At 44.2% G+C, this 184,880-nt stretch carries 125 protein-coding genes, 3 tRNA genes, 4 pseudogenes and 1 riboswitch; of the genes and pseudogenes, 51 read left to right on the top strand and 81 right to left on the bottom strand.

All coding sequences use genetic code 11. The annotated features are described in order from the left end of the window. Nucleotides 1-150: 150 nt before the first annotated feature. On the bottom strand, nucleotides 151-717 hold the full coding sequence (gmhB, locus tag LGZ99_RS00670) for a D-glycero-beta-D-manno-heptose 1,7-bisphosphate 7-phosphatase (RefSeq protein WP_036838469.1): 567 nt from the start codon (nucleotides 715-717) through the stop codon (nucleotides 151-153). A gap of 195 nt (nucleotides 718-912) precedes the next feature. Here gmhB and metN point away from each other — a divergent pair, with 195 nt between their 5' ends. The 6 genes from metN (at nucleotide 913) to proS (ending at nucleotide 6,562) form a co-directional block, all read left to right on the top strand. Then, nucleotides 913-1,944, top strand: a complete 1,032-nt coding sequence (gene metN, locus LGZ99_RS00665) for a methionine ABC transporter ATP-binding protein MetN (RefSeq protein WP_036838471.1) — start codon at nucleotides 913-915, stop codon at nucleotides 1,942-1,944. After that, nucleotides 1,937-2,590, top strand: coding sequence for a methionine ABC transporter permease MetI (locus LGZ99_RS00660; RefSeq protein ID WP_036838473.1), 654 nt, complete (start codon nucleotides 1,937-1,939; stop codon nucleotides 2,588-2,590). The genes metN and LGZ99_RS00660 overlap by 8 nt, the downstream gene beginning before the upstream one ends. A 64-nt stretch (nucleotides 2,591-2,654) precedes the next feature. Further along, nucleotides 2,655-3,470 (top strand): MetQ/NlpA family lipoprotein, encoded by an 816-nt coding sequence (locus LGZ99_RS00655; protein WP_023044732.1) that lies wholly within the window; start codon nucleotides 2,655-2,657, stop codon nucleotides 3,468-3,470. Nucleotides 3,471-3,666: 196 nt separating this feature from the next. Continuing rightward, nucleotides 3,667-4,014 carry an envelope stress sensor lipoprotein RcsF gene (gene rcsF / locus LGZ99_RS00650; protein WP_262978790.1) on the top strand — a complete coding sequence of 116 codons (348 nt, stop codon included), beginning with the start codon at nucleotides 3,667-3,669 and terminating at the stop codon, nucleotides 4,012-4,014. Further along, nucleotides 4,011-4,718 (top strand): tRNA (N6-threonylcarbamoyladenosine(37)-N6)-methyltransferase TrmO, encoded by a 708-nt coding sequence (gene tsaA, locus LGZ99_RS00645; protein WP_021324827.1) that lies wholly within the window; start codon nucleotides 4,011-4,013, stop codon nucleotides 4,716-4,718. The genes rcsF and tsaA overlap by 4 nt, the downstream gene beginning before the upstream one ends. 125 nt (nucleotides 4,719-4,843) lie before the next feature. After that, entirely contained in the window at nucleotides 4,844-6,562 is a 1,719-nt protein-coding gene (gene proS, locus LGZ99_RS00640; protein WP_021324826.1) for a proline--tRNA ligase, read from the top strand. 120 nt (nucleotides 6,563-6,682) lie between these two features. On the opposite strand, the gene nlpE is transcribed toward proS, so the two are convergent. After that, nucleotides 6,683-7,345, bottom strand: a complete 663-nt coding sequence (gene nlpE / locus LGZ99_RS00635; protein WP_023044734.1) for an envelope stress response activation lipoprotein NlpE — start codon at nucleotides 7,343-7,345, stop codon at nucleotides 6,683-6,685. Between the two features lie 333 nt (nucleotides 7,346-7,678). Here nlpE and rof point away from each other — a divergent pair, with 333 nt between their 5' ends. Next, nucleotides 7,679-7,945: a Rho-binding antiterminator gene (gene rof, locus LGZ99_RS00630; protein WP_021324825.1), complete on the top strand. Its 267-nt coding sequence runs from the start codon at nucleotides 7,679-7,681 to the stop codon at nucleotides 7,943-7,945. 41 nt (nucleotides 7,946-7,986) lie between these two features. On the opposite strand, the gene tilS is transcribed toward rof, so the two are convergent. The 19 genes from tilS to rpsB form a co-directional block, all read right to left on the bottom strand. Continuing rightward, a complete protein-coding gene (tilS, locus tag LGZ99_RS00625; RefSeq protein WP_036838477.1) occupies nucleotides 7,987-9,315 on the bottom strand; it encodes a tRNA lysidine(34) synthetase TilS in 1,329 nt (442 codons plus the stop codon). Nucleotides 9,316-9,444: 129 nt separating this feature from the next. Beyond that, complete coding sequence (gene accA / locus LGZ99_RS00620) at nucleotides 9,445-10,404, bottom strand: acetyl-CoA carboxylase carboxyl transferase subunit alpha (RefSeq protein ID WP_023044736.1); 960 nt, start codon at nucleotides 10,402-10,404, stop codon at nucleotides 9,445-9,447. A 13-nt stretch (nucleotides 10,405-10,417) separates the two neighbouring features. Further along, on the bottom strand, nucleotides 10,418-13,900 hold the full coding sequence (gene dnaE, locus LGZ99_RS00615; protein WP_036838479.1) for a DNA polymerase III subunit alpha: 3,483 nt from the start codon (nucleotides 13,898-13,900) through the stop codon (nucleotides 10,418-10,420). A gap of 57 nt (nucleotides 13,901-13,957) precedes the next feature. After that, the gene (rnhB, locus tag LGZ99_RS00610; RefSeq protein WP_036838481.1) at nucleotides 13,958-14,545 is read right to left on the bottom strand and encodes a ribonuclease HII; all 588 of its coding nucleotides are present in this window, start codon (nucleotides 14,543-14,545) and stop codon (nucleotides 13,958-13,960) included. After that, on the bottom strand, nucleotides 14,545-15,729 hold the full coding sequence (gene lpxB / locus LGZ99_RS00605; RefSeq protein ID WP_031280821.1) for a lipid-A-disaccharide synthase: 1,185 nt from the start codon (nucleotides 15,727-15,729) through the stop codon (nucleotides 14,545-14,547). The genes rnhB and lpxB overlap by 1 nt, the downstream gene beginning before the upstream one ends. A gap of 4 nt (nucleotides 15,730-15,733) precedes the next feature. Then, nucleotides 15,734-16,522: an acyl-ACP--UDP-N-acetylglucosamine O-acyltransferase gene (lpxA, locus tag LGZ99_RS00600; protein WP_036838483.1), complete on the bottom strand. Its 789-nt coding sequence runs from the start codon at nucleotides 16,520-16,522 to the stop codon at nucleotides 15,734-15,736. 3 nt (nucleotides 16,523-16,525) lie between these two features. Next, nucleotides 16,526-16,978, bottom strand: coding sequence for a 3-hydroxyacyl-ACP dehydratase FabZ (gene fabZ / locus LGZ99_RS00595; protein ID WP_036838485.1), 453 nt, complete (start codon nucleotides 16,976-16,978; stop codon nucleotides 16,526-16,528). Between the two features lie 120 nt (nucleotides 16,979-17,098). Further along, on the bottom strand, nucleotides 17,099-18,127 hold the full coding sequence (gene lpxD / locus LGZ99_RS00590; protein ID WP_021324818.1) for a UDP-3-O-(3-hydroxymyristoyl)glucosamine N-acyltransferase: 1,029 nt from the start codon (nucleotides 18,125-18,127) through the stop codon (nucleotides 17,099-17,101). Between the two features lie 3 nt (nucleotides 18,128-18,130). Continuing rightward, the gene (skp, locus tag LGZ99_RS00585; RefSeq protein ID WP_023044739.1) at nucleotides 18,131-18,628 is read right to left on the bottom strand and encodes a molecular chaperone Skp; all 498 of its coding nucleotides are present in this window, start codon (nucleotides 18,626-18,628) and stop codon (nucleotides 18,131-18,133) included. Nucleotides 18,629-18,754: 126 nt separating this feature from the next. Continuing rightward, nucleotides 18,755-21,148, bottom strand: coding sequence for an outer membrane protein assembly factor BamA (gene bamA, locus LGZ99_RS00580; protein ID WP_023044740.1), 2,394 nt, complete (start codon nucleotides 21,146-21,148; stop codon nucleotides 18,755-18,757). 34 nt (nucleotides 21,149-21,182) lie between these two features. After that, nucleotides 21,183-22,538, bottom strand: a complete 1,356-nt coding sequence (gene rseP / locus LGZ99_RS00575) for a sigma E protease regulator RseP (RefSeq protein WP_031280823.1) — start codon at nucleotides 22,536-22,538, stop codon at nucleotides 21,183-21,185. Nucleotides 22,539-22,567: 29 nt separating this feature from the next. Next, the gene (gene cdsA / locus LGZ99_RS00570) at nucleotides 22,568-23,416 is read right to left on the bottom strand and encodes a phosphatidate cytidylyltransferase (RefSeq protein ID WP_036838488.1); all 849 of its coding nucleotides are present in this window, start codon (nucleotides 23,414-23,416) and stop codon (nucleotides 22,568-22,570) included. A 9-nt stretch (nucleotides 23,417-23,425) separates the two neighbouring features. After that, a complete protein-coding gene (gene ispU, locus LGZ99_RS00565) occupies nucleotides 23,426-24,187 on the bottom strand; it encodes a (2E,6E)-farnesyl-diphosphate-specific ditrans,polycis-undecaprenyl-diphosphate synthase (protein WP_031280824.1) in 762 nt (253 codons plus the stop codon). Between the two features lie 218 nt (nucleotides 24,188-24,405). Beyond that, on the bottom strand, nucleotides 24,406-25,602 hold the full coding sequence (gene ispC / locus LGZ99_RS00560; protein ID WP_023044743.1) for a 1-deoxy-D-xylulose-5-phosphate reductoisomerase: 1,197 nt from the start codon (nucleotides 25,600-25,602) through the stop codon (nucleotides 24,406-24,408). Further along, the gene (locus tag LGZ99_RS00555; RefSeq protein WP_152964108.1) at nucleotides 25,599-25,736 is read right to left on the bottom strand and encodes a hypothetical protein; all 138 of its coding nucleotides are present in this window, start codon (nucleotides 25,734-25,736) and stop codon (nucleotides 25,599-25,601) included. Before LGZ99_RS00555 ends, ispC begins: the two co-directional genes overlap by 4 nt. An 8-nt stretch (nucleotides 25,737-25,744) precedes the next feature. Then, nucleotides 25,745-26,302 (bottom strand): ribosome recycling factor, encoded by a 558-nt coding sequence (frr, locus tag LGZ99_RS00550; protein WP_023044744.1) that lies wholly within the window; start codon nucleotides 26,300-26,302, stop codon nucleotides 25,745-25,747. A 119-nt stretch (nucleotides 26,303-26,421) separates the two neighbouring features. Then, nucleotides 26,422-27,150, bottom strand: a complete 729-nt coding sequence (gene pyrH, locus LGZ99_RS00545) for a UMP kinase (RefSeq protein WP_021324812.1) — start codon at nucleotides 27,148-27,150, stop codon at nucleotides 26,422-26,424. 148 nt (nucleotides 27,151-27,298) lie between these two features. Then, nucleotides 27,299-28,156 (bottom strand): translation elongation factor Ts, encoded by an 858-nt coding sequence (gene tsf / locus LGZ99_RS00540; RefSeq protein ID WP_021324811.1) that lies wholly within the window; start codon nucleotides 28,154-28,156, stop codon nucleotides 27,299-27,301. A gap of 149 nt (nucleotides 28,157-28,305) precedes the next feature. Continuing rightward, nucleotides 28,306-29,031 (bottom strand): 30S ribosomal protein S2, encoded by a 726-nt coding sequence (gene rpsB / locus LGZ99_RS00535; RefSeq protein WP_021324810.1) that lies wholly within the window; start codon nucleotides 29,029-29,031, stop codon nucleotides 28,306-28,308. A gap of 428 nt (nucleotides 29,032-29,459) precedes the next feature. On the opposite strand from rpsB, the gene map reads away from it, so the two are divergent. From map to LGZ99_RS00515, 4 genes are all read left to right on the top strand, one after another. Then, nucleotides 29,460-30,257 (top strand): type I methionyl aminopeptidase, encoded by a 798-nt coding sequence (gene map / locus LGZ99_RS00530; protein ID WP_021324809.1) that lies wholly within the window; start codon nucleotides 29,460-29,462, stop codon nucleotides 30,255-30,257. A 141-nt stretch (nucleotides 30,258-30,398) separates the two neighbouring features. Further along, complete coding sequence (gene glnD / locus LGZ99_RS00525; protein ID WP_023044745.1) at nucleotides 30,399-33,047, top strand: bifunctional uridylyltransferase/uridylyl-removing protein GlnD; 2,649 nt, start codon at nucleotides 30,399-30,401, stop codon at nucleotides 33,045-33,047. A 50-nt stretch (nucleotides 33,048-33,097) separates the two neighbouring features. Then, complete coding sequence (gene dapD, locus LGZ99_RS00520) at nucleotides 33,098-33,922, top strand: 2,3,4,5-tetrahydropyridine-2,6-dicarboxylate N-succinyltransferase (RefSeq protein ID WP_021324807.1); 825 nt, start codon at nucleotides 33,098-33,100, stop codon at nucleotides 33,920-33,922. Nucleotides 33,923-34,130: 208 nt separating this feature from the next. Beyond that, nucleotides 34,131-34,517, top strand: a complete 387-nt coding sequence (locus LGZ99_RS00515) for a DUF3461 family protein (RefSeq protein WP_023044746.1) — start codon at nucleotides 34,131-34,133, stop codon at nucleotides 34,515-34,517. A 60-nt stretch (nucleotides 34,518-34,577) separates the two neighbouring features. On the opposite strand, the gene LGZ99_RS00510 is transcribed toward LGZ99_RS00515, so the two are convergent. After that, on the bottom strand, nucleotides 34,578-35,027 hold the full coding sequence (locus LGZ99_RS00510) for a flavodoxin (RefSeq protein ID WP_021324805.1): 450 nt from the start codon (nucleotides 35,025-35,027) through the stop codon (nucleotides 34,578-34,580). A gap of 544 nt (nucleotides 35,028-35,571) precedes the next feature. Here LGZ99_RS00510 and LGZ99_RS00505 point away from each other — a divergent pair. Then, nucleotides 35,572-36,735, top strand: a complete 1,164-nt coding sequence (locus LGZ99_RS00505; protein WP_036838520.1) for a hypothetical protein — start codon at nucleotides 35,572-35,574, stop codon at nucleotides 36,733-36,735. 136 nt (nucleotides 36,736-36,871) lie between these two features. Here LGZ99_RS00505 and truC read toward each other — a convergent pair whose 3' ends face one another. From truC to LGZ99_RS24990, 9 genes and pseudogenes are all read right to left on the bottom strand, one after another. Further along, entirely contained in the window at nucleotides 36,872-37,642 is a 771-nt protein-coding gene (truC, locus tag LGZ99_RS00500) for a tRNA pseudouridine(65) synthase TruC (protein ID WP_036838523.1), read from the bottom strand. A gap of 1 nt (nucleotide 37,643) precedes the next feature. Then, nucleotides 37,644-37,976: a YqcC family protein gene (locus LGZ99_RS00495; RefSeq protein WP_262978789.1), complete on the bottom strand. Its 333-nt coding sequence runs from the start codon at nucleotides 37,974-37,976 to the stop codon at nucleotides 37,644-37,646. Nucleotides 37,977-38,511: 535 nt separating this feature from the next. Further along, nucleotides 38,512-39,063: a SecY-interacting protein gene (syd, locus tag LGZ99_RS00490; RefSeq protein WP_262978788.1), complete on the bottom strand. Its 552-nt coding sequence runs from the start codon at nucleotides 39,061-39,063 to the stop codon at nucleotides 38,512-38,514. Nucleotides 39,064-39,756: 693 nt separating this feature from the next. Continuing rightward, a pseudogene (locus tag LGZ99_RS00485) lies at nucleotides 39,757-40,470 on the bottom strand (filamentous hemagglutinin N-terminal domain-containing protein); the annotation flags it as partial. A gap of 62 nt (nucleotides 40,471-40,532) precedes the next feature. Continuing rightward, complete coding sequence (locus LGZ99_RS00480) at nucleotides 40,533-42,212, bottom strand: ShlB/FhaC/HecB family hemolysin secretion/activation protein (protein ID WP_036838532.1); 1,680 nt, start codon at nucleotides 42,210-42,212, stop codon at nucleotides 40,533-40,535. 2,124 nt (nucleotides 42,213-44,336) lie between these two features. Beyond that, nucleotides 44,337-44,717, bottom strand: coding sequence for a hypothetical protein (locus LGZ99_RS00475; RefSeq protein ID WP_023046454.1), 381 nt, complete (start codon nucleotides 44,715-44,717; stop codon nucleotides 44,337-44,339). Then, nucleotides 44,714-46,483: a DUF637 domain-containing protein gene (locus LGZ99_RS00470; protein ID WP_262978787.1), complete on the bottom strand. Its 1,770-nt coding sequence runs from the start codon at nucleotides 46,481-46,483 to the stop codon at nucleotides 44,714-44,716. Before LGZ99_RS00470 ends, LGZ99_RS00475 begins: the two co-directional genes overlap by 4 nt. 144 nt (nucleotides 46,484-46,627) lie before the next feature. After that, nucleotides 46,628-46,987 carry a ribonuclease toxin immunity protein CdiI gene (cdiI, locus tag LGZ99_RS00465; protein WP_262978786.1) on the bottom strand — a complete coding sequence of 120 codons (360 nt, stop codon included), beginning with the start codon at nucleotides 46,985-46,987 and terminating at the stop codon, nucleotides 46,628-46,630. An 8-nt stretch (nucleotides 46,988-46,995) separates the two neighbouring features. After that, nucleotides 46,996-56,664 carry a two-partner secretion domain-containing protein gene (locus LGZ99_RS24990; protein ID WP_262978785.1) on the bottom strand — a complete coding sequence of 3,223 codons (9,669 nt, stop codon included), beginning with the start codon at nucleotides 56,662-56,664 and terminating at the stop codon, nucleotides 46,996-46,998. Between the two features lie 464 nt (nucleotides 56,665-57,128). Here LGZ99_RS24990 and queF point away from each other — a divergent pair. From queF to xni, 3 genes and pseudogenes are all read left to right on the top strand, one after another. Continuing rightward, a pseudogene (queF, locus tag LGZ99_RS24750) lies at nucleotides 57,129-57,359 on the top strand (NADPH-dependent 7-cyano-7-deazaguanine reductase QueF); the annotation flags it as partial. A 242-nt stretch (nucleotides 57,360-57,601) separates the two neighbouring features. Further along, nucleotides 57,602-58,969, top strand: coding sequence for a nucleotide 5'-monophosphate nucleosidase PpnN (gene ppnN, locus LGZ99_RS00450; protein ID WP_021323493.1), 1,368 nt, complete (start codon nucleotides 57,602-57,604; stop codon nucleotides 58,967-58,969). A 66-nt stretch (nucleotides 58,970-59,035) separates the two neighbouring features. Then, nucleotides 59,036-59,794: a flap endonuclease Xni gene (gene xni, locus LGZ99_RS00445; RefSeq protein ID WP_021323494.1), complete on the top strand. Its 759-nt coding sequence runs from the start codon at nucleotides 59,036-59,038 to the stop codon at nucleotides 59,792-59,794. On the opposite strand, the gene LGZ99_RS00440 is transcribed toward xni, so the two are convergent. The 8 genes from LGZ99_RS00440 to LGZ99_RS00405 form a co-directional block, all read right to left on the bottom strand. Continuing rightward, on the bottom strand, nucleotides 59,791-61,167 hold the full coding sequence (locus LGZ99_RS00440) for a TolC family outer membrane protein (protein ID WP_262978784.1): 1,377 nt from the start codon (nucleotides 61,165-61,167) through the stop codon (nucleotides 59,791-59,793). The genes xni and LGZ99_RS00440 overlap by 4 nt on opposite strands. Nucleotides 61,168-61,169: 2 nt before the next feature. Further along, on the bottom strand, nucleotides 61,170-62,498 hold the full coding sequence (locus LGZ99_RS00435; RefSeq protein ID WP_036837274.1) for an HlyD family type I secretion periplasmic adaptor subunit: 1,329 nt from the start codon (nucleotides 62,496-62,498) through the stop codon (nucleotides 61,170-61,172). A 67-nt stretch (nucleotides 62,499-62,565) separates the two neighbouring features. Next, nucleotides 62,566-64,290, bottom strand: a complete 1,725-nt coding sequence (locus tag LGZ99_RS00430; protein ID WP_262978783.1) for a type I secretion system permease/ATPase — start codon at nucleotides 64,288-64,290, stop codon at nucleotides 62,566-62,568. Nucleotides 64,291-64,381: 91 nt separating this feature from the next. Further along, nucleotides 64,382-64,768: a protease inhibitor Inh/omp19 family protein gene (locus tag LGZ99_RS00425; protein ID WP_021323496.1), complete on the bottom strand. Its 387-nt coding sequence runs from the start codon at nucleotides 64,766-64,768 to the stop codon at nucleotides 64,382-64,384. 52 nt (nucleotides 64,769-64,820) lie between these two features. Beyond that, on the bottom strand, nucleotides 64,821-66,272 hold the full coding sequence (gene prtA, locus LGZ99_RS00420; RefSeq protein WP_268745268.1) for a serralysin: 1,452 nt from the start codon (nucleotides 66,270-66,272) through the stop codon (nucleotides 64,821-64,823). Nucleotides 66,273-67,503: 1,231 nt separating this feature from the next. Further along, nucleotides 67,504-68,604 (bottom strand): 23S rRNA (cytidine(2498)-2'-O)-methyltransferase RlmM, encoded by a 1,101-nt coding sequence (gene rlmM, locus LGZ99_RS00415; RefSeq protein ID WP_023043343.1) that lies wholly within the window; start codon nucleotides 68,602-68,604, stop codon nucleotides 67,504-67,506. After that, entirely contained in the window at nucleotides 68,597-68,992 is a 396-nt protein-coding gene (locus tag LGZ99_RS00410; protein ID WP_262978782.1) for a DUF423 domain-containing protein, read from the bottom strand. The genes rlmM and LGZ99_RS00410 overlap by 8 nt, the downstream gene beginning before the upstream one ends. A gap of 63 nt (nucleotides 68,993-69,055) precedes the next feature. Beyond that, nucleotides 69,056-69,976 carry a transcriptional regulator GcvA gene (locus tag LGZ99_RS00405; RefSeq protein ID WP_021323500.1) on the bottom strand — a complete coding sequence of 307 codons (921 nt, stop codon included), beginning with the start codon at nucleotides 69,974-69,976 and terminating at the stop codon, nucleotides 69,056-69,058. Nucleotides 69,977-70,423: 447 nt separating this feature from the next. On the opposite strand from LGZ99_RS00405, the gene csdA reads away from it, so the two are divergent. Together csdA and csdE are read left to right on the top strand one after the other, a co-directional pair. Then, nucleotides 70,424-71,632: a cysteine desulfurase CsdA gene (gene csdA / locus LGZ99_RS00400; RefSeq protein WP_023043341.1), complete on the top strand. Its 1,209-nt coding sequence runs from the start codon at nucleotides 70,424-70,426 to the stop codon at nucleotides 71,630-71,632. Between the two features lie 2 nt (nucleotides 71,633-71,634). Beyond that, a complete protein-coding gene (gene csdE, locus LGZ99_RS00395; protein WP_262978781.1) occupies nucleotides 71,635-72,114 on the top strand; it encodes a cysteine desulfurase sulfur acceptor subunit CsdE in 480 nt (159 codons plus the stop codon). On the opposite strand, the gene tcdA is transcribed toward csdE, so the two are convergent. Continuing rightward, nucleotides 72,086-72,898, bottom strand: coding sequence for a tRNA cyclic N6-threonylcarbamoyladenosine(37) synthase TcdA (gene tcdA / locus LGZ99_RS00390; protein ID WP_021323503.1), 813 nt, complete (start codon nucleotides 72,896-72,898; stop codon nucleotides 72,086-72,088). The two genes, csdE and tcdA, sit on opposite strands and share 29 nt — an antisense overlap. Before the next feature lie 48 nt (nucleotides 72,899-72,946). Continuing rightward, nucleotides 72,947-74,044 carry a murein transglycosylase A gene (mltA, locus tag LGZ99_RS00385; RefSeq protein ID WP_021323504.1) on the bottom strand — a complete coding sequence of 366 codons (1,098 nt, stop codon included), beginning with the start codon at nucleotides 74,042-74,044 and terminating at the stop codon, nucleotides 72,947-72,949. A gap of 220 nt (nucleotides 74,045-74,264) precedes the next feature. Here mltA and LGZ99_RS00380 point away from each other — a divergent pair. The 4 genes from LGZ99_RS00380 (at nucleotide 74,265) to LGZ99_RS00365 (ending at nucleotide 75,136) form a co-directional block, all read left to right on the top strand. Further along, nucleotides 74,265-74,341 (top strand) — tRNA-Met (locus LGZ99_RS00380). A gap of 91 nt (nucleotides 74,342-74,432) precedes the next feature. After that, nucleotides 74,433-74,509, top strand: a tRNA-Met gene (locus LGZ99_RS00375). A 44-nt stretch (nucleotides 74,510-74,553) separates the two neighbouring features. Beyond that, nucleotides 74,554-74,630, top strand: a tRNA-Met gene (locus LGZ99_RS00370). Between the two features lie 206 nt (nucleotides 74,631-74,836). Next, complete coding sequence (locus LGZ99_RS00365) at nucleotides 74,837-75,136, top strand: helix-turn-helix domain-containing transcriptional regulator (RefSeq protein ID WP_036837279.1); 300 nt, start codon at nucleotides 74,837-74,839, stop codon at nucleotides 75,134-75,136. Between the two features lie 5 nt (nucleotides 75,137-75,141). Here the strand turns inward: LGZ99_RS00365 and amiC are convergent, their stop codons facing one another. Further along, nucleotides 75,142-76,389, bottom strand: a complete 1,248-nt coding sequence (amiC, locus tag LGZ99_RS00360) for an N-acetylmuramoyl-L-alanine amidase AmiC (protein ID WP_023043336.1) — start codon at nucleotides 76,387-76,389, stop codon at nucleotides 75,142-75,144. Between the two features lie 249 nt (nucleotides 76,390-76,638). On the opposite strand from amiC, the gene argA reads away from it, so the two are divergent. The 12 genes from argA (at nucleotide 76,639) to LGZ99_RS00300 (ending at nucleotide 93,208) form a co-directional block, all read left to right on the top strand. Further along, complete coding sequence (argA, locus tag LGZ99_RS00355; protein ID WP_023043335.1) at nucleotides 76,639-77,973, top strand: amino-acid N-acetyltransferase; 1,335 nt, start codon at nucleotides 76,639-76,641, stop codon at nucleotides 77,971-77,973. Between the two features lie 241 nt (nucleotides 77,974-78,214). After that, nucleotides 78,215-79,375, top strand: a complete 1,161-nt coding sequence (locus LGZ99_RS00350; RefSeq protein ID WP_036837280.1) for a Fic family protein — start codon at nucleotides 78,215-78,217, stop codon at nucleotides 79,373-79,375. Between the two features lie 1,382 nt (nucleotides 79,376-80,757). After that, nucleotides 80,758-82,761 (top strand): diaminobutyrate--2-oxoglutarate transaminase, encoded by a 2,004-nt coding sequence (gene ectB, locus LGZ99_RS00345; protein ID WP_081858267.1) that lies wholly within the window; start codon nucleotides 80,758-80,760, stop codon nucleotides 82,759-82,761. A gap of 17 nt (nucleotides 82,762-82,778) precedes the next feature. Next, a complete protein-coding gene (locus LGZ99_RS00340) occupies nucleotides 82,779-84,182 on the top strand; it encodes a diaminobutyrate--2-oxoglutarate aminotransferase (RefSeq protein WP_021323511.1) in 1,404 nt (467 codons plus the stop codon). Further along, nucleotides 84,182-85,300: a ThiF family adenylyltransferase gene (locus LGZ99_RS00335; protein WP_021323512.1), complete on the top strand. Its 1,119-nt coding sequence runs from the start codon at nucleotides 84,182-84,184 to the stop codon at nucleotides 85,298-85,300. The genes LGZ99_RS00340 and LGZ99_RS00335 overlap by 1 nt, the downstream gene beginning before the upstream one ends. A gap of 85 nt (nucleotides 85,301-85,385) precedes the next feature. Then, nucleotides 85,386-86,318, top strand: a complete 933-nt coding sequence (locus LGZ99_RS00330) for a TauD/TfdA family dioxygenase (RefSeq protein ID WP_262978780.1) — start codon at nucleotides 85,386-85,388, stop codon at nucleotides 86,316-86,318. Between the two features lie 48 nt (nucleotides 86,319-86,366). Continuing rightward, on the top strand, nucleotides 86,367-86,807 hold the full coding sequence (locus tag LGZ99_RS00325; protein ID WP_023043331.1) for a GNAT family N-acetyltransferase: 441 nt from the start codon (nucleotides 86,367-86,369) through the stop codon (nucleotides 86,805-86,807). Between the two features lie 36 nt (nucleotides 86,808-86,843). Beyond that, on the top strand, nucleotides 86,844-87,938 hold the full coding sequence (locus LGZ99_RS00320) for a CapA family protein (protein WP_023043330.1): 1,095 nt from the start codon (nucleotides 86,844-86,846) through the stop codon (nucleotides 87,936-87,938). 86 nt (nucleotides 87,939-88,024) lie between these two features. Further along, nucleotides 88,025-89,140, top strand: coding sequence for an ATP-grasp domain-containing protein (locus tag LGZ99_RS00315; protein WP_158019910.1), 1,116 nt, complete (start codon nucleotides 88,025-88,027; stop codon nucleotides 89,138-89,140). Between the two features lie 41 nt (nucleotides 89,141-89,181). Next, nucleotides 89,182-90,432: a phosphoribosylamine--glycine ligase gene (gene purD, locus LGZ99_RS00310; RefSeq protein WP_021323516.1), complete on the top strand. Its 1,251-nt coding sequence runs from the start codon at nucleotides 89,182-89,184 to the stop codon at nucleotides 90,430-90,432. 32 nt (nucleotides 90,433-90,464) lie between these two features. Beyond that, the gene (locus tag LGZ99_RS00305; protein ID WP_023043329.1) at nucleotides 90,465-91,859 is read left to right on the top strand and encodes an MFS transporter; all 1,395 of its coding nucleotides are present in this window, start codon (nucleotides 90,465-90,467) and stop codon (nucleotides 91,857-91,859) included. Next, a complete protein-coding gene (locus LGZ99_RS00300; protein ID WP_021323517.1) occupies nucleotides 91,856-93,208 on the top strand; it encodes an amidase in 1,353 nt (450 codons plus the stop codon). Before LGZ99_RS00305 ends, LGZ99_RS00300 begins: the two co-directional genes overlap by 4 nt. A gap of 14 nt (nucleotides 93,209-93,222) precedes the next feature. On the opposite strand, the gene LGZ99_RS00295 is transcribed toward LGZ99_RS00300, so the two are convergent. The 23 genes and pseudogenes from LGZ99_RS00295 to rppH all read right to left on the bottom strand — a co-directional run bounded on the left by LGZ99_RS00295 (nucleotide 93,223) and on the right by rppH (nucleotide 140,355). Then, nucleotides 93,223-93,357 (bottom strand): hypothetical protein, encoded by a 135-nt coding sequence (locus LGZ99_RS00295; protein WP_262978779.1) that lies wholly within the window; start codon nucleotides 93,355-93,357, stop codon nucleotides 93,223-93,225. Nucleotides 93,358-93,736: 379 nt separating this feature from the next. Further along, entirely contained in the window at nucleotides 93,737-95,482 is a 1,746-nt protein-coding gene (locus tag LGZ99_RS00290) for an ABC transporter ATP-binding protein (protein WP_262978778.1), read from the bottom strand. Beyond that, on the bottom strand, nucleotides 95,475-97,247 hold the full coding sequence (locus LGZ99_RS00285; RefSeq protein WP_262978777.1) for an ABC transporter ATP-binding protein: 1,773 nt from the start codon (nucleotides 97,245-97,247) through the stop codon (nucleotides 95,475-95,477). Before LGZ99_RS00285 ends, LGZ99_RS00290 begins: the two co-directional genes overlap by 8 nt. Then, a complete protein-coding gene (locus tag LGZ99_RS00280; protein WP_021323520.1) occupies nucleotides 97,244-98,515 on the bottom strand; it encodes an MFS transporter in 1,272 nt (423 codons plus the stop codon). The genes LGZ99_RS00285 and LGZ99_RS00280 overlap by 4 nt, the downstream gene beginning before the upstream one ends. A gap of 14 nt (nucleotides 98,516-98,529) precedes the next feature. Then, nucleotides 98,530-99,294 (bottom strand): thioesterase II family protein, encoded by a 765-nt coding sequence (locus LGZ99_RS00275; RefSeq protein WP_262978776.1) that lies wholly within the window; start codon nucleotides 99,292-99,294, stop codon nucleotides 98,530-98,532. Further along, nucleotides 99,287-100,414, bottom strand: coding sequence for a Gfo/Idh/MocA family oxidoreductase (locus tag LGZ99_RS00270; RefSeq protein WP_021323522.1), 1,128 nt, complete (start codon nucleotides 100,412-100,414; stop codon nucleotides 99,287-99,289). Before LGZ99_RS00270 ends, LGZ99_RS00275 begins: the two co-directional genes overlap by 8 nt. Continuing rightward, complete coding sequence (locus tag LGZ99_RS00265) at nucleotides 100,411-101,484, bottom strand: NAD-dependent epimerase/dehydratase family protein (protein ID WP_262978775.1); 1,074 nt, start codon at nucleotides 101,482-101,484, stop codon at nucleotides 100,411-100,413. Before LGZ99_RS00265 ends, LGZ99_RS00270 begins: the two co-directional genes overlap by 4 nt. Then, nucleotides 101,485-106,944, bottom strand: coding sequence for a non-ribosomal peptide synthetase (locus LGZ99_RS00260; RefSeq protein WP_262978774.1), 5,460 nt, complete (start codon nucleotides 106,942-106,944; stop codon nucleotides 101,485-101,487). Continuing rightward, a pseudogene (locus tag LGZ99_RS00245) lies at nucleotides 106,941-118,175 on the bottom strand (amino acid adenylation domain-containing protein); the annotation flags it as partial. The pseudogene LGZ99_RS00245 and the gene LGZ99_RS00260, both read right to left, overlap by 4 nt. Nucleotides 118,176-118,403: 228 nt before the next feature. Continuing rightward, nucleotides 118,404-120,476 carry a TonB-dependent receptor gene (locus LGZ99_RS00240; RefSeq protein ID WP_036837290.1) on the bottom strand — a complete coding sequence of 691 codons (2,073 nt, stop codon included), beginning with the start codon at nucleotides 120,474-120,476 and terminating at the stop codon, nucleotides 118,404-118,406. Nucleotides 120,477-121,110: 634 nt separating this feature from the next. After that, the gene (gene recD / locus LGZ99_RS00235) at nucleotides 121,111-122,964 is read right to left on the bottom strand and encodes an exodeoxyribonuclease V subunit alpha (protein ID WP_021323525.1); all 1,854 of its coding nucleotides are present in this window, start codon (nucleotides 122,962-122,964) and stop codon (nucleotides 121,111-121,113) included. Continuing rightward, nucleotides 122,964-126,569, bottom strand: coding sequence for an exodeoxyribonuclease V subunit beta (recB, locus tag LGZ99_RS00230; RefSeq protein ID WP_262978791.1), 3,606 nt, complete (start codon nucleotides 126,567-126,569; stop codon nucleotides 122,964-122,966). The genes recD and recB overlap by 1 nt, the downstream gene beginning before the upstream one ends. Further along, nucleotides 126,569-129,457 (bottom strand): pitrilysin, encoded by a 2,889-nt coding sequence (gene ptrA / locus LGZ99_RS00225; protein ID WP_262978773.1) that lies wholly within the window; start codon nucleotides 129,455-129,457, stop codon nucleotides 126,569-126,571. Before ptrA ends, recB begins: the two co-directional genes overlap by 1 nt. Before the next feature lie 15 nt (nucleotides 129,458-129,472). Beyond that, a complete protein-coding gene (gene recC / locus LGZ99_RS00220; protein ID WP_023043315.1) occupies nucleotides 129,473-132,844 on the bottom strand; it encodes an exodeoxyribonuclease V subunit gamma in 3,372 nt (1,123 codons plus the stop codon). Beyond that, entirely contained in the window at nucleotides 132,822-133,208 is a 387-nt protein-coding gene (locus LGZ99_RS00215) for a prepilin-type N-terminal cleavage/methylation domain-containing protein (RefSeq protein WP_021323527.1), read from the bottom strand. The genes recC and LGZ99_RS00215 overlap by 23 nt, the downstream gene beginning before the upstream one ends. After that, on the bottom strand, nucleotides 133,205-133,672 hold the full coding sequence (locus LGZ99_RS00210) for a YgdB family protein (RefSeq protein ID WP_023043314.1): 468 nt from the start codon (nucleotides 133,670-133,672) through the stop codon (nucleotides 133,205-133,207). Before LGZ99_RS00210 ends, LGZ99_RS00215 begins: the two co-directional genes overlap by 4 nt. 5 nt (nucleotides 133,673-133,677) lie before the next feature. Continuing rightward, on the bottom strand, nucleotides 133,678-134,265 hold the full coding sequence (locus LGZ99_RS00205) for a prepilin peptidase-dependent protein (RefSeq protein ID WP_021323528.1): 588 nt from the start codon (nucleotides 134,263-134,265) through the stop codon (nucleotides 133,678-133,680). A gap of 42 nt (nucleotides 134,266-134,307) precedes the next feature. After that, nucleotides 134,308-134,823 carry a prepilin peptidase-dependent protein gene (locus tag LGZ99_RS00200; protein ID WP_262978772.1) on the bottom strand — a complete coding sequence of 172 codons (516 nt, stop codon included), beginning with the start codon at nucleotides 134,821-134,823 and terminating at the stop codon, nucleotides 134,308-134,310. A gap of 627 nt (nucleotides 134,824-135,450) precedes the next feature. After that, nucleotides 135,451-135,621: a hypothetical protein gene (locus tag LGZ99_RS00195; RefSeq protein ID WP_235184651.1), complete on the bottom strand. Its 171-nt coding sequence runs from the start codon at nucleotides 135,619-135,621 to the stop codon at nucleotides 135,451-135,453. A 205-nt stretch (nucleotides 135,622-135,826) separates the two neighbouring features. Then, on the bottom strand, nucleotides 135,827-136,621 hold the full coding sequence (gene thyA, locus LGZ99_RS00190) for a thymidylate synthase (RefSeq protein ID WP_023044051.1): 795 nt from the start codon (nucleotides 136,619-136,621) through the stop codon (nucleotides 135,827-135,829). Next, the gene (gene lgt / locus LGZ99_RS00185; RefSeq protein WP_023044052.1) at nucleotides 136,618-137,493 is read right to left on the bottom strand and encodes a prolipoprotein diacylglyceryl transferase; all 876 of its coding nucleotides are present in this window, start codon (nucleotides 137,491-137,493) and stop codon (nucleotides 136,618-136,620) included. The genes thyA and lgt overlap by 4 nt, the downstream gene beginning before the upstream one ends. Nucleotides 137,494-137,568: 75 nt before the next feature. Beyond that, nucleotides 137,569-139,815, bottom strand: a complete 2,247-nt coding sequence (gene ptsP / locus LGZ99_RS00180) for a phosphoenolpyruvate--protein phosphotransferase (RefSeq protein ID WP_036837300.1) — start codon at nucleotides 139,813-139,815, stop codon at nucleotides 137,569-137,571. Between the two features lie 9 nt (nucleotides 139,816-139,824). After that, on the bottom strand, nucleotides 139,825-140,355 hold the full coding sequence (gene rppH, locus LGZ99_RS00175; RefSeq protein ID WP_021323533.1) for an RNA pyrophosphohydrolase: 531 nt from the start codon (nucleotides 140,353-140,355) through the stop codon (nucleotides 139,825-139,827). A 113-nt stretch (nucleotides 140,356-140,468) separates the two neighbouring features. After that, nucleotides 140,469-140,573: riboswitch (TPP riboswitch) on the top strand. Nucleotides 140,574-140,645: 72 nt separating this feature from the next. On the opposite strand from rppH, the gene thiB reads away from it, so the two are divergent. The 7 genes from thiB to rluA all read left to right on the top strand — a co-directional run bounded on the left by thiB (nucleotide 140,646) and on the right by rluA (nucleotide 151,751). Next, entirely contained in the window at nucleotides 140,646-141,659 is a 1,014-nt protein-coding gene (thiB, locus tag LGZ99_RS00170; RefSeq protein ID WP_021323534.1) for a thiamine ABC transporter substrate binding subunit, read from the top strand. Then, entirely contained in the window at nucleotides 141,635-143,239 is a 1,605-nt protein-coding gene (thiP, locus tag LGZ99_RS00165; protein WP_023044053.1) for a thiamine/thiamine pyrophosphate ABC transporter permease ThiP, read from the top strand. Before thiB ends, thiP begins: the two co-directional genes overlap by 25 nt. Further along, a complete protein-coding gene (thiQ, locus tag LGZ99_RS00160; protein ID WP_036837302.1) occupies nucleotides 143,232-143,939 on the top strand; it encodes a thiamine ABC transporter ATP-binding protein ThiQ in 708 nt (235 codons plus the stop codon). Before thiP ends, thiQ begins: the two co-directional genes overlap by 8 nt. Nucleotides 143,940-144,363: 424 nt before the next feature. After that, nucleotides 144,364-145,293 (top strand): AEC family transporter, encoded by a 930-nt coding sequence (locus tag LGZ99_RS00155; RefSeq protein WP_036837303.1) that lies wholly within the window; start codon nucleotides 144,364-144,366, stop codon nucleotides 145,291-145,293. A gap of 276 nt (nucleotides 145,294-145,569) precedes the next feature. Next, nucleotides 145,570-147,918: a DNA polymerase II gene (locus LGZ99_RS00150; RefSeq protein WP_262978771.1), complete on the top strand. Its 2,349-nt coding sequence runs from the start codon at nucleotides 145,570-145,572 to the stop codon at nucleotides 147,916-147,918. A 179-nt stretch (nucleotides 147,919-148,097) separates the two neighbouring features. Next, nucleotides 148,098-151,004 carry an RNA polymerase-associated protein RapA gene (rapA, locus tag LGZ99_RS00145; RefSeq protein ID WP_021323538.1) on the top strand — a complete coding sequence of 969 codons (2,907 nt, stop codon included), beginning with the start codon at nucleotides 148,098-148,100 and terminating at the stop codon, nucleotides 151,002-151,004. 96 nt (nucleotides 151,005-151,100) lie between these two features. Further along, on the top strand, nucleotides 151,101-151,751 hold the full coding sequence (rluA, locus tag LGZ99_RS00140; RefSeq protein ID WP_046974124.1) for a bifunctional tRNA pseudouridine(32) synthase/23S rRNA pseudouridine(746) synthase RluA: 651 nt from the start codon (nucleotides 151,101-151,103) through the stop codon (nucleotides 151,749-151,751). A 232-nt stretch (nucleotides 151,752-151,983) separates the two neighbouring features. On the opposite strand, the gene djlA is transcribed toward rluA, so the two are convergent. After that, complete coding sequence (gene djlA, locus LGZ99_RS00135; RefSeq protein WP_023044318.1) at nucleotides 151,984-152,802, bottom strand: co-chaperone DjlA; 819 nt, start codon at nucleotides 152,800-152,802, stop codon at nucleotides 151,984-151,986. A gap of 183 nt (nucleotides 152,803-152,985) precedes the next feature. On the opposite strand from djlA, the gene lptD reads away from it, so the two are divergent. The 6 genes from lptD to apaH all read left to right on the top strand — a co-directional run bounded on the left by lptD (nucleotide 152,986) and on the right by apaH (nucleotide 159,691). After that, entirely contained in the window at nucleotides 152,986-155,310 is a 2,325-nt protein-coding gene (gene lptD, locus LGZ99_RS00130; protein WP_036839061.1) for an LPS assembly protein LptD, read from the top strand. Nucleotides 155,311-155,379: 69 nt separating this feature from the next. Further along, nucleotides 155,380-156,681, top strand: a complete 1,302-nt coding sequence (gene surA, locus LGZ99_RS00125; RefSeq protein WP_036839062.1) for a peptidylprolyl isomerase SurA — start codon at nucleotides 155,380-155,382, stop codon at nucleotides 156,679-156,681. Beyond that, entirely contained in the window at nucleotides 156,668-157,660 is a 993-nt protein-coding gene (pdxA, locus tag LGZ99_RS00120) for a 4-hydroxythreonine-4-phosphate dehydrogenase PdxA (RefSeq protein ID WP_021323542.1), read from the top strand. The genes surA and pdxA overlap by 14 nt, the downstream gene beginning before the upstream one ends. Then, complete coding sequence (gene rsmA / locus LGZ99_RS00115; protein WP_021323543.1) at nucleotides 157,653-158,471, top strand: 16S rRNA (adenine(1518)-N(6)/adenine(1519)-N(6))-dimethyltransferase RsmA; 819 nt, start codon at nucleotides 157,653-157,655, stop codon at nucleotides 158,469-158,471. Before pdxA ends, rsmA begins: the two co-directional genes overlap by 8 nt. A 12-nt stretch (nucleotides 158,472-158,483) precedes the next feature. Further along, nucleotides 158,484-158,861, top strand: a complete 378-nt coding sequence (gene apaG / locus LGZ99_RS00110) for a Co2+/Mg2+ efflux facilitator ApaG/CorD (RefSeq protein ID WP_021326146.1) — start codon at nucleotides 158,484-158,486, stop codon at nucleotides 158,859-158,861. A 2-nt stretch (nucleotides 158,862-158,863) separates the two neighbouring features. Beyond that, entirely contained in the window at nucleotides 158,864-159,691 is an 828-nt protein-coding gene (gene apaH, locus LGZ99_RS00105; RefSeq protein WP_036839064.1) for a bis(5'-nucleosyl)-tetraphosphatase (symmetrical) ApaH, read from the top strand. A gap of 45 nt (nucleotides 159,692-159,736) precedes the next feature. Here apaH and folA read toward each other — a convergent pair whose 3' ends face one another. Next, on the bottom strand, nucleotides 159,737-160,222 hold the full coding sequence (gene folA, locus LGZ99_RS00100; RefSeq protein WP_021326148.1) for a type 3 dihydrofolate reductase: 486 nt from the start codon (nucleotides 160,220-160,222) through the stop codon (nucleotides 159,737-159,739). Nucleotides 160,223-160,400: 178 nt separating this feature from the next. Here folA and LGZ99_RS00095 point away from each other — a divergent pair, with 178 nt between their 5' ends. After that, nucleotides 160,401-161,015, top strand: coding sequence for a LysE family translocator (locus LGZ99_RS00095; protein WP_036839066.1), 615 nt, complete (start codon nucleotides 160,401-160,403; stop codon nucleotides 161,013-161,015). Nucleotides 161,016-161,112: 97 nt separating this feature from the next. On the opposite strand, the gene carB is transcribed toward LGZ99_RS00095, so the two are convergent. The 8 genes from carB to ribF all read right to left on the bottom strand — a co-directional run bounded on the left by carB (nucleotide 161,113) and on the right by ribF (nucleotide 172,697). Continuing rightward, the gene (gene carB, locus LGZ99_RS00090) at nucleotides 161,113-164,337 is read right to left on the bottom strand and encodes a carbamoyl-phosphate synthase large subunit (RefSeq protein ID WP_023044314.1); all 3,225 of its coding nucleotides are present in this window, start codon (nucleotides 164,335-164,337) and stop codon (nucleotides 161,113-161,115) included. Between the two features lie 15 nt (nucleotides 164,338-164,352). Continuing rightward, the gene (gene carA / locus LGZ99_RS00085) at nucleotides 164,353-165,516 is read right to left on the bottom strand and encodes a glutamine-hydrolyzing carbamoyl-phosphate synthase small subunit (protein ID WP_031280688.1); all 1,164 of its coding nucleotides are present in this window, start codon (nucleotides 165,514-165,516) and stop codon (nucleotides 164,353-164,355) included. Nucleotides 165,517-165,950: 434 nt separating this feature from the next. After that, nucleotides 165,951-166,772, bottom strand: a complete 822-nt coding sequence (gene dapB, locus LGZ99_RS00080) for a 4-hydroxy-tetrahydrodipicolinate reductase (protein ID WP_021326151.1) — start codon at nucleotides 166,770-166,772, stop codon at nucleotides 165,951-165,953. Nucleotides 166,773-166,886: 114 nt separating this feature from the next. Then, on the bottom strand, nucleotides 166,887-167,840 hold the full coding sequence (gene ispH, locus LGZ99_RS00075) for a 4-hydroxy-3-methylbut-2-enyl diphosphate reductase (RefSeq protein WP_021326152.1): 954 nt from the start codon (nucleotides 167,838-167,840) through the stop codon (nucleotides 166,887-166,889). Further along, nucleotides 167,821-168,291: an FKBP-type peptidyl-prolyl cis-trans isomerase gene (gene fkpB, locus LGZ99_RS00070; protein WP_021326153.1), complete on the bottom strand. Its 471-nt coding sequence runs from the start codon at nucleotides 168,289-168,291 to the stop codon at nucleotides 167,821-167,823. Before fkpB ends, ispH begins: the two co-directional genes overlap by 20 nt. A gap of 120 nt (nucleotides 168,292-168,411) precedes the next feature. After that, nucleotides 168,412-168,915 carry a signal peptidase II gene (gene lspA, locus LGZ99_RS00065; RefSeq protein WP_036839068.1) on the bottom strand — a complete coding sequence of 168 codons (504 nt, stop codon included), beginning with the start codon at nucleotides 168,913-168,915 and terminating at the stop codon, nucleotides 168,412-168,414. Continuing rightward, nucleotides 168,915-171,728 (bottom strand): isoleucine--tRNA ligase, encoded by a 2,814-nt coding sequence (gene ileS, locus LGZ99_RS00060; RefSeq protein ID WP_036839070.1) that lies wholly within the window; start codon nucleotides 171,726-171,728, stop codon nucleotides 168,915-168,917. The genes lspA and ileS overlap by 1 nt, the downstream gene beginning before the upstream one ends. Before the next feature lie 24 nt (nucleotides 171,729-171,752). Continuing rightward, nucleotides 171,753-172,697, bottom strand: a complete 945-nt coding sequence (gene ribF / locus LGZ99_RS00055; RefSeq protein ID WP_021326155.1) for a bifunctional riboflavin kinase/FAD synthetase — start codon at nucleotides 172,695-172,697, stop codon at nucleotides 171,753-171,755. Between the two features lie 350 nt (nucleotides 172,698-173,047). Between ribF and rpsT the strand changes: the two genes are divergently transcribed. Then, nucleotides 173,048-173,308 carry a 30S ribosomal protein S20 gene (gene rpsT, locus LGZ99_RS00050; protein ID WP_021326156.1) on the top strand — a complete coding sequence of 87 codons (261 nt, stop codon included), beginning with the start codon at nucleotides 173,048-173,050 and terminating at the stop codon, nucleotides 173,306-173,308. Nucleotides 173,309-173,383: 75 nt separating this feature from the next. Here the strand turns inward: rpsT and nhaR are convergent, their stop codons facing one another. From nhaR to LGZ99_RS00025, 5 genes are all read right to left on the bottom strand, one after another. After that, entirely contained in the window at nucleotides 173,384-174,298 is a 915-nt protein-coding gene (gene nhaR, locus LGZ99_RS00045) for a transcriptional activator NhaR (protein WP_021326157.1), read from the bottom strand. A 212-nt stretch (nucleotides 174,299-174,510) separates the two neighbouring features. Further along, complete coding sequence (nhaA, locus tag LGZ99_RS00040; RefSeq protein WP_036839073.1) at nucleotides 174,511-175,677, bottom strand: Na+/H+ antiporter NhaA; 1,167 nt, start codon at nucleotides 175,675-175,677, stop codon at nucleotides 174,511-174,513. Between the two features lie 151 nt (nucleotides 175,678-175,828). Beyond that, nucleotides 175,829-175,990 (bottom strand): hypothetical protein, encoded by a 162-nt coding sequence (locus LGZ99_RS00035; RefSeq protein WP_023044307.1) that lies wholly within the window; start codon nucleotides 175,988-175,990, stop codon nucleotides 175,829-175,831. A 211-nt stretch (nucleotides 175,991-176,201) separates the two neighbouring features. Then, a complete protein-coding gene (locus tag LGZ99_RS00030; protein WP_036839076.1) occupies nucleotides 176,202-178,049 on the bottom strand; it encodes a beta-glucoside-specific PTS transporter subunit IIABC in 1,848 nt (615 codons plus the stop codon). A gap of 115 nt (nucleotides 178,050-178,164) precedes the next feature. Beyond that, nucleotides 178,165-179,016, bottom strand: coding sequence for a PRD domain-containing protein (locus tag LGZ99_RS00025; protein WP_023044305.1), 852 nt, complete (start codon nucleotides 179,014-179,016; stop codon nucleotides 178,165-178,167). A 420-nt stretch (nucleotides 179,017-179,436) separates the two neighbouring features. On the opposite strand from LGZ99_RS00025, the gene LGZ99_RS00020 reads away from it, so the two are divergent. From LGZ99_RS00020 to LGZ99_RS00010, 3 genes are read left to right on the top strand one after another with little or no spacing between them, the layout of a single operon-like run. Beyond that, nucleotides 179,437-180,930 (top strand): PTS transporter subunit EIIC, encoded by a 1,494-nt coding sequence (locus LGZ99_RS00020; protein ID WP_262978770.1) that lies wholly within the window; start codon nucleotides 179,437-179,439, stop codon nucleotides 180,928-180,930. A gap of 17 nt (nucleotides 180,931-180,947) precedes the next feature. Then, nucleotides 180,948-182,369: a glycoside hydrolase family 1 protein gene (locus tag LGZ99_RS00015; RefSeq protein WP_262978769.1), complete on the top strand. Its 1,422-nt coding sequence runs from the start codon at nucleotides 180,948-180,950 to the stop codon at nucleotides 182,367-182,369. After that, nucleotides 182,353-183,210 (top strand): hypothetical protein, encoded by an 858-nt coding sequence (locus LGZ99_RS00010; RefSeq protein ID WP_021326162.1) that lies wholly within the window; start codon nucleotides 182,353-182,355, stop codon nucleotides 183,208-183,210. The genes LGZ99_RS00015 and LGZ99_RS00010 overlap by 17 nt, the downstream gene beginning before the upstream one ends. 97 nt (nucleotides 183,211-183,307) lie before the next feature. Here the strand turns inward: LGZ99_RS00010 and LGZ99_RS00005 are convergent. Beyond that, a pseudogene (locus LGZ99_RS00005) lies at nucleotides 183,308-184,701 on the bottom strand (IS1182 family transposase). Between the last annotated feature and the right edge of the window lie 179 nt (nucleotides 184,702-184,880).

Below are 184,880 nucleotides of genomic sequence, written 5' to 3'. Positions count from 1 at the left end.
CTCCGCCTGGCCTCACACGTTTTGTCAGCGTTGTGTCGGTCAGTGGTGGCGCATTATAGGGAGTTCTTTGGCGCTGACAAGCGTTTATTTTAAAAAAACTTTTGTTCGCGCACCTTTTCAACAAAACGATGATATAAAGAACAAAAAAGCCTACTTCCTGATGCTTTTAATCGCTTTAGGCAAGTCTGCAAGGTTATTTATTATCAAATCAGCCGCTTGTTCTGCTTCATTTGTAATTGGTTTACCTGTACGAACTAATACCTTAGTACCAACTTTCGCCATCACCGCCGCTTGCATATCTTCCAATTTGTCACCAACCATATAAGAAGCAGCCATATCAATGCCAAGCTCCTTCTGTGCATCCAGCAGCATACCTGGTTGTGGTTTACGACAATCACAACTCTTCTTATATTGTTCTTCAGTCGCATCTGGATGATGGGGACAATAATAAATGCCATCCAAATCTACACCGCGATCTGCCAGTGACCAATCCATCCATTCTGTCAATTGCAAGAATTGTTCTTCATTGAAAATGCCGCGGGCAATACCTGACTGGTTTGTGACTAATACCAGTGCATACCCCATTTTTTTCAATTCAATCATGGTTTCAATGGCACCATCGATAAATTGAAAATCATCTACTTCGTGTACATAACCATGATCGATATTTATTGTTCCGTCACGATCTAAAAATACGGCAGGAATACCTTGTGTCACCCGATTGCTCCAAGCAATGTAAGAAGTTCTCAGTATCGCATGATTTAGCCATGAATGAGAATGCAGCAATTAATTTATTCCCAGTTGACTTAGACGTCTAGACACCTTAACATCCGATTTAACTAGTAGTTTGTTTTCTCGAAAATGTTCAAGCTACTAATTTTCGAATTTTTATAAGAATAAAAAAGAATAAAAATGATAAAATTGTCTCATATCAACAAAATATTCCAGCAGGGTGCCCGTTCTATCAACGCACTTTCAGATATCAGTTTGCATGTTCCGCAAGGGCAAATTTACGGTGTCATCGGTTCATCCGGTGCAGGCAAAAGTACGTTGATTCGCTGTGTAAATATGCTTGAGCGTCCAACTTCCGGGCAAATACTGGTTGATGGTCAGGATTTGACTATCCTATCTGATAGTGATTTGACCCATGCGCGTCGCCGTATTGGCATGATTTTCCAACACTTTAATTTGCTATCTTCGAGAACAGTTTTTGGCAACATAGCCTTACCTTTAGAATTAGATAATGTTCCAAAAGCGGAAATAAAAAAACGGGTAGATGAGTTATTAGAACTTGTTGGCCTTGCAGATAAACACGATGCTTATCCGGCAAATCTCTCTGGTGGACAGAAACAGCGTGTTGCTATTGCCCGTGCTTTAGCTAATTCACCCAAAGTACTTTTATGTGATGAAGCAACCAGTGCTCTGGATCCAGCAACAACCCGATCTATTCTGGAATTATTGAAAGATATTAATCGCCGTCTGGGTTTGACTATTCTGTTAATTACACATGAAATGGATGTCGTCAAACGTATATGTGACCAGGTTGCAGTTATCAGCGGTGGGCAGTTGATTGAACAGGATATTGTCAGTGAAGTGTTTTCTCATCCCAAAACACCTATCGCTCAGGCATTTATCCAGTCAACTTTGCATTTGGATATCCCTGAAGACTATGTGCAAAAAATGCAAAGCACCCCAGCCCCAGATCTTAGCCCATTATTGAAACTGGAGTTCACCGGTCAATCTGTAGACGCACCTTTGATTTCGATGGCAGTACGTCGTTTTGATATTGATATGAATATATTAAGTTCCCAAATTGACTATGCCGGTGGAGTAAAATTTGGTGTGATGTTAGCGGAATTACACGGTGAAAATGGCGGCATTGAATCAACAATTCAATTTTTACAAGACCATCATGTGAAAGTAGAGGTTCTCGGTTATGTCTGAAGGAATGATCTTATTGCTGGCTAAAGGCGTCTGGGAAACTCTGGTAATGACTTTTGTTTCTGGCTTCTTTGGCTTTATTATTGGGCTGCCGATAGGTGTCTTGTTATATGTCACCCGCCCTGGTCAGATTATGGAAAACAGTAAACTCTATCGTTTTCTTTCAGCGATAGTGAATGTTTTCCGTTCTATCCCATTTATTATTTTACTGGTATGGATGATTCCTTTTACCAGATTAATTGTTGGAACATCTATCGGTTTACAAGCCGCCATTGTTCCATTAACCATAGGTGCCGCACCATTTATCGCCCGTATGGTGGAAAATGCTTTACTGGAAATTCCATCAGGATTAATTGAAGCAGCTCGCGCAATGGGAGCAACTCCGTTCCAGATTGTGAAGAAAATTCTGTTACCTGAAGCGTTACCAGGTTTGCTTAATGCAGCTACAATTACCCTGATTACGTTAGTAGGTTATTCCGCAATGGGAGGTGCTGTAGGTGCGGGCGGATTAGGCCAGATTGGCTACCAATATGGTTATATCGGCTATAATGCAACAGTAATGAACACCGTATTAGTGTTACTGGTTATTTTAGTTTACTTAATTCAATTAAGTGGTGACCGTTTAGTTAAAGCCACAACACGCAAATAATAAAATTATTTTAAAACAGCACCGGTATCGGTGCTAATAAATCAGTATTCAATAGGGGTAAAGTATGTCTGTTAAATTAAGAACCATCGCAACTATCAGCGCTCTTTTAGGTTCATTAATTCTGGCTGGTTGCGGGCAGGAAAAACAAGATCCAAACCATATTAAAGTAGGCGTTATCGTTGGTGCAGAACAAGAAGTTGCTGAAATTGCGAAAAAAGTAGCTAAAGATAAATATGGTCTTGATGTAGAACTGGTCACTTTTAATGATTTTGTATTGCCAAACGAGGCTCTGAGTAAAGGTGATATTGATCTGAATGCATACCAGCACAAACCTTACATGGATCAACAAATCAAAGATCGTGGTTACAAACTGGTCACCGTTGGCAACTCTTTTATTTATCCAATTGCAGGTTATTCCAAGAAAATTAAATCCCTGGATGAATTACAGGATGGTTCTCAAATTGCGTTACCAAATGATCCAACGAACTTAGGCCGTTCTTTATTACTGTTACAGAAACAAAACTTAATCAAACTGAAAGATAACATAGGATTATTACCAACAACTCTGGATATTGCTGAAAATCCTAAAAATCTAAAATTGGTTGAGCTGGAAGCGCCACAATTACCACGTTCATTGGACGATCAAAAAATTGCTCTGGCAATCATTAATACGACATATGCCAGCCAAATCGGCCTGACTCCGGCAAAAGACGGTTTATTTGTCGAAAATAAAGATTCTCCATATGTAAACCTGCTGGTTAGCCGTGAAGATAATAAGGATGCTGAAAACGTTAAGAAATTCGTTAAAGCATATCAATCCGATGAAGTTGATGAAGCTGCCAATAAAATTTTTAACGGTGGTGCGGTGAAAGGCTGGTAATCTTTCATATTACACTCATCGATATTAGAATAATCAGGCGGACAGATTGTCCGCCTGATTTGTTATGGCATCATGTTTTCGATATTTTTTTGTTAACCTGATTCTATTCTCTTAACTCTGACAGTAAAAATTCGAGGATCTATTAATGCGTAAGCTGTTTATCTCTTTGTTAGCTCTATTCATAACAGGATGTTCAATGCAACAGACAGCATTTACTGACTCTTCTCAGTTATCGGATATGAAGCTCAAACAAGTATTAACCGAAGAAAAAAAGAATCTTTCCTCATCCGTAAAGTTGTATACCAAAAATGAAGAGTTATTAAATGCCGCATTTAAAGATTTAGGAATTGTTTCTGGTCAATCATGCCGTGGTTCTTTACAGGATCCACCAGCTAATATCGCCGTAGCACGTAACCAGATGATAACGAAGGCCGCTCATTTGAATGCTAACGCAGTTTTATTACATCAGTGCGAGATGTTATCAGGTCAAGGATGCTACCAGATAGCAATATGTGAAGGTTCAGCTCTGCTTATTACTCAATGACCGATTTTAATTTCACACAAATAGGGGTTATCCACTCCCCTTATAAAGAAAAATTTGCCGTTCCACGCCAACCAGGTCTTATTGAAGATGGCGGAGGGCAATTAGTACTTCTTCCACCCTATAATCAACCAGATGCAGTTCGTGGTTTGGAACAATTTAGTCATCTGTGGGTTATTTTTATTTTCCATCAAACAATGGATAGCGGCTGGAAACCAATGGTGCGTCCTCCCCGTTTAGGCGGCAATGCAAAAATGGGCGTATTCTCAACCCGTTCAACTTTCAGACCGAATCCAATTGGTATGTCTCTGATTGAACTTAAAGGAATTGGATACAGAAAAGGCAGTGTTACTCTGGAATTGGGCAGCCTGGATTTAGTTGATGGCACACCGGTTATTGATATCAAGCCTTATCTGCCTTTCGCTGAATGTCAGCCGCACGCTGTGGCAGGTTTTGCCCAAGAAGCACCTTCCGCCGGTATGGAAGTGATATTTTTACCTGCCGCCGAACAACAGCTCATCTCAGTTCAGGGCACTTACCCGGATTTACGCCGTTTTATCAGTCAGGTCTTGGCTCAAGACCCTCGTCCTGCTTATCGGAGAGGAGAACAGGAAAATCGAGAATATGCCGTTCATTTACTGAATTTTAATGTACGCTGGAGAATCTGTGGCACACTGACTAAAGTGTTTTCCATTGAACCCCTTTAAAAATCAGTATATGCCCTTTTGACATCTTAAACTCGCTGGTAGACTAAAGACTTATTTTCGTTTTTTATTAGCTGGCAAATTTCTGCCAGTCAGAAGCAATTTGCTGCTCTAATGGAACCCTAACAATGCGCACTAGCCAATATCTGCTCTCTACATTAAAAGAGACTCCTGCCGATGCAGAGGTTGTCAGTCATAAACTGATGCTTCGTGCGGGCATGATCCGTAAGCTCGCTTCAGGCTTGTATAATTGGATGCCTACAGGTGTCCGCGTACTAAAAAAAGTTGAGAAAATTGTTCGTGAAGAGATGAACAATGCCGGAGCAATTGAAATATCTATGCCCGTCGTACAGCCGGCAGATTTATGGCAGGAAAGTGGTCGCTGGGAACAGTACGGCCCAGAATTACTGCGTTTTGCTGACAGAGGGGATCGCCCTTTTGTGCTGGGTCCAACTCACGAGGAAGTCGTTACTGATCTGATCCGTAATGAAGTCAGCTCATACAAACAGTTACCGCTGACTTTATTCCAGATCCAGACTAAATTCCGGGACGAAGTTCGCCCTCGCTTTGGTGTAATGCGCTCCCGGGAATTCTTAATGAAAGATGCTTATTCTTTCCATGCTACCCAAGAGTCACTACAAGAAACTTACGACAATATGTACGAAGCCTACAGCAAAATCTTTACCCGTATTGGTTTGGATTTCCGTGCTGTTCTGGCAGACACCGGTTCTATCGGCGGTAGTGCTTCCCATGAATTTCAGGTTCTGGCTGCCAGTGGAGAAGATGATATCGTTTTCTCAACTGAATCCAATTACGCAGCTAATATTGAATTGGCCGAAGCCGTCGCTCCTGCTTATGATCGTGCAACACCAACAGAAGAGATGCATCTGGTAGACACCCCAAACGCAAAAACAATTGCTGAACTGGTTGAACAATTCAATCTGCCAGTTGAAAAAACGGTTAAGACTCTGATGGTTCATGCAGCAGAAAATACGGGCCATAAATTGATCGCCTTATTGGTCCGCGGCGACCATGAACTTAATGAAATCAAAGCAGAGAAATTATCTTTGGTTGCCAGCCCTCTGACTTTTGCTACCGAAGAAGAAATTCGTGCAATTGTAGGTGCCGGCCCAGGCTCACTGGGACCCGTCAATCTGCCAATACCTGTTATTATTGACCGCAGTGTGGCGGTGATGAATGACTTTGGCGCAGGCGCCAACATTGATGACAAACACTATTTCGGTATCAACTGGGAACGTGATTTACCAATACCAGCAGTCGCTGATATCCGTAATGTTGTTGAAGGTGATGCCAGCCCGGATGGTAAAGGAACATTACTCATCAAACGTGGCATTGAAGTTGGCCATATCTTCCAACTTGGCACCAAGTATTCTGATGCAATGAAAGCAACCGTTCAAGGCGAAGACGGCCACAATCAGATTGTCACTATGGGTTGTTATGGTATTGGCGTTACCCGCATTGTCGCCGCAGCGATTGAACAAAATCACGATGACCGCGGTATCATCTGGCCTGATGCAATTGCACCATTCCAGGTCGCTATTCTGCCAATGAATATGCATAAGTCATATCGTGTTAAGGAAGTTGCAGAGAAACTGTATGCTGATCTGCGCGTCAACGGCATTGATGTTATTTTCGATGATCGTAAAGAGCGCCCAGGCGTGATGTTTGCTGATATGGAGCTGATTGGCGTACCACACACTATCGTTATCGGTGACCGTAATCTTGATAATGGCGAAGTAGAATATAAATATCGTCGCAGTGATGAAAAACAGATACTGAAGCTAAACGATGTTGCTGATTATCTGAAACAACAACTTAGTTGTTAATTAGGGTTATTACAATAACTCATTGAGCAGTATGGTGATAATGGTCAGATCATAAAGACGCAGTAAGTGAACTCGTTTTACTCTTCTGGCCCATTATCACCATTCATATTGAAGCTAGAATTATTTCTTCATACAAGATTTCGATTTATCGAAATGAATTTTACCTGTCTGAACCAAGGCAGAATTAAATAGCCCATCCTCCATTGACGGACTCACGCTATAATAGCCTTCAACTTCAACATAAACCGGCGTTCCACCTTCTACGCCAGCTTGATGATAGCCTTGCTCCAAATCCAAACTTTCCGGCACGTCATAACGCTTACCTGTACTACAATCGGTGAATGAAGCGGCATCAGCCATGTAACTGTATTCACCCGTCAGTTTTTCTGGTTTTACCCGTTTCAGCTCATAGTTGAATGACGATTCAATTGTGTTGCCTTCCATATCCAGCATTACCAAATTTCCATCTTTCGGCAGATAGTAATATTTCTGGTCATCTGATTTTTCCAGACGGATTTTTTCTCCATCTTTCGCCCATTGCCCGGATTCAAAGAATGACTGATCACCATCACGAGAACCAAGATAAGTTTGTTCCAGAATATAAGTACCATCATCATCCAATAACAGTGTGGTATCAATACCAGAACAATCAGCACAAGGAACAACACCATGAAAAGTCTGATCCACTGGCTGTGAACTCGTTTGCTGTACCAAGTTACCTTTACATCCCACCAAAGCAGATACGCCCACAGCAACTAACGCTGTTAAAAGTTTTTTATTCACATTTATCTCCAAACAGTATAATGAGCTCTGTAACTCATCTTAATTAGTAACACAAGGAACATAGCGATTATTGCAGTTTAATAGCGTAAATACCGTCCTTTTTAAAGATGTTACCCAATAGTAGCGAAATGATATGAGTCGATTTTAATACTTTTGTCAGGAACTTGCTGTGAAATAAGACTTTTATTTATTTACCGTTCAAAGGGAACAACCAAAGTTATTCATTAATCACGATTGATTTCCTGTGCTATAGTCATTAATAGTGCTTTTGAGTTACAATTTTTAACAACCACAGGCGGCAATAACCGCCACTAACCATAGTGGTGAGCAAATATGTCTATAAATACTGAATATCAACCAATTAACTGTGACGACTATGATAACCTTGAGTTGGCTTGCCAACATCAGCTCCATCTACACATAAAATTACGAGGTGGTGAAGTTATTGAAGGGAAAGCCTGTGATTTGATTTTGAGAAAGAAAGCTGAATACCTGATAATCGAAACAGCAGATAATTCCCGAGAACTGCGGTTGGATCATATCGCCAGTTTCAGTCACCCTGAAATCGGTACTGTTATTGTTGAACATTCCGAATCCTGATAAGAAACAAGAAATAGCCGCCTCTGGCGGCTTATAACGCTTTATTTTAACAACGTTTTATTCCAGTTAATTGTCAATACTCTCTGCCCTTCTGCCGCTTCGCTTTCTTTGGTGATAAAAATACCTAATGCAGCTATCAGCAGTTCGTTGTAATAAAGCAATGGAATTCGCTCTCTAAGCCATGGAGCAACCCCAAACTCCTGCCACAATTTTTTACTGTGCCGGGAGTGTTGACGACCCACAATACTCATCATTCCCTGAACACCAAAGCGGATAGTCACCCGCTCATTATTAGCCGGGGTCCTTACTTGAATACCACGATCAGAAATATTCAGTTCTCCCAGGCGATCCGGTAATACCAACGGATTACAAATATCCCACTCAAGAATAATGTCTCTCAAAGATTGCAATTGAGGAACCAACCAAAGTTTTTGCTTATAACGCCGTACATTATACTGACCAAATTGTAGCTGGGGCTCAGCATCAGTGCGAGCAAGAGCCACCTCATACCAAAGCCTGTGAAGCTGCTCCCGTGAGGGCATTTTCATGTCATGGTAACTAAGCCAACGGCGTAACAAAGCATTTCGTTTAGCTTCCGAGCACGCTTCCAAAGGTGAAATACCTAAAGCGCCATCCTGAGTTACCAGCTCTTTCAGAGATTCACTCAACAACTCATCCAGAAGCTGCTCCTGCTCACCACATAAACTTGCGCTACGAGCAACAGATTGTGGGAAATGCGGCCAGCGTTGATTCAGTAACGGCATAACATGTAAGCGCAGAAAATTCCGGTCATAACGATCATCCTGATTACTGTCGTCTTCAATCCAATTCAGACGATGTTCACTGGCATATATTTCCAACTCACTCCGGCTATAACCAAGCAGTGGGCGAAACAATAATGTATCAGCAAATAGTGCGACTGGAGGCATAGAAGCAAGGCCAGCCGGACCGCTACCACGCTTTAGTGCCAGCAAAAAAGTCTCCGCCTGATCATCAAGATGTTGAGCAGTTACCAAAATTTCATCTTTTTGTAATTCACACCTGAACATCTGATATCTGGCATCACGGGCAGCAGCTTCAATGCCCTTTTCACGGGCATCTATCGTTACTCTTTCAAAACAAAACTCCACTTGCCAGTCATCACAAATCTGTTGGCAATATTCAACCCATTGATCTGCTTTTGGATTTAAACCGTGGTGAATATGCATTGCTCTCAGCTGAACTTCCTGATTGTGCTGATTACGCCAATTGACTAACAAATGCAGCAAAACTGAAGAATCCAGCCCACCACTAAATCCAACCAGGATTTTCTTATGTTCACCAAGCTGTTTAGCTAAAGTGGAAAATAGTTGTTCATCAATTTTTGTCATTACAAACTCAAGAGTTCCTTAATTTGCACCAATCATGAATTCATATCATCTGCGTCATTAAACTAAGAATCACTGCCCCTCAGATAATATTTTCTACTACTTCGAAACAGTAAGGGATTAGTTCAGATCTCAACAATAACCATATTGCATCAAGCGCTGATAACGACGGTTCACCAATTCTTCAGGTGACAAATGATCAAGAGCTGCCAGATCAGCCAATAACTGAGCTTTTAGTGATGCTGATATTGCTTCGTAATTACGATGCGCACCACCTAATGGCTCTGGGATCACGGTATCGATTAATTCCAGCTCTTTTAAGCGAGGAGCAATGATCCCCATTGCTTCTGCCGCCAGAGGCGCTTTTTCCGCACTTTTCCACAGAATTGAGGCACAGCCTTCCGGGGAGATAACAGAATAAGTACTGTATTGCAGCATATTCACTTTGTCACCGACACCGATTGCCAGCGCACCACCGGAACCGCCTTCACCAATCACGGTACAAATAACAGGCACAGACAAACGGGACATTTCACGCAAATTGTGGGCAATAGCCTCAGACTGACCACGCTCTTCCGCACCAACGCCAGGATATGCGCCAGGAGTATCAATGAAAGTGATAATTGGCAGTTTAAAACGTTCCGCCATTTCCATCAGACGCAGAGCCTTACGATAGCCTTCCGGCGCTGGCATACCAAAATTACGGCGGATTTTTTCTTTTGTTTCACGACCTTTTTGATGACCAATAATCATCACTGGACGCCCATCAATACGAGCTAAACCACCAACAATTGCTTTATCATCAGCGTAAGCGCGATCACCCGCCAGCTCTTCAAAATCAGTAAAAATATGCTGAATATAGTCCAATGTATAAGGACGGCGTGGATGACGGGCAAGTTGGGCAATTTGCCAAGCACCTAAATCTGAAAAGATTTTGCGAGTCAATTCCAGACTTTTTTCCCGCAAACGTTGTACTTCTTCATCCAGATTTATATCTAATTTTTCATCTTGACGGCTAACTGCGGTCAGCGAATCAATTTTCGCTTCCAGCTCGGCAATCGGCTGTTCAAATTCAAGAAAATTCAGACTCATAACATTCCTACTTTTAGTCAAATTCTAATTCTACCTGCTCATTACCCAGCAGAGTTCGCAAATCTGTCAGGAGGTTATCCGTTGGCGTTACCCTCCACGTCGCGCCAAATCTTAAACGGGCGCGGGCGTCTTCCCTTTGGTAATAAAGATGAACCGGTATTGTTCCAGAACGATGTGGTTCCAAGGCACCACGAAGACGATTCAACAATTGATCATCAATTTGCCGGTCTAACAGCGAGATAGCAAGCCCACGCGCATATTTTTCACGCGCTTCACTAATATCCATTAATTCACGGGCTGTCATTTTAAGACCACCGTTGAAGTCATCAAAGCTGACCTGCCCCGTAGCTATCAATATCCGGTCCTGCTCCAACAAATGCCGGTATTTCTCCAGGGCATCGGAAAATAGCATGACTTCCAGACGTCCTGAACGATCATCCAATGTACAAAGACCAATCCGGTTACCCCGTTTGGTTATAATCACTTTGGACGCCAGCACCAAACCTATCACAGTCGTTACTTGACCACGCGGTGTCGGATTCACATCTTTTAACCGTAATCCATTAGTATAGCGCTCAATTTCTTTTAAATAACGTGTGATCGGGTGCCCAGTTAAATAGAGCCCCAACGTTTCCCGTTCACCATCAAGAACAACCTGTTCCGGCCATTGAGAAATATTGGCATAAGAGCGCTCAACTTCTTCCGGCGCTTCAGCTAATACACCAAACATATCAGTCTGACCAATGGCTTCTGCTTTAGCGTGTTGATCTGCCGCTTTCAGGGCATCTTCCAGAGAAGACATCAGTGCCGCACGGTGCGGCCCCAGGCGGTCAAACGCCCCTGACATGATCAGCTTTTCCATCACCCGACGATTTAATTTCTTAGTGTCAACGCGGGCACATAAATCAAACAGTTCTCTAAAATAGCCGCCTTTCTGACGAGCTTCGATGATCGCTTCAATCGGCCCCTCACCTACCCCTTTAATTGCTCCGATACCATATACGATCTCCCCGTCATCATTAACATGGAAATGGTACAGGCCGCTATTAATATCAGGTGGTAATATTTTCAGCCCCATGCGCCAGCATTCATCAATCAGCCCAACGACTTTTTCTGTATTATCCATATCAGCAGTCATTACCGCAGCCATAAATTCAGCCGGATAATGTGCTTTCAACCATAAAGTCTGATAAGAGACCAATGCATACGCAGCGGAGTGAGATTTGTTAAATCCATAACCAGCAAATTTCTCTACCAGGTCAAAGATTTTCATTGATAGTTCGCCATCAATGCCGAGTTTTTTGGCTCCATCCTCAAATACAGAGCGCTGCTCCGCCATCTCCTCCGGCTTTTTCTTGCCCATTGCCCGTCGGAGCATATCTGCGCCACCGAGAGTATATCCCGCCAGCACCTGAGCAATCTGCATCACTTGTTCCTGATAAAGGATAATGCCGTAGGTTGGCTCCAAAACAGGTTGTAAAGATTCGTGCTGCCATTGTACATCTGGGTATGAAATCTCTTCCCGACCATGTTTGCGGTCAATGAAGTTGTCCACCATGCCTGATTGCAAAGGGCCTGGACGAAACAGCGCCACAAGCGCAATCATGTCTTCGAAGCAGTCAGGACGCAGACGTTTGATAAGATCCTTCATACCACGGGATTCGAGCTGGAATACCGCTGTTGTTTCAGCGCGTTGCAGCATATCGAAGCTCTTGGCGTCGTTCAGCGGAATCGCTGCAATATCAATTGGGTCCAGATCTTTCTTCGCTCTGCGTGCGTTGATCATTTCCAACGCCCAATTGATGATAGTCAACGTCCTCAGTCCGAGGAAATCGAATTTCACCAACCCAGCATATTCCACATCGTTTTTATCAAACTGAGTAACCGGGTTCAAACCTTCCGGGTCACAGTAGAGAGGTGCAAAATCTGTGATCTTAGTTGGGGCGATAACGACCCCTCCGGCGTGTTTCCCTGCGTTACGGGTAACACCCTCCAGTTTACGCGCCATATCTATCAGCGCTTTAACTTCTTCATCCGCCTCATAGATTTCAGGAAGTTGTGGCTCTGCGATAAATGCCTTTTCCAGTGTCATACCGGGATCAAGCGGTATCAATTTGGAAATTCTGTCAACAAACCCGTATGGATGCCCCAGCACGCGGCCAACATCCCGAATGACGGCTTTCGCTGCCATCGTACCGAATGTGATTATCTGAGATACGGCATCACGACCATATATATCAGCCACATGATCAATCACCAGATCACGTTTTTCCATACAGAAATCGACGTCAAAATCGGGCATGGAAACACGTTCAGGATTAAGGAACCGCTCAAACAGCAGGTCGAACGCCAAAGGATCGAGATCAGTTATTTTCAGAGCATAAGCCACCAAAGAACCGGCACCAGAACCACGCCCTGGGCCAACAGGAACACCATTGTCTTTCGACCATTGAATAAATTCCATCACGATCAGGAAGTAGCCAGGGAATCCCATCTGGTTGATGACCCGAAGTTCAACATCAAGTCGCTCATCATATTCAGGACGCTTTTCTGCCCGTACTTCAGGATCCGGGTAGAGAAATGCTAAACGCTCTTCTAACCCTTGTTTAGATCTATCGACCAGATAATCTTCAGTGCTCATTTCTCCCGTCGGGAATTGCGGCAGGAAATACTCACCAAGGCGGATAGTGACATTACAACGCTTAGCAATTTCTACACTGTTTTCCAGCGCTTCGGGAATATCAGCGAATAGTTCACACATCTCCTGTTCACTACGCAGATATTGCTGAGGACTGTAATTTTTCGGGCGTTTTGGATCAGCTAATGTATAGCCATCATGAATCGCCACGCGGATCTCATGAGCATCAAAATCTTCACTGTCGATGAAACACACATCATTAGTCGCAACAACAGGCAAGTTCTTTTCTGTCGCCAGTGCAACCGCTGCATGAAGATAACTTTCTTCATCTGCACGGCCAGTACGGATTAGCTCCAGATAATAACAATCGGGGAAATGCTCCTGATAAAACTCAAGGCATTGGTCTACCATAACCTGATTACCACGTAACAGGAATTTGCCAACATCACCCATACGACCACCAGAGAGCAGGATCAACCCTTCTTTATGGTTTATCAGCCATTCCTGTTTAATTGTCGGGCCAACAGCACCATACCCCTTCTGATAAGCCTCTGATATCAGTAACGTCAGGTTATGATAGCCAGTATTATTGCGCGCAAGAATGGTCAGGTTAGCGTACTCATCACCGAGCAACTCGCTTTCCATATAGAAATCAGCACCAATAATCGGTTTTATTCCCGCCCCATGAGCACTGCCGTAAAATCTCACCAGCCCACACAGGTTAGTAAAATCAGTGATTGCAAAAGCTGGCATACCTAATTGAGCAACCTTTTTCACTAAAGGGCTGGTTTTGGCTAAGCCATCAATCATTGAATAGTCGCTGTGGACACGTAAGTGTACAAAACGGGGTTCGGCCATGTGTTTGTCCAGATGATATTGATTTGAAGAATAGCTGTATTCAGTCAACAAGTTAACTTAACGGCCAATTGCTCTTTTAACCGGCGCAAAGCTTTTACGATGATGTTTTGTCGCTCCCAACAGAGCCAGCTTTTCTAAATGAAATGCCGTTGGATAGCCTTTATGTTTAGCAAATCCATATTCAGGAAATAATTGGTCAAGTTCAGCCATTTCCCGATCTCTAGTCACTTTCGCCACGATAGAAGCCGCACTGATTTCAGCAACCAGCCCATCACCTTTTATCACCGCTTGCGCAGGCATTGACAATTTAGGGCAACGATTACCATCAATCAGCACATATTCAGGCGAAATAGACAAGCCAGCCACAGCCCTTTGCATCGCAAGCATCGTTGCGTGCAAGATATTCAGTTGATCAATTTCTTCTGGCTCTGCGCGCCCCAGGCTCCAACACAACGCTTTTTCTGTAATCTCCAGATACAATGCTTCACGGCGTTTCTCACTGAGTTTTTTAGAATCAGCCAGCCCGGCGATTGGCCTGGACGGATCTAAAATAACAGCGGCGGTCACAACTGCACCGACTAATGGGCCTCGGCCAACTTCATCAACTCCGGCAATAAGATTTGCCTGAGGATATATAAATTCCATCATTTTCCTGCTAATTCCAGTACAGCTTGTGCAGCTTGTTCATCAGCATTACAGCGGATGCTTTCATGCAGATGTAAAAATGTCTGTTTCAATGCTTCAACTCTTTCACTACCTTGCAGTAATGACAACAATTCATCTGCAAGTTTCTGCGGCTGACACTTTTCCTGCAATAATTCTTTAACCAGCTCTTTACCGGATAGCAAGTTCGGCAATGAAACATAAGGTGTTTTTACAAGACGTTTAGCCAGCCAGAAAGTAAAGGGCTTCATCCGGTAACCCACGACCATCGGGCATTTTGCCAGCATACATTCCAGAGCAGCCGTGCCAGATGCCAAAAGTGCAGCATCACTTGCGATCATAATTTCACGCGCTTTGCCATCCACAAGGTGGACATTCAGATCTGGCGTAGTTTCCTGTTTGATTCGCTCGAATTGTTCACGCCGTTTAGCATTCACTAACGGCACAAATACATGTAAATCTGGCATCTTTTGCCGCAATAACTGAGCAGTTTTTAGAAAATCAGCACCCAGCATCTCAACTTCAGAATGGCGGCTCCCTGGCAACAAAGCCAGGCAAATGGCCTCTTGCGGGATACCTAATAGCTCACGTGCTGCCGCTTTATCCGGCTGTAACGGCATAGCATCCGCCATTGTATGCCCAATAAACCGGCAAGGGACATTAAACTTATCGTAAAACGCTTTTTCAAAAGGTAAGAAGGCTAGAACCATCTCGGTGGCTTTACCAATTTTGAAAACGCGCTTTTGACGCCAGGCCCATACCGACGGGCTGACATAATGAATAGTACGGATGCCCTGCTGTTTTAACCGCCCTTCCAAGGTAATATTGAAATCCGGCGCATCAATGCCCACAAACACATCAGGTTTCAGTTCTGTGAAACGGGTTGTCAGATCCTTACGGATTTTCAGCAAACGAGGAAGACGTTCAAGAACTTCGACAACCCCCATTACAGCCAGCTCTTCCATCTCATACCAGGCTTCACAACCTTCAGCCTGCATAAGAGGACCCGCAACACCAACAAAACGGGCATTGGGTATTTTGGCTTTTAATGCACGGATTAAACCTGCTCCAAGGATATCACCGGAGGTTTCTCCGGCGACTAATCCAATCGTCAGCGGGTGCAGACTATCAATAGAAGAAATGGTAGCCAAAGGAGTATCCTTCATCTACTTAACGGATAATGCCACGGGTAGAATTTGCCAGAAAATCGCTGAAGATTTTTACATGCTGATTCTCTTCAGCCAACTTAGCAATTTCCCGCTGTGCTTCTTCTAAAGTTTTCCCGTTACGATACAATAACTTGTATGCATTTCTAATTAAATGTAATGAATCTTTATCAAAGCCACGACGTTTCAAGCCTTCAATATTAATGCCAAAAGGTGTTGCATGATTACCCTGAGCAATAACATATGGAGGAATATCCTGTACCACACCGGAGCAACCACCCACCATAGCATGAGAGCCAATCTGACAAAACTGATGAATCGCGCTCATACCACCGATGATGACATAATCCCCCAGAATAACATGCCCTCCCAAAGTACCATTATTAGCAATGACACAACGATCACCGATAATACAGTCATGAGCGATATGAGCATTAATCATCAACAAATTATCATTGCCGATTTTCGTTAAACTACCACCTTGCTCAGTTCCACGATGAATGGTCACACTTTCGCGGATACGGTTACGATCACCAATTTCAACTCTGGTTGGTTCACCGTGATATTTCAGGTCCTGATTCATTTCCCCAACCGAGGCAAACTGAAAAATCTGATTATCACGGCCGATTTTAGTTATTCCATTGACAACAACATGAGATTTCAGCTCTGTACCTTCGCCAATTTCAACCTGAGAACCAATGCAACAAAATGGGCCAATACGAACATTGGCGCCAATAACCGCGCCATCTTCTACAATAGCGCTAGGATGTATATAAGCGGTTTCATCAATCATAGACTAGACCTCACGACGGCGAGCGCACATCATTTCTGCCTCGCAAACCACTTCTCCATCGACTTTTGCTACGCCTCTACAACGAGCAACCCCTCGACGCTCTTTAATAAATTCAACTTCTAAAATCATTTGATCCCCAGGCACTACCGGGCGTTTAAAACGGGCGCCATCGATAGCGGCAAAATAATAGAGTTCATTTGGCTCCAGTTTACCCACACTCTTAAATGCCAGAATTCCGGTGGCCTGTGCCATAGCTTCAAGGATCAGAACACCAGGGAAGATAGGTTTGCCTGGGAAATGCCCCTGAAAGAAGGGTTCGTTAAAAGATACATTTTTAACTGCACGTAGGGATTTACCTTCCTCAAAATCAAGAACGCGATCCACCAATAAAAACGGATAACGATGCGGAAGCAGATCTAAAATTTCTTCAATGTGCAGAGTATGATTATCACTCATCTAAATACTCTTCCTGTCTAAAAAGGACTAATTATATTAACGACACGGCCCGCTTAAACCCCAAATCCAGAGTTTCCAGGCAGGCCGCAAAAATAAGACACAACCAAAAATATAGTGCAATTACTCGTTTTTGCCTTCCAGCTTACTCTCCAGTGACTTAAGGCGTTTATTCATTTCATTGATATTCATGACTAAAGCTGCTGTCTTACGCCAAACTTTATTTGGTTGTGACGGAATGCCAGAGGAGTATACACCAGGTTCAGTGATTGGGCGCATCACCATACTCATCCCCGTGACTGTTACCTTATCACAGATTTCCATATGTCCATTAATGACACTGGCGCCACCAATCATACAATAACGACCAATTTTCAGACTACCGGCCATGATCACACCGCCAGCAACTGCTGTGTTATCACCAATGATAACATTATGGGCAATCTGACACTGGTTATCGATAATGACGCCATTACCGATAATGGTATTGTCCAGAGCACCCCGATCGATAGTTGTGCAGGCGCCAATCTCAACCCGGTCACCAATAATGACTGAACCTAATTGAGGGATTTTAACCCAATTACCGCGATCATTCGCATAGCCAAAGCCATCAGATCCGATAACAGCCCCTGACTGAATCAAACACTGCTCACCAATTTCAACATTATGGTAAACAGAGACATTTGCCCAAAAGCGGCTTCCCGCGCCAATATGTGTATTTTTGCCAATAAAGCAACCAGCACCAATCACAACATTGTCACCAAGAACAACATCGGATTCGATAACAGCATTAGCGCCAACGGAAACATTTTTACCCAGAGTTGCCTGAGGTGAAATCACCGCAGAAGGGTGAATATCCTGTGCGGGAACCGGTGTTGTATCCATAATCTGAGCCATATAGGCATAGGCCAGATAAGGATTGGCAACAACCAATGCCGGAACATTACAATAAGGAAGATCTGACTCGCGGAGAACGACAGCGGCAGCCTGACATTCACCTAAACGTTCACGGTAACGGCTGTCAGACAAAAAAGTGATCTGTTCGTTATTGGCCGAATGCATTGGGGCAATACTGGTGATGACCACGTCGCCATCACCATGTAATTGTGCATTCAACTGCTGAGCTAAATCAGCCAATCGAATTGAAGACATCTATTATTTAACCTGTTTCAATACACTTGCCGTAATGTCTTTGCCAGATACTGAATAAGCAACAGCATTCGCATCAACCACAACGTCATAGCCTTCTTTACCTGCAACTACTTTGATTGCGTCCTGGATACGGCTCAGAATTTTATTGCGTTCTTCCATTTGGCGACGACGATTATCTTGCTCAAAAGCCTGAGCTTTTTTGCCGAATTCTCCACGTTTAGCCATAACGTCTTTTTCCAGATTAGCGCGCTCGCTGGATTTCATGGTAGAGCCATCACGCTGTAATTTCTGAATTTTGGTCTGCAAATCAGCTTCCATTCTTTGCAGTTCAGATGCGCGGCTTTTGAACTCATTTTCCAACTGTTTCGCAACAGCTTCACGGGCAGGCAACTGCTGGAAAATCTCACCGACATTTACAACGGCAATTTTGTCTGCTGCCTGAGCACCAGCAGAGAAAGCTAATGCAATACCAAGGCTTGCTGCACACAACAATTTCTTCACTATAAACTCCTTAAACCACGCTATCTGTAACATGTTGGAAAACTTTGTTAATGCCCTGAAACCAATGATTTCAAAGCTTGCTTTATCAATAATCTGTTTTATCAATAATAAGATAAAAACGCATTATCACCAGGTTTTGCCAATATTAAATTGGAATTGTTCTGATCTATCACCTTCGTAGTCTTTGATCGGCTTAGCATAAGAGAACACCAGCGGCCCCAAAGGAGATATCCATTGCAATGCAATACCCGCTGAAACACGGATATTACCTGGTTTACTGTAATCAGGTATACCTTTGGCTTTCATTACAGCAGAATCACTCCAGTCAGTATCCCAAACTGTACCTGAATCAATAAAGAATGAAGTTCGGACAGAATTCGAGTATTTACCATCAAGGAATGGCGTTGGTGTGATCAACTCAAGGCTGGCGACTGCCATTGCGTTCCCCCCCACAGCATCACGGGATGGACTATTTTCCTTAGGACTCCCGTCCTTATTCAAGTAAATAGCCTTAGGACCGATATTGTTGGAACGGAAACCACGAACGGTACTGGCGCCACCTGCATAGAAGTTTTCATAGAATGGTAACTCTTTACCACCGACCCCATCACCATAGCCTAAACGACCGCGGCCCAAAATCACCCAAGTACGCGCATCATTAATTGGGTAGTACGCAGACGTATCAAAAGTCACTTTATAGAATTCGTTATCCGAACCAGGGATGGTCACTTTGCCGTTCAGAGTCGATTTCACACCCGATGTTGGGAAGAAACCACGGTCAAGGTTGTTGTACGTCCAACCTAGATTCAGAGAGAAATCATCCGCTTTAAAGTCTGCTTTACTTTCAAGATTTGGATTCTCACCCATAGACTTCAGATAACGCCACATTGCTGCCTGAGGGAGCATCTCGGATAGAGAGTTATGAATATAGCCCAACCCAAAACGTAAGGAGTTATTTTCATTAATCGGGAAACCAAGGAAACCATCTATACCATAGCTTTGGTTGGTATAACCGGACAAATCAGCATCATCAGCTCTGAAATCGTTATAGAATACCCGACCACCGAGACTCACCCCATTAACCGTAAAATAAGGATCAGTGAAAGAGACTTCTGCATAGGTTGAGTAGTCATTCTTACTGGCATTAACCCCAACAGAGTTACCTGTTCCCAACCAGTTATCCTGCTGAGCGCCAATCTGGAAACTGACGCCGCTCTCAGTACCGAAACCAATCCCAAAGTTCAGAGAACCAGTATTACGCTCTTTAACTTTATAAACGATATCTACCTGATCAGGGCTGCCGGGTATACGCTGAGTTTCAACATCTACAGTTTCGAAATAACCCAAGCGGTTAAGCCGTTCTTTACCCAATTCAACCAGATCACTCCCCAGCCATGCGCCTTCCATCTGGCGCATTTCACGACGCAAAACGGAATCTTTACTGGTGTCATTACCGGAGAAACGGATTTTACGAACATAGAAACGGTTACCTGCATCAATGTTGACATGCAGTTTTACTGTTTTGTCCTGATCATTGATTTCAGGTTGAGTCATCACCCGTGGGTAAGCATAACCATAACGGCCAAGCAAATTTTTGATTTCACTTTCCATTTTAGTCACCTGAGTCCCGTTATACAGAGAACCAGGCTCAATGTTAGCCAATTTAGTGATTTCTGACTGATAGCCCGCCATATTACCGTTCAGGTCAATACCAGATATTTTGTATTGATCCCCCTCCGTAATATTCAACGTGACATAAATACCTTTTTTATCCGGCGTCAAACTGACCTGAGTCGAATCAATGTTAAAACGGGCATAACCGCGATCAAGATAAAAACTGCGCAACACTTCAAGGTCACCAGCCAGTTTTTGTTTCTGATATTTCTGATCAGCAGTCAGATTCCACCACGGCACATCATCTCTGAGTTGGAAACGATTCAATAACTCATCAGAAGAAAATGATTTGTTACCTACGATGTTAATCTGCTGAATTTTTGCCGAAACACCTTCAGCGAAAACCAGTTTTAAATCGACACGATTGCGTGGCAGTGGCGTAACAACCGCTTTTACACTGGCGTTGTATTTACCCACACTGTAATAGAAATCCTCCAACCCTTTTTCGATATTGGACAACATAGTGCGGTCAAGTGCTTCACCGACCCGAACACGAGATGCCTCAAGGTTCTGCTTCAGCATGTCATCTTTCACCGATTTATTGCCGGAGAAAGTAATGCTGGCAATAGTCGGCCGTTCTTTTACCTGAACAATAAGTGTATTGCCATCACGCAGGACACGAACGTCTTCAAAGTTACCAGTAGCAAATAGTGCATGAATGGTACGACCGATATCTTCATCGCTGACCGTATCACCTACGCGAACTGGCATGTTCAGTAATGCTGCACCTACGGCAACGCGTTGAAGACCTTCAAAGTGAATGTCCCGAACTACGAACCCGTCTGCACCGTACGCAGTGGCGCTGCCAAACAGCAGCGACGCTATGAGTAACTTTTTCATCGCCATCGTTGTAATGCGTCTTCCTAACCAGTCTTCCGCTTTAGAAGCGGGAGAAATCATTGAAAAGTGCAAGCCCCATCAATAACACCAATACTATGGCACCGATGCGATAGCTGAAGTCTTGTACACGCTCGGAAACCGGCCCACCTTTTATCTTTTCGATAATCAAGAAGAGCAAGTGTCCACCATCTAACACAGGTAATGGAACCAAGTTAATGATCCCAAGATTGACACTTATTAGCGCCAAAAACATCAAATAATACACCAAGCCTGAATCAGCCGACACCCCTGCCCCTTTGGCAATAGAGATAGGCCCACTCAAGTTGTTAACTTTCACATCACCAACGATTAGCTTACCCATCATATTGACAGTTAGCCGCATCAGCTGCCAGGTCTTGTCTCCTGCCTGATAAATGGCAGAGAAAGGCCCGTATTGCTGAACCATTTTATATTCGTCTGCTAATGGAATAATCCGCAGTTCCACACCGGCAAAGCCAACTTCCTTACCCCTGGCTTGCTGTCTTACTTCCGGCGTTATAGAAAGAGAAATAATATGACCAGCCCTATCCACTGAAAGTTCCAGTGGGACATTCGGATTATTACTGACAAAGGATGTAAAAGTATGCCAGGCATCTATTTCCTGACCATTGACTTTAACTATCCTATCCCCCTTTTGTAAACCGGCCTTTTCCGCTGCGGTACCTGGAGCCACATTCTCCAGCAGAGAATCCAAACGCGGGCTGACAGGCATAATCCCCAATGACAACACGGGATCCTGTTTATCGGGGTTAAAGCGCCATTGCCGCAAATCCAGAATTTTCTCTACCGGATGCGATGAACCTGGAGGTATGACCTGAACAGTCATGTTCTCATCACCTATCTTACCTATCAGAGCAAAACGAACTGAATTCCAGTCAGGCGTTTCGATACCATCTACAGATTTTAGTTCCATTCCTGATGAAATATTTGCTTGCGCAGCAATAGAATCTGGTTTGATATCTGCAACGACAGGGCGTATTGCCGGCACACCAATAATAAACACCAACCAATAAACCACAACCGCTAGTAAAAAGTTAGCAATTGGCCCGGCACTGACAACCGCAGCACGCTGACCAATAGTTTTATTATTGAATGCCATATGACGGTGTTCAGGAGAAACAGGTGAAACACGCTCATCAAGCATTTTCACATAGCCCCCCAGTGGAATAAGGGCTATGACATATTCAGTTCCCTGACGATCCGTACGCCGCCACAGCGCTTTACCAAAACCAATGGAAAAACGTTCAACATGAATACCACACTTTCTGGCCACCCAAAAATGACCGAACTCATGCACAGTGATCAATATACCCAGCGCAATAATAAAAGCCGCCAGATTCCAGAGAATTCCCATCATATTCCTTTAAACGCCGTCAAACAGAGAAATCAAAATACCAGCAATATCAGGCCGGCAAAGACAGGGATCGCCGCAGTCAGGCTATCGATACGATCCATCACACCGCCATGTCCCGGAATTAACTGACTGCTGTCTTTAATACCAGATTCACGTTTGAACATACTCTCAGTCAAATCACCAAATACAGAAGCGATAACGACAATGGCAGAACACAACATGAGTTTTTCAGGCATTACTGGTACTGGAGCATATTTAGCAAATAACCATGAAATAATAGCCGCAGTTATTAAACCACCCACTAATCCTTCCAGCGTTTTCCCTGGCGAGACTTTTGGCGCCATTTTGTGTTTACCTAAAGTACGTCCGAATAGATAAGCACCAGAATCAGCTCCCCATACCAATAACATGACATACAGCAACCACCATGCACCGTGATATGAATTGTCATCATATCCCTGAGTCCGTAAAACCATCATTCCACAGTAAAACGGCACTAATGTCAGGGCGCCAAACAAGAGGCGCAATAACATGGATTTCTTCCAGATTAAAGCGGAAGAGGGATAGGTAATCACCAGAAGAGTCGCAACGATCCACCAAATCATCCCCATCCACAGGATAAAGGTAATTTGCTGTTGTTTAATCAGATCAGTGAAATCTGGCAGAGTATATTGTAAGGCCAATAAACCGATAGCAAACAGAACAGCCAGAATAACCCGTTTCTTTTGGCTAAATAAGCTGGCGAATTGCCCCCATTCCCATGCAGCAAGGACTGAGACAGCGATAATAACCAGCCCGAAAGCGGCTGGCGGCAGCAAGAACAAAGCGGCAATCACAAGAGGGATTAATATCACAGCCGTTATAAGGCGGTACTTCAGCAAGAGCTCCTCCTATGATCCCACATCGGCATCGTCTGGTATTGTTCCGCCAAACCGGCGTTCTCTTTTCGCAAAGGCATTAATTGCACCTTCAAAAACGGTTTCATTAAAATCAGGCCAGAGTATATCGGTAAAATAGAATTCTGCATAAGCTATCTGCCATAACAGAAAATTACTGATACGATGTTCACCACCGGTTCTGATGACCAAATCAACTTGAGGTTGCTGGTTCAGATTAATGTAATTATTGACTAATTCCTCAGTAATATCCTGTGGTTCAAGGGAATTATCCTTAATCTGCCGGGCAATTTTCTGAACACTTTGAACTATATCCCAACGACCACCATAATTTGCAGCAATATTAAGTTGCAGACCAGTATTATTAGCAGTCAACTTAACCGAGCGACAGATACGCCCCTGTAAACGCTCACTGAACCGGCTGATATCACCAATAATAGATAATCTAATATTATGTTTATGTAAACTTTTGATTTCGCTATCTAGTGCAAAAATAAACAACTCCATTAAAGAGCTGACTTCCTGCTCCGGCCGGTTCCAGTTTTCACTGCTGAAAGCGTACAGAGTCAACGACTCAATTTTGTGTTTAGCAGAGAAACTCACCGCACTCCGTACCGCCTTAATCCCTGCACGATGACCAAAGACTCTTAATTTCCCACGTTTCTTTGCCCAACGGCCGTTACCATCCATAATAATGGCAACGTGTTTAGGTAATAATGACGACAAATCGTTCTGATGATGATCGCTGGATAATATCACTCAATTAATCCTTTACTGGTTAGGGTAATTCTCTTGCAAATTCAGGCATCCAAACATAAAAAAGCCGTGTCTTGTATCACGACTTGGGTAAGAACCTAATTATCTGAAAGAAGACCCTCCAAAATCTGAACTGTTATTATACCAACCAACAGTTATACGAAAACTATACCACCAGGTAAAAATGCGAACAAATACCCATTTGACAATCAGCAAGACTATCTGATAAATGAACTGATAGTCTTTATCGCTAAATCTCTTGCGAGCTTATCAATCTGTAAGACTTCTTCAATGCTCTGAGGTTCCGGTAAATTTAATTTTTCTACAACCTGCCGGTTTATAATAGCAATATCTGTGAAAGAGATTCCATTTTGTAAAAAAACTTTAACGATTTCTTCATTCGCTGCATTCAGCGTTGTAGTTGCAGCCTGACCTTCGTGGCAAGCCTCAATAGCCAGCTTCAAACAGGGATACCGTTCATAATCTGGTTTCGAAAAAGTCAGTGTGCCTAAAGAACAAAAATCAAGAGGTTCAACACCAGAAGTAATACGATTTGGGTATGCCATTGCATAGGCAATCGGCGTACACATGTCCGGTGTGCCTAATTGAGCGATAACGCTACCATCCTGATAACGGACCATCGAGTGAATAACAGATTGAGGATGGATCACCACTTCCATTTCCGCAGCAGATGCATTGAACAAACAACACGCCTCAATGTATTCCAGGCCTTTATTCATCATTGTCGCAGAATCTACAGAAATCTTGCGCCCCATCGACCAATTCGGGTGAGCGCAAGCCTGGTCCGGTGTCATAAAAGCCAACTGTTCCAAAGGAGTATGGCGAAAAGGCCCACCCGAACCTGTTAAAATGATATTAGCAACCCCGTGTTGTTTCAGATCCCCGTACCCAAGGTTCTGTTGTATTACCTCAGGTAAACTCTGGAAAATAGCGTTATGCTCGCTGTCAATGGGTAGCAATTGAGCATTATGCTTCACCACGGCATCCATAAAAAACCGGCCGCTGGTAATCAGGGATTCTTTATTCGCAAGTAAAATCTGTTTACCCGCCCGGATAGCGGCCAGTGTTGGCAGTAAACCCGCAACACCGACAATCGCAGACATTACCTGATCAACATCATTCAAAGCAGCCAGATCACATGCAGCCTGTTCGCCGAAAAGTACTTCGGTCTTACAACCTTGTTCAATAAGCAACTGTCTAAGCTCTTTTGCGGAAACTTCATCCGCCATCGCAGCATATTGGGGCTGAAATTCCAGACATTGTTCAGCCATAACCTGAACATTCTTCCCGGCGGCAAGCGCCGTTATTTCAAATTTATCAGGATGATTGCGAACTACAGCAAGTGTACTTTTGCCTATGGAACCTGTGGAACCAAGGATGGTCAACCTTTTCATACTGATGCTCTGAATTGCTCTGTTTGATGTGTATTGATACTTGTCTGATTTGCCTGGCTATGAATGCCCATGACCTCAGAGAAATGCCGGATAAAAAATAGCGCCGCACGATAGCGACGCTTGATGTATCTCATGAAAGAGATTAGAACTCCATCAGTTCTTCTTCTTTCTTGGCTAAAGCTTCATCAACTTTTTTGATGAAATTATCGGTCAACTTCTGAATATCATCCTGTGCACGACGCTCATCATCTTCACTGATCTCTTTATCTTTCAGCAAAGCTTTGATTTTATCGTTAGCATCACGACGGATATTACGCACAGAAACACGCCCTTGTTCAGCTTCACCACGAACCACTTTAATCAGATCCTTACGGCGCTCTTCTGTCAATGCTGGCAAAGGAACACGGATTGTTGTACCCGCAGAAGAAGGATTCAGACCTAAATCAGAAGCCATGATTGCCTTTTCAATTGCCGGAGTCATAGTACGATCAAATACCGTGATAGCCAGAGTACGAGCATCCTCAGCGATGACGTTAGCAATCTGACGCAGAGGTGTAGGCGCACCATAATACTCAACAGTGATACCATCCAACAGACTTGGAGAAGCACGGCCAGTACGAACCTTACTGATTTGGCTTTTAAGTGCTTCGACGCTTTTTTCCATACGGTCTTGTGCGTCTTTTTTGATTTCATTAATCACGTTACAAACCCTTGGGAACTGGTTGTTTTTCAAGCCATAAGTCATTATGACCATGTTTATTACATTTGACGTATCAGGCGACTAATCATACCGCCAAACCTCTCTGGTGTCTCTGAACATTATTCGTGGAAAATCAGGGTACCTTCATTTTCACCCATTACCACACGACGCAGCGCACCCGGTTTATTCATATTAAATACACGAATGGGTAAGCTATGATCACGAGCCAGAGTAAATGCCGCCAAATCCATGACTTTTAATTCACGCTCTAATACCTGCTGATAAGACAGCTTATCGAACAATACCGCTTCCGCAACTTTAGCCGGATCAGCAGAGTAAACACCATCTACTTTCGTTGCTTTTAGCACAACATCTGCTTCAATCTCAATACCACGCAAACATGCTGCCGAATCGGTAGTAAAGAACGGATTGCCAGTACCCGCAGAGAAAATAACAACCCGACCATGACGTAACAAACTAATCGCTTCTGCCCAACTATAGTTATCGCAAACGCCATTTAAAGGAATGGCAGACATTAGACGGGCGTTCACATAGGCGCGGTGTAATGCATCCCGCATTGCCAAACCATTCATCACTGTTGCCAACATGCCCATGTGGTCGCCTACTACACGGTTCATTCCTGCTTCAGCCAAACCCGCGCCACGAAACAGGTTACCCCCGCCAATGACGACACCGACCTGTATGCCTAACTCAACCAGTTCTTTGATCTCTTGAGCCATGCGGTCTAAGACGCTGGCATCTATACCAAAACCTTCTGCACCTTGCAGGGCTTCGCCACTGAGCTTAAGCAGGATACGCTGATATACGGGTTTTGCATTGGTTGCCATGATGTTCTGTCCTAAAGCAGAAAAGTATATTGGGGATTTACATACATCCAAGCCACTCTGACCAGATGCAAAAACTCAACGCCTACTGGAATAGACGGTTTAGATTAGATAAAACAGAACCGCCATTTGGCGGCTCTGTTTATAGAAATTAAGACTGTTTACTCATTGCAGCAACTTCTGCTGCGAAGTCAGCCTCAACTTTCTCAATACCTTCACCAACTTCATAACGGATGAAGTCAGTCACTTTAGCATTGTTCTCTTTCAGCAGATCGCCAACCGTTTTGCTTGGGTCCATCACGAAATGCTGACCAGTCAGAGAGATCTCGCCGGTGAATTTGTTCATACGGCCAGAAACCATTTTCTCTGCGATTTCGCGTGGTTTACCAGACTGCATTGCGATATCCAGCTGGATTTGGTGCTCACGCTCAACAACGTCAGCAGGGACATCACTTGGGTTAACATATTCTGGCTTGCTGGCGGCGATGTGCATAGCCACATGCTTAATCAGCTCTTCATTAGCGCCTTCAGCCGCAACCAGAACACCGATACGCGCGCCATGCAGGTAAGTCCCCAGTTGTTCACTTTCTAATACAGAAACGCGACGAATGTTGATGTTTTCACCGATTTTAGCAACCAGTGTAGTACGTTGTTCTTCGAACTTCGCTTTCAGAATTTCAATGTCAGAGACTTTATCAGCCAATACTGCTGCCATAACTTCTTTACCAAAAGCGATGAAGCCTGCATCTTTAGCAACGAAGTCAGTTTCACAGTTCAACTCAACCAAAGCACCGAATTTGCCATCAGCAGCCACTTCCGCCAGGATGATACCTTCAGCTGCAACACGGCCAGCTTTCTTAGCCGCTTTCGCCTGACCTGATTTGCGCATATTGTCAATGGCTAACTCGATGTCGCCATTAGCTTCAACCAGCGCTTTTTTACATTCCATCATACCTGCGCCAGTACGCTCACGCAGTTCTTTTACCAAAGCAGCGGTAATTCCAGACATTTGTTTTATTCCTCGATGTATCCCGCAGGAAGATAATATCCCACATGGATAGTTCTTATATCAGATACGTAAAAGGGGGCCATAACAGGCCCCCTAACCAATATATTTCAATACCTGGTTAATAAGGGCTCAACAATGAGCTTGCCTTATTATTCAGCTTCTACAAAGCTTTCTTCTGCCTGAACAGCCAGATCTTGAGAACGACCTTCACGAACAGCGGTAGCAACAGCACCCAAATACAGTTTTACTGCACGGATTGCGTCATCGTTACCAGGGATGATGAAATCAACACCATCTGGATCAGAGTTAGTATCAACAACAGCGAATACTGGGATACCCAGATTGTTCGCTTCTTTGATAGCAATGTGTTCATGTTCAGCATCGATAACAAACAGAGCGTCAGGTAAGCCGCCCATATCTTTGATACCACCCAGGCTGTTTTCTAACTTACCCAATTCACGAGAACGAATTAACGCTTCTTTCTTGGTCAGTTTGTCAAAAGTACCGTCCTGAGACTGTGCTTCTAAATCTTTCAAACGCTTGATGGACTGGCGAACGGTTTTCCAGTTAGTCAGCATACCGCCTAACCAACGGTGATTAACAAAGAATTGATCACAGCTCAGAGCTGATTCTTTAACCGCTTCGCTTGCAGCACGCTTAGTACCAACGAGCAGGATTTTACCTTTGCGTGAAGCAATTTTGTTCAGTTCAGCTAACGCGTCGTTGAACATTGGAACAGTTTTTTCCAGGTTGATGATATGCACTTTGTTACGAGCACCAAAGATGAATGGTTTCATTTTTGGGTTCCAGTAACGAGTCTGGTGACCGAAGTGAACGCCCGCTTGCAGCATATCGCGCATGGAAACAGTTGCCATTGTAAACCTCTGTAAAATATTAAGTTGGGGTTATGCCTCCACGAGCCCCATAACACCGACTCTTTAGCTGCATGTTCTGCATGAGAGCACCCCGGTGTATGTGCCGACCCGTGTGTGTTATTTACACAGTGAGTATATTTAACGCCTCTGGTGTTTTGCCTTAGAAACAAATACACAGAACGCCGGCGCGCTTTATATCATAAACCGGCTTAAGACACCAACTTTTGTTGTCATTTTCTGATAGCACAATATGGAAAGAAAAACGCAGTTATGGTGGATATTCCTAATAAACACAAATAACGGGGGAAATATGGCTACCAACGGTTATTGGCAGATATTCTGTAGGCTGATACCATTGGTTCAATAATTTTTTCCCTATTGATAATCATACAACCAGCAGATTTGCTGGCTTTGAATGGACAAGTTTCATGGCAATCTCAATTAAAACCTCTGAAGATATTGAAAAAATGCGCGTCGCCGGCCGCCTGGCGGCGGAAGTACTGGAAATCATTGAACCTTACGTCAAACCCGGAGTGACAACAGGTGAATTGGATCGCATCTGTCACGATCACATCACCAATAAACAACAAGCTGTTTCAGCTTGTCTTGGTTATCACGGTTTCCCAAAATCTGTCTGTATTTCTGTTAATGACGTCGTTTGTCACGGTATCCCTAGTGATGATAAGGCTCTGAAAAATGGTGACATCGTTAATATTGATGTAACTGTCATAAAAGAGGGCTTTCACGGCGATACCTCAAAAATGTTTATTGTCGGTAAGCCAACCATTCAGGGTGAGCGTCTATGCCGCATCACTCAAGAAAGCCTCTATCTGGCACTGAAAATGGTAAAACCAGGTATTCGCTTACGTACTCTTGGTAAAGCCATTCAACAGTTTGTTGAAGCCAAGAATTTTTCTGTAGTCCGTGAATACTGTGGTCACGGCATCGGCGCAGTCTTCCATGAGGAACCTCAAGTACTGCACTATGATGCAGATGATGGCGGTGTTGTACTGCAAAAAGGGATGGCTTTCACTATTGAACCTATGGTTAACACCGGTGATTACCGCATCCGTACCATGAAAGATGGCTGGACAGTCAAAACCAAAGACCGCAGTTTGTCTGCTCAGTATGAACACACAATTGTTGTAACTGATAACGGCTGTGAAATCATGACCTTGCGTAAAGAAGAGGAACCCGTTCTTTCCGCCGTCCTGGTTAATGAATAAGTCACACCCTAAATTGTGAAGCCTTACTGAAACCATACAGGGCTTCCAATCTCTTTCTCTGGCAATATCTCCTGTTCAACACGATATTTTCTCAGTAATCTGACCGTTATGATTCGCCTTTCTTACGAGTTCATACTACTTATGCCAGCAGATATCGCCACAATTCAGGCTCCTGTCCCGCCACTTTCCCCAGCTGATTTTTCCTGTGATGATCTTCACTACCCGGTGTTGAAACAACACCTTGAAGAATTTCAACTTTGGCTCGAACATGCATTTAAAGCAGGAATTTCCGCAGAAGCCTTGATTTCTGCCCGCAGTGATTACATAGATCAGTTATTGAAGCAGTTATGGAATGTTTATGGGTTTGATAAAATTTCATCACTTTCATTGATTGCGGTCGGCGGATATGGCCGCCGGGAACTGCATCCGCTATCTGATATTGACGTGCTGATACTCAGCGAACAGCCTCTCACACAACATCAAGCTCAGAATATTGGACAATTTATCACCCTGCTGTGGGATATCCGGCTGGAAGTAGGCCATAGTGTTCGTACATTCGAAGAGTGTTTGCTGGAAGGTCTGTCAGACCTGACTGTTGCGACAAATTTAATCGAATCACGGTTAATCTGCGGCGAGCTGGCACTTTTTCTTCGATTACAGCGACATACCTTCAGTGATGGTTTCTGGCCTTCCACTGAATTCTTTGATGCCAAAATTGTCGAACAGCATGAACGCCACCAGCGCTATCACAGCACCAGTTACAATCTGGAGCCTGATATCAAAAGCAGCCCCGGAGGGTTACGGGATATCCATACCTTGCTGTGGGTTGCCCGCCGCCATTTTGGAGCAACCTCAATAGATGAAATGGTCGATTTCGGCTTCCTGACAGCGGAAGAACGTAATGAATTGAATGAGTGCCAAAGCTTCCTTTGGCGTATTCGCTTTGCCCTTCATCTGGTCGTTAATCGTTATGATAATCGCCTGTTGTTTGATCGCCAATTCAGCATTGCTCAGTTACTGGGCTATCAAGGCGAACGTAATCAGCCGATAGAACAGATGATGAAAGATTTCTACCGGATGACACGCCGCGTCAGCGAACTCAACAATATGCTGCTGCAACTGTTTGATGAAGCTATTCTGGCGCTGGAAACCAGTGAAAAATCCCGCCCACTGGATAGTGAATTCCAGCTACGTGGACAATTAATTGATCTGGTCGATAAGACACTGTTTATCAAAGATCCTACAGCGATTATGCGGATGTTTTATCGCATGGCTGAACATGCCGACGTTCAGGGCATCTATTCTACTACGTTACGCCAGCTCCGTTATGCCCGCCGCAATTTAAATCAGCCATTGTGTGAATTACCCGAAGCCCGCAAAATCTTTATGGATATCCTGCGTCACCCAAGGGCAATTGAAAGCGCATTTGTCCCCATGCACCGCCACAGTGTTCTTGGCGCTTATACACCACTTTGGGGCAATATTGTCGGCCAGATGCAATTTGATCTGTTTCACGCATACACCGTCGATGAGCATACAATCCGCGTGCTGAGAAAACTGGAAAGTTTTGCTGATGAGAACAACCGTGCAGCCCATCCGCTCTGCGTTGAACTATATCCGCGTTTACCTCAGCTTGAAATCCTGCGCCTTGCTGCGCTGTTTCACGATATCGCCAAAGGGCGTAATGGTGATCATTCTGAACTGGGTGCTGAAGATGCGCTGGCATTTTCACTGCAACATGGGCTTAATTCACGAGAAGCTGACTTGGTAACCTGGCTGGTTCGTCATCATCTATTAATGTCAGTCACGGCTCAACGGAGAGATATCCAGGATCCAGAAGTCATTAAACAATTTGCCCATGAAATACTCAATGAAACCCGGTTACATTATCTCATTTGCCTGACAGTCGCGGATATCTGCGCAACCAACGTCAACCTGTGGAATAGTTGGAAGCAGAGCTTATTACGGGAACTCTATTTCTCTACAGAGAGCCAATTACGCCAGGGAAATACACCGGATTTGCGGGAGCGCATCCGCCATAACCGCTTTCAGGCTCTTGCGCTTCTGCGCCAGGACAATATTAACGAGCAGAAACTGCATCAGCTTTGGAGCCGTTGTCATGCAGATTATTTCCTTCGCCATACCCCAAGGCAACTGGCATGGCACGCCCGCCATCTGGTGGCGCATGATTCTCAAGAGCCGCTGATACTGATCAGTACTAAGCCAACTCGCGGCGGTACCGAGATTTTTATCTGGAGCCCGGACCGCCCTTCCCTATTTGCGGCAGTTGTCGGCGAACTGGACAGACGCAATCTCAGCGTTCATAACGCGCAGATATTTACCAATCGTGATGACATGACGATGGACACTTTTGTGGTACTGGAACCCAATGGTCATCCTTTAGCACCGGATCGTCACGAAATAATACATAACGCACTTTTGCGGGTCGTTCTGGATCCTTATACCAAAACACCCAAAGCACGAAGATTGCCAACCAAACTGCGTCACTTCAATGTACCCACAAAAGTGATCTTCCTGCCTACCCACAATGAACGGCGAACCTATATGGAGCTATTCGCGCTGGATCAACCAGGACTACTAGCCAGAGTCGGCAATATTTTTACCGAAATGGAGGTTTCACTGCATGGTGCACACATCACTACGATCGGCGAACGTGTCGAAGATTTTTTTGTGCTGGCGGATAAGGACCATAAAGCATTAGATAAAAAAGTCAGAGAAGAATTGTCAGAAAGGTTGACAGAAACCCTAAATCCAAAGGATAAAATGTAACTGAATACAAGCCCCCCATGATTCGGCTGATAACCAAGGAAACAGATGTAATGCAGCAATTAAAATCCATTATCGAAAGTGCTTTTGAAAATCGCGCAACTATTACTCCAACAACAGTCAACAGTGAAACACGTGATGCCGTTACTCAGGTCATCAATCTGCTGGACAGTGGAAAACTGCGGGTTGCAGAGAAAATTGACGGTCAGTGGGTCACTCATCAATGGCTGAAAATGGCGGTACTGCTCTCTTTCCGTATTAATGAAAATCAGGTCATGGATGGCGCGGAAAGCCGTTATTTCGATAAAGTCCCGATGAAATTCGCTGACTACGATCAAGTGAGGTTTGAAAAAGAGGGTTTTCGCGTGGTTCCTCCTGCGGCAGCGCGCCAGGGAGCCTTTATCGCCCGCAACTGTGTGCTGATGCCTTCGTATGTCAACATCGGCGCCTATGTTGATGAAGGAACAATGATAGATACCTGGGCAACTGTCGGCTCCTGTGCCCAAATTGGTAAAAACGTCCATTTATCCGGCGGCGTCGGTATCGGTGGCGTGCTGGAACCATTGCAGGCCAACCCGACCATTATTGAAGATAACTGCTTTATCGGTGCCCGTTCTGAGATCGTAGAAGGTGTCATTGTCGAAGAAGGTTCTGTGATTTCAATGGGCGTCTATATCGGTCAAAGCACCAAAATCTACGATCGTGAAACAGGTGAAATCCATTATGGCCGAGTCCCTGCCGGCTCTGTCGTTGTTTCTGGCAACCTTCCATCGAAAGATGGCAGCTACAGCCTGTATTGTGCTGTCATTGTGAAAAAAGTGGATGCTAAAACACGGGCAAAAGTGGGCATTAATGAACTCTTAAGAGCAATAGATTAAACTTTAAAATAGCGGATAATAAGTCCGCTATTTTTTGCTTTTTATCATCATTACCGACCTCAGTAAGTGTTATTAATATAGGTAGTTTGAACGTGAGCAATGTGCACAACCCCGAGCGTACACAGAGTACATAAGGAGTTTAAGCATGAGCCAAATTCAAAATAACGCATTAATAACCTACTGGGAAAAATACCCTTAAGGTGGTGCCATGTACGATAACTTAAAGAGTCTGGGGATCACATATCCCGAAGAGATTGACCGCTACAGTCTGCGTCAGGAAGCTAACAACGACATCCTGAAAATCTATTTTCGCAAAGATAAAGGAGAATTCTTTGCTAAAAGCGTGAAATTCAAATATCCACGTCAACGCAAAACGGTTGCTTCAGACAATGCAGAGCAAGGATACAAAGAGATCAACGAAATCAATACTAACCTACGTTATGTAATTGAAGAGTTGGATCAAATTTGCAAACGTGATCAGGCAGACGTCGATTTGAAACATAAAATCCTTGATGACTTGCGCCATCTTGAACACGTTGTTGCCAATAAAATTGCCGAAATTGAAGCCGATCTGGAAAAACTGACCCGCAAATAATGGCAGTTCCTTATAACTACACCGCTTATTATCCTACCTGGTATAAGCGGTGCATTAAGATTAGCCAACTAATTCGCCCCACTGTTTGATCCAGGACTGAGCAAAAACTTCCGGTTCAGCTTCTTCCATTGCATCCACCAGAAGAACCTCACCGATTCTTATTGCTCCCTGCTCATGTAACAGCTCATCAAAAGTACGACCACCACCACAAAAATTCTCGTAACTGCCATCACCCAAAGCGATAACGCCGTAGCGTAATTCCGGCTGATAACCTAATTCATCTCGCAAAGCACAATAAAGCGGCTGAATATTATCAGGCAAATCCCCTTGTCCAGTCGTTGAAGTGATAACTAAAATTACCTGATTCAGATAGGATTGCCACTGTTCCAACTCCCCCTCTTCAAATACTTCTATCTCATGGCCTTGTTGTTCAAGAATTAGCAGTGCTTCTTCTGCAACTGCCAAGGCATTACCGTAAACAGTACCAACAAAAATACCAATCTTCGCCATCGCCTATTATCTCTTTTTAAAGGAACTATTAATTATCCTCGCTGGCAAGCACAGAAAATTCAACCCTTTCCAAATCAGGGATAATTACTTTACCAGCTAAGTCGTCGTACCGATCAAATGTTGCCACTGTTGAGCACCCTCTGTCATGTAAACAATATCTCATCAGCACTAATGACTAATGATATATCTGTCAGGCTAATTACGGACAGATGCACTGATCAATGACAGTGGCTATTCTACATAAAACGGTAACAGGTAATCGCCAACATTGTATCTTTAACAACTCATGCAAAATCAAATATAATTCAAATAGATAACTTAAACTCCCTATAAAAACCACCATTAAGTAGCAAAATAAAGTGGTATTAAACTCAGTTATTCAGCCAATAATAATTTAATATTAACATTACTTTTTGGAAAAATTTTAACTGATAATATTTTCATTGGTATTAAAAATTACTTATACTCTATTTCAATGAAAATAATAGTAGAATGAAATTACTAGAATGACAGAAGTCAATACTGCATAAGGATGATGATCACCATGTCTAATAATAGGGCTGTCGTGCTGAGTGTGTTATTAAGTGCCGCAAACATCACCGGCTCATCTGGTCTAATGATCTGGGTAGATACCGTACTTAAAGATGGAAGCATAGTTTTAAATGCTTATATTCCTGTTTTTTCCTATTTATTAGGACTCTCTCTGGGATGTATAACAATATCCTTTGTCATCCAAAAAATGAATACTATTTCTTTCAGAAATAATCTCTTTGGATTATTCTTATTATTAGCCACTGTCAATTGCATTCTCTTTTCAGGAGAAAAAATATTTATTCCTATTTGGCTGGATGCTCTGCATAGAATATTATGGGGAGTAATAAGTGGATTTATTGTCATAATGGGAAGAAATATTCTTATAACCGAAGGAAATGAAAATAAAACGAATAATAATTTCTCTATTTTAAGCCTTGCATTATTAAGTCTGCCATTTTTAATCCCTGCTATTTTCTCCCTCCTCAGCTTGAATTCCCGTACATCAGCAGATTTCTTTGCTGCATTTATTTATTCCATTTCTTTAATTATTTATTTTGCCAGTCATAAGAATAATACGTTAAGAAAACCAAAACAAGATATTAAAGACTCTATGATTATAAGAAATAAATTAGGTGTTTTCTTTGCCTTTCTTAGTCTGGTTATAATAAATGTTTGCTTTTTTCTATCCTTAATGATTATGCCAGCAGTCAGGACAAAATATTTCGAACATATTAATACAATTCATATGTATGCTATGTTGTTGATTATATGGTTCCCTTGTGCAATTGCGATCATTAAAGTGATGAAACCAGTACCTTTCAGAAAAAAAATCATAGTAGGTAATATCATTCAGTTATTTGCCCTTGGATTCTGTTTACTTGGCATTATCATGGGCTCGGGTATATTCTATTTGTTATTTACGATCCTGGTATTTTTAGCTAATACATTGATGCAACCTGTTTTTTTCTCTTACCTGGGTTTATATTCTAAAAATTCTCTTTATACCTTGGGTATGCAATCAGGTGTTTATATATTTATTACTATGATTATTTTATTTTATACTATTTACTTAGGTGCTGAAATTGAAGAAATAGTCGCTGGATTCACAATATTATTAATTTCCTCAGTAGCAATATCAACTATTTTTCGCTCAATAATTAAATCTAAAAAATAATAACATTAGCCAGTAGAAACCAATAAGATTATGTATTAAAAATTTCCATTTATAATATTCCCCTCAACCTTGCCTTGTCTCTTAATTAATGACATCAATCAAGAGACAAGGAAAACAGGTATTTTTTGAAAACATCCTAATCTATAACGTTTTCCATCCTGCTCGCTTCATCATATTCCAAATCTGGAACAATGCCTTGCCAGCCAAATTGTTGCATCAAATGTTGCCACGACGCATCCCATTTTGCCGTAAGAGATAACTTCTCACCGGTCACAGGGTGATTCAATTCAAGCAAACTGGCATGAAGCATCAACCGGCTGGTTTGGTAATGGGTGATAATCCCTCTGTTCTGCCGTAAATCACCATGTGTCGTATCACCAATAATTGGATGACGAATATGTGCCATATGCCGTCTCAATTGATGTTTCCGGCCTGTTTTCGGCGTCAGTTCCAGCAGACTAAAACGTGATGTAGGATAACGGCCAATCTCTACCGGACATTCTACTTTAGCCAGTGGTCGGTAATAAGTCACACTGGGTTGAGCCTCTTTATCACTGTCTGCAAATTTATCGGCAATTTTATCCAGCTCTTCAACCAAGGCATAATCGATAATATCGGGTTCCAGCACATAGCCACGCACAACAGCATGATAAGTTTTTTGCAACTGATGATATTCAAACTGTTGAGAAAGCTGACGGGCAACATCACTGGAAAGCGCCATTAACAATACGCCTGATGTCGGCCTGTCCAGACGATGTACAGGGAAAACATGCTGACCAATCTGATCACGCAATGTCTGCATAACAAAGCGTGTTTCGTGGCGAGCCAACCAACTACGATGAACTAACCAACCAGCCGGTTTATTAACCGCCACAATATACTCATCCTGATATAACACTTCCAACATATCAGAAGTTATCCTGAATAAATAAGCGATCCAATGCGCGAAGATGTTCAAGCAGTTGCTGACAACGCCCGGTAGCCTCTTCTTTATAGGATTCTTCAAAATAAGGAGCGATAGCGAATGCCGCAGGTAACTTTGCGCCCTGTTCCAGCAACGTATACATTCCCGGAATTAATACCCACTGCAACCACTCTTCAGCCAGCATCGTATCAATTGAAAATGGTTCAACACTTTCGAAAACTTCCGCTTTAGGAGGATGACTTTGCCATAGGTCAATTTCCCTCATGGCGTGTTCAATTAGTTGTAATTTTTGCAGAATTTGTTCTTCAATACTCATATTTTCAGTCTGATAAATATTTATTCAAAGCTACCAAGCTCATAAGAATATCATTGATAGCCCTTAAGCTGAAAATTTGCTTTTTCCATCAATCAAATAAAGAGAAGGGAGCGAACCAGCGCTCCCTTTAAATTGTGCTTTTATAGCAGTCCGGCTAATAGTTTGCTCCCTGCTCACTCCCTGACAGATTATCCTTAATTGGTTATCCCTTACCCATCATTTTTATTTATATTGCATACAATCCTGTTATGCATTGCATCAGTCATCCTGACCATCATCACCCTATTTGTCCTTGAGAAGTTATGCGCAATGATTCCTTTCCTGCGAGAGACAGAATGAATTAATTCGCTGTATGAAACAAGCTATACAAATGGAACCGGTAAGTCAGTAAAGGAAATTAAATCTGTAATTATTTATAGGCTATTGAAATAAAATAAAAATAATAAACTGATGTTAAACTTACCAAAGTAAACAATGACATCTCTTACATAAAGTGTAAGAGATATCTCACAAATTCAGAGTTAAAAATCCGGGACTACCGAATGAAGGCGGGTTCGATTGCACCAAGAAACTCAACTAAGTCGGTAAATAGACGAATTCGTTTGTTACTGCCAAACTGCTCCAGAATCACTTCACCGGTCAAATTACATAGAGAAATGATACTCATATCCGAATCCATGGTAGCGATAAATGCCGTTGGCGATAGTTTCAGCCGCTTTTGCGTCACCAAATGCCCTATCAGGTTCTCCTGTAAACGGATAAAGTCATCCTCACTCCAGACCTGAATCAAACTAAACTGCTGGCCTTCAAACATTACCGTCATATCACCGGCCAATTGCGATGTATAAAAATCATGAATCGCCGGCTGTAATTGGATATCCAGTGCAACTTCAACTCTATTCAGCTTATCTTCTGAAGGAAAAGGCTGCGGAAGCCAGTAAACCATGTCATTACCAGTATGGGTAATGCAAGGTGATGGCACACCATAAAGCTCACTGCTGGCAGGTGAGGCCCCGGTTTCCTTTTGCCATAAATCAACATAACGACGGGTAAAATCAGCCAACGCCTCTGTAACATTAGAAATCATATTATTTTCAACCAGTAACTGTTAGGGTGTGCTTAATGTTATTGTAAACCAAATATTCTGACTGTTCCCCTGCCTAAAGGCTATAGATATCTACACATCACCAAACTGACCCAGAATATTTGTGGCTAACATTGTACGTGGTGGCGCGATTATTGATGAGTAACATGATCCCCACGCAGAGGGTATTCGCCAGACGCTGGATGCAATCAAAAATAACGATCACCTGATTGCTACAACGTTTCAGACAGTAGGAGAAAAAGGGTAAGATGGTTTTGCTTTACTGCGAGTGACTAAGGTACCTACACAGTTAAAACGTTAATCCCCAGAGAGGGATTCTCGCCATCGTAAAAAGTCCTTTATCACGGTTTTAGTTAAATCACATTAAAGGCATAAAAAGAGGCATAGCTTAAATCAAACCGCAGAAAATCAATGCTATTGGTGGATGAAAGCAGTGTAAATCAAGTTTAAACGAGCGTATTTAAGATATCGCGGTGTTACATAATAACGCTAAAAATCACCCGATTCGTATTCGATTAAATCATTTATTTGCGAATTTTGTTATTCCTATTTTTCATGAGTAATTATTTAACTGGCTGATGAAAAATTTATTCCCAATTGAAAACGCTATTAAAGTCGGTTCCTTTTGGAAAATAGGTTGTCTGATTAACCGATTAATATTTTTATATATCCCTTTTGCGGTTTAGCGCCTTCTCCGGCGAGCGGGTTGACCGTGCCGTCTTTTAAACTGATGCGGTTGGTGCCCTGCGTCAGCGACAGGGTGTTGGCCTGAATTTTTCCATTTAATTCCGTCGCCCGGCTGATAATATCGACATAATCCGTTGCCTTGCCATCCAGCCCTTTGCCGCCAATGGTAATCTAGCCTTGTTTAACTTCTAACACTTCCAGTGCACCCTGTTTGTCAAACTGGGGTTTCCCGGTGGTCAGGGTTGCACTGGCAGTATTGATAAAACCACAGCCATCACAGGTAATGCCATTGGGGTTGGCAATCATCACATTGGCTTTATTGCCGACAATTTCTAACTGACCTTGCAGCTCAGAGCGTCCGTTGCCGGTGACTTCATTAATAATCAGTTCAGCTGCTTTGCCTTTCAGGTTCGGGTTGGCGTTAAGTTGCCCGGCCAGTTGTGATTGAGCCGTTTGGGTAGCGTTATTGAGTATGGCGCCTTGAGTGGCAACGTTAAACGCTTGATAGGTGTTATGGGATATCCCCGCCTCATTCGGTGTGGCGATATTCACAACCGGGACATTACCCTGATTTTGTACCTGTGTTTGGTGATTATCCGGCGTTATCCCGGCGGCTATAGCCGGATGAAGGGGATAAACGACGGTCAGGTAAATTAAAAGATAACTCGTGGCCCTTGTTAAAGGGGTGCTACGTTGACTCATGTATCAGTCCTTATTTTATTGCAATGGAAATGTTTTGTTTCAATAAGTTATGTCTTGCGTTGTTACAAAATCAGTGATGCAGACCAGTAAACCACCCAGTGATCCGGTTTCAGGTAGTTAGGGTAAGTGAGTGGTTTGCCAACAGTTATCGCCTGATTGAATCGGCGGTGCGTTAGTGAGAGACCAAGTGTGGTGCCGGTGACATTACCGCCATCAATTTGTCCTGCTTTTCCTCGTAACCAACCCGTATCCAGCGCACCGGTTAAGGCGAGTTCACCCAGTACAGGAAACTCTGAAATTCGCCAGTTCAGCTCATTGCGCCAATATCCGCCGCGATTGCCGGTGAGAGATTGCTCTTTAAATCCCCTGACGGAATATTGTCCTCCCAGCGAGAGGCGTTCGCTGGCGTAAAGGTTGTCGGGCGTGGTCTGGCCGTAAAGGGATGAGAGGTAATAAATGGAATCCGTGACTGGCATAAAATAGCTGGCACTCAGGCTAAATTTACGGAATTGGCTCCGTGGTGCATCCGGGAAATGGGGATCCTCTTTTGTCGCACTGAACACCGGTAAACCGTGGCTGATTGCCGGGTTAAACGTGATATAGCCACCTGCCAGTACTGAACTGTAGTTAATGCCAAGGTTGATAGCGCTTAACGTCGGGCTGCTGATGGATAATTTCTCTCCCGCCAGCAAATTGGTCGTCTGGCGGCGCGTCAATCCCAGATCCAGCGCCAGCTTCTGTTCGCCATCACGGTATAACGCCCGGTTTATTGCCAGCCGGTGCGTCTGGCTGGCGCCTTCGTAGCGATAGGCCTGCGAGTCAGCCGGAATATTCTGAAAAGAGTCATTCCACGCGTACTGATAACTGAACAGCCAGTAGCCATAAGGGATCATTACATTAGAAGTGAGGCTTCGGTTTTGATGGTTATTGCGAAAATCACTGTTATGGCTGGCAGACAATGACCACTGATCAGCGAGATGTAATGGATTATCCAGGTTTACACTGGCATTGATTTGCCCGGTGCCGGTACTTTTCTGACCACTGTTATCCGCACCCAAGCTGGCACTGATCGGTAAGCGCGTCGAGGTTCGTTTTAAGATAACCGCAGAATAACCGGGTTGTTTTCCTGGCTGAATATCAATGGCGACCTGTTGTGAGGGCAGGCGGTTCAGGCGTTCCATGCCTTGTTCAATATCCCGCAGATTGAGTGTCTTGCCAATCATGCCCGGAAAGGCCATTTTGAGTGAACATGGTGTTTCATCATCAAGGCTGATTGACTCAATTTTGCCTTCATTCACGGTAATCATGAGGGTACCGGAGGATAAATCCTGCGCTCTGAGGTCAGAGCGGGATGTGACATAACCCCGTTCGATATAGGCATTCGATACTTTACGCACCAGCTCATTAATCTGCTGCAAAGTTAAACAATGAGATAAGTAAGAGTGAGTCAAGTTCTGTTTGACTGACCTTGACAGGCTTTCTGCACCCACAAATTCAATCTGTTGAATGGTGTGGCAAACAGATTCAGCTGCATCCGGCGTTAAAACGGGGGATGGGGATACGGTGATATTGTGACGCAGCGCTTCCCGCTGTCGTTGGGCTTGCTGCAACAAGGCTTTTTGTTGTTGTGTGATGGTTTCTTGATCCGCCGAGCTGACAGGAATTGCCGCCGGTGCCAGTGCGGAGATGACCAGCAGGATAAGCCCGGTCAGGCTGCGGTGATAAAACGGTAATTTTCCCATAGACAATAATTAACAATCTGATAATGACATTATTAAACTATTCTAATGTGGCATTAATTTATTGTCTGAATGGATAGTGTGAAATGTGATCAAGATCTGGATCTTTAATCCTGACAATGGGCAATGCGATATATTAAATGCTGTAAAACGGTGATAAGGATGAAGGTAATCTTTTATACATCAATAACAACTCTTTAAGTTACTTAATGGTATTGTGTCCCAAATCCAGCAGGCGTGCGATATCTTGCTGACTATTCTCCAGCGCATTTGTTGCCCGGTGAGCGAGTAGCGACGTCAGTTTTCAAGCGTGATTTGATTGTTTGGCGGTGTTTTTAAATAGACTGGTTGACTAAAAGTCTGCAAAATTTTACGCGCTTTTAATGGCTTAAGGCATAGATTTAAATAAAAAGTGTTTAAATTTTAAAAAATAGATTTATTTTATATTTAGGATATCTTTTTTTACGCTTTTTATCTTGGTTTCATTAATATAGGCTCGTCATGTGATTTTATATTTTCATTTAACTCCATTCAATCATATTTATTTAAATGATGTTTAGATAAATCGGTAAATTAATTTCATAATATCTTATAAAATTAATAATAGTAAAAAGTCTGGGGAATTAATTATCCAGGGTAGATTCACATTAAAGGTAATAAAAAGATTAATGACTTAAATAAAACCGTATAAAAGCAATGCTGTTGAATAGGAAAAAACAGTGTAAAATAAGGTTAAATGGGCGATTTAAGAGACCGTGATTTAAATAATATATTTGCGTATTTTTTTACTCATTTTTTCATTTTCGGTTATTTAACTGGCTGATAAAAAGTTTATTTACAGGTTAAAAAAGTTATTAAATCTGGTTCATTTTTAAAAATACATTATCTAATAAATCTATTTAAAATTCTTATTTACACTTTTTTACTTGGTATATAATCATTAATAATCCCAATTGTCTTTTACCGATGTTTTTATAATTAAAAAGTTTTAAACTGTTATTGAAGTCCATTTTTTAATCTTTTATTTTAATCGATATAATAAGGTTTTAGCTGTTGTTTTTACTGCTTTTAACATTTGCTTTTTATTAAGTTTAATCATCATGGTATATTGTGTTTTACGTTTAATCAACGTTGATTATACTTGATTTTATCTTTGCTAACACTGTTTTACTGGCAGTTATGAGCAGTTTTTATAAATCATAATCCTTTATTTTATCTTCATAAATCAACCTGTAAATAGTCTGATGGTATAAAGATACTCTTTTATGCTTTTTCGGATAATCAACATCTTTTTTAAGCGTTTAAATCCTGCCAGATTAACCGTTTTATCCATTTATTATAAAGAAACGACTAAAAATCACATTCACATCAGGTTCTTAAGATAATATTCTTTTTCTCGCTGATTTATTTTCAACTCGCTGTTAATGGTGATAGTTAATGGACTTCGATTAAACTTAATTAACATCCTTTTAAAGTTTTCACTTATAGTTAAAGCTGTCTTTTATATAAAATCTTTAATATCTCTGTTTTCATTCTTTTAAATAGTCATGACAGGGAAGTTAAATGTAAAATAACTGGAAGATAACATTTTCGATGAATACATTAAACATAACAGGAAATAAGCCGTTTTTAGTGACTCTGTACCTTTTCAAAATCTGGTATTAATGGATACCTATTCTTTTATCGTCAGCTAACTAATCACCGAAAAGAAAACAGCTTACCGATCGCCAAAAGGGAAAACAAGTAAAAAGAGAAACTGCATTATGTTAAAAAGATGATAAATCTGTAAAGCGATTACCATTCCGAGGATTGCAGTTTTCAACTGGAGAGTAATACTACTCAATCTTGTCTTTTATCGATTCCATTTATCAATGGATTCCAAATAGGATGTATCCAGTCAATCAGTTATAACGGCACCTGTTCTATATTGAATGGCTTTACTGCCTGAGTTTTTATTGAGTTGTTGAATGTTTTATCCGGTGTTATTACAGCTAATTCAGCGGCCAAAACATCCAAGGTTAAATGGCCTGAATCCGGTGGAGTTCCAGACTCAGGTATTATTAGCCGCTTAATGTAACCTGTCCAACTTTTTGGGGTCACTTAAGTTAAATTGGGATATTATTATTATCAGGGATAACGTTCTCTTAGCTGTTCCATATACAATTCTACAGATGCTTTATCATTTGGATAAGCCTGAATATAGGCGTCTGTAATATATTGCATTAGTTGAACAAAATGATTAGGAGATATGGATAAACTTTCATATTCACCTAGAAAAAAAGTGACTTCATTAAATTCTTCTGGAATATCCCAATCTTGATCTAACGCATAACTAAAACCTTCAGAAGGAGAAAATCCATGGCCTTCGCTAGCCATTTTTAAAAATAATTTATAACTCATTTTATCTTCTGATAATGTGGCATAAATAACATCATATAGATCTCTTCCATGATCCTGATATAAATAGTCTTTGGTGGTCATCAGCCAACTTATTTGCTCCTTATTCATTTTGAACCTCTTGGTGGCATTGTAATAAATGCATTATTAATTTGTCCTGTTTTCGCATCTCGGGTTACTTGGAACCAATAACCATCAACTTTAACAGAATACTGTCTATGTTCAGGGTTTACTTTGAAATAGTTCTCAGCCTGTTGAGATGCTTTATTCGACATATTTGTAACTCTGGAATCCGACAATATTTCAGAAACATAGGTTGTTTTTGTTTGTTCAGCTTTAAAACCTATCTGCTGTCCCTTATTATTAATCGCAGGAATTTGATATTTATACTCAATTAATCCAGGATAACCTTTATCAGTAATCGTAAGGTTTACTTTAGCGCCAGTCATTTCAACTGACTCTAAAAATGAGTCCTGGTTATGAGCACCGGAAATAGTCCCTTGTTTTCGATTTAATACTCCAATTTGGCTGTTATGCTCTGCTATTTGTGAAGACAAATTATCAGGAACTAATTTATTTTCGACCTGTACAACCCCACTAGTCCCCTTTCCAGCATACAACTTCTCATTTTCCATCAGGCGAGTTACAGCATGGGTATCAGGTTTAGCATTGCTTAACAGTGGTTTTGAGGCATGACTCAATTCTCCTGCCAGATTCTTCGCACCTTCTTGGGTATTACCTAATACTTTTACGGCTCCGGTCGCTAAAACGCCCGTGCCCACAGCCGCTTCCGGCGCTATAGCATCCGCAACAAAAATGCCCACGTTATTCAAGCACAAAGCCGGATTAGTTTTACACCCTTCAAGTGCAATACGCCCTGCCGCTGCCATTTCAGCCGATCCGGCCACCAGTATATAACCGCCATAAGCCAGCGCATAGCCGCCTGCGGCCACTGCGGTCACCGTTATCGCGGCATCCCGTCGCGCAATAATGCGTTCTGCCGCCGATTTATCCCCTTTTTCTGCCGCCAGGATATCTTTTTGATTATCAACCGATAACTGATGCAGCATATGCTCAGTCATGTTGTTACGATAGACAAGCTCTGCGCTGTTAGCCGCACTGTAAGCGCCTTCGGGTGTATGACTAATCAGGGCACCTGACAACGCTCCGATCAATTTGGCTGTCTGGGTCTTAGTTTCATTACCCGTAAGCGCTTCCTGAAGCTTATGAATTTGCCGCTCGGCTTCATTCTTGTATGACGGTTCAAATAGCCGGCTTTCCATTGTTATCGCCGCCAGTTCCGCAGCCAACGCCCCCACAGCCGCCCCTTTAGCATCACCGCCCGCGATTTCTGCCGCCAGGGCAGATACCGCCGCATGGCTAATCGCTTTACCGGGCACACCCAGAATTTCCCCGTTATCCCCAATCAGCCCGGCCCCTTCCGCATTGATCTGGTTACCGATATTGTTCAGTAACGCGGTTTGCAGATTATCCGTAAAGCTGCCACCATTAATAGCTGTGCCCAGTGTTGAACTCACGACGGATTGTGCCGCAATACGCTGGGCGACCTGGCTCCAGTCAGGGTGACTCAATAAGGGCAGTTGCGCTTTTAGGGGATCGACAACGGTTTTTCCCTCGGCCAGTTTTCCCCATCCCATCGCGTGGTCCAATCCCCCTAATGCGCCACCCACCGCTATTTGGGTCACCAGGGATTTGACAGAATCGCGCTGCGCTAAGGTTTCCAGTGTCTTAGTGAGATCCCCTTTATTTTCGACTAAAGCCACCGCCGCCTGAGAGGTTAACCCTACCATTCCGCCATAAGCCGCCCCATAAACCGCGCTTGCCGTGGCCCCGGTGATGCCTGTTGCACCGACCATACCATTGGAACAGCTCGGTTTTTATGCTGACAAACCAGTTGTCATAAAAATAGAAGAATATAGCCCACGATTGGATGAACTGCACCTTAATCAATTAGTGTCTAACTTTTGGGGTACAATTCACATGACCGGGGAATATTGATTTTATATTGGTATTTTTGCCAATAGCTCATTAACCTTATCCATATCTTCTGGATGAAGCTCGAGATACTTTTCACAGGCCAACCTGACATAGTGATAACAGATTTCTTCACTGACTGTTATTGTATCTTCATCAGTTGGCGGATAACCAACAACAAACTGAACACCTTCAAAATGATCTTCTTCATCATAACTGTTCATATCTGGAAAATGGCAATATGCTCCATCGGTACTAAATCCTATTTTTTTAATAAGATAACCTATAGCTTCTAAAAGTCGATTATCACTATACATAATATCAAAATACGTTGTAATCATCTCATTAGAATCATAGTCGATTTGTTCAAATAATTTAATATTCATTATCTACCTTATTTGGGATGAAAATTGCGAACTTCCCCAGTTATTTTGTCTACATAAATTCTAAAGGTAACTCCATTTACAGTTGCATCCGCAATTCCTTTAGAATTTGACATCGCATCTTTATATCCTTTAGCCGCAGCTTGTTGGCCTAAATCTAATATTTTTTGATCTGTAAATACTTTCGGGTCATAGACTGTTTTAGTTTTTACTTCTAATTTATATCCAATTACATTACCTGCACGATCAAAGGCAGGCACTTGATATTGAATATTAGTCATCCCATTCACTCCTGTAGGTGTTTCACTTACAATTTTTACGTTATATTGTTTGACAGCTGCATTAAACGCATCAGCATTGTGTGCCCCACTAATACCTGATTTTTGAGAAAAACCATCTACAGTCGCTAAATGCTTTGGCTGGTTAATCCGGAAACTGATACCTTCTGGGGTTATGATAGTCGTCATCCCCTTTCCAGCATACAACTTCTCACTTTCCATCAAGCGAGTTACGGCATGGGTATCAGGTTTAGCATTACTTAACAACGGTTTTGAGGCATGACTCAATTCTTCTGCTAAATTCTTTACACCTTCTTGGGTGTTACCTAATACCTTTACCGTGCCAGCAGCCAAAACGCCAGTTCCAACAGCCGCTTCCGGCGCTATAGCATCCGCAACAAAAATGCCCACGTTATTCAAGCACAAAGCCGGATTAGTTTTACACCCTTCAAGTGCAATACGCCCTGCCGCTGCCATTTCAGCCGACCCAGCCACCAGTATATAACCGCCATAAGCCAGCGCATAGCCGCCTGCGGCCACTGCGGTCACCGTTATCGCGGCATCCCGTCGCGCAATAATGCGTTCTGCCGCCGATTTATCCCCTTTCTCTGCCGCCAGGATATCTTTTTGATTATCAACCGATAACTGATGCAGCATATGCTCAGTCATGTTGTTACGATAGACAAGCTCTGCGCTGTTAGCCGCACTGTAAGCGCCTTCGGGTGTATGACTAATCAGGGCACCTGACAACGCTCCGATCAATTTGGCTGTCTGGGTCTTAGTTTCATTACCCGTAAGCGCTTCCTGAAGCTTATGAATTTGCCGCTCGGCTTCATTCTTGTATGACGGTTCAAATAGCCGGCTTTCCATTGTTATCGCCGCTAATTCCGCAGCCAACGCCCCCACAGCCGCCCCTTTGGCATCACCGCCCGCGATTTCCGCCGCCAGGGCAGACACCGCTGCATGGCTAATCGCTTTACCGGGCACACCCAGAATTTCCCCGTTATCCCCAATCAGCCCGGCTCCTTCCGCATTGATCTGGTTACCGATATTACTTAATAACGCGGTTTGCAGATTATCCGTAAATCTGCCGCCATTGATGGCCGTGCCCAGTGTTGAACTCACGACGGATTGTGCCGCAATACGCTGGGCGACCTGGTTCCAGTCAGGGTGACTCAATAAAGACAGTTGCGCTTTTAGGGGATCGACAACGGTTTTTCCCTCGGCCAGTTTTCCCCATCCCATCGCATGGTCCAATCCCCCTAATGCGCCACCCACCGCTATTTGGGTCACCAGGGATTTGACAGAATCGCGCTGCGCTAAGGTTTCCAGTGTCTTAGTGAGATCCCCTTTATTTTCGACTAAAGCCACCGCCGCCTGAGAGGTTAACCCGATCATTCCGCCATAAGCCGCCCCATAAACCGCGCTTGCCGTGGCCCCGGTGACGCCGGTTGCACCCACAGCACTATTTCCCGCCCAGGCCGCCAGGCCAGAGCCCGCGGTTACCGCCGCAACAGCAATCGCAATCACAGCCCCTGCGACAGGGTTTAAGCTGGCGCTTTTTTTGTCCCAACGACTGTAAGCGTCCTTAACTCTGTTCCATTGGACATCGTTGCGGTCTTGCAGATTTTTCAACCATTCGGTTCCCGGGGTGTTACCAAGTTCCATTAACGCGTCTTCCAGTAATTGCCCCGCTTTCACCTTTACATCCGCACTGATGCCGTCCGCCGCTTCCACCGTCAGGGTTCCGCCAACCTGCACCGATGGGATGACCCAGCGCTTTTCACTGTGGCCTTTATCGTGGTGCGTGATGAAAAAACCATTTGACGTCGTGAGGGTCTGTTCAAAAGCGGTATTGGGCATCGCCCGGAAGTTCACTTTCCCCGTCTGGCTGGTGATTTTCGCGTTTTTCTGGGTGTCTATCCGGCTCGCTTCCAGGGTCACGTCATCTTTTGCCCTCAGGTTGATATCCCCGCCGGCGGTAAATTCGGTGACTTTATTGGTTGAACGCTCTTTTCTGCGGGTTTCCGTCCTGGAGCCAAAAACTTTACAGGATTTAATGCCCAAAACGCGGTTACAGCTTTTTTTCTCTTCTTCCCATCGGTAAACCTCCTCCATGGCTTGCGCATAGAGAAAACCGCCTGTTGCCGTGATATCCATCACGCCTTGAGCGATAAGTTCCGTGGCCTGGAATAGAATACTGCCCTGAGCGTGAAGTGTTAATGCGCCGCCACTCTTCAACTGACTGGCGTGTTGCGTAAAGCGTCCACTGTTCCCTTCCCGAATAAATTCAGGCAACGATTCAAAACGCACATTTCCCCCGGCGGAAAGCCGCATATCACTGCCGGATGTCAAATTTGTGCCGTATGTCAACAGGTTACCTGCCGCTGTTAATGTGAGATTGCGGGCGGCGTTGATGGCGCCGGTGGCATACAGGGAGTGTTGATCTTCATCGTTAACAGGCGAATATTTCTGGGCGGAGAAAATGAAATCCCCACTGGCATTAACCAACACGCTCCCCTGCGTTGAGGTTAATCGGGCCATCCTGCCCACGATATCACCCCCCGCACTGAGTTGCAGCTGATCACCCGCGGTGATTTGGGTGCGGGATCCCGCTAAATCGGCGACCCGCAACAGGCTTTCTGACGTGGGGGGACGGGACATATCGATATCGTGACCGGCGCTTAATGTGACTTGTTGCCCGGCATTGAGACGGGCTCGCCGCAACATTAAGTCATTGCCGGCAAACAGATGAATATTGCCCGCCACGTTTAATTGACTCTGGCTGGCATTCAGGTTACGACCGGCACTGAATGTCAGATGGCGTGATTGATCGAATGAGGTGCCGTAGAGATCCAGATCGTGGCCCGCTGAAATCCGTAAATGATTTTTGGCCGACAGGCCAGACCATGAATAAAGCTGATCCCTTCCCATCCGGATATCGCCTTCATGCACGAGTAATTCAACATTTTCCCCTGTCAACTCAGCGTGATCCGCGGCAATATCATGGCCGGCGATGAGGGTCAGGTTTTTCTTTGCCGCCAGTTTAGCCCGGCGGGCATTAATTTTATGCCCCGCATTTAACGTCAGGTGAGTCGATTTATCTAACAATATCCCCTGGAGATCCAGTTCTTGACTCGCAAACAGGTGCACGTTGTTGCTGGCCGAAATACTTGCGCTGTCACCTCTCATCTGAATGTCGCCTTCACGTGCGAACAGCGCAACATTTTCGCCTGTCAGCCCGGCGTCATAGGCGGTGATACCTTTGCCCGCTGTCAGTGTCAGGTTTTTCTTTGCCGTCAATTTAGCCCGGTCAGCACTAATTTTATGACCTGCGTTTAACGTCATATTATCGGCTTTATCTAACACAATACCGTAGAGATCCAGTGCGTTGCCGGCAAACATCTGCATCTGGTTACTGGCCGAAATACTTACGCCGTCACCTCTCATCTGAATGTCGCCTTCACGCGCGAGCAATTCGACATTTTCCCCTGTCAGCTCGGCGTCATAGGCGGTGATATCTTTGCCCGCCGTGAGGGTCAAGTTTTTCTTTGCCGCCAATGTTCCCTGGAGATTCAGGTTGTTACCCGCGACCATCTGCACCTGGTTATCGGCTGAAATACTTGCGCCGCCACTGCCCATTCGGATGTCGCCTTCACGCGCAAGCAGTACAACATTTTCCCCTGTCAGCCCGGCTTGATTAATGGCAATATCGTGGCCCGCCATCAGGGTCAGATTTTTCTTTGCCGCCAATGTCCCCTGGAGCTCCAGTTTGTTACCGGCGACCATCTGCACCTGGTTATTGGCCGAAATATTTGAATCGTCACCACTTATCCGGATGTCACCTTCACGTGCGAGCAACTCAACATTTTCCCCTGTCAGCCCGATTTGATCGAGGGTGATATTGTGGTCTGCCATGAGGGTCAGATTTTTCTTTGCCGCCAATGTTCCCTGGAGATTCAGGCTGTTACCCGCGATCATCTGCACCTGGTTATCAGCTGAAATATGCAAGCCGCCAATGCCCATCCGAATGTCACCTTCACGCGCAAGCAGCACAACATTTTCTCCTGTCAGCCCGGCTTGATAGACGGCGATATCTTTGCCTGCCATCAGGGTCAGATTTTTCTTTGCCACCAGTTTGCTGTCATTAACATCAATTTGACATTCGCCGATAACGGACAGGTCATTTTCCGCCTCGAGGTGCCCCATGCCGGTAATATCACCGGCATGAAGCAGAATATTTTTAGCTGAGATTAATGCGCTCCCGCTGAATTGATGAATAAAGTCAGCCACCACATTCAGAGCGGCTGAAAGTTTACCGTCCATCCCGTTGTTAAAGTCGTGACCGGTTAAGATAAGATTTTTCTTCGCATGAAACTGGCTTTGACTGTTATCCAGCTTTGTCGCATTGATATAAGCGTTCATTCCCGCAGCGACGTTGGCATCCCAGGCATTATTTAATGCTTTAGTGCGAATAACGATATCACCATTATTGGTTTTCAACGTCGATGAAGTGTTGTTAATCCCAGTGCTTAAGTTACCGCTCGCATCTTTTTGCAACCAGAGATGATTATTTGCCTGAATCAGGCCCTTATTCTGATTATATAAACGGTCGATAAACAACCGCATATCACCTTCTGCGATAATCTTACCGATGTTGTTCAACGTGTTCGCGGCAAGCGTGATATCTTTCCCTGCCTGCATATGACTCTGTTCCGCCGTTTTAATGCCTTTACTGCTAACGGTGATATCCGTTTTGGCCTGTATATTGCCCAAAATCATCTCTCCATCAGCGGTCAAACGAATGTCACCTTGCGTTGCGTTCAGGTTGGTCAGATTGACAGCCTTGCCCGGCTCGGTACTCACCAGACGGATTTTATTGGCATACATTCCCCCCAATAACCCGGTATCAATCGCTTTCCAAGGAGCGAAACCGTATCCTGTCATCGGAACAAGGGTCCCGTGTTTGAAATCAACCCAATTGGGCCCTTGTGTCAATGTCAGGTTTTTCGCCTGCACTTTGCCGTTAAGTATCGTAACCCGGCTGATAATATCGACATCATCCTGTGCCGTTGCATCCAGCCCCTTTCCATCAAAGGTTATGGTGCCTTTTTTCACGTCTAAAGCCGCTAACGCGCCGTCTTTATCAAATACCGGTTTCCCGGTCGATAAGGTGACTACCGGGGTATTAATAAAGCCACAGCCATGACAGGTTATGCCATTCGGGTTAGCGATGAAGACAGGGGCTTTTTGCCCCACGACTTCCAACAGGCCCTGTAGATTTGAAGCTAAAGTCCCCACCACTTCATTAATAATCAACTCAGCCGATTGACCGTTGAAGTGAGGGTTTGCCTCAATTTGTCCCGCCAGTAGAGACTGCGTATCATGGGTAGCGTTATTCAATACCAATCCCGAAGTACCAACATTAAATTCCTGATAACGGTTATGTGAAACACCTCGGGAATTCGGTGCCGCAATATGGATAACAGGCAGGTTATTTCTCACGGCAATCCGCGCGCGTTTATCCGCCAGTTGAATCCCGGGTATTCCACCGGCTATTTCTGGAATATTGATGGTCAGTTGGGGGACATTGCCTAATGCAAGATCAATCAGTGCCGAAGTCACTGGGGTATATCTCCCGCCAGCTAAGCGCAACACGGCGCTATTTTGGGCGACTGCGGTCGCCCCTTCTGCCGATAATGTTGTCTCCGTCATATTGCTGCCGGCAATCAGGGTTAAATTGTTGCCGGCGGTGACGTTACCCACATCAAGCGAGTTACCACTCGTTAGGGTAATATCTTTCCCGGCGGTCAGGGAAATACCCGCTAAATTTATCCCCCCACCCGCGTGAAGCTCAATATTCTCATCCGCGGCCAAACGCTGATTAATATCAATCTGCTCATTACTCGCCACAAAGATATTTTTCGCCCGGTTAATTAGCGTATCTGAAAGCGATATTCCCTGTTCAGACAGAATACGCAACGTATTAACCGCAGAAATAATCGGTAATGCCGGTGTGCTTTCCGGCGTGTCACCCGGTGAAACAGAAGTATGATAACCGTTGGCAATCAAGGTAATGTCAAGACCTGAGATATCCGTGCCACGCACCGTAAAACTGTTCTCTCCCTGTAGCAGAACCTGGTTCCCGGCGGTGACATTTCCCCCCTCTAAAGACAAGGCTTTCGCTTTCATGGTGACATCACCGTCGGCATGAGTTCGTCCCTGATTCTGCAATATATCGGTTGTCAATATCAGATGTTGACCGGCTTGCATATGACTCTGTTTCGCCATGTCAATGCCTTTACCGCGCATGTTGATGTCCGTTTTGGCCTGCATATCCCCCAAAATAACCTGACCCTCCGCGGTCAAATTGATGTCGCCTTGCGTTGCCGTCAGATTAGTCAGATTGACCGCCTTACCCGGCTCGGTACTCACCAGATGGATTTTATTGGCAAACATTCCTCCCAATGACCCGGTATCTATCGCTTTCCAGGGGGTATAACCTTCCTTTGCAATAGGGACAAGGGCGCCACGCTGTAAATCAACCTGATTGGGGCCTTGTGTCAATGTCAGGTTTTTCGCCCGGAGTGGACCGTGAAGCTGGGTGGTCCGGCTGATGATATCGATAGAATCTTGCGCCGTGGCATCCAGTCCCTTTTCACCCAGGGTGATGGCACCTTTTTTCACTTCCAGAGCCGCTAACGCGCCATCTTTATCAAACACCGGTTTACCGGTGGATAAGGTGACCGCCGGGGTATTCACAAAGCCACAGCCATTGCAGGTCATGCCATTTGGGTTGACGATGAAAACCGGGGCTTTTTGCCCCGCCACTTCCAACAGCCCTTGCAGAGTGGAGAGCTGGGAACCCACCACTTCATTGATAATCAGTTCCGCCGGTTGACCGGTGAAGTTCAGATTCGCGCCAATGTGCCCCGCCAGCAGAGACTGAGTCTCGTGGGTCGCGTTATTCAATACCAGTCCTGAGGTCCCGATATTAAACGCCTGATAACGGTTATGTGAAACGCCACGGGTATTCGGGGCCGCAATGTGAATAATCGGGTGATTGTTTTTCGAGGTGATGCGCGTTTGTTTATCCGCCAGTTGGATCCCGGGCACTTCCCCTTCGACTTCGGCGAGATTGAGGGTCAGTTGAGGCGCACCGCTTAACGCACGGTCAATCAGCGCCGTCGTCACCGGCGTATACTTGCCTTCAACTGAGTTATACCGCCCTTTAGCTGAGTGCAATTCGGGGTTGTGCTGGGTGATTGCCGTTGTCCCTTTGGCTAACAACGTGGCGTCAGTATCTACAATCTGACCGCCGGCATTCAGGGTTAAATGGTTACCGGCCGTGAGGGTACTTTTTATTATCGGGAATGGAAATGGAGGGGAGGATTGTTCCTCGTCATCAATATCGTCCTCATCGACAGCGTATTTTTTATCGCCATTTTCATATTCATAAGCGTCTTCCGTACTGATATCAAGCGCATCACCACTGGTCAGGGTGATATCTTTCCCCGCCGTCAACGACAGGGTGCGCAGATCAATCACTTTTCCCGCATGAACCTCAATATTTTCATCCGCTTCCAGGTGACTGAGCGTGTGTAGACGCTGGTTGATGAGGGCTTGTTTAGTTTCATCATCAAGTCGAATCCCCCCACCAGTGCTGTTCTCTTCATCATCAAAATCCGCATAGGCAGCCATTTCAATCATCCCATTGGCCGCCAGGAAGACATTTTTCGCCTTATTGATCAGAATATTTGAAAGATTGATATGACCCTCGGCGATAATGCGCAGCATGTTATCCGCAGAAAGCGTGGTGAATGCCGGTATGCCTTCCGGGGTATCGTCGTCTCCGGAGACCAGAGAGAGCAGCCCCCGGCTGGCAAGCAAGGTCACATCCCGCCCGGCAATATCGTAGCCATGCATATTAAGATGTGACCGGCCATCCAGCAGGACATGGTTCCCGGCGGTTAAAGTCCCGCGGCCTAAATAGACGGTTTCTGCATTAATAGTGACGTTTTGTTCGGCCTGCATTGACGCAGAATTAACTAAGTCATTGGCGGTAAGCGCAATGTTTTTCCCGCTGATTAACGCCGGATCTGTGGGTTTCTTGCCCGCTTTAAACGGGTCCTTATCCACATCAAAACGAAATACCTGTTTAAATGTCGCCGTCAGATCGCCACCCGCGCTGAGTTTACCGAGGCTATTCCCCCGACGGTCTTTTATCGCTTGCGTTGAAAAATTGTTGCCGGTCAGGGTGAGATTTTGCGCCGCGCTTAACTCGCCAACATTGTTTATCTCATTAGCGGTAATGCGGTTGTTTTTACCGGCGGTAATCACCGGGTGACTTTGCCCGGTTGCGTTGATGTTATCCAGTTTGGCCGCTTTAAGGGTGACATCCCCGCCCGCCCGGATTTGGCCCTGATTGTGGAGTGTGTCGGTGGTTAACGTCAGATGCTGACCCGCTTGCACATGGCTTTGTGCTGTTGTTTCAATGGCTTTGCTGTTGATGCTGATATCTGTCCCGGCTTGTACTTGCCCCAGGATAATTTTACCCTCCGCGGTCAAACGGATATCGTCCTGGGTGGCGGTCAGGTGGGTGAGATTCACCCCCACCCCGGCTTCGGTAGCCACCAGCCGGATTTTATTGGCATACATGCCGCCCAGCGCTTTGGTATCAACGGCTAATTGCGGTTTAGCACCGTCTCCGGCGATAGGGTTAACCGTGCCGTCTTTCTGGTTGATGCGGTTGGCGCCCTGCGTCAGAGAGAGATTGTTGGCCTGAATTTTCCCGTTTAACTCCGTTGCCCGGCTGATGATATCGACATAATCCGTCGCCTTGCCATCCAGCCCTTTGCCGCCAATGGTGATCTGGCCTTGTTTAACTTCTAATGCTTCCAGCGCCCCCTGTTTGTCAAACTGGGGTTTCCCGGTGGTCAGGGTGGCACCGGCAGTATTGATAAAACCACAGCCGTCACAAGTAATGCCGTTGGGGTTGGCAATCATTACGTTGGCTTTATTGCCGACAATTTCCAGCTGACCTTGCAGCTCAGAGCGCCCGTTGCCGGTGACTTCATTGATAATCAGTTCTGCTGCTTTGCCCTTTAGGTTCGGGTTGGCGTTAAGTTGCCCGGCCAGCTGTGATTGGGCCGCTTGAGTGGCGTTATTGAGTACGGCACCTTGAGTGGCAACGTTAAACTCTTGATAGGTGTTGTGAGATATCCCCGCGTTATTCGGTGTGGCGATATTGACAACCGGGACATTGCCCTGATTTTGTACCTGTGTTTGGTTATTATCCGGTGTTATTCCGGCGGCTATAGCCGGATGAAGGGGATAGATGGCGGTCAGGTAAATTAAAAGATAACTCGTGGCCCTGACCACCGGGGTGTTGCGTTGATCCATCGTACTTTCTCTTTTCTTAAGTTAATTTGGCTTTGGTGATAAAACGGTAATCTTTCCATAGAAAATATTGATAATTTGATAGTGACATAAGCAAACTATTCTAATGCGTGATTAATCGTCTGTCTGAATGGATAGTATTAAATGTGATCAAGATCGAGTTGTTTAATCCTGATAATGGGGAATGCGATGTATTAAATGCTAGGAAGTGGCGATAAGGATGGAAATACTCTTTTTTATCTCAATAAAAGTACTTTCCGTTTCTTAATGGTATGACATCCCCAATCCAGCAGGTGTGTGGCATTCTGCTTATGTATTTGGGAATGTTTTTAAATGGGTTGGTCAACAACCTAAAAACAGGAGTTCCCCAAGGCTGATTAATAAAATAGGCGAACAAATAAAATTCTGACAAACACCGTAACTTGCTACACTTGAGCGATGACTACTATCAGATTTTAAGGAATAACATGTCGTTATATCAGGATCACCAAGTTCTTGAGCAACTTACTTTGGGTAAAACCACTTTATATCATGACCAATATGATGCCAGCTTATTGCAAGCGGTACCCCGCAGTATGAACCGTGAACCGCTGGAAATTTTCCCTGATAATTTACCGTTTCACGGTGCTGATATCTGGACATTATATGAGCTGTCATGGCTGAATAGCCGTGGCCTGCCGCAAGTTGCGGTCGGGCATGCAACAGTTATGTGTTCCAGAAAAGCTCTCAGTTTATGCGCGTTATACCCGACGCGGAGGATTAGATATCAATCCGTGGCGCACAAATAATGAAGACTTTATTCCAGTGACAGGCAGACTGGCACGTCAATAAATCACTTTTCTGAGTGCCGTTTGTACAAAATAAGCTGAAATAGGCAATGTAATACATTCAGTTTAGTGGTATTGATGTGTAACACATACAGGTATATAAGGAGTCATTCTTGATTACACATATCAACCCACTCGGCTCAATGGATTTATTATCTCAACTTGAAGTAGATATGCTAAAGAGTACCGCAAAAAGTGATCTGTATCGCCTGTTCCGTAATTGCTCATTGGCTGTACTCAATTCAGGTAGCCAAACCGATAATAGTAAAGAGCTGCTCTCTAAATACACAGATTTTGATATTAACGTATTGCGCCGTGAGCGCGGAGTAAAACTGGAACTGGTGAACCCACCAGAAGATGCATTTGTTGATGGGAAACTTATCCATTCACTGCAAGCTAATTTATTCGCAGTACTTCGGGATATCCTGTTTGTTCATGCTCAGATTACCGATTCAGCACAACAGCATCATCTCGATCTGGAAAATAGTGCACATATCACCAACAGAGTATTCTCTATTCTGCGTAACGCCAGAGCGCTGCATACCGATGAAGATCCCAATATGATCGTCTGTTGGGGAGGCCATTCAATTAGTAAGCAAGAGTATCAGTATGGCCGTAAAGTCGGTAATCAGCTTGGGTTACGTGGACTCAACATCTGTACCGGCTGCGGCCCTGGTGCAATGGAAGCACCGATGAAAGGCGCAGCTGTAGGACATGCCCAACAGAATTACAAAAATAGCCGCTTTATCGGTATCACTGAACCCTCCATCATTGCGGCCGAACCCCCTAACCCACTCGTGAACGAACTGGTTATCATGCCAGACATAGAAAAACGTCTGGAAGCTTTTGTTCGCATTGCTCACGGCATCATTATTTTCCCAGGCGGCGTCGGCACAGCAGAAGAATTACTCTATCTGCTCGGCATTCTGATGAACCCGGAAAATCAGGGGCAAGTGCTGCCATTGATTCTGACCGGCCCGAAGGAGAGTGCGGACTATTTCCAGGTCATGGATGAATTTATTATTCACACATTAGGAAAAGAAGCACGACGCTATTATCACATTATTATTGATAATGCGCCGGAAGTTGCCCAGGTAATGAAAAAAGCGATGCCATTAGTGAGAGAGAACCGACACAGTACCGGTGATGCATACAGCTTTAATTGGTCAATAAAGATCAACCATGATCTGCAACAACCATTCGAGCCAGTACATGAAAACATGGTTAATCTCAATCTCTATCCCGATCAGTCACCCGAAAAACTGGCGGCATCGCTACGCCGTGCTTTCTCTGGGATTGTTGCAGGTAACGTGAAAGAGATTGGTATTCAAACGATTGAAAAACATGGCCCATTCAAAATCCACGGTGATGCTGAAATAATGCGCCGTATGGATAATCTGTTGAAGAACTTTGTGGGACAACACCGGATGAAACTACCCGGTGACACAGCCTACGAGCCCTGCTACGAAATTATCCGCTAGAATTACCCAAGAAAAATGATGTCTGCTCCACGGATGGAGCATAACTCTGCTGAATAGTGACCTAATATGATACACCTTCTGATTGTTGATGCCCTTAACCTTATCCGCCGTATTCACGCTGTGCAGGGTAGCCCATGCATTCCCGCTTGTGAACATGCGTTAAGGCAGTTGATCCAACATACTAATCCCACACATGCTGTTGCCGTATTCGATGAAGCAGACCGCAGTAATAGCTGGCGCCACCAAATATTGCCTGACTATAAAGCTGGCCGTTCACCAATGCCCGATAATTTGAAACAAGAAATGCCGCAGATCAGAGCGTCATTTGAGCAACAAGGGGTTGCCTGCTGGCACGCGCAAGGGCATGAAGCCGATGATCTGGCAGCAACGCTGTCAGTAAAAATCGCTTCCTCTGGTCACAGTGTGACAATTGTTTCTACCGATAAAGGTTATTGCCAGTTACTTTCACCGAATATCCGTATCCGGGACTACTTCCAGAAACGCTGGTTGGATATGCCATTTGTTCAACAAGAATTTGGCGTTTTACCGGAGCAGTTGCCTGATTACTGGGGCCTGGCGGGTATCAGTAGCAGTAAGATCCCTGGAATCCAGGGAATCGGCCCTAAAACCGCAGCCACTTTACTGCAACAGGCCGGTACACTGGATAACCTTTTCCAGAACCTCGATCAACAGCCCGATAAATGGCGCAACAAGCTGGAACCAAATAAAGAAATCGCTTTTATCAGCCGGGAAGTTGCGTCATTACGTACCGATCTGGCTTTAACTGGCAATCTGCAACAACTCCGGCTGACAACGGCAAACTAGCGAAAATAACCGGCTATTTTATCCAGATGTTCGCCTTTTAATTCTCCGGCCTCATTAAGCAGGCCGATCCAGGCTTTAATATAGTTATATTTTGCCTGAGAAAGATCACGCCGGGCAGTATATAACTGTTGCTCAGCATTCAGGACATCCACATTAACCCGCTGTCCGAGAGCAACACTTTTGCTGGTCGCATCTACCTGCAAGCTGGCTGATTCAACGGCTATTTCATAAGCATTAATCCGTTTTTCGCTATTCAGGTACTGATTATAGTTGCGTCGTAATGCATTAAGGATTTCTCCCGCCTGAGCATCAAGATCATATTTAGTTCTGCCGTATTGTGCCGCTGCCTGACGCACAGCAGCAGACGTCCCGCCACCATTATAGATATTCATGCTCATCCGCAAGCCAATGGTATCGGTTCGATATTTTTGATCTACCGTATTATCACTGCTAGATTCGTTTTCAGAATGGGAGGCGTAAAGTTCCAGCCTGGGTAAATAACCGGCCTGGTTACGTTGCACCTCATAATACGCCGCTTTCACTTCCTGACGGGAGGCAGCCAGAGCCGGATTGTTAGCTAATGCCAATTTTTCCCATTCCTCATAACGGCCAGGCGACAACTTCGATATCTGAAATTGTTTTTTACTCGATAATCGCTGTACCGGTAAATCAACAGGCAGAGGAACACCGACAATCAGTTGCAAACTGCGGATTGCCGCATCCAAATCGTCGTTGGCCTCTATCTCATCTGCAACAGACTGACTGTAACGGGATTGTGTTTCCACCACATCAGTACGAGTCCCCTCACCAGAAGTAAACAATTTCTTATTCAGTTCCAGTTGTTTTTCATAAGCCATTTTCTGCCGTACGACTAAATCAATCTGATCCTGCGCATAAGCCACATCCACGTAAGCATTCACGACCCGGACAGCCAGCTGCTGAAAATCTGCCCGAAAACGTTCATTACTCATCAAGGTGTGAGCCTGACTGGCTTTATAACGCGCCAATATTTCAAAATCCATCAATGGCTGAGTTATCACAATCGCTGCGTTATAACTGCGATATTGGCGATCCCGGGTTTCAGTGATCCTATTTCCCCGGCGATCATAACCAGCAGGATATTCCGTATGTTGCCAGTTCTTCGGTGAATTCTGATAAGACATCATCACTTTAGGTAACAATTCTGCTCTGCCAATTTTTTCGTACTCAGCCCCCCCCTCCTTCTCTTTTATTGCAGCAAGAAAAGTAGGATCATTTTCTAATGCCAGCGCATAAGCCTCTGTCAAACTTAGCGACCATGCAGGAAAAGAGAATAAACTGACGCTGAAAAGAATAAGCAAACCCACAGATAAAGAAGCATGATTCAATTTCATAATTACTCCTCTATCAACGATGTTGAAGCCCGATCCACCAATGGCTTAAACAGATAACTAAACAGGGAGCGGGAACCCGTTTTGACAAAGACCTCAACCGGCATCCCTGGCCTGATATCCAACCCTTTCAGTTTTTCCATCCCTTCAGGAGAAACAACGGCTCTCATCTGATAATAAGGTTGGCTGGTTGCAGGATCTACCAACCTGTCTGCGGAAACCATGACCACTTTTCCTTCAATTTTCGGCGTCCGGTTCTGGTTAAAAGCCGTGAACATCAGATCCACATCCATCCCTTTACTGATTTTATCCGCCAAATTAACCGCAACACGGGTTTCTACTTCAAGCGCCATCTGATCCGGCAGGATTTCCATCAGTTTTTCGCCGGGAGCAACAACACCACCTTGCGTAAAAACATTTAATCCGACAACTGTGCCATCAACTGGCGCGACAATTGAGGTATGGGTAAGTTCGAACTGTGCGGTATCCAGCTTATTTCTGTATTCGCTGGCAGCACCCTGCACCTCCGCCAATTGAGTGCGAACTTCCCGCTGATAGTCTGCTTTACGCTGAATAATACGCTGCTGTGTTTCCTGTAACTGTTTTTCAAGCTGACCAGCACGTCCTACCATTTCCGCTATGCCGCTGTTGAGTTCAGCCTGCTCACGCAACAGCTCCAGATAACGGTTACGCGGGAAATAGCCCTCATCCGCTAAAGATTTAAGATTAGTTATCTGTTCCTTAAGCGCCACCTGCTGCACTCGCTTGCTGACAAGAGAAGATTTCAGCCCTTTAATCTGAAAATTTGTGCCTTCGGCAGATTGTTCCAGCCCTTCCAAGTCGCTTTGCAGCATTTCACGACGTGATGCAAACAATTGTTTTTGCAGTACGATGATCTCTTTCACCCGGGGTTCAGATTGTAATTGCTGTAATATCTCAGGGAAAATCAGAGTCTCATCACCATGCTGTTCCGCTAATAAACGGGCTTCCGTTGCCAGCGTGGTATACAGTTGATCCTGAATCGCATCGACTTGGGCTTTTGCCTGCACCTGACTGAGCTGAACCAGTGTCTGACCCGCTTTGATTGTTTCGCCTTCAACAACCTTAATCTGGCTGATAATACCGCTTGCCGGGGCCTGAACGGTTTTACGGTTGCCATCCACCACCACCACGCCTGAAGAAGCAACCCCTTTATCCAACGGCGCCAATGCTGCCCAAATAAGAAACCCCAGGATCCCCACTCCAATCACTAACCATCCTAGTCGTAAAAAATGCCTTTCTTCCAGAGGCAACAATCCCTTTCCATCTCTTACCGGCGTAACCTGATCAGACATTATCCACTCCCGGACAGAAATCTCCGTCTCAGCTATTTAATATTATTATGATTGAATGCCTATTTACTTATGATGCCTGTGCTACTGCCTTAGCCGCAGAATGTTCCTGATTTTGTTGCGATAAAGCCGCTATCACCTGCTGAGATGAACCAAACATCTTCATTTTTCCCTGAACCAGCAACAATATTTTGTTTGTCTGTGACAACAATGACATGCGGTGAGTAATCACAATCACTGTTTTTCCTTGCGCTTTCAGTTGGGCAATAGCCTCATTCAGTGCTCTTTCCCCTGCTTCATCCAGACTGGAATTAGGCTCATCCAAGACCACCAATGACGGCTCATCATATAACGCACGGGCAAGACCAATTCGCTGCTTCTGCCCACCAGATAACCCAACCCCTCCGGCGCCAATAACCGTGTCATAACCCTTATCAAGAGCCAATACCAGCTCATGAACACCCGCCTTCTGTGCCGCCTTAACAACCTTTTCCGGCTCCACTTCATTAAAACGGGCAATGTTCTCAGCAATAGTGCCGCCAAACAGCTCAATATCTTGCGGCAAATAGCCTATTGAGGAACCCAATTCGTCTTTATTCCATTGATAAATATCGGCATTATCCAGGCGTACAACACCTTCCTGTGCAGGCCATATGCCGACAAGTAACCTGGCAAGGGTCGATTTCCCGGAAGCACTGGGGCCAATTAATCCCAGCACATCCCCCGCATCCAGCGTAAAGCTGACATCCTGTAAAACAACCTTGTTGTTTCTTCCCGGAGGCGCGGCGGAAACTTTATCTACAGCCAAATTGCCTTTTGGTGCGGGTAATGACATTCCCGGTTTCCGTTCCGGTTGTTGTTCCAACAGGTTTGTTAACCGTTGCCATGATAGACGGGCGCCACTCCAGCCTTTCCAGGCTTGAATAAGTTGTTCAATCGGTGAAAGCGCACGCCCCATCAGAATTGAAGCCGCAATCATCATTCCCGGCGTGATATGCCCGCCAATCGCCAACCAGCCCCCTAATCCGAGGATCAGCGACTGTAATGCCATACGCACAGTTTTAGTAACTGAATTAATCACAGAAGCCCGTTCACTGGCAATGCGCTGGAAATTCAGAAAACGTTCATGCAACCCAAACCATCTCCGGCGAAGCACCGGCAACATGCCTAACGCTTCTATCACTTCTGCGTTACGTAAGTTAGTGCTGGCAAGGCTGGCTGAACGCAGAGAGAGTTGACTTGCTTCGGACAAAGGCTGACTTGATAACCATTGGTTCAGCGCAGCAAGGGCAATTAATACCAGAGCACCTACCAATGCCAACAAACCAAGCCAAGGGTTAAAAAGAAAAATAACCAGCAGATAGATTGGAAACCAGGGGGCATCAAAGAAGGCAAACAAGGCATTTCCGGTCAAAAACTGACGGATATTTGCCAAATCATTGAGCATCTGACCCGCATCTGTTGTGCCATTTTTCAGATTTGATTCATAAGATGCGGTATAAACACGATTATTCAGCTTCATATCAAGCTGACTACCAATACGAATGACAATCATGCTGCGGATGTATTCCAGCATACCCATCATGGTAAACATGCCAAGAGTAATCAAAGTCAACATCAGCAAAGTGATTTCATTGCCCGATGGCAACACTCTGTCATAAACCTGCAACATATAAACAGATGGAACCAACATCAGCAGGTTAATAAAGGCAGTGAACAACCCGATAGTCCAGAACACCCGGCTACGGGCACGAATGACATCAGTAATTTCATCCTTCGGGAGATGTAATTTCACAGTATTTCCTTAATCACTGTTTGATATATTTTTTTATCTTTCTAAAAAAATCGCCATCTGACGCTAACGTTTCCCGCCCTATCCACTTTTCTTATGCTTTGGGCTTCATCATCAATTCCCGGCCACCAGCAAAGCGGGCAAACCAGCCATCCGACTCCTGAGCGAAGAAAGCCAAACCACTGCCCTGCTCATCGGTAATCGTGATGCCATCAGGAGTAGGCCGCCACCCGGCAGGTACCTCGCCAAACATATCCGTCAAGCAGGCGCTATCACCGTTAAGTGACCAAATTGACCCCTCAGGTAATGGTTGGTCAGTCAATGAGACATCACATTGCTGATGTTCATCCGACAGTTGCCACACGCCTTTTAATTCACTGGCGTATGGGAGATGAAGACTACTTGCCATACTTCCTCCGATAACACTGAATACAAGAGAAACAAAGAGCACAAATTTCAGATACCAGGCTGAACAACTCATTCCGCCTCCAAACTCATAACCGCATCCAGTCAGATGCGGTTGTGTTGTTGTGTTATGCAAGGATAAAATCAGACTCTAATATCGGCTCTCCGACAATCTTTACCCAAAAATCATCGTAGGAGAATTTATCGCCCAAATTAATAGCGAAATCATTCACCTTGTTAACCGTATCATAGCGAAGCACTGCTTCTCCGACTGCGCCAGTGAACTCCCTGACAAACTTAACGCCACCTTTCCCTGCTTCACCCAGATCGAACAACGACACATCAATCTTGTCCTCACCGGAAACGAAGTCATGGATCCAATCACGCTCAAGAGGGGGTGATTCTTTAGCGCTCAGGTAGACAAAGGTATCTTTGCCTTCCCCGCCCCAAAGCTGATCTGCGCCCAGACCGCCGTAGATGATGTCATCACCGGCACCGCCCTTAAGAGTATTGTCGGCGTCGTTCCCGATCAGAATGTCATTACCACTGCCGCCAATCGCATTTTCAATCGTTACGCCACGGGCAATAGAGACGTTTCCTTTCAGGCCACCGACATCCGAGAAGGAAGCTTCATTCAGGTTGATGCGCTGATCCTGAGTAAAACCAGAGAAATCAAATGTGTCATTACCACCGGCATCCCAAGCAGTGAACAACAATTTGCTGTTCTCATCTTTTGCAGTAAAGAAGTCACGATCAGTGTTGGAGTTAAAACCATATACAGTGTCATCTGTACGGGTTGTATTATTAGCGCCATACACTTCCTGAATGGCAGAAATATCGTTAAGTAATGGTGCGGAAGAATAAATACCTTTAAAGTCTTGTCCGGTATTTTTTTCACCGAAATAACTCATGACCGTATAAGCGCGGCTATCTTCAAAATACGTGGCGCTCTTCTTATAAGTCGGTCTTTCCTTATCAGACGCATTATATGCAGCGGGATGCTCTAACCCCAATGTATGGCCGATTTCATGAGTAAAAGTCTGACGGCCATAACCGTTTACGCCAATATCATTTTCTGAGAAAGTGCGGCTTTTCAGGTTATACCAAGTTCCTGATTGTTTCGATTCAGGGCTGGGAAGATAAGCAAACGCATAGCTCCCCGTCAAACTAGCGTCAAAGAAACCAAAGGTAATGTGCGCCTTATCCGAATCAGTTGTTTCAGTGAAATTAATATTAGCGACATCAGTCCAAGATTGTATTGACAGTTTCGCAGCAGTTCTTTGTTCTTCATTAAATGCTGAAAACCCAGCAATATGCCAAGGCATATTATCCGGTTCACTCTCCAGAAAACTATAAGTTAATTGGAAAGTTTCAGACTTATCGTCGCCCTGATGCCCCCAGCGATAATCACCTCGAATTAATTCTTTTGCAGCATTTTTACTTGGCTCATGCTCAACAACAATATTAGGATCCTTACCTGGTACATAAGCCTGTAACTGTGTCTGAAGCTCATTTGCCTTTGCTGAGCCGATAAGTTCCGAGTATGAAATTTTCTTCTTTAAAGACATATATCTCTCCATAAATGCAGGACTTAGAATTTTTATTTAATTAAATACAAGTCAATAAAACCTGAGAACAATAGGCCCTCCCGGCCATACAAATAACAATGAAAATCCCTTTCACAACAACGTAACACTAAAGTTAATTATGTAAAAAGCAATTAACATATTTTTTTAATATAAACGTGATAAAAATAACATAAAACAAATAAGCGATTGTTTTGTATCACATAACTATTTAAGACAAAAAAAACACCGCTAATTTCTAATTGATATTTTATTATAACTAAATTATCTATTATTTAATTGTCCACAAAGTAAAATTTAAAAATTTTATAGAATTCCTATGAATAATTATAATTAGCAATTATCACCGTCAATCAAATAAACAGACCAAATACCAGATAAAAAACTCAATCTGCTTGCAATATTAGGTGTTCTGGGGAACCTGAAAGTAAATTGAGTTAGGCAATATCCATATAAAACCTATATGTTATTATTGATAAATGTAACAACAACTTTATGAAATCAATAAATAAAACATACATAATAGGATCATTAATGCTTTATTTATTCTTAATCGTTCCCCACCAATACAATTAAATTATATTTATGATTTTTAAATAACAAAGAAGGATATAAACATAGTTAATTGAATAAAATTAAAAATAGAATATAAAAACCAATAATTAACATTTTATAATGTGAATTGAAGGAATGTTATATTTATCTGAATATCTTTTACAACGACTATTTAACAGAAATAAAATATATTAATAAAATTCCATAATTAAAAAAACATAAAATACACATTCAATTAATATATATTATAGGGTAAATAAAGATTACAACCAAATAAGAAACAAGAAAACATTCATTACAATTTACAGTCTTAATTCATTTAATTATTTAATATTAAACCAATATATCATCAAAAATCACAATGATATATTGATTTCATTATTTGCCTTAAGTTAAGTAAAAAATCAACATTTACCAGACAAAAATCACACAATATTAATTATTACATTAAATCATGATGACCTCACCATGAATATGGTGTAATAGCTTCTTTGTTGAATAAATGGGATAAATCATTTTAATGCACTACTTTTATTTCACATAAAAATGAGAAATAAAATACAATAATGTCAACTAATACTGAAAAATGAAATCGCCTCAGATATTCTGAGGCGATTTGGTAAACTTTATTTTCGGCATTTATTCCGGGATGCGGATGAACATAAGTTAATCAATAATCATCCCGGTTGGCTGCATAAGCAGACCAAATACGGCGGACATGAACAGTTATTTCTTCCCTGTCATGATAAAGATGCTTTGCTTGAATTTGCGCATTTATACCATTTTCTTTTAATTGCAGATGCATTTTCTGCAAATTATGCGCTACTTCTTCATAACGCTTTTTCATTGGTAATTTAAGATTAAAAATAGCTTCCCGGCACCAGCCATTAACCAGCCAATCTGCCATTAGCTGAGTCACTTTCGCTGGTTTTTCCACCATATCACACACCAGCCAATAAATATTTTTTGCCGTAGGTACAAATTTAAAACCATCAACTTTGTGATGTTTAACCTGCCCTGTATCCATCAAACTTTGCGACATCGGGCCATTATCTACAGCATGAACCATCATACTGCGTTTCACTAGCTGATAAGTCCAGCCCCCAGGACATGCGCCCAAATCAACCGCATACAAACCACTCGCCAAACGCTCTTCCCATTCGTCATAAGGAATGAAAACATGAAAAGCTTCTTCCAGTTTCAATGTTGAGCGACTTGGTGCATCTGAAGGAAATTTCAGCCGGGGAATGCCCATATAAAATGGCGAGTTATTATTACTGTAAGAATAACCAACATAACAACAACCCGGAGCAATAAAGAAAACGTGTATTACTGGGCGATTAGCGTTTTCTCTAATCAGCAAGATCTTTTCCTGACGCATCGCATTACGCAGCGGAACAGTGAATTTCCGGCAAAATTTCAGTAACTCTTTGCTTTCGTTGGTATCAGGCACTTCAACCCGCAACTCACCTGCACGCTCCATAACGCCCTGTAACATACCAATAATCGGGCTTATCCGATCTTCAGGAGATAAATCCCGCAATAATTCACCCACGACCAACATTTGACGGGCAAAAATCAATTCGCGGAATGGTATCTCACGAATAAGCCGATCGGCGTCTTCATGTTGATAACACTCAAACAGGACATAACCACTGTTATCTTTTACCCGGGCAAAACCGTAAATCTCTTTTTGACCCGCTTTATCGGTGATTTCTGCTGCGCACTCTTTTTCAAAACCAGGGCGGCAATATAAAGCAATTTTATTCATGGCGAAGCGCCGATTTCCTTAGACGCAAAGCGCCAATTAACACAAAGAGCCAGCCGATAAGAAAGCTGAGCCCTCCAACTGGGGTAATATAAGTAAAAAATTTAGCCTGCAATAAGGCCATACAATAGAGACTGCCACTAAACAATAAAATGCCTACCGCGAAAAAAACACCACTCCAGTAAAACCAGAGAATAACCCTACGCATCAACATGGCAGACATCGCCATCATTGCCAAAGTGTGAATACCTTGATATTGCAGGCCGAGATCAATCCAACTTATCTGATATTTTGCCATCATCGGGGATAAGAAATGCGACCCGACAGCACCAAACGCCACATAGAAAAAACCACTGAAGCCAGCAAAGATAAGCATTAAACGACTATTCACTGTTATCTTCCTTTTTCACATTATATCTGAGAGTTCTTACAGCCCGAATACCTTATTCTTTTCTTATTCATTGGTAATAAAGCCCAGTTTCTCCTGCTCACTGGCTGCCTGTGCCAGCACCCATTGCCGGAATGCTGCGATTTTCCCCAACTCAGCCTGATTGTCATGACAGACAAGGTAAAATGCATTCTTACTCACTAATACATCATTAAATGGACACACTAAACGCCCAGCATCAATTTCAGTCCGAGCCATAACATTATTTGCCAATGCAATCCCCTGACCATGAACCGCGGCCTGGATCACCATTGCACTATGGCTGAATATCGGCCCTTGCTGAACATTTATCTGCTGCTGCATATCAAGCTGGCGTATATAAGCCTGCCAGTCACGGCGGGAAGAATCGTGTAACAACATATGGCGTGCCAAATCTGCGGGAGTTTTCAGCGGGTTTTCCCCGGTCAGTAACGAAGGTGCGCAAACGGGGAGCAAATATTCCGCATAAAGACGATCCGTTCGCAACCCCGGCCAGTTTCCCCGGCCATAAAAGATAGCAACATCAACATCATCAGCGAGCTTATCTTCTTCTCTGTCTACCGCCTGTATCCTGACATCAATTCCCGGATAAGCTAAATTAAAGCTAGACAACCTTGGAACCAGCCACTGAATAGCAAAACTGGGCGAAAGACTGACAGTCAAAGCGCCTTTAGCACTTCGGGCCTGAAGTTTACGCGTTGCTTCATTTATTGATGTGAATATTTCTTTAATATCCAGATAGTAACTTTGCCCCTCTTCAGTCAACAATAATGATCGGTTGCGACGACGAAACAACTTCAAGCCAAGGAAATCCTCCAGACTTTTCATCTGATGGCTAACTGCGGCCTGCGTCACAAATAACTCTTCAGCCGCCTTAGTAAAACTCAAATGACGCGCCGCAGCATCAAAAACCCGCAACGCATTCAGTGGTGGTAAACGTTTGGACATGTGAGCCCTTATGCAATGTTGGTGATACCGGTAACTCTTTATATTTAATTATTAGTTTTTGTAATCCGAATCATTATAAATTGTCCATTGAGGATACACCAGTAAATCCCTATAGTGGCGCCACTTCCTAAGCCGGAACGAAAAGTGAATTAGTTTTAACGCTATGAAACTTTTGGCTTTGTGGTTGTGATGTTGTGTTTGCAAGTTGTCTGGAAAACCAGACTATGTAGCTTAAGCTACTGTTTTTTTCACTTCCTGTACATTTAACCCTGTCTGTCCATAGTGATTTTTAATGCACCGCGATTGCGGTGCTTTTTTTGTCATAATAGCGGGAACATGGCAATATTATTCAATGTAACAACCTATCCATTTTCAGTCACAAGCAAGCGGATCATCATCACCAACAGAATAATCTGATCAATAACCACGAAACCTAATTAAAACACTATGAAAAAGTTCGAACCAGAACAGTTCCGCCTGCAATTCCCAGCCCTGCAACAACAAACTGTATTCCTGGATAGTGCAGCAACTGCCCTGAAACCACAAGCCATGATAAAGGTAACTCTGGATTATTATCAATACAGCAGTACTACTGTACATCGCAGCCAACATCACACAGCGCTGGAAATCACATCTCGCTATGAAAATGCCCGTCAACAGGTTGCTGAACTCATCAACGCCCCAAAAGCCGAAAATATTATCTGGACAAAAGGCACAACAGAATCTATCAATCTGGTTGCCCAAAATTATTTCCGTCCCCATCTCCAGCCCGGTGATGAAATTATCGTTAGTGAGCAGGAACACCATTCCAACCTGATCCCCTGGTTAATGCTGGCGGAACAAATCGGCGCCAAGGTGATTAAATGGCCTTTAGGCAATGGCAAATTGCCGGATATCAATATGCTGCCTGAACTTCTGAACCAACACAGCCGATTAATAGCAATCAGCCAAATGTCCAATGTGACCGGCGGAGCCGTCGATCTGACTGCAATAACAAAAATAGCGCACCAACATGATTGTCTGGTCGTTGTTGATGGTGCTCAGGGAGTTGTTCACAATCCCGTTGATGTTCAGCAATCAAACATCGATTTCTACGCGTTTTCCGCTCATAAGCTCTATAGTTCAAATGGCGTTGGTGTACTTTACGGCAAAAGTGAGTTACTTGATGCGATGTCTCCCTGGCAAGGCGGAGGAAAAATGCTTACCCACGCCTCATTCAGCGGTTTCACACCAGAAGCTGTACCATTCAGGTTTGAAGCGGGGACACCGAATGTTGCAGGTGTTATTGGTTTTTCTGCCACGCTGGAATGGCTAAAAGATATTGATATCGTTAAAGCGGAAGCCCATGCCGTCACACTCGCTGACTACACCGAACAACAACTTTCCGCTTTACCCGGATTTATCAGTTATCGTATTGCCGGTTCCAGCCTGTTGGCTTTTAATTTTGCCGGTATTCATCACAGTGATCTGGCGGCTATTTTGGCAGAACAAAATATTGCCTTACGCTCCGGTCAGCATTGCGCTCAACCACTGATCGAAGCTTTAGGCATCAACGGCTGTTTGCGTGCCTCTTTTATGCCTTATAACAATCAGCAGGATGCCGATTCTTTAGTTCAGGCAGTAAAATTCGGCCTTTCTCTATTACAGGATGAATAAATATGGCTCAAGCCGCAGAAAACCTGACCGCACCACATCCATTTGGCAAGGAAATTAGCCAGCAACAGCTAATTGAAACCTTTAACCAATGCCATCAATGGGAAGATCGCTATCGCCAGTTAATCCTGCTGTCCAAGAAACTACCTGCACTACCTGACAACTTGAAACAACAAGATATCGAAATGTCTGGCTGTGAAAACCGGGTTTGGTTAGGACATCAATTATTGTCAGATGGTTATCTGCATTTTTATGGCGATAGCGAAGGTCGCATTGTCAAAGGCTTGCTGGCGGTGATATTGACCGCGGTGGAAGGAAAAACACCGCAACAAGTTTTGGAAACTAACCTGTTGGCGCTGCTCCACCAACTTGGGCTGGAGCAACAGTTAAGCGGCTCACGGTTGAACGGCATGAAATCGCTGATCCATACCGTGCAAAACACCGCAAAAAATTATACTAAAGCATGCCCTGACGTTGCGCTTTAGCAACCATCTTTTTCAGTGCATGGGAAACCGCAACAAATCCGAATGTCGCCGTGACCATTGTTGCGGCACCAAAACCCGATGCGCAATCCATGCGTTTCGTCCCCTCCGCGGTGCTTTTAGCGGCGCAAACAGAGCCATCACTCTGTGGATAAACTAGCTGCTCAGTTGAGAACACACAATCAATTCCCAACTTGCCTTTACCATTCTTCACAACGTGATAATCAGATTTCAGCCTTTCCCGCAGTTTAGCCGCTAAAGGGTCCTGAATCGTTTTCGCCAAATCAACAACCTGAATTTGCGTAGGATCAAGTTGCCCACCCGCCCCACCGGTTGTTACCAACGGAATTTTATAGCGACGACAATAAGCCAACAGCGCCGCTTTTGGCCTGACACTATCGATCGCATCAATGACATAACTGAATCCAACCGCCATCATCTCTGCAACATTATCCGGCGTGAGAAAATCATCAATACAAGTGACTTTACACTCAGGATTAATCGCCAGAATACGTTCAGCGATCACTTCCGTTTTTGGTTGTCCAATATGCTGCTTTAAAGCATGTAACTGGCGGTTAGTATTAGTGATACAGACATCATCCATATCAATCAGGGTAATCGCGCCTATTCCTGTACGAGCCAACGCCTCGGCGGCCCAGGAACCCACCCCACCGATACCCACGACACAAACATGGGAATGAGAAAACAAAGAAAGCGCTTTTTGACCATATAAACGGGCTGTACCCGCAAAGCGCTGCATATATGCATCAGAAAGAGAAGTTTGCATCACTGAATATCAATCCTGAAAACCTGTTATAAAATTTATGGAAAGGAATTACTGATTTACCATTAGCATAGCAGGCTGTTCTTCTTTCAGCACCCAAACCCGGCCGTAGTGGTTATAGAAACCCGCCGCGATACCAGCCTCATCACCAATACCATGATAGATATCGAAATGATGTCCCTTTATTGCGCCGCCGACATCCAGTGCAATCATCAGGCGCATCTGGTACTGACCGGTAAATTTCCCCTCGTTATCCAGCAAAGGTATCTCCGCCAGCAATGTTGTTCCTGGTGGAACAAGCATTTTATCAGCGGCCACAGCGGCTTTTGCAATCAGAGGAACGCTACTCGCTCCCCGCACTGAGGCATAAACTTCAGGTTTAAAAAAGACAAATGATGGATTCTGTTCTAGCAGCTTACGAACCTCTGCCTCACTGTGCGATTCAGCCCATTTGCGAATCGCCAGCATAGATATATCTTTCTGCGCGATTTCTCCACGTTCAACCAACAGCCTGCCAATACTCCGATAAGCCTGTCCATTCTTACCCGAATAACCCAAAAAGGTCAGCGGCTCACCGTCACCAAAATCGACATAACCACTGCCCTGCACTTCCATAATAAAATTATCAATCAGAGAATTACTGTAGCCAATGATCAGGCTGGAGCTGAGGGCGCCATTGTATATCGCAGCCCGGCTTGGTAAATGATATCTGCCTTTAGGCGGCATACGGTACAAGGGATATCTAAACTCCCCTTGTTTAACGCGGCGGGCCTGTAACACCGGCGTATAATAACCCGTGAATTGGACATTACCGTAATTATCCACACCTTCCATCTGGTAAGCACGTAAATTAAACAAATTTAATTTACTGGTTGCACCGCCAGCCAGCACCCAGTTCTGCACTGCGTCAAAAGTTGAGCTATTACGATTATACAGGCGAGGAGCAGACTGGCTGATAAGCATAACCTGCTCTGAAAAATCTTTAGCATTAACCGGCCTGCCCTGAGCATTGGGCTGATTAACCAGCAATAAATCCTGAGTGATATGACCATCTTTATATTGTTGGCCTTGAGCGGTTGGACGGGAATGACATCCAACTAACAGTGAAATCACGATCCCACACAGAAAATACTTACTCCAGAATGTCATTGCTGCCTTCTCTCTTACCGACATTGCCTAACGGTGAACAATACCAAACCAACAAAAATAATGAAACTTACTACAAAAAAAATAACTTAACGAAACAGCGAACAAACGAATACAAAAACACCAACATGCAGAGTAACCAATCAAAAAAGTAACGAAACAAACAATTTTTAATAAAAAAACTTGCAACAGATCTGATCCTGAGTATAGTGCGCACATCGGACGCGGGGTGGAGCAGCCTGGTAGCTCGTCGGGCTCATAACCCGAAGGTCGTCGGTTCAAATCCGGCCCCCGCAACCAACACAATGAAATAGTCCGATATTTGCGAATGAGGAACCTATTCCGGCAGGCATTAGTGATGCAGGAAAACACAAAATAGGTTCTTAACGGACGCGGGATGGAGCAGCCTGGTAGCTCGTCGGGCTCATAACCCGAAGGTCGTCGGTTCGAATCCGGCTCCCGCAACCAATTTTCGCAACTCAAGGTATTAAAACAGACAGTATTAAAACGGACGCGGGGTGGAGCAGCTTGGTAGCTCGTCGGGCTCATAACCCGAAGGTCGTCGGTTCAAATCCGGCCCCCGCAACCAATCCTTGATGCGTTTCAGCATACAAACTCCAAAAACAACTTCTGGATGGTTTTACCTCCACCATATTTGCCTATCTGTGCTCAGTTCAATTACGAATACTGACTTAACTATCGTTCTGCTGCTTTGCGGCGGCGATAAACGCAAGCAGGACGCGGGCATAGCCCGAGGCGCGAATGGAAAAACAGAAACAAATAGGAGAGCGAGTAATGAAAGACAGATCACACGACGACGCAATGGCCGAAGTGTTCCGCAAAGATCCAGCTTACGCAATCGAGCTACTAAACAGCATCCTTGAGGATGGAGAACAAGCCGAGCTACTGATCGCTCTTCGCCAAATGACCAAAGTCTTCGGCGGCATTCGTAACGTGGCCAAGGAAGCCGAATTGAATCCGAACCAACTCTATCGCACCTTGTCGGCCGAAGGCAACCCGGAGGTCAGAAATCTAAGCGCAATCCTGCGTGTCATGGGCTTACGCCTGGCAGTTCAACCCATCACTACCCACTAACAGGGCTACGATAAGTTTACATTGCCACCATTACTAAAATACGCTTTGATACCGGCGAAAATGGACTCCGCTACCTGCTGCTGGAAGCGTGCTGTTTTCAGTTTTCGTTCCTCTTCCAGGTTACTGATAAACGCAGTTTCTACCAGAATAGATGGGATATCCGGTGCTTTCAGTACCGCAAACCCAGCCTGATCCACCCGATTCTTATGCAGTTTATTCACCTTACCCATGCGCTTGAGCACTTCACTGCCAAATTTAAGGCTGTCATTGATGGTCGCAGTCTGTAGCAAATCAAACATAGTATGATCCAGATATTTATCACCACTTTTACTTACACCACCAATCTGGTCGGCTTCATTTTGCGTTTGGGCCAGAAAACGTGCGGTATTACTGGTTGCACCTTTAGTAGAAAGCGCAAAAACCGAAGAGCCATGTGCAGCTCGGTTAGAAAAGGCATCAGCATGAATAGAAACAAATAAATCAGCCCGCATCTTACGTGCTTTTGCCACCCGGACTTTTAGCGGAATAAACACATCTTCATTACGAGTCATATACACTTTCATACCCGGTTCACGCTGAATAATAGTTCGCAATCGACGGGCGATTTGCAGAACAACGTCTTTCTCACGGGTTTTATATTTGCCGATAGCGCCAGGATCTTCTCCCCCATGTCCAGGATCGAGCATGATCACAATCGGCCTGTCTTTACCTGCTTTGCCTGACTTCGGTATTTCCGCCGGTAAATCCTCAGCCAAATTACCTTTATTGTACTCTTCAAGCAGAGCAAGTAATGGATCATCATCTTTATTCGCTCCCGCTGCGGGATAAATATCCAAAACCAAACGGTGCTTAAATTCCGCCACTGGTTTCAACGTAAACATATGTGGGCTGACCGATTGTTTAACTTCAAACACCAGACGAACCGTTTTAGGATCAAACTGCCCCGCCCTGACCAGTTTAAGATAAGGATCGCGGGATTGAATCTGCTTCCCCATACCTTTTAGGGTATGGTTCAATTGCACACCCTCAAGGTCAACAACAATTCTGTTTGGATTTGTCAGCACGAACTGGCGATATTTGAGTGGAATATTTGACTCAAGAGTCACACGGGTATAACTGGATGCAGGCCAAATACGAACTGCAATAATCTTTGATGACGCTGCGTAACCCACCTGACTGACACTAAGCAACCACATTGCTGCCGCTCCCTGCAACAAGCGACGTCGTGACAGATTAAGATCTGAATGACTCATCTACTATTTATTCCATTCATAAAATACAAATATTCAGGGTGACATTCAACTCAGGAAACAACCAAACAACCAAGTGAAAAACGCTAACCAACATTATGCTGCCATCAGCAATAAATATTTTATATTTTGCAAATTATTCACGTCCACATATATATCGCAATGTTTTTGTTTTAATTGCCTCTTGCCATTTCCTTTCAAAAGGAATAAAAATACATAAATTACGAATAAAAATTCAATCGAGAGTCTTTTATGAAAGAACGCAGCACCGAATTAGTTGAGGGATTTCGCCACTCGGTTCCATACATCAATGCACACCGTGGCAAAACGTTTGTTATCATGCTTGGCGGAGAGGCTATTGCTCACGAGAACTTCCCGAATATCATCAACGACATCGGATTACTGCATAGTTTGGGCATCCGACTGATAGTCGTTTATGGCGCCAGACCTCAAATTGAAGAAAACCTTGCAACCCATCATTATAAACCGGTTTACCACAAACACACCCGCGTTACCGATAATAAGGCATTGGAATTCGTCAAACAATCCGCGGGTTTGTTGCAACTGGATATTACCGCACGTCTTTCTATGAGCCTAAATAATACGCCATTGCAAGGCGCAAATATTAATGTTGTCAGCGGTAACTTTGTTATTGCTCAACCTCTTGGTGTTGATGATGGCGTGGATTATTGCCACAGTGGAAAAATTCGCCGTATTGATGAAGCTGCCATAAATCGTCAGTTAGATAATGGCGCAATAGTGCTCATTGGTCCTGTTGCAGTTTCCGTTACCGGCGAGAGTTTTAATCTGGCATTTGAAGAAGTTGCTACTCAGTTAGCGATCAAACTACAGGCTGAAAAATTGATAGGTTTCTGCTCTACTCAAGGCGTACAGGGCAAAGACGGAAAAATTCTATCTGAAATTTTTCTTAATCAGGCACCAGATCTCATGAAAGAATTGGAAGCTGAAGGTGACTACTATTCAGGTACAGCCTGTTTTTTACGGAGTGCCGTAAAAGCTTGCCGTCGTGGCGTTCACCGCAGCCACTTATTGAGTTATCAGGCAGATGGTTCTTTGGTTCAAGAACTATTTTCCCGTGATGGTATTGGCACTCAAATCGTCATGGAGAGCGCGGAACAAATACGCAGAGCGAATATCAATGACATCGGAGGTATTCTCGAACTTATTCGTCCACTGGAACAGCAAGGCATTTTGGTTCGCCGTTCAAGAGAGCAACTTGAGAGAGAAATTGATAAATTCATCATTATCGAACGCGATAACCTGACTATCGCTTGTGCCGCGCTTTACCCCTATCCTGATGAGAAAATTGGAGAGATGGCTTGTTTAGCGGTTCATCCTAAATACCGGAACTCTTTAAAAGGTGAAGTACTCATGAATCGCATTTCAGATCATGCTAAACAGCTCGGGCTGGAAAAACTTTTCGTCCTGACTACCCGCAGTATTCACTGGTTCCAGGAACGGGGTTTTGAACCGGCGGAAATCTCAATGCTGCCGATTCAGAAACAAGTGCTATACAACTACCAACGCCGTTCTAAGATTCTTATGTTGAATTTGGAACCACAGTAATGAGCTGATTAATGCTAAAAAATAATTCAATCTCATTGGGTAAAACGTCCTTTCTGGCGATCGATCAGATCGCCTAAACTGGGCTCGATTTTCTTTTTCTCTGACTAAAATCTATACACGTTCTTAAGACATTCCTGCCAAAGTTAAAATAACACTTTTCCTTATTTTATTTTCAGCCTAAAGTTAAAATAACGTGCAGTCTTATTTTAACTTTAGGCTATGGAATGAGGAGTAAAAAACCTTGCAACGCGGATCTACAGGTCACTATGTCCCAAGTATTACTGGCGGTGTCGCCTGCCAGGCTTTTGTACCTCATCCTCTACCACCGGTACCGCCGCTTGATATTAATAGCAAATTGCAACGACGGATCAATGAAGCCATGTTGGCACTGGGTCGACTAGATGCGATCAGTACGTTATTACCAGACGAGCATCTGTTTCTTTACAGTTACGTCCGCAAAGAAGCAGTTATGTCCTCTCAAATTGAAGGTACTCAATCGTCCCTCAGCGATCTAATGTTGTTTGAAATGGAAGGGATGCCTGGTGTGCCAATGGATGATGTACAAGAGGTATCTTGTTACGTTAATGCTTTATCATTAGGTGTACAACGTATTCAAGAGTCCTATCCCATCACTTTTCGTTTAATCAAAGAACTACATACAGCTTTAATGACATCAGGGAGAGGTATAAGCCGTGGACCTGGAGAGTTCCGTCAAAACCAAGTGTGGATCGGTGGTCATCGTGCTGATGAAGCTACTTTTATCCCGCCTCCTGCTAACGAATTAGCCGATTGTTGGGCCGCATTGGAGAAGTTTATTAACGATGTTCCTGAGCCGACAGATCCATTGATAAAAGCAGCTTTAGCTCATGTTCAGTTTGAAACTATCCATCCATTTATGGATGGTAATGGTCGGTTAGGACGCTTATTAATTCCCTTAATTTTGGTGGAAGCAAAGGTTCTGAGTCAGCCTCTTCTGTATCTATCCGTCTTTTTTAAAAAACATAGACAAATCTACTATGAACGTCTGCAACAAGTCCGCATAACTGGTGATTGGGAAGCGTGGTTACTATTTTTTGTTGATGCTGTTGCGGCTACAGCGACACAAGCGGTCAACACCGCCCAACAACTTTATCAGTTACACCGTGAACACAAAAAACTGTTGCAGCCATTAGGGCGTATGGAGAACTCAGCAAGCCAGATATTGGATGCGTTATTTGAGCATCCTATCGTCAACATTAATAAATTGGTGCAACTGACAGGGCTGGCACCGGCAACAATTGGCAAAGTTATGGAACGCTTATCTCAGGCTGATCTCCTATTGGTCTCTGAACTTACCGGCCAAAAACGCAATCGCGTGTATGCTTATAACCGTTATATAGCAATTTTGAACCAAGATTTTTAGAAAATCCATATTAGTATTCCTATGAATATCACATGGCAGGATTCCACTTTGTTTATCCTGTCATGTGGTATTCATTTATCAGCGATTCTATACTCCACTTATTTTACATTTACCTAACTTACCATAATCATTTAAAAGAACGAATACAGAGGTATTAAAGCTTTTATACCAAAGGCGGATTTAATTCAATAAATACAACTTTTCAGCAGGAGAATTAATTGCATTTAATCGAAAATTATCAACTATTAATAACGAATTAAAAAGGAATCAGCACGTAAAATAATATGATCCGAACAAATGGGTATTAAAGCGCTTTCTCGCCGGTTATTTTACGGAGAAAACCCTAAAAACACCATAATAAAAAAAGAATAAAACGGTTAATTTGGCGGGATTTAAGTTCTGAAAAAAAGGGGAGATTATCCGAGAAAACAGAGTCAGTAAAGATAAAAAGCAGGTATTAAAAGCGGTAAAAACAACGGTGAAAACTTTATACCGATTAAAACCATAAATTAACACAATGAATTTTAATAACAGTTTAAAGCCTGCTCATCAAACGCTAGGGCACGATTTCATTCATTTGATTGCTTAAAGCACAGTTTTAAATAAAAGTTTTTAATTTTTTAAAAAGAGATTTATTTTACATTTTGAACATTTTGTTTTTCGGCTTTATAGTTTTTATCTTGGTTTCATTAGAATGGCTATTTTAGCCTGAACTCTTCTGCAAATGTAATGAACGTATCCCAACCACTTAACCATCAGCTCTGTTCTGAAATTGTAGAGATGAAGCGTGGTTCCTCTCAGATTTCCGGCATTAAGCGGGAAGTTTCCTGATGACTAGGCCCCCATTCAATCCGCATGGGTTGCCGATAAAGCCCTAATTTATTCTGAGGGTGGGTCGATTTAAAAGTCATATTTCCACCTATCAGCTCCAGAATCCTCTTTCGTCTAAAACAGACACGAGCACTAACCCAGCTCAAAATCGGTACAAAATCGTATCACTACCGGCATTGCCATGTCATTTTTTGCGCTACTTCACACTTATGTTTAAATTTAATCCTTTAAATTCAAATATATAAATTTTTATACTATTTTACCATCAATAATTCAATTGCAATACAATTTCGTATAGATTAACGTCCATAAATGAAATGTTTTGTAAATGTGCTGTAAACGTGAATGAAGCGATGCTGTACGAGACGATCCCTAGGAGCGACTACAGATGAAGACTAGACATTTACAATTTGGGTTATTTTGTAACAGGAGAAGTTTGTTTCAAGGCACTACTCAAGTGTTTTCGGGAATATATTTTCTAGTGTAAATCAGTGATTAATCATTCTTCTCACGGCAGAGATGAGTCCTATTTCAAAAACAGGAGAATAGCGGTGAGTGTAGCAAATGAAACTCTGTCTTTACTCGAAAAAGGTGATATTACGCGGTTAACCGGAGGAGGACTCTGGGATGACTGGCTTGATATAGATGCATTAAATAAGCTGGTGTATCACCCTCTCCTGGTTGCCATGCGTGAAGAGCGATTAACTTTAAACGGCATGCGTTATTTTCTGATTCAACATCACCATTATTCCCGTAACTTTACTCGGTTTTTATACGCCTTGGTTAACCATTTGGTTAGCCATACTGATAACCTCAGTGATGCCCGGCATTTAATGGAAAATCTACTTGAAGAAATAGGCGTTGACGGCGACGGAAAAATGACACATGCCGAACTTTTTCAGCGTTCATTACAGGCAATTGGCGGTCAACCCACCAGTGTACCGGCACTTGCAGAAACCGAATATTTTGCTTCATCAGTATTGAATTATTGTCGCTCTGACTCGGTTGCCGAAGGGCTAGCTGCATTCTGTCTTGGAGTCGAAGCCATCGCTCCTCTTATTTATAAACCAGTGCTGGATGCACTTATCCATTTGGGCATTGATGAACAAGGCCTTGAGTTTTTCCGACTGCATGAAGATCATGCTATTACAATGATGCATATACTCAAGAAGCTTACAGAAAATAATCCTGAACTGACGCAACGTGTTAAAGAAGTTGGGCGCAACACCATACTGCTGCGTTGTCATATGTTTGATGCAATTTACAAAAAAGTTCAGACAGAGATGACTTCTGACTCTAATAGTTTCCGCACCTTTGAAAATTATGAGTCAAATGTACGGAGTTATTGCCGCGATTACCCTACCATTTTCAACACAGCAAGTAATGCATTATTAATCGATAACCAAGGAGAATCATGGATTGATTTCTTATCTGGTGCTGGCTCTCTGAATTATGGTCACAACAATCCGTTGCTTAAAAAATCGTTACTTGATTACATACAGCAGGACGGCATAACACATTCCCTTGATTTATATACTGACGCTAAAAAATCATTTATTGAAAATTTTAATCATCATATTCTTAAACCTCGTAACTTACATTATCGTTTCCAGTTTACTGGGCCAACGGGAACCAACGCTGTAGAGGCAGCAATGAAAATTGCCCGTAAAGCCACCGGACGCAGCGACATAGTTGCCTTCACTAACGCGTTTCACGGTATGTCATTGGGTGCATTGGCCGCAACGGCCAGAGAAAATAAGCGCAACGCGGCGGGCGTACCGCTTAATAATATTATTCGTCTTCCCTACGATAATTTTCTTGGTCAAGATTTAGCATCGCTTGATGTACTTGAAAAAATGCTGTTTTCACCGGGTTCAGGCATCGATCTTCCAGCCGCCATTATTCTCGAAACTATTCAGGGTGAAGGTGGTGTAAATATTGCCAGTGTGGAATGGCTACGCGGAGTGGCAAAAATGGCGGAGGAAAATAATATCATTTTGATTGTCGATGATATTCAGACAGGTTGCGGTCGCACTGGCTCCTTTTTTAGTTTTGAAGAAGCGGGATTAAAACCTGACATTATTTGCCTTGCAAAATCTCTTTCAGGATATGGACTACCAATGTCTTTAGTGTTACTAAAGCCTGAACTAGACATCTGGCAGCCAGGTGAGCATAACGGCACGTTCCGAGGTAATAACCTGGCCTTTATTGGTGCAACAAAGGCGCTTGATTACTGGCAGGATCAGGGATTCCTTCAAGGGCTTGAAAAAAAATCAATACTTATATCTGATTTTCTGAAAGAACTGGCGCAGCGCCATGTTCAGTTAATTTGTGACATTCGCGGCAAGGGAATGATGTGGGGTATTGAATGCCACAACACGCACCAAGCATCAGTAATAAAAAGGGAAGCCAGTCAACTCGGATTAATTATAGAAACTTGTGGTCCGCAGAATCGAACCATTAAATTATTGCCTCCCCTGACCATTGAATTAAGCACGCTCGAACAAGGGTTGCTTTTACTTGAAAAGGCTGTAGACCACGCATCTTTCCACTGACAAATGGCAGGGTAAAAATGAATATTTCAGCATTAACTATTCAGGATAATTTGTTTCTAATTGACAATGCATTGATCGAGAGAAAATTATCTAGTTTAAATGAGGCGGAAAAATCAACTTTATTTGAGGCACAGCAATTACTGAGCCGAAAGCTAGGGGAAAATGGGCTGAACTTTGAAGGAAAAAGCTATCCCGTTTCTATTCGCCCATTAATATTATCCCAAGTAGTGGTTCAAGACCTTGCTAATATTGGCGAGCGCTTTACAGATATTTTCGAGCACTTTGCTCGTGCTTGGATAAAAAGCCCCTGTATCAGAGATTACTTTCCAGTCTATAAAAAGAGCGAACATTATTTATTTAACCTGCCGAGTCATACACCACTGGTCAGAATTTTTAGGCTCGATGGGTTATTTGATGACGATGGCGTATATCAGATTCTCGAGACTAATACGGATTGCCCAGGTGGGGTTATCCAAAATGGCCTTGCCGGAGCTATATGGGCTGGTGTATCAAACCCGCTATTGAAAGACGTAGATACCTGTGTGGATTTCCAGCCCTTTGTCAGTGATACTGATTTGTTTCTTAAAGAACTATTGACAACGCATCAGGAACGTACCGGTGAACCTGCCCAACGCGGAGCCATTGTGACTTACAAAGGACGTTTTAAGAATGAAGTGTCCTGGATGGCAGAAGGCCTCAATCGGCTTGGCATCCCCACCGAGGTTATCGATGCCTCGCTTTTACGACGCCATAACAACACTCTGGTTGATTCAGATGGACGAGTCATTGACGTGGCTTATAACAAACTTGACCTGCGCGACTTGATTGATGAACCCGAAGTCGATGAATATCTTACCGCAGCCGCCCAAGGTGAAGTCACTTTTATTAATCCCCTAATTTGCCAATGGCCGCTAGCGGACAAAGCCATCATGGCGGTCCTTAGCGATCCAGAAATGCTTTCATTTCTCTCCGAAGATGATAAAGCGTTTTGCCTGAAGCATATTCCGTGGACTCGCGTATTACGCAACGGGCATACAACATCACCGCAAGACGAACAAATCGACCTTCTCAGTTGGGCCATTGAAGAGAGAGAACAACTTGTCCTTAAACCGTCCAACGCCACACGCGGGGAAGGACTACTGGTGGGACCATTTACTTCGGCTCAGGAATGGGTGGAAAGCCTCCGCCATGCGGTTGCTAGCAACGAAACATGGATAATCCAACGCTACATCCGGGGCCGTGTTATTTCGGCGGTGCATCCGGATATCGGTGTGACGGACTCCATGTGGTCAGGTGTGGATACTTATGTCTATGGTGGCAAATTTGCCGGCTTCCAAGCAAGGGCCAGTTTTGACCCAGTCATGAATGTGGGCCGCAGAGGCATACTTCTACCTGTCGTGATAGTTAAGGAGGGTAAATAATGACCAGATTCGTTTTAGCATCCCAACCACGTCTTCAACCCACTGTAATTGCAGTTCCGGTAGGGAATAATGACATCGCAATTCATCGCGGTACTCGCCAAGGTGAGGCAAGTTTGATTATTTCTGATCCCTACGGCTGGAAGATTGCAGCGCTCAACACGATGAAAGGACAACAATCTATCAGTGATATTTTGCAGGTGCTAGCGGATAAAGGGCTCCGGGTTGAAGAGCCTGATCTACGGAAGTTGGTGGAAGAACTTCAAACGCAGAATCTGGTTCAGGATGAAAGTTATTTTGACTATCAATCTCTCCGTCCGGACCAAACAGAGCGTTACTCACGCAATCTGAACGGTTTCGCTGCACTAAGCGACACTGGCATGACCCCGGCAGAATATCAGCAGAGACTGCTCAAGGGACATGTCCTGCTGCTGGGCTGTGGAGGGCTGGGCAGTTGTACCGCCACCGCACTGGCAATGGCTGGCTGCGGTACGATCACGCTGGTTGATTTCGATGAAATAGAGCTGAGCAACCTCAATAGGCAGCTCTATACCGTTAATGATGTGGGAACGCGAAAAGTTGATGGCCTTAAAACCCGACTCACCGAGGTTAATTCGGATGTGACCATCAACACTGTCTTTAAACGCATAACCGATACGCCGAATGTCCGAAAATTAATCGAACAATTTCAACCGGATATTGTCGTCGCTGCTATTGATCGACCGGTAATTGCAGCCGATCGCTGGATTAGCGATGCCTGTTTCACCACCAGTGTGCCCGGCGTATTTAACAGCGTCTCGGCAGGAATGGGGATGTTCTGGACAAAATATCCTGGGAAGAGCAGTTGTTTCCGTTGTGATGAAAAATGGTCACAGACAAATAACCCGCATCATTACGAGATGCGCGCTTGGCGTGAAAAGCATGACCTGATACCAGCGACATCAGCATTCAGCCACTCAGCTATGATTGTTGGCGGTATGATGTCGGCCGACATCGTCAGGAAACTGGTGGGTTGGCCTATGATCTCAGCTGGGAAACTGATAACCGTCTCGTTCACTACGCTAGAAACCACGGTTATCGATAAACCGCAGCATCCTGAATGTGAACTTTGCGCATCCTGAGGAGACACTAATGTCCGAATCATACAGACTTATAGATGATGATCCTGCTGTGTGGGGCTCAATTCAACTCAAAAGCAAAAATGATGTGGCCTTGGAGGTTACCGATAGCCAACTGGAAGCGATTAAACAACATCTGGCATCCCTAAAAGACCGGTCATATGAAGATTTAACCAATGCTGATTTCCATTGTCCTGAGCTGGATGCACTGGTATCCACTGTCCGGTATCACCTGCAACAAGGGCGAGGAGTGGTAGTGCTGAAAGGTTTCCCTCGGGACACATTTTCTGATTATGCCTTGAGCCAGTTGTTTTGGGGGATTGGAATAGGGTTGGGGCGCCCAGTAGTACAAAATGCTCAAGGGGATCGAATTGGCCACGTTAGAAATGAAAAGGTCAATCCGAACAATCGAGGATATATGTCTAATCGGGAACTTGGATTTCACTCTGATGCTTTTGAAATTGTGGGGCTGATGTGTCTAAGCGGCAGTGCGTCAGGTGGCTTAAACCAAGTAGTTAGCGGGTTAGCCGTTTACAACCAACTGGTTCGCGAGAAACCTGAGCTACTGGATGCCCTGTTTGAGGGATATTTTTACGCGACGGCAGAACGCGCGGTAAGCGATCGTCCTTTCACTTCTTACAAAATCCCAGTCTTTTCGCGCATGTCCGGAAGAGTGAGTTCAATGTGCCTTGGCGCTTATATTCGCGCAGCAGCGAAGCTTCAAGGGGAGCCATTACCAGCTCCTATTGACGCAGGATTAACCGCTTTTTACGACATTTGCAACCGTCCAGAGTTCAGACTTGAATTTATGCTTGAGCCTGGAGAAATCCTTTTTCTCAATAATTACACCACTCTTCATTCGCGCACGGAGTTTCAGGACGATGAAAATCATCAGCGCCATTTATTACGGATCTGGCTCGAACTATCAGAAGGGAGGCCCGTCGTGTCTGCACTAAGAGCACGCGGCCACGACTATGAGCAGCTATTTGTGGAAAAACATATCAGCAATACAGTCAGTTGATGCATTCGACCGGAGCAGGCTACAGCCCCGGTCAGTAAGGATAATTTTATGAATCAAGCCATTTTACCTACAGGATTTACCATCACCGATTCTGATAAAAGTGACAGTCTGGCTCGCGCCAGGATAAGTGATTTACTGGATCACTGGAACGTGGAGCAAACCGGTAAAGCTGATAATCAGCCGTTGGATTTTTATATCCGCGATCAAGACGGTGAAGTTATCGGAGGACTGGTAGGACGCACTTCTCTCGGTGTTCTTTTTATTAACTATTTCTTTCTGCCGGTCTCACTAAGGCGTAGGGGGACAGGTAGCGAATTGCTGAGACGCGCTGAAGAAAAAGCCCGTCTTCGCGGATGCCATACAGCTATGTTGTTCACGATGTCTATTCAGGCCCCGAATTTTTACCTCAAACATGGTTACACCATCTTCGGAGAAGTACCTTGTCAGCCTACGGGTAATGCCAGAATTTTTATGCAAAAGAAACTCTAAGACACCATCCCCTTGCACATAGGAGCGGGAAAATTTATGTCAGAAATTATCATAGCATCTCTCGGTGATGTGCTTATTAACCGAAAGGAGCCGCAATCAGCCTTTAATCTTCTGGCTCCTTTGTTCAATAAGGCAGATGTAATTATCGGTAATTATGAAGGTGTGCTGACAAACCGGCCCAAACCGATTCCTGGACGACGTGGGATGACAATCTCTGCGGTCGAGAATGTGCAGGGCGTTATCCCCTTCAATGTGCTATCGCTTGCCAATAACCATGCTATGGATTCCGGTATTATAGGCCTTAAGGATACCCTGAAAGCACTACATGCTGCGGGTGTGCAAACCACTGGCGCGGGGATGTCGTACAAAGATGCGTTGCGTCCAGCATACATTGATTGTAAAGGGGTAAAGCTAGCGGTAATCGGGGTTACAGGTGTTTACCGAACGGGGACGGAAGCGAATACCGTGCAGGGCGGTGTGGCAGCATTGCGTTCCAAAGATTATTACTCTCCCCCATTTTCTGGGGCGGTGGTTCCAGGCGCTATTCCTGAAGTACTGACACTAATTAATGAACACGACTGGCTGCACTTTTCGGAAACTGTAGCACAAGCCCGTTCGCAAGTTGATTTTGTTATCGCAGCAGTTCACTGGGGGGATCATTGTCGAGAGTATGTCATTACTGACTTTGAAAGAGAGCTAGCCAGCCGCATGGCGGATACTGGGGTTGATTTAATTATTGGACATCATCATCACACTGTACGCGGATTTCAGTGGCAAAAAAAGATGTTGACCTGCTATGGGCTTGGTAATGCAGTTTTCGATCAACCATGTGTATCGGAAGGAGAGAGGACGGGGGAAACGGGTTTTCTGTTACCGGAAAACTCGCGGTTTTCAGCCGTCGTTGTCACCCGCTGTTTGCCACAGCAAATTGTTTCAGCCCACTTAATACCACTTTTTATTGAAGACGATACTCCCGCGCCAATGCATAGGAACAGTGATGAGTGGCATGAATTTTTGCGTATACAGGACTGTTGTGCCCAACAGAGCCATCTTGATGCCATCGTCGTAGATAATGGCACTTGGTGGAACGACTTCGCCATGTTGGACATTATGAAAACTTCTGTCAAATGAATCGTGAGGAAACCATGGCCATTTTATGTTTCGGAAGAAGTATTAAGATCAACTTTGCAGACTGGCTGCAAGAATGCGGAGAGGACTTGTGGCTTATTAGCGCCGCGCCACAATTCCCTTTTCAGCATCACTATCGTTACGTTCGACAGTTAGACAGTCTTGATGCCGGAGAGAATGTGCTGGCGATCGCTACAGAACTAGCCCGGAGCGCAACATTTAGCCGTGTACTTCCTCACTCTGAATTTGACCTTATTCGTGCCGCGCAACTACGTGAATATCTGGATATTCCCGGACAGAGTGTGGCAAGCGCCTGCGCCTATCGGGACAAAGTTTTAATGAAGGACTATCTGCAACATGCAGGCATGGAAGTTGCTCCTTACAAACGTCTGACGAGCTGGTCTGATGTGCTTTCATTTTGTGAACAGTATGATTTCCCCAACGTTATAAAACCGATAGACGGCTGTAGTTCCAAAGATGTGATGGTTGCCCGCAATCTTAGCGATATTGTGGATTTCTTCCGCGATAAAACTGTCGATGGATGGATGATCGAAAAATTTATTGCGGGCAATATGTATCACGTCAATGGAGTGATAAACGAAAATGGTGAAGCTTTCTTCGCACCCTGCGCTTATATCAATAACGCGCTAGATTATCAGCATGCGGGGATTTTCGGCAGCCGTACAATTGAACCTGACACCCTGCTGGCGAAAAGGCTAGTCACATTTACCCGTCGCACCATTGAAGCCCTGCCTCCAACACCGGCACTGGGATTCCATGCCGAAATCTTTCATACCGCCGATGACAGGTTGCTGTTGTGTGAAATCGCAGCCCGTACTGCAGGTTCCTTGACGGGAGAATTGATTGAACATACCTGGGGTATCAATATCCATAAAGCCTGGATTCAGAGTTGCGCCGGCATGGCTAATGCGCTGAATATCCGTGCTTCACCGCGAGAATACGCCGCATCTATTCGTGTTCCGGTACGTACGGCGCGCCTGCTTACCTTACCCAACGTAATTCCTTTTGACTGGGTGTATACACTTTGTTTGTCAGGCAGAGTGGGCCAGACCTATGAGCAAGCCACTACATACACCGATGATGTGGTCAGCGCGATGATTACTGGAAGTAGTGACGCAGAATTAAACGAACATATCCGGCAATTCACCGACTGGTTAAACGATACCATTCGATGGCAAGCATGATGTTATTTCTGTATGGCCTTCTTTTTTGAGAGAAATTGACGATGAAAATACTTATTGCTGGATCAGGTGCGGGTGCTCAGGCGCTTGCCTGGAAACTCTTACACTCTCCTACAGTGGAAAAAGTCTTTTTGGCACCAGGCAATCCAGCTACGGCAAACGAAGCGCGTATGGATAATATTCCTGTGGCGTCTGGAGATGTTGAAGGACTGGCTCGTGCGGCTCGGGAACTAGCGGTAGACTTTACTCTGATTACTCCCACTCAGACTTTGGCTGCTGGGGTGGCTGACCATTTTCATCTACTTGGATTACCTATTATTGCCCCTTCGCGGGAATCCTCCAAGCTTGAGTGGTCAAAATCGTTTTCCAAACAGCTGATGGTTAAGTATCAAATACCTACACCACATAGCGCGCTTTGTCGGACAGCAGAAGAAGCTCGAGAGTTTGCGGCAACTTTATCCTTGCCTATAGTCATCAAAGCGGACGGAATGGTGCATGGTGGAACTGGAGTGGTAATTGCTAATGACAGGGATGAGGTTGAGGTAACCCTCAACCATTTTTCACCCAAATCCGATTCGCCTGTCCTGATAGAACAATTTATTGAAGGTGAGGAGATATCCTATACTATTTTGTTTGATGGCAAACATGCCTTACCGCTGGCGGAAAGCCGGGACTACAAAAAATTGCTCAATGGGGATAAAGGACCCAATACAGGCGGTATGGGGGCATATTCACCTGTGCTGACCCCCGACCAACATGATGTCATTCTCAATCGGATTGTCGAGCCTTGTATTTCAGCGTTGGCAGCAGAAGGAATTGACTATCGCGGTTTTCTCTATTTCGGTGTCATGATCGATAAGCAAGGAACTCCCCTGCTGTTGGAGATTAACTGTCGGCTTGGTAATCCTGAAATCTTCACCATTCTTGAGCGATTAGAAAGTCCCCTGCATGAAATTTTCGTCCTGGCCCTAAAACAAAGGCTCGATTTAGCGCATGTACGCTGGAGTGATCGTGTGGCGGTTGCCTTGCAGATATCTTCAGAAGGATATCCTTTTACAGAACGCAAAGGTGATGAAATCACTTTACCCGCTTGCCCTGAAGGAACACATATTTTCCATTCCTCTGTCATATCCGAAAATAATAAATTGATAAGTAATAGTGGAAGGGTCATTGCAATAAGCTCCACCGGTATATCTTTCAACGAGGCGCGTGAACATCTGTATGAAATCGCCCGGAAGGTGCATTTCGACGGTATGCATTACAGGACAGACATCGCAGCAGGCCTGGATCAATAATAAGCGTGATCTTGTTACGGAGAAGCGAATATATGTATGACGTGAAAAAAAACCAACGAAGGGTATTATTAGCGGCAAATATCAGTTACATACTGGTTATCTTGGATTCCTCAATTGTTAATGTAGCACTACCAACAATAAAAGAGAGTATGGAGTTGGAGGTTTCAGCTCTGCAGTGGGTCGTGAACTCTTATCTGCTTCTATTTGCCAGCCTTCTCCTTTCAGGGGGAGCCTTTTGCGACAGGTACGGTTCAAAACGTGTTTATCTGGTGGGGCTTGGTCTTTTTACTTTGGCTTCTGCAATATGTGGCTTTTCCCATAGTGCATCTATGTTACTTCTGGGACGGGTGCTACAAGGCATTTCTGCCGCGATTCTGGTTCCCGCTTCGCTCTCATTGATCACTCATACATATACAGAAAAAACGGAACGGACTCGCGCTATCGCTAGCTGGGCAAGTTGGGGAGGTATTGCTCTGGTGCTTGGGCCTATCGTTGGAGGCTGGTTGACCGAATATTTTTCCTGGCGGGCTATATTCCTTGTCAATGTTCCGTTGTGTCTTATAGGGATGTTGCTGACTACTTTTGTACAATCGCAAGAGCAGGAACATAAAAAAACAGTCCTTGACATAAAAGGACAAATACTTTTCTTCCTAACGTTATTTTGTTTTATCTCAGGTGTAATTAGATTGACCGACTCAGCACAAAGTGATAATAGCGCTATAGTGCTACTGATAACGTCTGCGGTTTTACTCACAGCATTTTTACTAGTAGAAAAAAAAGTCGTTGCACCAATGTTACCGCTGGAGCTTTTCAAACGCCCAAACTTCAGCGCTATTTCTTGGATATTCTTTGCTGGCTCATTCTCTTTTTTCGGCTCCCTATTCATTTTAACATTCTGGTTTCAGGATATTCAGCATCTTAGCGCAGTACAAACAGGTGTAGTCTTATTGCCTTTATCCATTAGTGTAATCTTAGGAAATAAAGTGTCAGGCTGGTTTGCGCACCGTTACCAGATCAACCACATGATGATCGCCGGCGCACTAATTAGACTAGTGGGGTTTATCGGATTACTAATTACCCAATACACCATGGATTATCTGTATATTATTATTCCTCTTATCTTGATTGGTTTCGGTGGTGGATTGGGATCTCCTATGTCTACCTCTTTATTTATGCAAAGCACCCCTCGGCAATATACAGGGGTGGCTTCTGGCATATCCAGGGCGACGGGCCAGCTAGGATCTGCATTTGCTGTCGCCGTGTTTGGGCAAATTATCAGCAACAAAGCGTTATTTGTCCCCCATATGAAATATGCTGTAATTACAATTGCTTGTGCAACTTTTTCTATTGTACTGATCAATATTTTCAATGTAAAAAACGATATTGATGAATACCAGTCATCGCTTTCTGCCAGGCCAGAAAAATGAAAGACGAACTTGTCCATTTCCCTGTGATGAAACTAGGGCAATTGATCAGTAAGGGCGAAATTTCCCCTGTTGATGTGGTAGAAGCTTATCTTGAGCGCATTGCGCGTTTGGATGGTGAGTTGCACGCTTTCGTTGAAGTTTATGACGCTGAGTCCCGACATTCTGCACGACAGGCAGAGCGGGAGATAACAGCAGGGCGTTATTGCGGACCTTTGCACGGTATTCCGATAGCGGTCAAAGATTTCTTTGACGTTGAAGGAACAGTAACGAGTGGAGGAACTAAGTGCTTTACGAAAAGGGCGCAAACCACCGCCCCCGTAGTTAGAGCGCTTCAGGATTACGGTATGATCCTGATTGGAAAGCATCGGGCTGTTGAACTGGGTATGGGGGCGGCAGGGATAGTAGAAACTGGCCCCACCCCACTTAATCCTTGGAAACCAGATCTAAGGATCGCTGCTGGCGGCTCCAGCAATGGTTCCGCAGTGGCAGTTGCCGCAGGTCTAATCCCAGTCGCGCTGGCAACTGATACCGGCGGTTCTGTGAGGATACCAGCTGCATGGTGCGGAGTATGTGGCTTTCGCCCTTCCTCTGGACAATTATCCCTCAAAGGCGTGTTGCCTTTGAGCCAGACAATGGATACTGTCGGCATCATTGCCAAGGAAACTATCGACGTTGAGCTCATTTATAACCATTTATATCCGCAGGAAACATTAAAAGAAATATCTGAACCTGTAAAAATTGCTTTATTACCGCTTCAGGAAAGAATGTCTTTGTGTGAGGAAAGTGCGCTTCATTACCAAGCGCTGTTAAACCTGTTGCCATTAGAGGAGTTTCAAATATTAAGAATCTCTCTTCCCATTTCTTTGTCTCAATGTATGAAGGCTAATAGCCAGATTACGGCCTTTGAGGCCTGGCACAACTATGGATATTTATGCAAACCTGGGAGTGGGCTTGGCGAGAAAGTTATAATGAAACTGGAACGCGGAAATGAGGTAAAAGAAACCGAATATTTGCGTGCATCACTCTATTGCCACCAGATACGGCAAGCGTTCTCTCAATGGTTCCGTAAAGTTGACGCACTTGTCATCCCAACGACACCAGAACCGGCATGGCCCCTAGAGGAAAACGAGAAACACACACCGCCAAATGACTTTACGCGCTTTGTTAATTTTGCCGATTTATGCGCAGTGGCTATTCCGACAGGATTGAATCATGTTGGCCTACCTCAATCAGTGCAGATAATCTGCAAAAAAGGAGATGAAAGAAAAGCTCTGTTAATCGCAGGAATGATTGAACGCCGTATCGGTTTCTCGGATACAGCGCGTGGAATATTACTCAAGGCAAGATGAATGCTGTGAAGGATTCATCGAGTATAATAGTTGAAGGCAGCATTATGGCAAACCGGACGAGCGATCCATTCATAAGCAAGATGTTCATCCACCGGTTGGATTTTTCCTACAGACATCGCTATTAACTGTAGTTTAGCTGCTCGTTCCATAAGCACTGCAATATTACAGGCCTCTTCAATTTCTGCACCTGCAGAAATTTGATCGTGATGAATGAGCGAGCAAGATAGTTTTTTTGCTTCCCAAATCTTGGGTTAAAATAAGTTCATCATATGATTTTAGATTTTTGCTTAACCTCATTCACCACACCTATTTAAATGATGTTTAAACAAATCGATAAATTCATTTAATAACGCCTTATTACCATTAATAATAGATAACTTGATATGGCATTAAAACTTCACCTTTTACTGTAATTTTTATTCCGTGGAATTACTGACTTATCTCTCAAAAATAACAGTACACAGACAAGAGCAATATTCTGTGGGCCATTTATTATCTGCCCACAGGGAATATTAATCATTCACTATTTCAGGCTAACCGCCAGTTTTGTGCTGATTGCTGTAATGTCCAAAGATCGTGGTAAAGACCTCGATTTTCCAATAATTGCTGGTGTTGTCCTTGCTCTACAATTTCACCATTATTCATCACCACAATTTTGTCTGCATATTCAATGGATGACAATTTATGCGCAATAACCAGCACGGTTTTATTGGCTATCAATGACTGCATCGCTAATTGGATATCTCTTTCATTTTCCGGATCAAGCGAAGCTGTTGCTTCATCTAAAATAATCAGAGGCGCATTTTTGAGTAATGCCCTTGCGATAGAAAGCCGTTGCAATTCTCCGCCAGAAAGGTGTATCCCATCAGCGCCGATTTCCGTATTCAATCCATCAGGCAATTTATTCAGCAAACTATCCAATCTTGCCAGACAGCAGACACGCAATAATTCTTCATCACTGGCATCAGGGCAGGCAATTCGCAGGTTATTACCAATCGTATCATTGAGCATATAATTACTCTGGAATACCACACTGATATATTGCTGCCAATATTCCACCTCCATCGAAGCAATATCGACTTTCTGGTTGCCGCGGCCTACACAAATACTTCCTTCAGAAAGTTGCCAGAAACGGGCTATTAGTGCAGCCAGCGTTGATTTTCCTGAACCGGAAGCCCCAACTAAAGCGGTAACTTTATTCGCTTCAATAGTTAGATTTATTCCTCGAAAAATTTCTGGTTTATCTGGATACGCAAAATGCACATTATCTAATTCAAGCGTCATATTATTGAGCTGCGGTCGGGTATTTCCCTGCGACAATTCAGGCAATTCAAAGACTTTTTTAACCCGTTCTGAGGCCAGGCTAAAATAATTCAACTCAGCCAGAAACATTGACATATTTAATAATGGCCGGAAAAAACGTACCGCAGCAATAAGAAATACCAGTACCTCCGCTAATGACAAGGTGTGCCCCAACCACCCCCAAGTCAGTGCGATCAATAACACGATAAATCCGCATTCCACCAGCAAATTAAAACTGTATATCGGCCAGACGCCCGCTTTTTCAGCCGTTAACGATTGCTGATAAGTGGTAGTGAGTACATTATTCAAACGGCCAAAAGCCTGACCAAGCATTCGATAAGATTTCAATACTTTCAGGCCATCAATATACTCCATCAAAGCATCATTAAGTTTGAACAGTAATTGCTGCATCCAACTTTGCCAGCGGCGCGCATATTGTCGCATCAGTAAATAAGCACACACCGCCAGAGGTAAAGTCGAAAGCATAGCCAGTGCCATACGCCAATCTTTTAATAATAATCCGATAGAAAAGAAACAGAGTACGGAAGCCGTTGCAATTATTGGCGCATACAAATGCGTGAAGATATGTTCAATCATATCAATATCTTTCAGCAATGTATTATTTACACTACTCATATCCGTCCGTTGGAAAAAACCCATCGGCATACGGCGTAAATGTTCTCCCAGGTTTTTACGTAATGTACGCCCTGCATCGAAACCAATCAGTGCAATATTGTAATAAAGTGTACGAGCCAGTAATACCCGAACCAACATCAGAGCCGCACAACCGCCAACCAGTTTAAACTGATACACCCTATCGGGCATATCAGAGAGCATATCGAGAATGATGTAGTAAAGAAATGCGTAAGGCGCTGATGCCAGAAAAGCATCCAGTATGGAGAGTGCCACCATACTGGAAAGCCCTTTCAGTGGTTTTCCAACCAGACGGGAAAGGTTAAACGCCTTAAACATGTGAAACCTCCTGGTTACGCATAGCCACATGCCAGCTTTTTGCCGCCTGATGAGCATCCCACATATTCTGATAAAGTTGGCACCCCTGCAAAAGTTGCTGATGCGTTCCTTCCGCCACTTTACCTCCATTATCCATCACAATGATTTTATTAACATTGACCAGTGTATTCAGCCGATGAGCAATCACCAACACCGTGCGTCCTTTCATCAAATAGGATAGCGCCTGCTGGATTTTCACTTCATTTTTCGCATCCGCATAAGCGGTCGCTTCATCCAGAATTAAAACCGGAGAATCTTTTGCTATCGCTCTGGCAATAGAGATCCGTTGAGCCTGCCCGCCACTGAGCGAGCCCTGCTGAACTACTGTTTGATATCCTTGCGGCAATTCACGAACAAATTCATCAACACAAGCCGCTTTAGCCGCAGCAATAATCTGCGATTCCGAAATATCCTGATTCCCCATTCTGATGTTATTCATAATGGTGTCTTCAAAGATAAATACATCCTGAAAGACAAAACTAACCAGCGACATTAATTGATCCAAAGACATTGCGGTAATATCGCTTCCCCCAATCGAAATACAGCCTTGCTGATACTCATATAACCGGGGAATAAGTTGAGCGGCGGTTGTTTTCCCTGCCCCAGAAGGGCCGACAATCGCGGTAATTTCCCCTTGCCGCGCGATAAAAGAGAGAGCATCTACCGTAGGAATAACCGCATTATTATGGCGGAATGTGACATCTTCAAAACAGATATCACTCCCCTTAATTGGCTGTGGAACAGCGCCTTCACACTGCCGGGGCTGCTCAGAAAAATCACGGATATTTTCCACACCTTTTAACATTTCGCTGAACATACCCGCAAATTGCAGCAGGTTGTAGAGTGGCTCCATCAAGCCAATTCCCAACAGCATGAAGATAAATAATGTCGCCAGCGCCACATCCCCTTGGGCATACAGCCAGATACCAACGGGCATAATACATAACAATCCCAAATCCAACGCCAGCTTAAACAATGCCGCGGGTGTTCGGGTATCGACAAGCCATCCTGTGACTAACCGATGATGTTGTTCCACGGCATTGGCATACCGCTGATGGGAATCTACTGTCATATTGAAAGCTTTGACCAGTGGCATACTTTTCACAAAATCCACTACGCTGGTATGCAAATCTGCGACAACCTGATGATAAGCTCTGATACGCGAATCAAACCCCTTGAAAATCCAGCACTGCATGGCAATGGCTACCGGTAAAGGGAGCAATGCCAATAACGCCAACCTCCAGTCAAAGAAAAACAGCAACGTAGCTGCTGCCAACGGTGAGACAATAGCAGCAGCGATATCCGGTAAATGGTGAGCAATGAATGTTTCAATTCTACCAATATCATCTGAGATGATTTTCTTCATTGTTGCAGAGGTATGACGATTAGACGCCCCCAACGGCAAATCACCCACTCGCGCAATCACTTTACGGCGTAATTCAAACAGAAGCTGGAAAGCCGCTTTATGTGATAGCAAACCGGAAAATAGTTGCAATATGATCTTGCCAGCCAACGCCATGACTGCCAAGCCGACCAGCCACCATACCTGTGATGCAGCCGCATCAGGCTGATGCAGAAAAGTATCTATCAGACGATAGATCAACACATAAGGCACCAACGCCAACAAAGAGTAGATAACGGCTAAGGTCATGGAAGCGATCACTCTTTTCTTTTGAGTCCCGATCAGTTTCATCAACCAAGAAAAAGCGCTGTCATCTGATTTCATTGGTGTACCTCAGCTCGCTGAAGTTGAACAGATGGGCGGTTAATCATAGACGAAGACAAACGGAAACAAACGGTCACAATAATAATTGTGGTAACACTTCCTACAACCGCCGCATAGAAAGCATGGGTGAATCCCCAATAGTGTGCCAGCGTTCCGGCAATGACCATTGCCGCACTGCTGCCGAGCACTTCACAACATTGCAGCAAGGTAAAATTGGTTCCTGGCTGAATAGCATCCTGTTTGCTATCGCCTTCGCTCCAGCACATGAAACAAGAGAAGAAAGAGACGCAGCTCAGATTGAAGAAGAAACCTTCCAACATAAAGAAGATAAAGACCATTGTGGGATCTGTTGATGATACCGTGAGTGAAATCGCCAGTCCTAACCAACATAACGCACTAGCAATCAACCCACTTAATGCCAAAGTCGGGCTGGAAAACCAGCGATGAAGCAAACCCGCAGCCAGCGCTCCGGTAATATAACTGATAATTAACACACTGCCGGAAATCAGAGCAATAAATTCCAGATTAACACCCATGTCTACAAGCAAAGGCGATATCAATCCAGCGCCAAGCGTGCTGGCAAATTTAAACAACAATGCCATCAGAATAACCGGAAAACTTCCCTGACGACGGAATATTTTCCAGACGGAAGCACCGCCCGGTTTAACGGGAAGCTGCTGATCGATATTGAATTTATCCTTATTAAGCATAAATGGAATATGGCAAACTATCTGCACCAGTAAAAAGAACAGCACCATGTTGTGCCAACCCACAGAGCTGAAAACATAAAGGCTGAGAATACCACCAACCAGCATCCCCAAGCTAAACCCAGCAACTTGACCGACATTCACTTTAACATGACGACTGCCTGCAAAAGTGCGCACTGCCAGAGCATCAACCGCAACATCCTGGCTGGCATAAAGAAGATTGATGAATGTGAGTATGATCAGCAAACCGATGACATCAGTTTGCGGGCTGAAAAACCACAGAGAAGCGACAGCAAGCAATGAAAGTATTTTAAACAGTTGAATCCAGGCTAATCCGGCAGAAAGTTTGCCAAATCCCCACGGTTTATGGTTTTCAATGAAAGAAGCCCAGATAAATTTGAATGCCCAGGGTAACATGCATAAACCAATAAGGCCGATAAACTGCATATCAGCCCCTTGTTGCCGTAAGATCCCCGGCAAAGCAAAAATTGCCAACCCCAAAGGAGCACCTTGCGCGCAATAAAGGCCAAATAAACCAACAAGGTTATGATTATATTTCATGATATTTCCTAAATTTATTGATTGCGCGAATGATGCCATAACGCATCAATATTACTATTGATATAGTCAAATAAAGCTGAAGATTGATCATTGAGGTAAAAATGCCCGCCATCAAACACTTTCAGTTCAAATTTCCCTTTAGTTATCCACTGCCACTGCGCCATCTCTTCCGGAGAAACTTCCGTATCGCGTTCACCGGCACAAGCAAATACCGGGCAATCAAGTTGTTGCTGGCAACGGCGTTGATATGTTTCGATAGCCTGAAAATCCGCACGGAAAATGGGCATTAACAACGCCTTCAATTCAGGCATTGCCTGATAATCAATCGCAGAACCGCCCAGAGAAGTAATTTTATTCAGCAATTGCTGTTCATCCCGACGGTGATAATCGTTACCACTATTTTTGTGTGGCGGCAGACGGGCAGAAACAAATAACGCGCAGATTTTTCTACCCTGTTGTTGCATACGCAATGCCACCTCAAATGCCAGCGCAGCGCCCATGCTATGCCCGAAAAAATAAGTCGGACGTAAAGGTAAAATATTCAAGGCCCCGACCAAGCTGTCTGCCAACTGATGAATACAAGTTTGCAACGGCTCGCTAATCCGCGAGCCATGTCCTGGTAATTGAACGGCATAAACCGCAGTATCTTTTGAAATTCCGTCACGCCAGGGGATAAAATATTCTGCTCTGCCCCCAGCATAATGAAAACAGATCAGTTGGCTACCGGTTCCCGGCTTTATCAGTCGTATTGCTCTGTCAAACGATACGTTATCAAACATAGTGAACATCCCCCTGTTGTTTCAGAAATTCACTGATCTCCGGTTGAGGTGGAACAGGATCAGGCACATGCAAACTTTCGGGATTGCCAACCTTACTCATTAAGGTTTTCCAAACAGAAGCCATTGTCAGTAAATATTGTGCCATGCGGGGATCAGGCCGTTCCATCTGTATGGCAAATTGCCGCAAAGCATGACGAATAGCCTCAGGCCAGTGCTGATTAGTGATCTGTTCCAGACTTGGGCAACAGTCATACAGCGAAATGGCGGTTGGCGGTTTAAAGTAATGAGCCGCCTGTTGTGGTAATAGAGGCTCCCTTACCCCACTGGTTGTGCGCTGACGTGGTATATGAAAGCGTGAATTCCACAACACCGGACCATGTGTATTCACCAACAACAAATTACCACTGGGCAGACCGACACAGATACGTTGCATAATGTGGAAATGGTTATCCGGATCGCCGGGATCAAGCTGATTCTGCAAATTCAGGATTAACGGTATCCCCATAATAACCCCTTGAATAATGGTATAAGGCGGATAACTGGAGGCCTGCGTCAGTAATTGTTTATCCCAGTGATGGGCGTCGCCAAAAGCAAAAGGGGTGAATTTTCCTAATGCACGTCCCAGAATATCCAGTAAACCGCAAATCACTTGAACGCCACAGGTGGCTTCAATAAATAAAGGTTGCTGATGTTGCATAGCCTGTTGCAAATAATCAGTAAATTGCCGTACTGCCGGAACATTCGGATAGTGCGTATTGACTGAGTAACAACAATTATTCTGGCGAGCCAGTTTCAAACATTCCGCCACATCACGCTGATAAACCGGATGTTCCTGTAAGACATGAATTCCTCTGCTCAACAATTGTTTTGTCAGTTCACTGCCCGCGCCACCGACAATGGCAGAACGTACCACTACACAGGCAATGTCAATATCATCCGGCAACTGGGAAACTTGTTCATACAAAGGTACCTGATATTCAGCCGCCAGTCGCTGCGAGCGCTCACTGCCACGGGCAATAATGCCCGCCAATTCAAAACCGGGAAAATGGGTTTTAAACGCTGACAAATAAACCTGACCGAACAACGTACCACAAACGACGACACGTAATGGACGACTCATAGTTCCCCCTCAACATAATCTGCACTTTGACGCTGTTTCATCTCTATCTGCCAATATTCAAAAGCCCCCATTCGCTCAAGCCCTGACAATAACTGCTCTGCATCAGCTAAATCAGATAGCCATTTCAACCCTGATTGTGGTGTTTTGAGCATCATATCCGCCGCCAATGCAGCAACCAAGCCCGTAAAACGGTAGCTATCAGTAAAACGCCCTTTGGCAATAAGAGTAACAGGTTGACCCACCAATACGCCCTCTGCTTCCAGCAAAATATGTTGCTGTTGACCATAATGATGGGCTAGTTCTTCACTCTGGCTGATTAGCTGTTTGATTCCCTGCTCACCATTAAACTGATCTGTCAGCAATAGCTGGCGATCTGCCAGTAAATTAAATGCAGCGAAATCAACCAGATTGAGTTGACGGGCAACTCTTTCCAACTCAAAACTGAGATATGGCAGGGCATCAAATGCCCTGTTAGCAGTTTCAGGCTGAACATTTTTCTCTATGGTTGCCCGTTGTAGCGTTCCTCCAGATAAGATATGACCTGCTTTACCATTCTGTTCATTCAGGCTATCAATAAAGTCAATGGCGGAAGTCACCGTAAAAGGTTCTATTCCGCCAATATATGACCGCACTTTACCCATTGTTTTCAGTCGGTTCGCGGCTAAAAAAGGTAAAATCGAGGCAAATCCCGGAACATATCCCGCGCCCAAGACACAAGCGGATTTCTGTAATAAAGGCGCTAATTCCTCATCTGAAGCTAATTGCTGCCAGACAACCGGTTCTCCCGCAACATCCAGATAATGCGTTGCCGAAGTCAATGCTGCTCTGGCAATTCTGTCCTGAATTTGCGAAGCAGGGCCTGCGGCATTAATGATCAAAGAAAATGGCTGACAAAGTTCAGTCAGTGCTTTTTCATCAAATAAATCTATCTGATGATAATCAGCTAATTCAGCGCAGGGACGACGCCCTGCGCCCGACACCTGATAACCCAATTGGTTTAATGCGGCAACGACAGAGCGGCCTACTGCGCCCGTGGCGCCTATTACCAGAATTTTCCTATCCCAATTCATTTAGCTTACCTGCGCCTTGCTCTGTTCAAGATGGTTTACCAATGGCATCACATTATCTGATTTAATACAGTCAAAATGGTCGCCATTCAGTGAAAGATAATTTACGTTTCCAAGACAATATTGTTGCCAGAATTCTTTCATGTCCTGCTGGAGCGCAGGCAGCAAATAAGTATCACTATTTTGGCAGGCAAACGTCAGATCACCGGCAAAATAGTCTGGCTGATAACGGCAAACACCCCGAATGCTGTGACGGAAAACAGAACACATCCGGATCAACTCTTTCTCAGCAATCTCATTTTTACGGATAGCGCTGACCAATTGCTGTAGACGCTGATCTTCCGAGATATCTACTACGGCCATATAAGCATCGGCAAAGGCATCCATTCCGCGGGCACGGGCATATTCAGCGACGGAATGGCGATCAATGACCTCTGGCTTTTCCGCCAGCAAAGCTTCATAAACGGTTTCCAGTTGCTCCTGAGGCAACGGCCACGGACATTCCACTGACAACCCCCAAATAATCGCCATATCTATCATCAATGGGTCATCAATCAGGTAAGGGATCTGATAACTGCTGGCAATCGTGACTGAAGCAACAGGTGTCTGATTTTCCATTGCCTGACGCGCCATTTCAAAGGCCAATAACCCACCCATGCAGTAACCAAATAAATGGCAATGACCGGGCAAAGATTGAATATCACGCAGATAATGTCGTGCCAATTGAGAGATTAACTGCTCAGACGGAATTTGCAGGAAAGCTTCGGTATCTACCACACTCAAGGCATAAACCGGCCCGGAAAGTTTTTCAGTCAAAGGCAGGCAAGGCAATACCGTACCACTGCCTTCATGCAGAATAACTACCGGATCACCATGACCTTCCTTCAACAACGTCAGACAAGCATGGTTATTTGATGCTCTCTTATCCTGCACTGACTGCGTTCGCAAAAATGCCGCCAGCGCACGAACGGTTGGTTGCTGTAGCACCTGACGTAAGCTACCTTCCCACGGAACGTTATCTTCCCCAAGCTCCTGACGAATCCGGCTCACCCACTGCGTTATTAATAATGAGTCACCACCGCTGGCGAAGAAATCATCATCAAGACCAATATTATTATGCCCAAGCAGTTCCCGGCACGACGTCAGTAAGGTCTGTTCCAATTCGTCACTGCTGTTGCTTTCTGCTACTGGTTCATTCCCGCTACGTTCCGGTAAATCCGGCATATTTTTACGATCAACTTTGCCATTAGCCGTCATAGGCAGACGATCAAGTACGGTAAGGCGAGCAGGCACCATATAAGCAGGCAGTTGTTGCTTTAATGACGCCAACAATTCTGTGCTGCTGCATGGTTTACGGTTGAGATTAAATTGCGCCAAAATAAAACTCTGCCCCAGTTGATAAAGCGCATCCTCTGCCGGCGGATAAGCCCATAACGTCTCTGCCCCCACATCGATCATGGCATTGAGCCAGTTTTTCTGCGGCATAAACGGCGAATCAAGCTCCAGGCGTTCATCGGCAAAATCACTCAGACCGTGCTTAAATTCCATAGAAGTCATCAACTGGTAATTGTCCCGTGTCGCTTCAATCACCAACAGCCATCCATCCGGCGCCAATAACTGACGCAGATGTTCTAATCCCTGACGGGCAATAACCGCATTGTGCAGAACATTAGAAGAGACAATCATGTCAAACTGCCCACAATCCAACCCTTGTTCTACCGGTGTACGATTGAAATCAAACAACCGGTAACGAACAAAATCAAACTGCTGATAACGCAATTTAGCCTCATTCAGGAAGAATGGTGAAACATCGGTAAAGGTATATTCGACTTTCCAGCCTGCCAGTTTCGGGATTAACACGTTACTAGTGCCGCCCACACCAGCCCCAATTTCTAATACCCGCAGGCAACGTCCTTCCTCATGATTAACCTGAGCCGCTTTTTGTTCAGCCGCAGCCAGCAACAAGCGATTCATCATCTTACTGATCAGATTGTTTTGGTAAGTTTTGGTCGCAACATCCAGCTTGCCATCAGGGAACAGCAAATTCAGCGGATCTTCTTTGCCCTGCAACAATTCCGGCAGACACTGGCTACTACGTTCCAGATAGGTAAGCAAGCCTTGGTCATCATCCAATGCTGACATCAAGTCATAACATTGTTGCCAACACTGCTTGATTTCATGCTCTGAAACATCAGCATTGAGCTGGTAATACTCACCTTGTTGCTGAATTAGCTGATGCTGAACCAACGCTCTCAGCCACCGGCGTGTTAATTGCCGGTTTTCTACCGCAATACTGCCGTTTTCTATCACAGAAGCGAGTGTAGTGGGCTTTCCTACCTGTAAAGCACCGACATCTACCAACGCACCCGCCATATGCAACAGAGCCACACGATCAAGGAACCAAACCAGCTTTTCTACTTTTTGCTTATCTATCGTTGCTTCAATATCGCTGACAACTGAGCGTACTTTTTGTAATGCAATCTCATAGCGCTGGCATAGCTTCTCTGTCCGTTCCAGAGAATTTTCTGTCGCCGCTTCAACAAAAGCGTGTAATTCTTGATTATGCTTATCCCCTTTTACGACAACCGCGGCCTGAGCCACACTATTATGTCGTTCCAACACGGCTTCTATCTCACCCGTTTCCACCCGATAACCACGAATTTTTACCTGATTATCACAGCGTCCAAGAAACTCGATAACCCCATTGATGGTATAACGTCCCCGGTCTCCCGTGCGATACCAGCGTTGTCCCTGGCTGTCAGTGATAAAGTGATGGCGAGCTTTTTCTTCATCCTGCCAATAGCCCTGGGCAACACCACGGCCACCAATCCAAAGTTCTCCCGCAACCCAGTCAGGACAAGGTTCCCCACGGAGATCCAAAATACGGAACTGCTGATTAGCCAATGGCGTGCCATAAGGAATGCTGTTGTGATAGGTTTTTGACGGTTCTATCGGCCAGATATTTGACCAAATAGCAGCTTCCGTCGCTCCACCCAAGCTGAACTGATAAGCATCTGGCGCATGTTGATAAATAGCGGTTGGCAAATTAAGCGGGATCCAGTCACCAGACATCATCACACAACGCAAGCTACCAATGGATTCCTTCCCACCTTCAGACAGATAGCGGGTCAGCATCGTCATTTGCGCCGGGACAGAGTTCCACAACGTGACCTGATGCTTATCAATTAGCCGCGCCCATTGTGCAGGGTTTTGTAAATCCTGTTCCTGCGGCAATATCAGCGCGCCACCTGCGCTAAGTACACCAAAAATATCGTAGACAGAAAGGTCAAAACTCAGCCTCGCCAGTGCCAACATGCGGTCAGTCGATGTGACATTCATACGGCGATTGATATCGCTGATGGTATTCAGCGCCGCATCATGGCTTATCATCACGCCTTTCGGCTGCCCAGTACTCCCGGAGGTATAAATAATATAAGCCAGATTATGCGGGTCATTTTGCTTCACTGACACAGCAGAAAGGGTTGCCAGTTCTGACAAATTCTCTGTGCTAGCAGCATTAAACCCCTGTTCCCGTAACTGTTGAGCTAAAACCTCATTATCTGTCAATACTGCACTAACCTGTGCATCAGTAAGAATTTGTAATATCCGTGGTAACGGCTGTGAAATATCAAGTGGCAGATAAGCACCATCAGCGATTAGAATCGCCAGAGCCGCAATAACCTGCTCCGCACTTTTTTCCATCAATACCGCGCTATGCCCACCTTGAGGCAAAAAGGCAGCCAATTTTGTGGCGCGTGTTACCATCTGTTGATAGGTCACCTGCCCATATGCATCAATCAACGCCAATGCATCAGGCGTTTTACCGGCCTGTTCCAGGATACCCTGATGTAATAGCGCCGATTTAATCACTTCCTCAGTCGCATTGACCTGTTGCCGTGTTTTCTGCTGGTACTCAGGCAGATTAATGACGAGTACCTGATCCCACACATCAACCTGTTCCAGTACCTGATGTATCGCGCCAGTAAAGCAACTGAACATATCGCGGATCAGATCTACCGGGAATACTCCCTCCATGATATCCCAGTTGATCAATAATCCTCCGTTACGGGCCATCACCTGGCAATCAATCCATACCTGTGGGGTCTGGCTGATACCATAGCCAATCTCAATATCCATCGGTAATTGACTGATAATATCCTGCGCCTGCTCTTTACCCTCGCCAACTAATGCACTGGTAAATACTATCGGCATTCTCGCAGACTCTGCTCCCTTCTGTCGTGCCAGCTCGCGCATCACCTCAATACCGCTGAATGCGTTATGCTCCAAATCCTGCCACAGTTGCGCCTGTAGATTTTTCACCCGTTCTAGCAATGAGAGAGGCTGGCTGATATCCGCCTGCAATAGGCTAACGCTGGTAAAATCCCCGACCATCCGGTGAATATCTTCATGAAGATCACGACGGTTCATTACTGTCAAATTGAGACAAAAAGATTTCGTTTCTGACCAGCGGACCAGTGTTTCACTAAATAGCGCCAACAGCAGTGCAGAAGGAGAGACGCCTTGTAAACGACAATGTTGCTGCAATTGCTCCCACTGTTTAGTAGTGAGTTGCAAATCGTAACGACTGAAACGAGGAACAACGCCACTTTGTACCGGAAGGTGAGGTAATTGTGGGCTTGCAGGCAACTCTGGCAGACGTTTCAACCAATATTCACGCGCGCTGGCATAGCTACGATGATGGTGGCGGTGCCGCTCAAACTCCATCACATCACGGAAACTGGCCTGCAATGGCGCAAATTCTGTCTGCGGCTGTTGATAACCTTTTAATAGTTCTGCCAGCAAAATTTGTACACTGAGAAAATCCGCAATCAGCAAATCAATACTGAAATGAAGGCAAGATTTCCCTGCTGCCTGGCTGACTTTCAGATCAAATAGAGGCCAACAATCTGTCTGATAAACCCGGTGAGACATGATTTGCCGAAGTTCTTCCTGCGAAGAGGAATCACAATCAATAGTGAAATGATGCACTTCCGGCAAAATCTGTTGCTGTCCCTGAACGGTAAATACCGCGCGCAACATATCATGGCGTTGGATCAGTTGATTCCATACCTGCTCAAGACGTTTAACATCCCAATGTTCAGTCAGAATCTCAAAATAGCCGTGACAACCAACACCACCATAATCGAACATTGAATGACGCCCGACAAAATAAGCTGACTGCACATCACTTAAAGCAAAAGGCAAATACTTCTGTGCCGGATTTACGACAAAATTCTGTGGTTCCTGCCACTCCTGTATTAACGCAACAATTTGTGGTTTCAAATTCTTCAACTGAGCAATAACATGAGGATTCATCACTCCCTCAGGCGCGCGAAACTTCAACGCATCACCTTCCAGCCAGAATTTAGCCTGTTGCTGTTCAAGTTGCAGTAAAAGCTGAACAGCTTGTTGTGAAGCTGATAGCTGTACTGTTTTTTTCTGTATCGTTTCCTGGCTATTCATAAAGAACCTTCCTCAAAAATCATTTCCGCTTCCTCTGCGGGGGCGGATTGTAGTTGTTGCGCCATACGTGCAATGGTTTGCAGGTTAAAAACCTGCCAGAGTGGCAAATCAATGTTATGACGCCGTCTCAGTTCAGAAGTGAAACGGGTTGCAATAAAGGAGTCGCCGCCAAGGGCAAAGAAATTGTCATGAACGCTGAGTTGCGTCAGATTGAGTAATGGCAATAGCACATCTGCCAGTTGTTTTTCCAATGGGCTTTCCGGCAACGTGTCCATAGCCTGACTGACAACATTCCGTGGTTGTTGCTCAATCATTTTGCGATCCAGCTTGCCGTTGTCTGTCAACGGCCAGCAAGACAGCCAACCAAACTCAGCCGGAACTGCATATTCTGGTAATTGTGCTGACAGTTGTTGCCGCAACAGCGACCAATCCGGCTCTTGTGATACCAAAACGCAAGCTGAGAGGGATGGACGCTTGCCACGTTGATTAACAAATACCAACGCGTCTTCAATACCGTCACAATTTTTCAGAGCCTGTACGATCTCACCCAGCTCAATACGGTAGCCGGAAATTTTAACCTGCTGATCACGCCGTCCCAGGAATTCCAGTACGCCTGTTGGGTGATAACGCCCCATATCGCCAGTACGATACCAACGCTCCCCTTGCCAAGAAATAAACTGATTGGCAGTGCGCTCATCATCACCGAAGTAACCCAGCGCCACACCATGACCACCAATCCACAGTTCACCGGCAACCCAATCAGGGCAATCCTCGTTGAGTTCATTGACTACACGGAAACGCTGATTCGGCAACGGTAATCCATAAGGAATAGAATTCCATTCAGGATCAAGCTCGTCCACTAACCAGTAATTCGACCAAATGGCCGCTTCGGTCGCGCCCCCCATAGAAACCAGTTGTACCTGTGGTATCCAGCGCTTTAAACGCTCAGGTAATGCAAGGTTAATCCAGTCACCGGAGAGCATGACCAGACGCAAACTGGTAAGCGCATCGGTCTGTTCACCGTTCTCACTCAGTAACAGCGCCATTTCCAGTAGGGCGGGCACACTGTTCCATAACGTTATCTGGTGCTGTTTTATCAGAGTTAACCAATGTGCAGCGTCCTTAGAATAGGTTTCAGGTACCGTGACCAAAGTCCCGCCCGCTGACAGCACACCAAAAATATCCCACACAGAAAGGTCGAAATGCAGCGCAGACAGCGCCAGAACTTTGTCTTGTTTACCAACACAATGCTGCCGATTGATCGCTTCAATAGTATTGATTGCAGCCTCATGACTTATCGCTACGCCTTTGGGTACGCCAGTGCTGCCAGAAGTGAAAATAATGTAAGCCAGATCTTGAGCTTGTGAATTCCAAGGTTGAATCACCGTAGTTGTTAACGGTGACTGGTTAATATCAATAAGGGCGATAGATCCCGTCCATTGCAAGTGGCTATCCGCCACTACACAAATCAACCCCGCCTGCTGGGCAATCTGTTCCCGGCGCAGCACAGGCCACTCGACAGAGAGGGGAACATAAGCCGCACCTAACCACTGAACAGCCAGTACTGCAACGACTTGTTGATAACCCCTCGGCAACGCAACACCAACACAATCACCTGCACAAACGCCTTGTTCAACCAAAATCTGAGCCAATCGTTGCACATGTTGCTCTAACTGTTGATAACTGACCTGCTGCTCACCATCAATAATCGCTGTTCGATCCGCAAACTGTGTCATCGCTTGCCCAACACGCTGATGCATTGGTGCAAAACTCAATTCCTGATGCGTATCATTAACCCGTTGACGACACTGCTGCTGTTGTATCGGCAGTGCTACATTCACCTGAGTATGCCAGTCCGGGGTCACACTTAACTGTGTCAGCAAATCACAATATGCGCTGAACATCGTATCAACCATACCTTGCGGGAACAGACCATCAACCACATCCCAGTTGAAACGTAATTCGCCATCCTGCTCATATACCTGATGATCGATCCAAACCTGAGGAGTCTGAGAAATTCCCCAGATAGCCGGCGGGAAAGGTTGTGCACTCTCTTGATAAGGCATAACTTCTGCCCCTAACGCACTGGTAAACACGACAGGCATAGCCAAATCAGTAACTTGCCGTTGTTTATTCAATTCACGGATAACCCATACAGCCGAAACATCAGTATGAGCCAGATCTTGCCAAAGTTGTTGCTGTAACCGTTGTGCCCGGTTAAGCCAGTTTTCATCGGCTAAATGGTGACATTCCAGTAACAGAAGCGAAGTGAAATCCCCCAGAATATGGTTGATATCAGGATGTAATGGCTGACGATCAAACAATGTCACATTGATACTCAATGAAGCCGATTCTGACCATTTCGCCAGCACCTGTGCATAGCAAGTCAGTAACAAACAAGAAGGCGTCACTTGATAATGCCGGGCTTTTTCTGTCAAAGTTTGCCACTGCTGCCGTGGCAAAACAGATTGCCAACGTTTAAACCGGGGAGTCCCCAATGACTGCGGATCACAAATCAGTGGCAGCTTTGGCGCTTCAGGTAATTCTGCCAGCCGCTCCTGCCAGTAATTTGCCGATTTACGGCTCTTCTCTTCATCAGAAATCACCGTGGTGAGATAATCTCGGAAACCAATCCCAACGGATGACAATACCCCTTCCGGTTGCTGATAAAGCTGCTCAAGTTCGGTGAAGAAAATACGCATACTCAAGCCGTCAAGGATCAAATTATCCAACCCGATATACAGGCGATTACGCCCATTATCTGACTGAATTAGCGTCACATGGAACAACGGCCATTGTGTCGGATCAAGTACCCGGTGAGATAAGCTTTCCCGCAATTTACGGGTTTCTTCTGACCATTGCTGATCAGAACAGTGGACCACGTCTAGCGCAGGTTTTGGCTGCTGTGGCAACACCCGTTGCATTCCTTCCTCGTCAAATACAATTCTCAATGCATCATGACGGGCAATCAATGCGGATAAAGCCTGTTCTAACCGCATTGCATCAAAAGGCCGACCTTCGTATTCGTTATAATAATGAGTGGCAACACCACCGAGACGGAAACCAGCCTGACGCCCCATCAGATAGGCACGTTGTACATCTGTAGGCGGGAATGGCTGATAACGTTCACTTTCCTGATGTTGCAGTTGCATCACTTTTGTTTTTGGCAATTCAGCAAAAGTCATCAATCGAGCAAAGTCACGCAATACCGGGGAGGAGAACACCTGAGCCAGTGTGACATCTACAGCCCCTTCTGATTCCAACGCCACAACAATACGGGTAGCATGTAAACTATCACCACCAAGCAAGAAGAAATTGCTGTCAGCCATTGGCTCTGCGCCCAATACCTGTTGCCAGATTTTAGCCACCAGATATTCGGCTTTTCCTGACAATTCGACACCCTGTGCAGATTGCGGAATTTCCTGCTCTGCCCCGTCTACAGCTAATTGCTCAAGTGCTTTGCGATCTATTTTTCCATTAGCGCTCAATGGTAATTTGTCTAAAACATGCAAATACTGCGGCAACATATAAGCTGGAAGATAATTTGTCAGATGCTGCGTCAGTTCGTGGCGATTAACCATAACGTTGCCACTACAGTTTTTGCACATCAATAGCATGGAGTTTTCACCCATTACCGTCACAGACTGCACGGGTAAATCACCTTGCAACAACTGCTGTTGCCAACGTTTTTTATCCAGTAGCGGATCTTGCTGGCCTTGTCGCAGATCAGTAAAACCGTTTTCATCTTGCAGCAGTAACACCGTTAATTGTGCCAGTGGGCTGAGATATTGGCTTTCAAACACCAATACGCCACTGCCAGAAGATGCCAATACTTGCAGATCAGAGATTCCCTGACGGATATCGGCATAACGATGCAGTGCATTATTACTGATGACCAGATCGGCACTATAATCTGCCGCTTCCCGCACGGTGCAAACCTGGCTCTGATGCGGATAACCTGACAGACGATATTTCGCCAGTTCACGCAGTGAACCGGCCTGTTCAACTAAGCAATATTCAATCTCCAAATCTGATAATAGGCCGAGTAACTTGCCTGCAAACAGACCACTACGGCCATTCAGCTCTGCGACTCTGACAGGCCGCTGCAATATCGTGGATAACCGGCGGATTTGATCCGCAATAAGGGTAATGACCACTTCAGTTTCCGGTGAACCAACAACCAGAACTTCCGGTGACAATACAGGATCGTCGATAAGCATCAGTGGGTTCTGTTTCCCCTGAATAACCTGAGCAATCCAGTCACAACACCCATTAAGCGCCTGATAAATTCCGTCCATTCGTGATGCCAGAACCGGCTTGTTATCTGGTTGCCGCCCTTGATTCAACTGCCAGCCTGTTTCACGTTCAGATAACCATCCCTGATGAGTCAACCACTTCAACCACTGAATAAATAGTGGTTGATAACGAGGTATCACCCCTGCCTGTTGATAAAGTATTTCTGCACTCTGTGGTTGAGTGAATGTCAATTGCAAAGAATCAATCAATATCTTTTGCAACAGCGACAAAGCGATATGCTGTTCATCATCCTGACTGTTTTCTACCTGAACAAATGATGGCATTTCAGGCAATATATCATCAGCTAATGTTGAAGAATCACCCGTTATAACCTGACCTTCAACGAATAATCTCAGATGTTTTTGTGGTTCAGATAAACACAATGCAACGGCTTTACTGATTGCAGGGTGACGTAAAGCCACAGTCTCAATTTCACCCAGTTCAATCCTGTAACCATTCAGTTTAATCTGGCTATCTTTGCGGCCAAGAAACTCAAGGCATCCGCCCGGCCAAAAGCGGCCATAATCTCCGGTCCGGTAATAACGCTGCCCTTGATGCAGAACAAACTGAGTATCTGTTTTTTCCCGATCGCCGTAATAGCCCAGCGCTACGCCTTTCCCGCCAATCCACAACTCTCCGGCGACCCAATCAGGGCAATCCCGTTGTTGTGAATCCATGACTCGGTAATGCTGATTAGAGAGCGGATAACCGTAAGGAATTGAGCGCCATTCTGACGGGATAACATCGACATCAATCGCGTTAGACCAAATTGCTGCTTCCGTTGCCCCACCCATTGCCGTTAATTGAGCCTGGCTTCCAACTTCACGCAAACGGGGCAGCAGATCCAAGCCAACCCAGTCACCGGATAACAACACTTGTTGCAATGAATCCGGCAAACCACGAGGATCACTTTCAGCCGCCACCAGCAACATATCAAACAACGCCGGGACACTGTTCCAGACTGTCACCTGTTCCTGATGCAGCTGTTCCAACCACTGTTTTGCCTCCCGCTCATGGCCTACCTCAGGCATAACCAAGGAACCCCCTGACGCAAGAGGGCCAAAAATGTCATACACCGACAAATCAAAATTCAGTGCCGACAGGGCATATACCCGTGTTTTTTCCCGCTGACCATAACGGCGATTAATATCATCAATTGTATTAGCGGCGGCCTGATGAGATACCACCACACCTTTAGGTGTACCGGTAGAGCCAGAAGTGAAGATGATATAAGCAGAAAGTTCCGGTTCCCCATAAACCACCTGTGATAATGGCAGTCGCGAGTCACCTGTCTGCTCAATATTCAGAACCGCATCAAACCAACCACTAACAGGTTCCTGATATTCGTTGTTTGTAATAATCAACGAAATATCCGCCTGACTGATGATGGTCTGTAAACGGGCGGATTGCTGCGCGACATCCAGCGGAACATATACCGCCCCAACACTCAAGCAAGCCAAAACAGCAACAACTTGCTCTGTACCTTTTGGCAACAGTAATGCCAGGTTATCTCCGGCTTTTACTTTTTGCTCTTTCAGCCTGTAAGCCAGTTCCAGTACACCCTGTTCAAGTTCGCCATAACTTAGTCGTTGATGAGGCGTGATAACTGCTGGTGAATCTGCCCACAATGCGGCAATCTCATAAAAACGACGATGCAGCAAACGTGGCGTAAACAGCATGCCATCACGATCTTTAGGCTCTGTACGCTGTTCAATAATTTCCGGCGTGACATAATGCGAAACCGGCTTTAAAAGGAGTTGAGGATTATCGGTAATTGCGCTGATCAGATGAGTCATAAAACTAAACATCTGATCAATCATCCCTTGAGGGAATAATCCATCGACACAATCCCAGCTGACTAATAATTCCCCTTGATGCTCCATCACCTGGCAGTCAATCCAGACTTGTGGCGTCTGGGATACCAGATAATTCAGATCTCCCAGTTCATTACCACTAAGCAGATCACGACCAAGATTACTGGTGAATACCACCGGCATGAGAACCTGATGTCCGCACATCTGCGACCAGTCCCGCATAACCTGTATCGCGCTGTAATCCACATGATCTAGATCTGACATAAACTGGCGATTAAGAGCCCGGCTGTTCTCTAAGATGCTGTTCCCCGCCTGCGTATGGCAAGCCAGCAACAGTAATGTTGTGAAATCCGCGACTAAATCAGGCAGTTGAGGATGTTCTCCGCGACGGTTGAAAATCGTCAGATTCAGTGTGAAATCCGGCGATTCCGCCCAGCCACGCAATGTCTCAGCAAAGCAATTCGCCAGCAACATTGAAGGAGTTATACCATTGCTGCGGGCAATTTCCTTCAATGATAACCAACGCTGTTGTTCCAGACTCCACTGACGATGATGGAAATCAGGCTTATCAATATGTTCCGGTTTAACGGCCAGTGGTAACTGAGGCGCAAAAGGCAATTGCTCAACCAATCTTTTTTGCCAGTATTGACGACTGTCGATTAACTGATTACCAGCGGCCTGTTCACACAGATATTGTGGGAAGCTGTAATTTAATTGAGGAAGAAGCACACCCGGCATCAAAATAAGCTGACTGAGCTCTCTCAACAAAATCTGAAGGCTCATAGCATCCGCCATTACCATATCAATATTAATATGTAAGCGACTGCTATTTACGGTATGGCTTACCACCACGCCAAATCCGCTTTCAATTGTCAGATCTGCAACTTTAGTTTCCAGACCTTTCCTAAGCGTGAATCTTTTCTCTTCCAATAAACTCGGTGAAAATTGTTGCCAATCATAAGATTCAACGGATACCGGCTGGTAAGCCGTAATCTCCCCTTTACCATCACTGGTAATACGCATCCGCAACATATCATGGCGCTGATGTAATTGATTAATTGCCCATTCAATATCACTGTTCTTCAATAACGGACAATCCAGTTCCAGATAGACCTGACAAGCGATTCCGCCCAGCGTCTGCTCTTTTTGCCGCCCCGTCCAGTAGGCTTGCTGGACCGAAGTGAGTTCAAAAGGCTCGCCATTCCATTTTATAACCGGCTGTTCTGACTCTTTTGAGACACTTTCAGGTTGAGCAGCAGAAAACCAACACTGTTGCCATGCGGCTAATGTTGGCTGTTCGAATAAGGAAGATAATGACAGAATGATATGCTGTTTTTTACACTCATCCACCAGATCCAACATCTGCAATGAATCAATGCCCAAATTAAGCAAATTATCATCCATTGCTAATGCGTTAGGCTCAGTTCCCAGCACGTCCGCTACCCAATTGATAACGAAATCAAAGCCGGTATGACCTGAGCAAGACCCGGATTGATCCTGTGTTTCCTGTGCAACTAAACGCAGTTCTTCCGGCCAGTAACTCTCACGATTAAATGGATAGAGAGGAAGTTGTGCTAGTGCAAATCGGCTAACCGGCGTGTTTCCAGCATATTTAACCCAGTTATAGGATTGCCCTTGTAACCAATCACAAGGATCATTCCCCTTCTCTAACATTTTTATACGATCAACTTGAATTGGCTCAACATGGCGTAAATGCGCAATCAGAGTGGCTAAATTCTGATAGCTGATTAGCCCCCGCCAACCAAAATGATGATGACGTTTCTTCAACCAACCGTTGAGCAGTTCGCCAGCTTGTTCCTGATGATTTTCTAGCAAATCCGCCAGTTGATTAGCCATCTGTTGCAATGCTGATGCACTACAGGCTGAAAGCGGCAATAAACCATTTTCAACAAATGGCACAAGGATAGTGGGGTCAGATAAGTTTGCTTTACTCAGCACTAAACCCGCCATTGTGCCAGTAAAACTGAATGAACTGATTGCAACTCGTTCTATTTGATGAGATTCAGTCTGTTTACTGTAGCGATAACGTGGCATTAACGCTGACAATTTAGCGCTGAACGAGGCCAGCGTTGGATGACCAAACCGTTGTTGCTGTTGTATCTGCGCCACAGCCCGAACCACAGAGGCCACACCCGCGGCGGCTTCCAAATGACCAATCTGTGCTTTACAGGCTGCCAACGGCAACGGCTGGTGTCGTTTACCATAAACACTGTCAATAGCTTGTAACTCAATCGGATCACCTAAAGCTGTACCCGTGCCATGCATCTCCAGCAAATCAATATCACCAGGCGCAATATCAGCCTGTTCCAACAACCGCTTAAGCATTGCTGACTGGGCTTGTGGATTCGGAGCAGTCAAGCTGCTACTTTCACCATCCTGAGCGACACAACTGGATTCAATCACGGCCAACACCGGATCACCATCATCCAGAGCCTGTTGATAAGGTTTTAGTAATAGTAATGCCGCACCTTCACCTCTGACATAGCCATCCGCGTCTTCACTCAGCGTAGCGCATCGGCCCTTAGGCGATAACATGCCGGCGTTTATCAATGTCTGTTCAATCTGCGGTGACAGTAAAATGTTAACGCCACCGGCAACAGCAGCGTGGCATTGCCCTTGCTGTAAGCTGCGAATCGCCGTATCCAATGCCACCAGAGAAGAAGAGCAAGCCGTATCAATAGTGAGTGCAGGACCGGTTGTTCCATAGAACTTCGCTAATCGGCCAGAACTTGCACTTGTATTAATCCCAGTAGCCAAATAACTTTTGGCATATTCAGGATTATTCAGTTTCAGTAATTGCTGACCAAACTCACTGCCGCTCTGACCGATAAAGAAACCCGTATCCGATTGTTTCAGTTGCTCCGGCAACCATCCTGCCTGTTCGAACAGATGCCAGCTTAATTCAAGCAATAGCCTCTGCTGAGGATCAAGTAATACGGCTTCCCGGCCTGAAATGTTAAAGAAACGGGCATCAAATTGGTCAATACCTTCCAGAGCGCCAATAGGAAGGGCAAACTGGCGAAGCGCTGAATTGCTGGGTCTGACGGCTAACTCGCTTTTAGCCAACCATTGCCCATATTGTTGCCATTTATTACTTGTTTGCCCCGGTAAGCGACAACTTATCGCAATAATTGCAATCTGTTTATTTCCGGTTGATTCAGATTTTGTGGCAGATACCGTGATTTTTTCATCTGATAATTTATCAATATATTTAGCCAACTGAGTAATAGTTGGGTAAGCAAATAAATCAGCTGGGGCTAGATTACAACGCCAGATTTTATTTATTTGCTGGCAATAGCGGGCTGCTAACAGGCTGGTTAATCCCAATTCAGCAAAACCACAGGCAGGATCTGGGTTATCTAAATGAAGCAAACTGCAAAGAAGCTGATAAAGCCAACCGGGTAGGGAAGAAGGTTCTTTTTTGTCAATATCACACGGCAAAGCAAAGAGCACTTTTAGTTGGTTATTTTCAAAATCAGCCAACATTTGTTTGCGCCGGATTTTTCCACTGGAAGTTTTCTTTAATGCTCCATGAGGCAATAACACCACATTCGCCAGTGAAAGCTGAAAATCCGATGCGACTCTGGCTGCAATCTGCTGGGCAATGACCTGTAATTTAGTCCCTTCAAGGTGGCGATAAACTTCGGCAAAGACAAACAACTCACCGCTTTCTACCTGCTGGCAAGCACAAGCTCCACCAATTTTTACGTCTTCACATCCCATCTCGATACTGGCTTCAATATCATTTGGCATGTAATTTTCGCCGGCGACAATAATAAGATCTTTATGCCGACCACAGATATAAAGCTCCCCCTGCCAGATAAAGGCTAAATCACCCGTCCGCAAATAATGGCTTTTATCTATAGACTGATTAAGACAAGCCATAAAAGTCTGTTGGCTAAGTTCGGGTTTCTGCCAATAACCAGGCGCTTTGGAATCACCATCAACCCAAATTTCACCCACCCGCCCTTCCGGTAATATTTCACCGGTTTCAGGATCAACAATCCGCAGTTTCCATCCACTGACAACCTGCCCTGAACTCACCAGTTCACGGCCATTTTCCGCAGGAACAGCGTAACCGGAAGCAAGTCTATCCGCATCAAAACACTGGCTAATGAATGGCATCCCGGCGGGTTTGCGGCTGATGACAAGTGTTGCTTCCGCCATACCATAAGCGGGCACAAAGCTCAAAGGGTTAAAACCTGATACGGAAAAGTGGCGGGCAAACCGCGGCATAGTTTCAGCCCGGATAGGTTCTGCGGCATTCAATACCATTTTAAGCGAAGAGAGATCGAATTCTGCCGCCTGCTCTTGAGTTATACTATCAATGCACAGTTGCCAAGCGAAATCTGGTGCGGCTGTGGAATTTGCAGAATAATCAGTAATCAGCTTTAACCAGCGGGCAGGATCAGCCGTGAAATGGCTGGGAGAAATAAAGTTGCAACAACCGCCAGATAATAGTGGCGTCAATAATCCGCAAAACATGCCCATATCATGATAAAACGGTATCCAATTGGCCGTAATAATTCGTGGCTGGCAATCGCGATGTAATTCAAGCAATATCTCATGTTGGGCCTGCATATTTGCATCAAAATTGCAGACAGCTTTCGGCTTACCAGTAGAACCAGAAGAATATTGAAGAAATACCGGGCCATCATTCGAACACATTAGCTCTTTATATTCATTAGCTGATGGTATTTCTAATATATCATTATCCGTAAGAATATCATCTAGTACAATAACCTGACGACCTACATGCCATTGCCGCTTCTCAATTTCATCAACCGAGCTTTTTAAAGTAATAACATATTCTGGCTGACAATCTTCAAAGATATAATTAATTGTATCCGCTACTCGCCCAAGACGATGACTGGCAGGTAAGTTAACCGGAACAGCCGTAACACCACGGATAATACAAGCTATGAATCCCAAAATAAACTGAGTATTACCCGGTATCAGAATAATCGCTTTAGCATTTTCGCGGTAACTTATATGGCGGGCAATATAGCTACTGAGACAGATAATATCTTTATAGTTAAATTCTTGTGTATTATCCTTAAGGCAATATCTTAAAACCGTTTCGTTAGGCTGTTTATTTGCATATAAATAAAGAGTATCTCTTACCCACCCTGATAAATTATTCTTATCATTCATACCTTAATTCCTTATAATTATTACCATCATTTAAAATAATAGTAATAGCAGGCAGTGAAAAATTTATAAACAATGTATAGCATATAAAAGTAGTTAATGAGTTTGACTACTCTTATAGACCACCACAACAGGGATTGTTGTTGTGGTCTGTATAATCATTAAGTTTACTATTTATCAGAACTTAACATTGACTGTCGCACCAAAAGTCAGAGGCTCCCCTGCACGACCATACCAACCGTTCTCTCCAGCCATTGGGAATGCACGAGTAACATAAGTCTTATTTAACAGATTTTTTGCCCATAACGTAATATCGTAAGTTGGCGTCTCATATCCAGCCCGAAGATTCAACAAGCCGTAATTAGACTGCTTCTCAGTATTAGCATTATCGAAATAAACTTTACCGGCAACATTATAATCAGCACGGATAAAATATCCGTCCAGGAAACTGTAATCTACACCAACGCCATAAGTATAATTTGGCGTATTTGCCGGACGTTTATCTTTATAATCCGTAACGCCTACAATTTTGCTACCCTTTTTTTCATAAATATTGTCTTTAAACTCAGTAAAGTGAGCATCATTGAAACCTGCATTAGCAGATAATGTCAGCCCCTTAATTACTCTCCAAGAAATTTCCGACTCAAGCCCTCTACTGATTGATTTCCCTGCATTCTGGGTAATGGATTCGGGATAAAATTGCTTTTCAACCTGCTGATCGGTAAAGTCAATCCAAAATAATGAGGTATTCCAGCGCACGGTCTTATCCAACCATTCTGATTTCAGACCAATTTCATAGTTGGTTGTGTATTCAGCATCAAAACGACGCTGATCCTTCGGTGCCAAACTGTTAAACCCTCCACTTTTATAACCACGGGCAATACTGGCATATAACATAGCGTTATCCGTAGCATAATAATTGACTCCAGCTTTTGGCAACCAAGCATCAAACGAGAGGTTATCAGTCAGATTTTCTCCCGTCATTCCCGAGAAATTTCCTGTCTTTATGAATTTCAGATTCTTTTTCTCATAGTCATAACGCAGCCCAGCAACCAGCTCTACATTATCCGTCAGATAATAACTGGTATTACCAAACAGAGCATAATTATTGGTCTTAACGTTGGTATTCTTAACCTGATAATCGAACGGTAACATCCTGTAATCAATATCTAATTTATCATCCTGATTAAAGTAATACATACCAACCAGCCAGTTAAATGGCCCGGTATTTTTGGAGTTAAGACGTAATTCCTGCGAGAAATAATTTTGTTTGCGGTCAATGAATAATTTTGAATATGATTTACGAGTAAAATCGAGATCCTGATAATCTTTTTTATCTTCTGAAGTATATGCACTAATTGAAGTCAGATCCATACGATCCCATTGATAGACCGCTTTAATAGATCCTTTATAAATATTAGCGTCTGATTTACCTGCATAGTCAGAATCTATCGATTTTGTCCCTCTCTTGATTTTATCGAGCGGTGCAAATGAGGCGTTTCCGTTTCTGCGGTTTTGTGCATCAAATGTAGTAATAATATCCCACGGCCCATCTGATGGCTGCCAGCGGATCTTAAATCTGCCGTTAAAATCATTAACATCATTTATATTCTTTTTATTATCATAATCTCGTTTAAAATAGCCATCGCTATTCAAATAACGTAATGCTGTACGGTAAGACCAATCGCCATATTCATCAATACCACCACCTAAAATAGCAGTAGTCTGCAAACGATTATAATTACCATATGAGAAACCAAGTTTCCGTTCCGTTACCGGATCGGGATCTTTGGTAATGATATTAATCACCCCCGCTTCAGTATTTCGGCCATATAATGTTGCCTGTGGGCCACGTAATACTTCAACGCGTTCAATATCCAGTAATTCGGTATCAAATGAACTGCTATACACACCATCAGTAAAGAAACCGACCGCTTGTTCTCCTTCCATTCCAGGCGTCACACCCCGCAATGAAATAAACCCAGCATCAGATGGGTTACCTGCTTTTATCATATATAAATTGGGAACTTCTGAAACAACTTCATAAAAGTTTTCAATCCCTTTCCGCTCAATATCAAAGTCAGATAATGCCGTCATACTTATTGCTGTTTTTTGCTGATCCGCAGAAACTTTCTCCGCAGTTACAACAACAGTATCCAACGAATCGGTTTTGCTATTTTTATTTGCCAAACTCTGATGAGAATAAAAAACAGATAACACAGCAATAGTGGTTACGCTATGCTTTAACATAGATAGCTAATCTCCAAGAAGAAGCTGGTATAGGCATTCAGTAATACCGGCAAAAACGCTTTTACCATCCATTAGTAAAAAACTTGAGGAATTATATAAACAACTAAAAAAAAATGCAAATGCAAATGATAACCACTTGCATTATTGTCATTGTGAAGAAAATAACACACCTCAATTTTTAATTCAACTTATTGTTTTAATTAAGATTAACTATTATCCAAATTTGTTAAGGCGGTTAAATTATTCAGCTCTAAGACACAAACTGAGCCCTTGCCAAAACACAGAACATGCTCAAATACTTAAATCCCTATTGATATTAGGCTATTTTATTTACTGTTTTTTATAGTAAAGAGTAAATCTAGGCAATATAAAATAATTATTTGTCCACTCAATATATTTCAAGCATTTCATTATTATCCAGTATAAATACACAATAATGATGAAAATAGAGAAATATATAGATACGGCGTATTGTTAATATCATCAGCCTGACGCTATTATATCCAATAAATCAAACTCAAATTTACTGATAATAAACGTGCAGCCATCACTTCGACTCATTTTTTCTAACAATAGAAACAGTGGCTACTCCCCGCTCCACTCTAAAACTGTCACAAAAAACCGATGTTTCTCGCTAATCCACTTGCTGACTAAGCCGTTCAGCCAGCCCGCTTCGCCTTTGAGTCGGCGTCTGGATAGCCTGACGCAATACCGCCTCATATGCATAAAGAGTCAGCTTTTCTCTGGCGCGGGTCATCGCCGTATAGACCAGTTCACGGCTGACAACCGGTACAAACTGCGTTGGCAATACCAAAGCCGTATGCTCAAATTCTGAACCTTGGGATTTGTGTACTGTCATCACATACGCGGTTTCATGCTGTGGCAAACGACTCGGCTGAATCCCTTTAATCTGCCCATCAGGCAATTGAAAATACGCACGCAGCTCATTATTTTCATCCCTGAGCATAATGCCGATATCGCCATTAAACAGTCCCAGTGTGCTGTCATTACGGGCAATCATGATTGGCCTGCCTGCATAACCACGGCTGAAAACCCCGGCAGGGCGACGGATCAGTCCCTGACGATGCAATAGCTGTTCTATTCGCTCGTTAAGCCCACTGACACCGAATGGCCCTTCTCTGAGTGCACACAGCAGACGATAGCGGTTAAATTCAGCCAGAATCTCTTTTGCAGGTGCCTGCTTTGCCACCAGTTGCAAATAAGAGTGGTAACCCGATACCGTTTCTGTCAGCAACCGCTGATAATCTTCATCCCCAGACAATGGGTAGAAACAGATATCATCCAATGGCTGTTGCAGAATAGACAGCGCTTCCCGACTCTTTCCCTGATTAACTGCCGCGGCAAGTTGTCCAATTCCCGAATTTGCATCAAAGCGGTAGCTTTTACGCAACAGGCACAGACGATCGCGAACCTCTGGAGCGTTTTCCTGATCGCCTGCAACCAAATGGCATCCCGTCAACCGACTTAGCTGTTCTGCTCTTACAACGCTGTATCCCAATTCAGCAAAACGGCAAATATCGCCCAACACCGCTCCAGCTTCCACTGACGCCAGTTGATCACGGTCACCCAGCAGAACGATTTTCGCCTTGGGTGGCAATGCGTCAATCAACCTGGCTATCATGGGTAAATCCACCATTGAAGCTTCATCCACCACCAGCACATCCAGATTCAATGGGTTATCCCGGTCATAGCGCAATCGCTGGCTATCAGGTTGAGCGCCCAACAACCGGTGAATCGTCTGCGCTTGATCTGGCATAGATTCAAACTGTTTCTCTGTTAGAGACAATTTTCTAACAGCACTGTTAAGAGATTCAGTCAATCTGGCAGCCGCTTTTCCCGTCGGAGCCGCCAGTTGGATAACCTGCTTTTTATCCGGATTAAGTTTGATTAAGGCAGCCAATAATTTAGCAACCGTTGTCGTTTTTCCGGTTCCCGGCCCACCAGAGATAACCGAAACTCTGCTAGTCACCGCTACAGCGGCAGCCACCCTTTGCCAATCCACTGTTTCACCGGACAGTATGAATAATTCATCCAGAATAGTTCTCAGCTGCGCTTCCTGAATACCATCGGTTGATTGATTAGCGGAGAAAAAAGCGGCCACCTGGCACTCACTTTGCCACATCCTCTGCAAATAGAGTCGATCATGCGAAAGCACAACAGGCGTTGGTTGAAAACCACTACTGACGGCAGCACAGTTTTCCAGTGCCACCAGTAAACTCTGCTTATCAGGTCTTCCCGCAACCTGCCATAACTGCTCCGCAAATTCACGATGTCGCCCATCAAAAAAATGTTCAGGTGTTATCCGGTTAACCGGCAGGCAAACGTGGCCGGTACCTGTTTCAGCACTCAACAACGCCATTACCAGCAACAGAACAGGATCTTCATCCTCAATCAATGTATGAGCAAACTGTAAATCCAATGAACGCAGGAGCCGGAGATCTACTGCCTGTCGTAATAACGAAATCATCAATTTTTCTCTTTCTCAGGCTGTTCATGACCACGGAAAAGCAGATCCAAAGCATCCATAAACTCAGCCGCAGGGCGACAACTGAAAATACCATTCCCCGGTTGTTGTTTATCTATTCCCCTCAGGAACAGATAAATCACACCGCCAAAATGTTGCTGGTAATCATAATTAGCCAACCTGTGACGCAGGTAACGATGCAGTGCCAGTGTATAAATCTGATATTGCAGATCATAACGATGCTCAATCATGGCTGTTTCCATCGTTTCGCGGGTATAAGCTTGACTCCCCTCGCCCAGCCAGTTTGATTTGTAATCCAGTACATAAAACCGGCCTTGCCAACAGAAGACCAAATCAATAAACCCTTTCAGCATCCCTTTCACCTGCTGAAATTCCAGTTGAGAACAGCGGGCAGAAACAGGGTCGTAACGACGCATCACCGCATCCAGTTCCTGAGATCGCAAAAGTTGTTCAACCGGCAGATAAAACTGCATTTCATCCTGTTGGTGATGAAGCGGAATTTCTGCAAGCTGTATACCTTCATCATTCAATGGAGTCGTAAAAATATCTGCCATCCACTGTTGTAATACCCCACTCCAGTGTTCATCAAACCCGGCTGATTTCAGTTGTTCCGCCAACCATTTCTCATCAGGCAATTGGCTGAAATCAAGCTCTTCCAGAATAGAGTGCAAAAAAGTCCCCGCAGAGGCTCCCCGTGGAAACGTATGTGGTGTCATTTCTGGTTGTTCTGCTATTTGTTTTTCACCACTGGCATCAACATCCAACTTTGGCGCGATAGACTGAACAATGACCTCAATAGTCTCTTCCCCAGCAATACGGGGAGAAGTATTGCCATGATAAACAGCAGAGTTTTGCAGACCAGAATAACTGGTGATCCGCCAATCATCCTGAATCCTGCGATTAAACTGCCTTGCCGACAGCAATAAATCATTTTGGCTTTGTGATTTCCATGGATTATCATCAGTATCACTGATTGAGGAGACAATAATCCCATCCCCATTTAATTCTTTAAGACATTTCGCCAGAAAATCAGCATCACCTTTAACTCCCTTTTGGAGCAGGTAACCCAGAGCACACTGATGCAGATCAGTATCCCCGGCCTTTTTCTTATTGCCTTTTATCAGTGGAGCCACACCGACACTGCAATGGTAAACAGAGCGTGTCAATGCGACATAAAGCAAACGCAAATCTTCCGCCAGCCTTTCTTCTTCCGCCAGTTTGATCGTTTCCTCATCAGGGAAAATATCAAGGCAAGCATCAAAATTTGTACGATCATGATATATCGCCTGTTTCTGCGCCCTGAAATTACAGACAAATGGCAACCATACCAGCGGATATTCCAAGCCTTTAGATTTATGAATAGTACAGATTTGTACCAAATGGCGATCGCTTTCCAGCCGCACTTGCTGGTTTTCCGACTGTGGATCAGGATGAGATATTTGTTGAGCCAGCCAACGAGTAACCGCATGTTCACTGTCGAGTTGTAGAGATATCTCCTGTAACAACTCACCAATATGCATCACATCCATCAAACGCCGTTCACCCTCATAACTGACAAGCAAATTTTCAGCAATATGATGGTTTGCTATTACCGCTCGTAACATCGGTAACACACCACGGCGTTGCCACAGGCGGAAATAACCATCAAATTCATCAACTAAATGATCCCACGCCTTTTCATCATGATTCAGCTTGTCTATCTGACAAGCAGTCAAACCAAACAAACCACTGGCAAGCGCACTTCTCAGAACGCGTTCTTTCTCTGGCGACAACACCGCTTGCAGTAGCCAAAGAATATCCTTTGCTTCTGCGGTATCAAATACACTTTCCCGGTTAGAAAGAAATACAGAAGGAATAGATAACAAGTTAAGCGCACTACGGATCAGTATGGCTTCCTTTCTGCTACGCACCAAAACAGTAATGTCGGCAGCAGCCACAGGCCGGGAATCATCTCCCTTATGCAACAGAGCACGTCCTTCACTACCAGCCTGCAACCAATCACGAATTTGTGCAGCGCAAAGCCGTGACATCGTTTGTTCATAATCTCCGGTAGAAATACCTTCTCCTGGCTGTAACCAGAAATTCAACGCTGCCTGCTCTTGACCGTCATAACTAACAGAAAGCCCTCGGTTTTTCTCTGCCGCGGAAACCTCAATAAAAGGGATTTGTTCAAACAAAAATGGATTTTCTGAACGCATAAACAGCTTGTTCACTGCCTGTACCATTGAGTAGGCCGAGCGCCAGTTTGTCTCCAGAGTATAGTGAGCACTTACTTGAGAGCGAGCACGAATATAAGTGAAAATATCTGCACCACGAAATGCATAAATAGCCTGCTTAGGATCGCCGATAAATAGCAACCCATTTTCAGGCTGATCGCCATAGATGGTATGGAAAATCCGGTATTGCTGTGGATCGGTATCCTGAAACTCATCAATCAACGCAACCGGATAGCGCTGGCGAATAGTTTGAGCAAGCAAATCACTACCTGGGCCTTTCAAAGCATCATCAAGACGGGTTAGTAAATCATCAAATCCCATCTGACCGCGCATTGACTTTTCCTGCCGGATTGACTGACGAATTTCAATAATCGCTCTGGAGATAATCAAATCACGTAAAGTAAGTGGTTGCTGATATAAATCATCGATAACCACAAAAAGTGAGTGTTCAGGGACGTCTCCCTTTTTTGTCTTTTCTACTAATACCGACTGCCGAAATTTCTCCAGCTCTTTTGGCAATTGATAATCCTCTGTAGGCTCCTGAGCCCAATCAGTGACTCTGTTCAGCCAATTTGGTAAGTGCTTACTACTATAACTTCTCTTATCTACACCAGAGCCCGCGATCAAATCATGTAATTCTCCAGCAATTTCATTCCATTGGCATTTAACACCGCTGATCAACTGGATAATTTTCTCATGACGGCTTAACAGCGTTTCATCACTGTCTGGCGCATCAATAATATGTGGCATATCCCCTTGTAAATAAGGGTGTAATTCAGCTAACAGCGCTTCCGGCCCACTCCATTCCTGGCTGATGACCATTGCCATTGACAACGGCAATGGATAGCAGTAACGCCGCCAGAAATCAGCACACCCTTGTTTTTCCAATGGATGTTGATCCTGAATTAATGTCTGTTCAAACAAAATCCCAGATTCAAAAGCATTATGCGCCAACATTCTCTGACAGAAACCATGAATGGTATAAATCGCGGCTTCATCCATCTGCCGTTCTGCGGCCAGCAACCAAATAGCCGCTTGCTCTTTATCCGGGATTTCATCCAGTAGCTGTTGATAGTCGGGTTCTGCGCCTTCGACTTCGCTTCGAATACAAGCCAGGCGAAGTTTATGAATATTTTCACGGATACGACCACGCAGCTCATCTGTTGCTGCTTCAGTAAACGTCACCACCAGAATTTCTTCCACGCTTAAAGGCCGAGGAAAAGCGGCATCTTTCCCCAATCCAAGTAGCAAACGGAGATATAAAATGCCAATGGTGTAGGTTTTACCCGTCCCGGCAGAAGCTTCGATCAGCCGCTGACCATTCAGCGGTAGAGTTAATGCATTAAGCCTGTGGACAGATATCTCTGTGATCACTGAGCCCTTACCTCAACAGGTAACTGTTTCTGAAGTTCAGTGACATTATGATAGGTTTTCCAACCTTTCAATTTCGCATACCCATCCGGGTTTGCTGATTTGCCAATCACCTGGGAAATAAATGACAGTCCGCGATGTTTGATTACCGCATCCCGATAGAAATTAATCAGTTGCTTCTGTGTGGTTTTCTTTAGTGCCTCAAGCATTTTATCTCGGCTATCAAAGCTAACGTTATTGCGGCTAAAATCACCGGAGAAACGGGCAACTTCGGCATAGAAAGTTTGTGGCGGCTGCTGCCTTTCATTAATCAGCGCATTTTTGTACTGCTCAAAATCAGCTTGAGACATCGCTTTCAGTTTATCCGCTGCTTTCTGATAGAAATCCAGATAACGCTGATTCAAGTATTTTGGTTGTTTACTGTTACTTTGCAGCAGGAAACCCAACCCCCACTGTTCCCCAACACTGGTATTGAAGGCAAACACCGCATACCCCAATTGTTCCGTTGTTCTTAGCTGCTCATAGAACCAAGGCTGAAGCATATTGCTTAACAAGCTGGAATAAACATAACCTTCTATACGGTCATACCCAGTCGGAATATAAACTTCGGCTAAAGCACCGTCGGTGCTGCTGCCGGCACGCTGGAAATTAACCGGGTAATTTTTATCAATCACCACCTTGTTCCCACTCCACCAGTGACTTCCTTGATTCGCCAGTTGATGATGGGCAGATTCAGCAATTACTTTACTCTGCTGTTCGGTCAGGTTTCCAATGATCATCATCTGCAAAGCAGCGTTTTTGATCATCTCATGACGATAGTCAACAATCTCCTGAACAGTGATGGTTTCCAACTCTTTCAATCGAACAGATTGTTCCGTGTAAGGCACCCCAGAAAGGCGCTTCAATGGCTGCATAGCCATTTCATAAGCTTTACCGTTATTAGAAACCTCGATCTGTTCGCGATACCAAGATTTAGCTTGTTCCAGTTGACTCTCGGTTGGCGTAAACGCCATGTAATTACTGATTAAAGAGGTTAAGAGTTGCGGCAGATTCTGAGTGTAGCCACTGACGCCTAATTGCAATCCCTGCGATGCACCACTGGAGATGCTCATTCCTGCAACGGAAGCCTGATAACCAAGCTGGTCAAGGGAAAGCCCCGCCAAATAATCAAGCAAAGAACAAGTTACCTGCTTACGGGCGCTATTCAGACTTTCTGCATGGCGCAAATCAAGAACGATGCTGGCTTTAGGCTCATCAGCAAAATATTGGCTCGGCATATAGAACAAACGGAGATTCTGCTGTTCAAGAATCATCTCAGGATACTTCTGGCTTTTACCTGCTTTTATCAGTTTCAAGTTGTCAGGAATATAAGGATTTGGCTCCGGCAGAGAAAAGTTCATCTGTTCCTCTAACTGCTGCCATTTTGACTGCTGCTGTGATGTGATTCGATCAACCTGATAAGGCGCCTGGACAAAGTAAGCCTGTTTATTATGCGGCTCCTTTGGGCTGATATACCAGATACGGGCGTTTTCAGGCGTCAACTCAGCAAGCCGGCTGGCAATTGCTTTCGGATTATAATCATCAGCCACATAGCCGGAATTCAGTACATTGGCAACAGGAACTCGCAACATAGCATCCGATAACCATTCGATATAATGCATATCACGAACGATAGAGCCATATTGGAAAGAGAGCTTCAAAACCTTAGCGATCTCATCAAAATAGCTTTTCTGAATGCCTTTTTGCTTTAACAAATTAATATAAGCAAAAATAGCCGCAACAACCTGATCACGCTGCTCAAGTCCTTTATCTGTCAACGTCACATAGATAAAAAAGATGCCTTTATTGCGGTCAATCATCGGTGCCGCACCTGCGTTGATACTTTCAGCCAACCCCTGAGATTGCAGCCAGTCTGATAATGTATTCAAACTGCGGTTACCTATCATATAACCGAGATATTCATCGGTTTTACTGCGAAAATCAGCACTGTTGTTATCAATACTGAACTCCAGTTGCAACGCTTTTTGCGGTTGAGCAGGAACATAATGGATAATAATTCCTTTCTCTTTTTCCGTTACTGCCGGGACGGTAATCGCCGGCACGCTCGCTTTTCTGTCCGGTATCCGGCCAAAAGTATCAACTGCAATTTGAGCCAGTTTATCAATAGGCTGATTACCGTAAATGACACCTTTCATCAGATTGGCTGAATAATAGTGCTGATAGAAATCCACCAGTTCTGTTTGTAATTGACTCCCCGGTTTATCTTTCAGTGTTTCCAGATTACCACCAGAAAAACGGGCATTTGGGTGAGCAGGATTCAGAGTTTCTGAGCGTATTTGGGCAACCCGCATCCCATCGCGAGAACGCGCCATTGTCAGTTCCGCATTGACCGCGTTTCGCTCCCGATCTGCGTTTACCGGGTCAAGCAGCGGTTCAGCCAGTGCATCAGCCAGACGATCTGTGGCATCAGCTAACGCTTCATTTTCTACCTCAAGGTAGAAAGCCGTACGGTAAGAGGCGGTGCTGGCGTTATAGCTACCACCGTGCTTTTGCAGAAACTCAGATAAACTACCCGACTGTGGGTAGCGCGCAGATCCCATCAGAACCATATGTTCCAGATAATGTGCAAGCCCAAGCTGGCTGTCAGGGTTTTCCATACTCCCAACCGGAATCGACACCGCTGCCAGAGATTTTGTCGCCTTCTCATCAGACACCAGCAAAACCGTCATATTGTTTGCCAATTTGATTCCCTGATACTGACGGTGATCATTTTCACTTTTATAAATTGTCTCTTGCAGTGGCTGCCACTGTTGTGTTTGCGCATAACCTGCCGTTCCCCAAAAAAGCAGGAACATCACAGCAAGCATACGGACAAGATGTTTATGCATTATCGGATATTCTCCCTATGTGTTCTGATATCGCGCTATCGGTAACAAATAACTGAGCGCTTCCTGTTTAAGTTTTGCTAAAAATGATTTATCAGCTTGCCTGAAAGCCCGCTGAACATAAGGATCGTCACCTTCCCCTCTGCGTCCTTGATCCCCAAGCCATACTTTCAGTAACTGGCTTTCAGCTTTTGATTGAATTTCATCACTGCAATCAATCTCACCCGTTTCTTTATGCATACATGTTGAAAGCCACACCCAACCACTTTTACAAAACAAGGGCAAAGGTACTGATCTTCCGCGCTGATAACCTTCAACCAATTGCTTCAGGTAATCTTCCGCTTGTTCTGACGGTACCGGGGCAAAGCACCATTCGCTGTTATCGCGTCCATAACTGCGGCTTTCTCCCTTACCACCCGCAAGACAGTAAGCCAGATGTTCAATCCACAACTGCATACCATCATTTGCAGTCAAACTAGCCGGCCGCCAACGCAGCAAACCATCCGGCTGTACCTTATTAATTCGCCCTGTCAGAATGACTTGCCCTAAATCATGATGTAAATCGACAGAGAAAGTCTCCATTTGCTGTTCGCGAATTTTATCCGCCAGCGGTTGCATCTCTTTTTGCTGCTTCAACCAATAAACTTCACCAAAAGCACCAAAAGGCAGCCCTCCAGCCGCACGAAGTCGGTTGAATAGCGGATCAGGCGATTGTTGTTCAATGAGTGTATTCAACAATAGCTGATTAAATTGATAACGTTGCAGGTTATCCAAAACAAAAGGTTCTTCCTCAGGTAACTCTGTTTCTTCAATGACAAAATTTATTTTCAGACAACGCTGGAAAAAAAACCGAACGGGATGACGGTAAAAGCGGATTAAATCATCAAGTGTAATGTCCCGAATGTGTTCCGTTTCGACAGGCTGACAAAATTCAGAATATGCAGCACCTTGCTCAGTCGCTGCCGGTAGCCACTCTTCTGCATAACTTTGTTGGTAACTGCCCGGTATAAAGTTCTCCGGCGCAAATGGAACCCGGGTATGAAGAGATAACAGATGTTTTCTGATATTAGCGGCACTTTCATCAACGTTCAGTTTTTCATTGCCTGGCAAGCAGAAACTCTGGCAAACATAATCCAGCAATTCATTAACCAGCACGGAAGGATTGCATTCCGTATCATCACGAATGGATTTACCAATGTAACTAATATAAAGAAACTGTTCAGCGGATATCAGCGCTTCAAGGAATAAATAGCGATCATCATCCCGCCGTTTTCTGTCCCCCCTTTGGCTTTTTTCTGCCATCAGGTCAAACCCAAGCGGCGGAATTGAACGGGGATAAATACCGTCATTCATTCCCAATAAACAGACAACTTTAAAGGGGATAGAACGCATCGGCATCAAGGTACAAAAATTGACAGACCCAGCGAGAAAACGCTGACTTATTTTTTCATCATCAAACCGGAGAGCCAATTCATCCCGTAACAGAACCAGTGGCACGATTTCCTGATAATGGGCATTCAAACCATTGCCTATCACTTTCTGCCACTGCTGTTCTATCATTGCCAGTACTAATTCAGTTTCACTGTCTGCGACGAAAAATGCCTCCAGCAATTGCTGACAGACAGGTAACCACCCCATTAACGTCTGGCTCTCACCCAGAATTTTGCGCCAGTAGCTCAATTGCATTAAAAACTCAGCTAATTGACCGGCAAGCTCCGCCGCTAAGCCGCTGGATTCATCATAAGGCAAGACCTCTTTCCAAGGACCTGACCGACTATCCATGGCATAACCCAACAACATTCTGGTCAGTCCAAAACGCCATGTATGCTGGCCTGTCACCGGCAAGGACAACTCTTCCACATTGTCGTCATCCAGCCCCCAGCGAACACCGGATTCTTCCACCCAGCGCCTTAATAAACGTAAACCATCTTCATGAATCTCAAATTTATTCGCCAGTGCCGGAACTTCCAGCAATGCTAAAACCTGCTCAGTTGTAAAACGGCTTTGAGGTAAATCAAGCAGTGTAATAAATACCTGCAAAATTGAATGTGCTTGACGGGCTTTACGATCAGAAATTGCGAATGGAATATAACGTTCAGCAGAGACATTACCAAATACCGCCTGAACATAGGGAGTATAATTGTCGATATCCGCGACCATCACAATAATATCCCTTGGCGTCAGTGATGGATTATCTTCCAGTAACCTTAAAAGCTGATCCTGTAAAACTTCCACTTCCCGTTGAGGGCTATGGCAAACATGGAAAGAAAAAGAACGATCCGAAGGGTTAACCAGCCGTTTTTGCAGGCTATTTTCAAATGTTTCTTTTGTTGAGCCAATTTGAGCATGATCCTCCAGATAGAGAATATCCCTTTGCAGCTGATGTAACATGTTGTCTTGTTCTAATTCAACAAAAGCGTGAACATCCGAACTTTGCTCAAGCTGCGACAATAAATAAAGATTATCACGCCCCAATCGCCCCCATGACGCCAACAAGGGATTACTGATATCCTGTTCACCTTCATCGTTAAACAGTGATTGAGCATTGCCAGGATCTTTGAAATATTCCAGTTCCTGCTTATTTTTATAGTGACGCGGTTTACGGCTGCTCAGTTTTGCCAGAAAAGCATAATTCTGAATATCTCCCCAATAATATTGACATGGATTGGTAAACATCAGGTGAATATCAATATGCTGTCCCAGTGCCTGTAAGGCTTGTAAATAAACAGGCGGCAAAGCAGAAATACCACAGATAAATACCCGTTTCGGTAAACAAGGTGAAAGCTCAGCACTGTTTTCCAATATCGAAATAAAACGGCGATACAAGTTAGCCCGATGCCATTGAGGTTGTTGTAGCTGGTGGGTATATTCCGTTAATTCCAGCCACAATCTCTTCTGCCACAACTGATTATCACTCAAACCATCAATAAGCTGCCCTTGCTGCCAGCTTTCCAGCCATTGCGGGCGATAAACAAGATATTGGTCAAACAGGTCAGCAACCCGCCCGGCCAATTGATGAATTTTCCGTTTATCAAAATCCTGATCAAGATAGTGCCTGAGTGCGACAAATTCCGCTTCTGGCAATAATTGAGGCAATAACGCCATCAGTTTCCATGTCATGGCATCTTTACTAAAAGCGCTTTCTTTAGGGATATCAGGCAATACTTTGGTAAACATATCCCAGATAAAAGTAGCCGGAAGCGGAAACGAAATATTGGCTGATATGCCAATGCTTTCAGCCAGTTGGATTTGCAGCCACTGTGACATTCCTGGGCTTTGTACCAGAATGACTTCCTGCTCAAACGGATCAGTCAGTGGATTATCTCCGATAAGTATTGTTATCAGCTCTTTAAGAAGATCTAACTGATTAGAATGATAAACCTTGAACATCAGGACTCCCGTTTGAACAAATCCACCGGCTTGCTTTACTTTGCTGATTATAAGGCGTTGTCACTATAACTGTAAGCTGATAACAATCAGATAACTGATATGCCGTCTGAAATTCAGCGTGCCATCCCGGTGGCAATGTTAATTCTGCTAAAACACTTTGACCTGCAATTAATTCATATTGTTCCAGGTATCCATAAGATAATTTGTCCGCCTTTGATTGTTGCCAATGTTGCTGAAATCCAAATAATAACGCCTGATGATAACGCATTAATCCCAGTAAAGAGACAGAAAAGACCATAACGGCGACCATAACTTCGGGCAAACTCATCCCTGATTGATTAACCTGAAAAAGATCTGGCTTCATAAACAAAACCCCGTATCTGCCTCGGGACAGAAATCCAACCAACCGCTTTCTACCGGAATAAGAGAATCACTTCCACCAGAAGAGATTAATTTCATCCATTGATACAATCCGACAGATTGCCCAGATGCCATTTCCGCCACACCTTTCAGCAGAAAAAAATTACTTGAATACCTTTTTAAACAACTTGTCAGATGGAACTCCTGCTGTTGCAGGCAATACCACTCTTCTGTTTTATCACTATAAAGTAGCCATGACTGAGCCATTCCCCATGCCAATGCAGATTCTGCTTGCTGAAAAGCTTTTAAATATCTGCGTTCATCAACCATCATGATTAATGCGTTATCCAAATGATGATGTAAAGCTTTCAACATCATAAGGCTCACAGCCAGCAACATCAGCACTGAAATCAACAATACATTTCCTTGCTGAAATTGCAGGCAGACATTTGGAGAATGCTCAGTCACGGTACTTATCCCCTGATATTGCGCAAACGTATTACTGCCTGATATTGGTAGTTTATTGATGGATGTTTAAACCAATGTGCAATAAGCGTCAATTTGATAAAAACTAAACCATCTTTTGTTGGTAATTTTTCTGCTTTAAATGAATCTACCACTATCTCATTTGGGTCAAATAGCCTTTCCCAGCCATTTCCCTGACAGCTATCCGCACCTCTTTTCCATTCCACTGACTTATTGCTAAGACGATAGCCAAAGAATTCTGATTCATTGTGTTCTGGTGGCTCCCATTGGTTATTTACATTAAGATCGTATGCAATAATCAGGCATGAATCCTCACTTTCATCATTTTTATTACTGATTAATATTGGCTTTCCATCGCAATAATGCTGGCAATATCCTGCACGGCGAATATCTTTTTCTATAATATGCAATGTTTGTTTAGCGAAATATCCTAAACGATATCGCTGATATAACTCCATTATTTGTCTGGTTAAAACCGGGTAACTTTTGGCAATCGCCAGTAAAATAATAGTGCCAATAGCCATTGCCACAATCACTTCTAACAATGTCATTCCAGATTGGTTTTTATGTTCCATTATTACAATAGAGTATCACTTATTTTATAAGAAAAAGCATAATTAACCACACGCTGGGATACTATTAAACTTATTATTACTACATGATCTTACTCTTCCTCGTGAAGAAAAAATAACTGATATTTCACCGGCGGAATTAGCCAAGATAAAACTCGCTGGCATCATCGTGTTTCTTATTCCATGAAACTCTATCTGCTCCTTAGTTGCTGAACTTATAACAACATCCTGATAGGATGATTTTATACCCTCAACATTCTCGAAATCACAATCAGCAAGTGCAGATCTAGAAAGCGCTATACACCACTCTTTTCCCGTTTTCAGCCACAACACCACCTCTTTATTCAGATAATTTGCCATAGATTGTTGCCTGGCGATAAATGTCAATACTTTCTGTACTGACTCCTGTAACCTGGCTCTTTCCTGATGATCACCCCATTCCTGTATCCCCCATAAAGAAAATATTGAAATTAAAACAATAACAATCATCAATTCCAATAAGGAAAAACCTAATTGATTATCAATATTATAACTACCAATTATATTAATGTTATTTTCCATTAACAATTCCTTACATCCTTTCGTAAAACATTCTATTTATTTTAAAAACAGAGTAAACACATAATTGAATTTTATGCGAGAGTGCATCAATAAAAAAATAACAACATATTATTGTTACATTTAAATTGCGTAGAGCCTCGCAAAAATCAATAAGAATAGACGTTTTTGTTTATTATTATTGTCATGCATTGTAATCTTATATGGATATAAGGAAGAAGTTTCATAAATATAATCAAAAAAAACTCTTCACATATCGTATCCCACGCAAAATACGACAAACTAACCGATTACTAAAACACGGCCTTAAACAAGCCGACCTTAAAAACGAAATCGGGAAAACCTCCCTCGTATCACAATTCTGGGTGGAACGAGGTCGCTGACAGTAACCCACATAAAAGCCTTGAATACACGTTTTAAGGTTTCTAGTGCAGTTTTTATCGATTAGCTTTATCTGTTCCCTCAATTAATTGAGTAACAAAAGAATTTTTTTAAACTTTATATACCCAATAGATTTCAAGTTGCAGCGCGGCGGCAAGTGAACGCATCCTCAGGAGCATAGATAACGATGTGACTGGGGTAAGTGAACGCAGCCAACAAAGCAGCAATTTGAAAGATGAAGGGTATATGTCACACCCGACGTTCCCTGCGTCTGCAAAGTGCTTCTTCAGGGGTTATTTTTCTACCTTCTATAATATCTTTCTTCGACAACATTGTGATTTTGAGCAACGCTATCGCCTGTTGTTCCGTGTTTCTATCGGCCAGTTCTCTCTCACTTTCCGCTACTGGTTGAATAATCAATTTAGATACCTCTTTATTAGTGACAAACATACTACTCTCGAAATATTCAGGGTTGTTGAGCAGATCTCTGACTTTTTTCTGAGAAATAGTATTTATGGTTTTTTTTCTCTACTTCTGCGAGTCTGTATTTATATCATCAAAATCAAAAGGGAGACAATTTATAATAAATTGTCTCCCCCCAGATTTGTTGCTAATAACCGAACAACTAAATAGCAACCGGTGCCTTTATTCCTGGATACGGGTCATAATCGACAATTTCAAAATCATCAAATTTATAATCAAAAAGTGATTCCGGTTTACGCTTTATGACCAGCTTTGGCAGTGAACGCGGCTCACGACTGAGCTGTAACTGTGTCTGTTCCATATGGTTGTTATAAAGATGAGTGTCACCACCAGTCCAGACAAAATCGCCCACTGCCAGATCACACTGCTGTGCCAGCATATGAACCAACAATGCATAGCTGGCAATATTGAACGGCAAACCAAGGAATACATCACAGGAACGCTGGTAAAGCTGGCAGGAAAGTTTGCCATCCGCAACATAAAACTGGAAGAAAGCATGGCATGGCGCTAATGCCATTTTATCCAGCTCACCGACGTTCCAGGCCGATACAATGATCCTGCGTGAATCCGGATCGCTTTTAAGCTGTTCCAGCACCGTTTTCAGTTGGTCAATCTGGCGGCCATCTGCCGCTCCCCATGCACGCCATTGCTTACCATACACAGGCCCCAAATCGCCGTTTTCATCCGCCCATTCATCCCAAATAGTGACACTATTATCATGCAAATATTGAGTATTCGTATCACCATTCAGGAACCAGAGAAGTTCATGAATAATTGAGCGGATATGACAACGTTTAGTTGTCACCAGCGGGAAACCATCCTGCAAATTGAAACGCATCTGATGCCCGAAAATGGAGACAGTCCCCGTCCCGGTGCGGTCTGCTTTCGGAGTGCCTTCTTCAAGCACTCTTTTCATTAAGTCCAGATACTGTTTCATTTTATCTCTTGTACCTTATTACCTTGGTGTTTGTATGCCCATATCATTATTAAAACTCCCGCCAGGATCATTGGAACAGAAAGAATCTGTCCCATGCTGATTCCATCGAATAGACCCAGTTGTGCATCTGGTTGACGGAAGAATTCCATTATTATCCTGAAAATACCGTAGCCAATTAAGAACAGACCGGAAACACTGCCCATTGGACGAGGTTTACGGATATATAAATTTAAAATAATAAACAGGACGATCCCCTCTAACGCCATTTCGTAGAGTTGTGAAGGGTGACGGGGAAGAACGCCATATTGTTCAAGTATTGATAACAGTGACGGGTCAGTTGCTGCCAGTGCAATATCTTCACTACGGGAGCTTGGAAACAGCATAGCCCACGGTGTATCCAATGTGACACGCCCCCACAATTCACCGTTAATAAAGTTACCGATTCTCCCCATTCCTAAGCCAAAAGGGACTAACGGTGCAATGAAGTCAGCAACTTTTAAGAAGTGGCGTTTAGTTCTGCGGCCAAATAACCACATTGCGCAGATAACACCCATCAACCCACCGTGGAAAGACATTCCTCCATCCCAAACTTTAAACAAATAAAGCGGGTTATCAAGAAAGGCAGGGAGATTATAAAACAGTACGTAGCCAAGACGGCCACCAACAAAGACGCCGACAAATCCCGCATAGAGCAAGTTCTCTACTTCATTTTTTGTCCAACCACTATTGGGTTTCGCGGCCCTGCGTGTCGCCAGCCACATGGCGAATACAAACCCCACCAAGTACATAAAACCATACCAATGAAGGGATATGGGGCCTATTGAAAAAATAACCGGGTCAATATTAGGAAATGCCAGGTAGCTGTTACTCATCGTTCCCCACTTAATATTTAAAATGAATACCCTAAGACAAATGATTACGGATCATAGCACAGGCCGTTAAACGGATTAAATTCCACCTCTGACCAAACCGCCAATCCCATGCCGCTCCATAAACGTTGCTGACAGCTCCTTTACTCTTACGCTGGTTTCAGCCTGTAATACTTCAGTCATTAACTGCTCAACCTGAACTATCTCCAGATGACGTAATAAATATTTAATCCTTGGCACACTACAACCACTCATACTCAAACTGCGATAGCCAAGGCCAATTAATAGCAAGGCACCCATAGGAGAACCCGCCATTTCACCACAGATACTGATAGCAAGACCTGCTTGCCGGCTATTTTCAAATACTAGTTTTAATGCCCGAATCACAGCCGGATGTAGACAATCATAAAGGGAAGCGACGTAGGTGTTGTTTCGATCCACGGCCAACAAATACTGTGTCAGGTCATTGGTTCCAATAGAAACAAAATCGACTCTGCTCTTCAGTTGTGGCAAAAGAAAAATAGCCGAAGGAACTTCTATCATCACGCCAAGCTGCGGCATAGGTATCTGATGCGCCAGAATTTGCTCAACTTCCTCTTTAGCTCTGTCTATCAACCGCTTAGCTTCATCAATCTCTTCCATGCTGGTGACCATTGGCAGAAGGATTTTCAAATTACCGCTATTAACATTCGCTCTGAGCATAGCCCTAAGCTGAATAAGAAAAATTTCCGGTTGGTCCAATGTCACCCGTATACCGCGCCACCCCAAACAAGGGTTCTCTTCGCTGATGGGCATGTAAGGCAGTTGTTTATCCGCACCAATATCAAGTGTACGCAATACCACAGGTTTATCAGGAAATAATTGCAGCATCTCCTGATAACGGGCTTTTTGTTCATCTTCTGAAGGGAAACCACAGTGCAACATAAAGGGTATTTCGGTTCGATAGAGGCCAACACCATCAATATTATTGCCTATATGTAACTCATATTTCAGACTCAAACCCGCATTAAGCTGAACAAGAATACGCTCACCACTTTTGAGCCGCGCTTCCTGATCAACATCCCCTTCAGCCCGTTTGCTAAGTGCTTTTTCTTCTTCGATGATCTGTTTATATTCCTGAGAAATCAGCGGCTCAGGTTCAATAAAAATCTCTCCGCGGAAACCATCAAGGATCAGCATGCGATTGTGCAGGAGTTCCGGCTGGATATCAGCCCCCATAATGGCCGGGATCCCCATCGCACGAACCAATATGGCAGAGTGTGAATGCGTCGCGCCATCACGAACAATAACCCCTGCTAATCTTTCCTGCGGCATTTCTGCCAATAGGTTAACACTCAGTTCATCAGCAACCAGAATAAACCATTCAGGCCACTGATGGCTGACAGTCGGTGAATCATCCAGATGAAACAGTAATCGTTGTCCAAGCGCCCGCAGATCCGATGCCCTTTCCCGCATATAAGCGTCCTGTAAGCCGGCAAATTGCTCTGCGTATTTCTCAATAACTTGTTTAACCGCCCATTGCGCGACAAATCCCTGCTCAATACAAGAAAACAGATCTTGTTTCAGTTGAGGGTCATTCAAAAGGTAGGAATAGAGATCAAAAATCGCAGCACTCTCTTTTTGAGAGCCGGTAGTAAAACGCTTACTGAGCCGCCGGCATTCCGCCATCGTATCTTCAAGCGCCTGAATCAGACGAGAGCGTTCCGCAGCATGATCAAGGGTTGATGCTTCAAAAATTTGTTCAAGTGAAGGCTGGGAACAATCCTGCCAACCCTGGGCCATGACGATGCCACTGGAAATCGCCAATGCTTTAATTCGGGTCTGCCGGTAGTGACCAAACAAACCCTTGGTCTGCGCCTGAGCAAGAATCACGGCCAGCTGTGTCGCAAGCGTCACCATAAAGGATTCTTCGGTCTCATTAAACAAACGTTGTTCCTGCTGTTGAACGACCAGAACGCCTTGCAACTGACGGCGATAAATAACGGGAACTCCCAAAAAAGCGCGGAAGTTATCTTCCTTAACCTGAGGCAGGTATTTGAAACTCGGATGACTGCGTACATCCGCCAAATTAATCAGTTCAGATAATTGACCAACTTGTCCAACGACTCCCTCACCAAATGCCAGACTAATAGTTCCGCCCCGGGGTTTCCTCAATCCTCGGGTTGCCATCAGGTAATAACACTGCCGTTGATGATCAGCAAGATAGATAGAGCACACATCTGTGCTCATCGCCAGGCAAGTCTCATTCACCAATAGCTCAAGCGCTTCGGCCAGATTGGTTGCCATAGCAACTTTTTCAACAATTTCCCGCAAGCGCATAAGCATGGAACTAACCTAACTTCTTTTGCGACGATAAGAATATGAAGAACGCGACAACGATATGCTTTCTTGCATTGGCATCACAACCGAAGCAAATTCCTTCATCACACGCCGGTAAACATCGCGCTTAAAAGAGACAACCTGCCGGACAGGATACCAATAGCTGACCCAGCGCCAGCCATCAAACTCCGGGGTGTTACTGTGCTGCACATTAATATCTTCTTCATCACAAAGCAGTTGTAATAAAAACCACCGCTGCTTTTGGCCAATACAGACAGGTCTTGTATCCCAACGCACCAAACGCTTGGGTAATTTGTAACGTAACCAATTACGGGTAGAGGTCAGAACGCGTACATCTTTCCGACCTAAACCCACTTCTTCATACAGTTCCCGGTACATAGCCTGCTCTGGTGATTCCCCCGGATTAATCCCCCCCTGAGGGAATTGCCAGGAATGTTGCCCATAACGCCGGGCCCACAAAACCTGGCCTTGTCGATTACAAATTACAATTCCTACATTCGGGCGGTAGCCATCATCATCGATCACCAGACTACCTCAATAAACTAAATTTGAAAGATGACTAATTGTTTCACACTACCCTCAAGTGGTAAACCTCTATCATTGGACTTTGCAGTCGCTAGCTAAATCTCTACAATAGCGCCATCTCAACGGGGTGCTGGCTGTTTAAAACAGTCTTGCTGAGAGTAAACCCGCCGAACCTGATCCGGCTAATACCGGCGTAGGGATTTGAGCTGCTAATTGTTTCGCAGAAATTATCTTTCCGTTTAGCGCGCCCTCAGATCCTTTGCCAATCCTCTTAAATTAAGGAGAGCAAAGTGTTTAAGACGTTATTTTCCAAATTAATCGTACTGACGGTACTGTCAGCCTCTGCTTTGTTATTGAGTCAAGTTGCACAGGCAAAGCCGGTATTAACTGTCTACACCTATGATTCTTTTGCCACCGAATGGGGACCAGGGCCTGCGATTAAAAAAGCGTTTGAAGCTGAATGTGACTGTGAACTGAAATTTGTTGCTCTGGAAGATGGTGTGTCCCTGCTCAACCGCCTCAGAATGGAGGGAAAGCGCACGGCTGCCGATATTATCCTAGGTCTGGATAACAACTTGATTCAAGCGGCCCAACAAACCGGTCTGTTCACTGAAAGCCAAGTGGATACCCACAAACTGAAACTGCCTGTGCCATGGAATAACAACGTATTTATTCCTTACGACTATGGTTACTTTGCCTTCATTTACAACAAAAATACGTTGCCAAATCCGCCAAAGAGCATGGATGAACTGATCAACAGTCAGAATAACTGGAAAGTGATCTATCAAGATCCCCGCACCAGCACACCAGGGCAAGGCTTGCTGTTGTGGATGCAGAAAATTTATGGTGATGATGCCCCACAAGCCTGGCAAAAACTGGCAAAGAAAACACTGACAGTCACCAAAGGCTGGAGTGAAGCTTATGGTCTGTTCCTGAAAGGCGAAGGCGATTTGGTCCTGAGCTATACCTCTTCACCGGGCTATCACATTTTGTCTGAGAAGAAAGACTATTATGCTGCGGCAACGTTTAGTGAAGGTCATTACCTGCAAGTCGAAGTTGCCGCCCAACTAGCCTCCAGCAAGCAACCGGAACTTGCCCAGAAATTTATGCGATTTATATTAACTCCGGCTTTCCAACAGGAAATTCCAACCACTAACTGGATGTATCCGGTTATTGATATCCAACTACCAGAAGTTTATTCACAGCTTTCAATACCAGAAAAATCATTACAGTACCGCGCAGAAGACGTCGCAAAACACCGTAATCAATGGATTCGTGCATGGCAAAGCGCTGTCAGCCGCTGATAGCCGGATGGCTGTTGCCGGGGGCGATTGCCTCCGGTCTTTTGCTATTGGTCGCTTTACTGGCATTCGGTACACTTTGGTTTAACGCGCCTGAAGGCGACTGGTACTTGCTGACAGAAGATCGCTATTTGTGGCATGTGGTGCGTTTTACATTCTGGCAAGCTTTTTTATCGGCTCTGTTTTCTGTTATACCCGCTATTTTTCTTTCCCGAGCACTCTATCGCCGTCATTTTCCAGGCCGGACCTTGTTTCTGCGCCTGTGTGCTATGACGCTGGTTTTGCCTGTACTGGTCGCTCTGTTTGGCATTTTGACTGTCTATGGCAGAGTCGGCTGGCTGGCGCAGTTCTGTGAATGGGCCGGTATTCATTACCATTTCACACCTTACGGTTTACAGGGAATTTTGCTGGCGCATATCTTCTTTAATATGCCACTGGCAACACGGCTGTTACTGCAATCACTGGAAAACATTGCGGTGGAACAACGGCAGTTAGCCGCACAGTTAGGCATGAATGAATGGCAACATTTTCGTTTCGTTGAATGGCCTTACCTACGCCGCCAAATCCTGCCAACCGGCGCGCTGATTTTTATGCTCTGCTTCGCCAGTTTTGCCACAGTGCTGGCTTTAGGTGGCGGGCCTGCGGCAACGACTATCGAGCTGGCAATCTATCAGGCGTTAAGCTATGACTACGATCTCAGCCGTGCCGCGTTACTGGCTTTGATTCAGCTGACTTGCTGTCTTGGTCTTGTTCTTCTTAGTCAGAAAATTAACAGCGCTCTGTCCATCGGCTATAGCAATCAACAGCAGTGGCGTAATCCACAAGATACTTTACTGAGAAAAATCTGCGACAGCATGTTAATTACCGCAGCATTGTTACTGCTGGTTCCCCCATTGTTGGCTGTTGTCGTAGATGGTCTGAACAGCGGGTTATTCAACGTATTGCGCCAGCCTGTATTGTGGCAGGCATTTATCACATCCGTTGTGATTGCGTTAGGCGCCGGATTATTGTGTGTTTTATTTACGATGATGTTGCTGTGGAGCAGCCGCGAGCTGTACCTGCGTTATTCACCCCGCTGGGGACAAGCGATGGAAATAAGCGGTTTGTTGATCCTGGCTATGCCCGGCATCGTGCTGGCAACCGGTTTTTTTCTACTCCTTAACGACACCATCGGCTTGCCCCGCTCACCCTATGGTCTGGTGATTTTAACCAACGCACTGATGGCGATTCCTTATGCATTGAAAGTTCTGGATAATCCAATGAAAGATCTGGCAGCCCGCTATAATCCGCTGTGCCGATCCCTGAATATTCAAGGTATTAACCGACTGCGTTGGATTGAGCTAAAAGCACTGAAAATCCCGCTGGCGCAAGCTCTGGCTTTTGCTTGTGTCCTTTCGATTGGGGATTTTGGTGTTGTCGCGCTGTTTGGTAATGAAGATTTCCGTACACTTCCTTTCTATCTGTACCAGCAAATAGGGGCTTACCGTAGTCAAGATGGCGCAGTCACCGCCTTATTGCTGTTATTATTATGTTTTATGCTGTTTAGTTTACTTGAGCGCTTACCGGGACGACGTCATGCTTAAACTTGAGAATCTGACTTACACCTATGAACATCTGGTGATGCTTTTTGACTTACAGATTCAGGCTGGAGAGCGTATCGCCATTCTTGGGCCCAGTGGAGCAGGTAAAAGTACATTACTGAACCTGATCGCCGGTTTTCAAACAGCAGAAAAAGGTTCCGTATGGCTGAATGGAGAAAATCACACCAATAAACCACCTTCTCAGCGCCCCATATCCATGTTATTTCAAGAAAATAACCTCTTCGCTCATCTGACGATTGAACAGAATATTGGGTTGGGATTACATCCTGGATTACGCCTTAATAGCAAACAGCAACAGACGTTACAGCAAATAATCTCCCAGGTTTCGTTGGAAGATTGCCTTACTCGTTTGCCTGCTCAACTTTCTGGTGGACAACGTCAACGGGCGGCATTAGCGCGTTGTTTAGTGCGCCAGCAGCCAATTCTGTTACTTGATGAGCCCTTTTCTGCTCTTGATCCAGCATTGCGTAATGAAATGCTGATATTGCTGGAGCAAGTTTGCCATGAACGCCAGCTTACTTTGCTGATGGTTTCGCATAATCTGGATGATGCCGCCCGTATAGCCGACCGCGCTTTATTAGTTGTCGATGGCAATATTCATTATGACGGTTCAACAAATGCATTGGTTGCCGGTACTGTTTCTGAGGCGGCTATTTTGGGGAGGAAGGTCGATTCTATATAGTAATTTTATTTAATGAAACAATTAATCTATAATCGTAAATTAATTGTTTCGTTAATGCACATCAATTATTTAACTTAAATTTTAGACATTCAAGTTACCAGAATCATTATTTATTATAAATATAACTCCTATCTCATCTTATAGTTACAAAAAAACCAAATTTAATCATTTGATTTAAGGTGATTCACATCACACTATCTATTAATTTTAGTTTTAAAACCAAATAATAAATGTAACATATTCTTGTTTTTGCGGTTATTAACATGATTATTTTTCAAAGAGAATGATAAATGGATTATCAGAGTTTATTTCAATTAACCACACAAGAAAAACATAACCTCTTTTTAGCATTAAATAAAATTGATTACGATCCTACTAGTGGTGATTCGTATATTCACCCAGTAAGATCCGCAAGGATCTTCAGATGTTAAATGTTTTCTTTTCAATTTTGCCTATATTCCTGCTAATTATTCTTGGTTTCTTATCTAAAAAATATATAAAAGATGTTTCTCATTTCTGGAACTTCTCAGATAAATTTGTTTACTATCTATTTTTTCCTGCTTTATTAATTTTAGATATTAGTGAGGCTAATTTTTCTGGAGCTGACAATTTCTACCCAATAGTATCAACAATAAGCTCCACAATAATAATCGCCATTATTATTTTCTCTGGTAGATTTTTCTTTAATACTACACCTGCTCTATTTACCTCTATTTTTCAAGGTGGAGTTAGATATAATTCATATGTTTTTATAGCCCTTTCACAATCACTATTCGGCAGTGAAGGTGTTGCATTATCCGGATTTTTTGTAGCCTATATGATAATTATCACTAATATTATGAGCGTACTGGTAATGAATCATTATGGTAGTGGAAGTAAAAAGAGTCTCAGTAGCGCTATTCTTGCATTAGCTAAAAATCCACTTATCATTGGCGCAATCATTGGTGTGTTACTAAACTTCTTTAATATTCATATTACTGGTTCAATTAAGCAACTTTTTATCTATCTATCCAATGCAGCCACGCCATTAAGCTTAATGTCTGTAGGCGCTGGATTGATCATCAGTATGCATATAAAAAAGCTACTTTCGATCTCCTATGCAACAATACTCAAGCTGGTTGTCATGCCACTTATCACTATCTTGATGATTAAATATTTAGGTGCATCAGGCGTACCTGCAAATATTGCTATTCTATATTCCGCCGTGCCTTGTGCCGGAAATGCTTATATATTAGCCAGACAAATGGGCGGTGACCATGAGGCAATGGCATCTATTATCACATGGACTACGTTATTATCCATCATTACTGTAACTTTAATTCTTGGTAGTATGGAATTACAGAAATACACTTAAGAATAAAGCTATATAATATTAAAAACGTATTGCTAATAACGAATGAAATACGTTTTCTATTACTATACTCTTACAGATATATTCAATAATACCTGCCTATCTCGTTAGAACTATTTTATTTTCCGTTCTTTGCAATAAAGAGATAATTTCGGCAAAGCCTCGATTATCATTTATACACCACATCACGATATAGTCAGATTAGGTAACTGTATAAATAACCATGATCCAATGCTATAATTATGGTCATTTTCAACAAATATAAGCACCAGCCTCTATATGCAACAGAATCATGCTGAACAAGGTTTTATACTGACACGCCACTGGCGGGATACTCCCTCGGGTATTGAGGTGGAATACTGGCTGGTGACAGATCAGGGGCCACGTCATATAAAAATTCTTCACCAACAAGCTGTTGCTTTTATCCCACAAGCCAATATGCCGCAGGTGGAAAAAATTCTGGCGCAAGAGCGCAACTACCATCTCCGCCCACTTTCATTAAAAGATTTCAATCGCCAGCCTGTTGCCGCACTTTATTGCCAGCAATATCGCCAATTACAACGAATTGAGAAAGTGCTACAGCAACAGGAAATTCAGGTTTATGAAGCAGATATCCGTCCACCAGACAGGTTTATGATGGAACGTTTTATCACTGCTCCCATCTGGTTCAGTCAAGCACCTAATAGCGGCTATCAGATGAAACCCAACCCGACTTATCGCCCAACACTGAAATGGGTATCCCTGGATATTGAAACCAGCCAACATGGAGAACTTTATTCCATTGGATTAGCAGGATGTGATCAGCAAAAAGTATTTATGCTTGGCCCTGCTAACGGTAATGAGCACCCGGTAAATTTCGATTTGGAATATGTAGCAAGTCGTCCGCAAATGCTGGAAAGACTTAATGAGTGGCTGGAAAAATATGACCCTGACGCCATTATTGGCTGGAACCTGATTCAGTTCGATCTGCGAATTTTACAAAAACATGCTGAAAGCTACGGCGTTCCACTGAAATTTGGGCGGACCGGGGGGTTACTGGAGTGGCGGGAGCACGGCTTTAAACCGGGGCACTTCTTCGCTTCCACCACCGGCCGGTTGATTATTGATGGTATTGAAGCACTGAAAACTGCAACCTGGAATTTTCCTTCTTTCAGTCTGGAATATGTCTCACAAGAACTATTGGGCGAAGGCAAAGCCATTGATACACCCTATCAGCGTATGGATGAGATTAACCGACGATTCCAGCAAGATAAGCCCGCACTGGCGCAATATAATCTGCAAGACTGTATTCTGGTAAACCGGATTTTCGATAAAACCCACTTGATGGAGTTCCTGTTAGAAAGGGCAACAGTTACTGGTCTCGCCGTAGATCGCAGTGGCGGTTCAGTCACCGCTTTCACCCATCTTTACATGCCAAGAATGCACCGCATCGGTTATGTCGCCCCTAATCCAGGCGGGAGGCTCGAAGATAATAGCCCTGGCGGTTTCGTGATGGATTCTCGCCCCGGTTTGTACGATTCAGTGCTGGTGCTGGATTATAAAAGTCTGTATCCCTCGATTATCCGTACTTTTCTTATCGATCCTGTTGGTATGGTGGAAGGTCTGGCACAGCCGGACAATGAGCATGCGGTTCCCGGTTTTCGCAATGCTTTCTTTTCCCGTACTCAGCACTGTTTGCCTGATATCGTGACGCAAATCTGGCATGAACGTGACGCAGCAAAAAAACAGCATAACGCCCCATTGTCACAAGCATTGAAGATCATCATGAACGCTTTCTACGGTGTTCTTGGGGCAGAGGGCTGTCGTTTCTTCGACCCGCGCCTGACGTCTTCCATTACTATGCGCAGCCACGAAATTATGCTCCAAACCAGAAAGTTGATTGAATCTCAAAACTATCAAGTTATCTACGGTGATACAGATTCTATCTTTATATGGCTGAAACAGGCACATGAGGAAGAACTGGCTCTCAGCATCGGTAAAGAACTTGCTCAGTTCGTTAACCAATGGTGGCAAAAGTACCTGCAAGAACATTTTGGGCTTAAAAGTACCCTTGAGTTGGAATTTGAAACTCACTATCGCCGCTTTCTGATGCCAACCATCCGTGGGGCTGAACAAGGCAGTAAAAAGCGTTATGCCGGTCTGAGTGGTGACCGCATGGTCTATAAAGGTCTGGAAACGGTACGCACTGACTGGACACCTCTGGCGCAAGATTTCCAGAAGCAACTGTATTCACTGATTTTTCATGAACAGCCTTATCAGGAGTTTATCCGTGGTTATGTTACCAGTACCCTAAAAGGAAAATTTGATGATAAACTCACCTACCGTAAAAGGTTGGGCCGTAAGCTGTCTGACTATCAGCGCAATGTACCACCCCATGTGAGGGCAGCAAGGCTGGCAGATGAATACAATCTGCAACATAACCGGCCCTTGCAGTACCAAAATGGCGGTTGGATAAGCTATGTCATGACACAATCCGGGCCGGAACCACTGGAAAATCTGCATTCATCACCGGACTATGATCACTATATCAATAAGCAACTTCAGCCTATCGCTGATGCTATCCTGCCATTTTTACAGGATGATTTTATAACTTTACTCACCGGACAGATGGTAATGCCTTTTAGCTGATTACTATTTTTTGCAGGTGACGACTGGCTTTGCTTCCATTAACATATCGCCCCTTTAACGAGTGATAAGGCGATTTGCGAGCATCTTGCTATCTGCCCATTATCTTCGTTAGATCAAATAAAAGCTGTCGTCCTTCACCTATAAATAACATTTATCTAACAGAAACTGAGTCAAAATTTATGCCATTTACCCTCGGTCAACGCTGGATCAGCGATACAGAAAGCGAACTTGGATTAGGAACCGTTGTTGCATTGGACACACGAATGGTCACTTTGCTTTTTCCTGCCAGCGGTGAAAACCGCCTTTACGCACGCAATGATTCTCCTATTACCCGCGTTATGTTTAACTCGGGGGATGTTGTCACCAGCCATGAAGGCTGGCAACTCAAAGTGGATGAAGTCCAGCAAGAGAATGGCCTGATTATTTATACAGGTACACGTCTTGATACTCTGGAAGAAAATGTCAGTCTGCGCGAAGTGTTCCTCGACAGCAAACTCACCTTCAACAAGCCGCAGGATCGCTTGTTTGCCGGTCAGATTGACCGCATGGATCGCTTTGCCTTGCGCTTTCGCGCCCGTAAATATCAAAGCGAACAATTTAAACTGGCTGAAAGTGGTCTGCGGGGTATCCGCGCAAGCTTGATCCCCCATCAGCTTCATATCGCTAATGAAGTAGGCAAACGCCACGCGCCAAGGGTATTGTTGGCTGATGAAGTCGGCTTGGGTAAAACCATTGAAGCCGGAATGATCATTCACCAGCAACTGCTGGCAGGTCGCGCTGAACGTGTTCTGATTATTGTGCCAGACAGTCTTCAGCACCAATGGCTGGTAGAGATGCTGCGCCGTTTCAATCTGCGTTTTGCCCTGTTTGATGACAGCCGCTATACCGAAGCCCGACATGACAGCGATAATCCATTTGAAACAGAACAACTGATACTTTGTTCACTGGATTTTGTCCGCCGTAATAAACAACGTTTTGAGCATATGCTTGAAGCCAATTGGGATCTGATGGTGGTGGATGAAGCTCACCACCTGGCCTGGAGTGAAGATGCACCAAGTCGAGAATACCAGGTTATTGAAGAATTGGCTGAACAGATCCCGGGTATATTGCTGCTGACCGCAACACCAGAGCAGTTAGGACAGGAAAGTCATTTTGCCCGCCTGCGCCTGCTTGATTCAAGCCGTTTTCATGATTATCAGGCTTTTATTGACGAACAACAAAACTACCGTCCGGTTGCCGATGCCGTAACTCTGCTGTTATCTGGTGAACAACTTAACAATAATCAATTAAATCTGATGGGTGAGCTGATTAGTGAGCAGGATATTGAGCCTCTGCTGAAAGCAGCCAACAGTAATAGTGATGAAAGTGAAACCGCACGCCGTGAACTGATTTCCATGCTGATGGATCGCCACGGTACCAGCCGTATTCTGTTCCGTAATACCCGTAATGGTGTGAAAGGCTTTCCTCATCGGGAACTGCATCAGATTAAGTTACCTCTGCCTACCCAATATCAGACAGCCATTAAAGTCTCCGATATTATGGGCGCTAAAAAATCGCTGGAATCACGCGCAAGGGATATGCTTTACCCAGAGCAGATTTATCAGGAGTTTGAAGGCGAAAACGCCACATGGTGGAATTTTGATCCCCGCGTAGAATGGTTACTTGGTTTCCTGACCGCAAACCGCGATGAAAAAGTGCTGGTAATTTGTGCTAAAGCAACCACAGCTCTGCACCTGGAACAGGTACTGCGTGAACGCGAAGGCATTCGCGGCGCCGTTTTCCATGAAGGATTATCACTGGTCGAACGTGACCGCGCCGCAGCCTACTTTGCTTCTGAAGAAGAGGGGGCACAGGTGCTGCTGTGCTCCGAGATTGGCTCAGAAGGCCGTAACTTCCAGTTCGCCAACCAGTTAGTCATGTTCGATTTGCCATTCAACCCGGATTTACTGGAACAACGTATCGGACGTCTGGATCGTATCGGCCAAAGCCGTGATATCCAAATCAGTGTGCCCTATCTGGAAAATACCGCACAGGCCGTCCTGATCCGGTGGTATCACGAAGGTCTGGATGCATTCGAACACACCTGCCCAACAGGCCGTACTATCTACGATAACTATTATGAAACTCTGCTGAACTATCTTGCCAAACCAAATGAACAGGAAAAATTTGGTGAGTTTATTGAGCAATGCCGCCAACAACATGAGCAGCTCAAATTACAACTGGAGCAAGGTCGCGACCGGCTGCTGGAAATGAACTCCAATGGCGGAGAACATGGCTCACAGTTAGCGGAAAAAATCGCAAAATATGACAGTGATACTGAACTGGTGAATTTCTCTCTCAACTTGTTTGATATCGTTGGTATCAATCAGGAAGATCGCAGCGACAACATGATAGTGCTAACACCATCCGATCATATGCTGGTTCCGGATTTCCCAGGGTTGCCACAAGATGGCTGTACTATCACATTCGATCGTGAACAAGCACTGTCCCGTGAAGATGCCCAGTTTATCAGTTGGGAACACCCTATTATCCGTAATGGGTTGGACCTGATCCTTTCCGGTGATACCGGCAGCTGTGCTGTCTCTCTTTTGAAGAATAAAGCATTACCCGTTGGAACCCTGCTGGTAGAGCTGATTTATGTGGTTGAAGCACAAGCGCCAAAACATCTGCAATTGACCCGTTTCCTGCCGCCAACACCATTGCGGATACTGATGGATTTGAAAGGCAACAATCTGGCTGGTCAGGTGGAATTTGAAAGCTTTAACCGCCAACTTAACGCCGTCAATCGTCATACTGCGAGTAAGCTGGTTAATGCGGTACAAAAAGAAGTTCACGCTATTTTACAACAGGCAGAAGGTTTGATAGAAACACAGGCTCAATCATTGATTGAACAAGCGAAACAGGAAGCTGATGAAAAACTCACGGCTGAACTTTCCCGTCTAGAAGCACTGAAGGCAGTCAATCCGAATATTCGTGATGATGAATTGGAAGCGATTGAATCCAATCGCCAACAGTTACTGCTTAACCTGAATCAGGCAAGCTGGCGTCTGGATGCTATCCGCCTTGTTGTTGTTACACATCAATAAGTATTAGAAATACCCGGAGGCTGGACCGGGATGGGGTGTCCCTCACCAAGACCCCCATTCCCGCACCTCCCTTGATATTCTGCTACCGGAGCCTCAATGGAAGCTTATAACCCTCCCACCGATCCCTGGCTACATGTGCTCTATCAGGATCAACACATCATAGTGGTCAATAAACCCAGTGGGCTACTCTCTGTTCCTGGCCGGGCAGAAGAACATAAAGACAGCATTATGACGCGGATACAGCAGCAGTTTCCGACAGCAGAATCTGTTCACCGGCTGGATATGGCAACCAGCGGCGTAATGGTGGTTGCATTGCTCAAAGATGCGGAACGTGAATTGAAACGCCAGTTCCGTGAACGGGAACCGAAAAAAACCTATATTGCACGGATTTGGGGACGTCTGGAACCAGAAACCGGTATTGTCGATCTACCATTGATTTGTGACTGGCCGAACAGACCAAAGCAGAAAGTTTGTTTTGAAACCGGAAAATCAGCTCAAACTGAATACGAAGTACTCGCTTACGAAGATGAAGCAACCCGGGTAAAACTTTCACCGATAACAGGTCGTTCACATCAGCTCAGGGTACACATGCTGGCACTTGAACACCCTATTCTGGGAGATCGGTTTTACGCTCATCAGCAGGCAAGAGCAATGGCACCTCGCCTGCAATTACATGCACAGGAGCTCTATATCACCCATCCGGCCTATGGGACCCCAATGCATTTTCAGTGTAAAGCCGATTTTTAATTAATAGACAAATACGGTAACCGAATTCAATGAAGCCAATATCAGGCACAAGGCCAAACCAAAATAACCCATGAGAATACGGATATTTGCCATTTTTTGCATTCCTCTTTAATTGAAAGTAAAAAATATAAATTTTTATAATATTTTAGAGGAATAAGAAATAAACTCAATAACAATAGGGGAATTTATTCCCCAATATGTTAATAGGATGTTTTCAAAAAGAAAATAGGGTTCATTTAAAACCTTTCTCTTTTTTAATCAGATCATAAGCAGCCTGAATTGACTGAGCTTTTTGTTTAGCAATATCCATCATTTCCAATGGTAAACCTTTTGCCACCAGCTTATCAGGATGGTGCTCACTCATCAGTTTACGATAGGCACGTTTAATTGTTGTCACGTCATCACTTTCACGCACCCCCAGCACCTTACAAGCGTCCGCCAGTGTTGGCCCCTGAGCGGCTCTCTGGTAGCGGCCATACTGCTGTTGCTGCCACTCACCACCACCGAAATTACGGCCACCTTCCATCATGGCAAGGAATTGTTCAAACTGACTACGGGAGATCTTAAGTTCATCAGCAATGATAAACAGCACGTTCCTCTCATTCGGATGCAACTGACCATCAGAAAATGCAGCCTGTAACTGAATCTCCAAAAACATCCGAATTAAGTCAGACCGGCCAAAGCAAGCACGACGCAATTGTCTGAGTGTCTCACGCAAAGGAAAATTCAGCTCTTTCCCCTCACGAAAAGCGTGCTGGGCCGCAGTCCTGGCTTGCCCATGAAGTTGCATTCGATCCATTAACTGGCTGGCAAGTTGGATGTCTGTTTCGGTCACCCGCCCTTTTGATTTAGTAATATGCCCCATCACCTGAAAGGTACTGCTGAAAAACAGCATCTGGCGGGACTGATTATTCGCAAAAAAACCTTGGTTTCTTCGTACATTGGCCCTATCAAACAGATGACCAATAAACAGGCCAATAACAATACCCCAGAAGCCTGCTCCAGACATGACACCAAAGATCAGCCCAAGCAATTTTCCCCAATAATGCATATACTCCTCAATTCATCAATGCTCTGAGTGTAGTTTTGCATTATCATACTATTCATTCAGCTCCGTGCCTAACGGCAAGATAAATAAAGGTATGACTTTACACTGGCGCATATTCATTGAGTGCGCTAGTCTCTTGAGGTTTGCCGGCATAACGCCACTGATGACGGAACCGCATAAATATCTATGAAGAAATGTTATCCAACTTTGCTGGCCACAACGGTATGGGCCGCACTTTATAGTCAGCATGTACATGCTGATCTCGCAGCACAATGTATGCTGGGTATACCTGTTTACGATCAGCCAATAATTAATGGCGATCTAAATCAACTTCCTGTCAATATCCTGGCAGATGACTCACACGCAGATTATCCGCGCTCTGCTAAGTTCAGCGGTAATGTCCATATTAAACAAGGTAATAAAACGCTGACCGCCGATCAGGTACAACTTGATCAAACAGAAGATGAAGTTCCGCTAAGGACTGCTACTGCAACGGGCAATGTTCATTATGACGACCCCCAAATTATTCTGAAAGGTCCACGCGCCTGGTCTAATTTAAATAATAAAGATACAGATATGGATCAAAGCGATTATCAGATGGTCGGGCGTCAGGGACGCGGCATCGCAGATAAAATGAAACTGCGTGGTGAAAACCGCTATGCCATTCTGGATAATGGTTCTTTTACTTCCTGCCTGCCGGGTAATGATAGCTGGAGCGTTATTGGCTCCGAAGTCATTCTCGACCGTGAAGAAGAAGTGGCTGAAATATGGAATGCCCGTTTCAGAGTAGCGAATGTTCCGGTATTTTATAGTCCGTATCTTCAATTACCGATCGGCACTAAACGCCGCTCCGGTTTCCTTATTCCTAACGCCAGCTACTCCAAAAATAGCGGCGTTGAATTTATTCTGCCCTATTACTGGAATATCGCACCAAATTATGATGCCACGATTACGCCGCATTATATCAGTAGACGTGGTTTAAAACTGGATAACGAATTCCGTTATTTAACGAAAGCAGGCTCAGGTACACTTGCGTTCGACTGGCTGAATAATGACGATCTGTATGTCAAAGATAAAAATGCAGGAACACGCACCGCCAGAGAGAGTGATAATCGCTGGTTATTTTACTGGGGACACAGTGGTGTGATGGATCAGGTATGGCGCTTTAATATCGACTATACCAAAGTCAGTGATCCTGAATATTTTTCTGACTTCAGTTCTCAATATGGCTCTACCACCGACGGCTATGCTACACAGAAATTCAGCCTGGGATATGCTCAACAAAACTGGAATGCCACCTTATCCACTAAGCAATTCCAGATTTTCTCTAAAGATACCAATAGAAAAGCCTACAGAGCTGAACCACAGTTAGATCTGAACTATTACAAAAACGATCTGGGGCCATTTGATCTTAAGGTCTATGGTCAGGCGGTAAAATTTACCAGCGTAGGTAAAGATAATCCGGAAGCAACCCGCTGGCATTTGGAACCCTCTATTAACCTGCCACTTTCCAATGGCTGGGCCAGTATAAATAATGAAGTTAAACTGATGGCGACTCACTATCAGCAGGATATTCCCAAGGCTCTTGAAAATACTGAATATAAAGAATCTGTTAACCGGGTTCTGCCGCAGTTCAAAAGTGAAGCCAAAATGGTGTTTGAGCGTTCAACGTACCTGAACAGTGATTACACCCAAACGCTGGAACCACAGGTTCAGTATCTGTATGTACCATACAAAAACCAGGATAATATCAATAACTTCGATTCATCTTTACTGCAAACTGACTATACCGGCCTGTTCCGTGAACGCTTTTATGGTGGCCTGGACCGCATTTCATCCGCTAATCAAGTCACTACCGGTCTCACTACCCGCATTTATGATGAGAGTTTAGTTGAACGTTTTAACCTGTCGTTAGGTCAAATCTATTACTTTGAACGTCCACGCACCGGTGAGGAAAATATCATTAACAGTAAAGACAGAACAGGTATGATGACCTGGGCTGGTGATACTTACTGGAAAATTAATGATTCCTGGGGCTTGAAAGGCGGTATGCAGTACGATACCCGTCTGGGCAGCGTAACGATGGGGAATACCGTACTGGAATATCGCCGTGATGCAGACCGGCTTGTGCAGTTGAACTATCGTTTTGTTGACCGAGATTATATCCAGGCCACAGCTAAAAATGCCCCAGCTTTCCAGCAAGGTATTTCTCAACTGGGTCTGGTTGCAAGCTGGCCGTTGAGTGATCGCTGGGCTTTGGTTGGCGCTTACTACTATGATACCAAAGAGCAGCAACCTGCGAGCCAGTTAATGGGCTTGCAATACAACACTTGCTGCTGGGCGGTTAACGTCGGTTATGAGCGTAAAATCGTTGGCTGGAAAGACAACAATAGTGAATATGACAACAAATGGTCATTTAACTTTGAACTCCGAGGCTTAAGTAACAATCATAGTCTGGGTAGCCAGAAAATGTTGGAATCTGGCATCATGCCATACCAGCGTGCATTCTGATGCTAATAACGCTTTGATATTAAACAATATAAGTCCGCTATTGCGGAACCTACATATGATGGGAAAAGTATGAAGAATTGGAGAACTCTCATTCTCGGATTGATGTTTTCAGTGAGTACCGCCTTCGCTGCACCTCAGCAGATGGATAAAATTGCTGCGGTTGTTAATAATGGGGTAGTACTGGAAAGTGACATCAGCAGCCTCTTACACTCCGTTAAACTGGATGCGCAACGCGCAGGCCAGCAAATACCGGACGAGAAAATGCTGCATCGTCAGATCCTTGAGCGTCTGATTATGGATAATATCCTGCTACAAATGGCAAAGCAGATGGGGATTACCATTCCTGATCAGGCTCTGGATTCCACAATTGCAAATATTGCAGCCCAGAATCGCATAACCGTGGATCAGATGAAACTCCGTATCGCTGCTGACGGAATGAATTTCGATACTTATCGTAATCAGATCCATAAAGAGATGATAATCGCAGAAGTGCGCAACAATGAAGTTCGCCGCCGTGTCACCATTCTGCCTCAGGAAATTGACGCCTTAGCGAAACAAATTGGCAACCAGAGTGCCTATGATACTGAACTGAATATCAGCCACATTTTGATCCCATTACCAGAAAACCCTGACCAGGCACAAATGGAAAAAGCCACAGCTGTAGTACAGAAAATCATGTCTGAACTTAAGCATGGCGTTGACTTCGGTAAACTGGCTATCGCCTATTCCGCTGATCCACAAGCCCTGAAAGGCGGTAATATGGGTTGGAGTAAGCTTCAGGAACTGCCAACCCTGTTTGCCAAGCAACTGCAATCAGCCCCAAAAGGCGCGGTCGTTGGCCCAATCCGTTCTGGTGTTGGTTTCCATATTCTCAAAGTCAATGATATTCGTGGCGGTAACGCAACAATCGCAGTCACTGAAGTTCATGCCCGTCATATTCTACTGAAAACTTCTCCCGTCATGACCGATGATCAGGCACGCACCAAGTTGCAGCAAATCGCCGATGATATTCGCAGCGGAAAAACGGATTTCGCTGATGCCGCGAAAGAGTTTTCAGAAGATCCCGGTTCAGCCCTGCGTGGTGGTGATCTCGGCTGGACAACACCTGATATCTATGATCCCGCCTTCCGTGATGCGTTAATGCGACTGAATAAAGGTGAGGTAAGCCAGCCTGTTCATTCCTCTTTTGGCTGGCATCTGATTCAATTGCTGGACACCCGCAAAGTCGATAGAACAGATGTTGCTCAGAAAGATCGTGCTTACCGTATGTTATTCAACCGTAAATTCACCGAAGAAGCACAAAGCTGGATGCAAGAACAACGCGCCTCAGCTTATGTGAAAATTTTAGATGGCAGCGATGCACAACAATAAACCTATTGTTATTACCCCCGGCGAACCGGCCGGGGTTGGGCCTGATTTGACTGTCGCTCTTGCTCAACAAAGCTGGCCAATACCGCTGGTCGCCTGCGCAGACCCCAATTTGCTTCTGGGCAGGGCCAGACAACTCAACTTACCTTTGCAATTATTGGAATATTCTCCGGATAAAACACCCAAACCTCAAGCAGCCGGAACATTGACCATACTACCAGTTCCTCTTCATGTACCGGCAATCGCCGGTGAGTTGAAGCAGGAAAACGGCAAATATGTGACTGAAACTCTGGCAAGAGCCTGCGACGGCTGCCTGAGCGGGGAATTTTCAGCATTAGTCACAGGGCCGGTTCATAAAGGGAATATCAATGACGCCGGGGTGCCTTTTATCGGCCATACCGAATTCTTTGCTGATCGCAGTGGGTGTCAACGGGTTGTCATGATGCTTGCAACAGAGGAACTTCGGGTTGCTCTAGCAACAACTCATCTGCCCATTGTTGATGTGCCAAAATCCATCACTTCCGATAGCCTGCGGGAAGTTATCACGATCCTTAACCATGACTTAAAAACAAAGTTTGGCCTGGCAAAACCCTGTATTTATGTTTGTGGTCTGAATCCTCATGCAGGAGAAGGCGGCCATATGGGGCGGGAAGAAATTGATATCATTATTCCCGTGTTAGAAAGTCTGAGAACAGAAGGTCTTGTATTAGAGGGGCCTTTGCCGGCAGATACCCTGTTCCAGCCTAAATATCTTCAACACGCAGACGCCGTTCTCTCGATGTATCACGATCAGGGATTACCCGTGTTAAAATACCAGGGTTTTGGCAGAGCAGTGAATATTACGTTGGGCCTGCCGTTTATCCGTACTTCTGTCGATCATGGCACAGCACTGGAACTGGCTGGCACAGGTCAAGCTGATGTGGGAAGCTTTATCACCGCATTGAATTTAGCAATTAAAATGATACAAAACAGTAATGAATAATAGAGTCCACCAAGGGCACTTTGCCCGTAAACGCTTTGGGCAAAACTTTTTAACCGATCAGTTTGTCATTGATAGTATTGTTACCGCCATCAATCCACAACCAGGCCAGGCAGTGCTGGAAATTGGCCCCGGTCTTGGCGCATTGACAAAACCGGTTGGTGAGCGCATGGATAAAATGACCGTGGTTGAACTCGACCGCGATTTAGCCGCACGCCTGCAAGTTCATCCGCAATTAAAAGATAAGCTGACCATTATCCAGCAAGATGCAATGACCGTTAATTTTAGCGAATTGTCTCAGCAAAGAGAGTTGCCGCTGCGGGTCTTTGGTAATTTGCCTTACAATATTTCCACACCGTTGATGTTTCACCTTTTCAGCTATACTGATGCTATTGCTGATATGCATTTTATGTTGCAAAAAGAGGTAGTAAACCGACTGGTAGCAGGCCCCGGCAGCAAAGCTTTCGGACGTTTGAGTGTCATGGCCCAATACTATTGTCAGGTTATCCCAGTGCTGGAAGTACCGCCAACTGCGTTTACTCCCGCACCTAAAGTCGATTCAGCAGTTGTACGTCTGATACCGCACAAAAGCATACCTCATCCGGTCAAAAATATTCGTATGCTACGCCGGATCACTACTCAGGCTTTCAACCAACGGCGTAAAACTATCCGTAACAGCCTCGGTGATCTTTTCACTGTAGAACAGCTCACAGAACTGGGTATCGACCCAGGTACACGTGCAGAGAATATTTCTGTTGAGCAGTACTGCAAAATGGCAAACTGGCTATCGGCACAACCTGAAATGCAGTCATAACAGGAGTCAACCATGATTAATGCGCCCAGAGTTTCTATTCAGGTACAAAGTGTTTATGTAGAGAGCCAATCGTATCCCGATCAACAGCGTTTCGTTTTTGCCTATACAATCACTATCCGTAATCTTGGGCGCGAATCGGTTCAGTTAATCAACCGTTATTGGCTAATTACCAACAGCGACGGTCACCAGACTGAAGTTCAGGGGGAAGGCGTTGTTGGTGAGCAACCAATTATCTTGCCAGGTACAGAATACCGTTACACCAGTGGCGCTATATTGGAAACGCCTTTAGGCACAATGGAAGGCCATTATGAAATGGTCGATCACAATGGTGATCCATTCCGCGTTGCCATTCCGGTTTTCCGTCTGGCTATCCCAACGCTGATTAATTAATTATGTCTACCTATTTGATCGGTGATATTCATGGCTGCTATCATGAATTACGAACTTTATTAACTAAAGCCAATTTTGATCCTCAAAAAGATACATTATGGCTGACCGGAGATTTAGTTGCCCGTGGCCCGGATTCTCTTGAGGTTTTGCGGTATGTTAAACAATTAGGCTCAGCCGCAAAAATAGTATTGGGCAATCATGATCTTCATTTATTAGGCGTTTATGCCGGGATCAGCCGTAATAAACCTAAAGATAAAATTAATGAATTACTGTCCGCTCCAGATGCAGACGAATTAATTAATTGGCTACGCAAACAACCGCTATTACAGTGCGACGATGATCTGAAACTGGTCATGACACATGCGGGCATTACGCCCCAATGGGATCTGGAAACCGCTAAAATATGCGCTGGCGAAGTTGAAGTCATGCTCAATAGTAGTAGCTATCCCCTGTTTCTCAATTCAATGTATGGGGATATGCCGAATAACTGGTCACCGGAACTTTCTGGACTGGCACGCTTACGTTTCAGTACCAATGCATTAACACGTATGCGTTACTGTTTTCCAAATGGTCAGTTGGATATGCTTTGCAAAGATAAACCCGAAAGTGCTCCCGCGCCGTTAAAACCCTGGTTTGAGCTGCCACAGCAGATCTCAGCAGAATACTCTATTGTTTTCGGTCACTGGGCATCACTGGAAGGTCAGGGAACATCAGAAAGATTGTATGCATTGGATACAGGTTGCTGCTGGGGTGGTGAGCTAACCATGCTACGTTGGGAAGATAAGCAATATTTTACACAACCATCCCTGTCAGCCGTAAAACAGCACTAAAGCCAGACACGCCGTGAAGAAAGCTTCATCGGCGTGTTTTATCAATTAGATACGGCGTTGTAGAATCTCAAAACAGTAACTGTGAGAATTTAATCCATCTGCATCATGGTATTCAGTAAATTCAGAATCCCACTCATCTGGCTCATAATCAGGGAAATGAGTATCACCTATCACTTCTGCATCAATATGAGTCAGGTACATACGGCTAGCCAGCGAGATGAACTGGTCATAAATTTTGCCGCCCCCCATCACCATAATCTCTTCTGCATCACCCGCCACAGCCAGTGCTTCATCAACTGAACTAACCCAAGTGACATGCTCATCATTACCCGGTTGATGACTCAATACAATATTGAGCCGACCCGGCAATGGACGACCTATGGATTCATAAGTTACTCGTCCCATAATGACTGGTTTATTCAATGTATTACGTTTAAACCAGGCCAAATCCCCCGGCAAATGCCATGGCATTGCATTCTCCATGCCGATAACCCGATCCATAGCTAAAGCAGCGATCAAGCTGATATTCATTGAGTCACCTTATAGGCAAATAGTATAAAAATTGGTGACACTATACGGAAAGGGATGTACCCAGTCGATAGGATCAACACTTTCTTAAGTACAAAAAATTCATTTATACTTGATTCGTCGTTTAAGACATTTATTGATCAAAATAATAACAAATCTAATATTAACTATAGGGTACATTATGCTGGAAACATCGCTGCTCGTCATCACCATCTCAACTTTGGGCATGCTCTCTCCCGGTCCCGATTTCTTTCTGGTAGTCAAAAATGCCATACGTTATCAACGCTCTGCCGCAATGATGACGGTGATGGGATTAATTGCCGCTATCGCCTGTCATATGGTTTACTGTGTCGCTGGACTGGCTATTCTTATTACAACCACTCCATGGTTATTTAATCTGATGAAATACGCCGGAGCTGCTTATCTTATTTGGATCGGGATCAATAGCCTGCTTTCCCGCGGAGGAAATACCGTCACTCTTGATGAACAGGCACGACAAATTGTCACTTTTAGAAAAGCGTTTATGCAGGGATTTCTATGTAATCTGCTGAATCCAAAAGCAACCTTATTCTTCCTGGCAATATTCACTCAGATACTAAACGTCAATTCGGGTGTTGATGAGAAATTATGGTATGCCTTTATTATCTGGAGCCTGGCGGTCATCTATTGGCCATTACTGGTAATATTGATCCAAAGTGCACCAATACGCCGTGGATTAGTTAAATCTCAAAAGATTATTGATAAACTGCTTGGCGTTGTTTTGATTGGCTTAGGTGTCAAAGTGGCACTGGGATAACAGGAATTCATTCCCTCCCTTTAAATTTTCAATGAATATAAAAAGGAGCGCTTAATCGAGCGCACCTTTTTATTACTTCAATTAATCAGAATACGGACTAGCTATTAATCTCCGCATGCATTTCCTGTACAGAAATCACCTGCTCGGTCGGATCTGCGCTCAGTGCCATTGTTGTAGCAAAACCACCATTCAATGTGGTGTCATAATGCACTTTATATTGCAGTGCACTACGGCGAATAAGCTTGGAATCTTCAATCGCCTGACGGCCCGCGGTGGTGTTCACAATATAGCTATACTCACCATTTTTGATTCTATCCTGAATATGCGGACGTCCTTCGTGAACTTTGTTCACCAAACGAGGATTGATACCGGCTTCACCCAGCACAACTGCCGTACCGTGAGTCGCATCCAATTCAAAGCCCTGTTTCAGCAACTTAGCGGCCAAATCTACGACCCGGCCTTTATCACCATCACGCACCGACAAAAGCGCTCTGCCACTTTGTTTCATTCTGGAGTTACATCCCAACAGTGCTTTTGAGAAAGCTTCTGCGAACGTGCGGCCAACACCCATCACTTCCCCAGTTGACCGCATTTCAGGCCCAAGAATCGGATCCACACCAGGGAATTTGTCAAAGGGCAGTACAACCTCTTTCACCGAGTAATATGGCGGGATGATCTCCTGAGTTGCACCCTGCTCGGCCAGAGACTGACCCACCATCACACGAGCCGCAACTTTCGCCAGTGGCAAACCGGTAGCTTTAGAAACAAATGGCACAGTACGAGCCGCACGCGGGTTGACTTCAATCAGATAAACTTCGTCATTCTTGACTGCAAACTGGACATTCATCAAGCCGCGGACACACAACTCAAACGCCAGTTTTTCTACCTGCTGACGCATGACATCCTGAATTTCCTGACTCAATGTGTAAGCCGGTAGTGAACAGGCTGAATCACCGGAGTGAACACCTGCCTGCTCAATATGTTCCATAATGCCACCAATCAGCACTCGTTCACCGTCACAGATAGCATCAACATCCACTTCTATGGCATCATCAAGGAAACAATCAAGCAGTACCGGGGCATCATTAGATACACTGACCGCTGTCTGGAAATAACGGCGCAAGTCAGCTTCGTCATATACAATTTCCATCGCACGGCCACCCAGAACATAAGATGGGCGAACCACCAGCGGATAACCCAACGCATTCCCTTTCTCAACCGCTCGTTCAATCGTCGCCACAGTGGCATTTTCTGGTTGTTTCAGACCGAGACGATTGACCGCCTGTTTGAAACGCTCACGATCTTCAGCACGATCAATCGCATCCGGGCTGGTACCAATAATTGGCACACCTGCGGTTTCCAACTCACGAGCCAATTTCAACGGAGTCTGCCCGCCATACTGAACAATCACCCCTTTTGGTTGCTCAACACGCACAATTTCAAGCACATCTTCCAAAGTCACCGGTTCGAAATAGAGGCGATCCGAAGTATCGTAATCTGTTGAAACTGTTTCCGGGTTACAATTCACCATGATGGTTTCATAACCATCTTCACGCAGTGCCAGTGATGCATGAACACAACAGTAGTCAAACTCGATCCCTTGTCCAATACGGTTAGGACCACCGCCCAATACCATGATTTTTGGCTTATCATTATTCGGATTGGCTTCACACTCATCTTCATAAGTGGAATACATGTATGCGGTATCAGTCGCAAATTCTGCCGCACAGGTATCAACCCGTTTGTAAACCGGATACAAATTATATTTATAACGCAGTTTGCGGATCTCTTTTTCCGCCACACCGACCAGTTGCGCCAGACGTGCATCAGCAAAGCCTTTGCGTTTCAAATGACGCAGGAAATCGACAGTCAGGCTGTTAATTCCCTGCTCAGCCACTTGCTCTTCCAGTCGCACCAGCTCTTCAATTTGCACCAAAAACCAGCGGTCAATATCCGTCAGATTGAAAACACCGTCAACCGACATACCGGCGCGGAAAGCATCGGCGATATACCAGATACGCTCAGCACCAGCATCTTTCAATTCGCGGCGAATTTTGGTCAATGCTTGCGGATCATCCAGACTGACTTTCGGATCAAAGCCGGTTGCCCCCACTTCCAAACCACGCAACGCTTTTTGCAGGGATTCCTGCTGAGTGCGCCCAATCGCCATCACCTCACCAACAGATTTCATCTGAGTCGTCAGGCGATCATTGGCACCGGCAAATTTCTCGAAATTGAAACGAGGAATTTTAGTCACTACGTAATCAATAGAAGGTTCAAAGGAAGCTGGCGTGCGACCACCAGTGATATCATTCATCAGTTCATCAAGGGTATAACCTACCGCCAGCTTGGCGGCAATTTTGGCAATCGGGAAGCCTGTCGCTTTCGAAGCCAGCGCAGAAGAACGGGAAACACGCGGGTTCATTTCGATGATAACCAAACGGCCATTTTTCGGGTTCACCGCAAACTGTACGTTAGAACCTCCAGTTTCCACACCGATTTCACGCAGTACCGCCATCGAAGCGTTACGCATGATTTGGTACTCTTTATCGGTCAGCGTTTGTGCCGGCGCGACAGTGATGGAATCGCCAGTGTGAATCCCCATGGCATCGAAGTTTTCAATCGAACAGACGATGATGCAATTATCATTTTTATCCCGCACCACCTCCATTTCATACTCTTTCCAGCCAATCAAAGATTCATCAATCAATAGCTCGTTGGTTGGCGAAAGATCCAAACCACGCTCACAAATTTCTTCAAATTCTTCGCGGTTATAAGCGATACCGCCACCACTTCCTCCCATAGTAAAGGAAGGACGGATAATACAAGGAAAACCGACTTTATCTGCAACGACCAGCGCTTCTTCCATTGAATGGGCAATACCAGAACGCGGGGTTTCCAAGCCTATCTTTTTCATTGCCATATCGAAACGGCGACGATCTTCCGCTTTATCAATCGCATCTGCGGTAGCGCCAATCATAGTCACGCCAAATTCCTGCAAAACCCCTTGGCGTTCCAGTTCCAACGCACAGTTCAGCGCAGTTTGTCCACCCATGGTTGGCAAAACCGCATCAGGACGCTCTTTTTCAATGATTTTACGTACCACTTCCCAGTGGATCGGCTCAATATAAGTGGCATCCGCCATTTCTGGATCAGTCATGATGGTGGCAGGGTTTGAGTTCACCAGCACGACACGATAACCTTCTTCCCGTAACGCTTTACAAGCCTGTGCACCTGAGTAGTCGAACTCACAAGCCTGACCGATAACAATTGGGCCGGCACCCAGGATCAGGATACTTTTAATATCAGTACGTTTTGCCATTTTATTTTCTCCTGATTACTTGGTGTTATGACGATTATTTTGCTGACAATACTGTTCAATCAATGCAATAAAGTGATCGAACAGTGACGCAGTTTCGTGTGGGCCTGGGCTGGCTTCCGGATGCCCCTGGAAGCTGAATGCCGGTTTATCTGTACGATGAATTCCTTGCAACGTACCGTCAAACAGGGATTTATGGGTCACACGTATATTTGCCGGCAGTGACTTTTCATCCACAGCAAAACCGTGGTTCTGTGCGGTAATCATCACAATATTACGATCAAGATCTTTTACTGGATGGTTGCCGCCGTGATGGCCAAATTTCATTTTCATTGTCTCGGCGCCACTCGCCAATGCCAGCAGTTGGTGCCCAAGGCAAATACCAAAGATCGGAATATTTGTCTCAAGGAGAGTTTTAATTGTTTCAATCGCATAGCCACAAGGTACCGGGTCGCCCGGACCATTGGACAAGAAAATACCATCTGGATTCAGCTTCAATACATCCTCAGCCGGTGTCTGAGCGGGAACCACTGTCAAGCGACAGCCACGATCTACCAGCATCCGCAAAATATTGCGTTTTGCACCAAAGTCATAAGCAACAACATGATAAGGCAGCTCCTGTTCTTGCTTCTCTTCCGGTAATCCATCTGCCAGAGTCCAGCTCCCCTGTAACCACGGATAAACCTGCTCCGTTGTCACCTCTTTTGCCAAATCCATCCCTTCCAGCCCTGGGAACGCTTGTGCTTTTTCCAGTGCAACCTGAGCGTTAATCTGCTTACCTGCTATAATACAACCATTCTGTGAACCTTTTTCCCTTAACAAGCGGGTCAGTTTACGAGTATCGATATCCGCTATCGCAACAATATTATGGCGCTTAAGGTAATCAGAAAGCGTTTCTTCGCTGCGGAAGTTACTGGTCAATAACGGCAGATCACGAATTACCAGCCCCTGGGCCTGAACTTTTAGTGATTCTTTATCGACTGAGTTAACACCGACATTACCAATATGGGGATAAGTAAGAGTGACAATTTGGCGGGAATAGGAAGGGTCTGTAAGAATTTCTTGATATCCGGTCATTGAGGTATTGAAAACCACTTCCCCAACTGCCGCCCCTTCAGCACCTATGGCGCGACCGTGGAATTGGGTTCCGTCTTCCAGAACCAATATAGCTGACTTAATCAAAACACCCTCCAGGGAATAATCAATCACAATTAGTGCATATTAATTCAGATTTGTTCGTCAAAATCAATGCCAAAGCTGCTTTTTAGGCAAAATTTTGGCAAATTGCGCGCATTCTAATGATGAGAGGGATAGTTGTCTACAAAAAATGTTACTTTTATTATTTTTTTGCGTACTTCACTGGATAAACTGATAAAATAAGACCAAAAATAGAGACAAAGTTAGTTTAGAAAACGATTACCAGCATAGAAGATTTAATTTTCAGGTGAAGAATTGAAAATAACCATAAAAAAGAGAAAAAAACTGAAAAACAAAGGTAAAAAAGAGAGAAAAACAAACAAAATCCACAAAAAATTAATTAAATCATATCAAGCAATCAAAAATCGCATAATAGATAATTTAATTATGCGATATCAATTAGTTATAAAAATAAAATTTTAAATAAAATCGAGGTTTAAAACGTCTTTCATATCAAAAAGACCACTATTTTTACCACTTAACCATAATGCTGACTTTACCGCCCCATTTGCAAATGTCATCCGGCTGGAAGCCTTATGAGTTATCTCAACTCTCTCACCCATATCTGCAAATATAGCGGTATGTTCACCAACGATATCCCCGGCACGAATAGTCGCAAAACCAATACTTTTCGGATCACGTTCACCGGTATAACCTTCACGGGCATAGACAGCACACTCTTTAAGATCCCACCCTAAAGTATGGGCAATAGATTCTCCCATCGCTAACGCCGTTCCTGATGGTGCATCCACTTTATGGCGGTGATGTGCTTCGATAATCTCGATATCAGTATATTCACCCATCACTTTCGCCGCTTTTTCCAGTAATTTAAGCACCAGATTCACACCAACACTGAAATTTGCAGCAAATACTATCGGGATATCCGCGGAAGCATCTTTAATCGCCTGCTTACCTTCATCATCAAAACCTGTGGTGCCGATAACCATCGCTTTACCGTTCTGACGGCAGATTTCAAGATGGGCAAGCGTTCCTTCCGGGCGGGTAAAATCGATAAGAACATCAAAATTATCAACAACATTTTTCAGGTCATCACAAACAGTAACGCCTATATTACCAATACCCGCCAATTCTCCGGCATCCGCGCCAATCAGAGAAGAACCTAAGCGTTCTAAAGCTGCACCAAGAGCGACGCCACTCAATTGATGGATAGCCTGTATTAACTGACGCCCCATACGCCCACCAGCACCAACAATAGCAACACGAATTTCTGTATCAGCCATAAGCCCTCACTGTGAATTAATCCCTTTCCTGATTTAACACAGGCGATCAGTCAGATAAATATTTTAAATCAATAGATTATGAGCAACCTCACTCTTAATCTGGCGCAGTACTTTTTAACTAATCTGTTTAACCTCAACACGTAACTCTTTCGGCACTTCGAAAACAATATTCTCTTCCCTGCCATGTAATTCCTCGACAGAATCAGCACCAAGATTTTTCAGCCGTTCAATGACTTGCTGAACTAAGATATCCGGCGCCGAAGCTCCCGCAGTCACGCCAACCAGAGAAACGCCAGTTATCCACTCTTTTTTAATATCATCAGCAGAATCTATCAGGTAAGCAGGTTTACCAACACGTTGAGCTAACTCCGCCAGGCGGTTAGAGTTAGATGAATTCTTCGAACCAACAACCAGTACAACATCAGCATCCGATGCCAGATCCCGTACCGCTTCTTGGCGGTTAGTCGTCGCATAGCAGATATCATCTTTACGGGGACCGACAATGTTGGGGAATCGCTCATTAAGCGCATCAATCACTTCTGAAGTGTCATCAACAGATAACGTAGTTTGAGTCATAAAACACAAGTTATCTTCATCTTTGACTTTCAGATTCCACACATCTTCAGGAGATTCAACCAGATACATTCCACCATCAGCATTATTGTACTGACCCATTGTTCCTTCAACTTCCGGATGCCCTGCGTGACCGATCAGAATAGCTTCTTTGCCTTTGCGACTGGCTCTAGCCACTTCCATATGAACTTTGGTCACCAAGGGACAAGTCGCATCGAACAGCATCGTCAGATTGCGGGAACGGGCTTCCGCGCGGATCGCCTGTGAAACGCCGTGGGCAGAAAAAATCAGAATCGCATCATCGGGTACTTCTGCGATGTCTTCAATAAAGATAGCCCCCCGCTTGCGCAGGTTATCCACAACATAGCGGTTATGTACAACCTCATGGCGAACATAGATCGGTGCACCATATAATTCCAGAGCACGTTCTACAATACTGATGGCCCGGTCAACGCCGGCACAAAAACCACGAGGGTTAGCCAGCAATATCTGCATGGTTTTCCTCCAACTGTGGATCAATTTCCAACACTTCAATCTCAAATGTGATGTTCTGATCGGCTAACGGGTGATTGAAATCAACAATGACGGACTCCTCTGCCACTTCTTTTACAATGCCTGGCATTTCACTGCCATTCATTGCCGTAAATAACATTATAGTTCCAATTTCAGGAATACCCGTTTCGGCAAAATCACGCGGCGTAAAATATTGAATCAGATCAGGATTCGGTTTACCAAATACAGCCTCACCAGCCAGAGTAAATGTGTGTTTCTCTCTCTCTTTCAGGCCGGTAAGCTGCTGCTCCAAAGGTGAAGAAAGGGTTCCATCACCTAAACGGAATAATGCAGGTTTGCCCTGATGGTGGGTGGAATCGGCTGTAGAACCATCTTGCAGTTTTAACGTGAAATGCAGTAAAACCGCACTATCTGCATGTACCTGCTTTGACATATTACTCAGAACCTATTTTATTTGCGGCTCTTTGTCGTAAAAAGCGAACCTGGACACTGCCCAAGTTCACTATTCATTCACAAGAACCGCCTGAACAATAACGCCTACTAAAATAGGCTTTTATCCTGCTTTAATTGTCTTTTCATCCGGGCTTAAAAAGCTATCAATGATAACCAATGCCGCTCCGATGCATATCGCCATATCGGCGATATTAAAGGTTGGAAAGTGCCAGTCACCGACATAAAAATCAATAAAATCGATGACAAAACCATGAACCAACCGGTCAAACAGATTACCCAATGCTCCACCAATAATCAGGGCATAAGCGATATTACTCAGTTTCTTCTTTGCACTGGAACGATACATCATCACCACCAATACAACTGAAATAGCAACGGCAATTAATGCAAATAACCAACGTTGCCAGCCGTCTTTATCCGCAAGAAAACTGAAAGCCGCCCCCAGATTCTGGGCATAAGTCAGGTTGAAATAAGGTATTAATGGAATAGATTCATACAGATAAAAGTGTTTTAGCACTAACTGTTTACTACCCAGATCCAGAATCAATACCACGGCAACTAACCAAAGCCAGCGAAGGCCAGTGGAGCAAATAGGTCTATTCATCAGGCAAACTTACGTTTTTCGCCGTTACCGGCAACATTAGTTACACAGCGGCCACAAAGTTCTGCATGCTCCGCCACCAATCCCACATCTTTAGCGTAATGCCAGCAACGAGGACATTTTTCACCATCCGCTTTACGGAAAGTAATTTTCAGGCTGTCGATTTCGCTTTGCTGCGCATCACCACCTGCCTGTTCATAAGCCGCAACAGAAACCTGAGATGTCAGCAGAACAAAACGCAATTCATCTCCCAGGCTGTTCAATTTATCAGCCAGTTCATTATTTGCATACAGAGTGACGGCGGCTTCCAAAGAGCTGCGAATATGTTTATCTGCACGTGCCTGCTCCAGCACTTTGTTGACTTCACCACGAACAGCCAGTAAATCAGCCCAGAAAGCATCATTCATTTGTTCGCCTGCGGCTAGGCCAAACAAGCCGTCATACCACTCTTCGGTAAATACATACTGAGCGCGTTTACCAGGCAATTCATTCCAGACTTCATCCGCAGTGAAGGAGAGAATAGGCGCCATCCAACGAACCAATGCTTCTGCAATATGATACAGCGCAGTCTGGCAACTGCGGCGAGCCAGACTATCGCCCTTCGCGGTATATTGACGGTCTTTAATGATATCAAGATAGAACGAACCCATTTCCACAGAACAGAACTGCATTAAACGCTGAACAACAGAGTGGAAATCACACTCATCGTAACATTTTGTAATATCTGCCTGAGCAGCCTGAGCACGACCCACAGCCCAGCGATCCAACACCGCCATCTCTTCCGGTTTAACCCTATGTAGTTCAGGATCAAAACCATTCAGGTTTGCCAGCAGGAAACGCGCTGTGTTACGGATACGACGATATGCATCAGCAGAACGTTTCAGGATTTCATCCGATACCGCAATTTCACCGGTATAATCAGTAGAAGCAACCCACAGACGCAGAATATCCGCCCCTAATTTATTTATCACATCCTGTGGGCTAATGGTGTTGCCGATAGACTTAGACATCTTACGGCCCTGACCATCCACCGTGAAACCATGTGTCAGTACCTGACGGTAAGGCGCTTTGCCTTTCATTGCGGTTGAGATCATCAGGGAAGACATAAACCAGCCACGATGCTGATCTGAACCTTCCAGATAGATATCCGCTGCGTTGCCCTGGAATTCAGGACGGACATCAACAACCGATGAATGGGTTGAGCCAGAATCGAACCACACATCCAGAGTATCAAAGATTTTGACATAGTTAGCCGCATCATCGCCCAGCAATTCAGCTGGTTCCAGATCCCACCACGCCTGAATACCATCAACTTCAACACGCTTGGCAACTTCTTCCATCAGCTCGACAGTGCGTGGATGAAGTTCTTCCGTCTCTTTATGGACAAACAGGGACATAGGGGTGCCCCAGGTACGTTGACGTGAAATACACCAGTCAGGACGGTTCTCAACCATTGCTTCAATACGGGCCTGCCCCCAGCCAGGGATCCACTGAACACCTTTGATCTCTTTCAGCGATTGCTTGCGCAGACCATTTTGATCCATGCTGACAAACCACTGCGGCGTGGCGCGGAAAATGATTGGCGCCTTGTGACGCCAGCAACAAGGATAGCTGTGCTGTAATTTTTCCAGGTGCAACAGTGCGTTGTTTTCACTCAGGATATTCAGAATAATATCGTTCGCCTTAAAGACAAACACGCCATCCAGAGAAGGATAAGTCCCCGGCAGATAGCAGCCATTCGGACCAACCGGGTTTGCAACTTCCAAACCATATTTCTGACCAATAACAAAATCGTCCGGGCCATGACCTGGCGCAGTATGGACAGCACCGGTACCCGCATCCAATGTAACGTGTTCGCCCAGTACAACCGGTGAATCGAAACCCATAAATGGATGTTTGAAGCGCAACAGTTCCAGCGCGGAACCCGCACAATGCCCCAGCACGGTCCACGATGCCACACCCGCGCGCTGCATCACACTTTCGACCAAATCAGCAGCCAGGATCAGACATTCACCATCAATTTGTACTAATTGATAGTCAAATTCAGCATGCAAAGCGATCGCGCGGTTAGCCGGTAACGTCCATGGCGTGGTTGTCCAGATCACCAGAGAAACGGGTTGATCTGATGCCTGCACGCCAAATTTCTCGTAAACAGCTACCGTATCAACAGCATCAAAACGCACGTCAATAGATGGAGACGTTTTGTCGTAATACTCAACTTCCGCTTCAGCCAATGATGAACCACAATCAGTACACCAGTGAACAGGCTTAGCGCCTTTCAACAAATGTCCATTGGCAATAATACGGCTCAGTGCACGAATAACGTTGGCTTCAGTCTTAAAGTCCATCGTCAGGTATGGGCGATCCCAGTCACCTAATACGCCCAGACGGATAAAGTCTTCCTTCTGACCGTCTATCTGCTCTTTGGCATATTTGCGGCACTCGGCACGGAATTCAGCAGCGGAAAATTTTTCTCCCGGCTTACCAATAATCTGCTCAACCTTAAGCTCAATGGGTAAACCATGGCAATCCCAACCGGGTACATATGGCGAATCATATCCCGCCATCCCTTTGGATTTAATAATAATATCTTTGAGAATCTTATTGACTGAGTGACCAATATGAATGCTGCCGTTCGCATAAGGAGGGCCGTCATGCAGAATAAATGTTTTTTTACCGGCTTTTGCTTTACGAATTACCTGATACAGCTCATCTTTGTACCAACGTTTTAGCATGTCTGGTTCGCGCTTTGCTAAGTCTCCGCGCATTGGAAACCCTGTTTCTGGTAGGTTCAGGGTATTTTTATAGTCACTCATTCGATTCTCAATTCCAATTTTCCGCTAGATACATGACACTGGCAGCTGTTTAAAAAATTCCTTCGCAGCGACCAAATCATTAGCAATTTGCTGCTTGAGTGCATCAAGGGAAGCAAACCGCTGCTCATTACGCAGTTTTTTGCGTAACACCACATCAATATGACGCCCATACAGATCCATTTGGGTATCAATCAGATGTACTTCAAGTTGTTGGCCCTGACCAGAGACGGTTGGACGTGTACCAATATTGGCAACACCCGGTAAAGGCTTATCTCCCAGGCCATAGACTTCAACGACATAAACGCCTTGTACAGGAGCGACTAAACGTTTTAATGGCAAATTAGCTGTTGGAAAGCCAATAGTACTCCCCAGCCGTCTACCATGAACGACCCGGCCACAAATACTATATGGATGTCCCAATAATGTTTCAGCTAATACCAAATCATCATCTTGCAGTGCCTGACGGATAACGGTGCTGCTGATCCGCAAACCACTGTCACAAAAACTTTCGCTGTTGGTCACGTCAAAACCGTATGTTTCACCGGCTTGCTGTAGAAAGGCAAAGTCACCACTGCGGGATTTGCCAAAACGAAAGTCATCTCCTACCGCCAGAAACTTAACACCCAATTTTTCCACGAGCAACCGCGAAACAAAGGCTTCTGGCGTATTTGCCGCAAAATTCCTGTCAAATTTCACACATAATAAATAATCCACTCCATACCGGGCGAGATATTTAGCTTTATCCCTCAATCTCGTCAAACGGGCTGGAGCATTATCCCTGGCAAAAACTTCCAAGGGTTGTGGTTCAAAAATCATAACCGTTACCGGTAAACCCAGACGCTGCCCTTCGCGTTTTAAGTGCTTCAGTAGTGCCTGATGGCCTCTGTGGACGCCATCAAAATTACCAATCGTCAGCACGCAACCATGGTGACGCGCCCGGATATTACGTATACCGCGAATTAGCTCCATAGCTGGCTCAATACCCTGGAAATTGCCAAATTATACCTTGTACAAAGCGCAAGGTTAACCCACCATCATAAGATGGCTAAAATTAATAACCCTGATTCATACAACAAAAACGGGCAGGAATCCCGAAAAATATTTATTTTATTTCTCATCAGGACTATTCAATGAGATTTTTATTGTGAAAGACTGTATTCCAGCTAACTAAGCTGATAAAATCCTGCGCCATCACAACGTAACAAGTGCCGCAGTACAACGGCGCTTATTTGCACAAATCCATTGACAAAAGAAGGCTGAACAGGCATATTCCTCGGCCTTTGAATTGTCCTCGATAGAATATATTTGGGAGTTGGACCTTGGCTAATATCAAATCAGCTAAGAAACGCGCCATTCAGTCTGAAAAACGTCGTCAGCACAACGCTAGCCGTCGTTCTATGGTGCGTACCTTCATCAAGAAGGTCTATGCTGCTATCGCCACTGGCGATAAAGAATCTGCACAGAAAGCATTTAATGACATGCAACCTATTGTCGATCGTCACGCCTGTAAAGGTCTGATCCACAAAAATAAAGCAGCACGTCATAAATCTAATCTGGCAGCTCAAATCAACGCAATGTAATAATTTGCGTTTAGATTACTGAAAAACCGGCTTTCGCCGGTTTTTTTGTTGTTTGCGATTATTATCAATTATTTTTTAAGTCCGCTTCTTAGATGGCGCATTAAACAACGCGGAAAAATCTTTATTACACACGCGCTGAACCGCCGGATGTTGAATCATTCGTTCAGCAAAAATCACATAATACTCTTCCTGCACTGCATCCAGCCGACCAATTTCAGCAATATCATTGTCAGCAAAAATATCATTGGTATACAAAGACGGCGCAACGAAAATCGCATTATGATACATACCAAACGCTTTCATTAATGCGGCATCATCAAATTCACCCAGAACTTCAACCTGAAGATTTTTATTACGAATCCAGGTCAACAGTTTACGCCCTAACATAGAGCGACGTCCTGGTACCAACAGGCGACGTTCCTCTAAACATTCTGGGAAAGGCTTTTCCGGAACAGGTTGCCGGCAGAAGAAACTGACATTGCATTCACCCAGTTTTACCGAGAACAACCCTTCCTGCTGGGAAGAATCCACCGGGCAATCAGACAGTATCATATCGAGTTTGTGCTGACTAAGTTGCTCAAGCAGCAATTCATGGGTTGATTCAAAACAGCGCAGATGGATCTGCTCATGTTCCACCACCGCGGTTTCCAATACCTGGCTAACCAGACGTTTGGATAATGCATCAGCAACACCAACATCAAACAACAGGTTGGATTCACGGCTGTAGTTAACAATATCCAGCATCTCCTGACTCAGCATAAACATCTTATCCGCATAGCGGAAGATAAGCTGTCCCAGTTCTGATGGCACCAGACCCCGTCCTTGGCGTTTGAACAGCTTTCCGCCTAAACGCTCCTCCAGTGCTTTTATTTGCCCTGTAATCGTCTGCGGCGTCAGATAAAGCGCTTCTGCCGCCCCAACCACAGATCCTTCCTTGCAAACATGCCAGAAATAATAGAGATGATTAAAATTCAGATGTGACACCCGCATATGTTTTTCCTTGTGTATCGCTTTCGTCTGATAACCAACGCCAGCCATACATTCCTAATTTACCGTTGTACGGCGATTTCCTGTTTTTTCGCTACATAAAATATCCGCGATACAATGTTATTGTTGTACCGCGAGTACAAAAATGAGAGTCAGTTCGGAAATTCTTTCTGAGACTATCAGGCTAAATTAATTAATTTATCACGGCTCTGCCATCACTTTTTCTTTGGTAAGACCATTCGTAACAAGCCATAACCAATTAACGCGGCAGTTGTTGAACCAATCAGAATTCCCAGACGAGAATAGGTACTGAAAAATTCACCTGCGCCTTCAAAAGCCAATCCTGAAATAAAGATGGACATGGTAAAGCCAATCCCACAAAGCACCGAAACAGCAAATATCTGTTTAAGACTAATCTGTTGTGGCAATTTAGCAAATCCTATCTTGATGGAAATATAGCTGAACAGGAAAATTCCCAATGGCTTACCAAGAAACAGAGCCGTCGCAATGCCCAGCGGTAACATATCAGTCAAACCATTCAGTGTAACTCCACTCAGGATCACACCGGCATTGGCAAATGCAAATAACGGCAAAATAAGATACGCCACCCAAGGATGTAATCCATGTTCAAGTGATTCAGAGGGAGAATGACCACTCCGGCAACGCAGAGGAATAAGAAAACCAACGATGACGCCGGCCAGCGTTGCATGAACGCCCGATTTCAGAATACAGACCCAAAGAATTGCGCCAACAGCCAAATAAGCCGATGTTTTTTCGACACCACGCCAATTCATCCAAGCCAATGCAGCAATCATTGCTGCCGATAATCCAAGCGCGACAAGGGAAACTGTTTTGGTATAAAACAGAGCGATGATCACAATAACACCCAGATCATCAATAATCGCTAATGCCAGCAGAAAAACCTTAAGTTCTGTTGGTACCCGTTTAGCCAATAGCGCCATCACACCCAGAGCAAATGCGATATCTGTTGCCGCAGGAATAGCCCATCCCTGACGGGTAAACTCATCACTGCCATTAAATAGCAGATAAATCAATGCTGGAGCGACCATACCACCAATCGCCGCTATCACGGGAAATACCGCTTTATCACGCCCCGCTAAAGAACCTTCCAGCAGCTCACGCTTAACTTCCAAACCAACAATCAAAAAGAAGACAGCCATCAAGCCGTCATTAATCCACAATAATAAAGATTTATTTATTTCCAATGCAGAAAATTGTACTGCCACCGGAATGTTAAGAAATTGCTGATAAATACCCTGTAATGGCGAATTCGCCATTATCAGCGCAATAATGGCCGCAATGATAAGAAGAAGCCCGCCAGCCGCTTCTAATTTCAGGAATTGACGAATAATTGCAGTCACGATGATTAACCTCTGAAATTGATCGGGTTATAAATAGTACTCCAACTATAATTTCGAAAAAAATCGATTTTATAGCCAGAATAATTCGTTATAACCGATCTATTGATGATCTACATCTCAATAAAAGTAGATTATCAACCAGAGGGAACTGTTAAATGAATTTGAGCAATAGAGTTGTAATGGCAGCTACCGCACCAATAAGGCAGGAGGCGACGACAATCGGATACCATATGGCCTCACGGTTTATCTTTGTTGTTTCCGCCATTAATTTTGCTATTTCAGCATGAATTTTTTCGAGTTCAGCAGTAGTCATTTCATTAATGCTTATCGTTCTTCTTTATCAGGGATGCCAAGCTGTGGTCATTCCTCAACCTTATATATTCCACAATAAAAACTAGCCCCTTCAAGACTGGTTGTCAATATGAATTGTTTGATTTTTTATCGCAAAATATTCGTGTTCTACATGAACTCATATTACTTAAAATATATTAAGAAAATTATTAATATATATAAATCACCAAAAATTAATACTTATTAACAATTAGCAAACAATCCTTAAACGCTATAACTGATTTTTTCTCAGTAGAAGTTATTTCACAATATTCTTCGCTATTGGTGATAATAATTGGCGATATTAATTGAATCCGATTTTCTTGAAGAAAAAAGATATCAAAATTAACTAATATATCACCGGCAACCACAGTCTGGCCTTCCATAACTTGCAAATTAAATCCCTTTCCTTGTAAATCTACAGTTTCAATACCAATATGAATCAATAATTCAACTCCTTGTTCGGAAATCAAACCAATAGCATGTCCAGTTGGAGTAATCATTGAAACCTTACCATTAAAAGGTGCTTTCACCACCCCTTCGGTAGGAATAATAGCAACACCATCACCAATAATTTTTTCAGAAAAAGTGTCGTCAGGTACGCTTGAAAGAGGTTTAATTTCACCCGTCATAGGAGAAAGTAATGTGAGTTTTTTAGTTTTCGAAGAATATAGATTTTTTAATACCATAGAATCAGTATTAGATTCTAATTTCATTAATAACGTGAGTATAAACGCAACTAAGAAACTACTGCAAATCCCAAATAAAATAAAAAGAAAATTATTGCTATCTTTTTGCATATAAAAAGGGAGTGATACCAATCCTGGAATACTAAAAGCAAATATTTTTATAGAAAAAATACCCACAATAGCCCCACCAACTGCTCCACCAATTAACGAAGCATAAAAAGATTTTCTTAATTTAAGAGTAATACCATACATTGCAGGTTCAGTTACCCCTAAAAAAGCAGAAAATGAGGCTGAATATGCTAATGATTTCATCTGCCTATCTTTAATTTTAATTGCAACCGCCAATGTAGCACCGGCTTGTGCAATATTACTGACGAAGCTGATTGGTAACAACATAAAATCATATCCGAGAGATTTAAAGTTAGCAAAAACACTCGGTAAAAAAGCATAATGCATTCCAGTAATGACCAAAACAGGTATCAGCCCTCCCAGTAATAATCCCGCAAATGGTCCAACTACAGAAAATAATTCTAAGATCACCTTCTCAAGATACAGGCCAATTGTATTCCCCAATGGCGCAGCAATAATTAATAAAATCGGCACAGAAATCAATAAGACTAACAATGGCGTAAATATTATTTTTAATACCGTTGGAATAAATCTATCTACCCATCTATGGATATAACTAAGCAACCAAACACCTAAAATAATTGGAATAGCAGTGTAGCTATAATGAATAGCTGGAACAGAGATACCAAACACATCAAGATATCCACCATCGGAGGCGCTGATAAGATCAGATAATGTTGGATAAATTAAAATACATGCTAATGTTGCTGCAATAAATTCGTTAGTTTTAAATTTTCTTGCCGCCGAAAAGGCAAGAAGAACAGGCAAAAAATACAGAGGTGCATCAGAAAGAATATATAATAATTTATACTCATTACTCTCCGCTGAAACCCAGTTCATCATATAGAAGAAAATCAATCCGCCTTTCAGTAATCCAGCGCCAACTATCACCGGCAATATAGGAACAAATATACCTGAAATTATATCAAAAACATGACTTACCCGGCTTTCATTTTGGTCATCATAGCTACCTTCACTTTCTTTTAATTGCTTAATTATTTCACTAAATATTTCAATAACTCTATTGCCAATAATTATTTGCAACTGTCCACTGTGGAAACGCGCCCCCATAACCCCATGCATTTTCTTTATCTCGGCAATATCTACTTTACTATCATCTATAACATTAAAACGCAATCTGGTAACACAATGCCAACTTTTATTTATATTCCCCCTTCCCCCAAGAAATATAATAATATCTTTCGCAAAGTCTTCATAATTCATTTTTACCACCCAAATCTAATCTATTGTCAAAAATAACCAAACCACATAAGTCTATTTATCTCATATTGTTTAAATTAATACCTGTCTACACGCCTGTTTGGCGATTCACTTGCTATTAATCTCTGGCCTTATAACTATCATTGACCACCCGTTCTATATGAATCACCAAATAAATCAGTTCATCATCGGGAACTTTCCACTGATATTTTTCTCGCAGATACTTTATTAATTTCACTGCACAGTTGTAACTTTTGAAATACTTTTCCTCTATCAATTCTTGCAATGAAAAATCCATTTCAATAGCAGACGAGTGCTCATTTTTATTTTGCCTGATTAAGAAATAGCGCAGATGAGTAATAAAACGAGAATAATTTACTGACGTTGAATCAAGGTTAACATGAAAATAGTAGTGAATGAGCTTAACGGTTTTATTAATCAAATTCGTTAATTTTAATGTATCTCCCATCGATTGCCCTTCATATTGAGCATTAACAAAATGCAAGGCAATCAATGAAGCTTCTATCGGCGGTAATGGCATTTCAATCTGGTTATTAATATGAATAAGCGCCTGTTTACCAATTTCATATTCTAACGGATAAAGATGAGGAATCTCCCACTGCAAAACATTACCAATCTGATATCCTTTGCTCACACGCTCAAATGCGAAGTTTAAATGTTCTGACAAAGTAATGAGTAATGAATCGTTAAGCGGCTTGGCAAGAAAATCTTTACCTAATGTGATAATTATCTCAGTTAGCTCTATAACTGAAACAGGGATAGTAGAAAGGATCTGATTTATCTTATAGTGTTTTTCGACAGTAAAAACCTTTGCAACATCTTGAATATGCAGCCGATCCCCTTTTTTCCGATTAAATCCTATGCCCTTATCCATAAGAATCATTTCATTATTATGCTCATCAATAGCAAGAACGACATTATTATTTATGAGTTTTATTATCGTTAACAAAAAATATACCTTACAGGATAAACCATTATCAGCACTAACCTACAGAATAGGTGAAATATATCCGTGACCTGGTTGTACCTGATCGAGTCAGTGACACTCCTGTACACTATATTCATTATGTCATCTTTCAGGCTAAGACATAATTTTTATAAAGTCAATGACACAACAACATCCCCAACTGACCAATCACATTTTTACCAAAATTACAGCTAATAGCTTGCAAGTATGATAAAGAGCAACTAATTTCTAAATATTGATCTAGGCTTGTTACCGACTTAGTTGCGACTGACGTCGGGCAAAACCTAATCCATTATCTACGATGCCCCTATTCCAGGGCTATTAGACGGTGGGTTAGGTTTTTTTTTGACTTAAATTCGGCCTTTCGCTGTTTTCAACTTAATTCAAAGAAGGGGAAGTCTAATGAGGTACGAAAGTCTGGCTGATCAGATAGTCAGCACAATCGGTGGGAAAGAGAATATATCCAGCCTTGTCCATTGTGCTACACGTTTACGATTTAAACTTAAAGATAGAAGTTTAGCTGACAGCGAATTACTCAAGCAGACGGCAGAAATTATCACCGTAGTAGAGAGTGGTGGGCAATATCAGGTGGTTATTGGTAGCCATGTAGGCGATGTCTACGATGATATTAATAATAAATACTTACAGGATAATGAGGAAAAAACCGAGAATAAACAAAGTGTAACCTCACATCAAGGGGTAAAAAAAGAGAATACAAAAGGTCTAAAACGTATTTTCGATGGAGCAATTGATATTATTTCCAGTATTTTTACACCCCTATTGGGTGTGCTAGTTGCTGCCGGATTGATTAAAGGAATAATCGCTTTATCCAACGTGTTTAATTGGATGAGTATAGACAGTGGTACCTATAAAATTTTATTCGCTACCGGCGATGCAATGCTTTATTTCATGCCTATTTTATTAGGGTATACCGCCGGTAAGCGGTTTGGCGGAAACCCTTTTATTACTATGGTTATTGGGGCGGTATTAACTTATCCAACCATGACCGAAGCATTTAAACTTTCGCAAGCAACGCCAGACATTCACTTAAATTTCCTGGGTATTCCCATTACTTTCATTAATTACAGCTCGACAGTTGTTCCTATCATTTTATCAGCATGGTTTAGCTGCTTTCTGGAGAAGAAACTCAATAATTGGTTTCATTCCTCTTTCAAAGTATTTATTACGCCTTTCCTGTGCCTGTTGATTACCGTTCCTTTGACTTTTCTGGTCATTGGCCCTGTAGCAACAGAACTCAGTAATGGTCTGGCGGCAGGATATCTCTTTTTCTATCAATTAAACCCAGTCATTGCAGGGATCCTGATGGGAGCAATATGGCAAGTTTGTGTCATTTTCGGTCTGCACTGGGGGCTCATACCAATAATAATCAATAATATGATGACACAGGGAAAAGATATGCTCTCCCCACTGCTCCAGCCGGCAATATTTGGTCAGGCAGGTGCAACACTGGGCGTATTTTTACGTACACGTGATAAAAATATGAAAACGTTATCAGGAACTGCACTGATATCCAGTCTGTTTGGCATTACTGAGCCGTCTATTTATGGTGTGACACTGCCACTGAAACGTCCATTTATTATCGGTTGTATTGGTGGTGCACTTGGTGGTGCTGTTGTCGGCTTCTATTCTGGGACAGCACATAACTTCGGTGGTATGGGTGTCTTTGCGTTTACCTCATTTATTTCCCCGGCTGGAATAGACAACGCTTTCTGGGGTGTAATTTTAGGTTCACTGGGTTCATTCATTTTCTCTTGTATTGCAACCTATTTATTCGGTGTACCGTCAGAGACTAAAGCATATCCCGCACAACAAATTAATTTAAACGCTGATAAAACGTGCCGTATTAAGACAATATCTTCCAAGTTTAACGAGTAATAAAAGAGAGGAAAACCATGAAAAAACAATTTCCAGCAGACTTCCTTTGGGGAGGCGCATTAGCTGCAAATCAGGCCGAAGGCGCTTATCAAACAGGTGGAAAAGGGTTATCAACCTCAGATATACAACCCCACGGCGTTATTTGCCCCAGTATAGAACGCAATTTGGGTGATTTCCATATCAAGGATATTGGTATTGATTTTTACCATCGTTATCCTGACGATATTGCGCTGTTTGCTGAAATGGGATTTAAATGCCTGAGAACCTCTATCGCCTGGACACGCATATTTCCCGAAGGAGATGAGGAAACACCGAACGAAAATGGCCTGGCCTTTTATGATCGCCTTTTTGACGAAATGAGAAAATATCATATTCAGCCATTAATTACGCTTTCTCATTTTGAAATGCCTTATAGTTTAGTAAAAAAATACGGCGGTTGGGGAAATCGTAAGATAATTGAATTTTTTGACCGTTATGCCAGAACTGTCTTTGAGCGTTACAAACATAAAGTAAAATATTGGCTGACATTCAATGAAATTAACATGTCCTTATTTTCTTGCTTTACTGGCTCAGGCTTATCGGAAAACAGTAAAATTCAGGACATTTATCAGGCGCTACACCATCAGCTCGTTGCCAGTGCCAAAGCGGTTAAAGCCTGCCATAAAATTATTCCCGATGCAAAAATTGGTAATATGGTAGCGGCAATATCTCACTACCCATTAACTTGTCATCCTGATGATGTATTAGAATCATTGAAAAAGAATAGGGAATGGCTGTTCTTTTTTGACGTACAGGCTCGTGGGTATTATCCATCCTATATGACACGCCTGTTTAAAGAGCAGAATATTACACTCGATATAACAGATGAAGATACACAAATACTCAAAGAAACCGTCGATTTCCTTTCTTTCAGTTACTACATGAGCTGTTGTGCAACGACAGATCCGGAAATAACAAAAAACACAGGAAATCTGATTAATCCGGTGAAAAATCCTTATTTATCCAGTTCAGAATGGGGATGGCAAATAGATCCTCAGGGTCTTCGTTATCTGCTTAATATGCTATATGACCGTTACCAGAAGCCACTGTTTATTGTAGAAAACGGTTTGGGTGCCAGAGATATTATTCAAGACGATGGCACTATTATTGATGATTATCGTATTCAATATCTCAACGATCATTTATTCCAGGTACGGGAAGCCATTGAAGATGGTGTTCAGTTATTAGGATATACCTCATGGGGGCCAATAGATTTGGTCAGCGCCTCTACAGCAGAAATGTCAAAACGATACGGGTTTATTTATGTCGATCGTGATGACCAGGGCAATGGCACACTGGAACGGCGACGTAAGAAAAGTTTTAGCTGGTATAAAGATGTTATAAGCAGTCACGGAAATATTCTTAAAGCCCCGGAGGTAAAAAATGAAAATAGCCAATAAATTTCTTTTATTAACGCTGTCGCTTATTCTTCTTCATAGCAATACAGTTGCAGCGACAAAAAGTGATTGTCACTCATATGATGCCCTTTTACCAAGAGGTCCGGAAACACCTTCGGTTTCATCCGCCTGCGATACCGTATTTCCTGAATGGGGCGGTCTCAGAAAAGAGATGGCAGATCATGGTTTTTATGCAAATATCCAAATGTTAACAAATCTAACCTATGATGTTTCAAGAAACTGGAAAAATACGTCTAATCCTAACTATGTAGGCCAACGCTTAACCACCGGTAATATGTTTATTACAGAACTGACCTATGATTTATCGCGGATTGGTTTCACTGATAAGGCACAATTACGTGTAGGTCTAAACTATGCCTACAATAACTTTAAAAATAATGGTCAAGATGGGCATCCTTTTATCTCCGCTTTTTCCATTAACCAACCTTTATTTAATGATCGGGTGATATTGAATTACGGCTACACAACACTGCTCTCTCATTTCTATGGATTGTTTTTCGGTAGCAGTACCGCGTCATCTGCCCTGGGGCCAACCAGTGTGATGTTGTCCCAGGCCGGTCTGCCCAGTACAAAACCGAGTCCATCGATAGATATTCGGTTTTTATCGGAAAATAAACGTTGGTATGACCATATTGGCGTTGCCAGAAGTCAAAGCTCGGAAGGTTTAAGAGCGGACTCAAAATACAATACTTATGGTCTGCGCTGGAAACTTCCCAGTGCGGGTACGTTAGTCATCAATGAATTAGCAAAAACCGCCGTAAACCCTCGTCCAGTGCGGACGGGGATATCAGGCGAAAAGCCCAGAGGGCTTTCAGACCGCTGACAAACCTCGTTGAAAATAACGGGGTTTGTTCCTTTCATTGTGAATCATAATGCCATCCATTTTCCTCATTAAGCCAATTTAATCGCCCGACAAAGCGTTATTTTCGCTTCTCCTGCAATGAAATGCTCGCTCTCCAGAGATAAAAACAACAAAGCATTGCGACCAGCAATGCTATCTTCTTGATATTTTGGGCTGTGGCTGCCAAAAGACACTGTATTTGCACTTTCTGCAACCCACGAAAACGGGCATAGCGGTGCCCGTGATGTTGCTTCGCATCTGCAAAACTACGCTCTATCGTCTCCTTTCGCCGCTTGTAGGTTTTTTTACCCCACTCCGTTAGCCGGTTTTCCCTGGCCTGCTCTTTACTGTCCTCCCAGACATGACGGGTTATCTTTTTGCCCCCTTTGGCCTGCGTACAGGATGCGCGTTTTGGGCAATACTGGCAGATATTCGCCGCGGCCTGATAATGCCGGTATCCCTCTCGGCTGGTTGTTTTATAAATCAATTTTTCGCCCTGAGGGCACACATAGCAGTCCTCCTGCTTGTCATAGGTAAAATGTTTTTTCTGGAAGACGTTCGACCCCTTATTCGGACGGCGGTAACCGATTATCGGCATGACACCTAACTGTTCCGTTAAGTAACAAACCGGGGCCGTAAAATAGCCCGCATCCAACCCAACCGCGAGGGGATTGAGGGCAAAACGCTCTAACTGACGCGTCAAGCGCTTGATAAAAGGCTGGCTATCGTGGACATTACCCGGTGTGGCGTAGGTATCGGTGATAATACCGACTTGCCCATCCACGGTACGGTGGTTAAGGTAAAAGAACCCCCTGGGTTTGTTGGTCCGGTGCATAAACCCGCTTTCCGGATCAGTGGTACTGACCTTCGTCTTTCTCTGCCGTTCCTTTAGGGCTGGCTTCAGGCTTTTTTTCCGGCTGCCGCCCGGTCTTCAGTGACGGCTTTATCCAGTGCATCAAAATAGGCGCCGGGGGGAACCGGCCGCATGACATTCTCCGATTTATGCGGATTGGCACTGGCTTTCAGGTGGGTGCTGTCGGTATAGAGTACGCGTCCGCCCACGAATCCTTTGGCCATCGCCTGTTCAACAATGTGGTCAAAAATCTGCTGGAAGACCGCGGTATGATTGAAACGGCGGCGGCGGTTCTGACTCAGGGTTGAGGCATCAGGGACCTTCTCTGTCAGTCCGAGGCGCAGAAACCAGCGGTAAGCCACATTAACCTGAATTTCCTGAACCAGACGGCGTTCACTGGGGACGCCAAACAAGTAGCCGAGTCACATCATTTTAATCAGCATGACCGGATCGATAGCAGGACGGCCATTATTGTGGCAATACAAAGGGGCGACTAATTCGCGGATAAATTCGAAATCAATGGCGGCATCGACTTGACGGACCAAATGATTTTTAGGCACCAGCTCGTCAAGCGAGAGCGTTTCTGGCGGGAAAGTCTGGAGAGGGGGTGTTCTTAACATGGCGGCAAGCTCCGTTGAGTGAACGGAACTTAATTAAAACAAAGTGCCGGATAAAAAACCAGCACTTTGTCAATAATCTGAAAGCCCAGAGGGCTTTAGGGCTGGCGACTCCGACGTCTCCTGACTGAATTGATATCTGCCGGTAAAACAGGCTAAAATGAATGCACTTTATCAATGAG

The sequence above is a fragment of the Photorhabdus temperata genome, assembly GCF_025384845.1.
GTDB classification, from domain to species: domain Bacteria; phylum Pseudomonadota; class Gammaproteobacteria; order Enterobacterales; family Enterobacteriaceae; genus Photorhabdus; species Photorhabdus temperata.
The sequence above is the reverse complement of the archived record's forward strand: the minus strand, read 5'-3'. Positions and strand labels throughout refer to the sequence as shown.

What these genes read in the sequence shown, in the direction of transcription:
- metN (WP_036838471.1), top strand. Translation starts at nt 913, where the DNA reads ATGATAAAATTGTCTCATATCAACAAAATATTCCAGCAGGGTGCCCGT.
- LGZ99_RS00660 (WP_036838473.1), top strand. Translation starts at nt 1,937, where the DNA reads ATGTCTGAAGGAATGATCTTATTGCTGGCTAAAGGCGTCTGGGAAACT.
- LGZ99_RS00655 (WP_023044732.1), top strand. Translation starts at nt 2,655, where the DNA reads ATGTCTGTTAAATTAAGAACCATCGCAACTATCAGCGCTCTTTTAGGT.
- rcsF (WP_262978790.1), top strand. Translation starts at nt 3,667, where the DNA reads ATGCAACAGACAGCATTTACTGACTCTTCTCAGTTATCGGATATGAAG.
- tsaA (WP_021324827.1), top strand. Translation starts at nt 4,011, where the DNA reads ATGACCGATTTTAATTTCACACAAATAGGGGTTATCCACTCCCCTTAT.
- proS (WP_021324826.1), top strand. Translation starts at nt 4,844, where the DNA reads ATGCGCACTAGCCAATATCTGCTCTCTACATTAAAAGAGACTCCTGCC.
- rof (WP_021324825.1), top strand. Translation starts at nt 7,679, where the DNA reads ATGTCTATAAATACTGAATATCAACCAATTAACTGTGACGACTATGAT.
- tilS (WP_036838477.1), bottom strand. Translation starts at nt 9,315, where the DNA reads ATGACAAAAATTGATGAACAACTATTTTCCACTTTAGCTAAACAGCTT.
- accA (WP_023044736.1), bottom strand. Translation starts at nt 10,404, where the DNA reads ATGAGTCTGAATTTTCTTGAATTTGAACAGCCGATTGCCGAGCTGGAA.
- dnaE (WP_036838479.1), bottom strand. Translation starts at nt 13,900, where the DNA reads ATGGCCGAACCCCGTTTTGTACACTTACGTGTCCACAGCGACTATTCA.
- rnhB (WP_036838481.1), bottom strand. Translation starts at nt 14,545, where the DNA reads ATGGAATTTATATATCCTCAGGCAAATCTTATTGCCGGAGTTGATGAA.
- lpxB (WP_031280821.1), bottom strand. Translation starts at nt 15,729, where the DNA reads ATGAAGGATACTCCTTTGGCTACCATTTCTTCTATTGATAGTCTGCAC.
- lpxA (WP_036838483.1), bottom strand. Translation starts at nt 16,522, where the DNA reads ATGATTGATGAAACCGCTTATATACATCCTAGCGCTATTGTAGAAGAT.
- fabZ (WP_036838485.1), bottom strand. Translation starts at nt 16,978, where the DNA reads ATGAGTGATAATCATACTCTGCACATTGAAGAAATTTTAGATCTGCTT.
- lpxD (WP_021324818.1), bottom strand. Translation starts at nt 18,127, where the DNA reads ATGTCTTCAATTCGATTGGCTGATTTAGCTCAGCAGTTGAATGCACAA.
- bamA (WP_023044740.1), bottom strand. Translation starts at nt 21,148, where the DNA reads ATGGCGATGAAAAAGTTACTCATAGCGTCGCTGCTGTTTGGCAGCGCC.
- rseP (WP_031280823.1), bottom strand. Translation starts at nt 22,538, where the DNA reads ATGATGGGAATTCTCTGGAATCTGGCGGCTTTTATTATTGCGCTGGGT.
- ispC (WP_023044743.1), bottom strand. Translation starts at nt 25,602, where the DNA reads ATGAAAAGGTTGACCATCCTTGGTTCCACAGGTTCCATAGGCAAAAGT.
- LGZ99_RS00555 (WP_152964108.1), bottom strand. Translation starts at nt 25,736, where the DNA reads ATGAGATACATCAAGCGTCGCTATCGTGCGGCGCTATTTTTTATCCGG.
- pyrH (WP_021324812.1), bottom strand. Translation starts at nt 27,150, where the DNA reads ATGGCAACCAATGCAAAACCCGTATATCAGCGTATCCTGCTTAAGCTC.
- tsf (WP_021324811.1), bottom strand. Translation starts at nt 28,156, where the DNA reads ATGTCTGGAATTACCGCTGCTTTGGTAAAAGAACTGCGTGAGCGTACT.
- rpsB (WP_021324810.1), bottom strand. Translation starts at nt 29,031, where the DNA reads ATGGCAACTGTTTCCATGCGCGATATGCTGCAAGCGGGCGTTCACTTC.
- map (WP_021324809.1), top strand. Translation starts at nt 29,460, where the DNA reads ATGGCAATCTCAATTAAAACCTCTGAAGATATTGAAAAAATGCGCGTC.
- glnD (WP_023044745.1), top strand. Translation starts at nt 30,399, where the DNA reads ATGCCAGCAGATATCGCCACAATTCAGGCTCCTGTCCCGCCACTTTCC.
- dapD (WP_021324807.1), top strand. Translation starts at nt 33,098, where the DNA reads ATGCAGCAATTAAAATCCATTATCGAAAGTGCTTTTGAAAATCGCGCA.
- LGZ99_RS00515 (WP_023044746.1), top strand. Translation starts at nt 34,131, where the DNA reads ATGTACGATAACTTAAAGAGTCTGGGGATCACATATCCCGAAGAGATT.
- LGZ99_RS00510 (WP_021324805.1), bottom strand. Translation starts at nt 35,027, where the DNA reads ATGGCGAAGATTGGTATTTTTGTTGGTACTGTTTACGGTAATGCCTTG.
- LGZ99_RS00505 (WP_036838520.1), top strand. Translation starts at nt 35,572, where the DNA reads ATGTCTAATAATAGGGCTGTCGTGCTGAGTGTGTTATTAAGTGCCGCA.
- truC (WP_036838523.1), bottom strand. Translation starts at nt 37,642, where the DNA reads ATGTTGGAAGTGTTATATCAGGATGAGTATATTGTGGCGGTTAATAAA.
- LGZ99_RS00495 (WP_262978789.1), bottom strand. Translation starts at nt 37,976, where the DNA reads ATGAGTATTGAAGAACAAATTCTGCAAAAATTACAACTAATTGAACAC.
- syd (WP_262978788.1), bottom strand. Translation starts at nt 39,063, where the DNA reads ATGATTTCTAATGTTACAGAGGCGTTGGCTGATTTTACCCGTCGTTAT.
- LGZ99_RS00480 (WP_036838532.1), bottom strand. Translation starts at nt 42,212, where the DNA reads ATGGGAAAATTACCGTTTTATCACCGCAGCCTGACCGGGCTTATCCTG.
- LGZ99_RS00475 (WP_023046454.1), bottom strand. Translation starts at nt 44,717, where the DNA reads ATGAATAAGGAGCAAATAAGTTGGCTGATGACCACCAAAGACTATTTA.
- LGZ99_RS00470 (WP_262978787.1), bottom strand. Translation starts at nt 46,483, where the DNA reads ATGGTCGGTGCAACAGGCATCACCGGGGCCACGGCAAGCGCGGTTTAT.
- cdiI (WP_262978786.1), bottom strand. Translation starts at nt 46,987, where the DNA reads ATGAATATTAAATTATTTGAACAAATCGACTATGATTCTAATGAGATG.
- LGZ99_RS24990 (WP_262978785.1), bottom strand. Translation starts at nt 56,664, where the DNA reads ATGGATCAACGCAACACCCCGGTGGTCAGGGCCACGAGTTATCTTTTA.
- xni (WP_021323494.1), top strand. Translation starts at nt 59,036, where the DNA reads ATGATACACCTTCTGATTGTTGATGCCCTTAACCTTATCCGCCGTATT.
- LGZ99_RS00440 (WP_262978784.1), bottom strand. Translation starts at nt 61,167, where the DNA reads ATGAAATTGAATCATGCTTCTTTATCTGTGGGTTTGCTTATTCTTTTC.
- LGZ99_RS00435 (WP_036837274.1), bottom strand. Translation starts at nt 62,498, where the DNA reads ATGTCTGATCAGGTTACGCCGGTAAGAGATGGAAAGGGATTGTTGCCT.
- LGZ99_RS00425 (WP_021323496.1), bottom strand. Translation starts at nt 64,768, where the DNA reads ATGAGTTGTTCAGCCTGGTATCTGAAATTTGTGCTCTTTGTTTCTCTT.
- prtA (WP_268745268.1), bottom strand. Translation starts at nt 66,272, where the DNA reads ATGGAGAGATATATGTCTTTAAAGAAGAAAATTTCATACTCGGAACTT.
- rlmM (WP_023043343.1), bottom strand. Translation starts at nt 68,604, where the DNA reads ATGAATAAAATTGCTTTATATTGCCGCCCTGGTTTTGAAAAAGAGTGC.
- LGZ99_RS00405 (WP_021323500.1), bottom strand. Translation starts at nt 69,976, where the DNA reads ATGTCCAAACGTTTACCACCACTGAATGCGTTGCGGGTTTTTGATGCT.
- csdA (WP_023043341.1), top strand. Translation starts at nt 70,424, where the DNA reads ATGAAAAAGTTCGAACCAGAACAGTTCCGCCTGCAATTCCCAGCCCTG.
- csdE (WP_262978781.1), top strand. Translation starts at nt 71,635, where the DNA reads ATGGCTCAAGCCGCAGAAAACCTGACCGCACCACATCCATTTGGCAAG.
- tcdA (WP_021323503.1), bottom strand. Translation starts at nt 72,898, where the DNA reads ATGCAAACTTCTCTTTCTGATGCATATATGCAGCGCTTTGCGGGTACA.
- mltA (WP_021323504.1), bottom strand. Translation starts at nt 74,044, where the DNA reads ATGACATTCTGGAGTAAGTATTTTCTGTGTGGGATCGTGATTTCACTG.
- LGZ99_RS00365 (WP_036837279.1), top strand. Translation starts at nt 74,837, where the DNA reads ATGAAAGACAGATCACACGACGACGCAATGGCCGAAGTGTTCCGCAAA.
- amiC (WP_023043336.1), bottom strand. Translation starts at nt 76,389, where the DNA reads ATGAGTCATTCAGATCTTAATCTGTCACGACGTCGCTTGTTGCAGGGA.
- argA (WP_023043335.1), top strand. Translation starts at nt 76,639, where the DNA reads ATGAAAGAACGCAGCACCGAATTAGTTGAGGGATTTCGCCACTCGGTT.
- LGZ99_RS00340 (WP_021323511.1), top strand. Translation starts at nt 82,779, where the DNA reads ATGAATATTTCAGCATTAACTATTCAGGATAATTTGTTTCTAATTGAC.
- LGZ99_RS00335 (WP_021323512.1), top strand. Translation starts at nt 84,182, where the DNA reads ATGACCAGATTCGTTTTAGCATCCCAACCACGTCTTCAACCCACTGTA.
- LGZ99_RS00325 (WP_023043331.1), top strand. Translation starts at nt 86,367, where the DNA reads ATGAATCAAGCCATTTTACCTACAGGATTTACCATCACCGATTCTGAT.
- LGZ99_RS00320 (WP_023043330.1), top strand. Translation starts at nt 86,844, where the DNA reads ATGTCAGAAATTATCATAGCATCTCTCGGTGATGTGCTTATTAACCGA.
- purD (WP_021323516.1), top strand. Translation starts at nt 89,182, where the DNA reads ATGAAAATACTTATTGCTGGATCAGGTGCGGGTGCTCAGGCGCTTGCC.
- LGZ99_RS00305 (WP_023043329.1), top strand. Translation starts at nt 90,465, where the DNA reads ATGTATGACGTGAAAAAAAACCAACGAAGGGTATTATTAGCGGCAAAT.
- LGZ99_RS00300 (WP_021323517.1), top strand. Translation starts at nt 91,856, where the DNA reads ATGAAAGACGAACTTGTCCATTTCCCTGTGATGAAACTAGGGCAATTG.
- LGZ99_RS00295 (WP_262978779.1), bottom strand. Translation starts at nt 93,357, where the DNA reads ATGGAACGAGCAGCTAAACTACAGTTAATAGCGATGTCTGTAGGAAAA.
- LGZ99_RS00290 (WP_262978778.1), bottom strand. Translation starts at nt 95,482, where the DNA reads ATGTTTAAGGCGTTTAACCTTTCCCGTCTGGTTGGAAAACCACTGAAA.
- LGZ99_RS00285 (WP_262978777.1), bottom strand. Translation starts at nt 97,247, where the DNA reads ATGAAATCAGATGACAGCGCTTTTTCTTGGTTGATGAAACTGATCGGG.
- LGZ99_RS00280 (WP_021323520.1), bottom strand. Translation starts at nt 98,515, where the DNA reads ATGAAATATAATCATAACCTTGTTGGTTTATTTGGCCTTTATTGCGCG.
- LGZ99_RS00275 (WP_262978776.1), bottom strand. Translation starts at nt 99,294, where the DNA reads ATGTTTGATAACGTATCGTTTGACAGAGCAATACGACTGATAAAGCCG.
- LGZ99_RS00270 (WP_021323522.1), bottom strand. Translation starts at nt 100,414, where the DNA reads ATGAGTCGTCCATTACGTGTCGTCGTTTGTGGTACGTTGTTCGGTCAG.
- LGZ99_RS00265 (WP_262978775.1), bottom strand. Translation starts at nt 101,484, where the DNA reads ATGAATTGGGATAGGAAAATTCTGGTAATAGGCGCCACGGGCGCAGTA.
- LGZ99_RS00260 (WP_262978774.1), bottom strand. Translation starts at nt 106,944, where the DNA reads ATGAATAGCCAGGAAACGATACAGAAAAAAACAGTACAGCTATCAGCT.
- LGZ99_RS00240 (WP_036837290.1), bottom strand. Translation starts at nt 120,476, where the DNA reads ATGTTAAAGCATAGCGTAACCACTATTGCTGTGTTATCTGTTTTTTAT.
- recD (WP_021323525.1), bottom strand. Translation starts at nt 122,964, where the DNA reads ATGATTTCGTTATTACGACAGGCAGTAGATCTCCGGCTCCTGCGTTCA.
- ptrA (WP_262978773.1), bottom strand. Translation starts at nt 129,457, where the DNA reads ATGCATAAACATCTTGTCCGTATGCTTGCTGTGATGTTCCTGCTTTTT.
- recC (WP_023043315.1), bottom strand. Translation starts at nt 132,844, where the DNA reads ATGTTCAAGGTTTATCATTCTAATCAGTTAGATCTTCTTAAAGAGCTG.
- LGZ99_RS00215 (WP_021323527.1), bottom strand. Translation starts at nt 133,208, where the DNA reads ATGAAGCCAGATCTTTTTCAGGTTAATCAATCAGGGATGAGTTTGCCC.
- LGZ99_RS00205 (WP_021323528.1), bottom strand. Translation starts at nt 134,265, where the DNA reads ATGGAACATAAAAACCAATCTGGAATGACATTGTTAGAAGTGATTGTG.
- LGZ99_RS00200 (WP_262978772.1), bottom strand. Translation starts at nt 134,823, where the DNA reads ATGGAAAATAACATTAATATAATTGGTAGTTATAATATTGATAATCAA.
- thyA (WP_023044051.1), bottom strand. Translation starts at nt 136,621, where the DNA reads ATGAAACAGTATCTGGACTTAATGAAAAGAGTGCTTGAAGAAGGCACT.
- lgt (WP_023044052.1), bottom strand. Translation starts at nt 137,493, where the DNA reads ATGAGTAACAGCTACCTGGCATTTCCTAATATTGACCCGGTTATTTTT.
- ptsP (WP_036837300.1), bottom strand. Translation starts at nt 139,815, where the DNA reads ATGCTTATGCGCTTGCGGGAAATTGTTGAAAAAGTTGCTATGGCAACC.
- thiP (WP_023044053.1), top strand. Translation starts at nt 141,635, where the DNA reads ATGGCAAAGCGCTGTCAGCCGCTGATAGCCGGATGGCTGTTGCCGGGG.
- thiQ (WP_036837302.1), top strand. Translation starts at nt 143,232, where the DNA reads ATGCTTAAACTTGAGAATCTGACTTACACCTATGAACATCTGGTGATG.
- LGZ99_RS00155 (WP_036837303.1), top strand. Translation starts at nt 144,364, where the DNA reads ATGTTAAATGTTTTCTTTTCAATTTTGCCTATATTCCTGCTAATTATT.
- LGZ99_RS00150 (WP_262978771.1), top strand. Translation starts at nt 145,570, where the DNA reads ATGCAACAGAATCATGCTGAACAAGGTTTTATACTGACACGCCACTGG.
- rapA (WP_021323538.1), top strand. Translation starts at nt 148,098, where the DNA reads ATGCCATTTACCCTCGGTCAACGCTGGATCAGCGATACAGAAAGCGAA.
- rluA (WP_046974124.1), top strand. Translation starts at nt 151,101, where the DNA reads ATGGAAGCTTATAACCCTCCCACCGATCCCTGGCTACATGTGCTCTAT.
- djlA (WP_023044318.1), bottom strand. Translation starts at nt 152,802, where the DNA reads ATGCATTATTGGGGAAAATTGCTTGGGCTGATCTTTGGTGTCATGTCT.
- lptD (WP_036839061.1), top strand. Translation starts at nt 152,986, where the DNA reads ATGAAGAAATGTTATCCAACTTTGCTGGCCACAACGGTATGGGCCGCA.
- surA (WP_036839062.1), top strand. Translation starts at nt 155,380, where the DNA reads ATGAAGAATTGGAGAACTCTCATTCTCGGATTGATGTTTTCAGTGAGT.
- pdxA (WP_021323542.1), top strand. Translation starts at nt 156,668, where the DNA reads ATGCACAACAATAAACCTATTGTTATTACCCCCGGCGAACCGGCCGGG.
- rsmA (WP_021323543.1), top strand. Translation starts at nt 157,653, where the DNA reads ATGAATAATAGAGTCCACCAAGGGCACTTTGCCCGTAAACGCTTTGGG.
- apaG (WP_021326146.1), top strand. Translation starts at nt 158,484, where the DNA reads ATGATTAATGCGCCCAGAGTTTCTATTCAGGTACAAAGTGTTTATGTA.
- apaH (WP_036839064.1), top strand. Translation starts at nt 158,864, where the DNA reads ATGTCTACCTATTTGATCGGTGATATTCATGGCTGCTATCATGAATTA.
- folA (WP_021326148.1), bottom strand. Translation starts at nt 160,222, where the DNA reads ATGAATATCAGCTTGATCGCTGCTTTAGCTATGGATCGGGTTATCGGC.
- LGZ99_RS00095 (WP_036839066.1), top strand. Translation starts at nt 160,401, where the DNA reads ATGCTGGAAACATCGCTGCTCGTCATCACCATCTCAACTTTGGGCATG.
- carB (WP_023044314.1), bottom strand. Translation starts at nt 164,337, where the DNA reads ATGGCAAAACGTACTGATATTAAAAGTATCCTGATCCTGGGTGCCGGC.
- dapB (WP_021326151.1), bottom strand. Translation starts at nt 166,772, where the DNA reads ATGGCTGATACAGAAATTCGTGTTGCTATTGTTGGTGCTGGTGGGCGT.
- ispH (WP_021326152.1), bottom strand. Translation starts at nt 167,840, where the DNA reads ATGCAGATATTGCTGGCTAACCCTCGTGGTTTTTGTGCCGGCGTTGAC.
- fkpB (WP_021326153.1), bottom strand. Translation starts at nt 168,291, where the DNA reads ATGTCAAAGCAGGTACATGCAGATAGTGCGGTTTTACTGCATTTCACG.
- lspA (WP_036839068.1), bottom strand. Translation starts at nt 168,915, where the DNA reads ATGAATAGACCTATTTGCTCCACTGGCCTTCGCTGGCTTTGGTTAGTT.
- ileS (WP_036839070.1), bottom strand. Translation starts at nt 171,728, where the DNA reads ATGAGTGACTATAAAAATACCCTGAACCTACCAGAAACAGGGTTTCCA.
- ribF (WP_021326155.1), bottom strand. Translation starts at nt 172,697, where the DNA reads ATGGAGCTAATTCGCGGTATACGTAATATCCGGGCGCGTCACCATGGT.
- nhaR (WP_021326157.1), bottom strand. Translation starts at nt 174,298, where the DNA reads ATGCGGGTGTCACATCTGAATTTTAATCATCTCTATTATTTCTGGCAT.
- LGZ99_RS00035 (WP_023044307.1), bottom strand. Translation starts at nt 175,990, where the DNA reads ATGACTACTGCTGAACTCGAAAAAATTCATGCTGAAATAGCAAAATTA.
- LGZ99_RS00030 (WP_036839076.1), bottom strand. Translation starts at nt 178,049, where the DNA reads ATGAATTATGAAGACTTTGCGAAAGATATTATTATATTTCTTGGGGGA.
- LGZ99_RS00020 (WP_262978770.1), top strand. Translation starts at nt 179,437, where the DNA reads ATGAGGTACGAAAGTCTGGCTGATCAGATAGTCAGCACAATCGGTGGG.
- LGZ99_RS00015 (WP_262978769.1), top strand. Translation starts at nt 180,948, where the DNA reads ATGAAAAAACAATTTCCAGCAGACTTCCTTTGGGGAGGCGCATTAGCT.
- LGZ99_RS00010 (WP_021326162.1), top strand. Translation starts at nt 182,353, where the DNA reads ATGAAAATAGCCAATAAATTTCTTTTATTAACGCTGTCGCTTATTCTT.